209 protein-coding genes, 1 tRNA gene and 4 pseudogenes (2 of these 214 only partly in view) are annotated in these 230,686 nt (G+C 64.1%); 108 read left to right on the forward strand and 106 right to left on the reverse strand.

All coding sequences use genetic code 11. The features are described from left to right. From ACQPXH_RS00265 to brxL, 25 genes are all read left to right on the forward strand, one after another. Positions 1-391: the 3' portion of a hypothetical protein gene (locus tag ACQPXH_RS00265; RefSeq protein ID WP_433600342.1), read on the forward strand. 356 nt of this gene lie to the left of the window's left edge; the window shows 391 of its 747 coding nt (coding positions 357-747); the start codon falls outside the window, past its left edge; the stop codon is at positions 389-391. A 2-nt stretch (positions 392-393) separates the two neighbouring features. Beyond that, complete coding sequence (locus tag ACQPXH_RS00270) at positions 394-1,053, forward strand: DUF6668 family protein (RefSeq protein WP_433600343.1); 660 nt, start codon at positions 394-396, stop codon at positions 1,051-1,053. Beyond that, on the forward strand, positions 1,047-1,325 hold the full coding sequence (locus ACQPXH_RS00275) for a hypothetical protein (protein ID WP_433600344.1): 279 nt from the start codon (positions 1,047-1,049) through the stop codon (positions 1,323-1,325). Before ACQPXH_RS00270 ends, ACQPXH_RS00275 begins: the two co-directional genes overlap by 7 nt. After that, entirely contained in the window at positions 1,322-1,558 is a 237-nt protein-coding gene (locus ACQPXH_RS00280) for a hypothetical protein (RefSeq protein WP_433600345.1), read from the forward strand. Before ACQPXH_RS00275 ends, ACQPXH_RS00280 begins: the two co-directional genes overlap by 4 nt. Positions 1,559-1,610: 52 nt before the next feature. Then, positions 1,611-2,261, forward strand: a complete 651-nt coding sequence (locus ACQPXH_RS00285) for a hypothetical protein (RefSeq protein ID WP_433600346.1) — start codon at positions 1,611-1,613, stop codon at positions 2,259-2,261. Next, on the forward strand, positions 2,258-3,082 hold the full coding sequence (locus ACQPXH_RS00290) for a hypothetical protein (RefSeq protein WP_433600347.1): 825 nt from the start codon (positions 2,258-2,260) through the stop codon (positions 3,080-3,082). The genes ACQPXH_RS00285 and ACQPXH_RS00290 overlap by 4 nt, the downstream gene beginning before the upstream one ends. After that, on the forward strand, positions 3,079-4,542 hold the full coding sequence (locus ACQPXH_RS00295; RefSeq protein WP_433600348.1) for a hypothetical protein: 1,464 nt from the start codon (positions 3,079-3,081) through the stop codon (positions 4,540-4,542). Before ACQPXH_RS00290 ends, ACQPXH_RS00295 begins: the two co-directional genes overlap by 4 nt. Then, positions 4,539-6,008 (forward strand): SCO6880 family protein, encoded by a 1,470-nt coding sequence (locus ACQPXH_RS00300; protein ID WP_433600349.1) that lies wholly within the window; start codon positions 4,539-4,541, stop codon positions 6,006-6,008. Before ACQPXH_RS00295 ends, ACQPXH_RS00300 begins: the two co-directional genes overlap by 4 nt. A gap of 53 nt (positions 6,009-6,061) precedes the next feature. Then, the gene (locus ACQPXH_RS00305) at positions 6,062-7,702 is read left to right on the forward strand and encodes a hypothetical protein (protein ID WP_433600350.1); all 1,641 of its coding nucleotides are present in this window, start codon (positions 6,062-6,064) and stop codon (positions 7,700-7,702) included. Next, on the forward strand, positions 7,671-8,819 hold the full coding sequence (locus tag ACQPXH_RS00310) for a C40 family peptidase (protein ID WP_433600351.1): 1,149 nt from the start codon (positions 7,671-7,673) through the stop codon (positions 8,817-8,819). Before ACQPXH_RS00305 ends, ACQPXH_RS00310 begins: the two co-directional genes overlap by 32 nt. 18 nt (positions 8,820-8,837) lie before the next feature. Then, positions 8,838-9,332: a hypothetical protein gene (locus ACQPXH_RS00315; protein ID WP_433600352.1), complete on the forward strand. Its 495-nt coding sequence runs from the start codon at positions 8,838-8,840 to the stop codon at positions 9,330-9,332. Next, entirely contained in the window at positions 9,329-9,862 is a 534-nt protein-coding gene (locus ACQPXH_RS00320; RefSeq protein WP_433600353.1) for a hypothetical protein, read from the forward strand. Before ACQPXH_RS00315 ends, ACQPXH_RS00320 begins: the two co-directional genes overlap by 4 nt. A gap of 2 nt (positions 9,863-9,864) precedes the next feature. Continuing rightward, on the forward strand, positions 9,865-10,557 hold the full coding sequence (locus ACQPXH_RS00325; protein WP_433600354.1) for a hypothetical protein: 693 nt from the start codon (positions 9,865-9,867) through the stop codon (positions 10,555-10,557). Between the two features lie 247 nt (positions 10,558-10,804). Continuing rightward, the gene (locus ACQPXH_RS00330; RefSeq protein ID WP_433600355.1) at positions 10,805-11,809 is read left to right on the forward strand and encodes a hypothetical protein; all 1,005 of its coding nucleotides are present in this window, start codon (positions 10,805-10,807) and stop codon (positions 11,807-11,809) included. Between the two features lie 40 nt (positions 11,810-11,849). Then, complete coding sequence (locus tag ACQPXH_RS00335; RefSeq protein ID WP_433600356.1) at positions 11,850-12,776, forward strand: hypothetical protein; 927 nt, start codon at positions 11,850-11,852, stop codon at positions 12,774-12,776. A gap of 91 nt (positions 12,777-12,867) precedes the next feature. Beyond that, positions 12,868-14,703: a type IV secretory system conjugative DNA transfer family protein gene (locus ACQPXH_RS00340; RefSeq protein WP_433603678.1), complete on the forward strand. Its 1,836-nt coding sequence runs from the start codon at positions 12,868-12,870 to the stop codon at positions 14,701-14,703. Next, positions 14,700-15,491 carry a DUF4913 domain-containing protein gene (locus ACQPXH_RS00345; RefSeq protein WP_433600357.1) on the forward strand — a complete coding sequence of 264 codons (792 nt, stop codon included), beginning with the start codon at positions 14,700-14,702 and terminating at the stop codon, positions 15,489-15,491. Before ACQPXH_RS00340 ends, ACQPXH_RS00345 begins: the two co-directional genes overlap by 4 nt. Before the next feature lie 23 nt (positions 15,492-15,514). After that, a complete protein-coding gene (locus ACQPXH_RS00350) occupies positions 15,515-24,166 on the forward strand; it encodes a DEAD/DEAH box helicase family protein (protein WP_433600358.1) in 8,652 nt (2,883 codons plus the stop codon). Positions 24,167-24,782: 616 nt separating this feature from the next. Further along, positions 24,783-24,989 (forward strand): helix-turn-helix domain-containing protein, encoded by a 207-nt coding sequence (locus ACQPXH_RS00355; RefSeq protein WP_433600359.1) that lies wholly within the window; start codon positions 24,783-24,785, stop codon positions 24,987-24,989. Between the two features lie 56 nt (positions 24,990-25,045). After that, positions 25,046-25,678, forward strand: a complete 633-nt coding sequence (locus ACQPXH_RS00360) for a DUF1819 family protein (RefSeq protein WP_433600360.1) — start codon at positions 25,046-25,048, stop codon at positions 25,676-25,678. After that, entirely contained in the window at positions 25,675-26,274 is a 600-nt protein-coding gene (locus tag ACQPXH_RS00365; protein WP_433600361.1) for a DUF1788 domain-containing protein, read from the forward strand. Before ACQPXH_RS00360 ends, ACQPXH_RS00365 begins: the two co-directional genes overlap by 4 nt. Before the next feature lie 5 nt (positions 26,275-26,279). Then, positions 26,280-29,756, forward strand: a complete 3,477-nt coding sequence (gene brxC, locus ACQPXH_RS00370; protein WP_433600362.1) for a BREX system P-loop protein BrxC — start codon at positions 26,280-26,282, stop codon at positions 29,754-29,756. Further along, on the forward strand, positions 29,756-33,253 hold the full coding sequence (gene pglX / locus ACQPXH_RS00375) for a BREX-1 system adenine-specific DNA-methyltransferase PglX (RefSeq protein WP_433600363.1): 3,498 nt from the start codon (positions 29,756-29,758) through the stop codon (positions 33,251-33,253). The genes brxC and pglX overlap by 1 nt, the downstream gene beginning before the upstream one ends. Continuing rightward, entirely contained in the window at positions 33,246-35,744 is a 2,499-nt protein-coding gene (pglZ, locus tag ACQPXH_RS00380; RefSeq protein WP_433600364.1) for a BREX-1 system phosphatase PglZ type A, read from the forward strand. Before pglX ends, pglZ begins: the two co-directional genes overlap by 8 nt. A gap of 13 nt (positions 35,745-35,757) precedes the next feature. Beyond that, positions 35,758-37,890, forward strand: coding sequence for a BREX system Lon protease-like protein BrxL (gene brxL / locus ACQPXH_RS00385; protein WP_433600365.1), 2,133 nt, complete (start codon positions 35,758-35,760; stop codon positions 37,888-37,890). Between the two features lie 181 nt (positions 37,891-38,071). Here brxL and ACQPXH_RS00390 read toward each other — a convergent pair whose 3' ends face one another. From ACQPXH_RS00390 to ACQPXH_RS00450, 13 genes are all read right to left on the reverse strand, one after another. Then, positions 38,072-38,608: a YbaB/EbfC family nucleoid-associated protein gene (locus ACQPXH_RS00390; protein ID WP_433600366.1), complete on the reverse strand. Its 537-nt coding sequence runs from the start codon at positions 38,606-38,608 to the stop codon at positions 38,072-38,074. A gap of 13 nt (positions 38,609-38,621) precedes the next feature. After that, positions 38,622-39,098 carry a DUF3558 family protein gene (locus ACQPXH_RS00395; protein ID WP_433600367.1) on the reverse strand — a complete coding sequence of 159 codons (477 nt, stop codon included), beginning with the start codon at positions 39,096-39,098 and terminating at the stop codon, positions 38,622-38,624. Between the two features lie 38 nt (positions 39,099-39,136). After that, on the reverse strand, positions 39,137-41,656 hold the full coding sequence (locus ACQPXH_RS00400) for a hypothetical protein (RefSeq protein WP_433600368.1): 2,520 nt from the start codon (positions 41,654-41,656) through the stop codon (positions 39,137-39,139). Further along, positions 41,653-41,949: a hypothetical protein gene (locus tag ACQPXH_RS00405; RefSeq protein WP_433600369.1), complete on the reverse strand. Its 297-nt coding sequence runs from the start codon at positions 41,947-41,949 to the stop codon at positions 41,653-41,655. The genes ACQPXH_RS00400 and ACQPXH_RS00405 overlap by 4 nt, the downstream gene beginning before the upstream one ends. Before the next feature lie 144 nt (positions 41,950-42,093). Further along, entirely contained in the window at positions 42,094-42,810 is a 717-nt protein-coding gene (locus tag ACQPXH_RS00410; protein WP_433600370.1) for an ESX secretion-associated protein EspG, read from the reverse strand. Then, a complete protein-coding gene (locus ACQPXH_RS00415) occupies positions 42,810-44,207 on the reverse strand; it encodes a hypothetical protein (protein ID WP_433600371.1) in 1,398 nt (465 codons plus the stop codon). Before ACQPXH_RS00415 ends, ACQPXH_RS00410 begins: the two co-directional genes overlap by 1 nt. Further along, positions 44,150-44,761, reverse strand: coding sequence for a DUF3558 domain-containing protein (locus ACQPXH_RS00420; RefSeq protein WP_433600372.1), 612 nt, complete (start codon positions 44,759-44,761; stop codon positions 44,150-44,152). The genes ACQPXH_RS00415 and ACQPXH_RS00420 overlap by 58 nt, the downstream gene beginning before the upstream one ends. A 44-nt stretch (positions 44,762-44,805) precedes the next feature. Next, the gene (locus ACQPXH_RS00425) at positions 44,806-45,189 is read right to left on the reverse strand and encodes a hypothetical protein (RefSeq protein WP_433600373.1); all 384 of its coding nucleotides are present in this window, start codon (positions 45,187-45,189) and stop codon (positions 44,806-44,808) included. Between the two features lie 125 nt (positions 45,190-45,314). After that, a complete protein-coding gene (locus ACQPXH_RS00430) occupies positions 45,315-45,806 on the reverse strand; it encodes a hypothetical protein (protein WP_433600374.1) in 492 nt (163 codons plus the stop codon). 309 nt (positions 45,807-46,115) lie between these two features. Next, positions 46,116-46,313 carry a hypothetical protein gene (locus ACQPXH_RS00435; protein ID WP_433600375.1) on the reverse strand — a complete coding sequence of 66 codons (198 nt, stop codon included), beginning with the start codon at positions 46,311-46,313 and terminating at the stop codon, positions 46,116-46,118. Between the two features lie 5 nt (positions 46,314-46,318). Continuing rightward, entirely contained in the window at positions 46,319-46,972 is a 654-nt protein-coding gene (locus ACQPXH_RS00440) for a hypothetical protein (protein WP_433600376.1), read from the reverse strand. A gap of 106 nt (positions 46,973-47,078) precedes the next feature. Next, positions 47,079-47,225: a hypothetical protein gene (locus ACQPXH_RS00445; RefSeq protein WP_433600377.1), complete on the reverse strand. Its 147-nt coding sequence runs from the start codon at positions 47,223-47,225 to the stop codon at positions 47,079-47,081. A 168-nt stretch (positions 47,226-47,393) separates the two neighbouring features. After that, positions 47,394-47,612: a hypothetical protein gene (locus ACQPXH_RS00450; protein WP_433600378.1), complete on the reverse strand. Its 219-nt coding sequence runs from the start codon at positions 47,610-47,612 to the stop codon at positions 47,394-47,396. Between the two features lie 281 nt (positions 47,613-47,893). Between ACQPXH_RS00450 and ACQPXH_RS00455 the strand changes: the two genes are divergently transcribed. Both ACQPXH_RS00455 and ACQPXH_RS00460 read left to right on the forward strand, forming a co-directional pair. Next, positions 47,894-49,234, forward strand: a complete 1,341-nt coding sequence (locus ACQPXH_RS00455) for a hypothetical protein (protein WP_433600379.1) — start codon at positions 47,894-47,896, stop codon at positions 49,232-49,234. A gap of 24 nt (positions 49,235-49,258) precedes the next feature. Beyond that, positions 49,259-49,588, forward strand: a complete 330-nt coding sequence (locus ACQPXH_RS00460) for an MTH1187 family thiamine-binding protein (protein ID WP_433603679.1) — start codon at positions 49,259-49,261, stop codon at positions 49,586-49,588. 165 nt (positions 49,589-49,753) lie between these two features. On the opposite strand, the gene ACQPXH_RS00465 is transcribed toward ACQPXH_RS00460, so the two are convergent. From ACQPXH_RS00465 to mobF, 3 genes are all read right to left on the reverse strand, one after another. Beyond that, positions 49,754-50,437: a hypothetical protein gene (locus tag ACQPXH_RS00465; RefSeq protein WP_433600380.1), complete on the reverse strand. Its 684-nt coding sequence runs from the start codon at positions 50,435-50,437 to the stop codon at positions 49,754-49,756. Further along, positions 50,434-50,874 (reverse strand): hypothetical protein, encoded by a 441-nt coding sequence (locus ACQPXH_RS00470; RefSeq protein WP_433600381.1) that lies wholly within the window; start codon positions 50,872-50,874, stop codon positions 50,434-50,436. Before ACQPXH_RS00470 ends, ACQPXH_RS00465 begins: the two co-directional genes overlap by 4 nt. A gap of 230 nt (positions 50,875-51,104) precedes the next feature. Further along, positions 51,105-56,522, reverse strand: coding sequence for a MobF family relaxase (gene mobF / locus ACQPXH_RS00475; protein WP_433600382.1), 5,418 nt, complete (start codon positions 56,520-56,522; stop codon positions 51,105-51,107). 421 nt (positions 56,523-56,943) lie between these two features. Here mobF and ACQPXH_RS00480 point away from each other — a divergent pair, with 421 nt between their 5' ends. Beyond that, complete coding sequence (locus ACQPXH_RS00480; protein ID WP_433600383.1) at positions 56,944-57,414, forward strand: hypothetical protein; 471 nt, start codon at positions 56,944-56,946, stop codon at positions 57,412-57,414. A gap of 184 nt (positions 57,415-57,598) precedes the next feature. Here ACQPXH_RS00480 and ACQPXH_RS00485 read toward each other — a convergent pair whose 3' ends face one another. Continuing rightward, on the reverse strand, positions 57,599-58,111 hold the full coding sequence (locus tag ACQPXH_RS00485; RefSeq protein ID WP_433600384.1) for a hypothetical protein: 513 nt from the start codon (positions 58,109-58,111) through the stop codon (positions 57,599-57,601). A 14-nt stretch (positions 58,112-58,125) separates the two neighbouring features. After that, positions 58,126-59,682 carry a ParB/RepB/Spo0J family partition protein gene (locus ACQPXH_RS00490; protein WP_433600385.1) on the reverse strand — a complete coding sequence of 519 codons (1,557 nt, stop codon included), beginning with the start codon at positions 59,680-59,682 and terminating at the stop codon, positions 58,126-58,128. Positions 59,683-60,505: 823 nt separating this feature from the next. Here ACQPXH_RS00490 and ACQPXH_RS00495 point away from each other — a divergent pair. From ACQPXH_RS00495 to ACQPXH_RS00515, 5 genes are all read left to right on the forward strand, one after another. Next, a complete protein-coding gene (locus ACQPXH_RS00495; protein WP_433600386.1) occupies positions 60,506-61,123 on the forward strand; it encodes a hypothetical protein in 618 nt (205 codons plus the stop codon). Between the two features lie 221 nt (positions 61,124-61,344). Then, the gene (locus ACQPXH_RS00500) at positions 61,345-61,629 is read left to right on the forward strand and encodes a hypothetical protein (protein ID WP_433600387.1); all 285 of its coding nucleotides are present in this window, start codon (positions 61,345-61,347) and stop codon (positions 61,627-61,629) included. Between the two features lie 155 nt (positions 61,630-61,784). After that, positions 61,785-62,174: a hypothetical protein gene (locus ACQPXH_RS00505; RefSeq protein ID WP_433600388.1), complete on the forward strand. Its 390-nt coding sequence runs from the start codon at positions 61,785-61,787 to the stop codon at positions 62,172-62,174. A gap of 257 nt (positions 62,175-62,431) precedes the next feature. Beyond that, complete coding sequence (locus tag ACQPXH_RS00510; RefSeq protein ID WP_433600389.1) at positions 62,432-62,740, forward strand: hypothetical protein; 309 nt, start codon at positions 62,432-62,434, stop codon at positions 62,738-62,740. A 151-nt stretch (positions 62,741-62,891) separates the two neighbouring features. Further along, positions 62,892-64,205 carry a pentapeptide repeat-containing protein gene (locus ACQPXH_RS00515; protein WP_433600390.1) on the forward strand — a complete coding sequence of 438 codons (1,314 nt, stop codon included), beginning with the start codon at positions 62,892-62,894 and terminating at the stop codon, positions 64,203-64,205. A gap of 61 nt (positions 64,206-64,266) precedes the next feature. Here ACQPXH_RS00515 and ACQPXH_RS00520 read toward each other — a convergent pair whose 3' ends face one another. Further along, positions 64,267-64,509 carry a hypothetical protein gene (locus tag ACQPXH_RS00520; RefSeq protein WP_433600391.1) on the reverse strand — a complete coding sequence of 81 codons (243 nt, stop codon included), beginning with the start codon at positions 64,507-64,509 and terminating at the stop codon, positions 64,267-64,269. A gap of 4 nt (positions 64,510-64,513) precedes the next feature. Continuing rightward, complete coding sequence (locus ACQPXH_RS00525) at positions 64,514-64,723, reverse strand: hypothetical protein (protein ID WP_433600392.1); 210 nt, start codon at positions 64,721-64,723, stop codon at positions 64,514-64,516. 640 nt (positions 64,724-65,363) lie between these two features. Here ACQPXH_RS00525 and ACQPXH_RS00530 point away from each other — a divergent pair. From ACQPXH_RS00530 to ACQPXH_RS00555, 6 genes are all read left to right on the forward strand, one after another. Further along, positions 65,364-66,983 carry a type I restriction-modification system subunit M gene (locus ACQPXH_RS00530; protein WP_433600393.1) on the forward strand — a complete coding sequence of 540 codons (1,620 nt, stop codon included), beginning with the start codon at positions 65,364-65,366 and terminating at the stop codon, positions 66,981-66,983. Beyond that, positions 66,980-68,518, forward strand: coding sequence for a type I restriction-modification system subunit M (locus ACQPXH_RS00535; RefSeq protein WP_433600394.1), 1,539 nt, complete (start codon positions 66,980-66,982; stop codon positions 68,516-68,518). The genes ACQPXH_RS00530 and ACQPXH_RS00535 overlap by 4 nt, the downstream gene beginning before the upstream one ends. A 299-nt stretch (positions 68,519-68,817) precedes the next feature. Beyond that, positions 68,818-69,747 (forward strand): hypothetical protein, encoded by a 930-nt coding sequence (locus tag ACQPXH_RS00540; RefSeq protein WP_433600395.1) that lies wholly within the window; start codon positions 68,818-68,820, stop codon positions 69,745-69,747. Beyond that, on the forward strand, positions 69,728-72,700 hold the full coding sequence (locus ACQPXH_RS00545) for a type I restriction endonuclease subunit R (RefSeq protein ID WP_433600396.1): 2,973 nt from the start codon (positions 69,728-69,730) through the stop codon (positions 72,698-72,700). Before ACQPXH_RS00540 ends, ACQPXH_RS00545 begins: the two co-directional genes overlap by 20 nt. Positions 72,701-72,822: 122 nt before the next feature. After that, complete coding sequence (locus tag ACQPXH_RS00550; RefSeq protein ID WP_433600397.1) at positions 72,823-74,061, forward strand: DUF262 domain-containing protein; 1,239 nt, start codon at positions 72,823-72,825, stop codon at positions 74,059-74,061. 272 nt (positions 74,062-74,333) lie between these two features. Further along, complete coding sequence (locus ACQPXH_RS00555) at positions 74,334-75,533, forward strand: AAA family ATPase (RefSeq protein WP_433600398.1); 1,200 nt, start codon at positions 74,334-74,336, stop codon at positions 75,531-75,533. Between the two features lie 1,319 nt (positions 75,534-76,852). Here the strand turns inward: ACQPXH_RS00555 and ACQPXH_RS00560 are convergent. Continuing rightward, positions 76,853-77,173: a GNAT family N-acetyltransferase gene (locus ACQPXH_RS00560; protein ID WP_433600399.1), complete on the reverse strand. Its 321-nt coding sequence runs from the start codon at positions 77,171-77,173 to the stop codon at positions 76,853-76,855. Positions 77,174-77,539: 366 nt separating this feature from the next. Here ACQPXH_RS00560 and ACQPXH_RS00565 point away from each other — a divergent pair, with 366 nt between their 5' ends. Beyond that, a complete protein-coding gene (locus ACQPXH_RS00565) occupies positions 77,540-77,965 on the forward strand; it encodes a hypothetical protein (RefSeq protein ID WP_433600400.1) in 426 nt (141 codons plus the stop codon). Positions 77,966-78,174: 209 nt separating this feature from the next. Here ACQPXH_RS00565 and ACQPXH_RS00570 read toward each other — a convergent pair whose 3' ends face one another. Together ACQPXH_RS00570 and ACQPXH_RS00575 are read right to left on the reverse strand one after the other, a co-directional pair. Continuing rightward, positions 78,175-80,805 carry a helix-turn-helix domain-containing protein gene (locus ACQPXH_RS00570; protein ID WP_433600401.1) on the reverse strand — a complete coding sequence of 877 codons (2,631 nt, stop codon included), beginning with the start codon at positions 80,803-80,805 and terminating at the stop codon, positions 78,175-78,177. Between the two features lie 162 nt (positions 80,806-80,967). Then, on the reverse strand, positions 80,968-81,111 hold the full coding sequence (locus tag ACQPXH_RS00575) for a hypothetical protein (RefSeq protein ID WP_433600402.1): 144 nt from the start codon (positions 81,109-81,111) through the stop codon (positions 80,968-80,970). Positions 81,112-81,801: 690 nt separating this feature from the next. Between ACQPXH_RS00575 and ACQPXH_RS00580 the strand changes: the two genes are divergently transcribed. Next, a complete protein-coding gene (locus ACQPXH_RS00580; RefSeq protein WP_433600403.1) occupies positions 81,802-82,278 on the forward strand; it encodes a hypothetical protein in 477 nt (158 codons plus the stop codon). A gap of 192 nt (positions 82,279-82,470) precedes the next feature. Here the strand turns inward: ACQPXH_RS00580 and ACQPXH_RS00585 are convergent, their stop codons facing one another. Continuing rightward, positions 82,471-82,884: a hypothetical protein gene (locus ACQPXH_RS00585; RefSeq protein WP_433600404.1), complete on the reverse strand. Its 414-nt coding sequence runs from the start codon at positions 82,882-82,884 to the stop codon at positions 82,471-82,473. 11 nt (positions 82,885-82,895) lie between these two features. After that, positions 82,896-83,603 carry a DUF433 domain-containing protein gene (locus ACQPXH_RS00590; protein WP_433600405.1) on the reverse strand — a complete coding sequence of 236 codons (708 nt, stop codon included), beginning with the start codon at positions 83,601-83,603 and terminating at the stop codon, positions 82,896-82,898. Between the two features lie 626 nt (positions 83,604-84,229). Between ACQPXH_RS00590 and ACQPXH_RS00595 the strand changes: the two genes are divergently transcribed. Continuing rightward, positions 84,230-84,742 (forward strand): DUF2231 domain-containing protein, encoded by a 513-nt coding sequence (locus tag ACQPXH_RS00595; RefSeq protein ID WP_433600406.1) that lies wholly within the window; start codon positions 84,230-84,232, stop codon positions 84,740-84,742. A 7-nt stretch (positions 84,743-84,749) separates the two neighbouring features. Here ACQPXH_RS00595 and ACQPXH_RS00600 read toward each other — a convergent pair whose 3' ends face one another. The 3 genes from ACQPXH_RS00600 to ACQPXH_RS00610 are packed head-to-tail and all read right to left on the reverse strand — an operon-like array spanning position 84,750 to position 86,617. Then, positions 84,750-84,959, reverse strand: a complete 210-nt coding sequence (locus tag ACQPXH_RS00600; RefSeq protein WP_433600407.1) for a CDGSH iron-sulfur domain-containing protein — start codon at positions 84,957-84,959, stop codon at positions 84,750-84,752. Next, a complete protein-coding gene (locus ACQPXH_RS00605) occupies positions 84,937-85,590 on the reverse strand; it encodes a HemK2/MTQ2 family protein methyltransferase (RefSeq protein ID WP_433600408.1) in 654 nt (217 codons plus the stop codon). Before ACQPXH_RS00605 ends, ACQPXH_RS00600 begins: the two co-directional genes overlap by 23 nt. Before the next feature lie 28 nt (positions 85,591-85,618). Beyond that, entirely contained in the window at positions 85,619-86,617 is a 999-nt protein-coding gene (locus tag ACQPXH_RS00610; protein WP_433600409.1) for an iron-containing redox enzyme family protein, read from the reverse strand. Positions 86,618-86,780: 163 nt separating this feature from the next. On the opposite strand from ACQPXH_RS00610, the gene ACQPXH_RS00615 reads away from it, so the two are divergent. After that, positions 86,781-86,954, forward strand: a complete 174-nt coding sequence (locus tag ACQPXH_RS00615) for a hypothetical protein (protein WP_433600410.1) — start codon at positions 86,781-86,783, stop codon at positions 86,952-86,954. Here ACQPXH_RS00615 and ACQPXH_RS00620 read toward each other — a convergent pair whose 3' ends face one another. Next, positions 86,955-87,431, reverse strand: coding sequence for a hypothetical protein (locus ACQPXH_RS00620; protein WP_433600411.1), 477 nt, complete (start codon positions 87,429-87,431; stop codon positions 86,955-86,957). 188 nt (positions 87,432-87,619) lie between these two features. On the opposite strand from ACQPXH_RS00620, the gene ACQPXH_RS00625 reads away from it, so the two are divergent. Beyond that, a complete protein-coding gene (locus ACQPXH_RS00625) occupies positions 87,620-88,387 on the forward strand; it encodes an SDR family NAD(P)-dependent oxidoreductase (protein WP_433600412.1) in 768 nt (255 codons plus the stop codon). 114 nt (positions 88,388-88,501) lie between these two features. Here the strand turns inward: ACQPXH_RS00625 and ACQPXH_RS00630 are convergent. Further along, positions 88,502-89,023 (reverse strand): annotated as a pseudogene (locus ACQPXH_RS00630) (class I SAM-dependent methyltransferase); the annotation flags it as partial. A 43-nt stretch (positions 89,024-89,066) separates the two neighbouring features. Between ACQPXH_RS00630 and ACQPXH_RS00635 the strand changes: the two are divergent. Beyond that, positions 89,067-90,482: a hypothetical protein gene (locus tag ACQPXH_RS00635; RefSeq protein ID WP_433600413.1), complete on the forward strand. Its 1,416-nt coding sequence runs from the start codon at positions 89,067-89,069 to the stop codon at positions 90,480-90,482. Here the strand turns inward: ACQPXH_RS00635 and ACQPXH_RS00640 are convergent. Next, positions 90,475-91,107: a TetR/AcrR family transcriptional regulator gene (locus ACQPXH_RS00640; RefSeq protein ID WP_433600414.1), complete on the reverse strand. Its 633-nt coding sequence runs from the start codon at positions 91,105-91,107 to the stop codon at positions 90,475-90,477. The genes ACQPXH_RS00635 and ACQPXH_RS00640 overlap by 8 nt on opposite strands. A gap of 89 nt (positions 91,108-91,196) precedes the next feature. Between ACQPXH_RS00640 and ACQPXH_RS00645 the strand changes: the two genes are divergently transcribed. Continuing rightward, complete coding sequence (locus ACQPXH_RS00645) at positions 91,197-93,362, forward strand: MMPL family transporter (protein WP_433600415.1); 2,166 nt, start codon at positions 91,197-91,199, stop codon at positions 93,360-93,362. A 749-nt stretch (positions 93,363-94,111) separates the two neighbouring features. Here ACQPXH_RS00645 and ACQPXH_RS00650 read toward each other — a convergent pair. Next, on the reverse strand, positions 94,112-95,119 hold the full coding sequence (locus ACQPXH_RS00650; protein WP_433600416.1) for a stage II sporulation protein M: 1,008 nt from the start codon (positions 95,117-95,119) through the stop codon (positions 94,112-94,114). A 41-nt stretch (positions 95,120-95,160) separates the two neighbouring features. Between ACQPXH_RS00650 and ACQPXH_RS00655 the strand changes: the two genes are divergently transcribed. Then, a complete protein-coding gene (locus ACQPXH_RS00655; protein ID WP_433600417.1) occupies positions 95,161-95,967 on the forward strand; it encodes an RDD family protein in 807 nt (268 codons plus the stop codon). A gap of 294 nt (positions 95,968-96,261) precedes the next feature. On the opposite strand, the gene ACQPXH_RS00660 is transcribed toward ACQPXH_RS00655, so the two are convergent. The 7 genes from ACQPXH_RS00660 to ACQPXH_RS00690 all read right to left on the reverse strand — a co-directional run bounded on the left by ACQPXH_RS00660 (position 96,262) and on the right by ACQPXH_RS00690 (position 103,329). Next, on the reverse strand, positions 96,262-97,557 hold the full coding sequence (locus ACQPXH_RS00660) for a DUF58 domain-containing protein (protein ID WP_433600418.1): 1,296 nt from the start codon (positions 97,555-97,557) through the stop codon (positions 96,262-96,264). Between the two features lie 3 nt (positions 97,558-97,560). Next, the gene (locus ACQPXH_RS00665; protein ID WP_433600419.1) at positions 97,561-98,544 is read right to left on the reverse strand and encodes an AAA family ATPase; all 984 of its coding nucleotides are present in this window, start codon (positions 98,542-98,544) and stop codon (positions 97,561-97,563) included. Beyond that, complete coding sequence (locus ACQPXH_RS00670) at positions 98,541-99,575, reverse strand: DUF4129 domain-containing protein (RefSeq protein WP_433600420.1); 1,035 nt, start codon at positions 99,573-99,575, stop codon at positions 98,541-98,543. The genes ACQPXH_RS00665 and ACQPXH_RS00670 overlap by 4 nt, the downstream gene beginning before the upstream one ends. Further along, on the reverse strand, positions 99,572-100,393 hold the full coding sequence (locus ACQPXH_RS00675; protein WP_433600421.1) for a hypothetical protein: 822 nt from the start codon (positions 100,391-100,393) through the stop codon (positions 99,572-99,574). Before ACQPXH_RS00675 ends, ACQPXH_RS00670 begins: the two co-directional genes overlap by 4 nt. Before the next feature lie 61 nt (positions 100,394-100,454). Next, positions 100,455-100,577, reverse strand: a complete 123-nt coding sequence (locus ACQPXH_RS00680) for a hypothetical protein (RefSeq protein WP_433600422.1) — start codon at positions 100,575-100,577, stop codon at positions 100,455-100,457. 84 nt (positions 100,578-100,661) lie between these two features. Beyond that, on the reverse strand, positions 100,662-101,264 hold the full coding sequence (locus tag ACQPXH_RS00685; protein ID WP_433600423.1) for a GNAT family N-acetyltransferase: 603 nt from the start codon (positions 101,262-101,264) through the stop codon (positions 100,662-100,664). A gap of 325 nt (positions 101,265-101,589) precedes the next feature. Next, on the reverse strand, positions 101,590-103,329 hold the full coding sequence (locus ACQPXH_RS00690; RefSeq protein ID WP_433600424.1) for a DUF4407 domain-containing protein: 1,740 nt from the start codon (positions 103,327-103,329) through the stop codon (positions 101,590-101,592). Positions 103,330-103,643: 314 nt separating this feature from the next. Here ACQPXH_RS00690 and ACQPXH_RS00695 point away from each other — a divergent pair, with 314 nt between their 5' ends. The 4 genes from ACQPXH_RS00695 (at position 103,644) to ACQPXH_RS00710 (ending at position 111,996) form a co-directional block, all read left to right on the forward strand. Next, positions 103,644-103,793, forward strand: a complete 150-nt coding sequence (locus ACQPXH_RS00695) for a hypothetical protein (protein WP_433600425.1) — start codon at positions 103,644-103,646, stop codon at positions 103,791-103,793. 703 nt (positions 103,794-104,496) lie between these two features. Next, positions 104,497-109,149 (forward strand): glutamate synthase large subunit, encoded by a 4,653-nt coding sequence (gene gltB / locus ACQPXH_RS00700; RefSeq protein WP_433600426.1) that lies wholly within the window; start codon positions 104,497-104,499, stop codon positions 109,147-109,149. 113 nt (positions 109,150-109,262) lie between these two features. After that, positions 109,263-110,732, forward strand: a complete 1,470-nt coding sequence (locus ACQPXH_RS00705) for a glutamate synthase subunit beta (protein WP_433600427.1) — start codon at positions 109,263-109,265, stop codon at positions 110,730-110,732. 364 nt (positions 110,733-111,096) lie between these two features. Further along, positions 111,097-111,996 (forward strand): cutinase family protein, encoded by a 900-nt coding sequence (locus ACQPXH_RS00710; protein WP_433603680.1) that lies wholly within the window; start codon positions 111,097-111,099, stop codon positions 111,994-111,996. Between the two features lie 85 nt (positions 111,997-112,081). Here the strand turns inward: ACQPXH_RS00710 and ACQPXH_RS00715 are convergent, their stop codons facing one another. Continuing rightward, positions 112,082-112,423: a hypothetical protein gene (locus tag ACQPXH_RS00715; protein WP_433600428.1), complete on the reverse strand. Its 342-nt coding sequence runs from the start codon at positions 112,421-112,423 to the stop codon at positions 112,082-112,084. 160 nt (positions 112,424-112,583) lie between these two features. Then, positions 112,584-113,201: a histidine phosphatase family protein gene (locus tag ACQPXH_RS00720; RefSeq protein ID WP_433600429.1), complete on the reverse strand. Its 618-nt coding sequence runs from the start codon at positions 113,199-113,201 to the stop codon at positions 112,584-112,586. A gap of 56 nt (positions 113,202-113,257) precedes the next feature. On the opposite strand from ACQPXH_RS00720, the gene ACQPXH_RS00725 reads away from it, so the two are divergent. Continuing rightward, positions 113,258-113,857: a Uma2 family endonuclease gene (locus ACQPXH_RS00725; RefSeq protein ID WP_433600430.1), complete on the forward strand. Its 600-nt coding sequence runs from the start codon at positions 113,258-113,260 to the stop codon at positions 113,855-113,857. Positions 113,858-113,873: 16 nt separating this feature from the next. Here ACQPXH_RS00725 and ACQPXH_RS00730 read toward each other — a convergent pair whose 3' ends face one another. Then, on the reverse strand, positions 113,874-114,581 hold the full coding sequence (locus ACQPXH_RS00730) for a winged helix-turn-helix transcriptional regulator (protein ID WP_433600431.1): 708 nt from the start codon (positions 114,579-114,581) through the stop codon (positions 113,874-113,876). Between the two features lie 107 nt (positions 114,582-114,688). On the opposite strand from ACQPXH_RS00730, the gene ACQPXH_RS00735 reads away from it, so the two are divergent. Then, the gene (locus ACQPXH_RS00735; protein ID WP_433600432.1) at positions 114,689-116,203 is read left to right on the forward strand and encodes an MFS transporter; all 1,515 of its coding nucleotides are present in this window, start codon (positions 114,689-114,691) and stop codon (positions 116,201-116,203) included. A 54-nt stretch (positions 116,204-116,257) separates the two neighbouring features. On the opposite strand, the gene ACQPXH_RS00740 is transcribed toward ACQPXH_RS00735, so the two are convergent. Beyond that, positions 116,258-116,485, reverse strand: a complete 228-nt coding sequence (locus ACQPXH_RS00740; RefSeq protein WP_433600433.1) for a hypothetical protein — start codon at positions 116,483-116,485, stop codon at positions 116,258-116,260. 129 nt (positions 116,486-116,614) lie between these two features. Beyond that, entirely contained in the window at positions 116,615-119,992 is a 3,378-nt protein-coding gene (lysX, locus tag ACQPXH_RS00745) for a bifunctional lysylphosphatidylglycerol synthetase/lysine--tRNA ligase LysX (RefSeq protein WP_433600434.1), read from the reverse strand. Between the two features lie 143 nt (positions 119,993-120,135). Here lysX and ACQPXH_RS00750 point away from each other — a divergent pair, with 143 nt between their 5' ends. Then, on the forward strand, positions 120,136-120,357 hold the full coding sequence (locus ACQPXH_RS00750) for an RNA-binding S4 domain-containing protein (protein WP_040685709.1): 222 nt from the start codon (positions 120,136-120,138) through the stop codon (positions 120,355-120,357). Between the two features lie 4 nt (positions 120,358-120,361). On the opposite strand, the gene rraA is transcribed toward ACQPXH_RS00750, so the two are convergent. The 9 genes from rraA to ACQPXH_RS00795 all read right to left on the reverse strand — a co-directional run bounded on the left by rraA (position 120,362) and on the right by ACQPXH_RS00795 (position 125,824). Continuing rightward, positions 120,362-120,829: a ribonuclease E activity regulator RraA gene (rraA, locus tag ACQPXH_RS00755; protein WP_433603681.1), complete on the reverse strand. Its 468-nt coding sequence runs from the start codon at positions 120,827-120,829 to the stop codon at positions 120,362-120,364. Between the two features lie 221 nt (positions 120,830-121,050). After that, the gene (locus ACQPXH_RS00760) at positions 121,051-121,416 is read right to left on the reverse strand and encodes a DUF5313 family protein (protein ID WP_433600435.1); all 366 of its coding nucleotides are present in this window, start codon (positions 121,414-121,416) and stop codon (positions 121,051-121,053) included. 63 nt (positions 121,417-121,479) lie between these two features. Then, positions 121,480-121,860 carry a DUF5313 family protein gene (locus tag ACQPXH_RS00765; RefSeq protein ID WP_433600436.1) on the reverse strand — a complete coding sequence of 127 codons (381 nt, stop codon included), beginning with the start codon at positions 121,858-121,860 and terminating at the stop codon, positions 121,480-121,482. A 44-nt stretch (positions 121,861-121,904) separates the two neighbouring features. Next, complete coding sequence (locus tag ACQPXH_RS00770) at positions 121,905-122,363, reverse strand: SRPBCC family protein (RefSeq protein WP_433600437.1); 459 nt, start codon at positions 122,361-122,363, stop codon at positions 121,905-121,907. A gap of 57 nt (positions 122,364-122,420) precedes the next feature. Next, a complete protein-coding gene (locus tag ACQPXH_RS00775) occupies positions 122,421-123,350 on the reverse strand; it encodes a copper resistance D family protein (RefSeq protein WP_433603682.1) in 930 nt (309 codons plus the stop codon). Positions 123,351-123,372: 22 nt separating this feature from the next. Next, positions 123,373-123,930, reverse strand: coding sequence for a copper resistance CopC family protein (locus ACQPXH_RS00780; RefSeq protein ID WP_433600438.1), 558 nt, complete (start codon positions 123,928-123,930; stop codon positions 123,373-123,375). Continuing rightward, positions 123,927-124,583 (reverse strand): YcnI family copper-binding membrane protein, encoded by a 657-nt coding sequence (locus ACQPXH_RS00785; protein WP_433600439.1) that lies wholly within the window; start codon positions 124,581-124,583, stop codon positions 123,927-123,929. The genes ACQPXH_RS00780 and ACQPXH_RS00785 overlap by 4 nt, the downstream gene beginning before the upstream one ends. A 42-nt stretch (positions 124,584-124,625) precedes the next feature. Beyond that, on the reverse strand, positions 124,626-125,165 hold the full coding sequence (locus tag ACQPXH_RS00790; RefSeq protein ID WP_433600440.1) for a hypothetical protein: 540 nt from the start codon (positions 125,163-125,165) through the stop codon (positions 124,626-124,628). An 8-nt stretch (positions 125,166-125,173) separates the two neighbouring features. Beyond that, entirely contained in the window at positions 125,174-125,824 is a 651-nt protein-coding gene (locus ACQPXH_RS00795; protein WP_433600441.1) for a DUF6474 family protein, read from the reverse strand. 389 nt (positions 125,825-126,213) lie between these two features. On the opposite strand from ACQPXH_RS00795, the gene ACQPXH_RS00800 reads away from it, so the two are divergent. The 4 genes from ACQPXH_RS00800 (at position 126,214) to ACQPXH_RS00815 (ending at position 131,539) form a co-directional block, all read left to right on the forward strand. Continuing rightward, positions 126,214-127,887, forward strand: coding sequence for a TM0106 family RecB-like putative nuclease (locus tag ACQPXH_RS00800; protein ID WP_433603683.1), 1,674 nt, complete (start codon positions 126,214-126,216; stop codon positions 127,885-127,887). Between the two features lie 21 nt (positions 127,888-127,908). Then, complete coding sequence (gene htpG, locus ACQPXH_RS00805; protein ID WP_433600442.1) at positions 127,909-129,897, forward strand: molecular chaperone HtpG; 1,989 nt, start codon at positions 127,909-127,911, stop codon at positions 129,895-129,897. 249 nt (positions 129,898-130,146) lie between these two features. After that, positions 130,147-130,629 carry an N-acetyltransferase family protein gene (locus tag ACQPXH_RS00810; protein WP_433600443.1) on the forward strand — a complete coding sequence of 161 codons (483 nt, stop codon included), beginning with the start codon at positions 130,147-130,149 and terminating at the stop codon, positions 130,627-130,629. Positions 130,630-130,720: 91 nt separating this feature from the next. Further along, positions 130,721-131,539: a class I SAM-dependent methyltransferase gene (locus ACQPXH_RS00815; protein WP_433600444.1), complete on the forward strand. Its 819-nt coding sequence runs from the start codon at positions 130,721-130,723 to the stop codon at positions 131,537-131,539. Positions 131,540-131,617: 78 nt separating this feature from the next. Here ACQPXH_RS00815 and ACQPXH_RS00820 read toward each other — a convergent pair whose 3' ends face one another. Beyond that, on the reverse strand, positions 131,618-132,385 hold the full coding sequence (locus ACQPXH_RS00820) for an SDR family NAD(P)-dependent oxidoreductase (RefSeq protein WP_063044096.1): 768 nt from the start codon (positions 132,383-132,385) through the stop codon (positions 131,618-131,620). Positions 132,386-132,561: 176 nt separating this feature from the next. On the opposite strand from ACQPXH_RS00820, the gene ACQPXH_RS00825 reads away from it, so the two are divergent. Both ACQPXH_RS00825 and ACQPXH_RS00830 read left to right on the forward strand, forming a co-directional pair. Next, positions 132,562-133,446, forward strand: a complete 885-nt coding sequence (locus ACQPXH_RS00825) for an SDR family NAD(P)-dependent oxidoreductase (RefSeq protein ID WP_433600445.1) — start codon at positions 132,562-132,564, stop codon at positions 133,444-133,446. 36 nt (positions 133,447-133,482) lie between these two features. Further along, positions 133,483-134,157: a TetR/AcrR family transcriptional regulator gene (locus tag ACQPXH_RS00830; protein ID WP_433600446.1), complete on the forward strand. Its 675-nt coding sequence runs from the start codon at positions 133,483-133,485 to the stop codon at positions 134,155-134,157. A gap of 631 nt (positions 134,158-134,788) precedes the next feature. Here ACQPXH_RS00830 and ACQPXH_RS00835 read toward each other — a convergent pair. From ACQPXH_RS00835 to ACQPXH_RS00845, 3 genes are all read right to left on the reverse strand, one after another. Further along, positions 134,789-135,505, reverse strand: coding sequence for a TMEM165/GDT1 family protein (locus ACQPXH_RS00835; protein ID WP_433600447.1), 717 nt, complete (start codon positions 135,503-135,505; stop codon positions 134,789-134,791). 458 nt (positions 135,506-135,963) lie between these two features. Then, positions 135,964-136,491, reverse strand: a complete 528-nt coding sequence (locus ACQPXH_RS00840) for a peptidase (RefSeq protein ID WP_433600448.1) — start codon at positions 136,489-136,491, stop codon at positions 135,964-135,966. Positions 136,492-136,660: 169 nt separating this feature from the next. Then, a complete protein-coding gene (locus tag ACQPXH_RS00845) occupies positions 136,661-137,284 on the reverse strand; it encodes a superoxide dismutase (RefSeq protein WP_433603684.1) in 624 nt (207 codons plus the stop codon). A 284-nt stretch (positions 137,285-137,568) separates the two neighbouring features. Here ACQPXH_RS00845 and msrA point away from each other — a divergent pair, with 284 nt between their 5' ends. Beyond that, positions 137,569-138,276, forward strand: coding sequence for a peptide-methionine (S)-S-oxide reductase MsrA (msrA, locus tag ACQPXH_RS00850; RefSeq protein WP_433603685.1), 708 nt, complete (start codon positions 137,569-137,571; stop codon positions 138,274-138,276). Positions 138,277-138,325: 49 nt separating this feature from the next. Here the strand turns inward: msrA and ACQPXH_RS00855 are convergent, their stop codons facing one another. After that, on the reverse strand, positions 138,326-138,937 hold the full coding sequence (locus ACQPXH_RS00855; RefSeq protein ID WP_433600449.1) for a hypothetical protein: 612 nt from the start codon (positions 138,935-138,937) through the stop codon (positions 138,326-138,328). Positions 138,938-139,554: 617 nt separating this feature from the next. Between ACQPXH_RS00855 and ACQPXH_RS00860 the strand changes: the two genes are divergently transcribed. The 4 genes from ACQPXH_RS00860 (at position 139,555) to ACQPXH_RS00875 (ending at position 143,152) form a co-directional block, all read left to right on the forward strand. After that, the gene (locus ACQPXH_RS00860; protein WP_433600450.1) at positions 139,555-139,926 is read left to right on the forward strand and encodes a rhodanese-like domain-containing protein; all 372 of its coding nucleotides are present in this window, start codon (positions 139,555-139,557) and stop codon (positions 139,924-139,926) included. A 17-nt stretch (positions 139,927-139,943) separates the two neighbouring features. After that, positions 139,944-140,972, forward strand: a complete 1,029-nt coding sequence (locus ACQPXH_RS00865) for a DUF4328 domain-containing protein (RefSeq protein ID WP_433600451.1) — start codon at positions 139,944-139,946, stop codon at positions 140,970-140,972. Then, positions 140,969-141,736 carry a glycerophosphodiester phosphodiesterase gene (locus ACQPXH_RS00870; protein WP_433600452.1) on the forward strand — a complete coding sequence of 256 codons (768 nt, stop codon included), beginning with the start codon at positions 140,969-140,971 and terminating at the stop codon, positions 141,734-141,736. The genes ACQPXH_RS00865 and ACQPXH_RS00870 overlap by 4 nt, the downstream gene beginning before the upstream one ends. A 492-nt stretch (positions 141,737-142,228) precedes the next feature. Beyond that, positions 142,229-143,152 carry a DUF5926 family protein gene (locus ACQPXH_RS00875; protein ID WP_433600453.1) on the forward strand — a complete coding sequence of 308 codons (924 nt, stop codon included), beginning with the start codon at positions 142,229-142,231 and terminating at the stop codon, positions 143,150-143,152. Positions 143,153-143,400: 248 nt separating this feature from the next. Here the strand turns inward: ACQPXH_RS00875 and ACQPXH_RS00880 are convergent, their stop codons facing one another. The 5 genes from ACQPXH_RS00880 to ACQPXH_RS00900 form a co-directional block, all read right to left on the reverse strand. Beyond that, on the reverse strand, positions 143,401-143,949 hold the full coding sequence (locus ACQPXH_RS00880) for a ferritin (RefSeq protein ID WP_433603686.1): 549 nt from the start codon (positions 143,947-143,949) through the stop codon (positions 143,401-143,403). A gap of 69 nt (positions 143,950-144,018) precedes the next feature. Continuing rightward, positions 144,019-144,156: a hypothetical protein gene (locus tag ACQPXH_RS00885; protein WP_433600454.1), complete on the reverse strand. Its 138-nt coding sequence runs from the start codon at positions 144,154-144,156 to the stop codon at positions 144,019-144,021. A gap of 70 nt (positions 144,157-144,226) precedes the next feature. Then, a complete protein-coding gene (locus tag ACQPXH_RS00890; protein ID WP_433600455.1) occupies positions 144,227-145,609 on the reverse strand; it encodes an LCP family protein in 1,383 nt (460 codons plus the stop codon). Between the two features lie 109 nt (positions 145,610-145,718). Continuing rightward, on the reverse strand, positions 145,719-146,507 hold the full coding sequence (locus ACQPXH_RS00895; RefSeq protein WP_433600456.1) for a CPBP family intramembrane glutamic endopeptidase: 789 nt from the start codon (positions 146,505-146,507) through the stop codon (positions 145,719-145,721). A 47-nt stretch (positions 146,508-146,554) separates the two neighbouring features. After that, positions 146,555-147,316 (reverse strand): DUF2470 domain-containing protein, encoded by a 762-nt coding sequence (locus ACQPXH_RS00900; protein ID WP_433600457.1) that lies wholly within the window; start codon positions 147,314-147,316, stop codon positions 146,555-146,557. A 1,063-nt stretch (positions 147,317-148,379) separates the two neighbouring features. Between ACQPXH_RS00900 and ACQPXH_RS00905 the strand changes: the two genes are divergently transcribed. Genes ACQPXH_RS00905 through ACQPXH_RS00915 form a run of 3 tightly spaced genes read left to right on the forward strand, consistent with a single transcriptional unit; the run spans position 148,380 to position 150,404 of the window. After that, entirely contained in the window at positions 148,380-148,820 is a 441-nt protein-coding gene (locus tag ACQPXH_RS00905) for a hypothetical protein (RefSeq protein WP_433600458.1), read from the forward strand. A 10-nt stretch (positions 148,821-148,830) separates the two neighbouring features. Then, positions 148,831-149,745, forward strand: a complete 915-nt coding sequence (gene pheA, locus ACQPXH_RS00910; protein ID WP_433600459.1) for a prephenate dehydratase — start codon at positions 148,831-148,833, stop codon at positions 149,743-149,745. Continuing rightward, on the forward strand, positions 149,742-150,404 hold the full coding sequence (locus tag ACQPXH_RS00915) for a histidine phosphatase family protein (RefSeq protein ID WP_433600460.1): 663 nt from the start codon (positions 149,742-149,744) through the stop codon (positions 150,402-150,404). Before pheA ends, ACQPXH_RS00915 begins: the two co-directional genes overlap by 4 nt. 32 nt (positions 150,405-150,436) lie before the next feature. Here ACQPXH_RS00915 and ACQPXH_RS00920 read toward each other — a convergent pair whose 3' ends face one another. The 5 genes from ACQPXH_RS00920 to ACQPXH_RS00940 form a co-directional block, all read right to left on the reverse strand. After that, positions 150,437-151,267: an ESX secretion-associated protein EspG gene (locus tag ACQPXH_RS00920; RefSeq protein WP_433600461.1), complete on the reverse strand. Its 831-nt coding sequence runs from the start codon at positions 151,265-151,267 to the stop codon at positions 150,437-150,439. After that, positions 151,264-152,418, reverse strand: coding sequence for a PPE family protein (locus tag ACQPXH_RS00925; RefSeq protein WP_433600462.1), 1,155 nt, complete (start codon positions 152,416-152,418; stop codon positions 151,264-151,266). The genes ACQPXH_RS00920 and ACQPXH_RS00925 overlap by 4 nt, the downstream gene beginning before the upstream one ends. 54 nt (positions 152,419-152,472) lie before the next feature. Next, a complete protein-coding gene (locus ACQPXH_RS00930) occupies positions 152,473-152,784 on the reverse strand; it encodes a PE family protein (RefSeq protein ID WP_433600463.1) in 312 nt (103 codons plus the stop codon). 168 nt (positions 152,785-152,952) lie between these two features. Further along, a complete protein-coding gene (locus ACQPXH_RS00935; protein WP_433600464.1) occupies positions 152,953-153,303 on the reverse strand; it encodes a metallopeptidase family protein in 351 nt (116 codons plus the stop codon). Further along, entirely contained in the window at positions 153,303-154,442 is a 1,140-nt protein-coding gene (locus ACQPXH_RS00940; protein ID WP_433600465.1) for a septum formation family protein, read from the reverse strand. Before ACQPXH_RS00940 ends, ACQPXH_RS00935 begins: the two co-directional genes overlap by 1 nt. 266 nt (positions 154,443-154,708) lie before the next feature. Here ACQPXH_RS00940 and serS point away from each other — a divergent pair, with 266 nt between their 5' ends. The 3 genes from serS (at position 154,709) to ACQPXH_RS00955 (ending at position 159,516) form a co-directional block, all read left to right on the forward strand. Next, positions 154,709-155,971: a serine--tRNA ligase gene (serS, locus tag ACQPXH_RS00945; RefSeq protein WP_433600466.1), complete on the forward strand. Its 1,263-nt coding sequence runs from the start codon at positions 154,709-154,711 to the stop codon at positions 155,969-155,971. 114 nt (positions 155,972-156,085) lie between these two features. Next, a complete protein-coding gene (locus tag ACQPXH_RS00950) occupies positions 156,086-157,948 on the forward strand; it encodes a putative bifunctional diguanylate cyclase/phosphodiesterase (protein WP_433600467.1) in 1,863 nt (620 codons plus the stop codon). Between the two features lie 110 nt (positions 157,949-158,058). Continuing rightward, positions 158,059-159,516, forward strand: a complete 1,458-nt coding sequence (locus ACQPXH_RS00955; RefSeq protein ID WP_433600468.1) for an MFS transporter — start codon at positions 158,059-158,061, stop codon at positions 159,514-159,516. A 48-nt stretch (positions 159,517-159,564) separates the two neighbouring features. On the opposite strand, the gene ACQPXH_RS00960 is transcribed toward ACQPXH_RS00955, so the two are convergent. Beyond that, on the reverse strand, positions 159,565-160,017 hold the full coding sequence (locus ACQPXH_RS00960; RefSeq protein WP_433600469.1) for a hypothetical protein: 453 nt from the start codon (positions 160,015-160,017) through the stop codon (positions 159,565-159,567). A 149-nt stretch (positions 160,018-160,166) separates the two neighbouring features. On the opposite strand from ACQPXH_RS00960, the gene ACQPXH_RS00965 reads away from it, so the two are divergent. Beyond that, positions 160,167-161,123, forward strand: a complete 957-nt coding sequence (locus ACQPXH_RS00965) for a DMT family transporter (protein ID WP_433600470.1) — start codon at positions 160,167-160,169, stop codon at positions 161,121-161,123. Positions 161,124-161,287: 164 nt separating this feature from the next. On the opposite strand, the gene ACQPXH_RS00970 is transcribed toward ACQPXH_RS00965, so the two are convergent. From ACQPXH_RS00970 to ACQPXH_RS00980, 3 genes are all read right to left on the reverse strand, one after another. Beyond that, positions 161,288-161,641 (reverse strand): hypothetical protein, encoded by a 354-nt coding sequence (locus ACQPXH_RS00970; RefSeq protein WP_433600471.1) that lies wholly within the window; start codon positions 161,639-161,641, stop codon positions 161,288-161,290. Positions 161,642-161,775: 134 nt separating this feature from the next. Next, the gene (locus tag ACQPXH_RS00975; RefSeq protein ID WP_433600472.1) at positions 161,776-163,314 is read right to left on the reverse strand and encodes a Rieske 2Fe-2S domain-containing protein; all 1,539 of its coding nucleotides are present in this window, start codon (positions 163,312-163,314) and stop codon (positions 161,776-161,778) included. Between the two features lie 43 nt (positions 163,315-163,357). Further along, positions 163,358-164,275 carry a hypothetical protein gene (locus tag ACQPXH_RS00980; protein ID WP_433600473.1) on the reverse strand — a complete coding sequence of 306 codons (918 nt, stop codon included), beginning with the start codon at positions 164,273-164,275 and terminating at the stop codon, positions 163,358-163,360. A gap of 100 nt (positions 164,276-164,375) precedes the next feature. Between ACQPXH_RS00980 and ACQPXH_RS00985 the strand changes: the two genes are divergently transcribed. From ACQPXH_RS00985 to ACQPXH_RS01010, 6 genes are all read left to right on the forward strand, one after another. After that, positions 164,376-165,128 (forward strand): lysophospholipid acyltransferase family protein, encoded by a 753-nt coding sequence (locus tag ACQPXH_RS00985; RefSeq protein ID WP_433600474.1) that lies wholly within the window; start codon positions 164,376-164,378, stop codon positions 165,126-165,128. Between the two features lie 8 nt (positions 165,129-165,136). Then, on the forward strand, positions 165,137-165,889 hold the full coding sequence (locus ACQPXH_RS00990; protein WP_433600475.1) for a lysophospholipid acyltransferase family protein: 753 nt from the start codon (positions 165,137-165,139) through the stop codon (positions 165,887-165,889). A 244-nt stretch (positions 165,890-166,133) separates the two neighbouring features. Continuing rightward, positions 166,134-166,388, forward strand: a complete 255-nt coding sequence (locus tag ACQPXH_RS00995) for a hypothetical protein (protein WP_433600476.1) — start codon at positions 166,134-166,136, stop codon at positions 166,386-166,388. Between the two features lie 355 nt (positions 166,389-166,743). Continuing rightward, a tRNA-Gly gene (locus ACQPXH_RS01000) sits at positions 166,744-166,819 on the forward strand. Between the two features lie 233 nt (positions 166,820-167,052). Next, positions 167,053-167,367 (forward strand): hypothetical protein, encoded by a 315-nt coding sequence (locus tag ACQPXH_RS01005; RefSeq protein ID WP_433600477.1) that lies wholly within the window; start codon positions 167,053-167,055, stop codon positions 167,365-167,367. A gap of 14 nt (positions 167,368-167,381) precedes the next feature. After that, positions 167,382-167,591, forward strand: coding sequence for a hypothetical protein (locus ACQPXH_RS01010; protein ID WP_433600478.1), 210 nt, complete (start codon positions 167,382-167,384; stop codon positions 167,589-167,591). Positions 167,592-167,632: 41 nt separating this feature from the next. On the opposite strand, the gene pip is transcribed toward ACQPXH_RS01010, so the two are convergent. After that, positions 167,633-168,604 carry a prolyl aminopeptidase gene (gene pip / locus ACQPXH_RS01015; protein ID WP_433600479.1) on the reverse strand — a complete coding sequence of 324 codons (972 nt, stop codon included), beginning with the start codon at positions 168,602-168,604 and terminating at the stop codon, positions 167,633-167,635. 686 nt (positions 168,605-169,290) lie between these two features. On the opposite strand from pip, the gene ACQPXH_RS01020 reads away from it, so the two are divergent. After that, entirely contained in the window at positions 169,291-170,670 is a 1,380-nt protein-coding gene (locus ACQPXH_RS01020; RefSeq protein WP_433600480.1) for a serine hydrolase domain-containing protein, read from the forward strand. A 40-nt stretch (positions 170,671-170,710) separates the two neighbouring features. Further along, positions 170,711-171,442 (forward strand): MerR family transcriptional regulator, encoded by a 732-nt coding sequence (locus tag ACQPXH_RS01025; protein ID WP_433600481.1) that lies wholly within the window; start codon positions 170,711-170,713, stop codon positions 171,440-171,442. Here ACQPXH_RS01025 and ACQPXH_RS01030 read toward each other — a convergent pair. Then, a complete protein-coding gene (locus ACQPXH_RS01030) occupies positions 171,374-172,027 on the reverse strand; it encodes a TniQ family protein (RefSeq protein WP_433603687.1) in 654 nt (217 codons plus the stop codon). The two genes, ACQPXH_RS01025 and ACQPXH_RS01030, sit on opposite strands and share 69 nt — an antisense overlap. A 724-nt stretch (positions 172,028-172,751) precedes the next feature. Here ACQPXH_RS01030 and ACQPXH_RS01035 point away from each other — a divergent pair. Together ACQPXH_RS01035 and ACQPXH_RS01040 are read left to right on the forward strand one after the other, a co-directional pair. Next, the gene (locus ACQPXH_RS01035; RefSeq protein ID WP_433600482.1) at positions 172,752-173,363 is read left to right on the forward strand and encodes an EamA family transporter; all 612 of its coding nucleotides are present in this window, start codon (positions 172,752-172,754) and stop codon (positions 173,361-173,363) included. 100 nt (positions 173,364-173,463) lie between these two features. Continuing rightward, positions 173,464-173,908, forward strand: a pseudogene (locus ACQPXH_RS01040) (transposase family protein); the annotation flags it as partial. Positions 173,909-173,995: 87 nt separating this feature from the next. Here the strand turns inward: ACQPXH_RS01040 and ACQPXH_RS01045 are convergent. From ACQPXH_RS01045 to ACQPXH_RS01065, 5 genes are all read right to left on the reverse strand, one after another. Beyond that, a complete protein-coding gene (locus tag ACQPXH_RS01045; RefSeq protein ID WP_433600483.1) occupies positions 173,996-174,805 on the reverse strand; it encodes an NUDIX hydrolase in 810 nt (269 codons plus the stop codon). 97 nt (positions 174,806-174,902) lie between these two features. Beyond that, entirely contained in the window at positions 174,903-175,718 is an 816-nt protein-coding gene (locus ACQPXH_RS01050; RefSeq protein WP_433600484.1) for a class I SAM-dependent methyltransferase, read from the reverse strand. A gap of 426 nt (positions 175,719-176,144) precedes the next feature. Next, positions 176,145-176,972, reverse strand: coding sequence for a transposase (locus tag ACQPXH_RS01055; RefSeq protein ID WP_433600485.1), 828 nt, complete (start codon positions 176,970-176,972; stop codon positions 176,145-176,147). A gap of 163 nt (positions 176,973-177,135) precedes the next feature. Beyond that, complete coding sequence (gene ltrA, locus ACQPXH_RS01060; protein WP_433603688.1) at positions 177,136-178,830, reverse strand: group II intron reverse transcriptase/maturase; 1,695 nt, start codon at positions 178,828-178,830, stop codon at positions 177,136-177,138. Between the two features lie 291 nt (positions 178,831-179,121). After that, positions 179,122-179,889, reverse strand: coding sequence for an ISL3 family transposase (locus ACQPXH_RS01065; protein WP_433600486.1), 768 nt, complete (start codon positions 179,887-179,889; stop codon positions 179,122-179,124). Positions 179,890-180,237: 348 nt separating this feature from the next. Here ACQPXH_RS01065 and ACQPXH_RS01070 point away from each other — a divergent pair, with 348 nt between their 5' ends. The 3 genes from ACQPXH_RS01070 to ACQPXH_RS01080 all read left to right on the forward strand — a co-directional run bounded on the left by ACQPXH_RS01070 (position 180,238) and on the right by ACQPXH_RS01080 (position 182,579). After that, a complete protein-coding gene (locus ACQPXH_RS01070) occupies positions 180,238-180,822 on the forward strand; it encodes a GNAT family N-acetyltransferase (protein ID WP_433600487.1) in 585 nt (194 codons plus the stop codon). A 213-nt stretch (positions 180,823-181,035) separates the two neighbouring features. Beyond that, on the forward strand, positions 181,036-182,214 hold the full coding sequence (locus tag ACQPXH_RS01075) for a cytochrome P450 (RefSeq protein ID WP_433600488.1): 1,179 nt from the start codon (positions 181,036-181,038) through the stop codon (positions 182,212-182,214). A 167-nt stretch (positions 182,215-182,381) separates the two neighbouring features. Further along, positions 182,382-182,579, forward strand: a complete 198-nt coding sequence (locus tag ACQPXH_RS01080) for a hypothetical protein (protein ID WP_433603707.1) — start codon at positions 182,382-182,384, stop codon at positions 182,577-182,579. A gap of 356 nt (positions 182,580-182,935) precedes the next feature. Here ACQPXH_RS01080 and ACQPXH_RS01085 read toward each other — a convergent pair whose 3' ends face one another. Further along, positions 182,936-183,784, reverse strand: a complete 849-nt coding sequence (locus ACQPXH_RS01085) for an alpha/beta fold hydrolase (RefSeq protein WP_433600489.1) — start codon at positions 183,782-183,784, stop codon at positions 182,936-182,938. A gap of 101 nt (positions 183,785-183,885) precedes the next feature. On the opposite strand from ACQPXH_RS01085, the gene ACQPXH_RS01090 reads away from it, so the two are divergent. Together ACQPXH_RS01090 and ACQPXH_RS01095 are read left to right on the forward strand one after the other, a co-directional pair. Continuing rightward, a complete protein-coding gene (locus ACQPXH_RS01090) occupies positions 183,886-184,272 on the forward strand; it encodes a winged helix-turn-helix transcriptional regulator (RefSeq protein ID WP_433600490.1) in 387 nt (128 codons plus the stop codon). Positions 184,273-185,015: 743 nt separating this feature from the next. Then, complete coding sequence (locus tag ACQPXH_RS01095; RefSeq protein ID WP_433600491.1) at positions 185,016-185,444, forward strand: DoxX family protein; 429 nt, start codon at positions 185,016-185,018, stop codon at positions 185,442-185,444. A gap of 327 nt (positions 185,445-185,771) precedes the next feature. On the opposite strand, the gene ACQPXH_RS01100 is transcribed toward ACQPXH_RS01095, so the two are convergent. Together ACQPXH_RS01100 and ACQPXH_RS01105 are read right to left on the reverse strand one after the other, a co-directional pair. Beyond that, positions 185,772-186,260, reverse strand: coding sequence for a GNAT family N-acetyltransferase (locus ACQPXH_RS01100; protein WP_433600492.1), 489 nt, complete (start codon positions 186,258-186,260; stop codon positions 185,772-185,774). Between the two features lie 343 nt (positions 186,261-186,603). Beyond that, positions 186,604-187,192: pseudogene (locus tag ACQPXH_RS01105) on the reverse strand (transposase); the annotation flags it as partial. Between the two features lie 437 nt (positions 187,193-187,629). Between ACQPXH_RS01105 and ACQPXH_RS01110 the strand changes: the two are divergent. Further along, positions 187,630-188,193, forward strand: coding sequence for a dihydrofolate reductase family protein (locus ACQPXH_RS01110; protein WP_433600493.1), 564 nt, complete (start codon positions 187,630-187,632; stop codon positions 188,191-188,193). A 313-nt stretch (positions 188,194-188,506) separates the two neighbouring features. Here ACQPXH_RS01110 and ACQPXH_RS01115 read toward each other — a convergent pair whose 3' ends face one another. Further along, on the reverse strand, positions 188,507-189,406 hold the full coding sequence (locus tag ACQPXH_RS01115) for a LysR family transcriptional regulator (RefSeq protein ID WP_433600494.1): 900 nt from the start codon (positions 189,404-189,406) through the stop codon (positions 188,507-188,509). Positions 189,407-189,454: 48 nt separating this feature from the next. Here ACQPXH_RS01115 and ACQPXH_RS01120 point away from each other — a divergent pair, with 48 nt between their 5' ends. The 3 genes from ACQPXH_RS01120 (at position 189,455) to ACQPXH_RS01130 (ending at position 191,458) form a co-directional block, all read left to right on the forward strand. Next, the gene (locus ACQPXH_RS01120) at positions 189,455-190,180 is read left to right on the forward strand and encodes an SDR family NAD(P)-dependent oxidoreductase (RefSeq protein WP_433600495.1); all 726 of its coding nucleotides are present in this window, start codon (positions 189,455-189,457) and stop codon (positions 190,178-190,180) included. Between the two features lie 66 nt (positions 190,181-190,246). Then, on the forward strand, positions 190,247-191,170 hold the full coding sequence (locus tag ACQPXH_RS01125; RefSeq protein ID WP_433600496.1) for an NADP-dependent oxidoreductase: 924 nt from the start codon (positions 190,247-190,249) through the stop codon (positions 191,168-191,170). 15 nt (positions 191,171-191,185) lie between these two features. Beyond that, a complete protein-coding gene (locus tag ACQPXH_RS01130; RefSeq protein ID WP_433600497.1) occupies positions 191,186-191,458 on the forward strand; it encodes a hypothetical protein in 273 nt (90 codons plus the stop codon). A 30-nt stretch (positions 191,459-191,488) separates the two neighbouring features. Here ACQPXH_RS01130 and ACQPXH_RS01135 read toward each other — a convergent pair whose 3' ends face one another. From ACQPXH_RS01135 to ACQPXH_RS01150, 4 genes are all read right to left on the reverse strand, one after another. Continuing rightward, the gene (locus tag ACQPXH_RS01135) at positions 191,489-192,067 is read right to left on the reverse strand and encodes a GNAT family N-acetyltransferase (RefSeq protein WP_433600498.1); all 579 of its coding nucleotides are present in this window, start codon (positions 192,065-192,067) and stop codon (positions 191,489-191,491) included. 431 nt (positions 192,068-192,498) lie between these two features. Continuing rightward, complete coding sequence (locus tag ACQPXH_RS01140; RefSeq protein WP_433600499.1) at positions 192,499-192,750, reverse strand: hypothetical protein; 252 nt, start codon at positions 192,748-192,750, stop codon at positions 192,499-192,501. Between the two features lie 333 nt (positions 192,751-193,083). Further along, positions 193,084-193,641 carry a hypothetical protein gene (locus ACQPXH_RS01145; RefSeq protein ID WP_433600500.1) on the reverse strand — a complete coding sequence of 186 codons (558 nt, stop codon included), beginning with the start codon at positions 193,639-193,641 and terminating at the stop codon, positions 193,084-193,086. A 200-nt stretch (positions 193,642-193,841) separates the two neighbouring features. After that, entirely contained in the window at positions 193,842-194,102 is a 261-nt protein-coding gene (locus ACQPXH_RS01150) for a hypothetical protein (RefSeq protein WP_433600501.1), read from the reverse strand. 157 nt (positions 194,103-194,259) lie between these two features. Here ACQPXH_RS01150 and ACQPXH_RS01155 point away from each other — a divergent pair, with 157 nt between their 5' ends. Further along, positions 194,260-194,529, forward strand: a complete 270-nt coding sequence (locus tag ACQPXH_RS01155; RefSeq protein ID WP_433600502.1) for a hypothetical protein — start codon at positions 194,260-194,262, stop codon at positions 194,527-194,529. A gap of 475 nt (positions 194,530-195,004) precedes the next feature. Here the strand turns inward: ACQPXH_RS01155 and ACQPXH_RS01160 are convergent, their stop codons facing one another. From ACQPXH_RS01160 to ACQPXH_RS01175, 4 genes are all read right to left on the reverse strand, one after another. Further along, positions 195,005-195,490 (reverse strand): hypothetical protein, encoded by a 486-nt coding sequence (locus tag ACQPXH_RS01160; RefSeq protein WP_433600503.1) that lies wholly within the window; start codon positions 195,488-195,490, stop codon positions 195,005-195,007. Positions 195,491-195,498: 8 nt separating this feature from the next. Then, a complete protein-coding gene (locus ACQPXH_RS01165) occupies positions 195,499-196,224 on the reverse strand; it encodes a hypothetical protein (RefSeq protein ID WP_433600504.1) in 726 nt (241 codons plus the stop codon). Between the two features lie 37 nt (positions 196,225-196,261). Continuing rightward, positions 196,262-197,389, reverse strand: a complete 1,128-nt coding sequence (locus tag ACQPXH_RS01170) for a hypothetical protein (protein WP_433600505.1) — start codon at positions 197,387-197,389, stop codon at positions 196,262-196,264. A 705-nt stretch (positions 197,390-198,094) separates the two neighbouring features. After that, positions 198,095-198,865: a hypothetical protein gene (locus tag ACQPXH_RS01175; RefSeq protein WP_433600506.1), complete on the reverse strand. Its 771-nt coding sequence runs from the start codon at positions 198,863-198,865 to the stop codon at positions 198,095-198,097. 170 nt (positions 198,866-199,035) lie between these two features. Between ACQPXH_RS01175 and ACQPXH_RS01180 the strand changes: the two genes are divergently transcribed. Beyond that, positions 199,036-199,398 (forward strand): GFA family protein, encoded by a 363-nt coding sequence (locus tag ACQPXH_RS01180; protein ID WP_433600507.1) that lies wholly within the window; start codon positions 199,036-199,038, stop codon positions 199,396-199,398. A gap of 458 nt (positions 199,399-199,856) precedes the next feature. On the opposite strand, the gene ACQPXH_RS01185 is transcribed toward ACQPXH_RS01180, so the two are convergent. Next, entirely contained in the window at positions 199,857-200,549 is a 693-nt protein-coding gene (locus tag ACQPXH_RS01185) for a class I SAM-dependent methyltransferase (protein ID WP_433600508.1), read from the reverse strand. Between the two features lie 457 nt (positions 200,550-201,006). Between ACQPXH_RS01185 and ACQPXH_RS01190 the strand changes: the two genes are divergently transcribed. The 9 genes from ACQPXH_RS01190 to ACQPXH_RS01230 all read left to right on the forward strand — a co-directional run bounded on the left by ACQPXH_RS01190 (position 201,007) and on the right by ACQPXH_RS01230 (position 213,643). Next, positions 201,007-201,444: a hypothetical protein gene (locus ACQPXH_RS01190; RefSeq protein ID WP_433600509.1), complete on the forward strand. Its 438-nt coding sequence runs from the start codon at positions 201,007-201,009 to the stop codon at positions 201,442-201,444. Positions 201,445-201,888: 444 nt separating this feature from the next. After that, entirely contained in the window at positions 201,889-202,989 is a 1,101-nt protein-coding gene (locus ACQPXH_RS01195) for a hypothetical protein (protein ID WP_433600510.1), read from the forward strand. 1 nt (position 202,990) lies between these two features. Continuing rightward, entirely contained in the window at positions 202,991-204,133 is a 1,143-nt protein-coding gene (locus ACQPXH_RS01200; protein WP_433600511.1) for a hypothetical protein, read from the forward strand. A 295-nt stretch (positions 204,134-204,428) separates the two neighbouring features. After that, positions 204,429-204,818 (forward strand): hypothetical protein, encoded by a 390-nt coding sequence (locus ACQPXH_RS01205; protein WP_433600512.1) that lies wholly within the window; start codon positions 204,429-204,431, stop codon positions 204,816-204,818. A gap of 2 nt (positions 204,819-204,820) precedes the next feature. Beyond that, complete coding sequence (locus tag ACQPXH_RS01210) at positions 204,821-205,426, forward strand: type VII secretion target (protein ID WP_433600513.1); 606 nt, start codon at positions 204,821-204,823, stop codon at positions 205,424-205,426. Next, positions 205,427-210,070, forward strand: coding sequence for a putative T7SS-secreted protein (locus ACQPXH_RS01215; protein ID WP_433600514.1), 4,644 nt, complete (start codon positions 205,427-205,429; stop codon positions 210,068-210,070). 291 nt (positions 210,071-210,361) lie between these two features. Then, the gene (gene ltrA, locus ACQPXH_RS01220) at positions 210,362-212,056 is read left to right on the forward strand and encodes a group II intron reverse transcriptase/maturase (protein ID WP_433603688.1); all 1,695 of its coding nucleotides are present in this window, start codon (positions 210,362-210,364) and stop codon (positions 212,054-212,056) included. Between the two features lie 16 nt (positions 212,057-212,072). Then, entirely contained in the window at positions 212,073-213,116 is a 1,044-nt protein-coding gene (locus ACQPXH_RS01225) for an RHS repeat-associated core domain-containing protein (RefSeq protein WP_433600515.1), read from the forward strand. After that, a complete protein-coding gene (locus tag ACQPXH_RS01230; RefSeq protein ID WP_433600516.1) occupies positions 213,113-213,643 on the forward strand; it encodes a HEAT repeat domain-containing protein in 531 nt (176 codons plus the stop codon). Before ACQPXH_RS01225 ends, ACQPXH_RS01230 begins: the two co-directional genes overlap by 4 nt. Before the next feature lie 100 nt (positions 213,644-213,743). On the opposite strand, the gene ACQPXH_RS01235 is transcribed toward ACQPXH_RS01230, so the two are convergent. The 6 genes from ACQPXH_RS01235 to ACQPXH_RS01260 all read right to left on the reverse strand — a co-directional run bounded on the left by ACQPXH_RS01235 (position 213,744) and on the right by ACQPXH_RS01260 (position 219,060). Further along, positions 213,744-214,349, reverse strand: a complete 606-nt coding sequence (locus tag ACQPXH_RS01235) for a DUF4291 domain-containing protein (RefSeq protein WP_433600517.1) — start codon at positions 214,347-214,349, stop codon at positions 213,744-213,746. Positions 214,350-215,300: 951 nt separating this feature from the next. Next, positions 215,301-215,615 carry a hypothetical protein gene (locus ACQPXH_RS01240; protein WP_433600518.1) on the reverse strand — a complete coding sequence of 105 codons (315 nt, stop codon included), beginning with the start codon at positions 215,613-215,615 and terminating at the stop codon, positions 215,301-215,303. Between the two features lie 11 nt (positions 215,616-215,626). Beyond that, entirely contained in the window at positions 215,627-217,087 is a 1,461-nt protein-coding gene (locus ACQPXH_RS01245; RefSeq protein WP_433600519.1) for an ADP-ribosyltransferase, read from the reverse strand. Beyond that, positions 217,084-217,374: a WXG100 family type VII secretion target gene (locus tag ACQPXH_RS01250; RefSeq protein ID WP_433600520.1), complete on the reverse strand. Its 291-nt coding sequence runs from the start codon at positions 217,372-217,374 to the stop codon at positions 217,084-217,086. The genes ACQPXH_RS01245 and ACQPXH_RS01250 overlap by 4 nt, the downstream gene beginning before the upstream one ends. A 33-nt stretch (positions 217,375-217,407) precedes the next feature. After that, positions 217,408-217,698, reverse strand: a complete 291-nt coding sequence (locus tag ACQPXH_RS01255) for a WXG100 family type VII secretion target (protein ID WP_433600521.1) — start codon at positions 217,696-217,698, stop codon at positions 217,408-217,410. A 408-nt stretch (positions 217,699-218,106) separates the two neighbouring features. After that, positions 218,107-219,060 carry an ADP-ribosylglycohydrolase family protein gene (locus tag ACQPXH_RS01260; RefSeq protein WP_433600522.1) on the reverse strand — a complete coding sequence of 318 codons (954 nt, stop codon included), beginning with the start codon at positions 219,058-219,060 and terminating at the stop codon, positions 218,107-218,109. A gap of 416 nt (positions 219,061-219,476) precedes the next feature. Between ACQPXH_RS01260 and ACQPXH_RS01265 the strand changes: the two genes are divergently transcribed. Next, positions 219,477-220,007 carry a hypothetical protein gene (locus tag ACQPXH_RS01265; protein WP_433600523.1) on the forward strand — a complete coding sequence of 177 codons (531 nt, stop codon included), beginning with the start codon at positions 219,477-219,479 and terminating at the stop codon, positions 220,005-220,007. Positions 220,008-220,426: 419 nt separating this feature from the next. Beyond that, positions 220,427-220,750 (forward strand): annotated as a pseudogene (locus tag ACQPXH_RS01270) (NUDIX domain-containing protein); the annotation flags it as partial. Between the two features lie 4 nt (positions 220,751-220,754). On the opposite strand, the gene ACQPXH_RS01275 reads toward ACQPXH_RS01270, so the two are convergent. The 5 genes from ACQPXH_RS01275 to ACQPXH_RS01295 form a co-directional block, all read right to left on the reverse strand. Next, a complete protein-coding gene (locus tag ACQPXH_RS01275; RefSeq protein WP_433600524.1) occupies positions 220,755-221,504 on the reverse strand; it encodes a hypothetical protein in 750 nt (249 codons plus the stop codon). 3 nt (positions 221,505-221,507) lie between these two features. After that, on the reverse strand, positions 221,508-221,801 hold the full coding sequence (locus ACQPXH_RS01280) for a type VII secretion target (RefSeq protein ID WP_433600525.1): 294 nt from the start codon (positions 221,799-221,801) through the stop codon (positions 221,508-221,510). Further along, positions 221,798-222,055, reverse strand: a complete 258-nt coding sequence (locus tag ACQPXH_RS01285) for a YbaB/EbfC family nucleoid-associated protein (RefSeq protein ID WP_433600526.1) — start codon at positions 222,053-222,055, stop codon at positions 221,798-221,800. The genes ACQPXH_RS01280 and ACQPXH_RS01285 overlap by 4 nt, the downstream gene beginning before the upstream one ends. 510 nt (positions 222,056-222,565) lie before the next feature. Then, positions 222,566-224,011, reverse strand: coding sequence for an ATP-binding protein (locus ACQPXH_RS01290; RefSeq protein ID WP_433600527.1), 1,446 nt, complete (start codon positions 224,009-224,011; stop codon positions 222,566-222,568). 131 nt (positions 224,012-224,142) lie between these two features. Next, a complete protein-coding gene (locus ACQPXH_RS01295; RefSeq protein WP_433600528.1) occupies positions 224,143-224,616 on the reverse strand; it encodes a DEAD/DEAH box helicase in 474 nt (157 codons plus the stop codon). A 130-nt stretch (positions 224,617-224,746) separates the two neighbouring features. On the opposite strand from ACQPXH_RS01295, the gene ACQPXH_RS01300 reads away from it, so the two are divergent. Beyond that, positions 224,747-224,995 (forward strand): hypothetical protein, encoded by a 249-nt coding sequence (locus ACQPXH_RS01300; protein ID WP_433603689.1) that lies wholly within the window; start codon positions 224,747-224,749, stop codon positions 224,993-224,995. After that, entirely contained in the window at positions 224,992-225,579 is a 588-nt protein-coding gene (locus tag ACQPXH_RS01305) for a nucleotidyl transferase AbiEii/AbiGii toxin family protein (RefSeq protein WP_433600529.1), read from the forward strand. Before ACQPXH_RS01300 ends, ACQPXH_RS01305 begins: the two co-directional genes overlap by 4 nt. A 15-nt stretch (positions 225,580-225,594) precedes the next feature. On the opposite strand, the gene ACQPXH_RS01310 is transcribed toward ACQPXH_RS01305, so the two are convergent. Next, the gene (locus tag ACQPXH_RS01310; RefSeq protein ID WP_433600530.1) at positions 225,595-228,021 is read right to left on the reverse strand and encodes a TOTE conflict system archaeo-eukaryotic primase domain-containing protein; all 2,427 of its coding nucleotides are present in this window, start codon (positions 228,019-228,021) and stop codon (positions 225,595-225,597) included. 342 nt (positions 228,022-228,363) lie between these two features. On the opposite strand from ACQPXH_RS01310, the gene ACQPXH_RS01315 reads away from it, so the two are divergent. Next, positions 228,364-228,600: a FitA-like ribbon-helix-helix domain-containing protein gene (locus ACQPXH_RS01315; protein ID WP_433600531.1), complete on the forward strand. Its 237-nt coding sequence runs from the start codon at positions 228,364-228,366 to the stop codon at positions 228,598-228,600. Continuing rightward, positions 228,597-229,001 carry a type II toxin-antitoxin system VapC family toxin gene (locus ACQPXH_RS01320; protein ID WP_397036528.1) on the forward strand — a complete coding sequence of 135 codons (405 nt, stop codon included), beginning with the start codon at positions 228,597-228,599 and terminating at the stop codon, positions 228,999-229,001. The genes ACQPXH_RS01315 and ACQPXH_RS01320 overlap by 4 nt, the downstream gene beginning before the upstream one ends. Positions 229,002-229,118: 117 nt before the next feature. Here the strand turns inward: ACQPXH_RS01320 and ACQPXH_RS01325 are convergent, their stop codons facing one another. Together ACQPXH_RS01325 and ACQPXH_RS01330 are read right to left on the reverse strand one after the other, a co-directional pair. Beyond that, positions 229,119-229,613 (reverse strand): DUF6933 domain-containing protein, encoded by a 495-nt coding sequence (locus tag ACQPXH_RS01325; RefSeq protein WP_433600532.1) that lies wholly within the window; start codon positions 229,611-229,613, stop codon positions 229,119-229,121. Between the two features lie 218 nt (positions 229,614-229,831). Beyond that, positions 229,832-230,686: the 3' portion of a hypothetical protein gene (locus ACQPXH_RS01330; protein WP_433600533.1), read on the reverse strand. Its footprint extends 321 nt past the window's final position; 855 of the gene's 1,176 nt are visible here — the last part of the coding sequence; the start codon falls outside the window, past its right edge; the stop codon is at positions 229,832-229,834.

Consider the following 230,686-nt stretch of genomic DNA (forward strand, 5'->3'; position numbering starts at 1 on the left):
TACCACTGCCGGTATGCCAACGGTTTCCGACAACCCGGCGTGTGCAGGTTTGACCGGCGGCCTCGTCACCGATCGCCGTGGAGATAACACCTCGATCGGGGGGATTGTCGCCAGTTTCGAATTCGCCTATTACTCCGACCGCGACGCCGCGCGTGCATTGTCTCTTACCGGGCCCGAGGCGGGCCTCAGTCTCGACGGACTCACCACAGGAATCGCCAGCCTCCCTGTTGGCACCCGCCATTGCGTGGCGGTCACTCCGCTGAGCGAGACCGCCGCAGACGTGCACATCGTTGAATTGCGGCCCGACCGCAGTCGTTTCGACTACCTGCAAGTGATCAACGTCCGTTTCCACGACGGAGTACACATCACCAACATCCAGAAACGAGGATGACGGTGACCAACGCGCTCCCTTTGCAACCCGGCCGCGCGACCGCGCCGCCATCGCTGGCCGACATCGTTTACGCGTCCCCACTCACTCCATCCCCGATCCGTACCGAACCGCTGCCGACCACGGGTGCGTACCCGCCGCTCGTTGCCATCGTCGGTGCACACGGTGGTGCCGCCACCTCGACCCTCGCACGGTTCTGGGCACCTGCGGCCGACAGCGGACAGCGCTGGCCCGCGTCGACGGTCACCACTCAGCGTGTCGTTCTCGCTGCGCGGCTGTGCATGCCGGGCCTCGTCGCTGCTGCCGACAGATTGCGGGAATGGCGCGCCGAGCATGCGCCTGCTGGCGTCACCGTCGTGGCGCTCGTGCTGACGCCGACCCGCCCCGGCCGAGTACCGGCCGAGGTCCGCCGATACCGAGATCTTGTCGCCGACCTCATCGACGACCACGTGTTCGATATCGACTGGCACGACGAACTCATCACTTGCGAACTGGGCGACCTCGCCGAATGGACACCGGGTCAACCGGTGCCACGTCGCCGTCGTCGCCGTCGCATCACCGAATCGGTCCCCACCGACGTGATTGCCGCAGGTGCGGCGATCACCCGGCTCGTTGTGGCGTCGCGACATCTGTCCGACACCAGCACCAAGGAGTCCTCATGCTGACTGTGGCCCTCTCGGCGGTGACGCACCTCGCCGAAGTCTCCGTCACCCCCGTAGCCCCCCCAGGGTCCGAGCGTTTCCTCAGACTTGTCGGCTGGGCGAGCTGGTTCGCGATGATCGCCGGTGTCGTCGGAATCATCTATGGCGGCGGCAAATTCGCCTGGGAGCGGATGCACGGCGGTGCCATCGAGTCCCCGAAGATCATTGCCGGGGCTCTCATCGGTGGCGTCTTCGTCACCATCTCCGGGATGTTGATGAACGGCGTGAGCTCGTGATCGCCGCCAAGCAACTGCCACCCACCGTCACCGTTCCGCTGATCCAGCTGTTCGGCTGGGTTGCCTGGCTGGCAATTCTGGTCGGGATCACCCGAATCATCTGGGCTGGAGCACTTTTAGCAATTCGCGTCTACCGCGACGAAGCAATCGAAGGGCTGGTCGCCGCTTTGGTGGGCGGTGCCGTCGTCGGATCGGCAGGGCTGATCGCCCAAGCCCTCCTGCAACCCCCCTGATGCAGTTGCCGACCCCACTTGCTCACCCATGCTCGTTCACGAAAGGCACCCGATGTACCCGAGCGGCAAACCAGCCCTCGCCGCCCTCGTCCTGCTGGGCGTGACCGGTCTGCTGACTCTCTCCGGTCTGATCAGTGGATGCGGCACCGATGGCCCGACGGTGATCACCACCGGCCCATCGCCCACCCACGCTGAACTACGTGCTGCTCCGACCGGGCTGACATGGCAACGGTTCCAGGGCATTCCGATTCCCCGGACTCAGCAGGGCCCGACTATCGAAGAAGGGCCGGTTGCTGCCGGATACGAACACTCGCCCCGCGGTTCGGCTGTCGCGGCTATCCAAGCCACCGTGCGAATCTCGATTGCCGACGACATCCAGTGGTCGCGCGTCGTCGATCGGATGGTCCAACCCGGCGTCGGCCGTGATCAGTGGGCCACAGCACGAATCCAACTGTCCATCACTGAACCGGTGACATCCGATCGCGCACCGCAGATCCTCGGTTACAGCCTGCTGGCATACACCCCAGATTCCGCAGACGTCGCCATCTTCACCCGCCAGCCAGACAACTCGCTGACCCGCAACACCGCCACGGTGGCTTGGCATGACACCGACTGGCTCCTGGTGCTGCCCGAGGACCCCGACTCAACTCGGGTGACGGCAGTACCCGCGACACCCGCTGACATGGTCTGGCTACCGCTATGAGTAGCCGGAAGACCTCATTCGGATTCCGACCGGGGCTGACCTTGGCAGCCTCGCTCTTGGCGCTTGTCGTCGTCGCCGTAGTCGCCCTGCTGTACAACAACGAATCGCAGTCCGGCACGAAAACGACTGTTGTGCCGAGTGTTCCGCCGAATCCGTCGTCGTCGACGACGACGGTGACCCCGCCCGGATCGCCTTCTTTCGGGCTGCCGACGACCGACCTGTTCGGTGCCCGGCTCGAAACGCCCGCCGACCCAGCTGGTGCGGCGTTGCCCCAGGATTCCGCTGGCCCGGATGCCAGTCTCGGCGCTGCGTGGTTCGTCGCCGCACCGACGGGCATGATGTGGCAGCGCGGGTGGAACGGTGCGGCGTTGCCCGCATCTCGCAGTGATGGCCCAGCGCGTGTCGAGGGCGGCATCGCATCCGGTTTTGCACATACACCGCAGGGTGCTGGCCTGGCCGCCGCCGACGCGATGGCCCGCGCGCTGGCGGCCCCCGACGGAGTCTGGCAGCGGGTAGTGGCAGCACGGTTCGTCGGAGACCAGGCAGCATTGCTCGAGCGATACGCCAGCAGCCGCCGCGACAACCCCGACGCCGCGAAATACGTCGTCGTACCAGCAGGCATCAAGATCATCGACTACCGCGACGACTTCGCTGTCGTGCAACTGGGAGTCCGTACCCCGCAAGGCAAATCGGGATTCTCCTCCTGGCCGATGGCCTGGGTCGACGGCGACTGGCGTATCCGTGCCCCAGAGGACGTGGGAGCGCTGTGGGCAGCGTCCACATTGGTCACCTCGCTGGCCGACTTCGGGGTATGGCGATGACCGGCCGACGTATTCTGCTCATCGCTCCGCTCACAGTCATCGTGGTGGCCGGATCGATGATCCTGGGTACCGGCAACGCCTCCGCCAAGCCGATCCCGTGCTATCTCCCCGGTGCCGACCTTGCGTGCAAGGTCGGCGGCGACGCAGTGAAGGACGTGGCAGCGGGCAGTTTCGAAGCGATCGTCAACTCGATGCTCGAGGGATTCGGGCGACAACTGGAGTGGGCTTTGTCGTGGTGGGTCGCCCTGCCCTCTCCGGCGCTCGGATCGGGCTCGGGCCAAGTCTCGCCCGTCCTAGCGACGGTGCGTGAGTACACGACCGGACTTCAAGTGTTGCTGATGACCGGTGCAGTGCTTCTCACGGCCGCCAGATTGATGATGGCCAAGCGGGGCGGGCTACCTGGACAGATTGGTCTGGCGGCCGAAACTCAGGAGTCCTTCCTGACCTTCGCCCGCGCAGTCTTCGCCAGCTGGATGTTCGCCGCCGTCATTACCGCGGGAACCAGGGCAGGAGACAGCTTCTCGACCTGGGTCCTCCTCGATATCACGCACAACGACGCGGTCAACGTCCTGCACAACATGGTCAGTTTCGACTCCCTCGTCGACCGCGACGGGGGACTGGGGCTCGGGGCGATGTTCATCCTCGGCACGATCGGATTCATCGGAGCCCTGATCCAGGTCATTCTGCTCGTCATCCGACAAGCACTGCTGATCGTGGTCGTCGCGCTGCTGCCGGTTGCAGCCTCAGCGGCGGGCACCGGACCAGGCTCCGGTGCCTACAAACGCCTGCTGACGTGGTCGATCGCCTTCGTGCTGTTCAAACCCGTCGGTGCACTCGTCTACGTCGTGGCCTTCGCCGCCGCCGGCACTCCCGGCAACGACCCTCAAATGGCACTGCTCGGGCTGATCCTGCTCGCCCTGGTGGCACTGGTACTGCCCGCGATCATGCGCATGGTCGCGCCTGCGGTCGCCACGATGGGCAGCGGCAGCGGGGCCGGTGCCGCCATGGCATTGGGCGCGCTTGGCGGCCTTGCCGCCTCGGGCGCCGCGTCGGCAGCCGGATCAGCCTCCGGCGCACGTGGTGTCACCGAATCGGTTCACAGCGGCAGTTCATCGAACTCTTCGTCGAGGCAGAGCGCTTCCGGAAGCGGCCCTAACGGCGGTCGGGTGATGACAGGAGGCGAATCCTCCACGGCCGCAACGAACAGCGGCGGTGGAGGCGGTCGAAAGGGGAGCCAACAGCCGACTCCGAATCCGGCTGTCCCGACCGGCGGTTCGACTGCACCGCCGACGGGGACCTCAACGGCCAGTTCGGCAGCGGGCGGTGCTGCTGGCGGTCCATGGATGGCAGCGGCCCACGCCGGAGTTCAAGCCGGATCGAGTGCAGCCAATCAAGTACGCGATCAAGTCGCAAACGAGATAGGTCCCGACGAGCCCGGCCCGATGGAGGTCCGTCGATGACATCGCGAATGTACGGGCGCTGGGAACAGCCCCGATCCGCCGGACTGATGGGCCTGACCTGGGGCGTGTCCATGGCAGGACTCGGGTTGGTCGTCATGATCATGATCGGGTTCTTGATCACCCAATCGATCACCGTGGCAGCGGTGCTGCTGGCCGTCGCCGCCATCGTGTGGACACCATTGGTTGTGCAGCGCGCCGGACGGACCGGCTGGGAAATTGCCACGCTGCGAACGCAATACGCACTTGCGCGGCGCCGTAACGAAACCCTCTACCGCGCAGGACGGTTCAGCCGCATTCCCGGTGCCGCGCGGCTGCCGGGCCTACTGGCCGACTCGAAACTGATGGAGTTCGAAGCACCAGGCGGGCGGAGATTCGGCCTGATCCATGTGCGCCGAACCAACCACTGGACCGTAGTGTTGCGCGTCATTCCATCGGCGCAGGAACTGGTCGACCAGGACCGGATCGACGCCTGGGTCGAAGAGTACGGAGCATTCCTCGCCGCACAAGGGCGCAGCGGCGATGTCGTCGCAGTGACGTCGGTCCTCGAATCCGTCGTGGATACTCGGCTCCGGCAGCGACGTGAGGTTGCCCGGCTGATTCGGCCCGACACCCCCGACTACTCTCGCGCCGTCATGGCCGAAGCCGCCGCCGACACCGGCGGAAGCGGCGTGCGGATCGAAGCTCGCATCGCACTGACGTACCGGTCGATTGGGCGGATGCGCCGCGACCAGGCCGAACAGGCGAAAGAGATCGGCCTGCGGCTGCAAGGAGCGCTCAGTCAACTGGCCCGCGCCGGGCTGCCCGCCACCCCGATGCGCGCGTGGGAGGTATTCGGACTGGTCCGGACCCGCTACGACCTTGCCGCTCAACGCGATGTCGAAGCAGCAGGGGCGGAGGTACTGGACACCCAATCCTGGGACAGTGCCGGGCCGATCAGCCACGACGACCGGTGGGACCACTTTGTCCACGACGGTGCCCGGTCGGTGACCTGGGAGATGGACGCCGCCCCGCTGGGGGCTGTCCACGAAACCGCCCTCAAACCACTGCTCGAGCCGCGCCCGGATGTTCCTCGCAAAAGAGTCGCGGTCGTGTACCGACTGCACTCCACCGCCGAATCGACCTCGATCGTCGACTCCGACTTCAAGGACGCACTCGCCTCCGAGCAGACCCAACAAGGAATCGCCTCGGCGGCGGCCTCGCTACGAGTGGCCAACACGCAAGCCAGCCGTCAAGAACAGGCCCGCGGGGCTGGTTTGACACGTTTCGGCGTACTCGTCACCGTCACTGACCATCTCGGTGCCGATCTCCCCGGCATCGAAGCATCCGTACAGACCATGTCGGCGGCATCTCGGCTCAGCGTGCGCCGCTGCTACGCCTTCCAAGCCTCGGCATTTGCCGCCAGCCTCGGCATCGGCGTCGTCCTGCCCGAGCACGCCAGCATCTCGAAGAGGGTATCGGCGTCATGACCCGCCGAGACGCCCGCCCAGTCCGGTCCACACTGGTAGCCGGGATTCGAGTAATGACTCGGGAGGAACGTGCGCGCGTCGAGAGCGTCGCGGCCCGAGGCGGCTTCGGCGCCTGGTGGGCGCGATACCTGCTGTCCAGCGACAACCACCGCCTCGCCACCGCGACCCGCCGCGCCGAAGACAGCCACCGCGACGGCTTCGACCGCCAGCTTGCCACCCTGAGCGACCGCGGCTATCGCGGAGCCGGAGGCGGGCGGTCCTCAGTTGTTCCCGCGACACCGGAATGGCGTGGCACCACGACACAAACAGCGGGACTCTGGCCCTTCTCGGTCGGCGCGTCCGCCCCGGTGGTCGGCACCCCGCTCGGTCCACACTTCATCACCGGCAGCCCGGTGCACTTCGATCCGATGGCCTGGTTCCTCCGGGGCTTCCTCACCGCTCCCACCCTTTTTGTACTGGCCCTCAACGGTTTCGGGAAGTCCTCGCTCATCCGCAGGATCATGACCGGGGCAGTCGCCGCCGGAGAGACCGTGCTCGCGCTCGGGGACACGAAAGGTGAATACCGCGACCTGGTCGAACGTCTTGGCGGCCAGATCGTCGAACTCGGATACGGGCGAGGCAAGCTGAATCCCCTGGCCGTCGGCGCACTCGGTGTCGTGGTCGACCGCCTACCCGACTCGGATCTACGTCGGCAGGTCATTGCCCGCGTCGAAGCAGGCCAGGTCACCATCGTCGCTGCCCTGATCGAACTCGTGCGCGGCGACCGGATCGCAGATTGGGAAGAGACCCTCCTCGCGGCGGGTCTGCGACAGCTCTACAGCAGCGGGGACTACACAATGTCCCGGCCACCGCTACTGCGCGATCTGCTCGGCGTCATCTCCGACGGCGGGGAGAACATGCTCCGCTCCTCAGAGGAAGATGTCGAGCACGCCTACCGAGACTCGACCCGCACCCTGCGGCGTTCGCTGAGGGCACTGATCGAAGGCCCCTTCGGAGAAGCGCTCGACGGCCACACCACGACCGAACTCAACCTCGATGCGCCCGCGGTCTGCGTTGATGTCAGCCATATCCCCGATGGGGACAACAAGTTGCTCGCCGCCGTGCTCATGGTCTGCTGGTCCGAAGGAATCAGCGCCGTGACCGCTGTCCACACCCTCGCCGATGCCGGCCTCGCGCGCAAACGCACATTCGAGATCGTCCTCGACGAGATCTGGAGGGTCCTCGGGCTCGGCGATTTCATGGTCGACCGCGTCGACGCGCTCACCCGGCTCAATCGGCCGCTGGGCTCAGGGCTGATCATGTGCAGCCACACCATCAAGGACTTGTCGGCCTTCGACAGTCCAGCCGCTCGCATGAAGGCGCTGGGATTCATCGAACGATCCAGGGCGAAGATCCTCGGGCCGATACCACCCGATGAAGTGGAACGACTGCGCGCGGTCGTGCCACTGACCAAAACCGAGGAGCTCCTTCTCACCGGTTGGGCGGCTCCCCGTCAACCCACCGAAGAACTGCTCGACAGCCGGGGCGAACGCGAAACACCGCCCGGCACAGGATGTTTCCTACTCCGTACCGGCGAAGGCCAGCAACCCGGAATCCCATTCAGGCTCGTGTTCACAGCCACCGAGCGCGCAACTCAGGTTCACAATACGAACCGTCGGTTTGATGGCCTTCGCGACACCGAAGACGCGGGGTGACCGCCGCATGGAGACCTCACGGACCACCATAGCCTTCGCTGCCGCCCTACCTCTGCTTCTCACGGTGTCGACACTGTCGATGCTCGTCATGATCGGGTCGCAAAATCCGGCCACGTGCACCCTGGCCGCCGCTTCGGGCGGCGGGATCGAAGGCCCCACCGGCATCACTCTCGCCGGGCTCAACGAGGCGCAGCTCAAGCTTGCTCGCAACGGTGTGGTTATCGGGATACAGAGGCGCCAGGCACGCACCGTGATCATTGCCGAAATAGCGGCGCAGATAACCGAATCCGGGCTCAGAAATCTCGCCAATCCCTCCGTACCAGAGTCCCTGCGTTTCGCCAACGACGGGACCGGCAACAACCTCGACAGCCTCGGTCCACATCAGATGCGAGCCGGCGTCTGGGGAGCGGTTGGCATCGCGACATTGATGGACCCGATTTATCAGATCGGGTGGTTCTACGATCAGGCCGACAAGATCAGTGGCGCTGCTGCGATGAGTCCAGCGGAACTCGCGCAGGCCATCGAGATCTCCGGCAATCCCACTGCGTACAGCCACGACCTCCCACTGGCCGAGGACCTGTACAGCGCGTTTGCCGGTATTGATGTCGGTCAACTGCCTGCCACATCGCCCGGCCAGCTGCCAGCAGGTTGCGGAGCAGACGGCGCGGGACTCGTAATCCCAGGAAACACAGGACCATTCAGCCAGTCGGTTGTCGAGGCCGCCGCACGTTGGCTCGGCACGCCTTATGTGTGGGGCGGCGGCGACGCCAACGGCCCCACCAACGGGGGAATGGACTGCTCGGGTTTGACCCTCTACGCGATCTATCAAGCATCGCAGGGGCGCATCCGGCTCCGGCTCCGGCTCCGGCTCGCGCATTACACGCAGGCACAGCAAGACGACCCTGCGGGCCAAGCCATTCCGTTCGCCCAGCGTCAGCCCGGCGACCTGATCTTTTTCACACAACCCGGCGCTTCGGACTCCCACCACGTCGGCATTTTCTACGGCACCGACGCGCAGGGTCGTGACCTGCTGCTGCACGCCCCGACCTTCGGCCAAACCGTCACCATCGAGCCCCTCTGGCAAGGGGAGCGCATGGACGTCCGCAGATACGGATAGCACAAGGAGGAAGTACCTATGTTCATCTCCGGCGACAGAATCCCGGCACGACACGATCCAGCGCCTGCCACCGACGAACATGGCCGATCCGCAGCTTACAGCGGACCACACATCACCTTGTGGTCAGCGGGAAGCGATCGCGATACATGGGCGATCTGCGGCGACGAGGGCGAGCTGATTGCCTTTGGCCCCTTTGGTTTTGACGATCCGGATCACCCACGGGGCGAGGCACTGCGTGCCGAAAACGCGGCGGCGATCAAGGCCATTCGACTCGCCGCCCACGTTCGCGCCGTTGTCAACGTCCCCGCGGCGAACCTCCATCTATTGGTGAGCCGGACACTCGATCACGCGAGACTCACCACCATCGCGAACAGCCACCAACTGACGCTGAATCTCATCGTCACCAGTGACTGGAATCCGGCGACGGAATGGGTGAACTCGGGTGGATATCTACAACCGGCGGTCGATCCCGTCGAACTGCTCGTCGACGACTCGTACCCGTCCGCGTCATGAACACCCGACCAGTGCTAACGATCGCCGGTATCGGTGCCATCCTGCTGGCTGTCACCGGCTGCGCATCGCGCGACGATGCGGCGATTCCTGCCGCCAGGTGCACCGCGCCGCCATTCCCTCACCCGTACACCGCCGTCGACGCCTGCGCGGCCGACGAAGTGCTGACCACGGCAGTCGCGCGCATCTTCTCCCGTCCCTTCGAACAGCGCGACCCGACAACATCATTCGAGTCCGCCGCACCACTGCTGACCGACGACTACCGGGAACGGGTCGGAAACTCCGCCATCGTGCTCGGGGGCCGGATCGTCGGCGCGTTGTCGCTGCAAGAGCCGACCGCAGTACGCGTAACCGCCACAGCGCGTGTCACCGAGGACGATCATCCGCCCGATACCGACACATCTGTCAGCCGCGTCATCGCGCTCGATCAGCATCTCGGCGATGGTCCAACCCATCACAGCTCGGTCTACGCGCGGGTCGTCCGAGCCGGCCCCAAGCACCCCTGGTTGCTTGACCAGCTCGAGGTGCACTGACGATGACCGAAGAAGTCGACGAGATCACCACCTCACTCCGCGGTGTGGCCACCCAGGCGATGCGCGTCGCCCTCGACACCGTTCGCACCTACCGGGCATCCAAGCAGAACGCGGCGCGCGACGCTGCCGCACAAAACCGCGCCATTATCAGCGAAGCTCGCGCCGCCGCCCGCGAGATACAAGATCAGCAGCGCCACCAGCTCCGGACCATCGAAACGACCCGACGACTCGAAGTACTCGACCAGAACGCGGAATTCGCGAAGGAACTTGCACGCGACCAGCTGTCGCAACAGCAAGACGACGCCGCCATCGCCGAATGGGCGGCAGCGAGGGCCACAGCGGATATCGATCCTGATCGAGCCGACGCCTACGACGAGCGCCTGACCGATGCCGGGCTCGATCCCAATGAAATCCAGGCCGACGCCGAGCGACTGCTGGCCAGCGAGCCGGGCTGGATGGACTTGCCGATCGATGACTCGACGCAGCTCGCCGCCGATCTCACCCTCGGCCACCTCGACGCGGACAGTGCTCAATCCGACACGCAGAGCCATGGTGCTGACGCCACCCGAGCTGCCGCACGACTGATCTCCGAGGCCCACCCGCCCAACGGCGCCACCACCGGCCCGGCCGCCCCTGCCAGTGCTGCGCCACCCCAGCCCAACGCCCCTGCTGTCGATCAGGCGCTACAGCTATGAACTCGACCCACCATCCCATCGCCGAAACCCAGCCACGCGCACCGGAATCCAGTGTCCCCGCCAGCAGCGCCGCCTTGGTGCGGCTACAGCACGCGCTCCGCACTGGGGACACCGCCGCATTCGCTCGGTGGCTGTCCCGACTGGGCGTGCCCTGGGTGCATCTATCTGTGGTACTCGCCGCTTCGCAAATTGCCGACAAACCGAATCCACCGAGCCAAGCACCCGTGTCACGAGAGGAGAGCAGGTCGTGACTACTCCCCAGGCATCCAGCTCCGAAAGCGACGCCGTGCGGGCTGCGCTACTACAGATCATCGAGACATGGCGGGAGTCCGAACCCTCCGCGACGCGGCTGCCCCGGTCGGTGCGCAAGCAGATCAACCACACGCTGCGCGATGGAGTTCGTCGGCAGCAAGCTGAGCACCAGCAAACCCGAGAAGCCATCACCGACTGGATTCGCCAACACCGCAATACCGTCCAATCGGGTCGCGCGCCCAAGCTCGGTGAAACGGTGGACCAGTGGTTCGGTCGTCAGCAGAGCCTCGCCCAACAGGCAAACACTCTTGAAGATGTCATCCAGCGTGCCCCGCATCTATCGGAAACCGAACGCGGGCAGGCGATCGAGGCACTGCGGGTTGCCCACAACACGCCCGACGCGCCGGAGCGATCGCCCTGGCAGCAGAAGACGGGACTGGATGCGCTCCGGGCGCGCTTGACCGCATGGCGATCACGGCAGCAACTGGCGGGCCGGATCGGTTCGGTCGCAAGTCGATTCACTTCCCGCCTGACGGCCGCCACTGGCCCAGCGGCGTGGATGACTCCCCAGCAGTCCGCGGCACTGAATGAAGTCAGTAAGAAAGTTATGAACTGGGAGCACGCGTTGCGGGCCGCGATCAGGGGCGACCAGGTTCCCAATCTTGCCGATCTCGCGCACGCGAAAGAAGCGGCGATGAATGGTGCTCGGGCTCTGGGGATTTCCGAACCAGATCTCGTTGCGCATGTTCAGGGTGTCGAAAGCATGACGCGAACCAAATTCGGCGTCATCGATGCGCTGCAAGACGGCGAGAAATCTGCCGGCCCTGAACAGTCCAGTACCGGCTCGGCGGAGAGTACGAGCAATGCCAGCGCGGAGCAGCAGTCGACGCACCTGATCCAAGCGGCCAACGGCGGCGGTACCGAAGCTGCACAGGCCCAAACGACTGGTGCCCCACCGGCACCGCCAGCGTCTCAGCCCAATGTCACGGCCTCGCTGTAGCCATGCAACCAAACACTATGTGCCGCACAGGAAAACGAAAATGACCGATCATCATCAACCCGCGTCCGGCAGAGCCCGGTTCCCACGCAGTGAACTGAGATCTGACCTGCGTGCCCCTTCTATTCGCTACGCCGCCCAACTCTACGAAGGCTGCTTCGTCACCTCCGCGTTCGTCGCAGGAATCGAGAGTCGTGTCTGGCAGTACGTCGAGCAGTTGACGCCCAGCCCCATCGGACAGGTGTGGTTCGTCGACAGCCGTGCCAATCTCTGGGGTCTCCCCGACACCGCAGAGGTCACCGCAGGTCCGTTGACAGCGCACGTCAAGCAGCGGCTCACACCGCACCTGTACCCCGATGGCGTGCCTGCCGTCGCTCGTGAGTTGTCGACGCCTGTCGACCGATTTCTCATCGAACTCGTCGACCAGGGTGCCGTCCTGAAGGCTCGCTTCGTCGGCCAATCTCGACAAGGTTCGGCCAGCGTGCTCGCGGATTCGCAGATCGCCGGAGCCGAAGAGCAGTGGCTCGTCGCATTCGAGCGCAACACAACCGAACGAATCGCCATGACCGTCACCGGGCGCCCCGACGGAGAACATATTGCCGTATCACATGTCTTCGCAACGACATTGAGCCCCATCCGACACGAATTGGGACAGCACTGGCTCGACCTCGCCCCAGCGGCCGCGGGCCAACCGATCTCATTCGGCAGCCTCGTGGCGATCCTGATGGACGCACGTCTGATGGGCAAGCGTCTGATCAGCCCGGACCCACTGCTACGCGCACCAATCAACGCACGCATCACCTTTCAGCCGGACGCTCCGACATCACCCACACCGACGGACAACGCCGCCGATGCGCTGATCGACTCAGCTCACCTGTCCGGCAGCGCGCAACAAGCCACGGACCCGACAGAAACCGAAGCACTTGGCCAGCCACCGAGCCCACTATCGAATCCGGAGATGGGTCTATGAACGCGCAGGTCATCGCGGCACCGATCGGCCATCATCAACTCGCTACCCGGTTCGGCGTCCTCTGCGGCCAACCGGCCTCGGAGTGGTCACCATGGTGACGGCCTCGCGAAAGATTCGGCGCCGTAAGAAGGGCGGCCTGTCCGAGGAAAGCCTTGAGCTGTTGGTGGTATGCGGCCTGATCGGCCTGGCACTAGCGGTGTGGGCGGCATTGGCACTGGGCAGCTGGTGGGCAGGGATACCGGTGCGAGGCAATCCGGCCGAAGCGCTCGCAGCAGTAGCCAAGGGACGGCGGCCATGGCCATGGCAGTCCACCGTCGTCGCCGTCGCGCTCGCCATCCCCATCGGAGTCGGTGGTTGGTGCGCTCGGACATTCGTTCGGTCACGTCCGGAGATCGACGCAGTCGCTCGCACTATGCAGCGCTCACGGAGTCTCGTCGGTGCCCGTGGAGAGTCCGCGGCGAGATTGATGAAGGACGCGCCCGATGGTGCCCAAACCAAGGGGGCGCGTATAGGTGCGACGGTTGACGCAGGCGTGGATCTTTATGCCCCATTGGAAATGGGCGTGACGGTCGTTGCTGGAAGCCGCTCCGGCAAAACAACGGCGTGGGCGATTCCTTGGGTGCTGGAAGCTCCAGGCCCGATGGTCGCCACCACCAACAAACCGGACCTCCTGGAACACACTCGCTACGGACGCGAACAGCGGGGCCACGTCTGGCTTCTCGATCTGCAAGCCGCCGCAGGACAATATGCGCTCGGATTCTGGTGGAATCCCTTGCGGTACATCACCGAACTCGATGGCGCGCTCGAGCTTATCTCCTTCTTCGTCTCCGCTTCCCGAGACAGTGACAGCCGAGTCGACTCCTACTTCGACGGAGGAGCCCAGAAACTCGCCGCACTCTATATCTTGGCCTCCGCATGCGTCGGGGGCGACCTGCTTCATGTCCTGGAATGGCTGGGACGTGACCAAGACGACACCCCCCAGCTGATCCTGCTCAAACATGGGCACGATATTGCAGCACAACGCATTCGCGACATTCAATCCGTGACCTCACGACAGCGCGATGGGCTGTTCGACATGGCGAGGCGATTTCTCGACGTGCTCACCATACGGATTTACGCCAAGGTCGTCACACCACCGAGCCGCAAACGCATCGCTGTCAGCGGCACCATCGATCACCCCGACAAGATCGCAATCAACGTCGAGCAACGGCCCGTCACCGACGAACTGCCCGAATTCGATCCGCTCGCCTTCGTGACCAGCCGCGACAGTTTGTATGCATTGAGCATGGAAGGCCCCGCATCCTCCACTCCGCTCACGACAGCACTTGTTGGACAGATCATTCAAGCGGCACGCCGCATCGCCAGCGGCCGCCCCGACGGCCGCCTCGCGGTGCCGATGTTCGCGATCCTCGACGAAGCCGCGAATTGCGCAAAGATCGCGGAATTGCCGTCCTACTACAGCTACGCCGGCGGCCAAGGAATTCTGCTCTTTACCTTCCTTCAAGTGCTCGAACAGGGCAAGAAGCTGTGGGGTATCGACGGGCTGAAAACAATGCTCAACCAGTCCGTGCAAATCTATGGCGGCGGCGTCGGCGATATCGACTATCTGCGCGACTGGGCCGCGTTGGTCGGGCACCACGACGTTGCTGATCGGTCTCGCCGAATCGGCCAAGGAAATTCCGACACGTCCTACAGCTGGCGGAGCGAGTCGATTCTGGACGAATCCGATCTCGCCGCACTCGACGGTGAACGCGCGATCGTCCGATACCCCCGCAATAAACCGATCCTCATCGTCCAAGTGCCGTGGTGGGAAACACCGCACCGCGAACTCGTCGAACAATCACTCGCTCTGTATGCGGGAACACCCCCTCCCGACGCTCCGACGATCGCCGAGAACGATGACAGCCAGAATGGAACTCAACCGTGACCACACCTGCCCAGAACAAATATCCAACCCATTCGACATGGTTCGAAAGCTGGCTGGTCCCACAGATCGCCCGGAAGTTGTCGTCGGGCAACCGTGAGGGCACGTTTACATTCTGCGCGCAGTGGTGGTTGCACACCGAGGTTTCCTGCCGGATGGCGTTCCTTCATTCGGCTTGGGAGGCAAGCAGATTGAGCAAGGACGGGTCGGCGATGTCGGCGTGGTTCCTGCATCATCTGGACCCTCATCTGCGGGTCGTGATGGACGCTGCTTCTGGGCCGATGTGGCGGTGCACCCCAGACCGGCATGTCGCCATCCCGACACTGCCGTTCCAAACGGTACCTGACGGATCGTTTCCGCCGACCCCAACCACATCGGTCGCCGACGCACACTACCGATTCCACTACCTGTGGTTCGAAGACTGGCTGGCGCCACGCGTAGCCCGGAAGTTGTCGTCGGGCAACCGTGAGGGCACGTCTACCTTCTGCGCGCAATGGTGGCTGCACACCGAGGTCGCCTGCCGGATGGCTTTCCTTCATTCGGCTTGGGAGGCAAGCAGATTGAGCAAGGACGGGTCCGCGATGTCGGCGTGGTTCCTGCATCATCTGGACCCGCATCTGCGGGTCATGATGGACGCCGCTTCTGGGCCGATGTGGCGGTGCACCCCCGACCGGCATGTCGCCATCCCGACACTGCCCGCTCGACGAATTCCATTGGGCTGGTTCGCCACACCACATCTGCCAACCGATACGGGTTTCGGCCCCGACTTCCGAAACCGGCGTAGCGCATGAGCCGGTAGGCGCTGGAGAAGACCATGCCAGACGACGAGTACCCGCGACTCGGCGCAGCTGCGCCCGCGGACAACAACGCCAACGCCGACACGCGCTCCAAGCCGGATGCCACAACGGCTGCGGACGATGCCGTAGTCGGGCAAGCCGACGGAGACAAGAGCCTGGAGCAGATCGTTGACCGCCTCGCCGATGAGGTACAGCTGGCATTCGATCCCGAGTATCGCGCCCGAGAAGTACTGCGCAGCTTCATCGATAGCACTGCGGGCAGGATCCTTACCGCGCCAGCGATAGGCGCCAGCTACCGCTTGATTCATGTTCGATTCGAGCTGGACAGCCATGACCAGGGCGGATGGACCGCAAGCGAGGTCGGCCGCGGCACCAACAGCGAGGAAGCCGATCCGCCTGAGCCGGTCGAATCGTTGTTGATCAACCCCGAGTCCGACATCCCCTACGGTCTACTGCCTCTCGATCGGCTACTCACGATCATCGAAGGCGGAGCCACTTTCTCCCGCCGCAATGATCTCACCCGGCTGCAGGGTCCTGGACTCCACGTCGACCAATCCGACCGTGACGCCCTCGAGCAGGTCGATTCTGAGATCAGGGAACGGACCGCAGGACTCGCCGCCGCTGGTAGCCGCGATTCACTCCTGGACGCACACCGCGAGATCAGCGCGGTACTCGCCGACACGGAGTACTGGTCAGGCGAGGTGCCGGAGACCGACACTGCCCGCCAAGCGGAGATGTCCGAACTCACCCGCCTGCTGCATAGCCTGGAAGCCCGGATCGGCGACCTGCCCGGCGAACCGGATGCCGCCGAACCGCTCACCGAATTCTGGCGTCAAGTCGTCCAGCTCGAGTCATGGCAGCCAACACCAGACCACCGGAGCCTCGAGGCCACGGCTGACCGCGTCGCCGAGCACATCGATCGCCTTGTGCCCGACACAGGTGTGATCGAGGCCAGCACACTCACACCCGACGACCTCGTGATTCGATTCGCAACACCGGTCGCCGGATCCGACGACGGAATCGTGACCGCGACATACTCGACGCAGCGAAACCAATGGCTGATCGACACCGCGATCATCGACCCCACCCGTAGACCCGCTCTCCGGGAGTCAACGGTGAACGTCTACGGTCACCAACCCTCCGTGGTCGCCAGCCACATGCTCGTCCTGACCGGAACGTTCACCGACAAGGTCACGGTCGGCCAGCTCGTGGAATACCTGGAGCGCTCCCGCGATCGCTCATTTCGTGCGATCGATGCGACGTGGACCACCGAACACCCGCCGGTGTCGGTGCCCGCACAAGCAAGAATCGCGATCGAACGCATCGAGGTCGCCTTCACCGAACACCCTGCCTCGGCCCCTCGTCCGGCAGTGCTCGACACCCTGATCGCCTCCTACCAGACGATCAGCACTGACCTGCACGAGGTTCTGGGCACCGCACCATCGAATATCGAGTCGGCGCCAGAGATGACGTCGCTCGTCACCAGCGTCTACCAAGGTGCGCTAGACCGGCTGGCAGCTCGAATCCGTGACGTGCCAGGGGGAGATACACGACTCGCGCAGTTACTGATTGACCGTACTCTGGAAGCGGCGGTCGGCACGGGGGCCGAACGAGGAGACGCGACCGTCGACGCGGCTGGCAGCGCTGGTCGCGCGCCTGAAGACCCCGGCCTGCATGCACAATCGAACGACATCAAGGACGGTCATGTCACTGCAAATTCGCCAACACGTCGAGACGGTGTGGACAACGTCGATCGGCCTGCCGTCGGATCTGACAGCCGAGGAGATCAAGCTCTTCCTCGATCAGGAAGCAGCGACGATCAGCGCATTGATCGAGCAGGGGATGGGCACCGCCCAAGGCCCGATGATCGCGCAGTGGAGGGCCGAGCACAACGGCTTGGAGCCCGACTACCTGACGACGGTCGCCCTGATCAACACCGCCCGACTCCGCGTGACCGAGCAGGTCCTCCAGCAGAATCTCTACGAGAAGATTCCACCCGAGCCCGACGAACCGATCTCGGAGATCCCGGAGGAGACCGACCAGGGTCCGGACCGGTGGCGGAATCCGCTGAGCCGCAGCGAACCGGCACCGGAGCTGGAAGAGCTGACCGACCAGTGGTTTCCGGCCAAGCCAACGCTGTGGCGGGTCATGCTGGCATATCTCCTCCAAGCGATGAACGAGGATGGCCAACCGATCCCGACCGGCCCGCAAGATCCCGCGATGGTGGCAGTAGTCGCCCGACTGGAGGCCGCGATGGTGGCCGACGGGCAGCCTCTGGACGGTCCGGGAGCGCTCGAGCCCTAACTCCGGGCCAGTTGGGAATGTTCGACGACCTCTTCGGCGAGGTCGTCGTCCACCAACCCGCGACCAAGAAATCACCGACCCGTCGTCGGTCCACGGCATCGGCCCAACCACGACGAACCCGGCGTAAGGCGCTCGACCCCAACCAACAAGCGCTGTTCGATAGCCATGGCGCGAGTCCGGTCGATCCGACTGCCGCCAACCCCGGTGGATCACCGCTACCGCCCACCTCGGCAGAGCTACGCCTTCGCAGGCAACCTAACCGCCGACCTCCCGCACCGGATATCGCTGACGCACGGGCAGACGCGAATTCGCGACCAACAAGCCGTTCAGCCGAACCGAGCGATTCCGCAGAAACGACGCCATCGCCCTCGACTCCAGTCTCTGGGGAGCTCGATCGACCTCAATCCGATGCGGTCACCCCCGGCGCAGTCATCACCGACCACCGACCGGACGTCAGCTCGGCACCGAAGCTCGAAGAAGAATTCACACCGGGCCTATTCGACCCGCAACTAGTCGAAGACAGCGAGACCGCCGCACCGGCACAGCCCGACAGTCCTGCCACAGACGCCGAAATCTCCCCTCCGACCGTGCCACAGGAGTCGGCGACATCGTCCACCCCGCTGGCGCCAGATGTTCCCCAGAGCAGCACAGATCCGGCCGAAATCACGCAGGAAGAATCGCAGTCGCCCGCTGTCGCAGGTGCCGGAGCACAACTTCAGGACAGCGACGAAACCAGCGACGATGACACCGAAGACCTCGGCGACGACGAAGATGTCACCAACGATCATCCAGACGCGGTCGACTTCGTCGCTGGCACCACGATCTGGGTACCCTCCGGCCCCCGGGAGCGTGTGCGCGCCAACATCGCGGCAATCCAGTTGCTGGATCAGCTGGACGAAGAAGACCGCTACGCGACGGCCGACGAACAGAAGGTAATCGCGGGATACAGCGGCTGGGGGGCGGTCCCGCAGGTCTTCGACCGCGATCGGCCCGAATGGGATCGAGAGCGCGCCGAGCTGCGGGAAATGCTCGGTGCCGCTGGATGGGCTCGCGCTCGTGCCACCACACCCAACGCGCACTACACCCCTCCCACCATCGCCAAAGCGATGTGGAACGCGCTGATCCTTGCCGGGTTCACGGACGGACGAGTACTCGAACCAGGTTGCGGCTCAGGCAACTTCCTTGCCCACGCGCCGGCCGAGGCTGTCATGGTGGGCGTGGAACTCGACTCCACAACCGCTCGCGTGGCGGCTGCCCTCTACCCCAGTGCGCAGATCCGCAACGAGGGATTCGAGGAAACACTCGTCGAAACCGAAACCTTCGCGGCCAGCATCGGCAACGTCCCCTTCGGCAAGATCCGGCTCCACGATCCGACCCACAACAGCTCGAACCTGACAATCCACAACCACTTCATTCTCAAATCGCTCGCCTTGACCGGCGTCGGCGGCTATGTCGCGATGATCACCAGTGCCTACACTGCCGACGGCGAGGACACGCGCGCCCGTACCCTGATGAGCGACCGCGCCGACCTAATCGGTGCCCTCCGCCTTCCCAATCGTGCTCATGCGCGTGTGGCTGGAACCGATGTCGTCACTGATGTCTTGCTGTTCCGTGTCCGCGAAGAAAACCGTGCCCCCAGCGAGAACACTCGAAGGTTTCTCACCCACGGCAAGATCTATGTACCCGATCCCGAAGACCCCGGTGCCGAAGTCGCGATGCCGATCAACCGGTACTTCGCCGACCACCCCGAAAACGTACTTGGTGCTGCCATCAAGTCGACCGATGCCTACGGCAACGAAATTCTCGGAATAGACGGGCCGCTCGGCGACGAACTGAATGAGCTGGTGGCCCAACGGCTCACCGACATCGTCGACCAAGCTCGCGCCGCAGACCTCGCGTTGACCGCCACAGCGGAATCCACGGCCATCTCAGAACCGGAGATGTTCGGCGCTGGCCTCGTCCGCCCGGTGGACCAATCCGAGCGCATCGCGGTTGACACCTTGCGCTGGAACGCCGAGCGCTATCGCATCGAGGTCTACGACGGCCACGATTGGGCCGAGGCCGCCGTACGGGGAAAGCGAAAGTCTCAAGAGTGGAGAGCCTTGCTCGGACTCCGCGACGTCGCGACACAGCTGGTCCGCGCTCAACTCGACGGACTCGCTCCAGAACACCGCAAAGCTCTGCGCGTCGAACTCAACCGGCGCTACGACAACTACCTGTCTCAATACGGATTCATCAACCGCTTCAAGTGGATTCACCCTCCTGCGGTCACCGAGCAGCAACATCGAGTCCGCCTCGACAAAGCCATCGAGAAATGGCGAATCCTCGAGGGCAGCAAGACCAAGCCATACCGAGGCCCCGTTCCCGACGACGTCTACGAACAGCTATCCGCGGAGGCGTGGACGCCAACCCGCGAACCATTCAAGAAGCAATCCCACCTCGAAGGCATACTGCGGAACGACCCGACGATAAGCGTCGTCTTCGCGCTGGAGAACTTCGACGACGAGACCGGGCGAGCGACCAAAGCCGCTGTCTTCACCGCCGATGTCGTCTCGGCTGCTCCGAAGCCACCGGAGCGCGTCAACACCATCGATGATGCCGTCGCAGCGAGTCTGAACGAGTCCAACGGCATCCAGATCAGTCGAATCGCCGGACTGCTCGGTGTCACCGTCATCGAAGCCGAACAACAACTCGTCTCCTCGGCGTTGGCATTCAGATCCGTCGAGGACCCCGACGTCTGGATTGATGCTCCGATCTATCTGTCGGGCAATGTCCGCAGCAAACTCGCCGCCGCCACCCGGGCAGCAGAATCCAATCCGCAATACGCGGTCAACGTCAAAGCGCTGACCGCCGTTGTGCCGGAACGCAAGACCGACGTCGATATCCGGCTCGGCGCAGTGTGGGTCGACCCCGCTGACTACGTCCAGTTCATCCGCGACACCTTCGACCTCCACGCGGGCCAAAACGTCAACGTTTCCCGCGTCGACGGCAGCTGGATCATCGACGTTCCCAAATACGGCGGTTGGGACGCTGACGTCGAAAAATGGGGACTGCGTCCGAAGAAAACGCTCGACCAGCGCAGCCGCTACAACTTCGACGATCCCGACGCCGAACGCCGTGGCATCGAAGGCTCAGGCGTCGCCAAGGCACCTTCGCACATCGACCTGCTACGCGACCTGTGTAATTCGCGCACGATCACGGTCAACAAGTCTGGCGTTTACCTCGCGGCCACCGGCGGGGACGTAATCCACACACGGGCCACCCGGATGGCACAGAACCAGGCCAAGCGGTTGAACGAAGAATTCTGTGCCTGGGCACTCGACCGAGACGCCACGCGGCGCGAGCGGCTGCTGGACCGCTACAACGACCTGTTCAATTCGTATGTCGCCCCACAGTTCGACGGGTCGTACCTGACTCTTCCCGGACTGGGTGCCACATTCGTTCCGTACGACTACCAGCGCAGCGCGGTGCGCCGGATCTGTAGCACGCCCACAGTCCTTTTGGACCACGTCGTCGGAGCCGGAAAGACGGGCACCATGCTCATGGCGGCCATGGAGCTCAAGCGGCTCCGGCTTGCCCGCCAGCCCTGGATTGTCGTACCAAACCACATCATCGACCAGGTCACCCGCGAAGCAAACCAGTGGTATCCCGGCGCACGCGTACTCTCCGGGGCGGCAGCCACCGACTCCGATTCACGGAGGCGACTCCTGGCCCAGTCCGCGGCCCAGGACTGGGACATCGTCATCGTCCCGATGTCGGCGTTCAAGCGAATGAACGTATCCGGACAGACCTCGGCGCAGTTCATCCAAGTCCAGATCGACACGCTCGAATCCGGACGCGCACACCTGACCGACCGTGAGTCGATCAAAGAACTTGAAATAAAGCTCGCCAACGCGAAACAACGGCTGAAGCGTGCGCTCAGTGAAACCAGCCGCGACGCAGGCGGATTCGGATTCGAGGACGGTGGATGCGACTACCTTTTCGTAGATGAGGCGCACAATTTCAAGAATCTAGAACGCGAATCCAACGTCATGGAACTCGCGTGTATACCTGGTTCCCAGCAGGCGCTGGACATGCTGTTGAAACTTTCCTACTTGCGCACCAAACGCCGACGCGAAGCGGAAATCGCAGGTATTCCAGCAGACGCCTACATCGAGCGAGTTGCCACCTTTGCGACGGGCACACCGGTCGCAAACTCGTTGTCCGAGCTATTCGTGATGACGAAATACCTGCGTCCCGACCTGCTCGAGCACTCCCAAGTCGAACACCTCGACGCTTGGGGAAGCAACTTCACCGACACCGTCACCCGAGTCGAGCTGAATACCTCCGGCACCCGTTTGGTCTCTCGCACGCGAGTCGGAGAATTCATCAATACCGGTGACCTCATCGCAATGACCTCTACCTTTACCGATGTCGTCGGGCGCGATCAGATTCCTGCTAATCTGCCCGAACTGGATGGTGGCGAAAGAGAGGTTGTCGCCTACGAGCCCGAACAAGAAATCCTCGACTTTATCCAAGATCTCGGGTATCGAGCCGACAGTCTCGATCCGAAGAGACCGGACCTTGACAATCTTCTCAAGATAAGTACCGACGGTCGCAATGTGACACTCGATCCGCGAGCCGCTCATTTGGATGCACCCGCAAACGGTGGCCGTGCTCGGATCGTGGCCCAAAAGGTCCTCGAAGTCCATGCTGAAACCAAATTCAACACCTACCTCGACGCCCTCGGTGAGCCTTCACCGACACCCGGCGGACTTCAGATCGTTTTCTGCGACCGATCCACCCCGAAGAACACAGACGACTGGACGATCTACCAGGCGATCAAAGATGAGCTGATCGCTGGCGGGATGGAACCCGGCTCGATCCGATTCATCCATGACTATCCATCGGCCGCTGCAAAGCAGGTGCTCTTCGACGAATGCAAGAACGGGAAGGTTTCAGTCATCCTCGGTTCGACCGAGAAAATGGGAACAGGTACAAACATTCAAACGAGAGCGACCGCACTGCATCACGTCGATGTGCCGTGGAAGCCTGCGGATTTGCAACAAAGAGAAGGCCGCATCATCCGCCAGCACAATCAGAACGCAAAGGTCAAGGTATTCTGCTACGTGGCCGAAAGGACGTTCGATACCATCATGTGGCAGATCCTGCAACGCAAGGCGCACTTTATCGAACAGTTGAAGCGTGCCGATCGCAGCGTGCGGCGCGTCAAGGACATTGAGAACGATGATCTTGCTGAAAATGCTGCGGCAATTAAGGCGATCGCGACTGGAGATAATCGGCATGTCCGCAAAGTCGAGTTGGACTCCGCGGTTGCTGGCTTGCAAGCTGAACAAGATCAGTATTTTGCGGCGAACCGTAGTCGAGAGCGCGAGATTTCTTCGCTAGAAAGAGCTATCCCGCGTCATGGTGCAGCTATCCAGGCAATCCAAACTGCCGTCGAGCATCTCGAAAGCTTGACCGAATCCCAACGGAATTCTTCATATGTCGTCAATGGTAAGCACTTCAGCAAGCGTCCAGAGGCATCCAAAGCGTTGATGGATATTCTCCGGGCGAGCATGGCGGAGCTTCAGCGTAAGAGCTTGGATGAGGCATTGACTGTCGCGACAATAAAAGGATTCCAAATCGAGGTCCGCTACAGTACCGAGCAATCGCTGCTCTATATCAAACCCGTCGGATTGCCGACACCTCCTCGCGCGATCGAACGAGAAAAACTCTACATCGATGCTCAGAAGACCCATCAAATGACACCGGAAGAGCAAGCGGCCGACCAGGCCCGGCTTGCCTCCGGAATCATGTCGCGCGTTGAGAATATGATCACTGAATTGCCGCACGCCCTTGAGATGCGAAAGTTGGACCTCGAACTCGACAGCGCGCGACTATCCGAACTTCAGACGACCCAGCCCGACGGGTTCGATCGCAGTGACGAGCTCGCCGCACTGTACGCCGAACTCGACCAGCTCGAACGCGACCTCCGCAACGAAGCGACCAGCCCCGAAGCCTTGGCGGCTCGGATCGCGCATCAGCAACGCCTGGAGGCGAAAGGCCGGGACAGCGGTTGGAGTCTGATGCTCAATGCAACGCCCGGCTTGTGTCGGCAACTCGGCGTTGAGACTCCCGACGAGATCCGCGAACTAATGGCCCAGCGCGCTGAATCGGCCAAACTCAAGCAATTGGCTCAGCAAGCGGACGAGTCCCAACTCGTAAATTCTGAGACGGAAGGCGCTTTCGTCCTCGAGCTGGTCGAGGCGGCAATAGCTCCGGCCGGTGCGAAGGAATTAGCAGTTGAGTACAACGCCGAGTCGAGCGGCACTGTTGGAATAGTCGAATCCAGCCTCAACTCAACGGAACTCGGATACGACTAGGTCGCTGCGCGGGATCATCAACGGCATTATCGAGGACGCGAAAGTTGACCGGCTGCCCGTGCATGCCGCTGCATTGGATGGCTCTGTCTACGATATTGAACACTTCCTCAAGCAATCCGTTCGTGACGGGCGAATGTACGTCGCATGCCAAATTTGATGCCAAATTCCTTACGGTGACCAGTAATTTCGCCATCGATGGGCAACTACGCGCCCGCCCCTCAACCGACTGTCGAGTCTTCTTCGGGACCGCGACACCGGTGTCAAATGCTGTCACGACGGCAACGTTCCACTACCACCCGCATGCGCCAGTTTGCGACGCGAATACACCACAAGAAGCCGGTCGCGTCGACGCGTGGTGGCCGTGTCCGGTGGCCTCCGCTGGGTGCCAATCGACTGCGGTGAGCCAGCGTGTGTTCCTGCATGGTGTCGGGAGATAGCTCACGGCGCGCAGAGCGGCAACTGCGGTTCATTCACTTCGGTCGGCCCTTTCGGGGAATTAAGCCAGCTCATGAACCTCCTGGCCTCCTTCAGTCCTCTTCGCACTAACTGGCTCTGAGTCCGATAAAGTCGGTGTAACCCGCCCATATCGGGTTTGAACTCTTCAGGAAGGCTCGGAATGGCAGATCCGTGGCTGTCCGCCGATGACATCGCAGCCCACCTCGGCGTCACAAAGGACACCGTCTACGCCTGGATTGCAGAGAAGGGCATGCCCGCCCACAAGGTGGGGCGGCTCTGGAAGTTCCAGACGAGCGAGGTCGACGATTGGGTTCGAGCCGGCAGGGCGTCTTCGTCCGATGAGGCCGCCACGCCGAGTGAAGCCTGACTGTCGGTGGACGGCGATACGTTGAACGACTTGCCTACGAGGGGAGAGGAGAGCGGGTGAACGATGCATTAGCGCCGTCGCCACGGCGCTACGCCTTGTCGTTCACCACGGGTGCCCTCCTGGCTCGTGAGGCGGCCATGCTCGCACCGGTCTACCTTGAGGAGCGGGACTGGGAGCGGGTCCGCAACCGAGCGGTCGAGGGCAATCTGCTGCAGGCACGGACGCGCAGCACTGGTGTCCGTCTGGTGCGCGAGACGGTCGCGCGACTGTCGGCGTTGACCGGCGACGAGGTCGAACTGCTGGTTGACACCACTGCTTCGGAACGGTCATATCTCCTGTGGGTAGCCGCCTGTCGCCGCTACGAACTCATCGGGGAGTTCGCCGAAGAGGTATTGCGCGAGCGGTACCTCACTCTCGCTTTGACGCTCGGCTACGAGGACTTCGACAGCCTCGTGCGGGCCAAGGCGCTGTGGCACGAGGAGCTGGCAACCATCAAGGAGTCGACGCTGCAGAAGTTGAGGTCGAATGTATTCAAGATGCTTCAGGAGGCCGGGCTGCTGTCGGACGCGGGCTACATCATCCCTGCCGTGTTGTCGGAGCGAGTCGTGGCGACGTTGAGCGCCCGCAGACCGAACGACATGCGCTTCTTCCCGACGAAGCAGACCGAGAGGGCGGGCGCTGCACGATGATTGCCAAGACTCTGCCCGAGCAGGAGGAGCACCTGTTTTCGGTTCTCAGCGGTCGCCGCTTCCTCCAGATGGAGGGGCTGAGCAACGAGGTTCCGTTCTTCATTTATCCGTACCCGCCGGAGGATTCACTCGAAGTCGCCGCGGCTAAGAAGCGGGTCAAGAACCGGCTGGCCGGCGCTGGGGTGACGGTCTTCGAGATCAACCTCTACGACCTGTCGATCGAGCTGCTCAAGGCGCGGGGCGTCTGGGACCGGGTGCTCGCTATCGAGTCAGACCAGGACAAGACCGACTTCCGCGAGATGCTTCAGGGAATGCTCGACCCTCAGCTGCACATTGCCCCGGCGATCCGTGACCGACTCGCCCCTGAGCAGTTCGACATCTTCTTCCTCACCGGCATCGGTGAAGCTTTTCCGTACATCCGCTCGCACAACGTGCTGAACAACCTGCAGTCGGTGGTCAATGGCAAGCCGATGCTCATGTTCTTCCCGGGCCGCTACGAGCAGTCCGACACGTTGGGCTCATCGCTCGTGCTGTTCGGTCGGCTCAAGGACGACCAGTACTACCGAGCCAAGAACATCCTGGAACAGGAGGCGTGAGCTCGATGCAGCTCGACCAGATCTTCGACAAGGACATCCAGCGGCCGATCGAGGGCGTCATCAAGGCCGATGACGCCGCGCACCTGGGCACCGAGGTCGACGAGTACGTCCTGACCAACGAAGCGGCTAAGGGCCTGGAGATCCTCCTGGAGGAGTACACGTCCTATACCAACGCCAACGGCGTGTGGATCTCGGGCTTCTTTGGTTCTGGTAAGTCGCACATGCTCAAGATGCTCGCTCACCTGCTTGGTGACGTCGAAGGCCAGGACTACCCGCGCCAAAACGTCTCGGACAGCTTCCGAGCCAAGACCCCCGACGCCTTCCTGCCTGGCCTGCTCGACAAGGCCGACCGCATCCCGGCCAAGAGCCTGCTGTTCAACATCGACCAGAAGGCCACCCTGATCAGCAAGGACCAGACCGACGCCCTGCTCAGGGTGTTCGTCAAGGTCTTCGACGAGTCCCGCGGCTACTACGGTAGCCAGGGCCACGTCGCCCGCTTCGAGCGTGACCTGGACGCCCGTGGTCAGTACCAGGCCTTCCAAGAGGCGTTCGAGCGCATCGCTGGCATTCCCTGGACTCAAGGTCGCGAACAGAGCGCCCTGGAGGGGCCGAGCATCGACCGTGCCTTCGCCGAGGTCAACGGCGGGAGTGCCGACGGCATCATCCGGCAGTACAGCGCGTCGTACTCGGTCTCGATCGAGGACTTTGCCGACGAGGTCAAGGCTTGGCTGGATAAGCAGGGCGACCCGACCTTCCGTCTGAACTTCTTCGTCGACGAAGTCGGCCAGTTCATTGGCAGCGACACCAAGCTGATGCTCAACCTGCAGACCATCGCCGAGTCACTCAACACCAAGTGCTCCGGGCGGGGGTGGGTGTTCGTGACCTCGCAGGAGGACATGGAGAAGGTCATCGGTGATCGCACCCGCCAGCAGGGCAACGACTTCTCCAAGATCCAAGCCCGCTTCAAGACGCGTCTGAAGCTGACAAGCGCCGACGTCGAGGAGGTCATCCGCAAGCGTCTGCTCGAGAAGAACGACGCAGGCGTCGGCGCGCTGAGCGTCATCTACGCCGAGCAGCACGCCAACTTCAAGACGCTGTTCGACTTCGTCGACGGAGCGAAGACCTACCGCAACTACATTGATGAGGCGCACTTCGGCGGGACCTACCCATTCGTCAGCTACCAGTTCCCGCTGTTTCAGGCCGCGATCGAGGGCATCTCCGACCACAACGTCTTCGAGGGCCGGAACAGCTCGGTCGGTGAGCGCTCGATGCTCGGCGTCGTCCAGCAGGTTGCCAAGGACATCGGCAACGTCGAGGTCGGCCAGCTCGCCACCTTCGACAGCATGTTCGCCGGTATCCGCGCTTCGCTGAAGTCGGCCGCCCAGCGATCGATCGACGTCGCCGAGCGCAACCTCGACAACGAGCTGGCCGTCCGCCTGCTCAAGGCACTGTTCCTGGTCAAGTACGTCGAAAGCTTCCAGGCGACCCCGCGCAACCTCACGGTGCTGGTCTACGACCGCTTCGGTCTCGACCTTCCAGTACTCTCAGAGCAGGTCAAGGAAGCGCTCACGCTGCTGGAAACCCAGACGTACGTTCAGCGCAACGGCAACGTCTACGAGTACCTGACCAACGAAGAGCAGGTCATCGAGGAGGAGATCAAGAACGTCGACATCGACGCCTCCGAGGTAAGCAGCCGACTGTTCAGGATTCTGTCCGGCGACGTCATCAAAGCCAACAAGATCCGCTACGCCAAGAACAACCAGGACTTCCCGTTCGGCTTCAAGCTCGACGACCAGGCCCATGGCCAGCAGCGTGAGTTGGCGGTCCACTTCATCTCTCCGGAGTACCCGTACTCACCCGAAGAGATCCGCATGCATAGTGCGGGCAAGGACGAGCTGCGGGTCATCCTCCAGCCGGACGCCCGCGTGCTATCCGACCTGCGCCTGCTGATCAAGACTGAAAAGTACATCAAACGGAAGCAGGGCACCTCGATCTCGGCCATCGAGGGGCAGATCCTTCAGACCAAGGGTGCTCAGAACCTCGACCGCGAGAAGGAGCTGATCGAGCGGGTCAAGGCCTCGGTAGGCAAGTCCACCCTGGTCATAAACGCCGCCGACATCACCTCCAACTCGCAGGATGCGCTGGTTCGGGTGACCGACGGCTTCCAGGACCTCATCAGCCGGACCTACACCCAGCTCAAGCTGCTCGGTGGCACGACATACAGCGAGCAGCAGATTGCCGGCGCGGCCAACCCCGACAACGGTCTATTCGCCGCAGATGAACTCAGCAAGCTTTACGCGCCAGCCGAGGAGGTTTTGTCGTTCGTCTTGCGCATCGAGGCCCTCGGCGAGCAGGTCACGGTCAAGACCATCGTCGGCAGCTTCACGGCGAAGCCGTACGGCTGGGACCTGGCCTCGATCGAAGTACTGATCGGCTACCTGGTCGGCACTTCCAAGCTGACGCTCACTGTCGACGGTAACGTGCTCAAGCGGTCTGAGGTTGCCACGGCTCTGCGCAACACCCAGAAGCACGCCCACGCTGTGGTGTCGCCGCAGAAGACCTTCGACGAGCGCAAGGTCGCAGCCTTCCGCAAGTTCTGCACCGACTTCTTCGACGAGGGCAACACGCCGAAAGATCCGCTGGAGCTGGCTCAACACGGTGCCGAGAAGCTGAAGGGCAAGCGCGACGAGCTCAAGGCTATGGTGACCGGGTCGAAGTACCCATTCGTCAGCCAGCTCCAGGCCGCTATTGGCTTGCTCGATCAGGTGGTCAACAAGCCCGACGACTGGTACCTGACTGAGTTCAACCTTGGCGACGATCTGCTCGACTCCAAGGAGAGCACGATCGATCCGATCCAGGCGTTCCTCAGTGGCGGACAGAAGGCCATCTACGACCAGGCCGCCGATCTACTGACTGCCCACAGCAGCAACCTCGGCTACCTACCGTCCGGCAGCGACGCCACGGTGCACGCGGCACTGGATGACCCGAATGCGTTCCGCGGCAATAAGATGAACCGGCTCAAGCAGGCTACTGAGCAGTTACGTACCCAGATCGACGCGGTCGTGGCCAGCAACCGAGCAGAGGTCCTTGAGGCGATCGAGGGGCGCAAGGCCGAGATCGAAGGCAGCACCTTCTACACCAATGCGCCCCTCGACTCTCAGGAGAGCGTGCTACGCCAGGTTGACCAGACGATCTTCCGAGTCCGTACTCAGAACCAGGTCGCACTCATCCGCGAGACTGGGTCGGGCTTCGAGGAGACGGTCTACCCGCGTCTGCTCGACCAGCTGGCCGCGGCTCAGCAAGGTGGGGATGACGGCGACGGCGGAACACCGCCTCTGAAGCAGACCGTATCGGTCAAGACCATTTCGGCCATGGGTATCTCCGGGGTGTTGGAGACGGAGGAGGACGTCGACCGCTACCTCGGTGCCCTGCGGACAGCACTCGTCCAGACCCTGAACGAGGGAAAGCGAATCTCGCTCTGATGGAAACCGCACCGCTGAAGTCATTCGCCACCTGGGCGCGCAAGGAGCTCATCCGCGAGGTGACCGCCCGAATAGCCGTTGTGCTGGCCCCAGCCTCGTCCGAGCGGGTGGAGCAGCCCAATGCCGTCAAAGCCCTGGAGAAGGCCGTCAGAGCGGCTGGTGGAAACGACAAGGGTAGGGCAGCGGTCGCCGACCGAGTCGCCTACACCTGGTTCAACCGGATCATCGCCCTACGCTTCATGGACGCCAACGGCTACACCGACATCGGTGTCGTCTCGCCACAGACAGGCGTCGAAACCGGTCAGCCTGAGATCCTGGCTGAAGCCAAGCGCGGCAACGTCGACGCCGCCGTGGTCGGGCGCAAGACCCGCGAGACGGTCGCGGCCTTACTCAACGGGACCCGGCGCAGTGGCGACGCCCAGGGCGAAGCCTACGCCCTCCTACTCGCGGACTACTGCCGCTATTGGAACCGCGCCATGCCGTTCATGTTCGAGCGGCAAGGCGACTTCACCGAGCTGCTCATCCCGGCCAACCTGCTGGCAGATGACTCGCTGGCGAGCCGCGCCGTCAAGGTGCTGACCACCGATGTCTGCCAGGACGTCGAGGTCATCGGCTGGCTGTACCAGTTCTACATCTCAGAGCGCAAGGACGAGGTCTTCACCGGCTTCAAGAAGAACAAGAAGGCCGGCGCCGACGAGATCCCAGCAGCCACCCAGCTGTTTACGCCGCACTGGATCGTCCGCTACCTGGTCGAAAACTCCCTCGGCCGCCTGTGGATGCTGAACCGCCCTTCCTCACACCTCGTCGACCAGATGGACTACTATATCGCTCCGGTCGACGAGGAGACCGACTTCCTCAAGATCAACAGCCCGGGGGAACTCAAGGTCATCGACCCGGCCTGCGGCTCGGGCCACATGCTGACCTACGCCTTCGACCTCCTCTACGTAATCTACGAGGAAGAGGGCTACGCCCCGGCAGAGATCCCCAGCCTGATCCTGACCAACAACCTGTACGGCGTCGAGATCGACCCCCGAGCTGGGGCACTGGCAGCTTTCGCCCTCACGATGAAGGCTCGTTCCAAGCAGCGCACATTCTTCAACAAGCAGGTAGAGCCGAATATCTGCGTACTCGACCCGATCAGCTTCACGCCGGACGAGATCGACTTCTTGCTGACGCGTGGCGACCGTCATGCAGAGTCGGCATTCTGGAACCAGTTCGCTCATGCCGCCGCTGTGGGCTCATTGATCCAGCCTGACGGCGCATTGACTGACCGTCTTGGGCGTCACCTCGCATCTCTTGATAATGGCGGTGATCTTCTTCTCGCCGATGTCCTCTATCGAGCTTACCGAGTTGTTTCTCAATCTGAGATCCTCGGTGCTCGCTATGATGTTGTCGTGGCAAATCCGCCGTACATGGGCGGGAAAAACATGAACGGCATGCTGAATGAATGGCTGAAGCGCAAGTATCCGCTCAGTTCCTCTGATCTGTACGCGACATTCATTGAGCGGGCCATGGCACTTACGCGCAACCGGGGTTTGGTTGCCATGATTACGATGCAGTCGTGGATGTTCTTGTCCACGAGTGAGCAATTAAGGCGTCGCATTCTGTCGACCATGACTACAGTGGTGCTTGCACATCTCGGGACGAGAGTCTTCGATTCTTTAAGCGGCGAGGTCGTTTCTACCGCCGCCTTCGTACTGGCTAACAACGCGGAGCAATCGCGAATGGGGTTGTACATCCGCCTCACAAGCCTCGGAACGGCTGAGGCGAAGAGAGGCTCACTTGCTACGCTTTCCCGCGAGGGGATGGATGAATTCTGTTACGCGAGATCGGCAGCGATGTTCTCTGCGCTCCCAGGTAGCCGCCTAATTTACTGGCTGGGGGCCCACTCTAGGACTGTCTTGGCGGAGTCCCACCCTATAGAGACCGTCGCACCAGCGATCCAAGGGATGATTACAGGATCAAACACGAAGTTTCTGCGAATTTGGCATGAAGTATCATTCAACCGCGTTGAGCTCCGCGGCGATAGCGGTTGGGGAGCCGGGAAGATCTGGGCGCCCTATAATAAGGGTGGGGAGCCGCGACGCTGGTACGGCGCCCAGTTGCATATAGTGAACTGGTCGAATAAGGGAAGCGATTTCGTTCGCAATCGATCGACGAATAGCAAGCTCTACTTCCGTGAGTATTTGAGTTGGAGTTACCGTTCTTCGGACGAATTTGCGCCCCGCTTCTATCCAGGGGGATTTCTGTGGGATGTTGCAGGTTCGGGTGTATTTCCTGAGCGGCGCGCGACCCTATTAGCGTTGCTAGGCCTTCTCGGTTCGAGCACAGGATCGTATCTAATGAAGTGCCTGAATCCGACGTCAAACTTTCAGGTTGAGAACGTCTTAGAGATGCCAATGGTCACCAGCCTTGAAGAGCTCGTCTGTGCCGCTGGTCTGGACAAGAAAGTTGAACGGGCCATCGATCTCTCGCGGGCTGATTGGGATCGATACGAGACCTCGTGGAACTTCAATCTATCGCCGCTCGTTGGAAAAGTTGGTCCGCTGGCTCAACTAGTCGATGCCTTATATCGCGACTGCAAAGAACATTTTGATGAATTGGCGAGTATTGAGAATGACATAGACTCATTCTTCAAACATCTGTATCTCTCGGAGCAGCCTGACGCTGGCGAGGACGAGCGTCGACGGCCCGTGACCTTGACCGGAAACTATTTCGACGATTCAGGCGGGTCCGGCGGGGGACGGCTTGACGAATTTCGTTCGGACTCCACTAGAGACCTGATTTCTTATGCAGTCGGATGTATGTTCGGTCGCTACAGTATGGATAAGCCGGGCCTCATCCTGGCCGACCAGGGTGGGACGCTGCGGGACTACTGGAACAAGGTTCCGAGCCCGACGTTCGACCCCGACAAGGACAACGTCATCCCCATCGTGGACGACGAGTGGTTCGAGGACGACATCGTCGCGCGTTTCCATCGGTTCTTGCGCGTCGCGTTCGGCGATCAGCACTTTGAAGAGAACTTGCGCTTCGTCAAGGATGCGCTTGGAGTGAAGGACATTCGCGACTACTTTGTGAAGTCGTTCTACAAGGATCACGTCCAGCGTTACAAGAAGCGCCCGATCTACTGGCTGTTCTCCAGCCCCAAGGGGTCGTTCAACGCCCTGATCTACATGCACCGCTACATGTCGTCCACGGTGTCGACGGTGCTCAACGAGTACCTGCGTGAGTTCCAGGCCAAGCTCTCGTCGAGCCTCCAGCAGCAGGAGCGTTTGGCCGCTGGTAACGGTACGCCGCGTCTGCAGGCGGCCGTTCAGAAAGAAGCTGACCGCCTTCGCAAGGTTCTGATGGAGCTTGAGGAGTACGAACACGACGTGCTGTACCCGCTGGCCTCTCGTCGCCTGGCCATCGATCTGGACGACGGCGTGAAGGCGAACTACCCGAAGTTCGGCGCTGCCCTGAAGAAGATCCCAGGACTTGAGGCCAGCGATGAGTGATGCCACAACCGTCCGCCCGCACCTACTGCGCTGGTTTGAAAGTCGGCGGCTCGTCTTCTGGCACGACCCGGAGGGGCAGTACGCCGCTGACCTGGACGATCTCGACCTGCCGGGCATCGAGACGATCCGGGTCACCAACGATGAGTTCGCCATCAAGAACCGGGTGCTGCATGACGAGCCGAAGGGCAAGTTCGTCGTCTACCGCTCGGGTCCGGTGCCGACGGGCATCGACAACTGGCTGTTCGACCTTGAGCTGGCCTACGGGGTCTTCACGGCCGACCGCACCGCTCTCATCGCCCAGGATCTCGGTCTCAGCGCCACAGGCATCGAAGAGGTCGTCCAAGCGCACGAGAAGTTCTTCAACGCCACCAAGCGTGTACAGAGCCTCAAAACACTCCTTAACCCCGAGGACGACGCCACCGACCTGCGCGCCAAGATGACTGCAGTGCTGCTCGGCCTCAAGGACTCGCACAGCCTGCTCGAGATCACCCGTGCCCTTCTGGTCGAGAACGCCAAGGAGCAGCGCGCTAAGTATGACTCGCTCGTGGATTACGGACTGAACGACTTCTATTGGCGGGGCGTCGCTCGCATCTATGGCTATGAGGCGCTGTCACCGAGTATCGATGACCTCGTGTTGTGGATATTCCAGACGGCGATCGACGGCTTCAATTCCGACCGTCCGGGCGGGTTGCAGAACATCCAGCTTGACTTCGCCAGCCTGCGCAACGACCGCCGCAGCCAGGGTGCCCTCGCCACGCTGGCGAAGCGGGCGGCTCGTGACCTCGACTACAAGTCGCAGATCGAGGATGCGAGCTTCCGTGACCTGGTGGCGATCGACCTCTTCGAGGAGATCGACCAGAAGATCATCAGCGACCTGGCACGGGCTGTCGTCGATCAGACTGTCACTCCGCGTGAGGTCGCCGAGGTCGTCCGGGCGCGTCAGAACAGCGTGTGGGTCGACAACTACAAGCAGCTCTACACGGCCATCGCTAATGCCTCTGAGCTGTTGGACGAGATCGCCTCGCTCGACGTCGCGATGCAGTCGTTCGATGACGGGCTCGAGCGGTACCGCCGTGAGTGGTTTCGCATCGACCAGTACTATCGCCGGTTCATCTTCGCGGCCCGCACGGCTGAGTATCCCAAGCCGCTTGAGGTTCTGCGCGAGCAGGTCGAGAAGCGCTACATCAACAAGTTCGTCTACGAGCTCGGTAATGCCTGGCAGCAGCAGGTTGACCAGGCAGAGAAGTGGCGATCAATCGCATTGCGTGCGCAGACAGCCTTCTACTCCCGCTACATAGCGCCGCTGGTGCGCGACGGCGAGAAGAAGGCGGTCGTCATCATCTCCGACGCCCTGCGCTACGAGGTGGCCGACGAACTTGGCTCACGCATCCGGCAGGAGGACCGCTTCGACGCAACGCTCGACGCCGTCCTCGGGGTGCTGCCGAGCTACACCCAGCTCGGTATGGCGGCGCTGCTGCCGCACACGACGCTTGAGTACTCGGCAGACGCCAAGACTCTTCTCGCCGACGGCCAGCCGACCAACAACACCGCCTTTCGGAACAAGGTCTTGGAGGCCGTCGGTGGCTCGGCGATCCAGGCGGAGGACTTCAGGGCACTGAACGCCGAGGATCGGCGGGAACTCTACAAGGCCAACCGAGTGCTGTACGTCTACCACAACCGGATCGACGCCACGGGTGAAAAGCCCGGCACCGAGCGGCAGGTCTTCGAGGCCGTCGAAGACACGCTGCGTGACATCGTCGACCTCGTGAAGAAGCTGGCAAGCGCCAATGCGACCAACATCTTCATCACGGCCGACCACGGCTTCTTGTTCCAGGACGAGGCGCTGGCGGACAGCTTCTTCCTGTCGACTCAGCCGCAGGGCGACGACATCAAGGTGCCCAACAAGCGCTTCGTACTGGGCAAGGCCCTCAAGGTCGACAACGCCTTCGTCACCTTCGAGGCCGCCCAGCTCGGTGTCGCGGGCGACCTCGAAGTCCAGATCCCCAAGTCGATCCATCGCCTGCGACTGGCCGGCGGCGGCTCACGCTTTGTTCATGGCGGGGCAACGCTGCAGGAGATCGTCGTTCCGGTGCTGGCGGTCAACAAGAAGCGCAAGAGCGACACCCGGTTGGTCAACGTCGAGGTGTGGCCGGAGTCCGACAAGATAACGACCGGCCAGGTCGTCGTCCGCCTGTTCCAGACCGAGCCGGTCAGTGACAAGGTCCAGCCCCGCAACCTGCGGGCTGGGCTGTACGTCGGCGAAACCCTGATCTCGAACGAAGTCGGTCTGACCTTCGACCAGACCTCGACCGACAAGCGTGACCGCTACCAAAACGCTCGCATGTTGCTCAGCCAGGAGTCGAGCGACTACAACAACCGGCCGGTGGAGTTCCGTCTGGCGGAGCGCATTCCCAACACGAATCAATGGCGGGTCTTCGCCAAGGCCGTCTACACGTTGAAGCGTTCTTTCGCTTCGGACTTCGACTTCTGAGGACGGAGCTGAGATGACCGAGACCGAGAACGAGGCGCTTGACGCCGGTGAGCCCCAGCAGGACGATCTCGACTACAAGATAAACCTGCTGTTCCCCGGGGTCGTTGTCCGCAAGGACCTGGTCAAGGCGGTCAAGGGCAACGCCATCGTGCCGTCGTACGTCCTCGAGTACCTGCTCGGGCAGTATGCCGCCTCGGACGACGAAGCCACCATCCAGGCTGGCATCGACACGGTGCGGAAGATCCTGGCCGAACACTATGTTCACCGCAACGAGTCCGAATTGGTCAAGTCCACGATCAAGGAACGAGGGCGGCACCGGATCATCGACAAGGTCACGGTCACCCTCAACGAGAAAGCCGACGTCTACGAGGCCGAGTTCGCCAACCTCGGCATCAAGGGCGTCATCGTCGACTCGCCGGTCATCAAGGCCCACCCCAAGCTGCTCGTCGGCGGCGTCTGGTGCATCTGCGACATCGAATACTTCCACGCCGACGACCAGCGTGTCGTGCCGTGGATCCTCGGATCGATCAAGCCCATCCAGCTCTCGAAGTTCGACGTCGACCAATACCTCGAAGCCCGGCGTGGCTTCAACACCGAAGAGTGGATCGACCTGCTCATGCAGTCGATCGGATTCAACCCCGCCATGTTCAGCAGGCGAGGCAAGCTCTTCCAGCTCGTGCGCCTCATCCCGTTCGTCGAACGCAACTACAACCTCGTCGAGCTGGGGCCGAAGGGAACCGGCAAGTCCCACATCTTCTCGGAATTCTCGCCCCACGGGATGCTCATTTCAGGCGGCGAGGTCACCGTCCCCAAGCTTTTCGTCAACAACGCCAATGGGCGCATCGGCCTGATCGGCTACTGGGACGTGGTCGCTTTCGACGAGTTCGCTGGAAAGAAGAAGCGCACCGACAAGGCGCTCGTCGACATCATGAAGAACTACATGGCGAACAAGTCGTTCTCCCGCGGTGTGGAGACCCTGGGTGCGGAGGCGTCGATGGTGTTCGTCGGCAACACCTCGCACACCGTGCCGTACATGCTCAAGAACTCCGACCTGTTCGACGAGCTGCCCGATGCCTACCATGACCCGGCCTACCTCGACCGCCTGCACTACTACATCCCGGGCTGGGAAGTCGACATCATTCGGGGTGAGATGTTCTCCGACGGCTACGGCTTCGTTGTCGACTACATCGCCGAAGTCCTCAAATCGATGCGCTCACAGGACTACTCAGACCGCTATCAACAGCACTTCACGCTGTCGCCCGACATCTCGACTCGTGACCGTGACGGCATCCTCAAGACCTTCTCCGGCATGATGAAGATCCTCTTCCCGGACGGCCAGGCTACGAAGGAGGAGACCGAGGAGATGCTCCGGTTCGCCATCGAGGGCCGGAAACGGGTGAAGGACCAGATTCTGCGTATCGACTCGACCATGGCCGAGGTCAAGTTCGGCTACCTCGATCAGGATGGCACCTGGCACGGCATCGCCACTCTTGAGGAAGTCGAGTACCCGACCTACTACTACCGTGGGCGCACGAAGAAAGGGGAGAACGAGCCGGAGGGGCCATCATCCGAAACCGACGCGCTCGGTGATGCAACGGCACCGACTGGCGTCGGGCAGTCTGCCGAACCCGAACCGGAGTCTGACCTCTTCCAAGGGCACCGGGAGTACCAGCAAGGGCAGCGTGGCGTCTCGTTCGACTCGCTGCTTGTGCCGTATCTCCGAGGCGCCTCAACGATCACGATTATCGACCCCTACGTGCGCATGTTCCACCAGGCTAGAAATCTCATGGAGCTGGTCGAGGGCATCGCTCGTGCCAAGGACCCGGCCGACGAAGTCGCCCTGAAGCTTGTCACGGTCGAGAATCAAGATGGTCCGGACAAGGTTCAGCGACAGCTCGAATATCTTCTCCAGATCAAGAAGAGCGCGGGCATGCTCGGCATCGTCTTCGACGTCGAGCTCGTCGACCCGCCCGCGATCCACGACCGCTCGATCACAACCGATACCGGGTGGAAGATCCTGCTCGGTCGCGGCTTGGACATCTTCCAGCGCATGGCCGACAATCCCTTTGATCTCGCCACCAAGTACCAGAAGTACCGCGAGCTCAAGGGCTTCGGGATCACCTACCTCCGGCAGTTCAGCGAATGACGACTACTTCGATGCAGTCGAAGGCCGAACCCGCAGGCCAGCGAACCAGCGCGGTGCGCTCGATGCTGTCCAATCCCAGCTACACCGGGTACGCGGTATGGAATGCCAATTTGTAAATTCTGGGACGGAGGCGCCCGCGTCCTTGAGCTGGTCGAGGCGGCCGGACCCGGCGCGTAGAGCTTCAGTCCTCAAGCCATCCCTGGCGCCGCTTGCGCGCATAGTAGTCGTCTTCTTCGTCCCAGTCGTCATAGTCTGGGGTCGTCACAGGTCGCTGTCCCATTGATGTCGTACTGACTGGCGGAGACAGTGGCGCGCGATGAGGACTATCCACCGAAGGTATTGTCGCAGGCGCGGTCCAGTGCGGCTCGACCCCGCCCGGTTGCGGCGCCGACGGCTGCACAGTGGAGATTGGTGTATTTGGTTGGACGGTCATATCCACAACTCGGGCAACTTGCGGATCGTCCATCAGTTCTTGCATTGCCGCGGCGGCGCGCGGTTCGGCGTCTTGAACCGCTTGCCGGTACGCGTACAGGATGAGATCGGATAGTCCGCTCGGGCCGGCGGCGACAGCTTGGGCGTCTACCGAAATTGCCTGCAGGTGGCCTTTTGAATCGACCTCGATCGCCACCCCACCGACTCGCGCCAACCCGCGGATCTGGGCAAGCGCCTGCTGTGCTCGCAGGACTTTGACACCGACCTCGTCGTAAGGACTCGCCACGATTAGCCTTCCGTCACTTGGCGGGTGGAATATATTTTTCGAGGGCGCTCGATACGCGCGTTACATCGGAGCAAACATCGTTCTCGATATCGTCAGCCTTGCGAAGATCGAATACAACATTCCCCTCCGGAACGTCAATTTCGATGATACAAGTGAACTCAGGAAAGCGATCTCCCTGCAAATGATATATATGCGCGCGATGGGATCCGACGCCAACGGGCTTCGGGTCGGCTCCGACACGCTGCCACCCAGCAGCCTGTTCCCCCGAGGTGTATCGCACGTTCAATGTGTATTCATGACCAACCCAGCCGCAGGTCTCCCCTGGGAATTGAACTGCCGATTTTCGTTCCGGCATCAACCCGACTTCGCTCAATGCCGCATCAGGGAAAGCAGTGCACGGATCCCATTTGGGAGTTTCCCCCGGCTCGCGTCCGTTGTCTTTGCCACATCCTGTCGAGACGACGCCGATTACCAGGGCTGCCGCAAGCATGCCCGAAGCTCGAACCACTTCTCGAACCACGGCACACCTCACTTCCACTGGTTGACGTGTGCGGGCACTTTGTCGCCTCTGAGTACCGAGACGAACAGCTGCTGATTCGCAGTGGTCATATTGCCACCGAAAACAATCTGGTTAATTTCATTGTCCCCCGATCGGGCGTCGACAACATACTGAGTGGTGTCGTCCCTATCCAATCCCGCTCCCTCGAGAATCTTCGGAACCGCTGCAATATCCCCGCTTTTTAAGTCATCGAATGGCTTAAGGGCGCCATTATCGGTGAAGGTGCCGGGTAGCCCGTTGGGGTCAATACGACCTGAGTCGACGAGCGCCTGCAACATCGTATACCGACGTCCTGCGTCACTCCTTGAGTCAGTTTGCATTTCGGCTAGCTCGTCGTTGATCGCCGGGTAGGGGGTGGATGGCTTGTCGTTGATCGTGCCGACAGTGGGGTCTTTGAGAAAGGCTTCGATGGAGTTGGCCATCGGCGACCACACATATTTCTCGTACGGTAGTGCCTTGACGCCGAGGTTTATGTACTCCTTGGCGGTCATGAATCCGGCACCGAGGCGCTCTTTGCGGTGGTCGCTTGCCGATTGATCGTCGTAACCGTGGAGGCCGCTTTCGGCCGCGATGCCGCCCTCGACGAGGCCACGTAAGCGCCCCGAGTTCAGGGCCAGGTCCGGGCCGCCCTGTCCGAGGGCGAAGGCGCTGTCGAATTGGTGGGCTTGGGCGATGGCGGCGCCGTTGATGATGGCGGCAGCTTTCGGGTCGCCGTCGAGGAGGGTGAAGACACGGGTGGATTCGACCGGATTGAGGGTGCCGAATCCGTGTGTGCCGGTGAGGTTTTCCGGAGCCCCTGCCATGTTGCCGACGTACGGCGCAAGGGCGCCAGCGACATGCTGGGCGACTTGCGGGGTCATCTGCCCGCCGTGGGGCATCTTGACGTCGGCAGAGTTCTCACCGGTCGACAGGACGTTGAAGTTGTTGGTGCCGTCGGAGGAATGGGTGGTGGACAAGATCTGCGAGAGCCCCTGCGCGGACCTACCGGCAAGGTTGGCGTCGTTGAGCTGCGACTGATAGTGCGGGTCCCCGGGAGGGACGGTGACTTGCGCGTCCTGGTGGATCCAGTCGAGCATCGAGTTGATCGCTGGACCGTTGGTTCCGTCGGGCCAATGCCGTTGCAGCAGCGGCATTACATCGGTGTCAGGATGGTAGCCGCTTCCGAGTACTTCCGGTCCGCCTTGGCCGGTGAGGATGGCGGTGGTTCCTTCGTGGTTGCGGGAGGCGATCTCGACCGACTTGCTGATCGAATCATCCAGCGGGTAGCCGGAATCCGGGTTCAGCTGGTTGTTATGGGGCTGCTGCCAGGCCAGGTGCGATCCCTGGCGGTACAGTTCGGTCGACGTTTTGGTTCCCGGTTCGATGCCTTGATCGGACATGCCCAGTGCGTCCAGGAACTTGTTCTGTTTTGTGAGGAACGCGTTCATATTCGCGCTCTCGGGGCGCTGTCCCATGTCGGGGTACTGCTGGGTATTGGCATCAGGCCCCTGAGTGCCCGCGCGGGTGGAGATCAATTGCCTGACGTCGGGTGGTAACCGGTCATATCCGCCGGGCGAGGTTGGTTTGCCGTTGGCGCCCACGCCGGTACCGACCTTCTCATCCGACAGCATCAACAGTGCATTGCTCATGGCCGCCGCACTAGCCTGTCCGCCGGATCCCTGCGCCTTCAATTGCTCACTCGCGGCGATGAACCCATCCGCACCCGCGCTGTTGAAGAACTGCTGGGTGAACTCCTGCGTCGCGGCCGGGATAGTCGCACCGTTGCCTTGGAGGTACGCCGCGAGCTGCTCGGGCGGGATACCGGAGGCTTTCATGTCCTCACCGAGTTCGGTCAGCAGCTCCGGGGGGATCGGCTGCCCCGAAGCGACCGCATCATGGATCTTCTTGCCCAAGGCCGCGCCCGCTGGCCCGCTCAGAGCGGTACCGCCGCCATCCTTGCCGCCACCCGGGCCGCCATGCGCAGCAAGATCAGCTAGTCCGGCAGCGATAGTGGCTTTCGCCGCCGCGACAGCCGAGCCGGCGTTGGCCAACTGCTCCTTGAGACGGGTCTGGTAATCGGCGGCGGATCGGTTCAGGTTGCCCTGCACCATGGCGGCCACTGCGTCGGTCTTGGCGTTCGGGAACTCCGGCGCCGTCACACCGCCATCGGGCCACACCGACATCCCGGCACCGGTCGCTTCGCCATAGATCTTGACCACCGCGGCCTGATACCCAGCAATCGTCGACCCAGCAGAGGTAAACGACTGCGCGACAGCATCGGCGGCCCGGAATGCCTTCGAGGCAGCGAGGAATTCGGTAAGAGCTCGCGCCGAGGCCGCTGAGGCGGCGTTACCCTGCCAATGCAACGCCGTATTGTCCACTGCGCGTTGCGCTTCGGCCATCCGGTCGGAGAAGTTCTTCCCCGCCGCCTCCACATCGTTCCCGGCCTGAGTCAGGGTTTCGGGCTTCCAACTGAAGACCTGGGAAACGGTCGGAATCTGAATCGTCATAGCTGCGCCCGCAGCTTGCTCAGCTGATCGGTAAACGCCTGCTCAACAGCCTCATAATCGTTGGCACTGGTACCGGCCGCCTCCGACATCGCCCGCAGACTGTCGGCCTGGCGCCCGAACGTGGCACTGAACTTTTGTGCGACATCTGTAGCGATTTCGCCGAGGTCGGTGTCGGGCATCACCACCTGTGACAGCCCAGGCATCGCTATCTGCGCGATGGCATCGGCCTTGCCGGACAAGTCCTGCGCCAACTGACGTAGCGCACCGAGATCGGCTTTGAGCATTTCCCCCAACAGACGTACCTCTCGCTCACAGATGTCAGTCTCGGGCCGACGCTACCACAGCGGGAACTTGCGGAGGAGGCGAGCGTGCTTCGGAAGTGACTGCGCTATAAGGTATGTGAGCTGGGCCGATAGCTCGCAGCAAGCCCGCAACTGTCAGTTGATTCCGGCCAACCGGGTGACGTGCTGGGCGAGTTCGCTGTCACCGACCGGGGTGAGCGTCATGTCATGACCGATGGTGAGCAGATAGCGGCCGTCGCCGGTGAAGTCGAGCCACGTGCGGTGCCGCGGCGGCGGCGACATCGGATCCTCAGGCATCACGGTAATGGTGAGGTAGCCGCGGGCATCGATCGGACGGCGCAGCACTTGCCGAAACCGCTTGGCGCGGCGGCTTTCCTCGGTCTCCTGCCATTGGCCAGGATCAGGGAACAGCACCGCCCGCCGAGGCTCCTGCATCGCGTCGAGCTTGCCCACTGGCACCGACCCGATCGCTGTGATCAGGTGTTTGGCGACGTTGCGAGCATGACAGGACACCACCGTGACCGCATCGACGGTCGCGAGCACGGCCGCGCCCCAGTCGGAGAAGGCCGCTCCGAGCGCCAGGATCGGGTCGGGCTGACGCTGCCCGTCGGTGAAGCGGTCGCCGAACACGGCGATCGTTGTGACATCGGTACGGGCGAGAAACTTCAATGTCCCGGTCAGGTCCGGGTCACCGTTCGGCGGGAACCGCTCGGCAAGTTTCAGTGCGGCCCTTGCACTTTCGGTGCCTACTGTGCCGCGAGGCGCGAGATTGATCGGGTAGGGACGCCGGTCCCGCCTAGTCTCGGTCGCCCAGACATGACTGAACTCGTCCGGGGTGAACACCCACCGCACTACCCATCCCCTCGCGGTCCATTGGCAGTTCTCCTGGGCGGGGGTGGTGGCTCGTCATCGGTTGCGTCCCAACCGATCACAGCGGGCATCGTCGGATCGACCTTGCCCAGCTCTTCGTTCTTGCGCCGCAAATATTCGGGGCTGCCCTTGCTGCGGTCGGTATCTGAACCTTGCCCACGCCCCGCCCCCGGCATACCGCCCATCGGCGCAGTCGAGCTACGCGTGCCCTGTTGGGCACCGGCGGAGTTGCCAGGATTCGTTCCAGGTGACTGCGGCTGACCAGGAACCGAGGCCCCCGGCCCACCCGTACGACCGCCGGGCGACCCGGGGACGCCACTGGTGCCACGAGGAGAACCCGGCACACCAGAGCCGGATGATCCGGGAATGGAAGGCACTGTGCTCGATGATGAGACCTGCGGTTTGTCCACTGGATTGGTACCAGCGGGTGCTGTCGATGTGCTCGGGGTTGACGACTGTCTCATGGCGGCCGGATCGTCCAGTGACGCAGACTTCGTCTGCGTAGACGTCGATAGGCTGTCTGGCTGCGAATTTTCGCCGGGTGGCTGCTCACTTGGCTTCCCGTCGCCGGGTTCACCATTCTGACCGTTTTTGTTGGGCTCGCTGGGACTGGCACCACCATCGACTCGACCGAGGTCACCACCCTGCTGCTGACCTGTATCGCCAGGACCAGCCGTACCAGGGCCGGGGGGTAGTGGAACGAACCGCGGAACACTGTCACCTGATGCAGGCAAGGTCGGGTTGTACACGAAATTCATCGTGTCCTGCGCGGTCGCCTCGGCCTCGGATGCCGCGAGGTTGTACGCGGTGCGTCGGTCCGCCCCGTTTGCGGCTTCCTGCGCCGCATCGGCATCCTCTTGATAGGGCGGAGGCGGCGGCGGGATCGCCGCTTTGACCGTTTGTGCGGCACTGGCATTCAGGTCCATCAGACGCTGAACCGTCAGGGCGGTGTCATGCTGCTCGCCGCCCGCTGCAACGAATGCGTCGGTCGACTGCTGGGCGGTGGCGGCGAATGTGCCCGACCAGGAGGCGAATTCGCTCTTCACCTCCCGGGAGAACGCATCGAAGAGCTCGTGAAGCTTGTCGGCTCGCTTGCTCCACTCACTCGCGATCTGTCCCATCGCGCCCGGATCGATCTTCTCGTGGACCAGATCCCAGATCTGCTGGTGCCGATAACTGTCGAACGACTCCCGATCGGGAACATAAGCCGGATCGACTCCCGCCGACCCGAACCCACTGATGTGAGCAAGCTGGCTCTGGTGCGCGCGAATATCGTCAGCGATCTCTTTACTCGTCCGCCTACCCACGACGCCCTCCCGACTCAGCTGTCCCCGAGGCGGGGCATGATACCGCGCGCCAGATCGACCATCCCCGAACACCTTTCGGGCGTCGGCCCATCGATGTGATCCCCGAAGATGATGCGGCCGAAGTCGACGTAACCCACCTTGGTCTGCAGCAGAACATCACAACTAGTGCGAGGCACCTGCTGCCGCACAATCAATGCAGCGCGACCGTCGATCGTCGCGTCCTCGATCTGCGCGCCGTCGTCGGTGAACTTCGCACGGCCCTCCTCCAAGGTGCGGTTACCTGACAGGATCCCCAGGGTGTACGCCTTGTCTGGGGACTTGAATCCACAGCCCAGGAACGTGTACTCGGCGTGGATATCGGTCGACCGATTGCGCGAGCGCGGGTCATATCCGAGATGGCTGATCGTGTCGTCATCGATCCAAGTACAGGGGTCGAACGCGACATCCGGGCGATTCTGATTCTGCTGCTTCGGTGGCTGCAAGTTGGACGCGGTCAACGTCGGAAACGGCGGATGCCCAGCCGCGCTCGCGCCCTTTTCGGTCGGAGAGCTGGCCACTGGGGTTCCATCGTCTGACGTGGTGCAGCCAGCTGCCGCCAGCGCGCCCACGAGCAGCAGCGAGGCCACCGATAGGCGGCGAATACGTTTGGGTCGCAACGCTTTCACGACTGTCATGCGTGACCTTCGAGTTGGTCGGCCGCGACCTTGATCGCGGCGCGGTTCGCGGCGTCGGCGTCTTCGAACTGTTTTCCGGCCGCCAGATACGCCGCCTTGTACCTTAGGACCGTCTCCCGGAACGCGGTCAGCGCGTCGATGTACTCGCGCCCTTTCGCGCTGAACCCGTTGGCTAACGCATGCCCGGACGGAAGATCGGGAAAGCCTGTCACACTGGTGAGACGCGAAGCAGCAACGATCTCGTCTTGCAATCCATCCGCCAGCTTGTCGCAGGAGGCAGCGAGGCGCTTAGCGCCGTCAACCGGCACCTGAAACTGCTCAGCCTTGGCAGCATCGTACGCTGCCTGAGCGTTCGTCTGCCCCTTGTCCGGTAGTGCCATGGCCGCTCCCCCCTCTGGTCTCGATTGAGCATAATCAACCCAGCTGCGGTGGGAAAAGCGTAGCAGTGCGCGCGTACGGATATCGGGGCGCTGGCCTGACGGCTCGATTGTGCTCGCCGCTGTGCTCAGCGTGGCAACAGTGGAACCATGATGTTCGCAACTTCTATAGCGCGGTTGAGCGGGGCGATAGCGCTGCCTGGCTCCAACCGCAGCACCTCGATGCTGAACGAGCCCAGGGTCGAGGCGAAGATCAGGTTGCAGTGGTCGCCGGCCCTGTCGAACACCGGGCGATATCGCAGGCCGTGGCGGCGCGCGATGGTGACCGGCACAAACGCCGCTCCGGCTTCTTTACGCCTGAAGTCGTCGACTGTATAGATCTGGGACCACACATCAATCGAGTAGAGCCGCAGATGGTCGTGCCCGCCACATCGTTTGAACCCGTCGATCCGGTCGATACCGCCAATGTCCGAACTCAGCGTGGCCGGATCGACGCCAATCTGCCGCCAAACATCGTCGCCGATCAAGGAGGGATCCCACAGTGCGTTCGTGGCTGCCCGCCTGTCGGTAGCACTCCTGCGAGCGACGAGAGCCGCCCAGTTTTCCCCTTTTTCACGCATGTCGAGCCTCCTCCATGCCGCTGGTCGGAAAGATGAAGTTCCTGTGGCCTTTCGGCGAAGAGATGTTTGTTCTAACTGGTCGACAGACGTTGCCGTGTACCCCTTTTCGAGGAACAGGGCGGTCGCAGCGGCGACAGGCGCTCATACATCTGTTGCCGTTGCTCGGTGCGGCTGAGCCGTCGGCATGTATCTGGCACAAGGTGAAACGGCTCCAAGGTCAAGGGTGAGGGCAACGTGTGTAAGACGAAGCGGGCCCATCGCGCAGGCAAGGGCAGTGATGTAGAAGCGATCGAAAAGCCAAGTGGAAGTTCAGCTGTCGTCTGCTTCCAGCAAGAACACCGCGACAGCCAAATGCACGAGGCAGTCATCCGGCCGATGCTCACGGTGGATCTGCCGCAGCTGCTTCGCCCGCTCAACCGTCAGGTTCATTAGGTAGACCCGGCACATGCGTTCGGCCAACTGCCCATCAGCCGCAACAAAGACCCTTTGTTGCAACGGATCTGTCATCTTCATTACCCCTCGCGCGCAGCGGCGGATTGGTTCTTGCATGATGGATCGGGCAGCGGCAGTAACTGATCGGCGATGCTGGAATCGTCGCTGCCGTCCGCATCCGGGACGGGCGCGTGCCCGCCGCCCCCGCCCGCACTGCCATCCGGCCGCACCGTCCGGGGCGGCAAATCGTCCGTCGCCTTGTTCGGCAGCCGTACCGTTCCCGCACGTACGTCCTCGACCAGCTGGTCAAACGCCTTGCACTGCTTAAGCAACGTGGCAGCATCACGCTCGCCGTGGGCGGGATCGTGCTGCCGCAGGGCGTAAAGCAGATACTTCCAAGCGAGCCAATACACCATCTCGCCGTAGGACGAGGGATTCATCGGGGCGCCTGCTGCGACCTCGATCTCCTTCGTATGCCCCTTGGCTTCTTGGTTGATCAGGAAGGTCAGGATCGACAGCTGCTCGTGGATCACGTCAGGAACATTGTGGCGATGGTCGTGGATCACTCGCAGGATGCCGATGTACTGATGGGCACAGCGCAGCATGACTGTCGTCGGTTCTTCTGCACCAGCAAAGACCCGCAAGAAGGGTCCGGCATCGGGCAGTGGCTGATCTAGCTGGGCCTCGACGGACGGGAGCGAAAAGACAAGCGGCTTCTCCGGGGAATAGCCCATGACGAAGTGACTCGGCGGGCGAGGGTCTGACGGCATGGTGAAGTGCCCCTTTGAGTTTCGAGTGTGAATGGTCCGCGCGCCCGTGGCACAGGATGAGTGAGGAACGTCAGTCCCAAAGCCGCGCGCATGGCAGCGGCGGCAGATCGGCAGCCACGTCGTCATCGACCGTGACGATGAATTCCGGAAAGCCGTGGGCCAGTTCGTCGGCGACGTTGGCGGCTTGCTCAGCCGAGGCAGCAAAATCCAGCTTCAACGCGCCGGATTCGATATGTATGTGGCGGATACGGCGAGGTGGACGCGCCGCTCGTACGGGCCGAAGGGAAGTCATCACCACTCACCGCCCGTGCACCAGTTGGGCGGCCGTAGCGTTCGGCGGGCGATCTTCTGAACTGCCACGATCACGCACGTCGGTCATGGCCTATCACCGCGGCTTGCTCGTGGACAACACCATCCGGCCCGCCTCGACCAGGACGTCCTGGGCGGCGCTCTTGCGCGGGCAATTCTTCGCCCGGCAGGCCACATGGATCTGCAAAATCTCATGCGCCTGGGCGGGGGTGAATGGCAACATCGGCGCAGCGTGAGCAGCGGAATCGCACAGCGCGATGAGCTGGTACATGGCAAGAGAACTGGTGTTGACCATCAGGGATCTCCGTTTCAGCGGAACAGCAAGCGGGTCGGGCGGTACCCGGCAACGGGGGCTCTCGCCACCGGCCTGCCACATTGGCGGCCAATGCGCCGCGCAAGGGGTACGGCGTCAGCCCGGTGCCGGGTACCGCTTCTGACTTTGGCCCACAGGCACTTTCGGCCGTAACCGCACGGTGTTGGGGTAATGTGGGCGTAGCGTAGGTATTTGCCCAGGTCAGGCGTAAAACCGTAGGTAAGGCGATGGTACGAGGGCGGGAATGGACCGGGTTCGAAGCGGTGGCCTTGCAGGAGGCCATGCGAAGATCTGTCCGCGAATTCGCCGCCTTACTCGGCGTTGAAACCACCACGATCAGCAACTGGCGTACAGGTCTGAGCACGGTGAAACCGCGCTCAAACACCCAAGCGATCCTGGACACGACCTACCAGCAGCGGGCAACGCCGGACGACCGCGCTCGGTTTGAGCAGATCGTGGCCGAGGGGGAAGCGGTTTGGCGTGAGCGGCATAGCAGTGCCCGCCATCCGGTAAGGAGTACCCAGCCGCCCTATGATGGGGGGACATGGCCCCCGGAGCATCAGGTTGATGACGTGCGTCGCTCAGATTTTCTTCGCGGTCTGTTAGCTGTATCTACGACGGCGCTAACGGACGACGTGATCGCGACTGCCACCGGCCCGATTGACCGCCTTCCTGTTCGGGTGGGCATGGATCATGCCGAGCGCGTACGGGATTGGGCGTCGCTGTTTCGCGCCGCCGATGACGCGGGGTTGCATATCGGGGACGGCATGGTCGCGCAGCTGCGGGTCGCGGTGGGTTATCTGCGTACCGAAATGTCGGAACCTGTCCGTGAGGCCATGAACGCTGCGGTCGGGACCTTCTTCCGAGTCGTCGGCTGGGCTCACTACGACCGGGGGAACCATGAGGCGGCTCGGACGAACTTCCGCGCGGGTTGGCACTGCGCCGAGCAGGCCAAGGAATGGTGGCTCCGATCTGCGGTGCTGACGTGTCTGGCTCGCCAGGACATCTACCTCGGCGATCCGGACAATGCCTTGACCCTGCTCGGGCTGGCAGCCGTTCGTGCCGACCAGTTGTCGCTGTTGCGCCGCACCGATATCGCAGCCGTGCAAGCCCGCGCTTTCGGAAAGCTGGGCAATGCCGTCGAATGCATGCGGGCCGTCGATCAAGCAGAGCAGTTCTTCGCCGAATCGCGTGGGCAAGACCATCCCGATACCGCGCACGAAGGCTTCCAGACGTACTACAGCGAATCACTCCTGAGAGGTGACACGGCTCAAGGGCTGTTCGACCTCTCCTACCACCACAATGCCGAGGTGCCCAACACGATCGGCCGACTGCGGACGGCGCTGAACTTGTCCGATGAACACGCCCGGTCGCGTCAGCTGAGCCTTATTCGGTTGGCCGCGTTGCAGCTTCGCCACGGTGACAGCGACGAAGGATTGGCGCTGGGTATGCAGGCAGTCGAAAGCGCCTCCGGCACCAGTTCGATGCGCGTTCTGGATGGCTTGAAGATGGTGTATCAGGCGGCCGGTGACGATCGCGTCGCGTCCGCGGCGGGCGTACATGAATTACGGTGTGGCATTTCCGACCTCCTCCGCGCCTCGTAGTTTCGCAAGCCGATCGACAAGGAGCTGCTCGTGATCATCGCTTTTTCAGTCACGCCGATGGGTACTGGAGAGAGCGTCGGCCAAGGCGTTGCCGAGGCCGTGCGCGTTATCCGTGCCAGTGGATTGCCGAACGAGACCAACGCCCTATTCACGACAATCGAGGGCGAATGGGACGAAGTTATGGCGGTGATCAAGCAGGCGATCGATGCGGTCATGGCGGTCGCGCCCCGCTGCAGCATCGTCCTCAAAGGCGATGTCCGGCCTGGCGTCACCGACGCCATGACCGGCAAGGTGGCATCGGTCGAACGCTACCTAGCAGCGGAGGCTGCCGATTCCCGGCAGAACGGCGGGTAGGCGGCATGCGGACGAACGGCGAGGGGTTGAGGACGCGTCAAGCAGCTATGAACGCAAACTACGATCGGCAGCTTCTCCGCCAGGATGCTCTGACCCGTGCCGACACCAGGGTCGACCCTCCGCTGGAGCGCCTATGATGACCGCACGGAACCGCTACACGAACGGTTACGAAACACGCCTGGTCGCAATCCAATTCCGGATGACGGTCTCAAGGTAGGAGCGCAGTCGCTCGGCGGCCGGTGATACCGGGGTCACCTCATCGAAGCACATGCCGCTCTTCCGCTTGGCGATCAGTTTCGTGATGTTGTCTCGCCCTTTAGCCGGGAACACCAGATTGCAGTTCGCCCTCGTCAGCTCGGCGCTTAGCCCGACAAACCCTCGTCCGATACCCAATTCCGGAGAGGCACTGTAATTCTTCGCCTCGATCGCCGCGATGAGCTTGCTCTGCTTCGGATGGGCACCTGATCGCCGACTCTGGTCCGCCTCATCGCGTTCGAGGATCGCGACATCACATTCATGGGCGACACCCGAACTGCCCGCCACCTTCACTCCGAGGTGGATCTCGATCGTTTCCCGTATCTCCGGAAACAAGACTCGCACGTAGGTGAAGCCAGGCGCCCACAGATTCCCCGGTGAGCACCGGAACCGAACTTGTGTCGTGGCTGTCCTGCCGTCGTAGGTGATCATAGAGAGACCGCCCGCGGCGTGCGCGGCCTCAACGGCTATGTAGAGCAGAGCGGCCTCGTACAGGTCGGACTCCTTAGCGAATCCTCGATAGCTCGCGTCGAGAACGCCCAGTGAACGCTCGACGAACTGAACCAGCTCGACCTTGCCCACCCCCGCTTTCATCGAGATCCCAGCAACGCCAGTGCCTGCTCCAAATCCTCGAGCGCCCGCGCCATCTCACCAATCTGCGGCATCTGATCCGCCGACACCGTCAGTAGATCTTCGTCAGTATCGGGCGAGGCGAAAGTGATGCGATATCCCTGCTCGGCATGGTCCATGTCAGCTCCGAAGAACCCGGCGATTCGCTGGCGTGATTCAATCGCTGTCCTCGTGGCAGTGATCAAAGCGGTGAGCAGGATCTCCAGCTTTTCATCGTCGGAGAATCTGCGTGTCGTGATCTCGGTCTTCGTCTTGGCCTTCATGTACCCGACCGAAGGTTGGTCTAAGGCCGGGATGTCCAGCCCCGCAGCCACATCGGACCTGATCTGTGCAGCGACCTCGGGAAATAACTCAGAAACCTGCACGATCAAAGTCTCGTAAGCGTCACCGCTGCCTTCCACCACTCCCCCATGTCCCGCGAAGCCCTGGTTTTGCCGACGCGCGATCGTACCGCGTGGCCGAGACTTCGCTCAGCTGTGAGCCTTTCACCGAACCGCAGGGCCGATCGCTAACCGGCAACCGCGGTAGTCGGGGATTCTGCCTCGGGCTCACCGGCAGACGGTAGGGACGCTCCCGTTCCCGAGGGGACGCCGGGCGTTTGGATTTCCGATGCCGGATGTCATGTGGATATTCAAGGCTGAGAATCCAGATCCAATGTGGGCGAACTGGTTTCAGGTCTGTGCGTGGGTGGAGCACCAGTTGCTGGTTGGCTGACCGTGCTTTGTGCTTCGACGCCGATTGCTGCGTCGATAAGGGTAGTTGCGGAGTTGCCCTGATAAGGCTCGGTCACCTCGACGTGACCTTGCGCTGAAGGACTCGCACGAGGTTGCCGTTGGGCGTGAATGAGCTCGCGTTGCGTACGTTCGAGTTCGAGCTTTGCGGTGTCGACGGCGAACTGATCGACATCCTCGACCATAAAACGAGCTTCGATAATGTCGAGTTCTATGACCGGGCCTTCCGGCCCGGCGATGTCGGCCAGCGCCTGTCGCGCTTTGGCTGCCTTGGCGCCTGCTTCCTCGGCGAAGGCGGCCGAGTTCTCGGCGATTAGCTTGGCGTGGTGCATGGCGATTAGCGTCCCGCTGTCAGCGGCCTGTGTGCGCAGGCCACCGATGATTTCGGCAACTGCCTGTTTGAGTGGACCGTCAGTGAGACCTACTGCCAATGCTTCAAGCTCGTCTGCGTGGTCGAGATGGCTTGTGTCGCGAGCCACTTCGGTAACGAGGTCGCGATATCTGGCGTCGTCGACTTCGGCCTGGTGCTCGGCCTCGACCCACTGCTGGTTCGCATCCTCGGCGGCAATGCGGTAGGGGCGCTGAGCGTCGGAACGTGCGCGTAGTCCGAGCACATGTGACATGCCCAGCTTCATATTCGGGCTGGTGCCGTTCCTCAACGCTTCCCTTGCCTGGTCGAGGACTCTCTGTTGTTCGGCCACATCCGCAGTGAGCTGCACGACCCGCTGTTCCAGGGGCAGGTCGGCGTACCGGGAACCGGGCTTCCACTTCTCCGTTCCTGCGGCTCCGTATCGGCGCAGCTGCTCTCTCGTCCAGTTTTGCGCCATCTCGGCGGGGTCTTCGGTGAAATGCCACTCGTCATCATCGGTCGTCGCGGCTCCGGTTACCGCAGCGAGGTAGTCCTCGTCGGTGTCCGCTGGCGCGTTGGCGGGATAGCTCGGCGCGGGAAACACCGTGGGCATGTGAGGCGGGGCAAAACTGGCCTCTGGGTCAATGGCCCCGGCGGCTGCTGCGGCGCGCTCGTCGTCTTCGGGGCTGGGTGGCTCCGAGGTGACATCGACGACGCTGATCGCTGTGTCGTGCTGAATGGCTTCGATTCGGCTGGCGAGAGCATCGCACAGTGCGTTGGCGTCGAGATCGCCCAATGGGCCGAGTTGGTTGTCCTGGACGAGGGTCGTCGCGACCGACAGTAGGTCACGGGGTTGCCAGACTGTCGGGTCGGCTGATTCGACGGCACCGACGAGTCGCGGCCAGGATGGTTCGTCGATTAGTGAGGTCGCGATCGCGGTGCCCAGGACTTCGCGAAGTGCCGAAAGCCACTGTGGTCGCAGGAGATTTGGTCGCGTCGCGTGGGTTTCGGCACCGTTGAGGTGTCGATGGAGCCGCCACCAGAGTGCGGCTGCGGGTTGCTCGTCCGGCAGTGGACGCAGCTCGGCGGCGGTAATCATGTGAGCGGGTACATCGATGCCCGCACGGTGCATGTTGTCGAGATTTTCGGCGAGCACCGGCCAGTACGGATCGTCCGCGATTCGGGTGTTAATGGTGTCCGCGACCCCCGCCCACCTGGAGGCGGCGCGGTTGCTGGCACCGATCAGGGCACGGACTCGACTGGCAAGGGCGCGCTGGTAGCGGCGTTGGCGATTTGGGACAGCGTCGGGGCCAATCGGACGATGATCGGCGTCAGGGACGTGGCAGGCGGCCCGCCACACAGCTAGGTCGGCAACCAGGTCACGGTCGAGATCGATCAGCGCCGACGCCCATCGCGGCGCCGTAGTCGATGTCCAGCTGTAGGAAACCGCGCGTATTCGATCGGTGAGTTGAATGAGTCGATCTGTGAGATCGCCGAAGAACTGGTCGTTCTCGGGTGCGGCGCGAAGCTGCACCGGGATGCCCGCAAGCCATGGAAGCGGTCCGGTGTCGGTCGAATGGTTGCCCGTCGTGTCGAGACGCCAATCCAGCACGGCGGCCAGATCGACGGCATCGTCAAAGTCACGGTGCGAGATGGCGCGATCGAGGGCCGCAACGGGATCGTCGCCGGTCGCGGCGATGGTTGCGAGATGTTGACGCAGTGTCGGCCAGGCGGGAGCTTCGGTCAGTCCTGGTAGGAGCCGTACGGCCGACCGTTCGATGTGTTCGAGTGCAGCGGGGCCTAGAGCGTGCTCGGCAAGCGCGCCGAGAGCGTCGGTGTAGGTGTCGACAAGCGGGCCGAATCGGGTCAGCGGGTCCATCGCTTCGCGCTGCATCGTCGTTGCTGATTTCTGCGTGCCGTCGCGTGAAAGGATTTCGATCAGGATGTCGATCGCGGTGCGAGGCAGCGCCGCCCGCTCGGTCAAGAGCGATTGATTGGTGCCGTCGAGGGCCGTCGCGATCCAAATGTGGTTTGCCAGTGCGCCGCGAGTGGCCATCACGTAGAGCTGTTGGCGGCTTTCACCGCCAAGCAGAACTCCATGACATATCTCGCTGGTTGTCCCCTGCGCGGAGTCGATCGTGCCCGCATAGCCGAGAGACACCGCAGCACGTAGGTACTCCGGTGGCAATACGACGCGGCGTCCAGGCTTGCGGCCGTCCCGCAGGTGCACCGCCTCGACACTGCCGTCGGGGTGCACTGCCGTGACAACCCAGCGGTACCCGTTGCGTACGTAGTCGGTTCGGCTGATTCGGAGCCTGGGATTGTTCTCACCGGTACGGATGGTGTCGCCGGCCGAGGCCAGCAGTCCGTCTGACAGCTCGACTTCTCGGCCGACCGGGGTGTGGCTACGGGCAAGTCGATCGGCACGTGCTCGCAAGTTGAGTGTGGCGACGATCTCGTGGGTCGGTGCCAGCATTACGGCGTCGCGTCCCACGGCGGTATCTGCCGCCCATGCCCGGTAGGCGGAGTCAGCGACGGTGTCGGGTGCGCCGACATGGATACGTCCATGGTCGGCGTGGAATGCGAGCCCGGAGGCATCGCCATCGCGAAGCGCGAGCGTCGCTGCGGCTTCGGTCTCATCGCGGAACCTGACGAGTTCGGTGAGAGTTAACGGTTCTTGAATCGCCATGATGTCGCGCACCACCCCGCCGGCCGCGACAGCCGCCAACTGTTGGTGGTCTCCGATCCCGCGCACGGTGGCACCGCGTGACAACAACCATGACACCGCACGTGCCAAGGTGAACGTGCCCGCTTGGGCGATTTCGTCGATGATCACGAGCGTGTCTGGGCCGATTGCTCGCATCCATCCCGGTACGAGCGGGTGAGGATCGGCCGGATCATCGGGCAGCCGATGCAGCGACGGCGTGTATTGATCGAGGGTGTGAGTGATTTTGTCGATCGTTGCTACTGGGGCACCGGTCTTCTCGCCGAGAATGGCGGCAGCGGCTGCGTTGGGCGCGAGTCCGATTACGGTGCCGTTCTCTGCGGTCCACGCTCGGGCGAGTATTTGCATCGCAGTCGTCTTGCCTGAGCCTGCCGGTGCGATCCCGAGCAGGAACCGCTGTTCAGAGGTTGCCGCTCCGCGGACAAGGCCGATTTGCCCTGCCTTCAGTGGCCGGTCTGGATTATTGGCGGCGTATTCCAAAAGTGCTGTGCTGACTGTGGTCTCGGACACCGTTCGGGCACCGGTCCGCCGGGCCATATCGATGAGGCGGGCTTCGGCCGCCAGAATTCGTGCCGAGGTGTAGAGCCGAGAATCGGCCATGGTGTAGGCGCTGCTGCCATCAAGTCGGCGCAGGGGAGCAGGAGCACGGAACCGGTCGGGCTCCCTTATCGCGACCGACCGTCTCGGACCGAGAGCCGCTGCGACGATTACATCCGTGATTTCGCTCCACCGCGAAGGTGGAATCTGGCCGCGCACAATGCGTTCTGCTTCGGAGCGCACATGGGTCATCTGCCACGTCGCGCGCTCATCGGAGACGGTAGCGATAACCTGGTCCGCGGCGCGACTGATCCAGTCGGCGTCGATGATCGGCCGTGCCCGGCGGCGAGGGTGTAGTGCGGCGTAGACCATGGCGCCGATCGCTGCATCGCCGCCAAGCACGTCGACGGCGTCGGCACGCCAATCTGCCCGCTCTTCAGCCCTTGAGCGCGCCTCCGGTTTGGCCTGGCGGGTTTCGAGCGTCGCTTGCTGCGCGAGTTGGAACATCTCGGTCGCGGTTGGCTCGCGCCCATGGATTGCTTGGAAGGTCGTCGCGAGTTCGCCAAGACGGGCTGTGATTACGGCGGCACGCGCTGACCAGCGCTCCATCAATGCTGGATCGATTCCGACGACTTCCCGCACTGGGCGCTTGTCAGGGTCGGTGGAAGGACGAGCAGCGAACTCCAGGCCGAGCGCCTCTTCCAGCCGCATTTCGATTCTGGTGTTGTAGATTTCGCTGACTGTGACCAGCGCTCGGAACAGCATCCGTCCATCCAGTGTGCGCCATTGCGGTCGGCGCTGTGCGTCTCCGGCCAGCTCCTGCTCGGGCTCGGCGGTTTCGTGCACGCAGACCTTGTTGCTGATCACCAGGTGGGTGTGAAGGTCTGGGTCTCCAGCGCGGCTGCTGCGATGAGTGAACGCCGTGGATATCAGTCCTTGGACGTCGACTTGGCGAATCCCGCGTGCGCCCAGCCTGGTGTAGGCGACTCGCTCTTCGAGATATCGCAGTGCGTCAGCGACCGCGCCGTGATGAGCGGCTTCGATCATGGCGGCAACCGGTCCCGGTGCGACAGCCCAGAGCGTTGAAATGCTTTTGACCGGGGAAAATGTGATATCGAATCCGGCGATTGCGCTGGTCTTCGGACGCGAATTGCGCGCTACCCAGCCCGACAGTTCACGCTCGTCGGTAGGTGCCCGCGCGTATTCCGCGGTGAACATCTCGACCGCTACGCGGGTCCGGATGGCGGCGCGCACGTCGTCAGGTATCGGTACTGACCACTTCAGGCCGCGAGATCGGTTGTGCCGCACGAACTCTTCAGCGCACCGTTCCCGAAACGTCCCAGCAGCGGTATACACCGCGAACGGTGCACCCAGCCGGATCGCTTCCAGCGCAGCACGTTTCGCATCCTTCGGTTTCGCGCCGCGCCCTACTTCGGCGCGGAAGGTCTCCCGGCCGATTCGTTCAGCCTCGGGATGGACTCCTTCGCCGAACAAGGCACGCATCTGGTCCTCGCGCACCTCGCTGCCCGCTGTGAGCCCCAATGCCGCCAATCCCACGCCCCACCACAATCCCGGTGACTCGCCACGGGCGCTGTAGTAGTCAGCGAGAGCGAATTTGCCAGTCTGGGCTGCATCGTGGACAGCAACGTGTTTGAGGTAGTACGTGAAACCGCTTCCAGCCGTGAGCTTGTGGATCGTTGCAGCCACAGAATCCACGCTACGCGCCGTTATCAGAAAGTTACCGTCGGTGCAAGAGGTGTATGGCTGTTGGGTGGGGTGGATTCGAGAGCGAAGCGATAGCAGGAAGGTGCCGAATCATGAAGAAGGATAGTGCTTCACGACGCGATTTGCGACTGATTGACGAGATAGTTGGGCGAATTGGAGGCCGGAGCCGGACCCATCCACACTCGCGCGCCGCGCAGCGGCGCGCGAGTGTCGATGGATAGGTCGCGGGGATCACCCCGCCTACGAACGGATCTCACCGGGTGATGGGCGATCGGCTAGCCAGGGTTGGGTGCGCGATCGTGCAGGGGGCGGCATAGTGGATGTCGGTGAGTGGGGATGTAGGTAGCAGCTACACGACTCACCGGCCGGGCTCCTAGTGCCTGTTCCGGGGGAAGGACAGGCCATGATGGCCGAACGACGGAAACCGGCAGTCAAGGGGCGACAGCACATCCGGGAGCGGATGGTCAGTCGCCGCCGTGAAGAACGTGAGGCGACAGCGCGGCGCGACAAAGACAACGAGACCGACCTTCTCGCCGCCCTCGATGTCAGCCAGCAGATCGCCATACATCGCTGCTCGGTGGTGGAGGAACTCGAACACCAGCAGGGGGAGTGCCTAGACCGGGTGCGGGGGAGGGGTGTGAAACCCGCCGAGATCGCCGCACACCTCGACTGGCCGGTGGCGGAGGTCAACAGGCTCATCAAACTGGTGACGCGCGGCGATGATGCCAACGCCATCAGGACGCCAGCGCGCCCCGAGAAGATGCGCAAAGGTGTTTCCTCCGATGAATCGGATGCCCCGTTCGTGGCCTCCCTCAACGAGTCTGCGGCCACCGAGGACGCTGGTCCCCAGTTTCCAGCAGGGACGGACTCCTGATCCCGGTAAAGGACGGTGGACGACATAGTGCGGCGCGCCGGGACCATCGGAGGTCCCAGCGCGCCGCATTACTCGCAGACTCGTTGCGCCGACCCGGAGCAGCTACGCCAGTAGGGAATAACGCCTGAATCCGGACATAGCACCGCCACTGCGGTGGCGCGCCCCTATCAATCCGGACAGCTCGCTATTCGTCCTCGAGCGCCGACGACCACAGGTCGATGAAGCTGGACAGCTCATGGCGTGCGTTGTAGAGACCCAGATAGCGAAGATCGTCCTTGGATGGCAACGCCCCCAGCTTGTCGATGACAACGGCGAGCCGGGTTCGCGCCGCCGTCACAGCGCGTTCGATCACGAACCGGTCGTCGTCGGTAATTTCGGAGAACGACTCCGCGCCCATCATCCTGGTTTCGATCCGACGGAAGGCCACCAGGTAGGCGGCGGCACCGACCACCTCGGCGGCTCTTTGCATCGTCTTCGCGTTCGATGACCATTCCTCGTACGCGGTCGAGATCTCGTGGTGGCGTTGGCACAGAGTTTCGATGATCACGTTTTGATGCAGGCGCTCTGCCTCGGTCAGGTACTGGCGTTCGCCAATCTGATCCAGGGCGTACGCCAGTTGTTCGGTGCTCCGATCCCTGGCATCTGCGAGCAGATCATCACGAGACGGGTTGCGGTGCTGGCGATTTGACTTCTTCATTGCGATTCTCCCTCCTATTCGGCGCTCATGGCGGGGACTGGTGTGGTGGTGTCCTTCGGCGGAAGAAGTTCGATTTCTTCCCCGCACGCAATGCGTTCGATCCGGCTCAGCTCGTAGCCTTGCGAGGCGATAAAGCGCAGGAAATAGATGTTGCGGCGCTTGATCTCGCGCCATGCCCATTCGGTCATCGCCGCTTCGAGTCCGCAGATGGCCATCGCGAGCTGCATCATGTGTTGGCGTGCGGCTGAAGCGCTCTCGATGTGTGGATTGAGCGTGGAGCCGTCTTTGTAGAGGCGGTTAGCCTCGGTGCCGGTCAGCAACTGCCCGGTCAGCGAATGCGCTTTGCCGTGCGCGATTTCATCGGGCCAGTTGGCCATGACATACGTGACGAACTCCGGGGCACCGACCGGTTCTTCGGGCCGTTCCAGGAACCGCCGGAGCCATTCGATCCTGCGGGGTTGTTCCTCGCGCCACGCCGCGTTGTGGCTTCGGACCTTGGCGTTCTTCGCCTTCTTCTCCTCGGCCGACTCCAGCTTGCGACCACTCACGGTGAACTCGTAGGCAGCCGGGTCGGTGCAGAAGTAGACAGGTGTCCACGCCAGACGTGGTTCTACGTCAACCAGCGGGACCTTGGCGGGTTGCGGGCTATCAGCGTCGAACGAGTCCGAAATACCCTTGTCGGACCCGTCTTGCTCCTCGTCTTCGTCGTCATCGGAATCGTCGTTGCCCCAGTCGATTTCCTGGATTGCCAAGCGCTCGCCGGTCGTTCGGTGGAAGTACTGCTCGTCATCATCGAGATACACCGCCAGATGCGCGCGGTCGATCATGTCGGCGGTGACACCGGCGTCGTCTTTCGTACGTAGCCGATGCAAGGCGAACGGCGGATCTTGCCCCCATGGTTTGGCGTCGAGCACGGGATGGCCCATCCGCTCGTAGGGTTCGGACGCCTCGGCGCGAGCCAGTTCGACCGCACGCTTCCTGCGCAGTGACGCGGCTCGTTCCTCGAGCTTGCGTTCGTCTACCCATTGCAGTTCGCGTGTGGCTTCGGGATCATCCTCGAAGTCGAGCAAGGCGGCGGCACGCTGGAGTGTCCATTCGCCGCTGACGAACTTCTTGCGCTTGTCGGGGGAGCTGGCGACCTTCAGCGACTTGCTCACCATGGTCGCCGGATTGATTGTCCGTTGGGCGATCTGGTCGGCACTCAGGCCGAACATCGACAGCTGCTCGAACGTCGACAGCTCCTCCTCGCGGGTGAGTTCGATGCGGTGCTTGTTCTCCGCGTACTGCTGGAGAATCCGCATGAGGTCGTCGCCAGTGGCATCAAGGACCAACACCAGGATCTCGGTCAGGCCGACCTCGACTGCCGCCAAGGTGCGATGCTGACCGAGCCTGACCTCGAGTTCGCCGCTTTCGGTCTCGACAACGACCGGTGGCTGCAGAAGGCCGACTTCACGGATGGACCTGACTATCTTCTTGTAGCGGTCTGAGCGCCTGATTTGGCGGATGTTCTTGGTGAGCTTGAGCGTCGCTGGGTCGACCGGGCGAGTCTGAGGGATCGTGGTTTTCGTCATTAGGTGAGTGCCTTCTCGGTCGGATTCAGCGGTGGCTGGTGTCGCAGTTGGCGCATAGGCCCAGCAGTGTCGCGACATGTGCTCGCGCCCTTGTGAATTCGCGCTCAGCCTCGCTGTCTGCGCGTCCCTGAGCGGTCAGTGCTGCCTGATACATGTCCAACACGAGCTCGTTCACGAGTCGGAGTCGTTGATCGAGAACCTGATTGACGGCGGGGTCGTTCATCACGATCCGGGCGAATCCGCATGAGCATCGAGTGGCGCGGACCAGTCCGTTCTGATGCCTTCCACGCGCTCGGCGCAGTCCGTTCCGTAGCTTCGCGAAAATACTTGTCTTGCTGGACTTTCGGTGGCCAGTCATTGCGGTCCCTCCCTCGTGTGGCTGATCGAATGATGGTCAGTCTAGACACTAGACTGAAATTAGGCTAGTAGATAGACTGAAGGTACGGATGGGGATCATCCGAAAGCCACAGGCAAGGAGGAGAAATGACTGCACGATCGATTACGCGGTTGAAATTCCACGAAACGGGGGCGGCGTTCCTACGGGCATCGGGTGCGCCGGAGCGACAACTGCCGTTCATCGCGAGATGGGTGTGCGAAGCTCAGCGGGACGGATCGCCGTTGACGGTGGCCGCCGACAGGCACTGCGTGGTTGGCCGCACCTTCGGGTTGTCAGACGCCGGAATCGTCACCAAGGCGCTCGATGCCGCGATCGTACGACCCTGGGGCTCATTCCGTCTGGCCCCCAGGTCCATTCACGTCGGTGCCGCCTCGACTGGATCTCAGTCCGATGTCCACCTCACTTGGTGAACGAGGAATCAGAATCATGACCAAGAACCGCACCGCAAATCCCAATCTGATCCGCCAGATTCACCGCCCGAACGTCGATCGCATCGCGGGAATTGTCACCACCATCAACGCCATGCTCGCCGGAGACCAAGAAACCGCCATCGACATCATCGGCGCACACGGAACCGACGCACGGATTGTCCTGCGCTGGGGAAGGATCGTCATGACGTTCACCTCGGCCGAGCAGGTGCAGATGATGCTCGGGCTGTTCGGGCTGGCACGACAATGCATGATGGACGTGCTTCCCCGGATACCGCTGCCCGCCGTCGAAGAGTCTCCATTCGACGTAGCGGCCCTCGCCACGATCACCTGGACACGCACACCGCAGGGAGCGGCGACCATCGAGCGGATGTACCACCTCGCCCTCCGACGCTCGATTAGCTACGTCTCACTGACCGTCCCGCCGATCACTTTCCAGATCCTCGACCAAGCCAGCCTCAACAGCGCCATCAAGGCGCTTGTACACGCGCACCGGCTGGCAGTCACCGTGTACCCGGACGGTGAGCGATACAAGCGCAACCCGATCACCGACAGCTGGAAGCGCGCACACCATGGCTCTCTCCAGAGACGCGGCACCGGCTGGCCCGAGTACTGATTGAGCGATCCGTCGGAAGGGGGAGTCGGTGACGCGAACAGCGACGCCGGCTCCTCGACGTATCCGCAAGGCAGCCACCTCAACTCACGCGCTGGGCTGTTTCTCCACAGCCCACGGATTCATCCACAACCCGCTGCGCGGCGATTGATATCGGAAACCCAGAACCACGATGGTGACGACCGACAAACCCCGGTCCTCTGCTTGCAACCGTGAATGGATACATGATGACCACCTGGACCCTCACCGCCGTCGTGAACAGCACCGGTGCCACACGAGCCGTGGATGGCCACGCCGACGACCACCATGGCGCACTGCGCGCAGTCACAGCTGCCGCGAGAAGCGCTGTCGCCGGTGTCCACGGCACGGACGACCTGACAACCTACGTCCTGGCCATCGACCAGCAGACCATTTCAATCTTGTCCACCGGCCGCGATTCACATGGGAAGCCCGACCGGCATGCCCTTCTGGCTGCCCTCGACCAGCTCGAAGGGCGATCGACCACCTAGGCGTGACGCATACGTACCCCGAAGCGCAACGGTGCGGCTGTGAGTATGAGCCTTGGTAACTTGGCCCCGCTGGGAACCCAGAAGCACAGCGGGAGCGTGCACCAAAGTGCGGCGCCCAAAGGGCGACGACGTGCGAGACGCAGGAGATAACGGCCATGACCTTCGAAGTCCGGGTCGAGCGGCGCGAAGGCCGGTGGACACTGTACTGCGACAACGTGGGCTCCGACGCGCTCGCAACGGTCGTGCGACTCGCGGACGCCGAAAGCGTCGCACGTGACCGGCTCGCCATCGAGACCGACACGGCAGTGTCCGCAATCGAGGTTCAGATCGTTGTCCAAGACATCGGACATACGCCCAACCTCCAGCAGCGATCCGCTGCTCTGCTCGAAAAGCGTGCTCTGGAAGCGTCATTGAAGAAGCAGATCGCAGACGAGACGGACGCCCTGGTCCGCGAGCTCGACAGTGAGGGCATTCCCGCACGGGACATTGCCACGCTCACCGGGGTCAATCATCAGCGCGTCAGCCAACTGATAAACCGCAAGTAGCCCAGTGGCATACAGAGGCCCGAACCGGAAGGGGATCTCGGCTCGGGCCTCTCTCCTTCATCGTAAGCCCCGTCCATGTGCCTACGGCGCTGTAAGGCCATCCGCCGAACGAAGACTCGTGTTCAGGGCCACGAGTTGCGAACTCTCGCCCGAAGTTCGATCCGCGGTACAGTTGACCGACGTTCGACACAACGCCGACTGGGGAGGTCGCCGTGCAGCCAACTCGATTGGACCTGGAGCGCCAGAAGCTTCGCGCCATGATCGCTGTCGGCGTGGCTGAAGGCGATCTCGCCAATGCCTGGAGAACACAGCTTCTCGCGGTGCAGAAGGCTGCCGCCAACGAGGTGACAACCACCCTTGCTGGTCTCCGAGCGGCTCGGCGCGACGGGGGTGCAGATCTCATCGCTCAGTGGCGATACCGTTTCGACTCTGCGAAGGCGGAGCTGGTGCAGGTATCGGATGCGGTTCTGAAGGAGCTTCGCCAGATTCGCACCGCAGAACTCACCAGCCATATCGATCGGCTGGACCAGATGCAACGGACCTGGGCAGTACAACGACAGCACTGACCCGCTGCGTCCACGCGGATCGCCTTGCGTCAAGCAGGGCGATCCGTCGTTGTTCGCCCGGCATGGGCGCAGTCGCTTGGGGTGTGAGTCCCCTGGAGGTTGATCGACATAGCGCAACACGAACACAGAGGAATTCGGCCAGAATCAAGTGATGTTCAAGTGGATGGGTAAGCGCGGCAAGACAATTCGACGCCAAGCTGGACGGATCCGATTGTTTCCCGCAGTGTTCGCCGCGCTCGGCGGGGGATTAGCCGTGGCCTACGTTGCCTACCAGGTCCTACATCGGATCACGCCGACCAGCGATGTCAAGGCCGCGCCGATCGACATCACGCGGGTCGCGTTGACCATCGTCGCCGGTGTCGGAGGTGTTGTCGCGTTGGTGATCGCCTACCGGCGTCAGCGCGATCTTGAACAGAGCCGGTTTGTGGAACGCTTCGGTGCCGCGGCCGCCCAGCTCGCCGCCACCGATGTAGCACTGCGGATCGCCGGGGTGTACGCCATGGCCGGTGTCGCCGACGAATCCGATGGGCTACGCCGCCAGCAATGCATCGACGTGCTCTGCGGCTACCTGCGCTTGCCTTACAGTCCCGAGCTCGGTGGCAACCACCAGAGCAAGCTTGTCCTCAAACACCACCGTGCCACGGCGGACGGTACCCGCGCCGACGATCAAGAACACCACCTCGAGTACCGGCACAACGACCGCGAAGTCCGGGCGACCATCGTCCGCGTCATCGCCGACCACTTGCGACCCGAAGCCGAATACAGCTGGTCGGCAAGCGACTTCGACTTCCGCACCGCCTACCTGGAAAATGTCAACTTCAGCAGGACCACTTTCTCAGGCACCGCTCGGTTCAATGAGGCTAGCTTTAGCGGAGTCGCCAGGTTCGAGGGGGCCACCTTCAACCGCTCCGCCTGGTTCGGCAGGGCAAGGTTTAGCGGCACTGCCGGGTTCGGCGGGGCCAGATTCAGCATCGCGTGGTTCGACGGGGCCACGTTCAGCACTGACGCCGAGTTCGACGGAGCTACGTTCGGCGACCATGCCGGGTTCGTTGAGGCCACGTTCAGTGGCAACGCCGAGTTCGACGGGGCCGCGCTCGGCAACTACGCCTGGTTTGACGGGGCCGCGTTCAGTGGCAACGCCGGGTTCGACGGGACTACGTTCGGCGACCACGCCAGGTTTGACGGGGCCGCGTTCAGCGGTCACGCTAACTTCGTCGGGGCCGCGTTCAGCGGCAACGCCCAGTTCGACGGGGCCATATTCAGCGACGGCGCTGAGTTTGGCGAAGTTTCGTTCGCGGGCCAGACCAGTTTTGTGGGTGCCGCCTTCGGTTCCGCACGAATCAGTTTCACCGAGCCTCGGCGGTGGGGCCCGCCCCCGCCGTCATTCGATTGGGGCGACGACGGCATCGGCAAACCAGTGAACGTCGAGCCCCAACGCTGGCCCCCTGCTGTAGCGGCAGTGTGATAGCAGCCAAGAGTTACGTGCCAGCGGTCGTTGACATGTAGGTGTCAACGACTTCTGACTCTTACGTGTCAGCTCCGGCCGCTTCGTTACATGCTTGCGCCAGCTCGGCGCGGTCATCGGTCGCCGGAGTGGCCGTCTGCGTCGGATCGGGCGCCAGCACAGGGCCGCCCGAACCGACCAGCGCTAAGGCGTCCGCGCTCGCGGCGCGGGCCTCGTCGGTATCGCCCACGATCAGCGCCACCACCGGCACCTCGCCGTCCTTGGTCCCGATCGTCAGCGGCAGGCCCCGCGCGACTGTGGACACAGCACTAGCCTTGCCAGATCGTGATGTTGAACTCTGCGGCAACAGGCTGCACCGGAGCTGTGTCGACTGTCTTGGTGAAAGTGACTGCGGCGATGACCCCTTTGCCGACATAGCAGAATATGTCGCCGTCGGCGGGCGATAAGGCTCCAGTAATGAATCGAGTGTTCTTTTTGCATGCGTCGTAGCTGGGCGAAGAACTGTCCAGCTTAGCCAACGTCGACCTATTGTCGGGGACCAGCGTCAGTGAGCCCCACCCGATACCAAGCCCATTCTCCTTGGTTGGGGATGGACATTCGGTCTTCTTTCCAATGGGCAGGTTATAGCCATTAGCGAGCACAATTGAACAATTTGTGACCAATACCGAGCCAGGCGCCACGGCTGGCGCGTTCGTTGTCGCTGGTGTGGCTGACGCTGCTGGTGGTCCGACTGAAACGGTTGCTGAGGGCTGGATGATGGGCTGCGAGGCGTCAGGCGCTGTTGCCCTGCCTACGAATACCCCAGCGCCTGTGAGAGCCACGATCAGGCCAGAGATCGCAGTGATCCATGCAGGTCCGAAATCCCGGATTCTGGTTCGCTTCTCGGGTTCAGCTTGTGGTGTGGGCGCTCCATCTGGCCGCCGCTGTTGTTGTCGGCCAGACTGATTCGCACCGGTGCCCCCAGTGGGCGGATTCTGCTCGCTCACGCCGCAGAGTCTAAGGTGAAGTCACCACTTAGGAACACTAGGTTGTGTCTCCCAATGCCATTGAGCGATCAGCCCTGCGTGGCAGGGCTGATCGTGGATCATGGAGAGACTCACCCGTTGACCACGCCATAGGGAACCTGCGGATCCGGAACCCTCCGGGATAACCTGACAGGTGACCCCGGAGGTCGTCGACCTGCTACCTTTGAGTGCTTTCGCCGACCGACGTGCAGAATGGAGTCTTGACGTGGCCCAGCCGGAAGCGTCAGAGCAGTTGGATCTGCTGTCGGGTGCGGCCCAAGGACTTTCGCTCAATGAGCTGGAGGCGCATCTGCTGGGCGCTGCCCATCTCCTCCGAGGCCTCGTTGATCAGGCGGATTTCAAGAGCTACATCTTCCCGCTGCTCTTCTACAAGCGGCTGTGTGATGTCTACAGCGAGGAATTCGATGATGCTCTCGAACATTCTGGTGGGGACCGTGACTTTGCGGCAAAGACGGATCAGCACCGTTTCGTCATTCCGGAGGGTCATCGCTGGGATGATGTCGTAGAGACACCTGACGAGAAGCTTGGCCGTGCGCTCGTTGATGCGCTCCGCGCGATAGAGAAGGCCAATCCAGATACTCTTGACGGAATCTTCGGCGACACGCCATGGACTAACCGCGATAGGGTTCCGTCTCACGTCCTACGAGCGCTCCTCAACCATTTCTCCGCACGATTCCTCGGCGATGCCTATGCAGACGCGGATCTTCTTGGTCAAGCGTACGAGTATCTGATCAAGAAGTTTGCGGATCTGTCCAACAAGAAAGCCGGCGAGTTCTATACGCCTCGCGCCGTGGTCGAGTTACTGGTGAATATCCTTGGCCCGGAGCCGGGCGAGACGGTGTATGACCCAGCTTGTGGTACCGGCGGGATGCTGATCGAGGTCACCAACCACTTCGCTCGAAGGGGTCTGGCTACACGGTTGCTGTGGGGCAAGCTCTTCGGCCAGGAGAAGAACCTCACGACCTCAGGTATCGCTCGTATGAACCTCATCCTGCACGGCGTGGAGGATTTCCGCATAGAACGCGGAGACACCTTGCGCGCCCCTCGGTTCTTCGACCGGGATGGAGGGCTGCGGACCTTCGATTGTGTGATTGCGAACCCGCCCTTCTCGCTGGCTGCCTGGGGGGAGAAGGAGTGGGCCAAGGACCCGTATGGCCGCGGGAAGACCGGCGTTCCGCCGCGCGGCACCGCTGACTGGGCATGGATCCAGCACATGCTTGCCTCTATGCGCCCCGGAACCGGAAGAGCGGTTGTCGTCCTTCCACAGGGCATTCTCTTCCGGGACGGCGTCCAAGCAAGTATCCGCAGGAAGGTAATCGAATCGGACAGGATCGAGGCCGTCATTGGACTGGGGGAACGCCTCTTTTACGGTGCGCCGCTGGCTGCCTGTGTGCTCGTGCTGCGTGCCGAAAAGCCGAAAGGTCGGCAAAAGAAGATCCTTTTCATCGATGCTTCCGACCAGCTGCGCAAAGGGCGCAATCAGAACGAACTGGAGGCTGAGCACCTTTCCCGCATCTTCGGCTGGTATCGCGCCCGTGCTGATATCGAGAATCGTAGCCGTCTGGTGGCACGTCCGGAGATCGAGAGTAACGACGGCAACCTCAACATTGCGCTCTACGTTGGAAACAATCCGGCTGCAGAATTGCCTGCGTTGCACGAAGCCGTCGCTGCCTTGGAAAATGCACTGACCGACGCTGCGGCAGCCGACAACGAACTTCGTGACAAGTTGAAGAAATGGAGGCTCCTCGAATGAGTGACACCAGCATCGCATTGGCTGCGCTGCCAGGTATGGAGGCGATTTCGGGGCAGTTGAGTCAGCGGGAACTGGAGAACTACCTGTGGGGCGCAGCTACCTGTCTACGGGGACTGATCGACGCAGGTGATTACAAGCAGTTCATTTTTCCGCTCCTCTTTTTCAAGCGCATCTGTGACGTGCACGACGAGGAACGTGAGCAAGCCCTGACCACCTACGACGGGGACGCGGAGCTGGCGGCGAAGGAGGAGAACTATCAGTTTCAGATCCCCGACGGTCACCACTGGGCGGACGTACGCGAGGTCCGTTCGGGGCTTGGCTCAGCGCTCGCCCAGGCGATGAAAGCCATCGAGAAGGCCAACCCAGACCAGCTCTCGGGAGTCTTCGGCGATGCGCAGTGGACGAACACCGAACGGCTCTCGGACGGCACGCTCCGCGATCTGCTGGAACACTTCTCCACTCAGGTGCTCTCGCTGGCCAGAGTTCACGAGGACGAACTGGGCCAAGGGTACGAGTACCTGATCAAGAAGTTTGCGGACGACTCAGGCCACACGGCCCAGGAGTTTTATACGAACCGGACACTGGTCCGGCTCATGACACGGATGCTGGAACCACAGCCGGGGGAGACAGTCTACGACCCCACCTGCGGAACAGGCGGCATGCTAGTCACTGCGGCGGCCGAGTTGAAGCGGCAGGGTAAGGACCACCGGCGACTGACCCTCTACGGGCAGGAGTTTAACGTGATGACTTCCTCGATCGCCCGTATGAACCTCTATCTACACGGTATCGAGAACTTCCGCATCGAGCGCGGAGATACTCTCGCCGAACCTCTGTTTTTCGTAGGTGACCGGCTGCGGCGTTTCGACGTCGTGCTCGCGAACCCTCCATATTCGATCAAGCAGTGGAACCGTTCACTCTTTGCAAAGGATCCATATCAGCGCAATATGTGGGGCGTACCCCCTCAGGGAAGAGCGGACTATGCGTTCTTTCAACACATCGCTGCTTCGCTGGACCCTGAAACCGGTCGGTGTGCCATCCTTTTCCCTCATGGCGTGCTATTCCGAGAAGACGAGCGAGTTATGCGGGAGAAACTGATCGAGTCCGATCTCCTGGAGTGCGTGCTAGGACTCGGTCCGGGACTCTTCTACAACTCGCCAATGGAGGCGTGTGTAGTAGTGCTGCGCACTCGGAAGCGATCAGGGCGCAATGACAAAGTTCTTTTTATCGATGCGGCAAACTTGATCGAGCGAATGCGTGCGCAGTCCTTTCTGAGTGAAGCGCATATAACGGAAATATCTAAAGTGTACGCCGGATTCACTGAAGTGGCAGGATTCAGCACAATTCGAGACAAATCCGCGCTGCTAGAGGAGGGTGCGATGCTTGCCGCATCTTACCAAGTGGATCGCTTCTCCATTGGTGAGCAAGAAGACTTGGAGGGTCTGAAAAAAGGTCTGGCGGGATGGGACTTGCAGGTCGTAGAGCAGCGCGTCCACTTGGAGACAATGATATCGCGTCTCGGTGGTGGTGAAATATGAGCTCAAAGGATGCTTCCTGGCGGATAGTCCTGTTCGGCGACGTTGTACGGAACGTTAACGACCGAGTAAGTGCAGAATCCACGTCGACACGGAGTGTGGGACTTGAACACCTCGATCGCTCCTCGCTTGTAGTCTCGAAGTGGGATGAATCTGGGGCGGCATCCAGTTTCACTCGTTCTTTCAAGCCGGGGCAAACACTCTTCGGTAAACGTCGCACTTATCAGCGGAAGTCCGGATATGCTGAATTTCAAGGTGTATGCTCTGGGGACGTCTTGGTGTTTGAGGCTCAAGATAACTGCATGATGCCCGAGTACCTTCCGTTGGTAGTTCGAAGCGAGGAATTCCATCGGCTCGCCCTGAAAACGGCGGTAGGTTCGCTGTCTCCACGCACCAATTGGAAGGCGCTAGCGAAATACGAGTTCGCTCTTCCTTCGCTGCACGAGCAGCGGCGTATCGCTGACCTTCTATGGTCATTCGAGCGTGCCGCGCAGGCGAAGGCGAATGCGCTGGAGGCTGCGCGGCAGGCGGAACTGGCGGCGCTGGCTGAGCTGTACGACGAGCCGGAGTGGCCTGTGCGCCGAGTGATCGAAGTAGGAGATGTGCAGTTAGGTATGAAGCGTGAGCCCAACGTGCACAAGGGAGTTGATATGCGTCCCTACCTCCGCGTCGCAAATGTCGGAGACGACGAACTTTTCCTGGACGATGTCCTGGAGATGAACTTCGCTCCAGCCGCCTTCGCCAAGTATGTCTTACGGCCGGACGATGTACTGCTTAATGAAGGGCAGAGCCTTGAGTATGTGGGCCGAGCGGCAATGTACCGAGGAGAGATCGAGGGCTGCTGTTTCCAGATGACATTGCTGCGCTTCCGCGCGGGTGATGAAGTGTTGCCGGAATTCGCTCTCGGTTGGTTCCGCCGTTGTCAGCGTTTAGGTGCATTCGCCCGGGTGGCCAAGCGCACTACCTCCATGGCACACCTTCCAGCTGGACTCCTCTCGGCCCAACCGATCCCCGTTCCTCCCCTGTCCGTCCAGCAACGCGTCGTGGAGCAGCTCGAAGCCGCCCGTGAATTGCGCACTACCATCGCCGAGGATCTTGCACAGACGCGTAGTCTGATGCAACGCACCTTGAACGTGCTGCTCCAGGGGCCTCAACCTGTTGGCGAACCCGCCGACGGCTTCGAACGTCGACTGTGGCGGGGCGAAACATGGAATGAAGACGGCCGAAGGTGAGCAAGGGGCAGGGATGTTCAGGGAGCAGGATACGGTTCAGGCGTTCGTCACCGACCAGCTCACCGCCCTTCCCGAGCTCAATTGGGTCCGGCTGGGTCCTAACCCGGACCGGACCGAGCAGGACGTGCTTGTCGAGTCCGAGGTGCGTGAAGCCCTGGTCCGCCTCAACCCCACTATCTCGTCAGACCCCGAGCTCGCCGACGAGGTTCTCTACCAGCTCACCGCTCTGATACGGGCAGCGCGTGGCGAAGGAGTGGTCAAGGCCAACGAGGACTTCCGTTCTTGGCTGCTCGGCGAGAAGTCGATGCCCTTCGGACCCGATCATGAGCATGTCACCGTGCAGTTGGTCGACTTCGACGACCTCAGTCGCAACCATTACCATCTCGGCACGGAAGTGGTCTTCTGCCGTGGTGTGACCCGCCGCCGCTTCGATCACGTGCTGTGGGTAAACGGGATTCCTCTGGTCGTGGGTGAATCAAAGTCCGCCACGCGTGCAGGTACAACCTGGGCCGACGGAGTTCTCCAGATCGACGGCTACCAGGCAGAGGTACCGGAGTTCTTCGTCCCCAATGCCCTGTGTTTCGCCATCGACGGTCGCGATCTGCGCTATGGCAGTCTCCGGCTACCTCTTCACCTGTGGAGCCCATGGTGGTCCCCAGGACTGCGGGAGCAGCACCCTTCTCCTGGCCCCGAGTACCTCCGTCAGGCTGTGGACGGCCTGCTGAAGCCGTCGACCGTTATGGATATCACTCGGAACTTCACGGTCTACAGCACTGACGATCAACACCGGAAAATCAAGAACATCTGCCGCTATCAGCAATATGAGGCCGGTCGGCGGATGGCCGACCGGGCCGCCGCTGCGGCCCACGACAAGAACGCACCCCGGCAAGGACTGGTTTGGCACTTCCAAGGCTCCGGCAAGTCCCTTCTGATGGTGTTCACGGCCCAGGCGCTGCGCACAGACCCGCGCACTGGAGCTCCCACAGTGTTGATCGTGGTGGATCGACTGGACCTCGATACCCAGATCACTTCTACGTTTGAAGCTTCGGATATTCCGAACGTGGTTACAGCGGATTCCGGTGACGATCTCGGGGTAATGCTCGCAACTGGTCAGCGGAAGATCATCGTCACCACCATTCATAAGTTCAAAGATCAGGACGGAATTCTGTCGACTCGCCGGGATATTGTCTGCCTCGTCGACGAAGCCCACCGCACCCAGGACAAAGACCTGGGTCAGCGGATGCGCGACGCCCTGCCCGGTGCGGTCTTTTTCGGTCTAACCGGCACGCCTATCAACCGAACCGACGTCAACACCTTCCGGACGTTCGGCTATGAGAAGGACGACGGCCGCTATCTCTCGCGGTACACCCAGGCTGACTCACTGCGTGACGGGACGACGCTCCCCCTGCACTTCGAGCCGCGCGATGCGCGCTTTCGGATCGAAGGCGAGGTCATAGACGCCGAATTCGAGAAGTTGGCTGAGCGACTTACCCCGCGCGAGAAGGCCGCTATGGCCAACCGGGCCGCCAGAATGGGGGCGTTGATCAAGGCTCCTGAGCGAATTCGTATGGTGTGCGAAGACATCGCACGTCACTTCCAAGAGAAGGTGGCGCCTGAAGGTTTTAAGGCACAAGTTGTGGTTTTCGACCAGGAGGCGTGCGTCCTTTACAAAGAGCATCTAGACACGTTGTTGGGCCCGGAGGCCAGCGAGGTCGTGATGTCCACTCAGGGGCAGCCGGAGGAGATAAAGGAGCGCTTCGAGCGAGACACGGCTGAGGAGGCGGCGTTGCTGGACCGCTTCCGAGACCCGGACGATCCACTAAAGATCCTCATCGTTACGGCGAAACTCCTCACAGGTTTCGACGCCCCGATAGCGCAGACGATGTATCTGGACAAAGTCATGCGTGATCACACACTGCTCCAGGCAGTTTGCAGGGTTAATCGCCCGTACCGTCGTCCGGGTAGCGAGCAAGTGAAGTCTCACGGCCTGATCGTGGACTATCTCGGTGTCTTCGCCCGCCTAGGTCAGGCGATGCGTTTCGATGAGAGGGCAGTCGAACACGCAGTCACCAGCATCGAAGGACTACGTGACCAGTTCCCAGACGCTCTGCGTATGTGTCTGGATTTCTTCCCTGGGGTGGATCGTGCCGAAGACGGCTACGAGGCGCTGTTTGCAGCTCAGGACAAACTGCCCGATGACGAGACACGGCAGGCGTTCGCCGAAGCATTCGCCCGGTTGTCCCGACTGTGGGAGGCGTTGGCCCCGGACCCGAAACTGCGCGAGTACGCCGACGATTACCGCTGGCTGGCCAAGGTTCATCACTCTGTGCGCCCCAGCAATGCCACGAGCCCTCTGTTGTGGCGGGTACTCGGCCCCAAGACACGCAAGTTGGTCAACGCACATATCCATGCGGACGTGCCACCTGAACGTCTTGAAACCCTTGTCCTCGACGCCAGTATGGTCGAGTTTCTGCAGAGCGTTCCAGATCGGGGAATCCGGCAGCTTGAGCCCCGGCTTGAGGACCGGCTCGGCCGTCGCCGTGGTGAGCCGCGTTTCGACTCCTTGGCGCAGAAGCTAGAGCGGCTGCGTCTCCAGTACGAGGCGGGGCAGTTGGTGAGCCGCGAGTATCTGTATCAGCTGCTGGACCTCGCGAAACAGACCGTGCAGGCAGAGGACGAGGAGAAGAAGAAGGATCCGAGGGAACAGGGCAAGTACGCTCTCACTCGACTGTTCGAGTCCTCCCGCTCAGAGGGGATACCGGTGGCGGTCGCGAAGCTCGTCCAGGAGATCGACAGCATCGTAGACGCAGTGAGGTTCCCTGGGTGGCAGCACACTACGGGCGGTGAGCGCGAAGTGAAGAAGGCGTTGCGCCGCACGCTGGTCCGATACCAACTGCAACGGGACGAAGAGCTGTTTCAGAAGGCATACGACTACATCCGGCAGTACTACTGAGGTGGCCCTCAGACCATGATCCGCTGGATGTCGGCGCTCGGCCGTATCGTGCACTCAGGCATGGACTTCGCCCGCACCCACCAGGTCCGTACCCGGCCTAGACGCGAGAGGAGGTGACTTGCATGACCCCGGCTCACGACCTACGCGCGTCGGCGACCCAACCCACTGTCGTCAACGTGCGCGAAGTACTTGCCCAGCTCCGCGACGGGCGGCTGCGCCAGCCGTCCGAGCCGTCCAGCAGTGCGGAATGGACGGACCACCACAAGCACGTACTCCTCGATTCAGTCCTGCGCGGTTGGCCAATTGGCACGTTACTTGTCGCGCGTGAAAGGGACGGTTCACGAGTCCTACTGGACGGTCAGCGACGCCTCGCGGCGCTTGAGGAGTTTATACGCGGCGAGCTCCTGGTCGACGGCAGACTGGCCCCACCTGCACGAGTCTTACGGGAATCGGATGGAAAGACGTACCACGCTCTGCCGCAAGGGCTGCGCACAGCGATCGACGACTACCCACTTGTGCTCCTGGAGCTCGATGAACTGCCGCCCGCCGAGTTGCGACACGCCGTGCTGCGGCTCAACGCTGACGCCAGACTTACTGAAGCCGGTCGCAAGCTCGTCGAATCGGGTTCGTTCGGGGAGCAGGTTCGGGGCCTCGTGGCCACGGCGGCCGATTGGGGACTGGGGGAGGAGCGCATCGGTTTCGGGAACGTGGGCTTGGCTTACGAGGACGTGATCAGCAGAGTGTTGGTCGCCGCAGAAGCAGGCAGTGTCCTGGCCGCGGCCGTGGGCAGCGAGCAACTGAATCATCGGCTGTACTCAGGTGATCCAGTAGCCGACCAGACCAGAGATGAGGTGGCTGACGCTCTCAAGGAGTTCGTGTCCCTGCCCGCACTCGACTTGCCCGCCGTTCGGTTTACCAAGCCGACCCTGCTGACCTGGATGCTGGTGATGGTCCGGGCTCGGCGTGCGTTCGGACCCGGAGTCGAACACCACCTGGGGTATCTCCTGGAATGGCTGGAGCCGGAACGCCGAAGGCGGGCCGCTGAACTCGGGTCGGGTGTGACTGCGCCACTTCGAACCGCATTTCTTGGACTGCCATGCGATGCATTGCTGGAGCGGTTCAATGAGGTGTCCGCTGTGGGTGCCCACAGCCCAGAGTCGACGGTCTTACGGGATGCAATCGGCTGGCTGTTTCTTGTGGCGACAGGCGGTGCCCCCTCGCGTCGGGCTTCCCCAGTGCCGGATGTTTTGCGCATGTACGCGGCGCTGACCAACGCAAAAGACGAGCCGTTCACAGAAGACAGGATCGACCAAGTTCTGTGGAAGGACGGGGTACTGAAGTCCTGGGGGGAATGGAGTTGAGCCGGGACACAGCGGACGATGAGGTTCTCCGCCGAGCCCAGATCAGGGATCAGTACCGCAAGCTGGCCAAGGGCCAAGTGCGTTCACCGCTGCGTCGAGTCGAGATAGATGGTCACGCACATCTCGGCTCGCTCACCGCTGAAATGGCGCCGGGTGTCACACTTCTGTGTGGGGTGAGCGGCGCAGGCAAGACACAGTTCCTCCGAACGCTCGCACGCCATATGCGACAGCAGCCTCCGTTGGAGGGCGTGTCTCCTACCACGACGGTCAGATTGACAGGCCAGGCACGGCACCGCAAGAGCGATCGCACCGGCCCTGCCCTGGGCGAGGTGGAACTCGCTGCGGCGAAAGCACCGTGCGTCTTCATCGACACCGCACGGGAATGTTTCGATGTCCTGGCCCAGGTGAGCCGAATTCCTGCTCACGAGCTCGAAAGCGAGCGTGCCGCGGCCGAGAAGGCCCCACGTAGTCCCTGGTTCGATCATGCATTGGGCACCATAATGGGGCGCAAGTACGATCTGGCGACTCACCAGGAGCTGGACAGACGCTCGCCAGCCACCGGTGAGTCATCTACCTGGTTCTACTACGAACTCCGCCGTCACGGCGACACGTATGGGCCCGAACAGATGAGCCTGGGAGAGCTCGCTGCCTGCGTCATTCTGCGTGCCCTGCGTGGAGTGCCGCGTGGCAGTGTCGTGCTTCTCGACGAACCCGAGAACTTCCTTTCTCCCCGCGCCCGTCAACAGCTGCTGGATATCATCGTGGCCCGTGCGGTTGAGATGGAGCTTTCTGTCGTCCTCGCCTCGCACTCACCGGAGTTCGCCTACCTCCTGCCCAGCACTTCGCTGCTCACACTGGAGCGCAGCATCGGTACAACGGCTCAGGCGACTATCTCGACCGGGGCCATTCCTGCTCAGGTCGGTCGGATGCTCGGTATGGCTCCTAGGACCGAAGCTGTGTTGCTGGTCGAAGACCGCTTCGCCCGGCTGATGTTGGAGGAACTGCTTCGCTGCTACCTGTCTGAGCTGGCCCCGCACCTGTGTGTGCAGGATGTGCGAGGCGCTGACACCGTCGCAACCATCGCACGTGCGCTCGGACCAACCAGACCTGCCGTGCCATTTCTCGGCATACTGGACGGAGACACACGCTCCGAGCCGGGTCGCCAGGGAGAGTGGCTAGAGTACTTGCCGGGCGACAAGGATCCCGAAGCCATCGTCATGCAGCTCCTTCGGGAACGTACGGGTGTGGCCTTGAAGGAACTCAGCGTTATGAAGGCCACCTTGAGTCACGCCCTGGAAGAGGCAAACGTCTGCAACATCCACGACCAACCTGCCATCGTTAGCGAACATACAGGAGTTGACGAGATACACCTGATTTCCTTCGCTGTGCGCAGAATCCGCTCGGTACCGAACCTTCGCAGGGACACGGATCGTTTGATGGAACGAGTTCGCACACTCGTCGTGGGTCTTTGAGGTGAAAAACAGGCCCGCACCACGCCAACAGCTAAAATTTAGCAAACTAACACGATCGCAGCGTTAGGCAATCGCACCCTTGAGCTGAGGGTCCCGATCACCGAACCACGTGTGAGCACCCGCGTCAGCGTCACCACCTGGGAGTGCGCTATCGAATTCTTGACGTGACCAGAACATACCGCCATCGGCGATCGCGGCTGTCTCGATCGTGTTCTTGGCTTGGGAACACCGCCAGTCGGGTCGGATATTCGATACTGCGCCGAATGGTGTTGCTGGGCTTCATCGTTCACGTCCGCGCCATCAGACACGACCGACAACGGTATGGGCACCTGGATCGCACCGCCAGCGCTGCTGCGGCGCAGGTTATTGCTGCGAAGATCCCGCGGCTGAACACCCGCTCGATCTAGCGACCTAAGTCTGGTGGCCCGGTTGGTTGACCGGGTTTCGGTCGACCGGGCCGCGGCGGCGTCGTGTCGGAACTGCTTGTGGGCGTGGGTGATCCCCCGGCGGGGGGATGTTGACCGGGTCAACACGATCGCGTTACGGTAGCGATCGTAAGCGTGCCGAAATCACTTGGAACGCAGGATATTGCACCGAAATTGACGTGCGAACAAGGGAACTGGAAGTGCTGCTGCTTCAAGTCCCCCTTCGCCCACAGTTGTATTGCGATATAGCCGCAGGTCAGCACGTGTTTTCGCTGGTTTGCGGCTATATTCGTCAACAGGATTTGTTGACCAGGATCGTCGGTTGGTGTCGACAATCGTTTTCGGCCAAGGAGGGGGAGGGTTCCCCTTTCGGTTCGAACACTGTGAAGACGCCTGGTAGTCGATGGTTTTGGTGCTCGGCGCGTATGGGTGGTCGAGGTCGTGGGTTAGTGGATCGGTCTGGGGGAGAACTGGGGGGAGAAGGGGGTTCGGAAGCACTCCCTTCCCCTGCACCAAGATCGTTGCTGCTTCCCCTGGATGTAGTCAGCCGCCGGCGGCTTGCCGCGCCGGAATGTTTTCCGAGAATGGCTCGTTAGGCGGGCATGACTGCACAGGCTCGCACGCCGATCAATACGACGCGCTTCGTCGTGGTCGCGCCGGACGGCCGCCGTTCGGCGGAGTGGCGGGTGTGGACCGGCAGTAAGAAGGGTGAGTTCAAATACAGCCTGCACAGCAGCAATTACTCGCAGCTCGGATATCTACCCCCGGCGCGCGACGTCCTGCGGCCGGGCGACAGACAGGCGATCGACCGATGGGAGCTCCCGGAGGACGAAATCCTGCCGCACTGGCGCACCGCCCTGTGCATCTGGTTTCCCGAATCGGAACTTGGCGAGGTCACGACGAGTAGTGGCCGTCGTCTTCGAGGGAGTAGTCGCGTAGCACGGCGTCGCGGTGGAAGCCTGGGCGTGTCAGGAGCCGGATCGAGGGTTCGTTGGTGGCGATCGTGTAGGCCTGGACGCGGTGCAGGCGCGTCGGATCGAAGCCGAATCTCACGATGGCGGTGAGGGCCTCGGCGGCGATGGCTTGTCCCCAATGTGGTCGTGCGAGGTCGTAGCCGACCTCGGCGCGGCGGTGGAAGCGTTGCCAGGAGTTGAACCCGAACAGACCGATCATCGCGCCCGGTGAGCCGTTGTCAAGAGCGCGAGTGTCACGCAAGGAGTCAGGATCAGGGTATCGAACTCGTCGAAGGTGAGCGGCTGCGGTGACGAATATTCGAACCATCGTCCGTAATCTTCTTGGTGCGACCAGAACCTGCCGCCACCGGCGACTGTGGCTGTCTCGATTGTGTTCTCGGCTTGGGAGCACCACCAGTTGGGACCCGATATGCGAAACCGTGCCGAATGGTATTGCTGCGCTTCACCATTCACGTGTGCACCCAGCAAGAGTTGTCTGACTTGGAAGCTCACACGGAAACTCCTCGACCCACCTTGAGCGCCGAGGACGTTCAGTTCGCAACCGGCTGATGTAACAGGCGGGCTGGCATGGCGATCCCCCTTGCGATCCATTTAACAGAGGAGAGTTGTGGCAACGCCTGAGTCGAATAAGCCCGACGCTGTCAAGAAAGCCCGTGACCAGCGTGACCAGCGGCTGGGGTGTGGATTTCTCTTGGTCCTGGTCGTCGGCGGCTTTCTGATCTGGGGATGGTCGAACGACTGGTGGCCGAACACTCCAGAGCAGAACGCGCAGTTCGAGAAGATCGAGCAGGAGCGACAGGTGACCGACCGCTGTGAGGATGTCGTCCGCGATCAGCTGAAATCACCAGCGTCGGCGAAATTTTCCGATGTTCAGATCGCCGGGAACTCGAAGGAGGGCTGGGCTGCCAGCGGCTATGTTGATGCGCAGAACAGCTACGGCGCAATGTTGCGTGACGTGTGGACCTGCACAGCAGACCTCAGTGCAGACGGCAAGACGATCACGGCCAAGTTCGGAGCGCTCACGCCGCAGTGACAGGCGGCCCTGATCTGACGCGCGTCAGCAATGTAAGGGGTCGCCGAAAGTTGAATACGCGACTCAAGGAGGTTCTTGGTCTAATGGCTAACCTAAAATCGGGATTGCCGTTCGTGCGGCCTGCCACGGACGGGTTCCGCTGTTTCTCCAGCTCACGCCGCTGTGGAGAGGACTGTTCGCACGATGTCCGGTCGGGTCGGTGGGTCCGGTCAGAACAGATCGTCCCAGGTCCACTCGGGGGCGACGGCACCATCGTCAGGCTCTCTCCCGTACCGGTAGTCCTCCGGGTTCTCGACATTGTCCAGAAACAGGTCGAAGTTCCCGGCCGCGGGTAGCCGGACGGTCAATTCTCGTGCGGCGCCATTCCACCTGGCCGCCCGCAACTGCTCCAGCAGGTCCCTGGCGAAGTTCAGGCCGTCGAGCGCGACGGCGGGTACGGCCCGCTCGGCCAGGGTGTGTGCCATCTCGGTCCACCCGCCCTTCCGCAACTGCTCCAGCAGCCCGGCGACGGCGTGCGGGTTGTCGAGCGTGACGGCGGATGCGGCCCGCTCGATCAGGGTTTGTGCGTGCTTGGTCAATGCGGCCTCCCACAACCGCTCCAGCAGCCGCGCGACACCGCGCAGGTCGTCGGGGCCGACGGCGGATACGGCCCGCTCGGCCAGGGTGTGTGCCTGACCGGTCCATCCGTTCTCCCCCCGCAACCGCCACAGCAGCCGCGCGACACCGTACAGGTCGTCGAGCGTGACGGCGGATACGGCCCGCTCGATCAGGGTGTGTGCCTGCTCGGTCAATCCGGCCTCCGACAACCGCTCCAGCAGCCGCACGACACCGCGCGGGTCGTCGAGGCCGACGGCGGATACGGCCCGCTCGGCCAGGGTGTGTGCCTGCGCGGTCCACCCGCCCTTCCGCAACTGCTCCAGCAGCCCGGCGACGGCGTACGGGTCGTCGAGGCCGACGGCGGGTACGGCCCGCTCGATCAGGGTGTGTGCCTGCGCGGTCCACCCGCCCTTCCGCAACTGCTCCAGCAGCCCGGCGACGGCGTACGGGTCGTCGAGGCCGACGGCGGGTACGGCCCGCTCGGCCAGGGTGTGTGCCTGCTCGGTCCATCCGGCCTCCCGCAACTGCTCCAGCAGCCACGCGACATCACTCGGGGCGTCGAGCGTGACGGCGGATGCGGCCCGCTCGGCCAGGGTGTGTGCCTGCTCGGTCCATCCGGCCTCCCGCAACTGCTCCAGCAGCCACGCGACGGCGTACGGGTTGCTGGGATGGATGTGGTCGATGACCCAGTCCGCTGGTCGTTTGTCGTCCGGGTGCGCGAACCGAAGCAGGCCGACCAGCGCGGCAGCTGCGTCGATGTCCCCGACGCGGGTGGCCTTGACCCACAGCTGGGCGGCATCGCGGTAGAGCCCCCGATCCGACGCGGCCCGGCCGAGGACGGTGTAGTCGCCGGGGTGCGCGTGGGTGGTGAGGGCTTCCCAGAACGGGATCGGTGGGATGATCTCGGAGTATTCGGTGCGGGCGTGCTGGTCGAGGAAGTCGGCCAGGAGATACACCGGCCCGCCGCCCGCTCCACCGGGCCGACCGGCAGGATCGATGCGGGAGCGGGTGCGGGTGCTGCGGGAGCGGGCCGAGGCAGCGGCGATGCGGGGCAGTGGCCCATCGGCGCCCTTGCACGGCCGCGCGGCCTCGGCCAGGGCCTGTTCGAGCCAGTCCGGTTCCGAGGCGACGGTGTTCCATTCGCTGGGACTGACATAGGCGTCGGCGGCCTCGGCGAGCAGCCCGTGCGGGATGGCGTTGCGGTGCCCCATCCTCCGGGCGTCCATCGCGATCCGCACGATCGCCTTCGCGCCGACAGACAGTTCGTTGTCGTAGCGGTGCAAAAGTTCCGGTCCACCGGCCAAGTACTGGGTGATCCGTCCGTCCTCCGCCCGGTCTCGCGCGTACCTGAACCGTGGATCGGTGGCGGCGGCCGCGGCCAGGGCGTCCGGGTCGGCGTCGGCGAACGATGACGGGACCTCGAGCACCGTCGTGACGGTGTTGTCGAGCAGCTCGCGCACCTGGGAGGCGTGGGGGCGGCGCAGTTCGGTGTAGTAGGCGCGCCACAGCGTGCCCACGACCAGCACGGGAGCGCGGGTCGGGTCGCGGAGCAGATCACGCAACGCCACCGCGGCCTTCTCGTCCCCCGGTCGTCCGTCGCCGCCGAGGTATTCCTGGGATTCGTTGAGCCACACCACCGTGCGCGACCGCACCCGCCCGAGACCTTCGCGCAGCGCGGTGCGTCGGTCCGGGCTGGTCGGGTGCCACACCCGCCACCCGCCGTGGTCGCGCAGCGGGGCGAGGGCTTCCCACAGGGCGCGGGTCTTGCCGGTGGAGGAATCCCCCAGCAGCACCACGAACCTGCTCTGATGTTCTTCTGCCGCCGCGGTGACGATCTCGGCGAGGGCGGTGTCGTGGGGGCGCGGGACGTAGGCGGTGAGCGTCGCGTCCTGGCCGGGTGCACCAGTGGTGATGGCCTTGTGGACCCCGAGTTCGATCGGGTCCAGGTGCGCGGTCAGCGGTTGTCCGGCCGCGCCCCGGCTCGCACGCTGGTAGGCGTGTTCCCACGCCACCAGCTCGCGGCCGGTCACCTGGCAGGCGGTGAGGATCTGTTCGACGGTGTCCCACCGCGGCAGGTGGGTTTTGCCGCTGAGGATGTTGCTCAGCGTCGTCTTGCCCAGTTCCCCACCGGCATCGTTGACCAGGGTGACGACACGGTTCTGGCTCAGGTGCTCGCGCTCGAACAGGGCGCGCAGCGCCTCCCGCAGATCCTGCGGTGTCGCGACCGCGTCGACGTCGGTCACCGGTCCGTTGTCTCCGATCTCGTGTCGCTGGTGTCCTCGTGTGGTGACGGGTGATCCCAACAGTATTGCCGCGCCCACCAATTCGCGGGTCGTGTTGTGTGGCAGGCGATCACCACCGGTCGCCGTTGGGTGCCCGGCGTGAGGGCGGGGTGGTGGGTGCGGTCACCGGTTGCGGTTGCGGAGTTCACGGATCGCGTCCAGCAGTGGCCCGACGGTGCGGACCAGTTCGGTCAGGGCGGCGGGGATGCGGCCAGCGTTCTGGAGCAGGAGAACGGAGGTGGCGATCCAGGCGATGATCTCTGTCATGGTGACGACGATCGGCGTGCCGCCGGTTCGGGTGCATCACCATCGGGAAACCGAACCCCGCACCCGCCCTGAGCGGCGACAACGTGTGATCGTCGCGGCTGTAACCGAACACAACTGGAAGGAACCGACCGCAGAAGCCGTGCCCAGTGTCGGCCGGTTCGCGGGTTCGGTCGATGGTGTATCGGCGCACTCCGGCCGTGTCCGACCGAAGTCGCCAGTCGCCCTGGTGCCAGCGACTCGGCGAAAAGGACCATGTCGCACGCCCAGTGCGTGCCCGGCCCGCCGCTGAGGATTCGGCTGTTCTGCGCGGGATGTCGTGGAGTTCGCCCGCACACCGTAGTCGGCATCGCCGAGCGGTCGGTACCGCCACCACAACTGACTTCACTGAGATAGCGTCAACCGACACTCTAACGTCGTACGGCCACTGACACTTTCGTGTCGCCTCCCACGCAGCACAGCCGACCTTCTGAACTGGGCTGCCGCAGGTCAGCGTGTGTTTTCGCGGATCTGCGGCTTTTTTCGTCAACGGGTTTTGTTGACTGGGATGTTGACGGGGGTCATCGGTTGGTGTTGACAATCGTTTCGATCAAGGAGGGGAATGTTCCCCTTTCGGTTCGAGCCCTGTGAAACGCCTGGTAACCGATTGTTTTGGTATCGGCGCACATGGGTGGTCGAGATCGTGGTTTAGCGATGCCTGAGCGGTGGCATGCCCAGACGGAGTTCTGCCTGACGTCGATGGCTCGCCCGAGCGAGGTCGGTGCTCTGACCGTCGGGGATGTCAATCGGGATACCGGTGGGGTGCGGATCAATAAGGCGTTCAAGTACACCGGTACCGGTTGGCGGTTGGGGCCGCCGAAGACCAGGCGGGGTGTGCGGACGGTGAACGTGCCGTTCGAGACGATCAACCTGCTGGATCTGGACCGTCCGCACGACGCGCTGTTGTTCCACACCCGCCGCGGCACCCCGATCCGGGCGGCCTACTTCTACCAGGAAGCTTTCCTGCCCGCCCTGCGGGAGCTGGTCGAGGTCGACGATCAGGGTAATGTCGTGGTCGACCGGCTGGCGGGTAAGCGGCCGAGTCCGTACACGTTGCGGCACACCGGGTTCAGTTGGCGTCTGTTGGGTGGGGTGCCGATGTTCGTGGTGTCCCGGGATGCCGGGGCATGACTCGTATGGCACGACCGATAAGCGGTATGGGCATCTTGACCGGACCGCCAGCGCCGCGGCTGCGCAAGTCGTCGCGGCCAAGATCCCGAGGCTGAACCGACCTGCTGGATAGATCGCGTAATCTGTTGGCCCGGTTGGCCGTTAGTGCATGGTCAACCGGGTCAACTGCCGGTTGTCTGGGTAATAGGCAAGCTACACGATCAGTTCCGCGAGGTCGTTCTGGTTGATCAGGTAGAACCACGGTCCATCGGGCCGCGTGTGGACGATCTCCTCCATTTGATCCCACAGTCGGACAACGCGGGTGAGCCAATCCCAGGTCGACTGGTCCCTTTTGCCGCCGAGGCAGAATGTGCGAAGTCCGGCCTTCTTCATCTCGAGCAGCTCTCCTGGCTTTGTCCGGATTCGCTTGTCTCTACAGATGACGATCAGTCCGCGCGCGGCAACCTCGGGGATCCAATCCGGATCCAGTACGCCGAGCGGGCATTGGGGCAGGATCAGCGGGTGGCCGACGTGGATCGTGTCCTTGCGCGCGAACGCCAGCGCTTTGCCGAGACCGAGCGCGCTTTCATCGACATAGAACCGAATCTGCCCAGCAACAGCGGCCATATTTCAGACGATCAGCTCGCCTGCGGGACACGCAGCAGCTCATACCGCACAGCGGCGTTGACGAGCTCTGGTTCCAGTTCGTACATGTCGGCGATCATTTCGGGCGGGTCGCCCGCGCGTATCAGTTCACCGATGATGTCGGTGCGTACTCCTCTGACCGATGGTTCACCGAAGCTGCGTCGTGGGTCGACCAATACTTGGGGTATCTCGGGTAGAGGTCGGAGACTGATGAGCACCGCGTCTCGGCTCTGGTCACTCCAGATGGCCGAATCGGCGAATTCCTGTGCGGGGGCAGTCCACTCCAGCATGGTCTGACCGGTCCGAACGACTTCGACCAGCGCCAGCCGCTTGTCGAGTTCGGTCTGTTCCTGGGCTCGACGGACGATCTCTCTGCCGTCGACGTCGAGCCAGGTGCGGGCGGAGGCGAGGGGATATTTTGTATCGAGTTCGGCTCTCAGCAGCTCAACGACGGGGCGCATCTTGAACAAGGGAACGCCGGCCTCGCGATACTCCGACAACAGCCGTGTCTCGACGAACTCGCCCCAGGTCACGATCTCGTCGCCTGTCGGCTCTGATCGGACTACGGGTGGGTAAGACTTGGTGCCACGCCGGTACCCGTCGATCCATCGGCGGGCGGTCCCGGTCTTGAGGCCGAGAATGCGGTCGACCTGGCTCAGGCCGTACACCGGCCTGTCCTGTAGATCGACGATTGTCCCCATAGCCCAAGATACTGCCAGATAGTCCACGGCGCGCCAGCAAGATCAGACGAATAGTCATCAGCGCTGAGGACTAAAGAAGAGCAGCTCGCCGTCAAGACACCACGACATGAACCCCTGCCCGGTCCGACGGTATGTCTTGAGCCCGGTTTGGCAGTTTGGGCGTGGCGCTACGGGCACGCGGTGGGACTCCAGCCACCGAGCGCTGTAATCGTCCCACGGTCGCTGAATGGCGTCTAGGTGAGAAGACTTGGGCCGCGATCCCCCGGCGGGGGATGTTGACCGGGTCAACACCTGAGGGTTACGGTAGCGATCGTCAGCGTGCCGAAATCACTTGGAACGCAGGATATTGCACCGAAATCGACGTGCGAGCACGGGAACCGGAAGTTCAAGTCCCCCTTCGCCCACAGATATGCGAAACGCCGCAGATCAGAGATTTCTCGGTCTGCGGCTTTGGGTCGTCTGTGGGGTTTCCCATGTGCGTCAGCGGCTTCTGTGAATGGGGTCGGGTGTAGTGGGCGGGCCGTCTGATCCGTACCTCTGTGTCGGCGTGTTGGTCGAAACCGAGTGGGTATGCGATCGGTGTGGCCGAGGCGTCCCACTCGGCCGACCGGCGCTAGGAGGTTGTCGTGACCAGTGACATGCAACAGGCCAAGCGTCCGGTCAGCGCGACGCTGGCCGGTCCGTACGGACATCCGTTCCATCCGATCCTCGTGACAGTGCCGATCGGGGCATGGGTGGCGAGCGTGGTATTCGATATCGCTTCGCATATTGCGGGCGACCCGCAGTCCCTCGCTCGTGGCTCGGCCTGGCTCATCGCGGTCGGTGTGCTCGGCGCGCTGGTCGCGGCCGTGGTCGGCCTGCTGGATCTGCTCGCGATCCCGACCGGCACCTCGGCGTTTCGCACCGGCCTCGTCCACATGAGCCTGAATCTGATCGTGACGGCCGCCTTCGCCATCGACTTCTGGTGGCGGCAGTCCGGTGACGGACCGGATGGCGCGGTGCCGATGGGTCAGTTGGTGTTGTCGATCATCGCCCTTGCGGTGCTGGGCGTCTCGGGTTATCTCGGCGGTAAGCTCGCCTACCACTACGGCGTCCGGGTGGCCGACGAGACCACCCAGGCCTCCGGGTACCGACACTGAGTCCGCATCAGGCCTCGTGCCGTCGGTGCTTGCGATGACTGGTATCGCACAACGGGTAGTTCGACGAACGACGGCACAGACACAGCGCGACGACGACTCGGTCGGAGTGAATGGACTGTCCGTCCGGGGTGACGAGTTCGACCGGCCCTTCGATGAGTGCCGGGCCGTCGGTAGTGAGCTGGATCCGCCGGGGTTCACGGTCGGGGTTTGTCGGCACGGATCACCACCAGATCTTCTCGGTTCTGGCCGGGCTCGATCAGCCCGGTCGAGGTCAGCCACGGGGTCAGCTCGCGCATGATGGGACCGAACGGCACCGAGGAGCGCGCCACGATCGCGACCTCGAGTCCGCCGTCCCGGAGTTGGGCAACGGTCGCATCGGGATGGCACAGACACGAATGCACGGTCAGTGCGACGCCGCCGGGTTCGAGCAGGCCCGGCATCATCGCGCACAACCGGTCCAGGATGGCTCGTCCCTTTTCTCCCGCGTTCCAGGCCCTGGCTCTGCGATCGGCAGCGCTTCCAGGGGCGGGAACGTAGGGCGGGTTGGCGAGGACGAGATCGAAGCGATCGGTTCCGAGTATCGCCTCGAAGTCGCCGTGTAGCGCTCGGACGGTCAGGCCGCGCAGTCGGCAGTTCAACCAGGCGGTGGCGACCGCGCGGCGGGAAACGTCGACCGCGGTGATGGTGCGGGCACCATGGCGGGCAGCGGCGACGGCGAGCGCCCCGGTGCCGGTGCCGATATCGAGTACGTGACCACCGTGCGGGATACGCGCCTGCGACAGTGCGTGCATGAGCAGCCGCGTGTCGTGCTGGGCTCGATAGACGCCGGGAGCGCGGACCAACATCATATTCTCTGGATTATCCGTTCGGACCGCTCTAAACATCCGCACCGGGCAGCAAGGAACTGCGTCCGGCACGCCAGGCGTCGAAAATGTGGTCGGCGAAGCGGTCCTCCAACATATTTGTGACCTGAATGCCGAGGACCATCGACTCCGTCAGCGCAGGCTCATGCGCGATCAGATCACCGATTACATCTGTGCGCATCAATTGTTCGTGTACCGCATCGGCTTCCACGTGTTCCTGGTAGAACCGCACGCAGGCCGGGTCCGCTTCGAGTCGTCGCAGGGCGTCGACCAGGCGTGACGACGCCGGTGATGAGCTGATTTCGACAGTCGCGAAATGTCCGACCAGCGCACCGCGCAGCGACCGGTGCAAGCCGAACAGCGACATCATGTTCACCAGCGAAAGCATCGGTTCCGGGACAGCATCGAGGTAATGCAGATATTCGGCGTCGAGACCGGCGCCGGCCATCAGCTCGGCGAAAAGTCGCGCGTGGATCCGTTCACCGCGACCGCCGCCGAATTCGTCGAATTCCACCGCGACGAGAGCAGCTTTGGCTCGTCCGCGCAGGCGTGGGATCACCCAGGCGTAGGGGTCGGCCTCTTTATGGTGATAGATCGATCTGTGCACGAAATACTCGCGCATATGCCACCATTCGCCCTCGTCTCGGAGGAACCGGGACGGACCGGTGGATTCGATCGGTGTCACCAGGAGTTCGTCGAGCTCCGATTCGAGATCATCGCCTCCGGATACCTCCGCGCGCATTGCGTCCAGGAATGCGGTCTCCATGGCGGCCCGCAGGGTCAGCAATCCAGGATCCCATTCCCATTCCGGGTCCACCGCCGCGAACCCGTGATAGTGCAGCTCATAGCAGGTGTGCAGGGCAAGCTGCAGATCGTCGCTGTACGGGTCGAGCGATCGGGTCTTCGGCACCGGTTTGCCAGGTATTCCGCGCAACAGCCCTACCACCGCCTCGGACAGGGTGCCGCGTGGGTGTGGCAGGGGGCGAGGACGGATATCCGTGGTGACCGTCATACCTCCTCATACTCCCCGCGACCTGATGCGATATCCAGCGATGTCCGGGGTGACGACAGTGCTCGGCGAACCGCCGCGCCGTTACGCGCAGCAATAGTCGATCCCGCGTAGGCAAATGCCGCGGGTTTGCCGGGATTCGTTCGGCAGAAAATCGAATAACAGCTTGTTCAGCCGCGCAGACCGATTCGGGCGCAGCATCATGTGCGGCAACCGAATTCAGTACGGCGTCGACGGCTCCGACCAATGCGCCTACCTCGGCGGCATCGGCATACGCCCCGAACACGCCTCGTCATTCGCCTACCGAGCACCGAACCTCTACTCCGTAGAACAGTCGTAGTCAGTGATTGCGGGCCGGGGCTCTGAGCTCGACGGCGCTGTTGGCCAGGACGCCGGTGAGTTGGTGCCAGCGGCGGTGGCGGTGGCGGAACATCAGGTGGACGAAGATGCGGATCGGGGCGCCGCGCAGGCCGGACTCGATTTCGATTTCGTCGGTGTAGCGACAGCTGGATTCGGTGATCGGCTCGAAAGTGAGGCGGTGGTTCCAGGTGCGGACGGGCCCGCCCCATTCGTTGGTGCGGATCTCGCGGGCATCGAGCCGCACCAGACGCAGATGATGGCGCCAGGAGGGGATGATGCCGAACCACCAGAGGCGGGCGGAACCCTCGGCGGCCGGCTCGACGTGGTCCGGGATGTGGAATTGTGGCACCGAAAGGATCGGTGCCACAACGTAGGCGAACAATTCCGGCGTTCGTGCCAGTGCGCACGCCACCTCGGCGCCGATCGGCAGCTCGGTAGTTAGGGTTACCTTACTCATAGGTGAATGATGGTCCTGGACGGCGCTGCTCGCAATAGTTTTCACACAGCTGCGGCGTCGGCGATCTCGTCGCTGGTGGCGCCGGCCATCGCCGAATACCTCGAGGCGGTCCGCGAGAACGCCGCCTCCTGACCTCGGTTCCGTCAGAACCTGTTGACTCCTAATGAGAACCTGTTCTAATTTTTGGCATGCGTAGATTTGACGGCCGCCGCGTATTGGTCACCGGAGCAGGATCGGGAATCGGGCAGGGGATCGCCCTGCGGCTGCTCGATGAGGGCGCGACTTTGGTCGCCGCCGATATCGATGCGGCGGGTCTGGAGAACACCGCGGCGAAGGCGGGTGATGCGGCCGAGCGGCTGCGCACCGTCGAGGTCAATATCGCCGATATCGAGTCGGTGCGCGCCGCGACGGGCGAGGCGATCGAATTCCTCGGCGGCCTGGATGTGCTGGTGAACGCGGCGGGCATTCTGCGGCCCGCGCGCACCGACCAGATGCCGCTCGAGGTGTGGAACCAGGTGATCGGGGTCAACCTCACCGGGACCTTCCTGATGACCCAGAGTGCGTTGCCCGCACTGTTGGAGTCCGGCCAAGGCGTAGTGGTGAATCTCTCCTCGACCGCGGCCTTCAGCGCGTCGCCCTATCTGGCGTCGTACGCGGCATCGAAGGGCGGGGTGAACGCCTTCACACACGCGATCGCGCTGGAGTACGCCAAGCAGGGGTTGCGCGCGGTGAATATTGTGCCCGCGGGCATTACCAGCGGGATCACCACCAAATCCATTCTCGATCAGCCGGAGGGCTTCGATCCGAAGCTGTTCTCACGCCTCACCGGCTGGCTCAACGGCGGTGCGCTGGGCACTCCGGAGGATATCGCCGGTGCGGTCGCCATGGTCGCCTCCGATGACGGCCGCTACATGACCGGCTGCGAGATCCGCATCGACGGTGGCGCCCTGATGTAATCGGGCGGGTCGGGCGACGAGCAGGTGATACGGAATCGGCGGATCGGCCAGTTGCTTGTGGTCGACGACGCAGCCCGCGCCTTCCAGCGCGGCGATCACCTCGGCCACCGGCCGCAGCGTGAAACCGTATGCGGTGAACGGCATTTTCGCCATCGTGTCCGGATCGCCGATACCGACGACGAGGCTGCCACCGGGACGCACGACGCGCACGAGTTCGGCAACCGCGGCGGCCAGATCCGGCACGAAGTAGACGGTGTTGACGGTGATGGCGGCATCGAGTGCGTCATCGGCCAGCGGCAGATCGGTCATCGAGCCCGGCGCGAGTTGCATTCGGCCCGTACCGATTTCGTCGGCGAATTTCGACTTCGCCCTGGTCGACATGTCCGGTGAGATCTCGAAACCGTGCACCGTCCCATTCGTGCCGACCCGCTCGAGCAGCATCGAAAGCCCTGCGCCACCGCCGAATCCGATATCCGCGACCGTCGCGCCCGCCGCGATCCCGGCCGCGTCGACCGCGCCGGCGATGGCGCGCTTATTACCGCGATTGAGCATGAAGGCGAATCCCTTGCCGAGCGTTCCGTGCGGATTGCCGAGTTGACCGGCAATCGTGGACAGCACGCGGGTCCGGATACTCATGCCGTCATGCTAGCCACTGTCCGATAACCGAAAGCCGACCCCGATGCGATCACCGCTGGTCCTCCTTGCCGCCGCCGTCCTGGCGCTCGCGCCGATCGGCACTGCCGAGGCGGCGGGATCGTGGGGGCCGCTGGCGCCGCCGAATCCGTACCTCGGGCCGCTCGGCACCGCGACCATGCACGGCGATGCCGGATCGTCGGATGCGACGCCGCTGGCCGGGCCTGGCACCGGTGCGATTTCGGTGGCCGGGTATCCGCTGGCTTCGGCATGTCCGACCTTGCTGCAAGGGGCGGACAATCTGGTCGTCGCGCTGTGCACACCCGTGATCGGCCAGACTCCGACCATCCATCTGCTCGATGCGTCCTTTGTCGGTCCGGTCGGCACGCCGCTGGCTTCGCTGGAGATCGCGAAGGGAAGTCTGCTCGGCGGTGTCTATGCCTATCTCGACAACGTCGACCGCCTGGTCATAGTGGACGGTAACCGCACTTTGCTCCGCGTCGGCCACTCGCGTGACGCGGCGGGCAAATGGCGGCTGTCGATCGATTCGTCCACCGATCTCAGTTCGGTGATTCCAGTGGGCGACAACGTGACCGGGCTGGTGCCGGACTGGTCCGGCAATGTCTGGTTCGCCACCGGCAAGAGTCTCGTCGGCCTGGTGCCGCCCGCGGGTGCGGCGGCCACCGTCGCGCTGCCCGCGGGTGAGTCGGTGGCCAACAGCATTTCGTCGGCGCCGAGCGGTCGGGTCGCGGTGGCCACCACGCACGCGCTGTACGAGTTGCGCGCCGATGCCACTGGGCGACCGGAGGTGCTGTGGCGCGCGGCCTACGACCGCGGATCGGCGCGCAAGCCCGGCCAGCTGAGCTGGGGCACCGGTGCCACCCCGACCTACTTCGGGCCCACCTCCGGCGCGGAATATCTGACCATCGTCGACAATGCCGACGGGCAGGTGAACGCACTGGTTTTCCGTTCCGGCACCGGACAATTGGTGTGCTCGCAACCGGTGCTCACCCGTGGTGGTGCGGGCAGCGAGAACTCGCCGATCGGCATCGGCCGGTCGCTGTTCGTCGCCGGCACATACGGCTACCCGTACCCCACGGTCCCCGAGGGCGCGGGGCCCGCCGTTCCGGCATCCGCACCGTTCGTCGGCGGAATGACCAGGGTCGATGTCGAGGACACCGGCTGCCGTACGGTGTGGGAGAACACGGTTCGCAGTGCGGCCGTTCCGCATCTGTCCACTGCGGACGACGCTATCTACACCGTGACGCGCGTCGGACTGGACCTCACCACTCCGCTCGACGGCTACGCGTTCACCGTCGTGAATCCCGATACCGGCGCGGTGATTTCGCATCGGCCGCTGGCCGGAACCATCGTCGACGATCCGCTGCAGACCTCACCGCTGATCACGCACGACCGCAAGATTCTGCAGGGCACGATTACCGGAATTCTGCGCGTCAGCTGAAGTCGGGGGCATTCGGTCCGGTGGCCAAACCCCGTTCGACCACCGCGAGGGCCCGGTGAATCGCGCTGTCTCTGGCTGCATCGTCGAGGTCGTCGAGTACGCCGTCGATGATCAGCGAGGCCATACCGTGGACCGTTGACCAGGCGGCGTATTCGGCGTCCGGTCGGTCCGCCGGGTCGAGGAAGCCGACGTCGACGAGTTCGTCCAGGAGTCCGGCCAGCAGATCGAAGGCGGGCGAAGGCATTTGGTCGCCGCAGAACGCGGTGCGGAACAGGCCGGGTTCGCGCAGCGCGAAGGTGATGTAGCCCCGGCCCACCGCGCCCAATCGGGTGATCGCATCCGCTGGCGGCGTCAAGCTCGCCATCGTCTCGGCCATGGCGCCGAACAGGGTGTGCTGAGCCTGTTCCTGTGCCGCGTTCAGCAACTCCTCGTGATTGGTGAAGTGCCGATAGGCCGCGGTCGGCGTGACGCCGACATGCCGGGCGGCCGCGCGCACGGTCACCGCCTCCGGCCCGCCGGTTTCGGCGAGTTCGGCGGCGGCGCGCACCAGGGCGTTGCGCAGGTCGCCGTGGTGATACGGGCCGTCGCGGGTGGCGCGCTTCGGCGCTGTTTCCGAATCTGTCATCACATCGATGTTGACACCCACACACATGGCGTGGCAAGTTAACACCCATAAAGTTTACGCACGATAACATGCTCGATCGGAGATCCGATATGTTCGAAACACTCGGCAGATTCGTTGTCCACCGTGCCCGCTGGATCCTGGTCGTCGGCGTGCTCGCCCTCATCGCGGGCGGTGTGGTCGGCGCGACGGCCTTCAGCAAGATGCAGCCCGGCGGCCAGCAGGACCCCAATGCCCAATCCAGTGCCGCGCAGACCCAATTGGCCGATAAATTCGGCGCCGATACCGACTACGTCTTCATGATCGAGGCGAAACAGGGAACGGTCGACGGCACTGCCGTCGCCACCATCGGCCGCGATCTGGCTCGACGGCTCGCGGCCGACCAGCGCCTGACCAATGTCGTCTCGTATTGGGATACCGGATCACCGGCCATGCGCTCAGCAGACGGAACCGCGGCCGTCGTCCTGGCGGGCAATGTCGATAAGGAAGCCACCGATAAGGAGAAGTCCGCCGCCTCGATCGTCGAGACCTATCGCGCCGACGGTCCGGTCGCACGGATCCAGGTCGGTGGCGGCACCGCGATCTTCCACTCGATCACCGAGCAGATCGGCAAGGATCTCGGCCTCGCCGAAGCCGTTGCGGTCCCGCTGATTCTGGCGCTGCTGGTGCTGGCCTTCGGCAATGTGGTCGCCGCGCTGCTCACCCAGGTGGTCGGCGGGATCGCCATCCTCGGCACCTTCACCGAACTCTCGATCCTCGGGTCCGTCACCGATGTGTCGATCTACGCGGTGAATCTGACCACCGGACTCGGACTCGGGCTCGCGGTGGATTACGGCCTGCTGATGGTCAGTCGCTTCCGTGAACGCCGCGCGGCCGGAGCCGAACCCGACGATGCGGTGATCGCTGCCGTATCGACCGCCGGACGCACCATCGCCTTCAGTGCGGCCACCGTCGTGGCGGCGCTGTCCGCGCTGGTGATCTTCCCGCAGTACTTCCTGCGGTCCTTCGCCTACGGCGGCATCGGCGTGGTCGCCATCTCCGCCGTTGCCGCGGTGGTCGTTTTGCCCGCGCTGCTCACGGTGCTCGGCGCGCGGACCGATGCGTGGCGGGTGCCCGGTGTCCGAGGCATTCGCGGTGACGCAACGCCGTTCTGGGCCGGCGTGGCCGGATTCGCGATGCGTCGACCGCTGCTCGCGGGTGTGCCGGTGGTAGCGGTGCTGCTGCTCGCCGCCGCGCCGCTGTTGCACGTCCAGTTCGGTACCCCCGACGATCGAGTGCTGCCGACCAGTACCGAGGTGCGTCAGGTCGGTGACGCGATGCGGGATGATTTCGGCGGCGGCGATGTCAACGCGCTGTCGGTGATCACCGAAACCGGCGTTGCCGCAGCGCCGCTCGCGGATTACGCGCGCACCCTGTCCAGGGTTGAGCACGTCACCCAGGTCGATTCGAGTGCGGGCACGTTCGTCCACGGCGAGCTGACGGCGAGCACACCCGCCGATGCCAGGTTCGCCCGCCCGGACGCGCAGCGCCTGACCGTACTCACCGATCTGGACCGCAATTCCTCCGCTGCCCGCGATCTGGTCGATCGCGTGCGTGACGTGCCAGGTCCGGCCGGTGCCAATGCGCTGGTCGGCGGGCAGGTGGCCGAACTGCGCGACAGTCTCGCATCGATCGGCGCGAAGCTGCCGATCGCCATCGGGTGGATCGTCGTGACGACCTTCGTGCTGCTGTTCCTGTTCACCGGCAGCATCGTGCAGCCGTTGCGCGCACTGCTGTCGAATGTGCTGAGTCTGGCCGCCACGCTCGGGTTGATGGTGTTCGTCTTCCAGCAGGGGCACCTGTCCGGACTGATCGGGTTCACCCCTGCGCCGCTGGATGTTTCGATGTTGCTGCTGCTGTTCTGCATCACCTTCGGACTGTCGATGGACTACGAGGTCTTCGTGATCAGCCGGATCAAGGAACTGCACGATCGCGGTGCGTCCACGAAGGAAGCGGTTATCGAGGGACTGGCCCGCACCGGCCGCTTGGTGACCACCGCGGCGGCGCTGATTTCGATCAGCTTCCTTGCCTTCACCAGCAGTGACGTCCGGTTCATCCAGTTCTTCGGACTCGGCGCGGGGTTGGCGATTCTGATCGACGCGACACTGGTGCGCGGCGTGCTGGTGCCGGTCGCGATGCGACTGCTCGGCACGGCGGCTTGGTACGCGCCGAAGCCGTTGCGTTCGGCGTACGGGCGGCTCGGTTTGGCCGAAGCCTGAGACGTAGGTCACGCGGCCCCACATGCCACGGTGCGGGGCCGCGTTCGGCTGTCGCACTGTCGTTTTCGCCCGATCCGGCCGGGTCGAGCGAGGAAGGTGGCAGAGATCACAGAGCCGGTTATGGTTGCGGCCGTTGTGCTGACCGCGGTCCGATTCGGTGCTCCTGCGACCGCATTTGCGCACCTGGTTAATCATGATCTTGACCGGATGTAAGTCCACCCCGAAGGGTTACGGCTAGGTGTAGATCACGTTTATAACGAAGATAACCAACCTGAAGTTTCTTTTGCCCTATCCAACTGCCAGCAACACCAATTGTCGAGCGGTGAATGTGCAGGTCCAAGCGGCATTTGGTTACCATTGAGGACTCTATGTTCACAATGTAGCTAATCGCTCGACGAATGTTTGTCACCAACCTGTGGTTTCTGGATCGTGATCTGGGATCGCGCGCCGAAGGTCGGTTCCGAGGTCTGGTTTCGGCTGCCGAATGGCCGCCGAAAGTTTGCTGGAATACTGAAAAACGATGTGCCCACATGGGTTTGCTGGGTCGCTGCTTTATACGCCTGACCTCGGCGGGGAGGGTTGCGTCGGGATAACGATTGTGTAGAGTTGACGGTAACGCTGGCCGCAGCTGAGCTGGACTCGCTGCGGCCAGCGGAACTCAATTGGGGGACTTCGGATCTCGGTCGTTACGTAGCGTTGCTACCGATTGCCCGGACCCATTTCACTCACCGTATGCTCGGCGTTATCTGTCAGCGCCGCGCGGAATCCGCTCGAGCGCCACCGAATCCCAGTGTCGCGGCGGCTCGTGCGTCCTGCTCGAGTGCGGCCCGCCGCCCCACCACGAAGACGTAGCCGAGAAACAGTGCCTCCGCGATGAATCCGACGCCGACCTTCACTGGCACGGGCAGCGAACTCGGTGTGACGAAACCCTCCAGCAGCCCGCAGACCAGTAGCACCGCGACCAGACCGAGCGCGACCGTCGCAGTGGCCCGGCCTTGGCGGGCGACCGCCTCCAGCCGACTCGAACGTCCCGGATCGATCAGCGTCCAGCCGAGCTTCAGGCCGACCCCGCCGGCCACGAAGATCGCGGTCAGCTCGAGCGTGCCGTGCGGGAGGATGAATCCGAAGAACGAATCGAGCCGGCCGGCATCGGCCATCAACCCGCCGGTCACCGCCGTATTGAGCGCGTTCCCGAACAACAGGTACACCGCGGGCAGGATCAGCACCCCGGTGAACAGCACCATCGCCGTCACCCATGCGTTATTGGTCCACACCTGCGCGGCGAACGCGTCGTGCGGATGTTCGGAGTAGTAGGTCTCGAATTCGCCGCCGGGTGCGGTGAGCCAGTCGTTGTGATCGGAGATGCCGAACAGATCGCGCGCCGAACCGGAACCGGCGATCCAGACGGCCAGACCGGTGGAGACGATGATGAAGACCGCCGCCACCGCGACCCACCACGGCCATGCCCGATACAGCATCGCGGGGAATCGGTGGGTGAAGAACCGGCCCACCTGGCTCCACGCGTCGCCCTCGGTGCCCAGCACCCGGCCGCGCGCCTTGGTCAGGAGTGCGCTGAGTCCGGCGATGAGTTCCGGATCCGGACTGTGCGATTGCAGCCGCGCCAGCTGCTGTGAGGTGCGCCGGTACAGCGCGACCAGTTCGTCGGCCTCCGCGCCGCTGAGCTTGCGCCGACCGGCCAGATAGGCCAGCCGATCCCATGCCCGCCGCTGTGCGTAGCTGTAAGCATCTATGTCCATTGGTTGCCTCCCATACCGCCGGTCGGAAGAATGCTATCGACATGGCTGAATTCACCACCGGCGAAGCGGTCGCACTCGAGCTGCCGATCGCCCGGATCCCGACCAGGGCCACCGCGTTCCTCTTGGACGCGCTGGTGCAATTCATGCTGGGCAGCATGCTGATGCTCGGCCTGAGCGCGGCGCTACTCTACTTCGGCGCCGACTCCGCGTGGTACAGCGCGGCGGCGATCACCACGATCGTCGCGACGCTGGTCGGCTATCCGGTGGTCTGCGAAACACTCATGCGCGGACGGACTGTTGGCAAGCTCATGCTCGGCCTGCGGGTGGTGCGCGGCGACGGCGGACCGATCGATTTCCGCCACGCCCTGACCCGCGGGCTGGCGGGTGTGATCGTCGACTTCTGGATGTTGGGCGCATTCGGTGCGGTCGGGGTGATCACCTCGATGTGCTCGCCGAATGCGCGCCGGGTCGGCGATGTGCTCGCCGGCACCGTTGTCGTGCACAGCCAGCGCAGTGTGCCCTTCCCGCTTCTTGCCGTCGCACCGCCCTGGCTCGTTGCCTGGTCCGGACAGTTGGACCTGTCCGGCATCACCGAGGACCTCGCACTCGCGGTGCGCCAGTACCTGGCCCGTATCAACACCCTGAGCCCCGCCACCCAGGCGAACCTCGGTCACACCCTGCTCCTCGCCGTGTGTGACCGGCTGCAAATTCCGGTACCCGCCGGGTATCCGCCCGTACAGATCCTCGGCGCGGTGATCGCCGAACGCCAACGCCGAACGCTCGCGCCGATCATCACGCCGATGGTGATGGCAGGTCCGCGCCCGATGCCGATCGCCCGCGCGAGCTGAGTCTCCACTCGCGACACGGTCATTCGGCGGTGACCCGAGCTGGGCTGCACGGCCGCCGCGCTGGGGGGCGTTGACTGGTTGAGGAGTGTGCGTGGCTTCTATGGTCGGCGCCGCACCCTGGCTCGTAGTCGGGCTGGTTCTGATTGCCGCCTGTGGGCGGGGTTCGTGGGCGATCGTTCGCTCGCCGAGGACTGGTTCGCGCCGGAGCGGGAGCTCGCAATCCGGAAGTGCGGTGTTCCCGGATCGACATCGATGCCAAGGCGACTTCGGGTCAGCGCCCGAGCGATCGTGGAGTCACATAGTGCCGGACTGTTTCAGCTCCAGGTATTCGTCGGCAAGGGCTTCGGGGAGGCGCTCCGGGGAGGCCGCGACCACATCAATGCCCATGCGGCGCAGGGATTCCTGGACCAGGGCGCGTTCGGCGATCAGGGATTCGGCGGCGGCCGCGGGATAGAGGTCGGCGAGGGTGTCGCGTTCGGCGGCGGCCGCGGCGACGTCGGGATCGGTGACCGAGACGATCAGGACGCGGTGGCGTTGCGCGAGGGTCGGCAGGACCGGTAGCAGGTTCTCTTCGACAGCCGCCCCGTCCAGACTGGTGAACCAGACGACCAGGCTGCGGCGGCGGGCGCGTTGGATGGCGGCGCGGACCAGCCCCGCGCTGTCGGTGTCGACCAGTGCGGGGGTGACGCCCGCCATGGCGTGCATGAGCTTCAGTTGCAGGCGGCGGCCGCCCACACCGCGGACCTCGGTGCGGACCTGCCGATCGTAGGCGAGCAGATCCACCGAATCGCCTGCGGCCGCGGCCAATCCGCCGAGCAGGAGGGCGGCCTCGATGCTCGCGTCCAGCCGGGTGCCGGTGCCGACGCGGCCCGCGCTGATGCGGCCGGTATCGAGCACCATCAGCATGTGCCGGTTACGTTCCGGACGCCAAGTGCGCACCAGCACATCGGTGGCGCGAGCTGTGGCCCGCCAATCGATGGCCCGCACATCGTCACCGGCGACATACTCGCGGAAGGAATCGAATTCGGTGCCCTGGCCGCGCATATTCGCGACATTGCGGCCCTCGAGATGTTGCAGCCGTTTGACTTTCGAGCGCAGCAGCCGTTCGCTGTGGAATTCCGGCAGCGCCCGGACCCGCGCGGGCACGGTGTGGCGACTCTGCCATCCGGCCATACCGAGCAGGCCGAACAATCGCACCGTCACCGGACCGGCGACCCGATCGCCGCGGTAGGTCGGTGTCAATGCGGTTTGCACTCGCATGCGGGTGTTGGGCGGCAGATCCATTCGGTGCGTGCGGGTTTCGGCGCGAGCGCTGCCGGGCCAGTCGTCCCACAGCCGCCCGCGCACGGTCCTGGTCCCGTTGTTCACCACGCCGAGTTCCACCTCGACGCTGCGCCCGAGCCGGATCACGGTCAACGATTCCCTGGTCAGCGTGAGGTCGCGCGCTCGCGCCACTGTGCCGAGATCGAAAAGGACAAGGGCGGCAAGCACACTGGTCATCAGGACGACACCGAGCCACGACGGCATGACGAAGCAGACGAACAGTGCGAGCACCGCCGCCGTCAGGGCGAGCCGACCGGTAACGACCACGAGCTACACCGGAACCGGAACCGAAAGCAGCAGTGACGACATGACGCCCTCGGTCGTCACACCGTCCAACTCCGCCTCGGGCCGCAGATGCAGCCGATGCCGAAGTACCGCGACCGCAACCGATTTCACGTCGTCCGGGGTCACGAACCCACGCCCGTTCAGCCATGCGAACGCGCGCGAGGCCGCCATCAGCGCGGTCGCGCCGCGGGTGGACGCACCGTGCTGGACCGCCGGGGAGTTGCGGGTGGCCCGGCAGATATCCACCGTGTAGGCGAGCACCTCCGGACTGATGGTGACCCGGGTGATCGCCGCCCGCGCCGCGGCGATATGCGCCGGACCCGCGACCGGACGCAGACCGGCGGCGGTCAGATCGCGCGGATCGAAGCCGCCCGCGTGCCGCTGCAGAATGCGGAATTCGTCGTCGCGCCCGGGCAATTGGATATCGACCTTGAACAGGAAGCGGTCCAGCTGCGCCTCCGGCAGCGGATAGGTGCCCTCCTGTTCGATCGGATTCTGGGTGGCGACGACGACGAACGGGTCCGGCAGCGGCTGCGGCTTGCCGTCCACCGAGACCTGACGCTCCTCCATCGATTCCAGCAGCGCCGATTGGGTTTTCGGTGGCGTGCGGTTGATCTCGTCGGCGAGCAGCAGATTGGTGAAGACCGGGCCGTGCCGGAAGGTGAATTCGGTGGTGTGCGGATCGTAGATCTGCGAACCGGTCACATCGCCCGGCATCAGGTCCGGGGTGAACTGGACCCTGGCGTGTTCCAGATCCAGGGCCGTCGCGAGCGCACGGACCAGCAGCGTCTTCGCCACGCCGGGAACGCCTTCCAGCAGCACATGGCCGCGGCAGAGCAGGGCGAGCACCAGGTACATGATCGCGGTGTCGTTGCCGATCACCGCCTTGCCGATCTCGGCACGCAGTGCGGCGAATGCGGCGCCCGCCTCCTCGGCGGCCGGGGTGTGGTTGGTGTCCGTGCTGGTCATCCGACCTCCGCCTCTATCCATTCGAGTTGTGTGGCAACGAGTTGCAGGGTGCTCGCATCGGGCACCGGTCCGTACAGCGCGGCGCCGACGATGGCCGGATCGACCCGGGTCCGTGCGGCGACGGTCGCGACAAGCCGGTCCGGCGTGACATCGGTGCCGACGCCGAGCATCGGGCGGATGCGGCGCAGGGTGGCGGCGCGCAGCCGGTTCGCGACATGCTCGTGGTCCTTCGACCGGCGATAGAGCGCAGCCTGGCCGCCGAGCAGCTCGTTCGCGGCCACTTCCACGGGTCGCGGTTCGCCGACCAGCGCACCGCGACGACGCGCCCGCCACCACACCAGCACCGCCGCGGCGATGAGGAATTGCAGGCCACCGAAGGCGACCGGTGCGGGCAGCCTGCCGAAGATGGAATCCTGGCCCGCGCCGAAGCCGGAGTCGTCGCGGTTGTCATCCGGATGGTGCTCGGGGGGTTTGGGCGGCGGGATATCGGGCGGTGTCGGCCTATGCGGTGCGGGCGCGGCACACGAATTCAACACCGCGTACAGCAGCACGATCAGCGCGATGGCGGCGAGCAGCGCGGCCCAGAATTTCGGATTGCGCAGCAGGTCCGGTAGCGGAGGAAGTTGTCTGCGGGGCTTGGTCTTCTCGGTGATCGTCGCGTCGACCGGTTCCGGTGCGGGCGGTGGGGCGCTGCGCGAGTAGCGGTCGGCGTATTCGAGGCGGCGGTATTCGTCCTCGGTGGCGCGGCGGCCGCCGTACACGACTTCATCGAAACTGTGTGCGGCCGGGTGTAATTCGCTCGCATGCTCGAGCGGCAGCGCGGTGGTCGCGTCGTCGGCGGTTTCCCGCGCGGTCCGCGAGCGGCGGACCTCCAGCATGCCGCGCTGTTCCAGGCCGCGTAGTACCGCGCGGAACCGCTCGCGGAGCGCGGTGTCGAAATCCCGGTGCAGTGCGGCGTTTTCGGCGGCGTCGCGGTGGGCGTCCGCGGGTCCGAGTCGCGGGGGTGGCGGCGGGGCCGTGGGTTCTGTCATCGTTTGTCCGTCCCGGGGACCCGGATATCGAGCCCCTCACGGCGGCACCGGCGATCCACATACGAGACCACCCGCGTCGCCGACTCGACCACCTCCCCGAAGGCGATGATCAACAGCGCCGACGTCGACAGCAGGACGATGACCTGCCAGCGATGAGTGCCGGTGAAATCCGAGAGGTACCACGGAATGCCGAGCAGCGGCACGGCGACGAGGACGACCAGGGCGCGGCAGGCGAACCACAATCCGGTTATCGACGACTGCGCACCCTGGACGAGCAGCTTCGAGCGCGCGACCGCACAGGCATGGGTGGTTCGTTCGACGAAGATCACCGGCACCGCGACGAACCGTCCGGCCCGCAGATAGCCGAGCCAGATCAGCGCGAACGGATAGGTGATGATCAGCAGGCTGCCGATGATCAGCACGCCGATGCCGACCAGCGTGAACAGCATGTGGAAGGCCAACAGCGGACCCGCGACCGCACCCACCCGGCCCAGTGTGGTGCGCCAGCCGATCGGCGATCCGGCGACGGTCGCGAGTCCGAGTGCGACCGTCATCCCGCGCAGCAGGAACCGCAGCAACCAGGCGGCGGCCGCCGTCGACAGGATCGCGGCCCACGCGGTGCCCGCGTCGGAGCCGTCGGTCACATAGGAGATCCCGCCGGTGACCGCGACGACCAGCAGTTCGGCCAGGACGAGTCCGATCGCGGTCGTGCCCGCCAGTACGACGACATTCGCCTGGATCAGCGCGAACGGCTCGTCGAGCAGTTCGCGAAAGCTCAGTGGGCGGATCGGCACCGTCGTTCCAGGGGAGGTTGGCACCGGATCGTTCCCCGCCCCGACGGCACCGGCCGGCTCGGCGGCTGGTAACACGCGGCCGAGTCTAGCCGTCGGCGACCGGCCAGGCGGGGCGCAACGTGCCGATGGTGCATTCGAGCAGTCGGTCGGCGACTTTCTGATAGCGCGCCGGGTCGACCGGCTGTGCCGCGCTCGTGACGCGATCCACCCATGCGTCCTGGCAATCGGCTAACGCTGAGCGGCAACGGCTCGAAACCGGCGGCTCGTTCACATCTGGGACATGGCAATTGATTCACGTTGGTTCTGTGACCACGCGGTGATGTTCATACCAAATTCCAGGGACGGTCGATCCGTCCGGCAACGGCTGTGGTCGCCGGTCCTTTTCTGTTGCGCCGATCTTGTCGCAGATGCGCTGCACCGCGAGATTCGACTCGTTCGTGCCGATCTCTACGCTGGTGTACCCGGTGTCGTGGATCGCGTCGACGAGGGCGGCGACCGCTTCGCTCGCATAGCCGGCTCGCCGGTGACTTGGGCCAATCCACCAACCGATGGACGCGAACGACGTCTGGTCGGCGCTGGGGTGCACAGTCGCGCCACCGATCACGGTTGTGTCTGATCGCGACTCGATCACCAGAAGCCCGGGAGTCGGGTGGCCGCGCCTGACAGCCTTGATCAGTGCCCTGCCATTTCGTTGTGTCCAACCGTTGCTGGCGAGCATCGCATCGTCGATCGTGGCCTCGAGCGGGACTGCGTCCTTCGGCGCCGGTCGGCGCAGGGTGAGCCGCGAGGTTTCGATATCCCGCAGCACGTCATAGCGTGCAGTGCTTTCCTTGCTGGTGAGTTCGCTGACGCGCCACACCCAGAGCCAAACCGCGACGAGTACGGCGGCCACCATGAGCAGCAGCCGGACACTAACGATGAGTTCGGTTGCGGCGGAAGGAGATCCGGCCGTAGCCGCGACGCCGATGACTGCTGCGGGAAACCCGAGGAGTGCGATCCATCCCGCCAGCCCAAGGGTGGCACGCCGGGGCGAGTGCTGAAATGACGCTTTGGCAACAGCGATTCGCCAGGTGGGGAACATACGCGAACAGTATTCGATTCCGTTGTTTGGTTCTTTGGCAAGCGGGTGGGCGTTTGGAAAGGATCGGGGCCGGCGAGACGGCTTCGAACCGGGGGGCCTTTGCCGCGCCAACCAGGCACAACAAGCCCTTTCGGTCCAGTCAGTTGGCTGGCGGCAGTTCCTGTGGACTTCGGCTGCGGGGGAGTTCGTTGCGGGGACGGGTCGAGAGTTCGTCGTCGCGGCCGGCTTGGGGGAGGCCGTAGCCCTGGGGGTAGTGAGGGTTCTGGGTGTAGTCCGCGTCGACGACGGTGGCTGCGACGCGTTGGGCGTGCCAGGACTCGGGGGTGGCGGGCAATTGGTAGCCGGGGTGCGCGGGCTGCGTCATCGCCGGGGCGTGCGAATCCTGAGACTCGACGGTCACCTTGCGGGTGCGGCGCAGGGTGAAGGTGATCTCCTCGACCTCTTCGAATGCCTGGCGTGCGGTGCGCAGCGGGTGGGTGGCGGTGTCGATCGCATTGGCGACGAACGCGGGCACCAGCGGTCGGATGAAGCGGGCCGCGGTATCGGAGAACGGTACGGTGCCGATCAGCGGAAGTTCCAGGCCGCCGCTCTTGGGTGCGGACGAGGCGGTATGCGGTACCACCGCGCCCGCACCGGCGGTCGCCGCGAGCGCACCCGCACTCACGGTGGCCGGAAGATTGGGGGTCACCTCATGAGACACGGAGCTGTCCTCTCGGTCGCCAGCCGTTCCGGCTGGAAGTTCAGCTCGTCCCGGGTCCGTGATGCCGATTTCCAATCCGCCGATGGCGGCGATGATCCGGGTGCGCTGACGCTCCCGATCGATGGCGGTATCGGTCTCGACGGCCAGTCGGGCGGCGGTCAATTGTTGTTCGGTGCGCAGGTTTTCGGCCTCGACCCGCACCTCGGCGCGTTTCACCGCGATGGCGGCATCGGCGCTGCGTTCGGCGCGGTCCTGCACGGTGTGGAAGGCCAGTCGCCGATCGAGTGAGGTCTCCCCGCGCCACCACCGCATGATCAGCGGAAGCAGCGCGAGCAGGACGAAGGTGAGGATGCTCAGCACCCGCAGCAGGAACGCGCCCGCCGTACCGGTGGTGTAGTCGTTCATGGCCAGCCAGCGCGCGCCGAGGCCGCGATCGGCATCGGCGAAGGCGGCGGAACCGGCAGTGTCGAGGGCCTTCTGGTCCTCGGTGATCCGCTGGTCCAGTCCGGTGACCCGATCCTGTGCCGCCGCCAACTGCTTGCGCGCGTCGTCGAGTATCGCGTTGGCGGTCTGCGATTCGGGACCGCGACCGGGTACACCGGTGATCCGGGTCTGCGGGCATTCCGGCGTCGGGTTGTATTCGCAGCGCGCGATCACCAGCGCGTGGTCGATATCGGCCTGCGCTTTGGTAATCGACTGGTCCAGTGCGGCGCGATCGCCCTCGGCGCGGTCGAGTTCGGTCCGCGCGGTGACCACCGCAGGTGCGGAATCGACCGCACGCTGCGCCTTTTCATCGAGCAGCCGATCGATGGTGCCGCCGAACAGCACCGTCGAAGCGAGTTCTGCGACCAGTACCCCGGCCACCACCGCGACCGCGATCCGTCCGGCGAGGCCGCGGCGATCCGGTCCACCAGCGGGTCGTGCGGTCGCCAGGGCACGGGTCACCGCACCCGCCAGTAGTACGACGACGAGCGCGACGAACACGATCGCGAACAGCGGCACGGCATCGGCCGCGGCGAGTGCGCTCGTGCCGACGATCCCGGCCACCGCCGCGAACAGCAGTACCACGGCGCCGCTCACGGCATAATCCGCCCGCTCATGCGGATAGTCGATTTCGGTCCCACCCTGCTCGCGCCAGAGGCCTCCACCGAGCCAGGTGAACAAGCCGGTGACCGTCATGGGATCCCACATCCTCTACATCCCAAGTCGAAGTGGCGACCCGCTAGCGACTGCTTGCAGGTCGCTCGAAAAACCCGCCGAAGCCGTCACTGATTCGTTGTCACAGCGTGACAGGCGCGACCGCGACACACCGAGCACGCGACCCGGGATGTGGTCAGGCTCACAAAATTCGGTATGACCGCCTGACTTGTGCGCCCGCTCACCCTTGATCTGGCAGGAATGACCGCACCGGAAAGAGTCGACGGACGGGGTTGTTGCGAGTGTTTTTCCGATGCTCGGCAAGGGTTTTGGTGTGCTTGGCAGCGGCTCTGTTGATGGGCGCCCCCGATAGCCGTGCGCAAACACTCGATGACGATCCGGCCTTGGATCGCATCGTCGCTCTGGTGGCCGAACGCCTGGATACCGACGCCGTCGCCGCGGCCAAATGTCGGCACCTGGTGTCGCCCGAGGTAAACGTGTTGTAAACCACTCGAATTCGATTGCTGGAAATGTGCTAAATCCCACATGAGGCAAAAGAGTCCGGACGGTCGGATCGGGTTGTGTGCTTGTCACACCCCTATCGGAATTCTCTCATCCAGCCCGCTGGCGAGTTAGCCACCGCGGATCGGGTTTGCCCCGACCGAAGCAGGGGAAATCCACTTCGATGCAGGTGAGCGCCGGTTCTCGCGGTGTGGGGTGCGGCGTGCTGCGGGTCCTGGGCACCCGTTCTCGCTGGTTGGCACCCGGTGCCAAGGGGATCGATCGCACCGCGTTCGCTGCTTTACACTGGACGACGCGCACACGTGGAGGACCAATTGAAGAAGCCCAGCTAGACCCGGTTATTAGCACGACCTAAGTTGGTTGGGCCCAGGACCTGACTTATCGTTTGCTCTTAATGCCGAACACAACAACGTTCGGCAATAGCGCCCGCTCGGGCTCGGAAAACCGGTGCCCAAGCGTAGCGGGCGCGCACCCGTGCGGAGGTAAGGAACACGTAAGCGTTCCGTTACCGACGAGCACCCCTACGTCATCGCAGCGGGTGGACAACTGGAGACGTGACTGCACGAAGAAGACCATCAGCGCGGCTGGTTTCGCAACGTACAGGCGCAGTCTTGACGGAGGCAATCGACGAAAGGCCCCTTTCCCACAGGCCGATTCATCGAGGCCGACTTTCTTGAAGGCAGAGGCATGACGCAACTTCCTGGCCACAGGTCCCCCGGACCCATCGGGCTCTATGACCCGGCGAACGAGCACGACGCCTGCGGTGTCGCATTCGTCGTCGACATGCACGGCCGCCGCAGCCGCGACATCGTCGACAAGGCTATTACGGCTCTGTTGAACCTGGAGCACCGCGGTGCGGCAGGTGCCGAACCCAATAGTGGTGACGGCGCCGGCATCCTGATCCAGATTCCGGACCGGTTCTTCCGTGCCGTGGTCGATTTCGAGTTGCCGCCGGAGGGCTCCTACGCCACCGGTATCGCCTTCCTGCCGCAGGCCCGTCGCGAGGCGACCAAGGCCGCCTACGGCCTGGAGCGCATTGTCGAATCCGAGGGCCTCGCCGTGCTCGGCTGGCGCGAGGTGCCCACCGACGAGTCCACCCTGGGCGCGCTGGCCCGCGACGCCATGCCGACCTTCCGCCAGATCTTCATCGGCTCGCCGAAGGGTTCGGCCGAGCAGCTGTCGGGCATGGATCTGGAGCGCCGGGCCTACGTGGTGCGCAAGCGCGTCGAGCACGAACTGGGCAAGGCCGGTGCGGGCGAGGGCGCGGTCGGCAAGGAGTCGGTGTACTTCCCGAGCCTGTCCGGTCAGACCTTCGTCTACAAGGGCATGTTCACCACTCCGCAGTTGCGCGCGTTCTACCTGGACCTGCAGGACGGCCGGATGGAGTCCGCCCTCGGCATCGTGCACTCCCGGTTCTCCACCAACACCTTCCCGTCGTGGCCGCTGGCGCATCCGTTCCGCCGGGTCGCGCACAACGGTGAGATCAACACCGTCACCGGTAACGAGAACTGGATGCGCGCCCGCGAGGCGCTGCTGCGCTCGGATGTCTTCGGCATCGACGAGGCGGGCAACAACCGCCTGCAGAAGATCTTCCCCGTCTGTACCCCGGGGGCGAGCGATACCGCGCGCTTCGACGAGGTGCTGGAACTGCTGCACCTCGGCGGCCGCAGCTTGCCCCACGCGGTGCTGATGATGATTCCCGAGGCCTGGGAACGCAACGAGAACATGGACCTGCAGCGGCGGGCGTTCTACCGCTACCACTCGATGCTGATGGAGCCGTGGGACGGCCCGGCATCGGTGTGCTTCTCCGACGGCACCGTGGTCGGCGCCGTGCTCGACCGTAACGGTCTGCGCCCCAGCCGCATCTGGGTCACCGATGACGGTCTGGTCGTCATGGCCTCCGAGGTCGGTGTCCTCGATATCGATCCGGCCAAGGTGGTCCAGAAGGTGCGGCTGCAGCCGGGCCGTATGTTCCTGGTCGACACCTCGCAGGGCCGCATCGTCGGCGACGAGGAGCTCAAGAGCCAGCTCGCCGCCGAGCACCCCTACCAGGAATGGCTCGACGCCGGCGTGACCAAGCTGGCCGATCTGCCCGACCGTCCGCATGTGCACATGTCGCACGATCGCGTGCTGATCCGCCAGCAGATCTTCGGATACACCAATGAAGAGTTGAACCTGCTGATCTCGCCGATGGCCAAGACCGGCGGTGAGGCGCTCGGCTCGATGGGCACCGACACCCCGATCGCGGTGCTGTCCTCGCGCCCCCGGCTGCTCTTCGACTACTTCTCCCAGCTGTTCGCACAGGTGACCAACCCTCCGCTGGACGCGATCCGCGAAGAAGTGGTGACCAGCCTGCGCCGGGCCCTCGGCCCGGAGGCCGACCTGCTGCACCCCGGCCCGGAGTCCTGCCACCAGATCACCATCCCGCAGCCGATTCTGGACAACGACGAGCTGGCCAAGCTCATCCACATCAACGACGACGGCTCGCATCCGGAGCTGCGCTCGGTGGTCGTGCACGGTCTGTACCCGGTGAAGAAGGGTGGCAAGGGCCTACGCAAGGCGCTCGAGGCCATCAACACCCAGGTCTCGGCCGCCATCGAGGGCGGCGCGCGGATCATCGTGCTGTCCGACCGCGAGTCCAATGAGAAGCTGGCGCCGATTCCGTCGCTGCTGCTGACCTCGTCGGTGCACCACCACCTGGTGCGCGAGCGCACTCGCACCATGGTCGGCGTGGTCGTCGAGGCCGGTGACGCCCGCGAGGTGCACCACATGGCCATGCTGGTCGGCTTCGGCGCGGCCGCGATCAACCCGTACATGGCCTTCGAGACCATCGAGGATCTGCTCGAGCGCGGTGGGCTCCAGATGCCGGGCAGCACCGGCGATCCGGCCGACGATTACCGCAAGGCCGTCGCGAACTACAACAAGGCCGCGAGCAAGGGCGTGCTGAAGGTGATGTCCAAGATGGGCATCTCCACGATCGCCTCCTACACCGGCGCGCAGCTGTTCCAGGTGATCGGCCTGTCGCAGGAACTGGTGGACGAGTACTTCACCGGCCTGCGTTCGCATCTGGACGGCATCGGCCTCGACGAGATCGCCGCCGACGTGGCGGCCCGGCACACCGTGGCGTTCCTGGAGAACCGCAACGAGCGCGCGCACCGCGAGCTCGAGGTGGGCGGTGAATACCAGTGGCGGCGCGAGGGTGAATACCACCTGTTCAACCCCGACACCGTCTTCAAGCTGCAGCACGCCACCCGCAGCGGTCAGTACTCGATCTTCAAGGAGTACACCAAGCTGGTCGACGATCAGTCCGAGCGGCTGGCCTCGCTGCGCGGTCTGTTCAAGTTCCGGACCGGTGAGCGCAAGCCGATTTCGATCGACGAGGTCGAACCGGCCAGCGCCATCGTCAAGCGGTTCTCCACCGGCGCGATGAGCTACGGCTCCATCTCCTCCGAGGCGCACGAGACCCTCGCGATCGCGATGAACCGCCTCGGCGGTCGCTCGAATTCCGGTGAGGGCGGCGAACATCCGGCCCGCTTCGAGGTCGAGGAGAACGGTGACTGGCGGCGTTCGGCGATCAAGCAGGTCGCCTCGGGTCGTTTCGGTGTCACCGCGCACTACCTGACCAACTGCACCGATATCCAGATCAAGATGGCGCAGGGCGCCAAGCCCGGTGAGGGCGGTCAGCTGCCCGCGCACAAGGTGTACCCGTGGGTCGCCGAGGTGCGGCACTCGACGCCGGGCGTCGGCCTGATCTCGCCGCCGCCGCACCACGACATCTACTCGATCGAGGATCTGGCGCAGCTGATCCACGATCTGAAGAACGCGAACCCGCAAGCGCGGATTCACGTGAAACTTGTTGCGGAGCCAGGCGTCGGCACGGTCGCGGCCGGTGTGTCGAAGGCGCACGCGGACGTGGTGCTGATCTCCGGCCACGACGGTGGTACCGGCGCCTCGCCGCTGACCTCGCTCAAGCATGCGGGCGGTCCCTGGGAGCTCGGCCTGGCCGAGACCCAGCAGACGTTGCTGCTCAACGGACTTCGCGATCGCATCGTCGTGCAGGTCGACGGCCAGATGAAGACCGGCCGCGACGTGATGATCGCCGCACTGCTCGGCGCCGAGGAATTCGGTTTCGCCACCGCGCCTCTGGTGGTTTCGGGCTGCATCATGATGCGGGTCTGCCACCTCGACACCTGCCCCGTCGGTGTCGCGACGCAGAACCCGGTGCTGCGCGAACGCTTCACGGGCAAGCCGGAATTCGTCGAGAACTTCATGCTTTTCATCGCCGAAGAGGTACGGGAACTGCTGGCGGAGTTGGGCTTCCGCACCCTGGACGAGGCCATCGGCCGGGTCGACATGCTCGACACCTCCCAGGCCAAGGCGCACTGGAAGGCCAGCAAGCTGGACCTGTCGTCGATCCTCGACGATGTCGAGACGGCATTCATGCGCCAGGACCGGTACCGCACCAAGACCCAGGAGCACGGCCTGGACCGGGCGCTGGACGTGCAGCTGATCGCGCAGAGCGCCGATGCGCTCGAGCGCGGCCAAGCGGTGAAGTTCGAAACCAAGATCACGAACGTGAACCGCACCGTCGGCACCATGCTCGGCCACGAGGTGACCAAGCTCTACGGTGGCGCGGGCCTGCCCGACGACACCATCGACATCACCTTCACCGGGTCCGCGGGCAACAGCTTCGGCGCGTTCGTGCCCGCGGGCATCACGCTGCGGGTGCAGGGCGACGCGAACGACTATGTGGGCAAGGGTCTTTCCGGCGGCCACCTGATCGTGCGCCCGTCGCTGAACGCACCGGCCGACTTCGTCGCGGAGCAGAACATCATCGCGGGCAACGTGATCCTGTTCGGCGCCACCAGCGGCCAGGCCTTCATCAACGGTGTGGTCGGCGAGCGGTTCGCCGTGCGCAACTCCGGCGCCACCGCGGTGGTCGAGGGCGTCGGTGATCACGGCTGTGAGTACATGACCGGTGGTCGGGTGGTCATCCTCGGTGAGACCGGCCGAAACTTCGGCGCCGGTATGTCCGGCGGTGTCGCGTTCGTCTACGACCCGAACGGCACCTTCGAGGCAAAGCTCAACCCCGAGCAGGCCGACGCGGTCGAGCAGCTCTCCGGTGACGACTTCACCTGGCTGCGCGACATCGTCACCCAGCACCGCGATCAGACGGGCTCGGCTGTCGCCGAACGCATTCTGAGCGACTGGTCCCAGCAAGTGAACCACTTCGTGAAGGTTATGCCGCGCGAATACAAGAAGGTTTTGCTCGCGATCTCCGAGGCCGAGAAGAACGGCACGGACGTCGACGAGGCGATTATGGAGGCAGCACGTGGCTGACCAGAAGGTTCCAAAGATGTCGACGAGGCACTGTGACTATTCAAGGCAGCACGTGGCTGACCAGAAAGTTCTAAAGATGTCGACGAGGCACTGTGACTATTCGGGGGCAGCACGTGGCTGACCCGCAAGGATTTCTGAAGCACACCAAACGGGAACTGCCGACGCGTCGTCCGGTTCCGCTGCGCCTGATGGACTGGAAAGAGGTCTACGAGCAGGGTTTCTCACACCAGACCCTGCAGACCCAGGCCAGCCGGTGTATGGACTGCGGTATTCCGTTCTGTCACAACGGCTGTCCGCTGGGCAACCTCATCCCGGAGTGGAACGACCTGGTTCACAAGGGCCAGTGGCGTGAGGGCATCGACCGGCTGCACGCGACCAACAACTTCCCGGAGTTCACCGGGCGGCTGTGCCCGGCGCCGTGCGAGGCGTCCTGTGTCCTCGGCATCAACCAGGATCCGGTGACGATCAAGCAGGTCGAGGTCGAGCTCATCGAGAACGCCTTCGACGAGGGCTGGGTGACCCCGGTCTACCCGACCCGCATCACCGGCAAGCGGGTCGCGGTGGTCGGTTCCGGTCCGGCCGGTCTGGCCGCCGCACAGCAGCTGACCAGGGCCGGTCACACCGTGACCGTCTTCGAGCGCGCCGACCGCGTCGGTGGCCTGCTGCGCTACGGCATTCCAGAATTCAAGATGGAGAAGCGCTTCATCGACCGCAGGCTCGCGCAGATGGAGGCCGAGGGCACCATCTTCAAGACCGGGGTGAACGTCGGTGTCGACATCACCGCCGCGCAGCTGCGTGCGCGGTTCGACGCGATCGTGCTGGCCGGTGGCGCCACCCTGGCGCGTGACCTGCCCATCCCGGGCCGGGATCTGGACGGCATCCACCAGGCGATGGAATTCCTGCCGTGGGCCAACCGGGTGCAACTCGGCGACGATGTCACCGACGAGAACGGCCTGCCGCCGATCCACGCCAAGGACAAGAAGGTCGTCATCATCGGTGGCGGTGACACCGGCGCGGACTGCCTGGGCACCTCGCATCGTCAGGGCGCGGCCAGCATCCACCAGTTCGAGATCATGCCGCGGCCGCCGGAGGAGCGCGCCTCCTCCACCCCGTGGCCGACCTACCCGCTCATGTACCGGGTCTCCTCGGCGCACGAGGAGGGCGGCGAACGCGTGTTCTCGGTGAACACCGAGCGTTTCGTCGGCGCGGACGGCAAGGTCACCGCGCTGGAGGCGCACGAGGTCAAGATGGTCAACGGCCGCTTCGAGAAGGTCGAAGGCACCGACTTCACCCTCGAGGCCGATCTGGTGCTGCTCGCCATGGGCTTCACCGGACCCGAGAAGCCGGGCCTGCTCGAAGGTCTCGGCGTCGGCTACGACCAGCGCGGCAATGTCCAGCGCGATAAGAACTGGTCGACCAATGTCCCCGGCGTCTTCGTCGCCGGTGATATGGGCCGCGGCCAGTCGCTGATCGTCTGGGCCATCGCCGAGGGCCGCGCCGCCGCGTCTGCGGTCGACAAGTTCCTCGAGGGCGAGACCGCGCTGCCCGCGCCGATCCCGCCGACGGCAGTCGCGCAACGATAGAACCTCTCTGACCGGAGCGGAAAGGGCGCCTGTAGATCTCGAATCCACAGGCGCCCTTATCGTTTGCCATGCGTACGCATTCGATCCTGGCGCGACACGCGGAAGGTCGCTGAGGGGAGCCGTTTTCGGCGGGCGCGTTGACGGGAATCGGACACGGTAACGAGTTCGAATGGCGCAGGTCGAGGCGTTGCCTTATTGTGATCTGCGGCGTGGTGCGTGATCTTGGGATGTGGGTTGCGACGTGCGTGTCATATCGGTGGGTGACCCGATATGCACTGGACCGACATCCGCCGAGGTCAGCACGGTTGACAAAAGACTGTCGGAGCTAGCTCTCGCAAGGGGCGATGTTTTGAACTGGAGCGGTATGCGGTTGAAGAAGGTGGCCGCCGCACTCGGTGCGTGCGCGGCTGTAGCATCCGGCGTAGTCCTCGGTAGCGGTTCGGTAACGGCCGATCCGGGCTGCCCGAGCCTCTATGTGGTTGCGATTCCCGGTACTTGGGAGACCGGAAAGGACAAGACGCCACAACCCGGCATGCTGTCCGGCGTAACCAATGGGCTGGGCCGGTCGGTGGACGTCGATTACGTGACCTACGCCGCGACCGCCTTCCCGTGGGAGGGCGATGTCTACGGCGCGTCCAAGAAGGAAGCGACCGATCGCGCCCGAGGCCTGGCCACCGCGATGGCACAGAGTTGTGGCGGCACCAAGATCGCGATCGTCGGCTACAGCCAGGGTGCGGATGCGGCGGGCGACCTCGCCGCCGAAATCGGCACCGGGCTCAGCTCGATTCCGGCGGACCGGATCGCGGGTGTCGGCCTGATCTCCGATCCGCGCCGCTCGCCCACCGACATCCAGGTCGGACCGGTCGCGCCGGGCGCGGGCGCCGGCGGCGCTCGGGTCGGCGGCTTCGGCTGGCTCAGCGATCGCACCCGCACCATCTGCGCGCTCGACGATCTCTACTGCGCAACCGCCACCGACGATTTCGTGACCCGGTTCGCCGGCTTCCTCGCGCAGACCTCGGAGGCGAATCCGGCCAACCTCTGGCGCTATCAGCTCGAGGCGGGCGCCATCATGAACGACCTGATGAACCTCGGCGGCATCCCGACGCTGCAGTCGCAGCTCACCGAATCCGCCAACCAGCAGCGGGCGAAGGATCTGGAGCGGTTCTACAACTCGCACGCGCATACGCTCTACGGCAGCTACCCAGTGGGCGGCGGGCAGACCGCCATCTCCTGGATGCACAACTGGATCGCGGGCATGGCCTGATTCCGAGGCGATAGTCCCAGACAAAAGCGCAGGCCACCCGTGCACATGGAGGGGTGGCCTGCGCTTTTGCCGAACGCCCTGACTGCTAGCCGGCCGATCCGGTCGACGGCAGGGCCGGTACACCCGGCAGCAGCAGCGGCGGCTGTCCGGGGCCATTGTGCCAATCACTGCCGGGGCCATTGTGCCAATCACCGGGGCCGCGACCGTCATGGTCGCCGGGACCGTCCCAGTCACCGTGATGGTGGCGGTTGATTTCGGTGCCTTGCAAGGGAATCTGGTCCGATACTGTCTGAACCGTCGGCACGGACGAATCGGCCGTGGCCGCGGATGCGGTGACCGCGAGCGCGCTGAGCGGAATCGCGGCCAACGCGCCTGCGATCGCAATGCGAGCGAAACCACGCCTGAAGGTCGATGACTTGGTGAGCAAAACGGATTCCTTTCCTCGGACGATGAGCCGCTGGTTGGTTCGAGCGACCTTTCAGTAGTCGCTGCGGCGGCTCACCGATCCAATACAAGGCTCCGTCACTGGGATCGGGGTGCGATCATTCTGGCAGTCGACTGTGAATGACCGAGTCTTGGAACAACCATCAAGGTTGCTGTGAAATATTGCGCGGCAACAGATCCCACACGTGACCGTTCTCATTGACGGTCGCCGCGGTCCGGCGGCCGCTGCGGGAGAACAGGATCCGGGTGATCGAGCAGTAGTCGATCGGGAAGGTCAGCGGCCGGGCCAGGCCGAGCACGTCCTGCAGGAATACATTGATCACCCCGCCGTGCGCGAAGACGAGCACCGTATCGGCCGGATCGGTGTGCGCGGCGATCGAGGTGACGGCATCGCGCACCCGGTTGATGAAGGCTGTCGCGTCGATCTGTCCGGGCAGATGCCCGGACTTGATCCGGTCGTAGACGGCCGCGAATTCGACCTTGGCATCCTCGATCGGAATGTAGGAGGGCAGGTCGCGATCGTATTCGGCCAGATCATCGATCACATCCACCGCAAGCCCGAGTTTCGCCGCGGTCGGCTCGGCCGTCTCCCGCGCCCGTAGCTGCGGACTGCTCACGATCCGACTGATCCGATGCTGACTCAACGCCGCAGGCACCCGTTCGGCCTGCTCCACCCCGACCGGCGCCAACCCGGGATCGGCCGGCCCACCGGAGGCTTGCACCCGCAACGGCTGAGCATGACGAACGAATATCAACTGCACCCAGCCCACTCTGCCGTATGACCGCTGTTCATTCGCACTAGGGGATTGAGCGACGTGTGGGTGCCATACTCGAAGCCATGATCGTCGAACCTTTTCCGCAGTGGCTGCGCCCGCCGCCGGGTGGGTTCGTCGCCGAGGATCTGGATCGCCTGCCGGACCTGCCCCCGCATACCGAGTTGATCGACGGGAGCCTTGTCTTCGTGAGCCCGCAGGCGAAGTTTCACATGCTGGTTATCACCCTGCTGGATTCGGCCCTGCGCCACCTGGCGCCCGCACATGTGCGGGTGCGGCGGGAAATGACTGTCACGTTGGGACGTGATCAGCGTCCGGAGCCGGGCATCGTTGTGGTTCGTGCCGATCGCGATGGCGGCCACGAACTGACGTCATATCAGGCCGATGATGTCGTACTCGCGGTGGAGGTTGTATCCGTCGAATCGCGTACTCGCGATCGGGAACGCAAACCCCAGTTGTACGCGCAGGCTGGCATCACGCACTTCTGGCGCATCGAGAATGTCGACGGCCGTCCTGTGGTCTACGGCTACGAACTCGACCCCGCCACAAAGGCATACGCACTCACCGGCATTCATCATGAGCGACTGAAGCTGAGCGTGCCATTCGACATCGACATCGACCTCACCGACATCGATCGACTCTGACCACTCGACCTCGTGGTCAGGTCGTCGTAGTTCCCTTGCACTCCGCCGGGAGTTCGAAGAAGTCGATGAAGCGTTCGGCGGCGGGGAGGTCACCGGATATCTTGGCCTCGCCGGTGGCGATGGTGTCGGCCAAGGGGTTGCCGTCGACGACTATGGCGACGAAGGCGGGCACGGTCGCGTGGATGGTGGTGGCCGCGCGGCCGGTGGCGCCGCGGGCGATGGTGAAGGTGCCGTCAGCGACCAGCGCGTGGAATTCGTCTGTACCGGAATCGGACCCGGTGAAGTAGAGGTCGTAGTCGGCGTGCACTCCTGCGGCGGATTCGGGCTTGAAGAATGTGCGCAGGGTGACCACGAGGGAGTCGGTGGATACCTCGGAGCAGCGGTAACTGTTGGGGGAGCGCGCGCCCCAGCGGTTGAGCGCCACGATCACCGAATCGAGTTCGCGACCCCAATCGGTGAGGTCGTATACGGCGGCGCCGACCGGCGGCGGCAGCTTGCGTTTGTGCACGACGCCGATCTGGACGAGTTCCTCGAGCCGTTGCGAGAGCACATTGGGACTGATGCCGGGCAGTCCGGCGCGCAGATCGGTGAAGCGCTTCGGGCCGAGGAGTAGTTCGCGCACCACGAGCAGGGTCCAGCGCTCGCCGACGAGGTCGAGCGCGCGGGCAGCACCGCAGGCGTCGTGGTAGCTGCGCTTGGCGCGCTGCTCCGGGGCAACAGTCATGAGCTACAGCATATCAGTCGTTCTTCAACTGAATTAATTAGTTGTCTTTTAGGACCAATCATTGCTAGCGTGCCACAGTAACGATCTTCGGGTGGAAGGCGTCTGTGGTGACGGAAGCAAAAGAACGACATAGACAGGTAGGGGACGCCCCGGCCGGTTCGGACAGCAAGCGCTGGCTCGCCCTCTATGTGTTGTGCGGCGGCATGCTGATGATCGTGCTCGATGCGACGATCGTGAATGTCGCACTCGCGGATATCCAGACCGACCTGGGCTTCACCGCATCGGGTCTGGCCTGGGTGGTGAACGGATATCTGATCTCCTTCGGTGGCCTGCTCATGCTGGCCGGCCGACTCGGTGACCTGATCGGTCGCCGCACCATGTTCCTGTCCGGTCTGGTGGTCTTCACCCTGTCCTCGGCGCTGTGTGGTGCGGCCGTCAACGAGGTGACCCTCATCGCGGCCCGCTTCCTGCAGGGCATCGGTGGCGCCATGACCTCGGCGGTCATCCTCGGCATGATCTTCGCGATGTTCCCGGATCCGCGCGAGCAGGCCAAGGCGATCGGTCGCTACGCCTTCGTCGCGTCGGCCGGTGGTGCGATCGGCCTGCTGCTCGGCGGTTTCCTGACCGCCCTGGACTGGCGGCTGATCTTCCTGGTCAACCTGCCGATCGGCATTGCGGTCGGCATCGGCGTGCTGAAGATCCTGGACAAGGACAAGGGCGCCGGACTGAAGGACGGCGCGGATGTGCCCGGCGCCGTGCTGATCACGGCGGCGCTGATGCTCGGCGTCTACGCGATCGTCAAGCCCGCGGCGGAATACGGCTGGACCGATCCGGTCACGCTCGGGCTCGGCGCGGCCACGCTGGTACTGCTCGGCGGATTCATCGCGCGGGAGGCGACGGCGGCCACCCCGTTGATGCCGCTGACGATCTTCCGCTCGCGGAATCTGTCCGGCGCCAATGTGATCCAGGTGCTGACCGTGGCGGGCATGTTCGGCATGTTCTTCATGGGTTCGCTGTACCTGAAGCAGGTGCTCGGCTATTCGCCGATCCAGCTCGGCACGGCCTTCTTCCCGGTCGCGGCGATCATGGGTCTGCTGTCGGTGCGCTACTCCGAACGCCTGGTGATGCGCTTCGGCGCCCGCAAGGTGCTGATTCCCGGTCTGCTGCTGATCCTCGTCGCGCTGCTCTGGCTGACCCAGGCCCCGGTGGACGGCAGCTACTGGATCGACATCTTCGGCCCGATGGTGCTGTTCGGTACCGGTGCGGGTCTGGCGTTCCCGTCGCTGATGAATCTGGCGATGTCGGGGGTCGAGTCGCAGGAGGCCGGGCTGGCCTCGGGTCTGGCCAACACCACCATGCAGGTCGGTGGTGCGCTCGGTCTGGCGGTGCTGGCCACGCTGTCGGCGAGCAAGACCGAACATCTGCTGAAGGACGGTGTCGCGGCGAATGTGGCGCTCACCAACGGATTCCACCTGGCGTTCTGGATCGGTGCCGCACTGCTGATCGTCGCGCTGGTCGCGGCGGTGGTGGTGTTGAAGTCGGTGCGGCCGCAGCCGTACGACGAACTCGAGGACGAGCTTTTGCTCGAGGCCGAGGTGGCCTCCGAACGCACCGTCATCTAGTCCGAAATATCGAAGAGGCCCGGTTCGCGATGCGAGCCGGGCCTTTTCGTGGATTTACTGCTGCTTCTTACGCTTGGTCAGCAGGTAGATGCCGCCGACGATCAGGGCGACGACGACCAGGCAGCAGATGCCGCCGATGATCAGCCCACTGCTGCTCTTCTTCTTTTTCTTGGCCGCGAACTCCACTGCCGATGCGACGGTGTCGGAGTTGGTCCAGGTGTCCGCGCTCGCCCACACCTGCGGGTCCAGCAGGGCGGTGTTGGTCAGCAGATCAAGGTACATATGCATCCCATTGTCGAAGGTAACGGCCTCCTCCCGGGGCCGAATTGTCAACACTAGTAGGCGAATACCGCCTGGGAAGCCTTTCCGATGTTTGCAAATCCTTCAGAATGAATTCTCACCGTGGAGATTTCAGCGCGGCTTCACCAATGGGAACGGAAGTGTCTCGCGGATGCTGCGGCCGGTGATCAACATGACGATACGGTCCACGCCCATGCCCAATCCGCCGGTCGGCGGCATCGCATGCTCGAGTGCCTGCAGAAAGTCCTCGTCCAGCTCCATCGCTTCCGGATCGCCGTTGGCCGCGAGCATCGACTGTTCGGTGAGCCTGCGGCGCTGTTCGATCGGATCGGTGAGTTCGCTGTAGGCCGTACCCAATTCGACGCCCCAGGCGACCAGATCCCAGCGCTCGGTCACGCCGGGGATGCTGCGGTGCGCACGGGTCAGCGGGGAGACCGAGGTGGGGAAATCGATGTAGAAAGTCGGCTGCTCCGTATGGGATTCGACCAGATGCTCGTACATTTCCTGCACGACCTGCCCGGCATCCCAGCCGTGCTGATAGGGCACCTCCGCCTGGTCGCAGAGTTCGCGCAGCTCGTCGAGTGGGGTCTGCGGGTCGATCTTGGTGCCGAGCGCCTCAGATACCGCGCCGTGCACGGTCTTCACCGCCCACTCCCCGGAGATGTCCACCTCTTCGAAGGAGCCGTCCGGTTTGGGGCGCAGTGCAACCATCGAACCATTGGCGGCCTGTGCGGCGTTCTGGATGAGCTGGCGGGCCAGCTGCATCATCCGCTCGTAATCGGCATGTGCCTCATAGGCTTCCAGGCTGGTGAACTCCGGATTGTGGCTGAAGTCCACACCCTCGTTGCGGAAGTTGCGCCCGATTTCGAAGACCTTCTCCATACCGCCGACGCACAGCCGCTTGAGATACAGCTCGGGCGCGATCCGCAGATACAGATCCAGATCGTAGGCATTGATATGGGTGAGGAACGGTGTCGCATTGGCGCCGCCGTGCACCTTCTGCAGGATCGGGGTCTCCACCTCGAGATATCCCCAGGCGTTCAACGAATCCCGCAGCGAGCGCACCACCGCGGTCCGCTTGCTCAGCACCTCGCGGACTTCGGGATTGATCGCCATATCGACGTAGCGCTGACGCACCCTGGCCTCGGGATCGGCCAGGCCCTTCCACTTGTCCGGCAGCGGGTGCAGGCATTTGCCGATCATCCGCCAGTCCGCGGCCAGCAGTGAGAGTTCACCGCGCCGACTGTGCCCGATCTGACCGCTGACCTCGATGAGGTCGCCGAGGTCGAAGAATTCGCCGAATTCGGCGCTGCGTCCGGCGCCGACCCGATCGCGGTCGATGACCAGCTGGATATCATCGGTCCAGTCCCGGACCACCGCGAAGATCACACCGCCGTAATCGCGGATGCGCAGCAGTCGGCCGCAGACCCGCACCGTGGTGCCGCGCGGTGAACGACGCGCTGCCGCAACGGTATGCGTCGGGGGATAGGCGACCGGATAGGCGTCGACGCCCGCGGACGCGAGCCTGTCGAGTTTGTCCATGCGCACCCGCACCTGCTCCGGGCGGCGGGAAAGCTGTTCCACACCGACGTTGTCCGGCAGATCCGGCGGACTGCCGTCGGTGTGCAGTCCGATGATGCCCGCGGGTACCGCGCTGTGCAGACCGGTATGGGTGATGGTCTCGGGTTCCTTGCCGAAGCGCGGTAGGAAGCCCTCGGCGAGCGCACTGGCCATCGCCACCCGGGGTAGCTGCCTGCGCTCCTCGAACAGGAAGAACCGGGGCACCCAGTGCGGCTGATACTTCACATTCGACCGGTATAGCGCCTCCAACTGCCACCAGCGCGAAAAGAACAGCAGCACACTGCGCCACAGCCGCAGCACGGGTCCGGCGCCGATGCGTCCGCCCTCTTCGAAGACGGAGCGGAATACCGCGAAGTTCAGCGAAACCTTGGTGATGCCATGCTGTTCGGAGGTCAGCGCGAGCTGGGAGATCATCAGCTCCATGACACCGTTGGGGCCGTGTGGATCTCGACGCATCAGTTCGAGTGACGCACCGGTGCGTCCCCACGGCACCAGCGACAGCATGCCGAGCACCTGCTCCTCGGGTTCGGATGAGCCGGCCGCACGCTGTCCGTTGAGGGTGGTGGGCTGGCGGGTGGGCTTGACCGCCTCGACCAGCAGGCAGTCGCCGTCCAGCCGGTCGCCGAGGCGGCCGAGCGCCATGGAGAAGCCGCGCTCGGTTTCGGTATCGCGCCAGGCGTCGGCGTGGGCGATCACCTGCCGGAATTCCTCGGCCGGAATATCGCGATGGCGGCGAATCCGCACGGTGATCCCGTGCTTGCGCAACCGGTTCGCCGCCTGGCGGACCTGCTTCATCTCCGGGCCCGCGAGCGAGAACGTCCTGGTGTCGAGAATGGCCTCGTCACCGAGGCGCAGCGCCGAAAGTCCGGCCCGCCGGTACGCCGTCGCACCGAGTTCGCTCGCGCCCATGACCGCTGGCGCCCAACCGAATTCGTCGGCCAACTGCAGCCACGCATCGATCGCCTGCGGCCAGGCCTCGCGAATGCCGATCGGATCGCCACTGGCGAGACAGACGCCCAATTCGACACGATAGGTCAGCGCCGCCTTGCCGCTCGGCGCGAACACCACCGCCTTATCGCGCCGAGTCGCGAAGTAGCCGAGCGAATCCTCGATATCCGAGCGCTCGAGCAGACCGCGGATCGCGGATTCGTCGGTGCCGGTCATCGCATTGCCCGCACGTTGCGAACGCAGCAGGATGACCACTGCGGCCAGCAGCGCGATGGCGCCGAAGAGGCCGAGCAGGAAGTTGACGAACGGGCGCGGATGGCCGTCGAAATGTTCGTTGTCGACCAAGACGGCGGCGGTCACCCGATATACCGACCACAGCGGCCGCTGCACGCCACGGGGCAGCGAACCCGGGAACAACTCCACCAGACCCCAGCCGAGCAGACAGCCGACCGCGAGACCGCCTACCAGTACGCCCAACGCCTTCCAGCCCGCCCCAGGGCGCACCTTGGTGTAGAACTCCCGCCAGGACGCGAGCAGCACACCGATCGCGGCGAGCTGCATCACCGCGGCCACCAGCGCGTGCATGTTGCCCTCGTCGGCGAATTCGAGCACATTCGCCAGCGCGTAGAGCGAGATATAGCCGAGCAGCAACCACCAGGCGATTCGCTTGCGGCTCGCCGTCGCCCCCGCGAGCAGACCGACCACCAGCGCCCACACCAGGCTGGTATCCGGTGCGTCGAAGTAGTACAGGTCGATGTAGCGACGCGGCACATGCGTCAGATATCGCAGTCCGGGCGAGAGGCTCCACAGGAAGCAGAGCACGGCGAACACGCCAAGGAGCAGACCCGCGATATGCGGGACCTCGCGCAACCGTCCGTGTCCGCGATGCGGAACCGGTGGTGCCGATCTTTCCGAGGGTGCTTCGGTGTCGATGTGTTGCCCGGCGTGCGTGGTTGTCACAGCACCAGTGTGTACGGTGCCGCGGTAGTGGTGCTCGAAGGCCACCCGGGCATGTCGGTTATCGGTGCGTCATCCATGTCTGTCGGTCGCTTGCGTGGGGGTTGGATTTCCGCTTCGACGGCGACGGAGTAAGGATGTATCCCATGTCCGATGCAGTCGATGTGCCGATCGATGACGACGTCATTCGACTCGGTCAGTTCCTCAAGCTGGCCAATCTGATCGATTCCGGATCGGAGGCCAAGACCGTGATCGCCGCGGGTCTGGTTCGGGTGAACGAGGAGGTGGAACTGCGCCGCGGACGGCAATTGCATGTCGGCGACATTGTGGCCATCGCCGGTCACCGGGCCAGGGTGGCGGCGGTCTAGCCGCTCAGTCTTCGGCACGGACCACGATGCCGTCGTGGTCGCTGTAGAGCATATCGCCGGGCACGAAGGTGACACCGCCGAATTCGACCGGGACATCGCGCTGCCCGGTGCCGGTCTGGGTGCTCTTGCGCGGGTTGGTGCCCAGCGCCTTGATGCCGATATCGAGCGTGCGCAGGATGGCCGAGTCGCGCACCGCACCGTTGACGATGACGCCGGACCAGCCGTTGGCCACACCGCGTCCGGCGATGATGTCGCCGACCAGTGCGGTGTGCACGCTGGCATCGCCGTCGACGACGAGCACGCCGCCGTCGCCCGGCTCGCCCAGCGTCTGCTTGACCAGCAGGTTGTCCTGGAAGCAGCGGATCGTGGTGATGCGCCCGGAGAACTCCGCGCGCCCGCCGAACTGGATGAACTGTGTATCGCAGCTACGGATTTCGGGGCCGATTTCGTCGGCGAGGTCCGCTGTGGCAATGGTGTTCACTGTGACATTCTGCCGCGCCTTCGGCGCGGCGTGTTCGCGGCCCCCTGGTGTCTCGCGTCCGAGCCGTCGAGACTCGCGACTTCGTCGCATCGCTTCGACGGCTCGGACGCGAGACGGGCCGCGAACGGGTCGCTCGTAAGGCTCGCTCCGTCGTGGTCGAGTCGGTGCTCATGGCTCAGCATTCGCTGGAAAGGGCCGCGCGAACCCAGTCGCTAGCGGTGCCCGTAATGCATCTCGTATTTCATCCGCTCGGTTTCGCGCATCTTGTTGTGGTTGATCCACCCCTGATCGATGCCGTGCTGGCTCAGCCGGAACCGACGCCAGACGTAACTGAGCGACACCGTGAAAACGATCAGCGGCACGATCATCATGAGGATCATGCCGATCTTCAACCCCATCGGGCCGGGGAACAGCAACCACAGCGCGAAGAACGGGATGAACGGTACGAGGAAGCGGACGAGGTAGCGTTCCATGGCCCCGTGCCCGACGAGGTCGTGGATTACCCACTCGTGCAGCTCCTCGGGGAGCTCGCGGCCGAGATCGTAAGCGATCCGTTGGCCCAACGTGGGACGCTTCATATATTCAGGCTATGCCCGTGAGATGCGTCACGGCCAGATTCGGCGCATTTTCGGCAGCCGGATTCAAGCGCGACCGTGGCGGCGTTCATAGGCCAGCCGTTCGGTCTCCGCGCGCTTCCTGGACGTGGCGTCGGCCAGCGCCGGATCCAAGCCGTGCTTGACCAGACGCGCCCTGCGATACACGTACATCAGCGCTGCGGTGAAATAGATCAGCGGCAGATACAGCAGGGCCATCATCGCCAAACCCATCCATTTCGGTCCGGGTACCAGCAGGAACAGGCTCAGCACCGGAATCATCGGAATGAGGAAGCGCATCAGGTAGCGCCGTGCCGCACCGGGGCCGGTGAGATCCTCGAACACCCACGCCGACATCGACTCCGGCAGCGTGCGCCCGCAGATGTAGGCGATGCGCTGCGGGAATGTCGGTGTCGTGCGGTCGGCCATAGTGCACAGCATCCTCCGACCGGCCCGGCCGAGACAAGTTCTGGCTAGCCCTGCCTGCTGGTGTGGAATTCGGCGATCTGGGTGGTCAGGTTGTGCGTGGCGTGTTTGACGGCGAGCTTGACGAACGGCTCGATGGTCTTGCCGAGCACCTTGCCCGCGATTCCACCCGGCACGCGATAGTCGACGATCGCGTCGACCGTGCAGCTATCGGTGCCCTTGGCGTGGAACAGGAAGGTGGATTCGATTTCGAAGCCCTTGATCGACTTCACCGCGATCGCGTAGTTCTCTTCCCACCGCACGACCCGCAGGCGCGAATGCAGCGCGGCCGGACCGAGTTTGATGGTGCCGTCGAAGGTCGCGCCGACGCCCTCGACCTGTTCGGTGATCGGCGTGAAGTCCTGGACCTCGGTGATGAAACGCGACAGATTCCGGTAGTCGTTGACGTACGCGAAGGCTGTTTCGGCCGATGCCACACAGTCTTCGACGATCTTCACCTCGGTCATGGCACAACTGTAACGGGTTGCTAACAGCCCGGCCGCAGGTGCTTGCATTTGCAAGCGTCAGGCGGTGACCGCCAGGGTCGCGGCCAGTCCGAAGGCCACGGCCATCACTGCCACCTCGATGATCGCGCGCCGCAGTGAGGATTCGGCGGGCATCCGATGTCCCGTCGCCTGCGGTACCCAGGTCCGTCGCCACCACCAGCCGAGCGCCACCAACCCAACCAGCACAAGGGTTTTGGCGAGCAGAATGCGTCCGTAGCCGGTCGTCACGAACGGGGCGATCCCGCCGACCCGCACCAACCCGTTGACCAGGCCGGTGACCGTGACGATGCCGACCAGCGGCAGCGCCACCGCCGAATACCGGGGCAGCGTCACCGCCCACTCACCGCGGGTGCGCACCACCAGCGCCAGCGCGACCAGCAGGCCGAACCAGGACGCCGCCGCCAGTGCGTGTACGGCCGCGAGCACCGAGCCGAACGGCTGCTGCGACATATGCCCGGTGATCGGCCGCAGCGCGAGGGCCACCGCCGCGAAGACCAGCACCAGATCGGTCGACGCGGTCTCCGGCCGCCGGAACGCCATCGCCGCATAGCAGGCGACCGCACCGCTGCCGATCAGTACCGCGATGCCGACCTGACCGCCGCTGATCTCGACCAGGAAATTGCCGAACCGCCTTGCGCTGAGCTTGCCGATGGGTACGCCGACGACGGCGGCCGCCTCGAAGACGAGCACCGTGAATTCGGTGATACACCAAAGTCCGGCCAGTACCGCGAGCGTCCGCCACGGTGGCCGGAGTCGATCGTGCAGTCGGGGCAATGCGGCCAATCCGAGCACCGTGGCCCCGGTGCAGTCCGCCAGCACCCGGATGACGCTCTCGGTTTGCGCGGGAGACGGGACAGCCAGGATCAGCGCGAGTGCCACCCCGAGCAGCCCGGCCGGGACGACCAGCAGCAGCGCTTGCGCATTTCCGCCGCCGGTCGTCCGCTGCACCTTGTTCACCCGTGTGCTCTTCTCACCGCTGCGATTTGCGGCTCCTGCCACCGTACAGGGCGAATGCCAGACCACCACCGAACAGGACGACCGCGCCGATGATGAAGACCCACAGCGGAATTCCGCCGGAATCATCGGCGCTGCCACCGGAGTTGTGTCGGCTGTCGGCCTTTGGGCCGGGCGTACCGTTGCCCGCCTCGGTGAGGGTGAAGGTCCGCTCGCCCTTGACCGGATGACCATCGGCGGAGGTGACCCGGTACCCGATCTTGTAAACGCCGGTCGGGCCGAGTTCGCCGACCGCGACGCTCACCGTCGGGCCGTCCACCTTCGGATCGCCCTTGGACCACAGATTCCCGTCCGGACCCACCACGGTGAGTGCCGGAAAGCTTTCCTGCAGTGGCTCGTTGAAGGTGATGCTCACCCGCTCCGGACCGGTTTCGATGCTCGCGCCGTCGGCGGGCACGCTGCTGACCGGCGTCGAATGGGCCGATGCCGCTCCGGCCGCGAACGCGCCCACGCTCAGCAGGAGCAGGCCCGCGACCAGCCCGGCGACCGTGCGACGCATGGCGACGCCACTCATGCCCGGCGTCCGCGGATCACATTGCCCAGACCGAGCGCCACGCCGAGCAGGCCGAGCGCGAGACCGATGCCGCCGAGCCAGCGCGCGGTGTTGTCGGTGCCCTTCGACTTCTCCGCGGCGGCCGAACTGCCGACGTGGTGGTCGTCATGGCCGTCGCCGGAGGCCGCCGCGAGGGCGAGCATCGGTGCCGGATGCTCGGGTTCGGAACCGTCCGAGCCCATCGGCTGATCCCACTTGACGATCTTGCCGTCGCTGTAGGTCTGGGTGGCCGGGAAGCTGACCTCGGCCTGGGTCGGCAGCGGGCCGACCGAGAGGACGAAGCGCTGGAACTGGCCGGGACGCACACCGGGTGTGCCGGGATCGGCGGTCCAGGTGACCGAGGTGGCCTCGGCCTTGTCATTGCGGTCGACCTTGGAGCTCCAACCCGGGATGGGCTCGGTGCGGGCGCTCTCGAGGTTGGGCAGGACGACGGTGAGCGCCGTGGTGTTCGCGGTCTCCGATTCGGTCGGGACCTTGAAGGTGATCACCGAGTAATCGCCCTGTGTCGCACCGGGTGCGTCGGCGGTGACGTGTGCGGCGGCGGTGCCGCCCGCGAGGAGAACGAAACCGGCGGCGGCGACCGCCGTGCAGGCGCGCGTGATCTGCGTACGCATGGTTGAAGTGCTTTCTGTCCGAAGGGGTTTGGGTGTGGCGGGTCAGGCCGACACCGGTGGCGCGCGCGGACCGATCGCGCCGTTCGGATGAAAGCGGTAGTGCCGCAGAATCGGATCGGACCAACGGAGCGGGCGGCTGACCGCCAGCGGTGATCGGGCTGGGGAAACGGCGCGAATGACGCTGGACGCCAACGCATAGAGCCGCTCGGCCAGCAGGATCAGTGCGGCGCAGCTGAGTGTCGCGATCAAATGCGCCGACAACATCCAGCCCGTGGGCAGATATGGGTCGAGTTGCGGTACGGCAGTGTGGCTGTGGCTGTGGTCGATCAGCCCGGACAGCACCGCATGTCCGACGAACTGTCCGAGCGCGAGCGGACCGAGCACGGCCCAATGCCCGATGGTGCCCGGGTGCAGCCGTCCTGCGGCCCAACCCGTCAATGCCGAAACAAGCAGCAGCAGTGCGGATTCGGCCGAATCCGGAAATCCGCCACCGGCCGCACCGTGCGCGGCGATGGCGAGCGCGCCGACCATGCCGCCGACCAGACAGCCACGCGGGCTGCCGGAGGCCTGGTCGGGAGACATCGAATGGATCAGCTGACGCCGAGGCGCGCCAAGATGTCGGCCTCGATACCGGACAGCTCGCTCGAGATCGACGCGTGTACGGCGCGACGACGCGGTGCGGGCATCTGCTCCGCGGTCCGAATCGCGGCGGTCAGATTGCCGAGTCGATCCTGCGTGGCGGTGACGAATTTCTGGGTCTCACCCTTGCCCGCCTTGTCGCCGGACTGCGCGCCGATTTTGTCGAGGGCGGCTTCGGTGTTGGAGATCCGCGCCTGCAGCCGACCGCCGTGGCCGCTGAAATCACCGAGCTGTTCGACGCCGATGCCCAGCTGATGTGCCCGGCGGGTATCAATCCGGCCGCGGATGTAGGTCGCGGCGCGATAGGCCAGCGGTGCGAGTACGGGCACGAGCACCCGGGCGACACCGAGGTACTTGCGGACCTGGCTCGCGGTGAACGGATCCCGCTCGGCCTTGGCGGCTACCTTCAGTGCGGCCTTCTCCTCGGCCTGCAAGGTGGCGATCTGCGCCTTGGCGACCTTGGCCTGGGTGTGGGCCTCCGCGCGGCGAGCCTTGCGGTCGTTCCTGGCGCCGAGTTTCGCCTCCATGGCCGCCTTGTGCTTGAGGGCCTTCGCCTCGGCCCTGCGGCTCGGCCGCCGCTTGCGCTTCGTGAACAACCCCATCGAGGCCCTCCGTCATGCTGGTTCGCTGTGACATTCTGCCGCGCCTGCGGCGCGGCGTGTTCGCGGCCCCCAGTGTCTCGCGTCCGAGCCGTCGAGACTCGCGACTTCGTCGCATGCGCTTCGACGACTCGGACGCGAGACGGGCCGCGAACATCGCTCGTAAGACTCGCTCCGAGCGGGGTTGGCCTGGCATCGAATCACTTGTTGCTCGACTACCGATTCATACCATGAGACCGCTGCGTGTACGACGCAACTTCGTGTCATGCGGTCACAGAGTTGTCAGGGGTCTGGACCATACTGCGTATGTGGATTCGGGCAGTGGTGACCGCGACGGTCGCAATCACGAAGGCGTAGCTGATGAGCGGCAGGCCGGGGTGAGTGCTGCGTCGATGCCCGCCGAGCCGAGCGCATTCGTCGATGCCAGGGCATTGATCGGGTGTCGGCACCGATTGCATTTGAATGCCGCGCATCCGAACCTGCTGACCGGGGTGGTCGAGGATGCCGGGGTCCGTCAGCGCCGGGAGGCCGCTACCGCGCATCGCACCCGGGTGCGTGCGGCGCTGATCGCCGCGGATCCGGACAACTGGGTGGTGATCGATCCGACGCTGCGTGCGGGGGAGCGGGCCACGGCCACCATGCGCGCGTGTGCCGAAGGCGCACAACACATCTGGGGCGGACTGCTGCCGCAGGAACCGGATACCGGCCGCCGCGGCGGTTCGGAGATCCTGCTGCTCGATCGCGATCGTGGCGGCTACATCCCGGTCGTCGTGGTCAATCACAAGGTCACCGATCCGCGCCAGCCCGAACCGGCCGATTTCCACCCGACCACCTCGGATCTTTATCACTGGGATCCGCAACCTGATCCGCATCGCAAACTGCGCCAGCAGCCCCGCGATCAACAGCGGCTCGCACATCTGTACCGCATGCTGCAGCGGCATGGTCTGGCCAGTCCGGCGCTGGTCGGCGGCGTGATCGGCTACGACTTCGACCGCATCCTGGTACACGATCTCGGCCCGCTGCTCGCCGATTACGACCGGCGCTATGCCGATCGAATCGCGGTGGTGCGCGGGGAATTGCCGACGGTTCCGTCGAAGGTGCCCGAATGCCGCCAGTGCCCGTGGTGGACGCGCAAGGCGCCCACCGATGAGACGCAGGTCGCGGGTCACAGCTGCGAGGGCTGGCTGACCGAGCATCGGGACGTGAGCCTGGTCGCGCCCGGTTCCCGCGCGGAGATACTGCGCGGACACGGCGTCCAGACGATCGACGATCTGGCCGCCTGGGTGGGCGACGATCCGGAGGACTGGCAGCACGGCCCGTTCGACGAGGCCGTGGTGACCGCCCGCGCCTGGCTCGCTGGTGCGCCGCTGGTGCGCCGGGTCGGCCGGGTCTGGGTGCGCCGGGCCGATGTCGAGGTGGATGTCGATCTGGAGAGCTTCCAGGAGTACGGCGCATACCTGTGGGGCACGCTGCTCGACGGCGTGTACCGCCCGTTCGTCACCTGGGATCCGTTGCCCACCGAGGACGAGGGCCGCTCCTTCGGCGAATTCTGGACCTGGCTGATGACAGTGCGCGCCGAGGCCGTCGCGGCCGGGAAAACCTTTGCCGCCTACTGCTATTCGCGCACGGCCGAGGACAAGTGGCTCTACGAATCGGCGCGCCGTTTCGCGGGTAAGCCCGGCGTGCCGACGGTCGATCAGGTGCGCGCCTTCGTCGACGGACCGCAGTGGGTGGATATGTTCCAGGCCGTCTCCGATCAATTCATCTGCCCGAACGGCAAGGGGCTCAAGAAGATCGCGCCGGTGGCCGGGTTCTCCTGGCGCGATCCCGAGGCCGGGGGCGAGGCGTCGATGAGCTGGTATCGGCTGGCCGTCGGCTACGAGGGCGAACCCGAGCTGAGTCAACGCACCCGGCTGCTCGAGTACAACGAGGACGATGTGCGGGCAACCATGGTGTTGCGCGAATGGATGCATCCCCGGCCCACACGGGCGGATGATCCCCACCGCGCCGACATCGAGGTGCCCGGCTTGGCCGACTTCGGGCAGATGTCGGCGGATGTCGGATAGGCGCAGCGGTACCATCGCGACGTGACAGAGCACGTCGAACAACTCGAGTTCCAGGCAGAAACCCATCAGCTGCTCGAGCTGATGATCCACTCGGTCTACTCCAACAAGGACACGTTCCTGCGGGAGCTGATCTCGAACGCCTCCGACGCGCTGGACAAGCTGCGGCTGGAGTCCTTCCGCGATAAGGATCTGCACGTCGACACCGCCGATCTACATATCGAGCTGGAGGTCGACAAGGACAACCGGATCCTGACCGTCAGGGATAACGGCATCGGCATGTCCCGCGCCGAAGTGGTCGATCTGATCGGCACACTGGCCAAATCAGGCACCGCGGAGCTGCGCAAGAAACTGAACGAAACGAAATCCGAGGCCGCCGCGGAGGAGCTGATCGGCCAGTTCGGCATCGGCTTCTATTCGACCTTCATGGTCGCCGACAAGGTCACCCTCACCACCCGCAAGGCGGGCGAGACCGAGGGCACCCGCTGGGAGTCGGCCGCGGGCAGCTCGACCTACACCATCGAAACCCTCGACGAGGCCCCGCAGGGCACCGCCGTATCGCTGCATCTCGAGACCCCCGACGAGGAGGATCACCTCTTCGATTACACGCTGGAGACGAAGCTCCGCGAGATCGTCAAGAAGTACTCGGACTTCATCGCCTGGCCGATCCGCATGCAGGTCGAGCGGACCGTCACAGTGGGTGACGGCGCCGGAGCGGAGCCTGCGGAGCGACCCGAAGAGACCGAGAAGACCGAGAAGACGATTCTCGAGGAGCAGACCCTCAATTCCATGAAGGCGCTGTGGACCCGCCCGAAGAGCGAGGTCAGCGACGAGGAGTACAAGGAGTTCTACAAGCACGTCAGCCACGGCTGGGACGATCCGCTGGAGATCATCCCGATGAAGGCCGAGGGCACCTTCGAGTACCAAGCACTGCTGTTCATTCCCTCGCACGCGCCGTTCGACCTGTTCACCCGCGAGCACAAGCGCGGTGTCCAGCTCTACGTCAAGCGGGTGTTCATCATGGACAACTGCGAAGAGCTCATGCCGGAATACCTGCGCTTCGTCAAGGGTGTGGTAGACGCGCAGGACCTGTCGCTCAATGTCTCCCGCGAGATCCTGCAGCAGGACCGGCAGATCCAGATGATCCGCAAGCGCCTGGTGAAGAAGGTGCTCTCGACGGTCAAGGAACTGCAGGGTGCGGAGGATCAGGAGAAATACCAGACGTTCTGGAAGGAGTTCGGGCGCGTCCTCAAGGAGGGTCTGCTCTCGGACTTCGACAACCGCGAGACGCTGCTGCAGGTCTCCTCCTTCGGCTCGACCAACTCCGAGGAAGAGCTGACCTCCCTCGCGGCCTACGTCGAGCGGATGCAGGACGGTCAGGACGCCATCTACTACATGACCGGCGAGACCCGGCAGCAAGTCGAAAGCTCTCCGCACATGGAGGCCTTCAAGGCCAAGGGTCGCGAGGTGCTGATCCTGACCGATCCGGTCGACGAGATGTGGGTCGGTTCGGTCACCGAATTCGACGGGAAGCCGTTGCAGTCCATCGCCAAGGGCGAGGTCGATCTGGAGACCGAGGAGGAGAAGAAGGCCACCGAATCGCTGCGTGAACAGCAGGACAAGGACTTCGCCGAACTGCTCGCCTGGCTCGGCAAGAACCTGGACAACGTGAAGGAGGTGCGCCTGACCAACCGGCTCACCACCTCGCCGGCCTGCCTCGTCGGTGATGTCTTCGACTTCACCCCGATGCTGGAGCGCATGTACCGCGCCTCCGGTCAGCTGGTGCCCGAGTCCAAGCGGATCCTCGAGCTCAACCCGACCCACCCGCTGGTCACCGGTCTGCGCGACGCCTACGACACCCGCCGGGACGACGCCGACGCGGGCAAGGTTCCCGAACTCACCGAGACCGCCGAATTGCTCTACGGCACAGCGGTTCTCGCCGAGGGCGGCGAACTGAAGGATCCGGCCCGCTTCGCCCAGATCCTCACCGAGCGCCTGACCCGCACGCTCTGAAGGTCGACCCGCCAAGAATGGCGGACACATCACCAGTGAGCGGCTCACATTGGTTCCATCCAACCTGTGTGAGCCGCTCACCAGGTCTGCGACGACCCGCAAGGTTGTCGAACAAGACAACTGATTTCCGTGGCACATGGGTAACTCATCGGGGACGGCTGAGCCCCGCACCGATTCACCGCTGGGCGCCAACGCGACTATCGTGGCACTTGATCCGGCTTGAATACGCGGGGAGGCGGGCTAGCTGACATGCCGAATGCGAACGGGCCGGTCATCCGGGCCGCACGTGCCGATGACTACGACGCCATCGCCACCGTCATCGATGACTGGTGGGGACGCTCGGTGTTACCGCACCTGCCCAGGTTGTTCGTCGATCATTTCTACCGAACCAGCCTGGTCGCCGAGGTCCCCGGCGCCGGATGGCGGGAGCCGACCGAATGGCTGGCCGGATTCCTGATCGGCTTCCTCTCGCCGTCGGAATCCGATGAGGCCTACATCCACTTCGTCGGCGTCGACCCGCAGTCTCGCAAGAGCGGCCTCGCGCGCGAGCTGTACGAGCGGTTCTTCGCGATCGCCAGGGCCGATGACCGACACATCGTGAAGGCGATCACCGCGCCCGGCAATGACGCGTCGATCGGCTTCCACCGGCATCTGGGCTTCACCGTCGCCGGGCCGGTGCGTGATTACAACGGGCCGGGCCATCACCTGATCACCTTCGAACGCAAGATCTGATCCGCTTGGCGCACAACGTGATCGGCCGGAGTTGGTAGGTTCCGGGGGTGCTGCCCGGTTAGCCTTGGACGGTCGAAAGGATCGTCAGCTGATGTCTGGTAACCCGCTTGCCGCCGCCGAGCCGTGGGATCTCGTCGCGGACGGATATGCCGAATTCGGACCCGCGATCATGGCGCCCTTCTCCGTTCGCGCACTAGAACTGGCCGGTCTTTCCGCCGAATCACATGTGCTCGATGTCGCGGCCGGGCCGGGCACGCTGAGTCTGCCCGCCGCCGAACGAGTGGCACAGGTATCGGCCATCGACTTCTCCGAGCCGATGATCCAGCGACTCGCCGGGGATGCCGGCGCAGCTGGGCTGACCAATATCGAAACGCGGGTGGGGGACGGGCAGGCGCTGCCGTTCGACGACGACAGCTTCGACGCCGGTTTCTCGATGTTCGGGCTGATGTTCTTCCCGGATCGGGCAAAGGGCTTCGCGGAATTGTTCCGGGTACTGCGTCCCGGTGCCACCGCCGTGGTGTCGAGTTGGGCGCCGGTGGCCGAATCGACGCTCATGCGAATGATGTTCGGCGCCTTCGCCGCCGCCGATCCGACCATCTCCGAACCCCAGCCCAACTTCCTCAACCTGGAAAATCCCGAGGTCTTCGCGACCGAGATGCGTACCGCGGGCTTCGCCGGGGTGAGCATCCAACGCCATACCAGCACGATCGCTTTCGCCGACTCCGACGAGATGTGGGAGACCATGGTGCGCAGCAGCGCCCCACTGCTGCTGATGCGCCGCACGGTCGGGGAGCAGGTGTGGGCCGAACGCGTCGCCTTGATGCGCGCCTACCTCGCCGTCAACTACCGCCCGAACAAACCCCTGTCCACCACGGCATTCCTCGGCATCGGCCACAAACCGACCCTCTGACAGCCGAAAACGCCCCGCCATCCAGTGGATGACAGGGCGCAGTTGCCTTGCGACGCAGGCTATTAGCGACGCAGGCTATTAGCGGGGAGCCATCCGCAGGGCGCCGTCCATGCGGATGGTCTCGCCGTTGAGGTAGTCGTGCTCGACGATGTACTGCGACAGCTGCGCGTACTCGTCCGGGCGGCCCAGGCGCGACGGGAACGGCACACCGGCCTCGAGGCCCTTGCGGTACTCCTCGGTGACACCGGCGAGCATCGGGGTGTCGATGATGCCGGGGGCGATGGTGTTCACCCGGATGCCGAACTGGGCCAGGTCACGCGCGGCCGGGACGGTCATGCCGTGCACGCCGCCCTTGGAGGCCGAGTACGCGATCTGGCCGATCTGGCCTTCGAAGGCGGCGACCGAGGCGGTGTTGATGATCACGCCGCGCTGCCCGTATTCGTCGACGGTGTCGGTCTTGGCGATCGCGTCGGCGGCCAGGCGCATCACATTGAAGGTGCCGAGCAGGTTGACGGTGATGACGGTGCGGAACAGTTCCAGATCGTGCGGGCCGTTCTTGGACAGGATGCGTCCGGCCCAGCCGACACCGGCGCAGTTGACCACGATGCGCAGCGGCGCACCGGAATCGACGACCTGCGCGACGGCGGCGGCGACCTCGTCGTTGCTGGTGACGTCGGCGGGGATGAGGGTGACGCCGTCGGGCACGTTGTCCCCGGCGCGCTCGATGGATTGGGGTACGTCGAGTCCGAAGACGGTTGCGCCCAGATCGGCGAAACGCTTGGCAGTGGCGGCGCCGAGGCCGGATGCGCCTCCGGTGATGATGGCGGCGGAACCCGAAATCTCCACGATGGTCCTCTCGTTCGTGACAGCCGGTTGGCCCTTCGTCAATTGCACCCTAACCGGTGCCGTATGAGAGGCCGATCACGGCTCCCTCGCACCCGATGCCCGCCCTACATAGCACTGTCGGATAAACGGAAAATTATTTGCGAACATATATGTTCGCGGCTGGTATCGTCGCAGCTATGCAGCATCGCCTGTTTTCCGCCGTGCCCGTAGCCGGGCGCCGGATTCTGATCACCGGCGCGGCGCGCGGGATCGGCGCCGCGCTGGCGCGGCAGTTGCACGCGAAAGGGGCGAAGGTAGCGCTGCTCGGGCTGGAGGCGGATCTGCTCGCGGAGGTGGCGCACGAATGCGGGGACGCGCCGTGGCGCTATTGCGATATCGCCGATCACCGGCAGGTGGAGCGGGTGGTGAGCACGCTGGTCACCGAACTCGGCGGGCTGGATGTGGTGGTGGCCAATGCCGGGATCGCCAAACAATTGCCGCTGCTGGGCGGGGATCCGACGGTCATGGAGGAGACGCTGGCGGTCAATGTGCTCGGCGTCTACTACACGCTGCGTGCCGCTGGACCGCACATCTGTCATCCGGCCGGGTATGCGCTGGTCATCTCTTCGCTGGCGGCCGCGGTGAATCTGCCGCTGGTCGGGGCATACAGCGCGTCGAAGGCCGGGGTGGAGGCACTCGGCAATACATTGCGGCACGAGGTCAGGCACACCGGCGCGAAGGTCGGGGTCGCGTATTTCGCCGAACTCGATACCGATATGACCGCGCGCGGCTTCGGCACCGCCGCGGCGCGGGCCATTCTCGGCCGGTCGACGGTGTCGGGAGTCGCACCGCTCGGACCCGCGATCGATGTGGTCGAGCGCGCCATCGCCCGGCGCAAACGTCAGGTGGTATCGCCGTGGTGGGTGGCAGTGGCGCTGCCGTTCCGGCCGATCGCCCAGCGGGTCATCGATATCGCGTTGCGGCGCGGGGTGGCGCGGGCGTTGGAGATCGCGCGCACCGAACAGGCACCCTTCACCACAGACCAACCGGCCCGACCCCGCAAAATGGAGCGACCGGCGTAGCCGGATATCGCCCGCCCGACCCCTCGGAGCCACTGAATGACCGAATCCGCAAGCAGCGCACGCCAACTCCCACGGGGGCGTCACGGCCTGCCGCGGGAGGAGGTGATCGCCTCGCAGCGCGAGCGGATCCTGAGCGCGATGGCCGAGGCCATGGTCGAGAACGGATACGTCGGGACCTCGGTCGCGGTCATCCTGAAGCGGGCCGGGGTTTCGCGGGAGACCTTCTACGAGCAATTCCGTTCCAAGGAGGATTGTTTCGAAGCCGCCCACGAGCGGGCCGTCGAACTGCTGATCGCGAATATCGCGAATGCGATGAGCGGTGATCCGCGGGATGCCGCCGACCCGGCCGATCCCGATCGGATGGGCCGCATCCTCGAGGCCTACTTCGACGGGCTCATCGCCGAGCCCGCATACGCCCGCCTCTACCTCGTCGAGGTCTACGCGGTGGGTTCGAAGGCGGTCGCCCGCCGCGCTCAATTGCAGGAATCATTCGTCGCCATGATCGCCGACGTCCTCGACGCCCGCACCGACCAACAGCGCTTCGCCTGCCAAACCCTCGCCGCCGCCGTCAGCGCCATGGTCACCGCCCGCATAGCCGTCGACGACCTCCCCGGCCTCCGAGCACTGCGCCAACCCCTACTCGACCTGGTGCGCCGCAGCGGTGATCTGTACGGCGAGGCGATGCTGCGTCGGTCGGAAGTACGCGCCTGAGCGGCAGCAGGACGACGGTGCACGGTTGGCCCACTTGCGGCGCTCGGCGGCGTGTGGCTCGGGCCGATGATGTCCAAGGGCAAGCGAGTCGAGACCGCTAGCCCAAAGCGTGACCGAGTGCATCTGTCGGCTTCTGGTGCCGGGTCGTTCGGGACGTGTGCCGAACTGCGCGGTAGCGGTGGTCTGGACGGCGAGGCGATGCTGCGTCGGTCGGAAGTACGCGCCTGAGCGGCAGCAGGACGACGGTGCACGGTTGGCCCACTCGACGGCATGCGGTTCGGGCCGATGACGTCCATGGGCGAGCGAGTCGAGACCGCCTAGCCCAGGGCGTGACCGTTGAGTGCATCTGTCGGCTTCTGGTGCCGGGTCGTTCGGGACGTATGCCGAGCTGCGCGGTAGCGGTGGTCTGGACGGCGAGGCGATGCTGCGTCGGTCGGAAGTACGGGCCTAGCTGCAGCGGACTGACCGATACGAGCGGCGCTCGGCGGCATGCAGCCTGGGCCGATGATGTCCCAAGGCAAGCAGCGTGGACACCGCTTGCCTGGATGTCGATCCGCTTCGGCGCGGTGCCGTGCCTGACACTTCTCCTATAAGGGCTGGCTGCCTGTGGCCGAGTAGCCGCAGTGCCCGGTCAGCGCATCTCTTCGGCGGGCTCGGCCAGCGGGGTGCGTTCTGAAATTCGGTGTGCGCGCCGCGATCGAATCAGCAGGGCAACGCCTGCGGTGGCGGGGGCGAGGGTGGCGAGTGCGCCGCCGGTGAGTATGCCTAGGTCGGGGCGGGCGGCGGCGAGCAGGCTCGCGGTGCCGAAGTAGAGGAACAGCAGGCCGGAACAGATGCCGATGACATGTTCCGGGAGATGTTTGCCGACCAGGATGCCTGCGGCGATGGCGAGCGCGTCGGCGGCGACCATGCCGATGGTGGAGCCGATCCAGACGCCGATCCAGCTGTTGTCGGTGGCCAGGGCCGCGGTGGCGAACATGGTCCGGTCGCCGAGTTCGGCGAGCAGGAAGGCCGAGAGAACCACGAGGAACGGCGCGGTCGTCGAACGCGGCGGCTTGGGTTCGGCCTGGGCATCATCGCTGCCGAAATGTTCGCGCAGGGTCCACAGGCCGACGGCCAGGAAGGTGAGCGCGGCAACCAGTGCGATTGCCCGGGTGGACAGCGCGGCACCGACGAAATAGCCGACACCGACCGAGATCAGATGCACCGCCGCACTCGCGCTCGCAATGCCGCCGAGCACCACCCACCAGCGGTAGCGCAGCGCGAACGTCAATGCCATCAGCTGGGACTTGTCACCCAACTCGGCGAGAAAGACGATTCCGACGCTGAGCGATATCGTCGCGATCATGTGGTCTGCACTCCCGGGCTCCGGCCTGCCGGCCGGGAGATCGGGTTACGCCTCCGGCCGACAACGAAATGGTTGTCTCGGCCGAAGGTCTCGCCCACCGGATCTATACCGGTTCACGCGGCCGGGTCCGCGCCCTCGTGGGCGGCGGACCAGTATGTCGACAGCGCGATTGCGGGCTACTCCCCTTCGCTGTCGTCGACTGTACCCCCGCAGCCATACTCACGCCAAGCCGTTGTAATCGAAATTTCAATGCGCACAATAAGTTTGGTGATCCAACTATCGAGTTTCGGGTGTCCTGACTGATCCGGCAGCACACGCTTATCCAGAAGTGAGCTAGCCCTTGGCAATCAGCGCACACCGGTCGCGACCTGCTACCTGGGTTTGCTCAGCACCGGACAGCTCGACCCGAGGATGCCGTCCGATTGCATCGGCTCGCTCGGCGCAGCGGGCTGATGGGTTCACGCGGCCAGGAGCATGGCCAGCACCGCGGTATCCGGATCGCTGATCGGATCCAGTCCGACCCGGCTCACCAAAGAGGTGACGGTGCCGTCGGATTCGGCCTCCGCCCACGCGGCCCGATGCTCCAATCCCAGATGCGGAACGCCGGGCAGGAGCACACAGCCCGATGCCACGCCGACGCATTCCGGCAGCGACGGCCGGGTTTCCGAGGGCGGGTGCAACATCAACAGCGCCGGCGGCACATGATCGGCGAACCGGCCGGGTTCCAGTGCCTGGTCGCCGAGCACCGGTCCCTCGGCAAGGACCAGCCCGACGGTGCCCGGCGCCGGATCGTCCGGTAGCTCCTCGCGCACACCGAAGACGGTCGAGGTGGTCAGCAGGCCCGGATACGAGGCCACCCGCACGGCGAGCACGAGTACCTGCGCCCATTCGTTGGTGGTGTCGGGCCAACGTCCGGAGATGACGAATCCCCGCAGCGATCCGCGGGCCTGGAACGGCGTGATGCCGATGGGTCCGTTCGTATGCATGATGCCTCCCGTGATCGAACCGGGGGCGGCTTTGCCCGTCTTCGAACTGTGGATTCTCGAGGATGCGCCAAAACTCAGTTGGCACACAAGTACCAAAGAGTGCTAATCGGACACGACGAACGCAACGAGCCCGCGAACCGGTCGGTTCGCGGGCTCGCAGGTGGAAAGCTCAGCCGAAGATGAGGCCCTTGGCCTGGCCGACGGCGCGCGCAAAGCGCTCCTGCACGTCCTCCCAATTGACGACGTTCCAGAACGCGGTCACGTAGTCCGCCTTGACGTTCTTGTACTGCAGGTAGAAGGCGTGCTCCCACATGTCGACCTGCAGCAGCGGGATGATGCCCGGCGGCACGTTGGCCTGCTGGTCGTAGAGCTGGAAGGTCAGCAGCTTCTGGCCGAGGGTGTCATAGCCGAGCACCGCCCAGCCGGAGCCCTGCAGGCCGTTGGCCGCTGCGGTGAACTGCGCGCGGAACTTGTCGAACGAACCGAACTGGTCGTCGATCGCGGCGGCCAGCTCGCCGGTCGGCTTGTCACCACCGTTGGGGGAGAGGTTCTTCCACCAGATCGAGTGGTTGATGTGCCCGCCCAGGTGGAAGGCCAGGTTCTTCTCGTTCAGGAAGATCGCGCCATGGTCGCCCGCCTCGCGTGCGGCCTCGAGCTTCTCCAGCGCGGTGTTGACGCCGGCGACATAGGCAGCGTGGTGCTTGGAATGATGAATCTCGTTGATCTGCCCGGAGATATGGGGCTCCAGGGCGCTGTAGTCATAATCCAGATCTGGCAACGTGTACTCAGCCACGATGTCCCTTCCTAATGTCGGGCCGGGTGCGCCCGCCGTCTCGAACGCACTCAACCATCATTCGTACACCCGCTCGTTTGCAACCGCGCCCCTCGCCCCCACATTCCGCCGGGGCAACCCGCGCAGTGCGCTGGACAACTGACGGTACGACTGATTTCGTGAATACATGGGTAACTCGGCCGGGCACGTCCGAAAGTCGGCTGGGCACCCCACGCAGGACCTGAGATTCAGGCCGTGCGGCACTCGACTCGTGGGCCTGAATCGCGGAGAGGCGGATGAGCACCATGTCCTGGTACGACGAACTAGTCGGACGGGTCCGTCTTCCCGAGCCGGTGATGGTTACGCCGGAGCAAGCGCTGCCCGGTAGTCCCGACCCGATACCGGTCCGGGATATCCATTATGTGAACGGTCGGCCGATCCATCCGCCGTTCCCGGAGGGTCTGCAGGTCGCGGTGGTGGCCATGGGCTGTTTCTGGGGTGCGGAACAGGAGTTCTGGCAACTCGACGGTGTCTTCACGACCGCGGTCGGGTACGTCGGGGGCTATACCCGCAACCCGACCTACGAAGAGGTCTGCAGTGGGCGCACCGGCCATGCCGAGGCGGTGCTGATCGTCTTCGATCCGAACGTCATCGACTACGCCGGTGTGCTGCGCCAATTCTGGGAGAACCATGATCCGACGCAGGGCATGCGGCAGGGCAACGATCGCGGCACCCAGTACCGCTCGGCGCTCTTCACCGTCGACGCGGCGCAGGCGCGGCTCGCACACAGCACCGCGCAGACCTTCGGTGAGCGCCTCGCTGTAGCGGGCTACGGCGAGATCACCACGCAGATCACCGAACTGCCGGGACAGGGCGGCACGGATCCGCTGCGGGCGCTGCCCGAGTTCTTCTACGCCGAGAGCTACCACCAGCAGTATCTGGCCAAGAACCCCGGCGGCTACTGCCCCGTGCACGCCACCGGCGTCAGCTGTCCGGTCGGACTGGGTGCCTGAAAACAGAACCGCACACCCGATGACCGGGTGTGCGGTTCGAGGTGCCTGACTACAGTTGCGGCACGATTCCGGCGCGCAGGGTCCGCGGATCGCCCGCGTCATGCGCTTTCCACCAGCGCACCCCGCCCGCGATGAACTCTTTCAGCGGGATTTCGGCGCCATCGGCATCGCGAATCGTCATGTCGTCGAACCACACCCGCACATCGAGTTCGCGCGGGTCGATGCCCTCCTCCTGGGAGAACTCGATGACGTGGGTGGTGGCGTGGGAGTCGATCCGGGTGTCGAAGCTGAGCAGTTCACTCCAGTGCACCCAGCCGCTTTCGTCCACGTCGATGAATTCCCAGCCGTGCAGCCGGCCGCCGCCGAAGCTGCGGATGGCCGCGTCCAGTTTGTCCAGTTGTAGCGGCAGCACCCTGGCCGCCACGTCGTCCCACTCCTGAACGCGCAGTGAGGCCGCGACTCGACCGACACCGGTGAATGTCAACTTCACGCGATAGTCCTCGGGCGCGGGGCCCTCGGCCGGAAGCGTCAGAACTTCCAGGTCGAGGCTCAGTTGCGCGTTCGCTGTATCGACCTCCACGCCTAGGCATGTGGCCTCGGAGAGTGCTGTGTTGAGTGCCGTTGTTTCCATTCCGTCGAGTAGCCCCCTGCTCACGTTCATGCGTCCAGGCTACCGACAGCACCTGCGGGAACCCGGTATTTCAGTTATTCGCTGGTGTTCTGGTTTTTTGGGGAACCGATCCGCGACCGGCGGCGTCCAAGAAGATATCGGGACCCGCACAGCCTCAGGTCCCGAAGCGGCGGCGAATGACCGCTCCGGGATGGCAAGGAGGGGAGTCTCGGATCGGTCGTTCGTACCGCGACCTGCAATAGCAAATCTCTCGGGATCGCCCGTTTGATCCGGTTTCGGCGCATCAGTCCTTGTAGATCGACAGCTGCCGGATAGTCGATGTCCGTGATCGGTGTGCTGTCAGATAGCTGCGCCTGTGGATCAAGCTGTGGATTATGTGGATAACTTTGACCGACATATGCACAACCGAGATATGCACAACCGAGATATGCACAACCGAGATATGCACAACCGAGATATGCACAACCGAGATATGCACAACCGAGATATGCACAAGCGGCCCCGGAGCGGGGCATCGGACAGGATCCAGAAGCACAGAACATACCCGAGGTAACGTACCGATGTCGAGGCCGTGAAGTGCCTGTGGGTCAGCGGCATAGCGGGGCCGGAACTCCCCGGTGGTGGGCCACCCATGGCAGGATCGAAGCGTGACGAGCCCCGAAGTGTCGTCGGTGCCGGTGGAAGCCGTACCGGACGAATTCGACAAGACCGAGCGTGTCGCGGCGGACGCCCCGGCGGCGATTCTGCTCGACGTGCGCGAGGACGACGAATGGCAGCTCGGACATGCGCCCGGGGCGATCCACATTCCGATGGCAGACGTGCCCGCCCGCGTCGACGAGCTGGACTACGACGCCCAGCTATATGTGATCTGCCGCCAGGGCGGCCGCTCCATCGAGGTGGTCAAGTACCTGGCGCACATCGGATACGACGCGGTCGATGTCAGCGGTGGCATGGTGGCATGGCAGCGGGTGGGTCGACCATTGGTCGCGGACGGCGATCACGAGGCGAAGATCTACTGAGGAAAGAGAGGGGCGCCGTGAGTACGGTGGTACAACCTTGTGCGCGTTGCGGCGCGCGCTGGGCCGTGCAGACGACGCCGATGCACTGGTGCCCGCGCTGCCGTGGCGTGCTGTTGTCACCTGCGCCCATCGACGCCCCTGCCGAGCGGCGAAACTACCGCTGGGTGGCCCGCCGTCCCGATCAGCGCACCCGCAAGTCGAGCTCCGGTCGGCCGCGTCCGTCGGTGGAAACGCCGCGCTACCAGCAGATTCCGCGCTGGGGCCTACTGGATCCGCCGGTCGAGTCCGCACCTGCGCCACAACGGCCGCTGGACCGGCTGACCAATCGGGCCGGTGCGCTACTCATCGCGACCGCGGCGGTTTTCGCGATCTCCGCCTGCGCCGAACTCGGGCGCTATCTGATCCTGCTGCGCAACCGCACCCGGCTGATTCCGTCCTGGCTGCTGCACATCTCCGATGCCATGGTGTGGCTTTCGGCATTGGTCGGCCTCACGCTCGGGTTGATCACCGCGATCGCGATGCTCGGCTGGTTGATCGAAACGCGTCGGGCCGCCTTCGCCGCGGTCGGCCGCCGTGACCCGCGCTTGGTCCGGACGCTCGCACTCGGCTGTCTGATACCGGTGGTGAATCTCTTGTGGCCCGGTGTATTTCTCACCGAGACGGTCGCCGTGCGTCCGGATCCGCGGACGCTGCGGGCCGTGCGCATCTGGTGGGTGGGCTGGGTGCTCGGCGCGGGCTGCACAGTGGCGGCGCTGCTGTGGCGGACCGCGGATACCCTGCAGGCCAAGGCGGACGGTGTGCTGTTCACCGCGTTCACCGATCTGGTCGCGGCCGGGGTCGCGGTGCTGACCTTCTGGGTGCAGCGGTCGATGTCGGGCCGGGATCTGTTCGGCCACACCAGGATTGCGCGCCGGTGGGTGATCGCCGTCGATCCGGCGGTGCCCGTCATCGAACCGGTGCAGCCCGGTGGCGGCGCGGCGAAACAGCCCGTCGCACTCGAAACAAGTACACCGCACCGTGAGTTCGAGGAGGTCTCGGCCAAGTGAGCCAGGGCAGTCGCGCACCGTTCGTCGTCGCGCACCGGGGATCATCGGCGGCGCTCCCGGAACATACGCTCGCCGCGTATGAACTGGCGCTGCAAGAGGGCGCCGATGGCGTGGAGTGCGATGTCCGGCTGACCAGGGACGGACATCTGGTCTGTGTGCACGACCGCACCGTAGACCGGACCTCGTCGGGCACCGGGCTGGTCAGCGAAATGACCCTGGACGAACTCGAGGGACTCGACTTCGGGGCCGACGGCGCACCCGCATCGGTACTCACCCTCAGTCAATTGATCGAGCTGGTACTCGATTGGCGCAGCAGGCCGACCAAGCTGTTCATCGAGACCAAGCATCCGGTGCGCTACGGCGCGTTGGTGGAGAACAAGCTGCTCGCCGAACTCCAGCGCTTCGGCATCGCCACCCCCGCCTCCGCCGATCACTCCCGTGCGGTCGTCATGTCCTTCGCGGCCACCGCGGTCTGGCGGATCCGCCGTTCCGCACCGCTGCTGCCGACTGTCCTGCTCGGTGAATCATCGCGCTACCTGGGCGGCAGCGCCGCGACAACGGTCGGCGCGACGGCCGTGGGTCCCTCGGTGAAAACCCTGCGCGAACATCCGGAGCTCGTCGACAAGGCTGCCGCCGCGGGCCGCGCCACCTACTGCTGGACGGTGGACGATCCCGACGATGTGCGCCTGTGCGCCGACCTGGGCGTCAGCTGGGTGGCCACCAACCACCCGGCCCGCACCAAGGCACTGCTCGCGGCTGCCTGAGTCGAATCGGTTTCCACCGCTGGGCGAGCGCATAGCCGAGGCTGACGACCTGTACGGGTGACCCCGACGGAGCGAGTGACCGCTGGGCGAGCGCATAGCCGAGGCTGACGACCTGTACGGGTGACCCCGACGGAGCGAGTGACCGCTGGGCGAGCGCATAGCCGAGGCTGACGACCTGTACGGGTGACCCCGACGGAGCGAGTGACCGCTGGGCGAGCGCATAGCCGAGGCTGACGACCTGTACGGGTGACCCCGACGGAGCGAGTGACCGCTGGGCGAGCGCATAGCCGAGGCTGACGACCTGTACGGGTGACCCCGACGGAGCGAGTTTTACGAGCGACCGTTCGCGGCCCGTCTCGCGTCCGAGCCGTCGAAGCGCATGCGCCGCAGGCGCGAGTCTCGACGGCTCGGACGCGAGACACCCGGGGGCCGCGAACACGCCGCGCCGCCAGGCGCGGCAAATCAAACACAGCCACTGTAGTTTGACCTGCCGTGGGTAAAAGCAAGCGCAATAGTCCGAAACCCGGAGGGAACCGGGCCCAGCGTCTCGCCGAGCGGCGGGCGGCTTTGGAACTGCAGGCAGCGCAGTCCGGTGCGCGTCCGTTCGAAGGGCTGGCCGCGGAGTGCGATCTGGTCGCGCTGCGCGAATTCGTACCGTCGGCGACCGCGACGCTGTCGCTGTCGTCCGATATCGCCGCGGAGCGTTCCGTCGTGCTGGCCACGGTATTGCCGGGCGCGGTCGCCGGATTGGTGCGGGCGGGCGAGCCGCCGATCGGATACGTCGCCACGCAGGTGCAATTCCAGGGTTCGGATCCGGCCGCCGATATCGCGGCGGCGATCCTGTGGACACAGTCCGCCGAACCCGGTGAATCGCTGACCGTGGCCGAAAGTGCCGAGGGCGGACCGCGATTGGCCGATGTGATCGATGCGGACGCACAGCTGGAACTGACCGTGCACCAGGACTTCGACTGGTGGGTTCCCGAGGGCGCGCAGCCCGATCAGCAGGTCGCCGCGACCATCGAACAGGCCAAGCAGGCGATCATGCCGTCCGCGCGACTGGATCTCGGCCCCGATGCGATCGGCGCGGGCTGGTGGGTCGATGCCGGTGATAAGGCGCATCTGCGCTGGGTGCGCCCGGAGAACGAGGACGATCTGATGCTGGCGCTCGCGCGGCTGCATGCTTCGGGCGGACTGCATCTCGGCGATGGCTCCCGTTTCGCGGGCTCGTTCCGCACGCACGGCCTGCTGGTACCGGTATTCGATCTGGATCCGGAACCGCACGCCAGCGAGTGGACCAAACCGGCGATCGAATTCGGGGAACGCCTGGCGGCGGCGCTGGCCGACGACACCGCGCTCTCGGCGGAGGAGCGCCGTTCCCGGGATGGGCTGCGGTCGCGTCAGGTCACTCTCCGATGATTTCAAAAAAGTTACCGAGAATTTTGTGAAATACCCTCCTTTCTAATCAACCTCGGTTAGGTTCTCTGCATCACCCGAAAGCTGGTGGTGGTGAGCGAAGTCTCACCGAAAGATGAGGAAAGTAGGACCATCATGGAAGCCATTCTGGCGCTGCTCAAGACGCTGCTCAGCTCCCTGAGCGCTGCATAAAGTCGACAGGGCCGGCTCGTCGTTACGAGCTGGCCCTGATTCCGCTATGGAATCGTGAATTAGATGCTGCCGCCCGCAGTGGACGGAGCGCCGGAAGCATCGCTCGGACCACTCATTTCACGAGCGACGAAATCCTCGAGGTCGAACAGGTTCGACCCGGCACGATCGGCGATGGTGAGCAGGGTTGTCATATTCGCGGCTTCCTCCATCTGCTCCTTCATGAACCACTGCATGAACTGTTCACCCAGGTAATCGCCCTCTTCGCGGGCAGTGCTCGCCAATTGGACGATCTGCTCGGTGACGTTCTTTTCCTGCGCGAAGGCCAGCGCGGTCGGTTCACGTACATTCTCGAAATGCGATTTCGCGGCGTCGATCCCGGAAAGCTCGACGCTGATATCCCGGTCCAGGAAGTACTGCACGATCATCATCACGTGATTGCGCTCTTCGACCGCCTGCGCATAGAAATGCTTGGCCAGTTGCGGCAGATCCGCATTGTCGAACCACACCGCGATCGCGATATATTGATGCTCGGCATCGAATTCGTGCCGGATCTGATCGTGGAGCAGGCCGTGAAATTTGCTGCGTAGGAACTCCGGATGGCTGGACATAGTTGCGACCTCAGCGCTGGTCATGCCGTGTCATCCAAGTGCAGCCTTATCGAGGCCAGTGGTGCCTAATTAATTCTTGGCAGCACCGGCCATTCTCGGAGCGGAAATATCGGCGCGCGGTGTGGTGCGCAACTCGCGCGAGATGAAGTCCTCGACATCGAACAGATCGCCCGCGGCACGGTCGATGACGGTCAGCAGGGTGGTCATCCCGGCGACCTCCTCCACCTGCTCCTCGAGGAACCACTGGATGAATTGCTCGTCGGCAACGGGCCCGACACTACCTCGTAAGCAGATCGTCCGGGATCGGTTGGTCCTTCGCGAGGTCGTCGAAGAATTGACCCGCACGTTGCTTATCCCACAGCAATACATTTCCGCTATCGGTATCGGTGAAGCCGCCGATCGGGACGGTGGTCGCCACGGTATCGCCGCGCATCGCCCAGCCGAGCTGGCCGAGATTCCAGATGTGATCGCCTTTGTCGACCTTCAGCGATTTCGCGGTATCGCTGGCCAGCGGCCACAGCGTGAACGGATTGGCCAGCGTGCCCGCGCTGGTCACCTTCTTCAGCAGGGCGGCCATGAACAGGCGCTGGTTGTTCATCCGGTCGATATCCGCGAGGGCGGTCGCCCGGCTGCGGACGAAGCCCAATGCCTGCGGACCGTCCAGGGTTTGGCAGCCGGCAGCCAGGTTGATGCCCGCGAGCGGATCGTCGATGGCCTTGGGCACGCAGACATCGATGCCGCCGAGTGTATCGACGATGCCGGCGAAGCCGCCGAATCCGATCTGCGCGTAGTGATCGATGTGCACGCCGGTCGCGGTTTCGACGGTCTGCACCAACAACGGTGCACCACCGAAGGCGAAGGCGGCGTTGAGTTTGTCCTTGCCGTGGCCCGGAATGCTCACATACGAGTCGCGCGGCAGGCTGACCAGCGTGGTCGCACCCGATTTCGGAATGTGCACCAGCATGATCGTGTCGGTGCGCTCAGGTCCGACCTCACCGCCGGTGGCGAGTTCCTGTTCCTGATCGGCCGTGAGTCCGGCCCGGCCGTCGGAGCCGACGAGCAGCCAGTTCGTCCCCGGGGTATCGCCGACGCGGTCGGAGTAGTTGGCGAGCGCGTCGATCCGGCTGAGCGAACCGTCGAGTTTGATGACGGCGCCGACCACCGCGAGGACCAGCACCACCAACAGCACGAGGAACCAGCGGAACAGGTGCCGTTTGCGACGACGGCGTGGTGGACGAGGTTCGCGGTCGCGGCGCGACGGCGGCAGGGACGGCGGCGGCGAGGGTTCCTTGCGGCGCGGGTGCAGGTTCCGCGGGTCCTGGTAGGGAACCGGCTGCTGCGGCGGCGCATAGCCGGGAACACCGCGAGGCTGGGGTTCGTGATACGGCTGCTGCGTCGGTGCATGGGGTGGCCGGGAATTGCGCGGCGGCATCCGCGTTTCGGGCGGTACCTGCGAATATGCCAGTGGCGGTGCATAATTCGACCCGTCGCGGCGGATGACCTTGGTGGGGTCGATATGCCTCGGGTCCGGACCGGGTCCGCGACGACCCGGCGGATGGGGGTCGCGCCGCTGCGGCGGCATGGATGGCGCACCGGGATTTCCGAAAGGTTGCGGCTCCCGGCGCGTCCGGTCGTAGCGCTGGGGGTCGTCGCCGTTCATCACACAGACTCTACTGTTCGAGGGCCGTCGGGGGGCTTGACGAGCGGCCGGAAGTCAATGCGCTCGAGTGAGCGCTCGTCGATAAATTCGCCGCGGGGACCGGCGGGTGTTACGGCAACCAGGAAACGTGACCGCGTAGCAATGTATAGCCGATATAGGCGACCGCGTCGATCGTCGCGTGCGCCAGCACCAGCGGCCACAGCCGGTTGGTGCGCTGCCAGAATCGGCCGAAAATCACACCCATGACCAGATTGCCGAGCCCGCCGCCCAAGCCCTGATACAGGTGATAGCTCCCGCGCAGCAGCGCCGAGGCCAGCAGCGACCGGTTCTCCGCCCAGCCGAGCCTGCGCAGTCGGGTGATGAGATAGGCCACAACCAGGATTTCCTCGGCCGCCGCATTCGCACAGGCGGACACGATGAGTGCCGGCAACCGCCACCAGTGGTCACCCAGCGAACTCGGCACGATCGTCACGCTGAACCCCAGCGCATGCGCGGCCAAGTAGAGCCCGAGCCCGGGCAGCCCGATGACCGCAGCGAGGATCAGTCCTGGGAGCACATCGGAACGCCAACGGATCCTGGCCAATCCGATCATCCGCGGCCCTATTCCACTGCGCCACAACAGATACAGCCCGAGCGCACCCCACCCGGCCAGCCGCAACGCACTGAGCAGCTGGAAGAGCAGGTCGATGGTCGATTGCGCCGCCCGCGTCGGATTCAGCGCGACGGTCTGCCCGCCCACCCCGCCCGGCGACAGCGCACTCTCGAGCAACGACAGCGCCGCATTCAACCCACTCAGCCCGAATGTCACCACCAACACGACCAGGATTTCGAGCCGAATCCCCAGCCGCTCCCGATCGGTCAGCTCGGGCTCGTCCCCGGCACCGGTCTCAGCACGCATGCGTCCGAATCTATTGCCCGCGCCGATCCGGCCCCGGCCTGGGCGCGTCAGATGCGGCGCAGACCGTTCAGGAAGGGGCAGCCTGCGAGGGTGCGGACGGCGCGGCCGAGGGATGCGACGTCGTCGGCGGGGGAGTTGAAGGGGAGGCGGAAGTCGTGGTCGCCGTCGTGGCCTTCGATGCGCAGGGTCACGCCGTAGCGATCGATGGCCAGTGGGTGCACCGTGCCGGTCTGCAGGCGTGGCGGAAGGTGGAGGGCGAGTTGAGCGATGATGTCGGCGTGGTCGGCATCCATATGCCGCAGCCAGGCGGATTCCAGTGCGCAGAACGGATCCGGTTGGGCCAGTCGGAGCTCGTCGACGCAGACGGATTCGGCGCCGGCCGAGTCGGCCACCACCGCGGCGCTGATCACCACGCGCAACAGGGTCGCGCCATGGCCGACATCGAGCAGGTCGGGATGCGGATGATCCTTGGCGACCTCGGTGGCCAGCGCCCGCAGCGCCTGCGTCGGCACCGCGCGCACCCACCCGCGCAGCCACACCAGCGCCCGCACCGGCTCCCGCAGCGGCAGCGGCGCATTATCGGTCAGCTCCAGCACCGCCGGCGCACCGCTCTCACCCGAATTCCCGGCCAAGACCGCGGCCATGGACGCGGTCGGCACCGCGATCACCGCATCCCCGCATTGCCGGACGTGATGCACCGAAATCGGCGTCGGATCAATACCCGGCATCGCCAATACCGCCTGCTCCGCATGGGCGCACGCACTCCGAACCCGCTCAGCGGTCGACGGTGCAACAGTCGGCTTCAGCATGCTGGCCTCCATACTAGTCACGCGGTGCAATTAGGTTATCCTAAGCTAAGTCAAGCCTTCGCTTTCCGCAACCATTCCCCGCGCACGAATCCCGACAATTCCCCGCCCTGAGCCCCCGACTTGCGGCAGCACCGGCGACGCGCGGCCCAACCCTTGCCGCCATTCTTCGCGACCTTCGGGGCGCGCCATGCCGTCACGCTCGGGCCGCAGGCGGTCCGCGCGGGTCGAACGCGCGGTGGTGGTACTGGCCTGTGTGGGCGAGTGCGTGCCGTTGGGCGACCCGGTGCGTGCGGGTAGACCCCGTCGGGTGGCCGACCGCCGTGCTGTGCGGGAATTAGGCAGGTGCGCGGAGCGGGCGGTGGTGGTACTGGCCTGTGTAGGCGAGTGCGTGCCGTTGGGCGACCCGGTGCGTGCGGGTGGACGCTGTCGGGTGGCCGACCGCTGTGCGCGGGCGGGGATTGGGAAATGCTCGCAGGGTGCGGTGGTGGTACTGGCCTGTGTAGGCGAGTGCGTGCCGTTGGGCGACCCGGTGCGAGCGGGTAGACCCCGTCGGGTGGCCGACCGCCGTGCGTGTGCGGGGATTGGGCAGGTGCGCGGAGCGGGCGGTGGTGGTCCTGGCCTGTGTAGGTGAGTGCGTGCCGTCGGGCGACCCGGCGCAGGCGGGGATTGGGGAAATGCGCGGAGCGGGCGGTGGTCGTACTGGCTTGTGTAGGTGAGTGCGTGCCGTTGGGCGACCCGGTGCGAGCGGGTGGACGCTGTCGGGTGGCCGACCGCTGTGCGCGTGCGGGGATTGGGCAGGTGCGCGGGCGGGCGGTGGTGGTCCTGGCCTGTGTAGGTGAGTGCGTGCCGTCGGGCGACCCGGCGCAGGCGGGGATTGGGGAAATGCGCGGAGCGGGCGGTGGTGGTACCGGCTTGTGTAGGTGAGTGCGTGCCGTTGGGCGACCCGGTGCGAGCGGGTGGACGCTGTCGGGTGGCCGACCGCTGTGCGCGTGCGGGGATTGGGCAGGTGGCCCTGCGAGCCCAGGCGAGCGGGGTGGGGAGTGGGCGTGGTTACGGTGGACGTATGGCGGATGGAGTGCAGGTGGCGCACGGGGTGGCGGGGGAGCCGGTGTTGCTTTCGTTGGCGGCGCCGTCGGCGGCGCGGCGAAGTTTGGATGAGGGGCTGGTGCGGGCGGTGGGGACCGGGGCGGTCGGCGTCCGGGTTCTCGACGCGGATGTGAGCGATGCGGAGATCGCCGGATTTCTGGTCGAGGTCGCGCACTCGGATGGCGGATTCATTGCGCGCACCTCCGATGGGCAGCGAGCGCTGGGTATTGTCGCGGGAACAGTTGCGGCGTTGTGCGGTGAGGATATTCGGGCGGCGTTGGCTCGGCCCGATATCGCCTTTCTGACCTCGTTGAAGCCGCCTGCGGTCGAGGCTGCGCGCAGCGTGTTGCTGGCGATCGAATCCGATGCACCCGACGATCTAGTTGGAACTCTGAGCATCCTCCGCGCACGCAAGTAATGTCGTAACCGTGCCGCGAATCGCGTACTTCGGGCCGTCCGGAACCTTTACCGAGATGGCCCTCGCCAAGCTCGAGTCCTCGCAAGCCTTCGACGGACCGGTCGAGCGGATTGCCGCGCCCAGCCAAGGCGCGGCGCTAGATCTCATCCGGTCCGGTGATGTCGAGGGTGCGGTTGTGCCGATCGAGAGTTCGGTCGAGGGCTCCATCTCGTCGACCCTGGATTCGCTGACCATCGGTCCGCGGCTACAGATCGTCGCCGAAACCGAGCTCGAGGTGAGCTTCGCGATCCTGGCCAGGCCGGGTACGGAGCTGGCCGATGTTCGCATCCTGGCCGCCTATCCGGTCGCCGGGGCCCAGGTTCGGCTGTGGATAGCGCGCACGCTGCCGAATGTCGAGATGTACACCTCGGCCTCGAATGCGGCCGCGGCCGAGGACGTCGCGGCCGGTCGTGCCGACGCCGCGGTCTCCACCGCGCTGGCCGGAGAACGCCTCGGTCTGACGGTGCTGGTGTCGGGTGTCGCCGACCACGACCAGGCGATTACCCGCTTCGTGCTGGTGACCCGCCCTCGAGTCGCGCCGTCGGCAACCGGTGCGGACCGCACCTCGATTGTGCTCGACCTACCCAACGAACCGGGCTCGCTCATGCGCGCGTTCGCCGAATTCGCCACCCGCGGTATCGATCTCACCAGAATCGAATCCCGGCCCACCCGAACAGGTATGGGCACCTATCGCTTCTACCTCGACTGCGTCGGGCATATCGATGACACCGCGGTCGCCGAGGCACTCAAGGCATTGCACCGCACGGCGCGGATCCGTTTCCTCGGTTCCTGGCCCGCGACCTCGGCGACCGGAACCCCACCGCCCTCGGATGAACCGGCCGCCGAGTGGCTGACCCAATTGCGTAAGGGGGTGGCCGACCTATGACCGGCAGACTGATACTCGTTCGCCACGGCGAGACCGAAGGCAACGTAGCCAAGATCTTGGACACCCGTATTCCCGGCCTACCGCTCACCGAACGTGGTGCGGCCCAAGCGAAAACCTTCGGCTCCAGTCTGTTGAGACCGCCGAAGGCGCTGTTCTGCTCGGCCGCGCTGCGCGCCAGACAGACCGCCGGATACATCGAGGCGGCGACCGGCGTACCGGTCGAGGTGCTCGATGACATCCACGAAGTTCAGGTCGGCGAGATGGAGGGTCTGAACACCGAGGAAGCCCACTCGTTCTTCCAGCGGATCTACCGCGCCTGGCACGAAGGCGATCTCGCCGAACGCGTCCCCGGCGGCGAATCCGGATACGACGTCCTGGCCCGCTTCCTGCCGGTCGTCGAGGATCTGCGCACCAAATACCTGACCGATGGCAGCGATGGCGACATCCTGGTGGTCAGCCACGGCGCCGCCATGCGCTTGGTCTCCCGGAACCTCAGTGGTGTGGCACCGCCTTTCACCACCAACAACCACCTCGACAACACCGAAACCATCGAACTCGTCCCCCGCCCCGTGGGTGGCTGGGAATGCATCCGTTGGGGCCGCTTCACGCCACCCTTCGCCTACGAAGTGGCGCCAACCGCCGACGACCCTATGGGCTGAATCCCCTTGGGGCACAGTGCCTCGCTCAGCCCTCAGGCCAACGTCGGACTTTTCGGAAACTCTTCCCGCTCCGGCAAGGAATGGATCAGATCCTCCAGGGCGGCGCGCAGGCGGGCGGGCGTACCGGTGGCCAGTGACGACCACTTGGTGCCGTCGTCGGCAACGCTCGCCGTTGAGATGAATCGTCCGTTGCGCGTGTTGAATACGGCGATGTGCTTGTCGACGATGTCGCGGGTGCCGTCCCCGTACAGCACGGCGCTGATCTGTGCATGCGAATGGATTTCGACCACGGCCGACGCGAGGGTTTGCGCGTCCTGCGCGGGAGTGCCGACCTTTGCGAGTCGTCCGGCGGTTGCAGCGGCATCGCCGAGGTCCTCGAAGATCGTGGCAAGCTCCTCGGTCGGTGCGTTCATGCCGTAGAGCTCGAGCGGTGGGGCCGTGCCGAGCGCCGCTATCACGGTGCCGGCCAAGTCGATTCCCACTTCGTCGATCACATACGAGTCCTGCCCGCGAAGGGCGACGACGGAAAGGTCATCGCTCTTCGCCAGACAGAAACGACTCACGTACCCCTCGACGATCAGCCGCATGGTGACAATCCAGTGCGGGCGGTTCAGTACCCGCAGTCGGTCCTCCAAGTCGGGCTGAACCGCGTTGTCGATCAGCAGGTCTCGTTGTTCGAGCGACTCGGCCGCGCGGGCCATTGCCGCCTGAAGCGCGGGCACGCTGTCGAAGCGAGCGTGTGCGTTCAGCACAACCGGAAGGTCATCGAGATCCAGCTTCTCGCGGAGAAACTGGATCTCGTCGGGCGACAGCACTACCGCCTCGAGTGCGGAGGGCCCACCACTGGTACCGAGGACGGTCACCCAACCGTCCCGGCATTGGCGCCGATCACGCCGTCGGCGGCGAAGCGGCCGTCGGTGAAGTGATCGGACCGAAGGTCGACCTTGCTGTCGTGCTCGGACTCGTCGTCCTCGTCGCCACGAGCCTGGTTCCCCAGCAACGGGTTACCACCCGCGCCGCTGTTGCTCGACCGGGCCGGTGCGGCTTCGACAGATGCGACCGCCTCGGGTGCCGCTGTCGCTGTGTTGCCGCCGATGACGCTGCCCGTACCCCACCCTTCCGGCAGTTTGAGCTGGGTGCCGCCCGCACCACCGGCCGAGATTCCGGAGAACGAGACCGCACGGGTCGCGGCTGCACTGCCCGCCGCCGCCATGGTGCCACCCATAGCCATCGGGGCCATTGTGCTCATCGGCGTGCTTGCCGTGGCGGTGACCGCATTGGTCGCCACACTGCCGACCGTCGAAACACCGGTGCTGACAACCGAACCGACCGCCTGTGCGGCCTGCGTGGCGGCACTGGCCACACCCGGGTTGGATACGAACGCCTGCACGGCGGCGACCGCCGTCGAGATCGGGTCGGTGGGCGCTCCGAACGCGGCATCGGCATTTCCGCTCGGCTCGGCCTGACCCGCGCCCGCAGCGATCGGCGGCGGCATCATGAAGTCGGCGGGCGTAGCCAACATCGCCGAGGTCGCCGCCTCGTAGGTCTCCATCACCAGCGCCGCGCGGATGTCCATGGCGTTCCTGGCGATCTCGGCGGCCTCCATGGCGCCGGTGACGGCGCCTGCCGGGTTGGTCGAAGCGGCCAACGCGGCATTGACAGCCGCGATTTCGGGCGGGCTCGGCATCGCAAGCGCGGCAACGCCGTAGGCGATGACGTTCGCCGCGGCCTTACCGCCCATCGCCGCGGCCTGCACGCCCTGCTGCTCGGACCAGCCGAGGAATCCGGTCAGCTTGCCGAGCGCGGCGATACCGTTGACGCCCTGCATGCCGACGCCGAGCTCGGCCATGACGCGGGCAACGGTGGTCGTCGCGTCGACCCAGGCGGCGGTGAGTGCGCCCCATGCGGTAGCGGCCGCCGAAATCGGGATCGCGTGTGCGCCCGCGTGAAGGGTGGCCGAGTTGACTTCGGATGGCCGGGCGATCCATACGACCCCGGTAACTCCTGCAACCATGCTTTTAACTCCCCTGAATGTCTGAATGGTGGTCGAGGACAGCGGTGCGGGCTGCTAGACCTGAATTGCGTCGACTCCGGCGGCGCGCACGACGTCGCCGGCGATGTGCTGGGCCAGCTGCATACGCAGTGTCTGGGCAGCATGGTGCAGTTCGAGAATGCCCTGGGCGATCGAATGATCGTGGGTCACCGCGCCCTGGTTGAAGTGGCTGGCGGATACGAACGAAACCTCTTCGGCGCCGGACGGGATCACGTGTGTGGCCGGCGCGGTGATCATGGACGCTGCGGAAAGCCGCTCGGCGACCAGATCGAGTTCGGCCGCGGCGGCGAGAATGGCCTCGGGCGAGATCAGTACATGTCCAACCATGACTCGACTCCTTCTAGTGGCTGTGGGGCGGAACCACGAGAATTCCCCCTTCGAGTGATAGGACGCGACAGCAACGCGATCGGTTCCATCGAATCCCCAAGTTTCTTTCGGTCATCCGTGCTGGTTTCGCGCTCGTCGAGCCGAGCCCGAAATGCAGCTTGGATAAGACTAGCCCCATCCCAGCTCATGCAACCGGTCTTCGTCAATGCCGAAATAGTGTGCAATCTCATGGATCACAGTGATCGCGACCTCCTCGACGACCTCGTGCTCATCGCCGCAGACGTCGAGAATCGCGTCGCGATAGATGGTTACGGTGTCGGGTAGCGAGCCGCCGTAGTGACTGTCCCGTTCGGTCAACGCGATTCCGTGATACAGCCCGAGCAGATGTGGATCCTCCGGATTGCGCGGTTCGATCAGCACGACCACATTGTCGATGGCGCGAGCCAACTCCGGCGGAATGAGATCGAGCGCATCGCCGACCAGCTCCTCGAACCGGTCCGCGGACATGGTCACCGCCATCAGCGCGGTTGCGGCTGTGGTGGCAGCGGTGCGGCGCCGGGCAGCGGGGCGGGGGTGGAGCGGCCCGAATTCGGCGGCGGCACCGGAGCCTGGCCGTTGATCAGGATCTCGCCCTTCGCCGATCCGGTGATCGGTGCGAAACCCTCACGGTCGGTGCCCTTTCCGATCATGCAGTCCAATTTGCGGCTGCCCGCCAGCCAGCTGCGTGCGTCGAGGTAGTCGAAGAACAGCGTCAGCGTCTTATTGCGCACCGCGTCGGGTGAGCCGAGGTAGTCGTTGGCCGCCTTTGCGCACTCGTCCTCCATGAACTTGTCCTGGTCGTCCTTGGCGGGCGGGCCGCCGGAAAAGTGCTGGCCGAGGTCGACGGTGGACACGATCTCGACGGCATGCGCCTGCACGCAGTCCACTGGATCGGTGGGCAGATTCTGATTGATGCCCAGGCAGGTGCCGGGCTCGAAGACCTTCGACTGATCGTGCTCGGTAGCGGCGCCGGTGGTCGGCAGCGGAGTGCCGGTGCTGCCGGAGAACTGGAGTCCGCAGCGCAGTGTCCGATCACCGTGCTTCCACCCGTCCGGACTCGGATACATCAGGCCTACGACATAGCGGCCGCGCGGATCGAACTTGCCGTTCAGGTACTGGTCGACGGCCGGGGTGCAGTGCTCTTCCTTGAGTTCGGTCAGTCGCAGCGAGTCCGGAAAACGTGAGCCAGGACCGAATTCCACGCCGGGGTATTTGGCCATATCGACATCGGCCGCGACCTCGAACAGATGCTTGTTGGAGCAGGCGACCTTCACCAGATCGCCGCGGTCCTGTTTGCTCCAGCTGAGGCAATCGCCCTTGGCCGCGGTGCCGAACTCCTTGTCCAAGGCGGTCTGGCCCGGCGAACCCGGATTGTGCGCCTCCAGACCCTTGTCGTTGTCGTAGCCGGTGATGAACAGACCGACCAGCGAGATGATGACGGCACCGGTCGCTGCGGCGAGCAATACCCAACGCAGCTTCGGCGCGGACAGATGCAACTTGCCGTCGGCGACGGCGTCGCGGTCGATGATCACCGACTGCGGGAACGATTCCACGCGCGACGACTCGCCCGAGGGCGGCTCGGATTCGTGCGGATCCATGGTCACATCATCAGCAGACATTGCGACCCATCATGTCAGCGTCTGATCGCTGGTGCCACGACCTGGTCGAATCGATCCGAAGTGCCCCGGTCGTACCTATGCGCGACGTCGCCGTGGTGCACCAGGTGCCCGCCCGTCTCGGCCCCACCGGTCAATATCCGCAGTACGCCGAGCCCGATCAGCGGTGCGAAGACCATGCCAACTATGCGCGCGTATATCGCGGCACGGTCCGCGTCCTGGGATATCGGCGTGAAACAGCAATATCGCGACCATTAGGCTGGTCACCCATGATCGACCTCCGATTCCTGCGGGACAACCCCGACGCGGTCCGCGCCTCGCAGCGCGCCCGCGGCGAAGACCCCGCCCTCGTCGACGCCCTGCTCGAGGCGGACGCGGCGCGCCGTGCGGCGGTGGCCAACGCCGATAACCTGCGCGCCGAGCACAAGACGATGGGCAAGCTGATCGGCAAGGCGAAGCCGGAGGAACGCTCCGTCCTGCTCGAACAGGCGCAGGAGATGTCGGCGAAGGTCAAGGAGGCCGAGGCCGCGCAGCACGCCGCCGACGCCGATATGGACACCGCGCACCGTGCCATCTCGAACGTGGTCCAGGAAGGCGCCCCGGCGGGCGGCGAGGACGATTACATCGTGCTCGAGACCATCGGCACGCCAAGGGAATTCGACTTCGAGCCCAAGGACCATGTGGAGCTCGGCGAATCGCTCGGTCTGTTCGATATGGAACGCGGCGCGAAGGTCTCGGGCGCGCGCTTCTACTTCATGACCGGTTACGGTGCGCTGCTGCAGCTGGGTCTGTTGCAACTCGCCGCGCAGAAGGCGGTGGCCAACGGGTTCACCATGATGATTCCGCCGGTGCTGGTGCGCCCGGAGGTCATGGCCGGTACCGGATTCCTCGGCCAGCACAGCGCCGAGGTCTACCACCTCGAGGAGGACGATCTGTACCTGGTCGGCACCTCGGAGGTGCCGCTGGCGGGCTACCACGCGGACGAGATCCTGGACCTGAGCGCCGGCCCGAAGCGCTATGCGGGCTGGTCGTCGTGTTTCCGGCGCGAGGCGGGCAGCTACGGCAAGGACACCCGCGGCATCATTCGGGTGCACCAATTCGACAAGATCGAAATGTTCGTGTTCACCACGCCGGAGCAGGCCGCGGCCGAGCACAAACGTCTCCTCGCCTGGGAGCAGGACATGCTCGCGGCCGTCGAGGTGCCTTATCGAATTATCGATGTCGCCGCGGGCGATCTGGGCAGTTCGGCCGCTCGCAAATTCGACTGCGAGGCTTGGGTGCCCACCCAACAGACCTACCGCGAGCTCACCTCGACCTCGAACTGCACCACCTTCCAGGCCCGCCGCCTCGCCGTGCGCTATCGCGACGAGAACGGAAAGCCGCAGATCGCAGCCACTTTGAATGGGACGCTGGCGACCACCCGCTGGATTGTGGCGATCCTGGAGAACAATCAGCAGGCCGATGGTTCTGTCCGGGTGCCTGCCGCGCTGGTACCGTTCGTCGGTACCGAGGTGCTGACACCACCGCGATGAACATCTCGAATTAGCCCGTCCCACATTGCCTACAGGTAAATAGCTAGGGGTTCGCCATGCCGGATTCACAGGATGTGGCAACTGTCGGCAATTTCTATGTCTAGGCTATTCCCCGTGCGAGGAATCGGGTCTCGCGGCGATACCCGAACCCGGGTGCGGGCCGCGTCTGCGTTGGCGACGGCAATGGTCATGTCCCGGACCACCGGTGCCTTCTACGTCATGGGGGGCGCGCTCGGCCTGCTGATCACGGGAATCGCCCCGGGCAGCGAAGGCAATCGAGCACTGGTGGGTACCGCCGCCGCGGTGGCGCTGCTGCTCGGACTCAGCCTGCTCGGCTGGGGTCCGCGGTTGCCGCATGGGATTCACCATGGTTATGTCGCGATTGCGACGGTATTGGTGACCATCGCGGTATACGCGTTCCCGAATACCGTCGGCGCGATCAGTCTCGCCTCCTTCTATGTATTCGTGGCCTGTGATGCCGCATTGTTCTTCGCATGGCCGCAGGCATTCGCGCACATAGCGTTCGCTATGGCCATGTGCCTGTGGGTGATGCCGACGCGGCCGGTGCATCCCACATTGCCGTGGTGGTCCGGGTTGATTCCGGCCGGTGTGACGTTCGGCGTCGGCGTGGTGGTCGGCATCCTGACCCGAATGGCGTCCGAGGCCGATATCGATGTGCTCACCGGACTGCTCAACCGGCGCGGTTTCGACCGGGCGCTGAACGGGGCGATCGAAACCGCCACCCGTACCGGTCAGGGGCTGGCGCTGGTGCTGGTCGACCTCGACCGCTTCCGGAAGATCAACGACCACCTCGGCCATCGCGCGGGCGATGCGGTGCTGCAGCGGGTCGCCGATACCTGGTCGAAGTTGCTCGCGCCCGATCAGCGCCTCGCCCGCTACGGCGGTGACGCCTTCGCGCTGCTGCTGCCGAATACCACCGAGCAGGCGGCGATTCTGCTGACCGAGCAGTTGCGGGCATCGGTGACCACCGGATGTTCGGCCGGTGTCACCTCCTGGCAGCCGGGTGAGTCGGGTTCGCTGCTGGTGAGTCGGGCCGATGTCGGTCTGTACCGGGCCAAGCAGGCGGGGCGCAACCGGACGGTGCTGGAGTCGTCGCGGCAGTTGCCGCTGGCGGTCGAGTTGCGCGAGGCGATCGACCAGGGCGCACTCGATGTGCACTACCAGCCGATCGTCAGCCTGACCGAGGGTGGCGGCAAGGCGGTCGGTGTCGAGGCGCTGCTGCGCTGGTCGTCCAGTGCGCAGCCGGATGTCACCACCGAGGGACTGATCCGGGTTGCCGAGGAATACGACCTCATCTCCGATCTGGACGAGCTGGTGCTGCGTCGGGCCTGCGCCGACGCGGCGCGCTTGCAGGAGACCTTCGCACAACTGGATCTGACGCTGAACGTCAATGTCAGCGGTCTGGAACTGGCCGAGACCGGTTATGCGGACCGCGTAGCCAATATCCTGGCCAGCACCGGCTGGCCTGCCGATCAATTGGTGCTCGAGGTGACCGAGAGCGAGCTGGCGGCCGAATCTCAAACGGCCATCGGCAATCTGCACATCCTGCGCGAGCGTGGCGTCCGCATCGCGATCGACGACTTCGGCACCGGCTACTCCTCGCTGAGCCGCCTTGCGACCCTGCCCAGCGACATCCTCAAGGTCGACCAGTCCTTCGTCGCCGCGATCCGCTCGGACTCGCCCGCGCCGCCACTGCTCGGCGTGATCGCCGCACTGAGCAGTGCGCTGGACCTGCAGGTGATCGCCGAGGGCGTGGAGACCGAATACCAGGCCGCGGTGCTGACCGAACTCGGTTTCGCGCTGGCCCAGGGCTATCACTACAGCGATTCGCATCCGGTCTCGGAACTGATCACCGATCTGAACGAGCATCAGGGGCGAGTCGGCCCCGGGCTCAACGGTCGGGAATTCGGCGATGGGGACCTGCATACCGCCAACGGATGGTTGCCGCTCGGCTGAGTGCGTCCGAAAATCGCTTGACGTGCTCGGGGGCGGGTTGTCAGGCTGACGGTATGCGTTTGCTTATCTACGGCTATTGATTCGATAGGTCGCGGACCGGCGGGAGCGATGTGCGCGCGCTTACGGTGCGGGCGGTGCTCTTCAAGGGCATCGGCGATCTCATTCCGCTATACGCGCTGTATGCGGTGCTGTTCGCCGATCATGGTTTGAGCACCGGGCAGATCTCTTCGTTGCTGGCGATGTGGTCGGCGACCGCCTTCCTGCTCGAGGTGCCATCGGGTGCCTGGGCCGATACGGTGTCGCGGCGTGGGCTGCTTGTAACGAGCGGTGTGCTGCTGACCGCCGGTTTCACCTGCTGGACTGTGCTGCCGACTTACCTGGGTTTCGCGGCCGGCTTCGTACTCTGGGGTACCTCGGGCGCGCTGGTGTCGGGGACGTTCGAGGCACTGCTCTATGACGAGCTCGTCGCCCGGAACGAGCAGCGGGCGTATCCGCGCATCATCGGATATGCCAGGGCGGCCTCGGAAGCCGCGATCGTGATCGCGATCCTCGCCGCAACGCCGTTGTATATCTGGGGCGGCTATCCGTTGCTCGGCTGGTGCAGCGTGGCGTTCGCGGCGGTGCATACTCTGCTCGGGCTGTCGTTGCCGAGCGCGCCGAAGGCTGTATCGGCCGCGGCGGTCGAGGATCTGGATGATTCGGCTGGCTCGCCCGAGATTGTGGTTGCCCCAACTCGCGAGGTCGCGGTAAAGGAGTCGAGCGCGTCCCGGGTGGTCGCTGCCGCTGGGCAGTGCGATCGTGACAGTGCACAGGGACCAGCGCAGAGTGGGAGCGTGGCGGCGGACGGAACCCTTCGGCGACGACCAGCGCCGGCAGCCGATTCCGGATCGTCGAGTGTCCACATCGCTGCGTCGATCTCGACGGAATCACGGCCGTTCGCGACGTATCTGAACATGCTGCGAACCGGTGTGGGGGAGGCGATTCGGGTGCGTGCCGTGCGTAATGGCGTGGCATTGGGGGCGCTGCTGTTCGGGGTTACGGCCTTCGATGAGTACTTCGCCCTGCTCGCCCAGGAGGTCGGGGTGGAGACGGCGGTGGTGCCGATGCTGGTCGGTATCACGGTTGTCGGTTCGCTGGTGGGTTCGGTGATGGCGGGGCGCACGGAGGGCATGTCGGCGCGCGCCATGGCGATCGCGGTGGCGCTGGGTGGTGTGCTGTTCGTCGGCGGCGCGGTGATCGCCGGTCTCGCGGTCCGCTGGCCGGGTGCGGTGTATGTGCTTGCGGGCGTGGGTTTTACGGCGATCGGTGTTTCCTACGGCATCGTCTACAACGCCAGTGTCGTAGCGGGGGCTCGGTTGCAGGACGCGATCGAAGGTCCGGCACGTGCGACGGTCACTTCGGTGTCCGGACTCGTCTCGGAGGTTGTCGCGCTGGCGGTATTCGGTTTCGCCGCGGTCGCGACGCTGTGGCTGTCGATGTCGACTACGGTCGCGCTGCTGGGTGCATCCATGCTCGCGATAGCCTTGCTGATTCCGTCATCGCTACCGCGTCGGAAGTCCGATTCGTAGGTACTTCGCGTGACACCGCTGCCGATGGGCGGCACCAGCAGCCGCTCGTCAGCTGAGCATTGATTCGATGAGATGGGGCGCGGTCAGCAGGAACTGATCGGTGGAGCGGTCGATCAGCGTGTCGCGGGATATCGCGAGGGTGCCCGCCAGCCAGCTGTCGGTGGTCTCCCATAGCCCGCCGAGCAGCTGGGTGGCGGCGAATTCTGCTTGGTCACCGGCACTTTCGACGATATCGGCACCGATCTGCTCGGCGCAGACCGCCATCATGATGCCCGCGAACGAGCGCATCACCTCGGCCCGGCGCATCAGCAGCGCCGGATTCAGCTGCGCCTCGACAGTGACGATGCGGGCCTTGCGTCGATCGTCGGCGATCAGGTCGACGGCCGCGCAGGCTCGCGGGCGTGATCCGCGTCCGAGCGCTCGTATTGCCGCTTGGCTGGTTGGGCTCTGTTGGTGGTCGACTCGGCCGATGATGCACGGCCAGAAGCATCGGACGAACATCCTCGGCCGACTTGCATCGAGGGTGACCGGCCATTCCGGGGCGAATTCGGGGCTGCGATCTCCAGCGAAGGGTGTCTGATCCGGCCGGCGCGGGGTCGCGGTGTGCTGTGGCGCGGTCGGGGATGTGGGGGTGGCGGTACGGTGCGGGGATGGTGGCGCGGGCGAAGGTGGGGTTGACCTTCGGGTTCTGCATCGGGGTCGGGGTGGCGGTGCAGGGCCGGATCAATGGGGCGTTGGGGGTGCGGTTGCAGGATGGGATCGCGGCGGCCTGTATCAGCTTCGGCCTCGGTCTGGTGGTGTTGCTGATTGCGTTCGCGGTCAGTCGGCGGTTGCGGGACGGGCTGGTGCGGGTGCGGCGGGCGGTGGCCGGTGGTGAGTTGCGGCCGGTGCAGTTGTTCGGTGGGCTCTGTGGTGCGTTCTTCGTTGCGTGCCAAGGACTTACCGTTGCGGCGATCGGCGTCACGGCCTTCACCGTCGCCACGGTCGGCGGTCAACTGCTGAGTAGTCTGGTGGTGGACCGGCTCGGGGTGGCGCCGAACGGCCGCACCCCGGTCACTATTTCGCGCGTCGGCGGCGCGGCGCTGGCCCTGGTCGCAGTGGTCCTCGCCGCAGCGGGACGGTCTGGTGCGCCGGTCGGTTCCGCGGCGGTGCCCGAATGGCTGCGCACCGGGCCCACCGCCGCGCTGATCCTCTTGCCCGCGCTCGCCGGAATCGGACTGGCTTGGCAGCAGGCGGTCAACGGTCGCGTCGGCGCGGTCGGCGGCCCGTTCTCCGCCACCCTGGTGAACTTCGGCGTCGGCACGGCTGCCTTGTTCGCCATCGAGGCCTGCATCTTGTTCGGCACCGGCTGGCCGACCGAATTCCCCAGTGAGCCATGGCTCTATCCGGGCGGACTCATCGGCGTCGCCTTCATCGCCCTCGCCGCCGTTACCGTGCGCTGGATCGGTGTTCTGCTGCTCGGCCTGACCTCGGTAGCAGGCCAACTGCTGGCCTCGATAACCCTGGACCTCCTCACCCCAACCGGCGCCGGGCTGTCACCAGCAGCCGTAATCGGCTGCGCCCTGACCTTCGTCGCGGTCGTCGTCGCCACTCGTTCGCGAACCTGACCTGAGCATCCGCGCTCGAAGTTCGAGCAGGCAGTCCCCTGCCTGCAGTTCCGGTGATCGAGGTGTCGATGTCCAGTGCAGCCGAACAGGGGTCACCCAGCGACGGCAACCGCACCGGCCGACATCGCCGGGAGATCTATCTCGCGGCGTTCGGATTCGTTCGATTAGCTGCTGCCGAACCAGCCCGGGGGGAAGAACCAGCCCGGAGGGAAGAACCACTGGTTGCCCCAGCCACACCCGCCCCAGCCGTTCCATGGGTTCCCGTGGAACTTCCACGGGTTGCCGTGGCCGTGCCAGGGCTTGCCGGTGTCGAAGTCGAAGTCGAAGTCGCAATCAGTCTGTGCTACACCGGGTCCAGGTGTCGGCATTGCCATGGCGGGAGCCGCCACTGCCGTCATCGCCGCCCCAATCAGTGCGACCTTTGCGAGTAGTCGGCACGTGCCGTTGCCGCGCGCCTTCTTGGTGATCATGGTGCCTTCTTCCGGCGAGCCGTCGCGCGGACCTGGCTCACCGACCATTGAGAAGATCGTTGCTATTCCCCGACGCTCCCGATTCTAGGAGCGCACAGCAGTCGCCACCAGCACGTGAGCGGCTGGATTGCCTCGAATTTCAGAACCGACCGGCAGCCGGCGAAGGCCCATGGGGCCGGGATTCAGACCAGCTTGCGCGAGCGCAGTTCATGCCCCTTGGAGGTTTTGCACCGGCCGGATTCCAGGTCCCACTGCCACCCGTGCAAATTGCAGGTGAGGTTATTTCCTTCGACCACGCCGAATTTCGACAGATCCGCCTTCAGGTGTGGGCAGCGGCGCTGGACTTCCCAGCCGGCCAATTCCGTCGAGGCGGAATCGTCGTGCGCCTCGGCGAACCATCCGTCCGCGTAGGCGATCCGCTCATCGGTGAGGCATTTGAAGAAGGTGTACAGGAATTCGTTGTAGCCGCCGATGCGCCAGGCCTGGAATCGGGTGGACAGGAAAATAGTGTTCACCCAGTCAGGCTCCTCCTCGCGCAGCACGGTGCGCACCAGCTCCGGCGGGATCCGGAAGCCGTACCGGTACTTGCCTTCACCCTCGACCGGCCCGCGCACCACCCGCTTGGGGAAGTCCAGCACCACGGTTTCCTCACCGATGACCAGCCCGACCGGATAGCCGATCCCGTCGCAGATCAGATCGCTCTGCTTCATGATCGGCTCGAACAGCGCCTGCAGTGGTTCCAGCATCCGCTCGTCACCAGTTGCCCACGCAGTTTTTTCGGCCGCCAGCACGGGCGCGAGGCGCTGCGCCATCAACTCGATGTATTCGGCCTTGTTGTCATAGATCAGGCCCGGCTCGAACGGGTGGGTCAGCGTGAGTTCCGCACCACGCACATCGGCGACCGAGCCCGGAATCATCACGATCCCGCCCTCGTTGCCGTGGATCTTCATCTGTTCCAGGAACACCATCTGGTCCGGGAAGATATTGCCCTCGTCGCCGCGATCGTCATTGAGGTAGCGCAACTCGTCGTCGAGGAATACCGGCGGACCCGCCGATGGCACCACCCAGGTGGCGTCGACCTGCTCGATATAACTGCGCGCCCGGTCCATTCCGCGCTGACGCTTCTGCTTACCGAAATTCGACTTGGTCCGCGCGGGAATGTCGTAGACCATCGGATACCAGATCGCGCCGGAGTACTGCAGCAGGTGGATATCGATGTGCCCGAATGCGTCGTGCAGCACATCCATATCCACCGGACGGGCATCGTTCATGTTGAAACAGGTGGTCTCGCCGTCGGAGACGACCAGCCCGGAGTCGCCGATCGGTCCGTCGGCGGGTGCGCGCAGCGCGATGATCATGATGTCGATCTCGCCGCCGGGCCCGGCCACCCGGTGCTTCACCGAATCCTCGGTCTCGAAGAACTTTTGGAAGCCGAGTTTCTCCAGTTCCCGCTTCAGATCCGGCACCGGATAGTCCGGCAGCAGCACGGTCGCGTCCTTGTTGACGTGCTTCGCCAGGTGCGCCGCGTCGAAGTGGTCGCGGTGCAGATGCGAGACGTACAGGAAATCGCAATTGCCCAGCTCGTCCCAGTCCAACTGGGTGTTGTCGGGAAACGGGAACCACGAACCGAAGTACGCGGGGTTGACCCAGGGATCGCAAAGGATCGACCCGGCCGCGGTGCGGATGTGGAATCCGGCGTGTCCGACGCTGGTGATCTGCACGAGCTGTTCCTCCTGACCGGTTACCAGCCATCAAGGGTAGTGGTTAGGCAGAAACGTCGCCGATGCAGTAGCCCTCGTTGCCCGCGGTCAGGGTGAAGGTTCGGGTCTGCATCACACCCGAGGGGTTCGTGACCGGAACCTCGACGCTGATGTAGCCCGCGCGCAGCCGCTCCGAGCGGATCTCCTGATCGGTGAATTTCGTGGTGCCGGTGAACCTGCCCGGGTTATTGGCCAGCGGCGGAGCTGTCGGACTTCCGGTTCCGCTCGGGTCCCAGTTCGCCGGGCTCGCCTTGCAGACCAGTGGGTAGGTTCCCTCTTTATCGGCGGGATCGAGTGGGGTGCCGACGAAGCGGGACAGATAGCGCCGCACGGTATGCCTGGCATCGGCCTCATTGGGTCCGGCATCGGCACCGTCCTGCGCCACCCATGGGCAGGCGATCCGGGACGGATTCTTCGCGGCCGCCACGAGTTCGTCCCGATCGAAGGCGACGGTCGTGCCCGCGTTCTGCCAGGTGACGGTGTTCTGTGTGGTGGTAGCGGGTTGTGCGAGTGCTTTGAGGATCGCCGTCTGCTCGGTGGCCATATCGGCTACATTGCCCGGAGCCAGCATCCAGCACTTGGACCGCAATTCGGCGGGTGTCGAACCAGCCAAGACGGCCCCGAAGCGGGCCACGACATCCGTCGCGCCGGGCAGGCCGGGGACCGCGCCGACCGGCACCGCGAACGCCTGCGCCACGGCCATAGGAGTTGTGGTCGCGATCGCGGCGGCCTGCGTGGTGTTGGTCGGCCCCGACGTTCGCTCCGGCTCGTCGCCGGGAATGCCGGATACGGAATCACAGCCGGTCAGCAGGACGGCGCCGGTCAGCATCAGACCACCCATGATGGCCACCAGCCCTCTCCGGTCGCGTTCGCGCGGGTCCTTCCAGTCGCGTTCACGCGGTATCGGGCGGGCGCGTTCCACTTCGAGGGTCCTCTTTCATAGACGGTGAGCGACGGGTCAGACGCGCGCAGTCGCGGCGGCTCTGCCGGATGGGACAGTCAGCGACTACGCTAGCGGAATTGTGGAACCCGTCTACCGGACGATAATCGGGCTTGCCCGTACCGTCTTCTTTGTCGAAGGTTTGAAGTTCAGCGTCAAGGGCGCTGAACATATTCCGGCGCGCGGTGGTGCCGTCCTCGCGGTGAACCACACCGGCTACATGGACTTCACCTACGCGGGTCTGCCGGTGCGCACCCCCAAGCGGTACATCCGCTTCATGGCCAAGAAGGAGGTGTTCGACAACAACATCTCCGGCCCGATCATGCGGGCGCTCAAGCACATTCCGGTCGATCGGTCCGCAGGGGCCGACTCGTACCAGGCGGCACTCGAGTACCTCCGCAACGGCGAGTTGGTCGGCGTCTACCCGGAGGCGACCATCAGCCGCAGCTTCGAGATCAAGGCCTTCAAATCCGGTGCCGCGCGCATGGCGATCGAGTCGGACGTGCCGATCATTCCGATCGTCATCTGGGGCGCCCAGCGCGTGTGGACCAAGGGCTTCCCGAAGCGTCTGGGCCGCACCAACACTCCGATCTCCATTGCCGTCGGCGCACCGATCCAACCCTATGAGCCCGCCGCCGAACTCACCGCCCAACTCCGCAGCACCATGCAGGCCATGCTGCTGGATCTGCAGCAGGACTACGTGCACGAACCCGGCGCGTACTGGGTGCCGGCACGTTTGGGCGGCAGTGCGCCTACCCTCGAAGAGGCTGATGCCATGGATGCCGCCGAAGCCGACGAGAAGGCGGCGCGCCGGGCAGCCGAGGATTCGTTGTAGGGGAAACTATGTCGCGGGAACCGGTCTATGACATTCTCACCGGTTTGGTTCGCACGATGCTCGCGGTGCAGGGTCTGCGCATCGACATCACCGGCCAGGACCGGATCCCGCGCACCGGCGGCGCCGTCCTCGCCGTGAATCACACCGCCTACCTGGACTTCATGGAGGTCGGGCTGGTCGGGCGCAAATCGCGGCGCAATGTCCGCTTCATGATGAAGGCCGAACTCGAGCACGGCATCGTCGGCTTTCTCATGAAGCACTGCAAGGCAATCGGCGTCGATCGCGCGGCCGGAGCGGCGTCGTTCCGGCACGCCCTCGAGGCGTTGCGCGGAGGCGAACTGGTCGTGGTCTATCCGGAAGCGACCATCAGCCGCAGTTTCGAACTCGAGGAATTCAAATCCGGCGCGGCTCGTATGGCGATCGACGCGGACGTGCCGATCATTCCGATCGTCATCTGGGGCGCGCATCGCATCTGGACCAAGGGTTTCCCCAAAAAGCTCGGCCGCCATCGTTTTCCGATCAATATCCGCATCGGCGATCCGATCCCGCCCGGCGAATCGACCGACGACCTGACCGCCGAAATCCATACGCGGATGGGCGAATTGCTCGAACAGGCGCAAACGGGCTATCCGATGCCCGAGGGTGCGCCTTGGGTTCCGGCCCGACTCGGTGGCAGTGCGCCCACCCTCGCCGAGGCCGCGGTGCTCGAGCGGGAAGAGATGGCCCGACGTCGCGCTGCGGCTCAGCGAAAAACTCGCTGAGTTGGTCAGGCAGACCCGGCACGGGGCCGGTGCGGGTCCCTGGAAGAATTCGGCCGGTGGCACACCCATCAGTGCTTTGAAGTCCGCCGACATGTGGATCGGTCGTAGTTTAGCCGTGGACGGCTGCGACGTCGGCCGATGAAGTCTCCGTGTTGCTCGCATCGACGAGGATCCGGCGGACGCGGCCGATCCTGGCGAAATGCTTTGGGGCGATGCTGATTCCGCTGTTGAACAGGTTGCGTAGTTGGCGTTCGCTAACGGCGAGGTCGCGGACCGTTGGCGTTGCGGATATGGCGGCTACCGCGCCGCGGAGAAGTTCGCGGTGGGTGCGTTGTGGCGCGTCTTCGGAGATCCGTTGTGGAAGAACATCTTCCAGAAAAGGCAGAACCTCTTCCGCTGGCAGCATGGCGAGTTCGTTCGCCAATTCGGCGGCGACGCCGGGGACCTCGGCGAGGCGGACGACACAATCGGCGAGCTCCGCGGCGGGAACGCCGAATAGTTGGCGGGTGGCGCCGGGGCCAGGCGCAGGCGGGCGCAGCCAGCGGGTTTATCCGCCTTGGAGTACGAGTTTCGTCAGGCATGTCACCGGAATTCGCCGACGGAGCACTGGCCGGCCAGGCCTATGTCCGCGCCGGCGGCAACGCGACGCTCACCGACGACGTCCACCAAGCCCTGTGCCACGCACGCCCCAGCTACGCCGATTGGGCCACCGACAACGACACCGTCTTCACAGCTCTCGCCGACCACAGCGCCCCTGATGCGCCAACGTCGCATGTCCGATTTTCGTTTGGACGCGATGACGGACTACAGTTTTGGACGCACGTGCGGCCCTCCCGGACCCGGACGAAGCGTATGCGGATGTAGCGCAGCTGGTAGCGCATCACCTTGCCAAGGTGAGGGTCGCGGGTTCGAATCCCGTCATCCGCTCCACGAAAAACGCCAGGTCAGTAGCGTGAGCTACCCTGGTGTAGACGTGTATGTCACCACTTGCGGTCACAACCGGCTTCTCAGGGCAACTACCGGCTCTGGAGGCTTCATGCTCACACCCCGCCCGCGACCCCGTAGAAACGGCTCGATCGCCTGGCAGGTTCCCATTCCATTACTACGACGAGACCGGGCGTCGACGCTCGACGTCGGAGACTTTCGACGATTTCGAGGGCGCGGTGCGCTGGTGTGAGCTGGCCGAGGTGGTCGGTGTCGCCGAGGCGCGCCGGATCCGGGAGATCCAGCTCGGTGCCGGAGTGCGGTATACGACGCTGGTGGCGTGGTTGCGTAAGTACACCGCGCGGTTGACCGGTATCGAGGAACGCACCCGCGCTGGCTACCTCCGCTACATCGACGTCGATATCGAACCGTTCTTCGGCTCCTCGCTGCCGATCACTGCGTTCAACCAGGATCTGGATGCCGCCTGGATCGTGCATCTGGAACAGGACAAGGGCAACGGCGCGGCACGATCACCGATCACCTGGTCAAGCTGATCGGTCCGGACAGTGTGCTCGGGCGCTCGATCGTCATCCATGCCGGCACGGATGATCTGGGCAGAGGGGTCCACGCTGATTCACTGACGACCGGCAATTCCGGGGGGGGCGGCCGGCGTGCGGTGTCATTGGAATATCGAGCTTCGAAGGGTTCCGGTAGTAATCGCCGAATTTCGGGCGGATTTGAAGTCTCGCCGAGAGTCGACGGGCGGAAGCAGGTGTGAGGTTGGGGTGTACCCCAGTTAGACATTGATGCAGGAGTCGCTCAACTGGCGAATCCGGCAATGGCGTCGAGGATGGCGGTTTCCATGGCGGGGCTGCCGGTGTGCCCGGAGTCGTCGATGATCCGCAGTTCTGCATCGGGCCAGGCTCGGGCGAGTTCCCAGGCGGTGAGCAAGGGTGCGGACAGGTCGAGACGACCGTGAATGAGAGTGCCGGGGATGCCGGCGAGACGGTGCGCCTCACGCAGCAACTGGCCGTCGTCGAGCCAGGCGGCATGGGCGAAATAGTGAGTGCAGATCCGCACGAACGCCAACCGCGCCGCATCCGGTTTGGCACTGTATTGGCCTGGCGTGCCGAGGGTTTCGTGCGCGATCACCGCGTCCTCCCACGCGCACCACTCCCGCGAGGCCCTCTCGCGCACTGCCAGATCCGGGTGCTCCATCAGTCGCCGGTACGCCTCGACCAGACTTCCTTCCCGGTCCGCAGCGGGCGCCCTGTTGCGGAACCGCTCCCATTCGACCGGCAGTAGCAACCGCAAGCCGCGGTAGAGCCAGTCGATCTCCTGTGGTCGAGTCATAGTCACCCCGACCAGCACGATCCCGGTCACACGGTCCGGGTGGCGCTGAGCGTAGGCGAGGATCAGGGTCGAAGCCCACGAGCCGCCGTAGAGCAGCCATCGTTCGATACCGAGGTGCTCGCGCAGCAGTTCCATATCGGCAAGTAGATGTTCGATGGTGTTGTGCGCCATATCAACTGAGGGATCGGAGGCGTGCGGCAGGCTCTCACCGCATCCTCGCTGATCGAACAGCACAATCCGGAAAGCGTCCGGATCGAACAGTCTGCGCGCCCCTCGCCGACCTCCGCTGCCGGGACCGCCGTGCACCACCAGAGCGGGCTGGCCGTGCGGGTTCCCGCTGGTTTCCCAGTAGATCCGGTTGTGGTCACCGACATCGAGTAGCCCGGACTCGTAGGGCTCGATCCCGGGAAATGATTGCCGCGCTTCGGAAACAGACACAACCCGCAACGGTAGTCGTGGCCGATCGGCGGCCGTTGCCTGCAGGGCAGCGCAATGTTGATGACGACGCATATGGATTCACGAAGCGAGTGCACACGAGTTCGGGTGTCGGTGCACACGACTTCGAACATCGACAGTCGCTGGTCGGAACAGCCGGGAGTGTCTGAAAAACATGTCGAACCGAGGGACTGTAGACGCGTTCGTCAGGCGTGCTGTTCGACCAGGTCTTCCGGTATCTGGCCTCCCTCGCGCCCGAGCCGCGCTGCCGCGCACCGTCGCCTAGCCACGCCCCGAGCACTCCACCTGCCCACCAGGATTCATTTCATCACCCGCAGTGCCGGAATGAAATGAAATGGAATGAAACGGAATTCCATGATGCTGAAAGCCGTCAACCCACACCATCACCACTGACACCCCGGCGTGATGCCAGTTCCCCGTGGACAACGGGGGCACATGCGAGGCCGCCGTCCCGGCCAGCGGCCGACCGGGCGCACCGCGCAAATGCTGCGTCAACCCCGACCACACCGCCCAAAAGCACTGCGCCGCAAGCGCCGAGAGTGTCTCGCGAACGTTCGTGATGAGACACCCCGAGGGCCGGTGGAATCCGGATCCGATCGGTCTTGCGGTCGGCGAGTTTCAGCCGAGGGCTTGACCTTGCCCCGGGGGCAGGGTTCGAGCATGGTGGCATGAACGAGATAACGCAGCAACTGTCGGAATTCGTAGCGGCCACGGCCGAGAAGTTGGGCCTGCCGGGTGTAGCCGTCGGGGTGTTGGCCGATGGTCGAGAAGACTTCGCGTGCCATGGGGTGACGAGTATGGACAATCCGCTTGCGGTGGACCGGGACACGATGTTCGTGGTCGGGTCGGTGAGCAAGACGTTCACCGCGACCGCGTTGATGCGGCTGGTCGCTGAGGGGCGGGTGGAGTTGGACGCGCCGGTGCGGCGGTATGTCCCCGAATTCGCGCCCAGCGATGCGGTCGCGGACGAGATCACCGTGTTGCGGCTGCTCAACCATACGGCCGGGCTGGAATGGAAGCTCGGCGTCGACACCGGCGAAGGAGACGATGCGTTGGCGCGGCACGCGGCGAAACTTGCCGAGTCGCCGTTGATCGCGGAACCGGGAGCGCGGGCGTCCTATAGCCAGGCGGCGTTCAACCTGGCCGGCCGGATCATCGAGAACGTCACCGGATCGAGCTTCGAGCGGGCCGTCACGTCGCTGTTGTTCGAACCGCTCGGGCTGGCGCACAGCTGTTACGCGATCAACGACGTGATGACTCGGCGATTCGCGGTGGGCCACAACGTCGATGGGAACGGTGTGCTCGCGGTGGCCCGGCAGTGGAAGGACGACCGAGCCAACAATCCCGGCGGCGGTGTGGCGACGTCGGTAAGCGATCTTCTGCGCTGGGCGCGGTTCCATCTCGGCGACGGCCGGACCGAGGGTGGCGAGCGCATTCTGCCTACCGGACTGCTGCACCGGATGCGCGAACAAACCGTAGAACTGCGCGGCAGCACCTTGGGTGACGCATTCGGCATCTGCTGGTTTCTGCGTGCAGTCGATGGTGTCGCGACCATCGGGCACGGCGGGTCGGGCAATGGCCAGTTCGCCGACCTGCTCATCGTGCCCGAGCGGAACTTCGCGGTTGCCGTGACGTCGAACGCGGGCCCGGATGCCGGCCTCGCGTTCAACCGGACCCTGGTGAACTGGGTGCTCGAACACTACCTCGGCGTGCTCGAACCCGACCCGGAACCGCTGCCCTACGACGCGGGGCGGGCGGCGGAGATCGCCGGGTACTACGAGAACGAGATGATGCGACTCACCCTCGACTCCGACGGGGCAGTATTGACGATCGGATGTGCCATCAAACCGGAGATCCGTGCCGCCGCGGACACCGAAATGCCGCCCGACCTGCCACCGGCTGTCCTCGGCCTGTTGCCCGGCGACGCGGACGAGTACATCGTCACCGACGGCGGTCTGCAAGGACAACGCGGGTTCTTCACCCGTGACGAATCCGGCGCTCTGACCGGAATCGATCTCGCCGGCCGGTTGTTCGCCCGGGTGCGATGATGTGCCACGCGCCTTGGCGCATCAGTGAAGGGAGACGCGCATGATCACGATCGGGCAGCTCGCACGGTATGCGGGCGTGACGGTTAAGGCCGTGCGCGTCTACCACGAGCGCGGACTGCTCCCGGAGCCTGCGCGCGACTGCTCCGGCTATCGCCGCTACGGTGCCGAAGACGCCGTCGATCTGGTCAAGATCAAGACACTGGCACGGGCCGGTGTGCCCCTGGCGCGTGTCAAGGAGTTACTGGCCGCGAACTCCGACGAGTTCGCGGCGGCGATCGCCGAAATCGACTGCATGCTCGCAGAACGCGCCGAAGAGATCCGCCGGACCCGCGAGCAGATCGCCGAATTGGGTTGCGGCGACCGTCTGTTCGTGTCCACCGATGTTGCCGAGTACCTCGACCGCCTGCAACACCTCGGGATAAGCGAACGGGCGGTGCGGATGGAACGCGACATCTGGATTCTGTTGCAATCGGTCGCCCCGAAACAGGCGTCCGAGTGGATCGCCGACAAGCTCGACGCCATCGACGATCCGCAATTCCGGGCCATCTACCTCGATTACGACGCGGCCTTCGACTGGTCCCCCGACGACCCGCGCCTGGTCGATCTCGCCGACCGCACCCGGCGGTGGCTGACCGCCAGGTCCACTGGAGCAGGCCGGACAAACCCGGCGTTGGACCCGAAACTGGTTCGCCTGGTGAGCGAATCAATCGGAATCACATCGCCGGCCTGGGAACGACTGACACAGATCGCACAAAGCGCGACCGTTGAATAACCTTCCTCTACGCGAAGAGCGCATGCGCGAGCCCGACGCATCAAAGAAGCCAAGAGGCTTGTGGCCGTAGTTGGTCCACTCGAGCAGGCCGGTTGCTGTGTCGAAATTGTTCGTTTTTGAATATCTGCCTGGCCGGACCGAATTGGCAGGGCGGCCGGTTCGCAGGGGATAGCGGCATTGGGCGGGGTGCAGGGTGGACTCGGCGATGTTGGTGATCAAACGCCAGGGATCTCGTGGCTGGTGTGGTTGGGGGCAGTGGCGGAGAAAGATCTGGTGGTGGGGACAGGCGAAGCTGATCGGCAGGTGCCATACCAGTTTCCAGGGTCCGCCGTGCTGTTGCTGGATCGGGCTGCGGTCCCCGGTCAGGCATTTAGGGCAGTAGCGTTGCGTGTTGTTGAACAGCCATCTGTCGACCTGGCTCGATAGCCCGAAGAGCGTCTTCGCGATGGGTGGATACCGATCGGCAAGGGGCACCAGTGTTAGCGTTGCCGCCTCGTCCGTGCTGAGCCTGGTGGCCGCGGCGAACGCGCCGGTATCGAGATCCAGCAGCAGGTTGAGGCTGAGCGGGGGTTGTCGAATCCGAATCGGCGGGCCAAGGTGACGGGGCTGACTCGGAGCCGGTGCGCGAGGCGTAGCAGGTAACCGCCGAGGGACTCACCGGCGAGCGGATCCAGGCTTCGCGCGAGTGGTCTGATTTGGGTTCGGACGGATTTCGGCTGCGACACCACATCGACCAGGCCCGCCGCGAAGTCCAACGCCAGCAACAGTCGAGCCTCCTCCAAGCTCTCCGCGCCGTGATGGCGTCCGGTGCTGACCAGGAATTCCAGCCCGGTACGGTGCCGCTGGCCACGCCGCCAGGAAAACCCCGCGGATCGGCGCACCATCCACCAGCGGAGCCCGAGCCAAATCCCTTACCGGGCAGGAGATTTCCTCACGGCCGTTCTTCCACGTCGCTGTCCATCGGATTGGCCAGCTATTGTCGAGATCCAGCCCTGCCCGGCCCGCGCCGACAGGCTCCGCTATGACGAGTTCTTCCCAGCCGCTCCGATGCGACCACAACGGCACCACGGACATCGCCGCACCAGCACGCGCCTGCGTCCCAGTTCGATTCTCGCCCATGGCAATACATCAAAGCCCCGATCAGCCGGGTCCGCGGCCACTTCGGTGACAACATCATCACGAAATCTGCTCTGGCCAGGTTCCAGATGCGCGACATGCGGTTACGAATGTCGATAGCAGCCGGTATCCTCCCGCGCGGAAAATCTGTGGTCGCGACGGTGATCGCTTGACCAGACCGGGGGCTGTGGCGATGGTGGAAGCGGCTGGGCAGGCGTCAATTCGGGCCCGTGCGACCGGCTGGAGTGTGATCTCGTGGGTATTGTTCGCCAGCTCCGGACCCCTGGCCAAGGCGGTGATGGTGGCGGGAGGGTCGCCGACGGCGGTGACCTCGGTGCGGGTCATGGTGGCCGCGGTACTGCTGGTGCCGGTGGTCGCCGTGTTGCGGCCGCGAGCGCTGAGGTTCCACCGTAGCGATCTGTGGCTGCTGCTCGGCTACGGTGTGTTTGGCGTCGCCGGGGTGCAACTGCTGTTCTTCATTGCGGTGGAACGGATTCCGGTCGGAGTGGCGATAGTCCTGGTCAACCTCGCGCCTGCGCTGGCATCGTGGATCAGAAACGATCGATTCTTCGACACTGAAACCGCGCGTGGTCGCGCTGGCGATCACCTACCAGTGGTAACGCGACCTCGAGCAGAGCCGGTTTATGGAACGATCGCAGGAACCCAGTACCTTGCAACGGTTTCCGATTGCCGGACCTTCAAGCTGAACTCAGAAACTGAATCCGGTTCCGGTGACATGCTGCGTCCGAATTCACGCCCAGAGGAGGACCGGCGCAGCCTGACTTCCCAGACCGGAGAACAGTAGTAGCGGCGAACCGGAACTCAACAACCGGCCCCGTGACGTCCACGGCTATCGCAGCCCGGCGGAAACCTACGCTGAACACTGTGGCACTTTCCGCCGCGCGATCGACCGGGTCGGCGCCGATCGGCCGTTCTACTCGGGTAAGCACCGCCACCACAGGATGAGCGTGCGGGTCATCGCCACACCTGACGGTGATCGTGTGGGTGTCGGGTGCGTTGCCCGGCAGCGTGCACGACATGAAGGCGGCCTGGATCTGGCGAATCCTCTACGAGTTCGAACAGGGCGGATGGATCGTGTTGGCCGACAAGGGATATCACGGCGCCACCGCGGCACTCACGCCGTACAAGGGCAGGGACAAACCGGAATCGCAGAAGCAGTTCAACCGCGCTCACGCGAAGCTACGCGGCCCCGGCGAGCGCGCCAACGCCCAGCTGAAAACCTGGCGGATACCGCCGAAACTCCGCTGCTGCCCGCACCGGACCGGGCAACTCGTCCAAGCCATCCACGTCCTTCAAGCCCGCGAGGTCCGCGCTATTCAGCAAGGATGAAAAGGCTCAATGAAGCGTGTTGGACGCGGATTCGCCAGCCCGGGTGCGGCGGTTGGTTCAGATATGTGCGATATCGCCTTTCACGCGTCACGTATTTGCTACGCGACAAGGCATTCCGACTCTTCGAACGTCGGCGGGTGGAGCGATCGCTGTGACCTCCATCGCATAGCGCTGGCAAGATTTCGCCGGACCGAGGTGAGCTGAACGGCACTTTGGCGGTCTCGCGCAATTCGCATCGTTGCTTGTCCGGTTCAGCGCGGTAGGGATAGGGCTGTCACCTGCTCGACAAGCGATGTGGCTCAGGTTATTTCGCCTGAATAGGTCGTGGAGGTCGGTCCACGACGCATCTCCGGGAGTAGGCGATTCGTAGCGGGATTCGATGCGTTCCGCCGCCGCGTTGCATCCGTCGGACGTGGCGGCGTGATGCCGTGGTTCGTCCTCGTCGGTTCGGGGGGCTGCGGAACGCGGCCGCGTTATTTGATGTCGTTCCAGCTGTGCCAAGAAGGATCTGTTGCCGCCAGCGATGACGGCTTTCAGAGCGCTGGGGCGTAGGTCTGTGGTGTCGATCTGGTCTATTGGGAGCCAATCGAATTCGAGGTGGTCTTCATGGCTGGCCGGTGTGCCGTCGAGTTCAGCTTCGAAGATGAGGTTGATTTCGTGGTGTGCGTTGTCGTGATCGGTGTACCGGTGCTCGATTACCCCGGCGAAGCCGGTGATCCTGCCTGCGGTTCCGAGTTCTTCGGCGAGTTCGCGGATGAGTGCGGATTCGACGGGTTCGCCGGATTCGACATGTCCGCCGGGAAGGAAGGTCCATGTTTTGCCGCGTTCGCGTGCCACGAGTAGCCGACCGCCGTCGCGGATGATCGCGCGGGCAATGATTTCGGTGGCGGCGCTCATCGGTGGCTCTTCGTGTCGAAGGTCGTGTAGGTGTGGGTGGGGTGATTCAGAAGCAACGAGCTTCTCTGCTATCCAGCCTGTACTGACCGTCGGTGCGTTAGAACCGGAAGCGCACGATGCGGGTGGAGCGTTTCATACCTGGCAGCAGGTTCAGGAGGCGGAACATGCGGCGCGCGTTCGCGGGCGCCTTGGCCATCAGCACCGGTGAGTCGTTCATCGGTGCCTCATCGACGTATTCGAGGCGCGGGTGCCAATCGGCCAGCGCGGCCGGATCGTTGAAGCCGCAGTGGAATTGGGTGTCGTATTTGCGCAGGGTGGGGTCCCATTTCGAGGTGCGCCACGCCCAGACCGGCACCGTGTCGAACTGTATTCGGCCGGTGGGGAAGGCGTCGACGACGCTGGTCAGCAGCAGCCGGACGTCGGACTCGGTCAGATAGGGCACCAAGCCCTCGGCGATCATCAGCACGGGCCGCCCACGGGGGATACGGTCGAGCCAGGTCAGGTCGGTGACGCTGGAGCCGATCAGGGTGTAGTGCTCGCGCGGCGGCAGGAATTGTTGGCGCAGTTCGATTATGGAGGGGTAGTCCAGGTCGTACCAGTCGACGGTGGCGGGCGGGTCGATCCGGTATACGCGGGCGTCGAGGCCGCAGCCCAGGTGCAGTACGACCGCGTCGGGGTGATCGGCGAGGAAGCTTCGGGCCCAGTCGTCGTGGGCCTTGGCGCGTACCACGGCGGCGAGGCCCATCTGGCTGGTGCCGAATCTGCGGTTGTCGTAGTCGGGGTCGAGGCGGCGCATCGCCTGCTCGGCGTACTTGTCGCCGAGAATCGGGTCCGACAGCCGGTTGTCGAGTGCTTTGGCTTTCAGGACGGGACTGACGGTCTTCTGCACTCCCACCAGTCCGGTGTCTTTCATGCCAGCGACACTACTCACATTCTCGGCCCCGTCTATCGAGGCGACGCCCGGCCGCCAGCGCCCGATGCCGCATCGTTTCTACGAGCGTTCGCGCGTGTGGACGAGCCGACGACCGTATTGCTGCTGTGCTCGGTAGTACATGGGTCTGGCGCTTGGCTCCAGCGCCGAGGGCGGTGAGCTTGGTGCGTAGGGCGTCGATGTCGATGGCCGGGAACTTCGCTTCGTACTCAGGCGAGACACAAGGTGTGGGCTGTCCGGAACCCTGGTGCGCCTGGTTCGCGGCTGTTGATTCTGGAAGTCGACGAGTGCGCCTGCGCCCCCTCCGTACTCCCTTCGGGACGGGTGGTCGCCGACCTGCCCAGCTTTCCGGCTCGGCTTGTCGACCGTCAGGTAATTGGATCTGGCCCACTTTCGGTGACGCGCCGGTCAGTCAGCAAGAAGGACCCGGCGTCGCAAAAGGTCAAAGTTAGCTCGCCCGTACATCATTCGCTTGATCATCTTGATGCGGTTGACATTGCCCTCCACCGCGCCGCTGCTCCACTCCGTCGACAACGCGTGACGGACCGCGTCGAGGTCCCTCAGCAATCCCTGAGCGAAGCTGACCAGCGGCTTCTCACCGCAAGCCGTGGCGGCGGCGACCCAGGCCTCGAGATGACGGGCATCGCGGTGCTCGCGGATCATCCCCGCGAAATCCCGGACCAGCCGGTAAACCTCGCGCAGCACATCGTGGTGAGCCATCACGGCCTTCAACTGGGATTTCTCGTCCTCAGACAGGTTCTTGTGCGGCCGCATGATCCAACCGGCGACCTCGCGGGGCGTCGGCGGACCCACCAGTGGCGCGGCCGGCGGCAGCCCGGCCCGCCACCCACCGATCAGCCGCCGCACGGTTCGCGCCGACCCGGTGTAGCCGCGGGCACGTAGTTCGAGATGGAGCTGTTTGGCGCAGGTGCAGCCCTGTTGCCAGCGTTCGGTCAGCCAGTCCAGGTGAACGTCGAGTCCACTGGCCCGCATGGGAATCGCCCCCAACAGCTGGTCCGGGTCGGTGGCCCGCATGTAGCGTCGCACGGTCTTCCGGTCCAAATTCAGTCGGATACCGATCGCGCGCTGCGACATCCCCGCCTCCGACAGGGCGTGAACATCCCGGTATCGGTCGCGGGTGGTGGTCTCGCGCCGGCCCGGTGGCGGCTCGACCAGGTCGGGTGGCGGTGTGGTGGGTTCACGCGCAGGCCCGGCGGCGTCGGACTCGACCGCCACGGCCGTCCAGGCCGCGCGATGCGCGCGAACGATCTTGTCGACCGCGAAGGTCAGGTTGTTGGGTCGAACCGGGGCGCCCTGCTGGGATTGCTCCCGGTGGGTTTCCCCGGTCCGCCCGCCGAACCCGGCGTGCCCATTACTGAGCACCGGGCTCTCCACGAGATCAGGCCGCTGGGTGGTGTGTGTTCATGGGTCCGAGCCAGGGTGGGGGAATCTTGTTGCCTCGGTAGCGGTATCGGGTGACCGGGACCGCTGAGATATCGAACAACTCGACGCCGTCGAACGCGATCGGTGTCCATCCTCTTTGAGTGTGGAACCGTCGCCGGATCGCCTTCCAGTTCAAGCGGTTTCGGTGCATTATCCACCTGATCACCCGCCACCAGACGAACGTGTGGAGGTTGGAGAAGGTGTGTTTGACGACCGCATGCTTGAAGTAGTTGGACCATCCGCGCTGTATCTGGTTGATCCGGACCAGCGCCACCCTGTAATCCAGATGCGACAGCCTCCGGGTTACTGCCTTGATCTTCCGTTTGAACGCCATGACTGGCTTGTCGGCGACAAACGTGTAGATATGCCACTTGCCGGTTCCTCGTTTACGCATCCATTTGATATCGAAGCCGAGGAAGTCGAACCCTTTGGTGAGGTGGACGATCCGGGTCTTGGATTCCGACAGGCGAAGGCCCATCGGTGCCAGGACCTGGCTCACCTCGGCGCGGAGCTGCTCGGTGTGCTGTTCAGTGCCGTTGACCATGACGACGAAGTCATCCGCGTAGCGGACCAGTCGCCAGGTGCCCAGGCCCCGGTGACGCCGTTGCTCGCGCTTCCACCTGGTCGCCATCGTCTGCTCCCAACGCCCGACAGCAAAGTCGTCGAGCACCGACAGCGCGATGTTGGCCAGAAGCGGTGAAAGGATGCCACCTTGCGGTGTTCCCGAAGTGGTGTCGTTACGATCGCCGAGTTCGGTCATGATCCCGGCTTTGAGGAACGACTTCACCAACCCGAGCACCCGCTTGTCCTTGACCCGCAGCCGAACTCGATCCATCAGGGCCGAGTGGTCAATCGTGTCGAAGCACGCCTCGATATCGGCATCCAACACCCAGCGGTAACCCTGGGTGCCGAACACGTGGATCTCGGCTATCGCGTCATGCGCGCGTCGGTTCGGCCGGAATCCGTAAGAGCACGAACGGAAATCCGCCTCAAAAATCGGTTCCAGCACCAGCTTCAGCGCAGCTTGAACCACCCGGTCCGCGATGGTCGGGATTCCGAGACGGCGGAGCTTGCCACTCGCCTTCGGTATCATCCGCTCCCGCACCGGCAACGGACGAAACATTCCCGACCGCAACTCACCGCGCAGACGGTCCAAGTACGCCTCGGCCCCAAACACTTTCACATCGGCGGCGCGGACGCCGTCGATGCCGGGCGTTCGAGCTCCGGAATTACCCGCGACCCGATCCAATGCCATCACAAGCGTGGCCGGATCGCACACGAAGTTGAACACATCGTCGAACCGGAAGCCGTGATCGGCCACCGCCCAACGGTGCAGTTTGGCCTGCATCCTCCGTACCCGCAGCCACGCCGTATCCGGGTCGGGCCACGCGACAGGAACATCCATTCCTGTGTCTCCGGGCATTGCAGTGTCTCCCTTGCGATCTCGCTGCCGTCCTTCCCCATGCACGCGGCTCTCCCGCGCTCGGAGTACTACCACGGCTCCGCCCCTCCATGGCCCGATCGGCGGACGGAGCGCCCAGCCCGAACCGCCCGCGCTGGTTGTGCGGGAAGCAGGCAGAACCAGGGAGGTTCCCGTGTTCACTGACTGATCGTTCGACAACGTAGGCACCCGGCTATGCCCCCGCGGCATCGCCACGGTTACGCCGCAGCCTTTCACCGTGGCCTCCCGAACGGTCCGTCACTCACCGCGCGGGAGTTCCCCGTCCGACCATCGATCGGACGAGTGCGCGCCGCACCCAGCCCAGATCTGCCAGATTCGAGCTGGTGGCACCTTAGGAGGCTTTAGAGCACCGGTTTCTCGCGTATACCTCGTCGTCTCGCTTGCCGGACCCGCACCATCTGGCAGTGCTGACACGTCCCGGCGTTGTCGGGGCCGCTTGCCACCCTTCCCAGCACCTCCCGGGTCAGGCTGCCCCCAGCTTCACCGCCCTGCTGCGACAGGGCGGCGGCGAAGGTCTCTCACCTCCCCACGATCAGTCAGCGCCTCACGGCGCACGTGCAGCAGGTGCCAGCGGTCGGCGACCTGGATGGCGTTCGGGGCGCCACGACGTGCGCCATCAGCGTAGGGTCCGCCGCGGTCACGGCACACCACCTCGATCCCGGGATGCTCGGCGAGCCATTCGGCGACGGTGTCGGCGGTGCGGTCGGGCAGCAACTCGACCGGGTCGCCGGTTGTCATATCGATGATCACTGTCCCGTACACGTGGCCACGACGGATCGCGAAGTCGTCGATCCCGATGAACGTCAACGAGCTCGGGGACGGCAGCGGCAACGCCCGGACCAGACGCAACAACGTCGACCTCGACACTGATACGCCGACATGCCCGGACAACCGCGCTCCAGCGCGGCCGCCGACAGCCAGCCCGATCCGCGACAGCATCGCCTTCTGCCCGCCGGTGCGCCGCTGGTAGCGTTCGGCCACGTCGGTGACCTGTTCGGCGAAGATCTTGCGATCACACCCGTGGTTGACGCACCGGAACCGACGTACCGCCAGCGTGATCATCACTTCCCGGCCCGACACCGCCTGATCGGCCACCCGGCGTTCGTAGCAGCTGTGGACCCGGCTCGACGCGACTCCACACACCGGACACGCCGCTGACGGCACCACCGTCCGTGCCCGCACCCACAACATCCCAGCGGCCTCGCCGACCTCGTCGATCCGCAACTGACCCAGGTGCGGAAACACCATCTCGCACAACGCCTCTGCCGTGCCACCAACTACCACGACCAGCCGGTTTAGCGAACACGCTGCGCTGCAACCCAATCGGCGTTCTCCACGCCCGGCGCGTCACCGAAAGTGGGCCAGATCCAATTCGGTGACGGACAGGTGGAGGAATTCCGTGACAGAACTACCCCTCACCTGGAGGAATTACTTGACCGCTGACACGGCTCCGTCCTCTATCGCGCGATGAACCGGTCGATGCCTGCCGGAGGCGATCGAATTGCGGGGTCGGCGTGTGCCTGCGGTACCCGGAAATGGAAGTGGTAATGGTGACATCGGGGCCGATATCCTGTGCATATTGTGGGGAGGCTGACCATGGACGATGCCCTGCAAGTACCGCATCTGAGAGCCACCGCAGACTTGGAACTGCGCCCGTGGTCGTTGTCTGCGGCAGACCTCCAGCTTGTTGAGGAAGCCTCTGCCGACGACCTGATTCCTATAACCACGGCGTCGGCGACCTTCTCGCGCGAGGCCGCAACGCGGTTTGTCGAACGCCTGTTGCAACGAGCGACCGATCGAACCGGATACCCGATGGTGATCGTCCGGCGACGGGACAACACACCACTGGGAAGTATCGACCTGTGGTTGAAGGACATCGACGAAGGTCGCGCATCGCTCGGCTACTGGGTGGTCCGCTCTGCCCGCGGCCATGGCGTCGCCGCGCATGCTCTGGCAGCAATGGCTACCTGGGCGCTGGAAGAGCTGCATATCCCACGGCTCCAGCTCTATGTGGAACCTTGGAACCGCGCTTCGATCCGCACTGCGGAGAGAGCCGGTTTCGAATGCGAAGGGCTCCTCAGATCGTGGCAGAAGGTCGGCAATCGACGCCGCGACATGTTCATATATGCGCGCGTGGCAACGGGAACGCTCGCCGAGGCGGATCGGGTTTGCACCGGTTAGACCTCAATGACCGGTTGCCGGCGTTCGCGGGTGATCGCACAGCGTTCGATAGGCCCCGGCCGGGGTACTCGTCTCATGGTCGACCTCCACGGCCTCGCTTGTAAAATTGGTCGCGACAACGCTTGATCTGCGTTTGTACGCACAGCCGGTGGATAAATCCGCTCGAAAAACATCTGATGAATCGCTTCACCCTCTCTATGAGAGGACCGTCCGATGGGTTTTGCAGAAATGCGCCGGTTCCGGCGTGATCCGTTGGGTTTCCTCGAGAATCTGCGCCGGACCAGCCCGGTAGAGGTGTTCGGGCTGCCGTGGGGCGGATGGTGTGTCGGCGATACGGGTCTGGCGCTGACGGTGTTGAGTGACCGCGCTTTCAATGCGGGCAAGTCCGGGTTCTTCGGTTCTATGCTGCCTTCGCGGTCTGCTCAGGTCGATTTCGGCCGCGCGGTACGCGCGTTTCTGCGGACGCATACGCCCGAGTATCGCGAGTCCTTGGCGGCGGCGGTGATCGAAATGCCCTCCGTCACCCGCTGGCCCGCAACGGGAGTCGAGCTGGTGTATCGATGCACCGCGGACATGTTGCTGCACCCCGATGGTTCTCCCGAGTTGCGGCAGTTACTGGAGCGAAATGCACGCGTGGGCGCGCTTCGTCCGGCTCGAATGGCGCAGCGGGCGCGGGCGCAGCTGCTGCGCACCAAGCTGTCCACCGCGCTGAACGAGCAGATCCGGGGACGGCGCAGCGCCACCGGCCGCACCGCGGAAGCCGAACCACGGGATCTGCTCGATGCCGTAATCGGCGCCTGTCCCGACGGCGTCGCCGATGCAACGGTGGCGCAGCTGTATGTGCTGATGTTCCGGTCCATTGTGGGACCGCTGGGCTACTCGCTCGCGTGGTCGGTGCTGCTGGGCAGTCTCCACTGTCCCGGCTCACCATGGCCTTGGCCCGTCGACTGGGTGGTACGTGAGGCCCTGCGGCACCGGCCGGTCTCCTGGATGGTCAGCCGTTCCGTCCCCTATCCCGCCGAGTTCGGGGGGATCGCCTTCCAGACCGGCGACCTGCTGTCCGTCAGCCCCTATCTGCTCCATCACGACAACAAACACTGGACCAGACCAGGGGCATTCCAACCCGACCGCTGGATTCGACCGAGCGAACACGGCCCATTTGTGCCCTTCAGCTCCGGCCCCTTCACCTGCGCCGGCGCCGCGGTCGCCCACGATCTGGTCACCGATGCGGCCACCACCCTCATCGAGAACACCTCTCTGCGCGTCATCGGCGGCGGCGATACCCGCCCGATCGTGACCAATGCCGCGACCCCCAGGCCGTTCACCCTGCGGCGTACCCCACAAAGCCCTGTCCGCGCCCGACCGAGCTCCAGGAAGGAGGTGACATCATGATCAAGGCATTGCGGTTCATCTTCACCAACAAGCCGACCCGTACCTGGGACCCCGCTCAATACGGATGATTCTGCTACCGGCTGGATGGCTCGACCAGCGCCAACCAGCTCTCGGTCATCGGTGGCGCCCCCGATGACATGGCGTTTCCACCGGGTTCTTCGGAGCGGATGAAACGTCCACTGTACGACGGGGATTCGGGGACACCATCGTGGTGGGACAAGATCGTCGACTACGTCGAGGGCGGGGTGTGGCCGAGCGCCGAAACCGACACCGGGTATCGATCGGTTTTCAGCTGCTCGCAGCCGGTGAAGGCTGAGCTGGGTACCTGGTCGTCGATGGTTTGGTGTGGCCTGATCGTGTTGTAGATGACCCGGAAGCGGTGAACCTCCGTGTCCAGGCCATCGCCGTCGGCTATCACGCCATGGAACAAGTGCTCGTATTTCAAGGTGCCGAAGAACCGCTCGATCCACCTGGGGTGATGGCACCCGCGTGCGGACGTGTCGCAGCAGCGGTTCCGGTCCGGCGAATGCGGTCTCGAGCACCTCGCCGCGAAAGCACGGGACGTTGTCCGACACCGCCGTTAGCGGCAGGAGGTGACGTCGATACCCGATGCCCATGCCCCACGATGCCGACAGAACCAGGCAATTGCACCCTGGTCGCGCGTTATCGTGCGTTGCTGTAGGGACGTAATATCGGGACTTCGCTTGCGGCCAGATCAGGTTCAGGAATCGAGAAAGTCGACGAGCAGCGGCACCAGCGTCGCCGGGCGGTCGAGGGGGATGATGTGACCGCAGTCCTCGATCAGGTGCCCGGTCAGGGTGTCGGCGAGCGGACGGAGTTGGTTTTCGAGTGTGGTTCCGACCGGGTGGGATCCGATGGCCATCGTCGGCACGGTGAGCCGGGCGGTGTCGACAGCCCGCCGCATCTGCTCAGCGCTGGTGGGCATCGCCCGATAGTAGGAGAAAGCGCACCGCAGGGAATCGGTGCCGGTGTAGGCGGCGACGAAGGCATCGCGGGTTTGTGCGGGGATGCCGTGACCCTGGGTCCCGGTCGCCAGAAACCAGTCGAGGTAATCGGATTCGTTTCCGGCAAGGACCTTTTCGGCAAGCCCCGGCACCGCGTGAAACCCGAACCACCAGGGCGGCCCACCGGCCAGAAAGGTTTCGGCACCGGGCAGCGTGCCCAGCAGCGATTCCATGAGCACCAGCCGGTTGACTCGATCGGGCCGCCGCATCGCCAATAGGAAAGCTGGCGGAGCACCGGCGTCGATCGCGACGACGGACGCGCTGGTTTCGCCCAGGGCGTCGAGCAGCCCCTCGGCGTCGGTGGCAAGCGTGTCCGCGTCGTAGCCGTCCCGTGCTCGTGTGCTGGCGCCGAGGCCGCGCAGGTCCGGCGCGATCACCCGGTGTCGTCGGGCGAGTGGGCCCATCACCTCGCGCCATAGCTGCCAGGTGTGTGGAAAGCCGTGCAGCAGTAGGACTGCCGGTCCGGTGCCGGCGATCGCCACGTTCGCTTTGATCCCGTTGGTTGCCACCATCCGCACTGTGAGATCTGGCAGTTCGTGCGACATTCGATCCTCCGCTAGCCGGTTACCGCTAGTTACTAGCTGACCTTAGGTAACCTGAGGTAGCCTGCCAAGACGGCACTTTCGAGACAGGTGGTGAGCTCCAGGTGACTACCCGACCCAGCACAGGCCAGCGCGGGGATCTGTTCGCTCCGGACTGCCCGACCCGTCGGCTTCTGGATCGGCTCGGCACCAAATGGGTGTCCATGGTGGTGAAACTGCTCGCCGAGGCCGCGCCCGGCGAGGTGCGCTTCGCCGAACTACAGCGTCGGATGCCGGGCGTATCGCAGAAGATGCTGTCGGTGACTCTGCAAAGCCTGTCCCGTGACGGGCTGGTCACCCGCCGGGTCGAACCCACCGTTCCCCCGCGCGTTCACTATCGCCTTACCGATCTCGGACTCTCCCTGGAAAATCCGCTGGCCGCGCTGCGGGCGTGGGCGGAGGAGCACATGGCCGAGATCGACGCCGCCGCAAACCCTGCGGACCACGCATGACCTCATTTCGATCCAGCCACGAAGATTCCCGCGGTGCGTGGCGGCCGCATTGCGCGGCCGTCAGCGGATCTAAGACGAGAGGGCGCACCTCGCGGCCGTCGCTCGGATCGCTTCGGCGAATGATCCGCTAATCGGCAGAAGCGGATGTGCCTGCGCCACGGCCGATCTCGTCGCTGCCCCCGTGGAGTGGCCGGTTCGGTCAGCGCGCCCTGCGGTATTACAGGTAGTTCGGGGCGCCGTCGGCACGGCGATATCGTAGAACGTGGCATCGCCTTCCCGCCTCTGACGCGAAGGCCGCCGCCGAGATCGAAGACGTTCGGGCGAACGTATCTGGCTGTGCCACAGAGCTTTTCATGTACCGGCAGTCCGTGAGCTGTGGACCTCAGCCGTCGGAGGGAACCGCTGTCGAATTCGTAGCGGATTAGCGTCTGCGAAGAAGTAGGGCAGCGCTTGCATCGCTGCTGGTAGCGAGGCCCCCATCCGGTATTCGGGTGGGGGCTCGGTCGTTTCGCCGGCGCGGTGCGATGGCCGACCTCGACCGCGCGGTATGCGGCATTTCCGTGCGTCCTGATCGGGATCAGTTCGAATCCGAGGGCAGCTCTGGCCAGAAACACAGCGCACATCCGGTCCCGACGGCGCGGTGAAGATTCTTTCGCCCGCGGCGATGAGTTTTCCGGACCGCCCCCGTCCTTACCGGTGAACGCGCCACCAACCCGGCGCGACCGACCCAGAAGGAACAAGAAATGACCGCCATCACCGCCACCCAGACCACCGCCGCCGTCCACCCCGGCAAGATCCGCAACCGCGTCCTGTGGACCCTGCAGATCGTGCTCGGTCTGTTCTTCATCGTCGCCTCCGGCGGCCCGAAGCTCGTCATCCCGCAGACCCTGATGGAAAACAACGCCACCGCCTTCTCGATCCCGTTGGCGCTGCTGGTCTTCATCGGTCTCGCCGAGGTCGCGGGCGGGATCGGACTCATGGTGCCCCGCCTGACCGCGGCCGCCGCGATCGGCCTGGCGATCGTCACCTTCCTCGCCGCCGGCTTCAACGCCTTCCTGGCCGACACCCCGGAATTGGCCCCCTTCCCGCTGGCGCTCTCCGCGATCTTCGCCTGGATCGCCTACGAACGCCGGGCCTCGATCACCGCCCTGCGCGCGCTGATCAAGCGATGACACGCGCATAACGCCCGGCTACCGGCGGCACCCAGCCGCCGGTAGCCGCGTTGTGCGTTACGGGGACGGTCCGGTCGGGTTGGTCGGGCTGTCCCATCGGAGTCGCGGGGCGGACGTCACCGGGTCGGGCCGCCCGCCCGCGTCCCTCCGAATCATGTGATGACGGTTTTCTTCCCCCGGCGGACGGTTTGGTGCCCCAGCCCGACGCGTGAGCCTGTGCCGTGCGCGGGCGAGTCCTCGTATCGCTCGTCCGGCACGCTGATGTGAGCCAATACAGGATGTTCAGCGCGGCAGTCGATCTCGCGCCTGCTCGACCGATATGCGGCATTACAGAGCGTCGCGAACAAGGTAGATCACCTCGCCACGATCATCGGTCACACTGCGATCGGGACGGAATCCGATTTTCTCCAGGACCCGCAGCGACGGCTTATTCCAGGCTCTCACCGTCGACCAGATACGCCGCCGTCCGGTAGCAAACGCCGCATCGACCACCGCACGTGCCGCCTCGGTCGCATAGCCCAAACCATGTGCCCACGGCAGCAATTCGTATGCGATCTCCGGCTCCTCGAAGCTACCTCGGCCGACGATCAACCCGCAGTAGCCGATCCGATCTCCCTCGGCCCGACGCCGGACCGACAGCAGGCCGATACCGGCGGTCATCGCTTTACTGCGCTGCCGGATAAGGCTTTCCCGGACATCCGCGAGGGTCGCTGTGGTTCCCCCTTCATGCTCGCTCAGCAGCGCAAGGTTGCACAATGCATCCTCGGTTCCACGCAGCCGCAGCGACAATCGGTCGGTCTCGATCGAGAACGACATCGGCCGTAACGATTCTGGCAACTCGACCCCCTAAAATCGAACGGTGGAGCGGGGCACTGCTTCACAACCCGTGCGCCAGCGTGTCCATGACGACGGTACACACGAGTACGCGAGGTCATCCGCTCATCGGCATGAGCGCGCATCGCCAGCGAAGCCGCGCGACGCGGCAGATCTGGACGCTCGCGGATCGCGTGCCCGGCGGCATTATCGTGCGTTCGATACGGTTCGAACCGAGCTTTTAGCCGGGTTCGGTCAGCGCGGTGCACGGCATGTGCGGATGTTGTCGGCTAGATGATTGATTCCAAGGGGTGGGCCCCGTGGAGCGGGCCACCCATCTTCGGGGTCAGTGGTCATAGGCGAGTAGTGGTCGGTGGACCGGTGCGCTGGTGGTGTCGTTGTGCCAGATGGCGGCGGTGAGCGCGAGGATGCGCTGCAAGACATGGACGGTGACTCCGGCGAGCGTGCGCCCGCCGTGGTGTTCCAGATCGAGCTGGCCTTTGAAGGTCTGGTTGACTGACTCCACTACCTGGCGTAGCTGTTTGAACAGGGCGCTACCTGATCGTTCGGTCTCGCCGTTGCGGGCCGGGCGCAGCAGCCGCAGTCCGGTTGCAGCCAGTTCGGTCGAACTCGACGCCGAAGTAGTTCTTGTCACAGATCAGCGTTTGCCCCGGCCGTTGGACGGCCAAGGTGGGGTCACCGGCCAGGATGCCCATCAGCGTTTCTCGCTCATCGGCTTTCGCGCCGGTGAGCGCGAACCCGATCGGCAGTCCACCGAGAGTCGCGATCAGGTGCAGGCGCATTCCCCAGAAGTAGCGCGAATGTGACGTGCAGTAGCCGTATTCGGCCCATACGGTCAGGTCGGAGCGTTTGACGGTCTCGCGGGAGCGGCCGCATTCGACCGGGGTGGAATCAGCGACCCACACATCGTCGGTTCACACGCTGGTGTCGACGGCCAGCGCCCGGATCGCCGACTGGATCAGTCCGGCACCTTGATATCTGACGTCTTCGCCCCAACTTCACCTCGAATACCACTGCCGGGCGACGACTTACAAGCTGCACCGCATGCAGCGCTCGTCCATCGCGGTGGTGCGCGCTGACCGACCGCTTCGCTCCACCCGAGGCAACCACCCGTGTTCGAACGAGCGCTCGAAGCGTTCGGTATCGGCGCGCCGTCGGTCGGCACCGTACTCGACGCCCCACACGCCGGACCCGGGTCAGGTCGTCACCGCCACCCTTGGCCGAACGGTACCGGCCGTGGAAACGTCCGGAATAGATGTTGCGGCGGCGATGAATTCAACCGCGCGAGATCGTCTGACCGAATGAGCAGCACAGCCCAACCGGGCTGGGCCTGACAAAGAGGGAATCAATCATGTCTGTGTCAGTGCTGGATATGTCGATGTCGCTCGACGGGTATATCGCAGATCCCAATGACTTCCTCGGTGGAGACGACGGTGAGCGGTTGCACAAGTGGGCCGACGAGACCGATGCGTCCGGACCCCTTGGGCAGTTTCAGGAGGAATGGAACGCCGCAGGTGCGGTTCTGTCGGGCCGGCGGACTGCCGAACTGATGGATCACTGGGGTGGTGATCACAACGGCAAACCGATCTTTGTGCCCAGTCACCGACCGCCCGCACCGGCCGCCCGCTGGGGTTATCCGCTGGTGACCTATGTGCAAGACGGCATCGAAAGTGCGATGGCGCAGGCGAAAGCCGCAGCCGGGCAGCAGAATGTGCAGATACGCGGTGGCGCCTACACCGTGCAGGAGGCGTTGACCGCTGGGGTGCTGGACGAGGTGCAGATCCATTTGATTCCGGTGCTGCTGGGTGGTGGACGTCGCTTGTTCGATGTGTTGCCTTCGGAGATCGAGCTGGAAGTTGTCGAGGTAATCAATACGCCCGCGGCCACTCACATTCGTTATCGCGTCCGCCGCTGAGGCCAGCTCACTCAGGGGAGGCCACGCAGCCCTGCGTGGCCTCGGCAGGCGGCGACAGATTCCGACAACGACAGAATCCCGCGCCGAGTGGACGTGGTCCGCCCGCGTCTCACTGGTCGAGACCGTTCGAAAACGCCCTTCTTGTCGCACAAATGCCGCGACGGCGGACGTCGTTCGGAATCGGCAGGTAAATGTTGTACATGCTCACCAGCCCGAACCCGACAAGACCGAATGCAACGGTCTCACCACAACGGGTGGGCGTCCATCAGGGTATTGCGCGGCCGCGCCGCACACCACCACCCCTTGGAATCATCTAGAGGCGGATCGCCGTACGGACGAGGTCGGCGATGGCTTTGGATCTGCTGTGTGGTGGCCAGGCGATGACGGTCGTGACGGCTGGTGCGTCCGGCACCGGCACGATGGCGTGATCGTCGCGTAGTTGGGCTCGCAGCGACTCGGGCATGACCGCGCAGGCCCGTCCGAGCGTGATCAGCTGCGTCAACTGGGTGTGGTCGCGAACCTGCGGGCCGGGGCGGCCGTCCGGATAGCTTCCGTCCGGTCGGGGCCAGCGCGGCAGGGGCAGGTCGGTCAGGGCGTTGACCTCGGCCATCGACATGTGGGGTCGGTTGGCGAAGGGGTGTCCCGCGGGCAGGACCACGACCTGCTGTTCGGTGTGCAGGTCCTCGGTGTCGAATCCGGCCGTCGTGTCGTAGGGCCGGTGCAGCAGAGCAACGTCGGCACTGCCGTTGCGTAGCAGGCGTTCCGGTTCGACGGGCCCGCACAGCACCACCTCGACCGCGACAGCGCCGGGGGCGGCGGCGTAGGCGGCCAGCAGCTTCGACAACAGTTCGCTGGAAGCTCCTGCCTTGGCGGCCAGCACCACACCGGGCCGGTCGGGTGCGGCGCGGCGGGTGCGGCGCTCGGCGGCTTCGACCGCTTCGAGGGCGAGGCGGGCCTCCCGCAGCAGCACCGACCCGGCCTGGGTCAACGTGATCGCGCGCGAACTGCGGTGCAGCAGAACGACTCCGAGCCGTCGTTCCAGCTGCTGGATCGCCCGCGACAGCGGTGGTTGCGCCATCGAGAGCCGTTGTGCCGCCCGCCCGAAGTGCAACTCCTCGGCGACAGCGACGAAGTATCGCAACTCCCGCGTCTCCACCAGGTCATCGTATCCGGCGCTCACCACGACCAATACCCGTGCGGTATCGTCGCCCACCCGACCGGTCTTGGACGCCCCACCCGAGTCCGCAACATGATCGACGGCATGAGTGAACCGACGATCGCGCTGGTGACCGGCGCGAACAAAGGCATCGGATACGAGATCGCGGCGGGTCTGGGCGCGCTTGGCTGGCGGATCGGTGTGGGCGCGCGGGATCGACAACGCCGCGAGACCGCGGTGGAGAAGTTGCGCGCGGCCGGGACCGATGCGTTCGGCGTGCCGCTCGACGTGACCGACGACGCGAGTCTCGCCGCTGCGGCCGAGCTGATCGCCGACCACGCCGGAGGGCTCGACGTCTTGGTCAACAATGCCGCGATCACCGGCGGTACGCCACAGACACCCACCGCGGTCGATCCCGCGACCGTGCGAGCTGTGGTGGAAACCAACGTGATCGGGGTCATCCGGGTCACCAACGCGATGCTGCCCATACTGCGCGGCTCGGCCTCACCGCGAATCGTGAACATGTCCAGCAGCGTGGGCTCGCTCGCCCTGCAGACCACGCCCCGCATCGACATGGGCCCGGTTCCCACGGCGTACTTGGCGTCGAAGACCTTCCTCAACGCCGTCACCATCCAATACGTCAAGGAACTGAGCGACACCAACATCCTGATCAACTCCGGCTGCCCCGGTTTCACCGCCACCGATCTCAACGGCTTCCGGGGCGTGCGCACACCGCAACAGGGGGCGGCGATCGCGATTCACCTGGCGACCCTGCCCGACGACGGGCCGACCGGCGGATTCTTCGACGACGCCGGAACAGTGCCCTGGTGACGGGCACACCGGTGCTAACCGTTCCTGAAGTCGGGCGCGCATCGGCGCCGGAGGAGAAGCAAGACAATGACAAAGGCAGTCCGCTACGACGAATTCGGCGGAATCGACGTCCTGCGGATCGAGGAGGTCGAGCGTCCGGTGCCCGCGGCCGAGCAGGTCCTCGTGCACGTGAAAGCGGCGGGCATCAACCTTGGTGAGGCGGCCATACGCACCGGCGCGATGGCGGAGATCTTTCCCTCTGCCTTTCCGTCCGGTCAGGGCAGCGATCTTGCCGGAGTCGTCGCCGAGGTCGGCGCGGGAGCCGACCGATTCTCGGTCGGCGACGAGGTGATCGGATTCTCCGAGAAGCGGTCCGCGCAGGCCGAGCTGGTCCTGGTCGAGGTCGACAACCTCACTCCCAAACCGGAAAACGTCTCATGGGAGGTGGCCGGCGGCCTCTACGTCGCCGGCGTAACCGCCTGGGGGGCAGTGCATTCCGTACAGCTCGAGCAGGGAGAGAGCGTCGTCATCTCCGGAGCAGCCGGAGGAGTCGGCTCACTCGCCGTTCAGCTTGCGCGCCGTGCCGGAGCCACGGTCATCGGTCTGGCGAGCGAGGGCAACCACGAGTGGCTGCGAAGCCACGGCGTGATCCCCGTCGCATACGGTGCCGGCGTCAGGGACCGGCTCGAGGCCGCCGCACCGGGCGGCATCCATGCCTTCATCGACACCTACGGCGACGGGTACGTCGAGCTGGCCCTCGCTCTCGGCGTCGCAATCGCACGGATCGACACCATTGCCGATTTCGCAGCAGCCGCAAAGTATGGGGTCAAGACCGAACCCGGGACCGAGGCCAGGCCGGGCGCCGAGGTCCTCGCCGAACTGGCTGCCCTGATCGCCGACGGACACCTCGAAGTCCCGATCGCGAACGTCTACCCGTTGACGCAGGTTCGTCAGGCGTGCACCGAACTCGAACGCAGACACACCCACGGCAAAATCGTGCTGAGGCCCTAGCCGGCGCCACACAGTGTGGCGCGCTTTCACACTCCCACGCACCGCGCGTTCATCCAGGCCGTCGCTGGAGACGCCGCACTGATCGCCGGCGACCTCGAGGAAGCCGCAACGCTCGCGGCCGCCGCGGTCATCAACAGCGACCGGCTGCGATTGGCACGCTATCTGCGGTATCTGAGCGACTTCTACAACCGGATCCCCGCAGGCGCCACACGCCATCCCGCCCTGGCAGAGTTCGTCGACCTCATGCACACCGACTACCCGGCAATCGTTGCGGCCCAACAGCGTTGATCTACTGTGCAGGCCATGACGATGTCATCGTCACTCGCCGTAGGCCCGCCCTGCCCCGGGTGTGCTGGGGGTTTTCCGGAAGATCGCTGCGAATTCCTCTGCAAGTAGTCCGTAGAGTGCAAGGTCGGCGGGTGCGCCGTGTACAAGTCGAGCATTTCGTGCGACGCCCTCCCGAACCGCGCCGATGGACTCACACGCTGCCACTGCGGCGGAATTCTGGGTAAGGATCCATGAATACATTCGGCGAAGCCCCATAACGTCGAAGCCGAACCGGGCGAGTAGCTCGCCCGCCTCTGCGCCCAGGCCACGGCGACGATAGGCGGTTTCGCCGATGGCGATTCCGAATTCGGCGGACCTGTCTTCGGGACTCTGATGACTGAGCGATCCGAGTCCGATCGGGGCACCGGAGTCCATCATGCAGAAGATGAAAGTCGCATTGTTATATGACACTTGCTCATAGCTGGCGATCCACTTCGCCCACATCCTCTTAGAAGAGGGATAGCGATAACCGACAGCAAGCCGAAACGACTCCTCTTGAAACCATTTGTACAGGACCTCCACGTCACTTTCCTCGGGGGCCCTGAGCGCTACTGTCGTACCTTTTATCACCGCAGATCTCCTTGCTGGAAGAAACCAAGTTCAGTACCGGCCGGGCACAGGTTTAGCGCCTTGTCCGCGCGAGAGCGTGCTTCGCCGAGGGTGTGCCGACGACACTTCTTTTTCGGTGGCCCTCGGTTCCAACTCGGCGCGAAACAGTTGTCAGATCGGAAAAGGCGGGCAGGCCAGGCAAGGCGGGAAAGGCCCAGGCAGGGGAGGGATAGCTCGGGGGACGAAGAGCGCTCGAAGCATCTCGGGAATCTCCAATGCCGCGATGAGGTCCCCCAGCCATGTCAAATCCAGAACAAACATCTTTATCTCTTCTCTTTAGTGGTTCATGACCACATTGGCTGCTTGCCCGATCAAGAAAAGGATTGTCGTGCGCTGAGGATCGAGATCATCGCCCGTTTCCAGGGAACGGGCGACTCCGAAACAAGTCACATTCACAGCCCCATGAAGGTGATCGTGATCCCGAGGATCGGCTTGGTGGCGCTACCGCCAACGACGATACCGGTGAAATTTTCTGTGCCGCCGCCGACGCCTAAGTAGCCGCCGCTACTAGGAAAACCGGCGTTGCCGAAAACGCTGCCGTGGCTGAAGATGCCGAAAGATGCGTCACCTATGCTGCCGTAGCTGGTGCTATTCGATCCGAGAGCGCCAGGGCTGACGCCGTCAGGGGTGATACTAAGGCTCATGATTTCCTTTCAATATTGCGCTGGCTGAATAGTTCTCAAGCCCGCGCGGTAACGCTCGTCAGAGCGGATAGGCGGATAGGTTAGAAAGGCGGAAAAGGCTCAGGCCAGTGAGGGATGACCCAGGGAACGAATAGCCCCCGAAGCGTGTCGGAAATCTCCGCGACGACACTCCACAACCACGTTAAATCCAGAATCAACATTTCTATCTCTTTCCTTGCGGGATGGTTTATGACGACACCGGCTCCGCCGAGCGGTCTCACCGCTCGGCAGAAACGGATGCCGTATGCCGAGGTCCAGGTTTCTCGACCGTTTCCGGGGCGTGTTCCGGGTGGTTCACGCCACCTTGAATGTGAACCGGTACAGGCCGCCCTCTCCCGTGAAGTGCTCTACGGCTGCGGGGTTACTCGCCGCCTGTAGTTGCAGGCGGCGCGGCGGGCCGAGCTCGTCGTCGTTGCCCAGGGGGAACTCCATCGCGCGGTTGTTGAGAACTCGTAGCGTCTCGCGGACCGTGGCAGTGAGCACAGCGGTCCGGAGGGTAGCCGGTTGTCCAAGGGTGCGAGACAGTGCCAACGCCCATTGCCCTTCGAGGATCTGCTTATACGCCCGTCGGGGATCACCCGCGACGTCGCGTCCGAAGTCCATCTCGATCAACTGGACGATGTACAAGGACCGGGGGTCGTAGTCAGCAATCGTGACGTCGCCCCGACGGGTTTCGCCGGTGTCCAGGTTGTCCCAGAAGTCGATCCCGCCGTGGACCGTGAATTCGGTCTGGGTGACGACACTGTCGCCGAGTGGGATCTGGCCGCGCCAGGTCAGCAGATAGACATCGTCCGAACCCTCCTCGTCGGTGTCCACGATGCACTTCATCTCATCGACGATCACCTTCGCCATCACTCGCCTCCATTCCGATGTCCCGACCCGCGCCACTCTCTGTGGGATGAACACGAGGCTACGAAAAGAACCGACGGTTCGCAAGAACCGTTGATGTAACGGTTCTACAATGACGAGAACCTCTGATGTCACGGTTTAAACATGAAAAAAGAGGGGACGGTTCTATCGTCCCCTCTTGTGACCCGACGTTGCCGGGCGATTCAGGCGTTGTGCAGCTCTGCTGTGTGCATTGCTTTAGCCGCTTCTAGGAGTTTCTGCTTCCGCTCGTCCATCACCTGTTCTATCTGGACGGGATCCAAGGCTTTGCGGATGCCGTCGAGGAGGAATTCGCGCGCAAGCTCGGCGACCGGGACACCGCGAAGGATCGCGATCTGCTCCAGTAGCTGGTAGTGATGCTCGCGCATGCGCACGCTGAATGTGCTGGTGTTGCCGCCCTGTGGCGATGAAGATCTGCCGGCCATCGGCCCTCCTGTTGATGCGCGGTGTAACGGTGATCCGGTTCATACCTATAGGTCTTCAACCAAGGTGCGATAAAACGAGAGCACCGTTGTTTTTGCTAACGAGTATATAACTCTCGTGTGACAAGCACCAGAGAACCTTAGAATCTTCGGTGCTAGTTTGTACGCAGGGCTCGGCCGGGTCGAGGCCATCCAGCAATCCGAGCGGGAGCACACCAGATTGACCGATACGACACCATCACCGTCCGACATGGAGTTCGAGATCGAAGCCGACCTCGCAGAGACCGAGATCGAATTCGAGATCGAGATCAACCTGGAGGAGGAGTTGGATGATGTCGACCCCGAACGCCTCCAGCGACTGCTGGATGAGCATGCGCGTGAGTTCATCGAGGACGGCATCCAGAGGGCCAAGGATTCCGGCGAGATCTGACCTCTCGCAGTCGGCAATCAAGGCGACACCAAGGCAAGCGCCGCAGGCGGTTCCCCGCGCGAGCCTGGGCAGGGCAAGAGCTCAGAACCCCCGCCAGGGCTCGGTCAGCACCCCGGTGCGGATCGTGGTGATCCGTTTGGCGTACTCGGCCGCGATGCGAGGAGAGTGGTCGACGTTCTGCGCCGGCCAAGTGATCATCTTCACCTGCATCACCGCCCGCAGGGCAGTGAACCCGCTCCAGCTGGTGATGTCGTAGCCGTGGGCCTCGGCGAAGGCCGCGTAATCGCCTCGGCGAGCATACCCATGGTCGTCTCAGCCGCCGTCTTGGCTAGATCCGCGTGGTCGAATCCCCAAACCCACTGTGGCACAGCGGCCCTCGCTGAACGCTGGCGGAAACGCCCTTGCGACCGTGCTCTTGCTGCTCCTGTTCGTCGCGGCGCTGGTGGGGTTACTGATCCTCGCCTGAGGACGCGGATCATGTGTCGAACAGCTGGATGTGGACGAAGCGGCTCGACGGGTCGCGCTCGTCCACGATGACGATCCGGTTGACCGACTTTCCGTCGGGGCGATGGTAGACGTCCTCGGCCTGCATGATCGACGGCGAAGTCTCCAGAGGCGGACCCGCAATGGTGGTTTCGGCCACGCGGAAGACTTTGGTCAGTGGCGCGGCGAATTTCGAGGTGGCCAGCAGCAGGGTGAGGCCCTGCGGATCGGTGGATATGGCTAGCCGGTAGAGCGTGTCGCGGCCGTGCTCCGATCGGGCGCCGAGCACGGAGGCATTGTCGGGAATGATGATTCCGCCGAATTCGGAAGCCTCCCTGGTGATGTCGGTGTCCTTCGCGGCGTGGGTCGGCTCCGATCGGTGGTCGCCGTCATGTGTTTCGCAACCGGTCATGCCGACCGTCACGGCCATGAGGCCGGCGACGACACAGGCCAGCTTCATCTGCCGGATTCCAGGCATTGGGTACCTCATCGGGTGGGATCACTCCTATCGCCGTCGCGGCCGCCGGGCGTACCTGGCAGGTTCACCGGTCCGTTCGACGGTACTGTCCCGTCGAATCGCCGGACCTCGCTGGATCCTGCGATGTCGTACTCCCGCGCCAAGCCCGCGGTGTGCAGCGCTCCCATGCGCTTGTCCGAGACTGTGATACCGGCGATCTCGGTGCTCTTGTCACCGTCCCAGTTGTAGCGGTCGTGCACGTGCAGTTTGTACTCGGCGATGATGCTCGGCTCGGCACCGCCGGCCGGTTTGCGCACTGTCACTACACCGGTGGCTGACAGATGGATGCCGCCCATCGCGAAGAACCAGTCGTCACTCAGCGCCCGGGTTATGTAGAACCCGCTCCATTGCGACTGGAATTGCACTGGGTTGTCATAGTTCTGGGCAGCCGACGCTTCGGTGGTGATCCGCCGGATCTCGGTCTCGGCTATCGAGGTTGCTTTGGTGTCAGCCGCAGACACATCCCGCAATACGGCGTCGGCGTTGATAGTCAGCAGCTTGCCGGTGTTGTCGAGGTAGTGGTTCAGGTGAGCTGAGGCATGTGTCCAGCCCGCGGCGTCTGCGGCCACGGATGCCGCGGCGGCTACCTTGGCGAAAGCGACGTCGTCGGCGCGGCTGTAGATGGGTTGCGAACCCCACGCGCCCTGCCCGGGATCAGCCGGCGGTGCGGGGAGTGGTCCAGGAATCGGTGCCATGGTTTCTATTCGTTCGTCGTTGTCGAAAGCGGTCGGGTCAGCCAGCGGATCCGACGGTGTGTTCCCACCAGACGTTGTCGCCGTATCCGTACCGGCTGGCGCCCAGGTCCACGGTCACTTTGTCGGGCAGCTCGAATTCGCTCGGGTTGTAGGAAGGGGCGGTTCGGCCCGGTTCGTAGTCCAAGGCGTCGGAGATCGACTTGATGGTGGTCGAGATCGTGTCCTGCCGGGTCGCGACCGATTTCTTCAGCGTGTCGACGGCTGAGGAGATCTGGGACTTCATGGAATCCTGCATGGGACTGTGGATCAGCTGTGCCCATACGCCCAGGGGGAGGGTGAAATTCTGGAAGTTCATGGACTTGGTGATGGTGTCGGCCAGATCCATCGCCTGGTTGTAAACGAGGCGTTCGAGGAGCAGCCCGCCATTTTCGACGATCTTGGCGACCGCGTCGAGGTCGCTGCTGCGTCCGGCGATCGATTGCCCGAGACTGGTCGCGGCGGTTCCGAACGCGGTCGAAGCTTCCCCGGACCAGCTGGTCTGCAACCACCTGGTACCGCTGGAGAGGTTTTCGGAGGTGACGTAATCGTTGATCCCGAGCAGGCCGATCCGTTTACCTACCGATTGCAGTGCCTCCCAGTCCGCCACGAGTGGGGAAAGGTAGTCGGCGACGGGTTTGATGCCGATCGCCTGGCTCAGCGGCTCGTCGTAGGGGGTCAAGATCTCGATACTCGCGGTGACCACCTGGCGGACGGTGTACTGGGCCTCGTGCACGTCCTGCAGGGTTGGAAGCTGCAATCCGCTGAATCGCGAGACGCCGTGTGCCGAACTCGTCGCGGGCACGTCCTGCCCGTCGAGGGTGGCGGTCGCTGTCTGGGAGATGGCGTCGGCGTGCTGCTGGTCGGAAGTCTGGTACCGGTTGTCCGCGGTGCCCAGGTTCGTGCCGAGTGCGCCGAGGACGCTCAGGTCGTTCTGGTGTGCGCTGGACAGTGTGCTTTGCAATCTTTGAATCGCTGGCGTCAGCGTGGCCAGCTGCCCGGTCGTCCCGGTGGGTAGTGACATCATCGGCAGCAGCCGGTTGGCGTTCGAGGAGAAGTTGGTGCCGAGGTCTTGTAGATCCAGTCGGAATCCGGCGAGTTTGGATACGTCGACAGCGAAATCAGCCATGCTATCCCCCCAAACAACTTACGCTGGCGCAATCCGCGGAGCTGTCCCGGTGCGCTATCGGAATTTAGCATAGCCTCGGGTCATGCACCGCCACAGAGCATCTCGTGTCTCCTGCGTCGCAGTCATGGATGCCACCATAGGTGGTGGCGTCCAAATCGAAGTCATCGTCGCTCCCGACGGCTCAGTCGTGACCGGCTACCCCATCGGCGGTGATGGGGTGGTCAGGAACAACGCGAATGGTAACCCGATCAAATAAGCTGGGAGAGCGATGAATTCGGACAGGGCGGCACGAGAAGCGCGAAAACGTGAGCGAGGCCCACAAGCCATCGAAGCCCGTATCCGTCGGCTCAACAAGATGAGAAAGGCCTCGCGAGACCTGTCGTAGGGGCCGGAGTTGAGCGACGCGCCATGGACTGCTCGACCGTTTCGCGGGTGCGGCTAAGGGCCCAGAAGGCGTCGGTCGAAAGCTGGCGGTGCACCAGGTCGACGTCGAGACGGTCCGGGTCGATGGTGATCTCGTATTCTTCTGCCCTGCAATTGATCATGATGTTGGATCGTTCCAGTTGTTGTCACGCCGCCAACAGATTTGGGCGGCCTGCCGCTGGAGCGCGACGGGCTGCGGAGATGAACCGGAGTTTGTTCCCAAAGGCATCGGCTGCCGCGCGGATCCGTCCGATCGCCGCCGGCCGGGCTGGTCCGCCCGCGCTATTCGCAGACCTGGTGGGAGAACCCGAATTCAACGGTGACGGCTGCCTGTGCCGGGGCGAATCGGCTGTGCGGTATGCCAGGGGTGAAGGCGAAGACCGAGACGTGCTCGTTCTGGCGATCCAGCCACCAGCCCGCGGTGCGGCAGGCGCGCCACCGGGTACCGCTCCAGTCGGCGAGCCTTTCCTCGCCCGCGGAACCGAATGTCCAGCCGCCGGAATCACCCAGATGAGCGAGCAAGCGGCCGGCCACTTGATCATCGGGCGTGCCGTCGGCGGCGGCGATGGCGAAGGTGCGCTTGCAGTAGAGACCTGTGTTGGAGTCCTCGCAGCTGGTCGTGTAGTCGGCGACCGTCAGGCCGGCGGGCAGGGGTAGCAGTAGTTCGGCGTCGGGGGTCGCGACGGCCTTGCCTCCGTAGGCTGGGGCGGTCGCGAAGACGCCGAGGTCGCTCAGCACGAAGAACAGCAGCACGAACAGGGCCAGTACGCCGTACAGCCCGCCGAGCACCCGGGCGATCCACTGCCGCACCCCACCACCGTCGGTATCGGCCCAGTCCCAGATCAGTCCCGCCAGCAGCACCACGACACCGGCGGCGATCATCAGCACCTCGAGACTGTGCTGATAGTGGCGCACTCGCGGGCCCGCGAACGCCACACCCAGCTCGGCCACGGTCAGCACCGCCAACACCGCACCCACGCGCCACCGGGTGCGGGGCGCTCGCGCCGCCAGCAGCCAGCAGGCCAGCGGCACCAACAAGATCAGCCGGAACACGTCGCCAGTCTAAAGTGGCTGCGCCGGTGACCACCGGTTTCGATGATGCGAAGAGTGACCATGTCTGCTCGGTGCCGCGCCGGAGAAGGCCTTGCCGAGCGTCGGTTGTCGTTGGTCAACGACGCGCGGCATTGGATTAAACGGCGTGGTGTCCAGCAAGAAGGAGCGATGTGAACGGCGGCTGTCTCTGCGGCAATATCCGGTTCTCCGCGACCGGTGCCCCGGACTTCCCTCACCTGTGCTCGTGCGAGCACTGCCAGAGGCTGTCAGGCGCCCCGGTGATGTCGTGGGTGTCCTTCCCGGAGAAAGGATTCGCGTGGACCGGTCCGGGCGGGGAACCGACCTGGTTCGAGACCTTCCCACAGGTCTGCCGCGGGTTCTGTCCGAAGTGCGGTTCCTCGGTCGCGTCCAAGGGTGATGAAGCTGGCTTGGTGGGGGTCACGATCACGGCGTTGGATGATCATGCCGACCTGGTGCCGGTCAAGCAGAGCTTTGCTCACAACGCAGTCCCGTGGATGGCCCCGCTGGGGTGAGGCGCTGCCCTTGCGGGACAACCCATCCGGGCTGTCCCACAAGGGCGTTGGGTTTGTTCTCCTAGCCCCTGCTGGACGGTGGCGCCAGGGTGATCATGACAGGCCGGGCGGGCCAATCGCTCTGTCTCCGAGCGCTTTTGCCGTAAGAAGCACAACGTCAGATCGATCCTTCGATCTCGCCGAGCCAGGCACCCGTGTTCGTGGATCGGGTTTCCCGCATCCCTAATGGTGACGTCGGGTACCGGAACTGTCCGAATGGGTGCCGTCACGGCCCCTGTCAGGGTAATCAAGAGGCTGATCCAGCGCATAGTCGGTCACGCCGACAGACGTGCGTCGCCCGTAATACGTGGCGCAGGGCGCGGTGATCAGGTGACGGCTCGACTTGGCTTGTCAGATCGGCTGGCTGGCGCAACCGTTCGGGCAAGCATCAGTAGGGACAGTCTCGGAGAGTTACGTCGTTACGGGCGACGGAGTTTGACGCTCAGGAAGAGCGGCTGTTGGTGCGTCTTGTCGTATCGACGTGGATCAACCAGCCGAGCTTCCTCGGCGGCCCGCGGCTCCACCAGCGCTTGGAGCACGAACCCGGCGCCGAGAAGCTCGGCGAGGAACGTTTCCAGCGTCATCCGCCGGTAGCTGATGGAACCATTTCCGAGAGGAAGCTCAACGCGGTCATCGGCGAAGTAAGAGCCGCCGAAGTAGGTCCAGTCGCTGGTGGGGTGGGTTGTGGAGACGAGCAGGCTGCCGCCTGGCCGTAGAACGCGTCGAATCTCGGCGAGCAGCTGCTCGCGCCGGTCTATGTGGTGGTAGACGAGGGCCATCACGGCCAGGTCGAACGACTGATCTTCCAAGAAGGTCAGCGGCTTCTCCAAGTCGTGGTGGTGCAGGATGGCACTGTCTCCGAGTCGCTCCTGCGCGGCGTGCAGCAGGGTCTCGCTTCCCTCGACGCCGATGACCTGCGCGGCCCCCAGCTTCAGCAGTTCGGCGCCGTAGTGGCCTGCCCCGCATCCAAGATCCAAAACCCGTAGTCCGCTGACGTCACCGGCAAGCCTGAGCATGGCCGGCCGGTCGATATGGGCGTTATAAGCGTTGTCCGTCGCCAGGGTGGCGAACTGCTTGCCCATCTCACCGTGGTCGGCGGTCTCAGCACTCATTCGATCATCCTCGCAGCAGCCGCCACCACATAGCTTCTGTTCCAACGAGATTCGCCAGTGCACTCGTGCCCGGAAGGCACCGTCTTCAGGCCGGGGAGCTGTCGTGCGCGACCGATTCGGGAACAGGGCCGAGCACGGAGGCATTGTCCGGAATGACGGTCCCAACGAATTCGGAAGCCTCCCTGGCGATGTCGGTGTCCTTCGCGGCCTGGGTGGTCGGCTCGGGCCGTCGTGTTTGAATTCGGTTATGGATCTTGTTCGAGGCGACCGGTTTCGGTCGGCGCCCATGGTCCTGGTAGCACTGTCGGTGGTTGCCGCGTGCAGTGCACCCGAATCCGATACACCGTCGACATCGACCGCGGCGATGCCTACATCAGCAGTGACCTACTCGTGTGACGCCAACGCTGTTACGGGCCGGGTCTTCACAACTGACCGTGGGCCCGAGCAGCCGTTCACCGTGATGGTTCCCGAGCTTCCGGGATGGGAGCGCACCGAGGTTCCGGGAGTCGACACCCGCGGGCTGACCATTCAGCGCAGAGATCAGCTTCCGCAGGTGTTCCATAGTCCGACCGCCACGATTACCGTCAACCCCCTCGGCCCCGCATCGAAGGTGGAGGAGGCCGTGGTAGCGACGCGCCAGATAGCGCAGACGACACCGGGTTGGCGGACACGCGACGATCAAAAGATCACAGTGTGTGGCCAGAATGGTGGAAAAGTCACCGGTGCCTTCTCGCTCGCCCAGGTCGAATGGTGGCAGGACTACCGCCTCGTCGTCTGCGCATGCAACGGCGCAATCCACCCGGTCTTATTGGTCGGGCGGACAACGGTGGCGGACTTGGACAGACTCGGTGCCGACCTCACCACCATCCTCAACAGCGTCCAGATCGTGGCGTGACATACAGGGGCCTGCGTGAACTCGCAGGAACGGGCTCTGTCAGGTCCACAATCTGGCGGTGCCGACCGCGCCATCGGCGGCGTTGAAGTCGATCTCTAGGTTGGTCGGCTGTTGCCGTGTAGGGCACCAGCACGTCTACGGCGGGTCCGTCCCGATGTTCGAGGACAGCCTTGATGGCGAGGCCGGTGAACGGTACGGACACAGTGACATCGAACACAGTCGCGCGGGCGCGCAGGGTGGTTCGGTCGGCCCCGATTTCCATTGCGCTGGTGGCAGTTTGCTCGCCACCGTGGCCGCCCAGCGGATCCAGTACGACTCAATGAGTACGTCGGTACCACGTGGGCAGGTAGCGCAGCCGCGACGGTCCGTTCGTCGAAACCGCCCGATCGCCAGGAGTCCTCAGTGGTTTCTGTGATACTGGCCAGACCGAAAATGCTTGGGGGTGTGGTGAAGACGGACGACGAGCCCGACAACAGCCAGTTCGTATTGGGGTGGGCGGAATCTGTTGCGCTCGCGACGATGCAGATCGCGATGATGCAGGTCGATCTGGCGGCAACCCGGGACGAGGACGAGATCGCGGCGAAGCGGGTGGTTCGTGACGAGGCGGTAGCACGGCTGTGTACGGAGTTAGCCTCTGCTGAAAGTCCCACCTCCGACACACAATTCGTGTCGGAACTTTTCACCGAGATCGAGTCGAATGGCATCGCTCCTGTTGCGCAGCGAGTTGCCGATTTCGGTCGGCGGGCACCGCGGAGTATCGGTTCCCGCAGCCGTTCTCTGCTGGTGTTGGTCGATCTCGTGCTCTTCGACCCCTGGCCCGCCAAGCGCAGGTGGAATGCATCGGCCCGTCAGGAAATACTGCGGACATTGACCGCGGGGTTTCCTGAAGCGAGGGCCTCAGACCTCGACGCGATGTTCACCGAGCAGAAGGCGCTCATCCGTCGGCTCCGCCGCAAGAACGTCCGTTGGGGCAGAGTAGCGGTGGCCGGTGTGCTCGGCCTTGGTGTCGGAGTCGCGACCGCTGGCTGGGCCGCGCCATTGATCGGCACCGCGATCGGCACGGCGGCAGGACTTTCCGGCGCGGCGGCCACCTCGGCAGGACTGGCCACTCTCGGTGGCGGAGCGATCGCGGCGGGCGGCTTCGGTGTTGCCGGTGGTACGGCGTTGGTCACCGGTGTCGGTGGTGTGGTGGTCGCGGGTGCGGCCGCGAGCGGTGCGCGCTGGACTCCGTTGGCCGCCGGACAGGTCGTGGTCGGGGCGATGCGTCTGGATCTGATCAATCGGGTTGTGCTCGCGGAGGAGACCGATCGGGACGAACAGCGCCGACGCGTGGTGCTGGCGCTGCATCAACGTTTGGAGAGCCTTATCGCGGATCGTGAGTTGCTGATCGCGCGGATCGGGCGTCTCAGCGCCGATAACAAGCGACTCACGGTGGAGAACCGGCGGCTGCGCGATGAGCTGCGGCTCGAGCGTGATCAGGTCGAAATGGCGGAGAGCGCAATCGAAGTCGTGCTCAGCCGTATTCCCGAGTCGGCTGTGAGTTGAGATGGACGAGTCCATCGATCGGAATCTCGACACCATCAGTCGACGGATGGCTGAGCTCGAGGCGGCCACGGTATCGGCGCTCTCCGATGGGGATGCGGTGATTGTTCGCGGCGAGCCGATACCTGCGTCGTACGCCGAGATGACGGCGATCAACGATCGGGTGCGCGCCGAGTCCGGTTGGCTCGATATAGATTTCGACGCCGCTCTGACACCGGTGCAACGTGCACAGTTGGAGAGTTGGCGGGCGCGCCAGCGCAGTGCCTGGGATCACGACGACCTGCTGGCGGTCGGTGTCACCGGCATCGTCGGAGCGCTTGCGGCGTGGTTCGATTCGGCGCTGGACCGCGCGGTCGTGAAATCGATGGAGCCGATTCGACGCACCAAGCGGATGCGGGCTTGGGAGCGTGCCGGGAAGCGGCTGCCGATCGACTACACCGGGCCGGGGTTCGGTGGGCGAGCCCATCGTGTCCGCTCTGCCGGACATGATCTCGCTCGGCCGTTGGAGGCGCTGCGGCAGATACGTACTGGCGAATTCCGTGGGGTGCGTTGGGATCACGGAGAGAAAGAGACGGTCTCAGTATCGGGTAGATTCCGTGAGGTCGAATCCACTTCGGAGGCGTTGGTGCTGTGGGTCAAGCACCTCGCGGCGGATCTGGTTACACCGATGAGTCTGCCGCTGCCCGGGTCATCGTTGTTGTATGAGCTCGACAATCGAGATCTCCGCAAGTTCGCACATGCTGTCTACCTCGGCCCTTCCGCGGGAAATGGGCTGAATGTGCGATCGGGGATTCTTACGCCGTCGCTGAGTGTTCTGGCCACCGAAGTCGTTCTGCGAACCCACGTCCATGCGAAGGCGTACGTCGCAACTGGCAGTGCTGATCTCGATGAACGACGACAAAGGCTGCGTGGTGAGCTTCTCCTCGCGGCGCACGCCTTGGCGGGTGCGGCCGCGGCGGGCAAGACGCTGTCCCGGTTCGTCATGCTGGACGACAAGCAACGTTGGACAGCGTTGCGCCACATGAATATTCCACTGGCGCTGCGGATCGGTTGCCTGGCTGTCGAGAACGCGCGCGCGATGCAAGCCCGTCACCAGTCCAGCGCCGAAGGATGGGATGAACTAGAGCGACTGCTAGCTGCGGACTAACAGGAGACGCCCTGAACCCCTTGGCGCTGACTCTCCAGCTGAATGCCGGGCATCGCCACCGACTGGGCAGCGCGATGGTTATCCCAGACGCCGGTCGACGGTGTGATGGACAGCATGGCATCCGCTGAACTGGTCGCGTATTCCCTGCGGGATGTGGGTGCGGTCGGTTGGTTCGGTATCCCAAGGGAACTGGCGAGCATTCCTGGATCGGGCGGTGGCCGGCGAGCCGTAGGTATGCTGCGAGAGCCTTGGTTTGGTGGGTAGCCGATAGATCGTGAGCGGGGTGGCTAGGCGATTGGCTGAATTCGACAGTGGCGCCGCGTTGCGGGCGGAGATCGCTGCTTTCTATGCCGGTTTCGGGCAGCCGGAGGTGCTGGCGGCGGCGTTCCGGCAGGCCGGTTTGTTGGTGCCGTTGGTCGATGATGATCGCCTGTGCACGTCCCGGCTCGGGGGTGTGGATTGGATTTGTGCGTTCACCAGTGTCGAGGAGTACGCCCGCTATATGGCTGCGCGGGGTGTCGCTGGTGATCAGGAGTATCGGTATCAGTTGCTGTTGGGGTGGCGGCTGGTCGAGTACGCGGCGGGGCGGTCGGAGCCCACCGGTGTGGCTGTCGATATCACCGGTTCGGCGCCAATAGCGTTTCCGCCGCAGGTGTCCGAGGATTCGATCGGGGACGGGAGGTAGCGGTGGGGGAGCAGTTGAATGTGGATCCCGCGGTGCTGCAGCAGGCGGCGGACGGGATCACCGGGGTCATCAGTGAGCTGTCGGATCTGGGTGTCGGGGAGACCGGGGCGATGGGGCGGGGGTTTTCGTTGTTGACCCTTTCGCCGATGGAGGCAGGTAAGGCGTCGGTACAAAGCGCATTCGAGACCTTCACCGAGCGCTGGTCATGGGGTGTGCGGGCGCTGGTGCAGGCAGGCAACGAGATCGCCAAGACGTTGGGGTTGGCGGCAGGGCGCTATCACATCATGGATGAGAAGTTCTCGGACACGTTCAAGGAGATGTTCACGCAGCTGACGGGCAACCCGCATCTGTCGAAGGAAGAGATCGATGCGCGGTCGTGGGGAGACACGTTGGCCGACAACCAGTTCAATCAGATCCGCCACACCGACTACAGCGCCGAATCGTTCCAGAATGCGTTCACTCATATCGGTACGAACGTCAAGGTGATCGAGGCGGTGGGCCCGGACGCGTTGGGCAACAACGGTCCGATACCGGGGATCCCGCGGCATTGGAATACCGGTGCTGCCGAGCGGGCGGCGGAGATCATGAACGACCAGGGGGCGAAATAGGTGAGTGGTCTCGGTGATTTCGTCAACAAGGTCGGTGACGCGGTCGAGCACGGCGTCGAATCGGCCACGCAGAAGGCCGGTGAGCTCGCCGACGCGGGTTTGGACGCGGCGGCGGGGCTGGCGCGCAAGGTCGGTGCCGATGGAGTCGCGGAGAACCTCGACGACCTCGGAGACAGGATCGCCGATCTCGCCGGCGGTGAAATCAAGGAACGCGAACTCGGACAAACCACCGACCCGAAAGAACTGATCCGGGGCGAACCCTCAGCGATCCACAACGCCGTTGATGCACTGCAGAAGATGGGCGACTCGATCGGCAAGACCGGTGACGCGCTGCGCACGGTCAACACCGCAGACTGGACCGGGTCGGCGGCCGAGGAGTTTCACACCGAGTTCGCGAAACAGCCGAAGCTGTGGTGGGAGGGCGCTGATGCGATGGGCAAGGCATCGGGTGTGCTCGATGGCTGGTATCACGAGGTCACCGCCGCGCAAACCAAAGCCGCTGATGCGATTGCGAAGTGGGAAGCGGCCGATACCGAGGAAACCACGAGGAAGAACCAGTGGAACGCGCTGTCGGATGAGCAGAAACGCAAGACGCCTCTGACCGACACGTGGACCTCGATCCGCAACGAGGCCCGCGAGATCCTGCGCGGCGCACGCACCCAGCGGGACAACGCAGCAGCCTCCGTCACGGCGGCGTTGGCGACAGCGACCGAGGCCGCCCCGACCGAACCGCCGTTCACCGAACGCTGGACCGACAATGTCTCGGATCTGTCGGGGGCGTTGGATCAGGCGAAACTGAACTTCACCTCCGGGCTGTTGACCAGTTTCACCGGGATCGTGCAGTTCGTGCGTCAGGTCAGCCCGATGGACGCCTACAACCTGACCCATCCGGCCGAATACTTCTCGGGGATGTCGGATCTGGGCACCGGGCTGGTGGTCGCGGCGGCTGACCCCGGGGCGACCGTGTCTTCGATTCTGTCTGGTGCGCGCAAGAATCCGTCGGAGTTCCTCGGCTCTTTGACCGGGGATCTGATCACCACCGTGGGCACCGGTGGTGCGGGCGCGGCCAAACCTGCCCTGTCCGCGTTGGACAAGATCGGTGACGTCTCGAAGGTCAGCAAAGCGACCCACACCGTGGCCAGCGCGGCAGAACACGCCCCGCACACCACCCCACACGCTCCCGGCAGCGCCACATCCGGGGCGCATACGCCGTCATCGACCCCGCATGAAACCGGTACACCGGCCGGCACACATCCGACAGCAGAGACACCGTCGAGCAGCCCGACTGGGCACGAGCCGGGCACACCGTCCGGAACCCAGCCGAGCGCCACCGAGTCCGGCACACACCCGAACGCGACAACCGAATCTCCGACACAACCGGGAACGACCACCCCGCAACCTGAAACACCGACGCACACAACGGACTCCGGCACATCAGGGCCCGACAACACCACACCGGGGCATTCTCAGGCGGATGCGCCGCAGCAGGCGCACCCCGATCCGGCGGCACCTGACTCCCACCCCAGCGGTGAGCATCCCGGTGATGCGCCCCAAACTCCCCACCAGCCCTCCGACACTCCAGCGGTTCGACCGGATGCGGAGGTGTCCGCAGGACCGAACCCGAGCCACGAGACACCCGGCCAGCACCCTGATCCCGACTCGAGCCCACCTGCTCACACCGATTCGCCTGACACCCCGACCGATCACGGTGACGGCAGTCCGCGTCAAACCCACGACGGGACAGAACCCAACCACCCGGACGGGGACGGCACGAACCCCAATGGCCACGACAATGCATCCCCAGAAAACCAACCGTCCCATCATGATTCGCCGCAGGAGCACCCGACCCCGCAGGAGCGAGCCGAGGCCGATCAAGGTGCTGGCGATACCGCGCGAGAGAACGGTGCGGACCACGACCGCGTTGAGGGCGATAAAACGTGTTCCGAGGATCCGGTCGATATTGCGACCGGTGAATTTCTGCTCCCCGAAACCGATGTCGACCTTCCCGGTGTCCTCGCACTGACTCTGCGGCGCACGCATCGCTCGAACTACCGGTACGGCCGCTGGTTCGGCCCATCGTGGTCGACCACCCTGGATATGCGTCTGGTCGTCGAGCACGAAGGCGTCACTTTCCTCGGCGAGGACGGCATCATGCTGGCCTACCCGCATGCAGAGGTGGGTGTCGCCGCCGAACCGATGACCGGTGGACAGGGGTGGACGCTGACCCGAACGGAGGTCGGCGGTTACCGCATCTGGGATCAACAGCGGGAAATACTCTGGCATTTCGCGCCCGAACCGACCCTCGATGGCATCGAGTCCCGCCTGGGCAACTACGCCATCTCCGCGATCACCGACCGCCACCGCAACCGGATCCGCTTCCGCTACGGCACCGACGGCGCACCGGTCGAGGTGTCACATTCGGGCGGCTACCGAGTACGCATCGACACCGCCGCGGGACGCGTCACCGGGCTATCTGTACTCGGCGCCGACCCTGATGGCGCCGAAACACGAACCCGATTAAGGGAATTCGGGTACGACGCTGGCGAGCTGTCGACGGTGGTGAACGCTGTCGGCGCTACCACGAGCTACACCCACGATGACGAACATCGGCTGACGTCTTGGACCGATTCCAACGGCAACCAGATGGTCAACATCTACGACGAATCCGGCCGTGTCATCTTCCAGCGCGGCACCGCCGGAATCTTGGATACCGATTTCGACTACCTCGAATTCCCTGATGGCACTGGCCGTCTCACCACCGTCACCGACTCCCTCGGCGCCACCACATCCCACGGCTTCGATCGCGACTTCCGCCTTCGTGACCTGGTCGATCCCGCCGGTGGTCGTACGCATTTCGACTACAACGCCGACCGCAAACCACTGAGGGTCGTCGCACCCGATGGCGCGGTGACCCGGTACCGGTACACCGGCGAAGGCGACATCGCCGAAATCATCCGCCCTGACGGCCACACCGTGCAGATCGACTACATGTGGCGCAACCGGCCTACCCGAGTCACCGACGCCGACGGCACTGTGCAAGAACAGGAATGGAACAAGAACGGAGACCTTGCCGCCTCTGTTGACCCGGCGGGAGCCCGAACCGCGTACGCCTACCACTCCAACGGTGCCATCGCCGAGCTCACCAATGCCGACAACACCTCGACACGTATCGAAGTCGATGCAGCCGGATTGCCGGTCCAGGTGGTCGACCAGACCGGTGCAACCACGCGCATCGAACGCGACTCCTGTGGCCGTCCCGTCCGAGTTACAGATCCCATGGACGCCCAGACCCACTACGAGTGGGCACCGGACGGAAAACTGCTGCGCCGCATCGACCCCGACAGCTACGCCGAGTCGTGGACCTACGACGGCGAAGGCAACCCTCTCACGCATACCGACCGCGCAGGCAATCTCACCCGCTTCGTTTATGGCGCCTTCGATCTGCTGCATTCCCGCACCGATCCCGACGGCTCGACAACCGACTACACCTGGGACAGCCAACGTCGTCTCACCAAAGTCACCAACCCCCTCGGTCAATCCTGGACCTACGAATACGACCCAGCCGGGCGCCTGACCGCACAAACCGACTACACCGGCGCCACCACCCGCTACACCCACGACGCCGCCGGACGAGCCACCACGATCACACCGGCCACCGGCATCACCCGCCACCACACCCACGACATCCTCGGCCGCCTCACCGCGGTCACCACCGACACCGGCGACTGGATCAGATACACCCACGACCTCGCCGGACGAGTCCTGACCGCGATCGCGGGAACAAACGACGACCCCACTCACACCCTCGAATTCACCTACACCGCCACCGGCCAACTCGCCTCACAACAACTCGACGACCAACCGGCGATGCGCCACGACCACGACCAGTACAGTCGCCGTATCCGCCGCACCACCCCCACCGGCGCAACCACCGGCTGGGACTACGACGGCACCGGAAAAGTCCGCGGCCTTAGCGCCGACGGACACAAACTCGCCTTCCACTACGACTCGATCGGGCGTCTCAAAAGTTGGCGCGTCGGCGAAATCGCTATCGATCGGACGCTGTCCGATATCGGTCGCGTCACCCGCCAGCACGTGATCGCCAACCCTGCTACATCACTGAATCTCGACATCGGACCACGGTCCAGCCCGCGGACACTCCGTCACGACGAATACGCCTACCGCCTCGACGGCTACCTCATCAACCACATCCTCACCCGCCCCGACACCAATTCTGTGGTGAGCGATTACGTCCTCGACCCCGTTGGGCGCGCCACATCGATCACCCGCAACAGCACAATCGCCGAGCAGTACACCTATGACGCACTCAGTAACATCACCAGTGCGCTGCAATCAGAACCGCATACCAGCACGACGGCGACAGTCGCCGACTCGGACGATTCCTATACGCCTCTGCCCGAATCCGAGGGCGACAGCCGCCGCGAATACCGCAACAACTTGCTCATCCGCGACGGCCGTACCCGCTACCACTACGACGAGGCCGGCCGCCTCATCCGCAAGACCACCACCCGGCTGTCCCGCAAAGCCGATATATGGCACTACCGGTACGTGCGCCGTGAGGCGCTGACTGATCGTGGGGAGGTGAGAGACCTTCGCCGCCGCCCTGTCGCAGCAGGGCGGTGAAGCTGGGGGCAGCCTGACCCGGGAGGTGCTGGGAAGGGTGGCAAGCGGCCCCGACAACGCCGGGACGTGTCAGCACTGCCAGATGGTGCGGGTCCGGCAAGCGAGACGACGAGGTATACGCGAGAAACCGGTGCTCTAAAGCCTCCTAAGGTGCCACCAGCTCGAATCTGGCAGATCTGGGCTGGGTGCGGCGCGCACTCGTCCGATCGATGGTCGGACGGGGAACTCCCGCGCGGTGAGTGACGGACCGTTCGGGAGGCCACGGTGAAAGGCTGCGGCGTAACCGTGGCGATGCCGCGGGGGCATAGCCGGGTGCCTACGTTGTCGAACGATCAGTCAGTGAACACGGGAACCTCCCTGGTTCTGCCTGCTTCCCGCACAACCAGCGCGGGCGGTTCGGGCTGGGCGCTCCGTCCGCCGATCGGGCCATGGAGGGGCGGAGCCGTGGTAGTACTCCGAGCGCGGGAGAGCCGCGTGCATGGGGAAGGACGGCAGCGAGATCGCAAGGGAGACACTGCAATGCCCGGAGACACAGGAATGGATGTTCCTGTCGCGTGGCCCGACCCGGATACGGCGTGGCTGCGGGTACGGAGGATGCAGGCCAAACTGCACCGTTGGGCGGTGGCCGATCACGGCTTCCGGTTCGACGATGTGTTCAACTTCGTGTGCGATCCGGCCACGCTTGTGATGGCATTGGATCGGGTCGCGGGTAATTCCGGAGCTCGAACGCCCGGCATCGACGGCGTCCGCGCCGCCGATGTGAAAGTGTTTGGGGCCGAGGCGTACTTGGACCGTCTGCGCGGTGAGTTGCGGTCGGGAATGTTTCGTCCGTTGCCGGTGCGGGAGCGGATGATACCGAAGGCGAGTGGCAAGCTCCGCCGTCTCGGAATCCCGACCATCGCGGACCGGGTGGTTCAAGCTGCGCTGAAGCTGGTGCTGGAACCGATTTTTGAGGCGGATTTCCGTTCGTGCTCTTACGGATTCCGGCCGAACCGACGCGCGCATGACGCGATAGCCGAGATCCACGTGTTCGGCACCCAGGGTTACCGCTGGGTGTTGGATGCCGATATCGAGGCGTGCTTCGACACGATTGACCACTCGGCCCTGATGGATCGAGTTCGGCTGCGGGTCAAGGACAAGCGGGTGCTCGGGTTGGTGAAGTCGTTCCTCAAAGCCGGGATCATGACCGAACTCGGCGATCGTAACGACACCACTTCGGGAACACCGCAAGGTGGCATCCTTTCACCGCTTCTGGCCAACATCGCGCTGTCGGTGCTCGACGACTTTGCTGTCGGGCGTTGGGAGCAGACGATGGCGACCAGGTGGAAGCGCGAGCAACGGCGTCACCGGGGCCTGGGCACCTGGCGACTGGTCCGCTACGCGGATGACTTCGTCGTCATGGTCAACGGCACTGAACAGCACACCGAGCAGCTCCGCGCCGAGGTGAGCCAGGTCCTGGCACCGATGGGCCTTCGCCTGTCGGAATCCAAGACCCGGATCGTCCACCTCACCAAAGGGTTCGACTTCCTCGGCTTCGATATCAAATGGATGCGTAAACGAGGAACCGGCAAGTGGCATATCTACACGTTTGTCGCCGACAAGCCAGTCATGGCGTTCAAACGGAAGATCAAGGCAGTAACCCGGAGGCTGTCGCATCTGGATTACAGGGTGGCGCTGGTCCGGATCAACCAGATACAGCGCGGATGGTCCAACTACTTCAAGCATGCGGTCGTCAAACACACCTTCTCCAACCTCCACACGTTCGTCTGGTGGCGGGTGATCAGGTGGATAATGCACCGAAACCGCTTGAACTGGAAGGCGATCCGGCGACGGTTCCACACTCAAAGAGGATGGACACCGATCGCGTTCGACGGCGTCGAGTTGTTCGATATCTCAGCGGTCCCGGTCACCCGATACCGCTACCGAGGCAACAAGATTCCCCCACCCTGGCTCGGACCCATGAACACACACCACCCAGCGGCCTGATCTCGTGGAGAGCCCGGTGCTCAGTAATGGGCACGCCGGGTTCGGCGGGCGGACCGGGGAAACCCACCGGGAGCAATCCCAGCAGGGCGCCCCGGTTCGACCCAACAACTCTTTCGACCAACTCACCGATGTCTGGACCCCAGACCGCCAATGGTGGCACTACACCTACGACGCACTCGGTCGCCGAACCACCAAACAACACCTCACCAACGACGGGACCGTCCTCGAACGCACCGACTACACCTGGGACGGCACGCATGTCATCGAACAGCGCGCCGACGGGGTCTCGACACGATGGCAATACCAACCGAATTCCCATACCCCAGTCACCCAAGCCACCGAGCAAGACGCCTTTGACCGCGAGTTCTATGCCATAGTCACCGACCTTGTCGGTACGCCCACAGAAATCATCAATCCCGATAGCGCCGCAACGGTAGCTACCGCGACTGTCGATCTCTGGGGGCGCACGGCATGGTCCGGCCAGGTCGCCACGCCGCTGCGGTTCCCTGGCCAACTCTACGATCCCGAAACTGGCCTCAACTACAATCTCCACCGCACATATGACCCCGGAACGGGAAGATTCCTTACCCACGACCCACTTGGTCTCTCACCGGCGCCGAATCCCAACACATATCCCCACAACCCGACGGTGTGGGCCGACCCTCTGGGCCTGGTACCCGACGGATGCAACCACAAATACTATCGATCTATGAGCGAGTCCGACTTTGAAACATTACAAAATACCGGACGGCTGCCCCCGACGAGTGAAACATTCATCTCGCCGACTCAAGGCTTTTCTGATTCCTATGCCGGACGCCTTGTAGAATTCGAGCTTCGCCCGGGAACAATCGATGAACTAGCGGAAATCGGTGTCAGAAACAGCGCGAAGGCCGTCCTGGATGTGTATCCGGATATGCCGGTAGTATCAAAGGGATGGGCGGACTTCGCGGCGCACTTCAAGGGTGAAGGTCCGGGCCACGTCAATATCGGGTTGGGTCGGGGTCCCGCATTGCAGATATTCAACGACTCGATAGTCAAATGGAGGGAGATAGTACGATGACTCCAGAGGATGAGAAGGTCATACTAGGGTTGGTATACAGCCCGGCAAATCCGACTCGGGTCGGCTCGCCCGAAGAAGTGCTGCGGCACTTCGGGGAAAGCAATGGTCGGCAACTCGGATTGAAACTGCTGAAAGAAGCGATCGAAAGTCGTTATGCCGACGGCATCGAACTCGCCCTTATTGTGAGCAACGAGTTCGGGATCACGATGGACTACCTCGACATGCTTCTACAGTTGAGTGCCGCAGACTGGCATCACATGCACGAAGACGTCGTATCGCTGCTCGGGCAGCTGCGGACATCAACCGCGGTCGACGCGTTGTATCGAGCTGCAGTCTGGATTCCAGATTATCTCGATTACGACGACAACAGGGCCCTCGCAAGAAAAGCGATCTGGGCGCTTGGCGGCACACCTGGGCCGGAAGCCGAAGCTGCCTTGGTTCGCCTGCGTGATTCGGATAGCGAGATTGTGCGGAAGGGAGCCGAAGCGCAGCTCGAGCGCAGGCAAAAATCTCATACGGCAACGTAGGAAAGGTTTCGCATGTCCGCCGTCCAACATGAGTGAGCCGCACGTTACGAATGGCTACAAACCGCCATCGCCCAAGGATGATTTGGACCTCGGCCACTGATCAGAGTGTGACTACTCCGGTGCCCATTCCTAGTTGAACGCGCAGTTCAGGTGGGGTCGGGTACGGCTTTTCCGCGGGCAGGCGATCGAGAACGTGCCTCCCGGCGGCTACCTCACGTGCGATCTCATGGGCGAGTCCAGTGACGTCATCGATCCCGACGATCCACTCGTCGCAGTAGCGATTCACCGCTTCACCGGAAAGCCCCACCTGCAGTGATCGGAACGGTAAGGGACGAAATGCGGTGTCACGCTCGGGATCCCATTGAATCCGAACCGGGGCGGCCAAACTGGTTTTCCATTGCGCATGGTCCTGATGCACAGCGCTGTCGAAGTGCGCGAACGCCGAATGGCGGAGTGCCCACTCGAAACCTGAACGCGAGATCCGGACGGCCAGCACATGCTCCTGCCCAGGCTTCCTGGCCCAGCCGGATCGGTACATCATCCACAGAAATGATGGCTTGATCCAGGTCATGCGCTCCCGCTTGAACGCGCCCGGGAACCGTCCAGAGGCCGCGGCGGGAAGGGCAATCTGCGGGCCGTATGCCTGGTACACGGTAATCGTATCGGCATCGTATACACCACGGATCTCACGAAAGGGCCTGTCCACGGAAACCATGGTTGCATGTCAATCGCCCCAAAGGTCTCCGGCGGCCAGCGCACCCTCACTGGAGCGCTGCGCTAGAGGCGGATCCGTTCGGCGAGCTTGTCGGCGTCGATGACGGTCCGGTCGGCTCGGGCGGAATCGACGAGTCGGCCGATGTCGGCCAAGGCGTCGGCGGGCTGGGTGGCCCAGCACCACCGGCCTTAGACGGCGGTGTCGGCGACACCGGCCAACTCGCGGTCGAACACCTGGCGGCGCTCCACCCCGATCTCGGTTCCGCAGATCAGACCCGCGCCGCAGCCGCGGCACGCTTCGGGGTCCCGTCAGTCGTGGTGCACATAGCGATTCGCCTTGTCGGCCATCGCCAGCGTCGATCCCGGATGCTCTTGCTGCCCACCGGGTTTGCGGCCGGACTTTCGGCACAGCGACTTCGGGGTCGGCTTGTCGAAGGGGGACTATCGCTGGACGGGGATTCAACCAGTTCGTCGACTTCATCCCAGCCGGAGCTTCAACTCGGCGCCCTCCGCCCGCAACTCGGCGTTCCGAGCTTCGAGCCGCTCTATCACCTCGGCTTGCCTCGCCACCAGAGCGACGGGCTTTTCATACGAGGGCATTGAACGCGAATCGGCAGGCACCCATATCATTCACGGTGCGATGCCGATGACGGAAATCAGGACGACATCAGACCAGTGCGTGTCGCCGTCATCGCTACGGTGATGGCCAGCCGTGATGTGACGGCCTGTGGCACAGCCATCCTCAGCCGGTTACATCTGGCCGTTACGAACCGGGCCCGCTGGTTCGTATCCCGATCGGGCCGGCGGTGACGCTGTGCACGCCAGCCGTGGCTGGGGTTCGTGCCGGAAGAGGTGACTGGGGCGCCGCCACGGTCGCCCTGGTCAGGATGCGAAAACGGCGGGCCGAACGGCCCGCCGTGCTGTGTTCGGCGCTGACTGCGGCTCAGTTGTCGGGGTTGGCGTCGCGGTCGTGGCTGGTGGGGTGGCCGTCCTTGTCGTACCACTGGCCGTTCGCGTCGCGGGTCCAGCCTTCGAATTCGGTGCCGATCAGGCTGTCGACCCCCCAGCGTTCTCCCAGGCCGAGTGAGGGGGAGCGTGCGGGTTCGGGCGGGGCATTGCGGCGTTTTTCGTTGAATACAGCGAGTATCTCGCGATTGCGCGCCCGTTCTTCATCAGAAGGGATCAAGCCTCGTGCTTCCGATTCCTCGCGACTGTAGAAGGTGAATCGGCCGACTTTTTCCGAGTCCGGTTCCGGCATGGGTGTGTCTCCTATCGTTCGGTCAGCGTGATGATGGTGCGACCCGTTTGCGGATCGGTCACTTTGCTCTCGCAGAAGAATTCGGTCCCCGTTTTGAACATAACTTCGTCAGGAGTCCCGCCGTAGTCGTGGACTTGTCGCCCACTCTTGCTCAATATCTGGAATTCGGTGTTCGTGGTGTTGGTCATGAGTTCGTTACCGCCGCGGCTGGAACTGTTCATGAACCCGTTCACCGGTCCCGCTTCTCCGGGCTGGAATCGGGCGAGTTCCTCGGGCGTCATCTGAATATTCCGGGTCACCGGACCTTGGTACGGGGGTAACTTGTCCAACGCGGCATTGATCCGGAGAGCTTCCGCCTGCTGATCGGCGGTGAGGTTCCCTTCACGCAGCCCGCGAATCAGGTCCCGGCTGGGGCCGCGGGTCAGCATCCATCGTTCCTCGTTAGATATCTCACCGGTGAGCTGTGTCGGTGCCGTTTTCGGCTCCACCTTCGGCGTCGCTTTGGCCTTTAAATCCTTGATGCGTTTCAGTTCTTTGGCATGGTTGGCAAGGGTTTGTTCGGCCTTTACGCCCTTTCCGAGTCTGGCGGCTTTGAACGCATCGATGAGGGCGCGAATGGGGCGCGCGAATCGGGCGGCAATGGCCACGACACGCGCGCTGGCCACCGCGGCACCGATACCGAAGGTCACCACGCTTGCTGCGATGGCGATTGCGACGGTGATGAGCAGTTCTTTGAGTAGCTCTTCGCCCAGATCCTCGAGGACCTTTTTCATGTTTTCGCGCAGCTCGACCAGGCCGTCGTGGTGGTCTTTCGCGCTGGCGGACAGTTCATAGAAGGCGGCGGTGGTGGTTAGGGCGGCGTCACGCAGGGCGCGCAGATCTTCATCGATGTGTTCGTATTCGGGGCTGACAATCGCCTCGAACGACCAGGCGACCCGTTCCAACTCCCCCGCCATCTTTGCCACCGGTCCAGCGTCGGCAATCTTGGTCCAGGTGTCGGCGGCGCGTGCGAGTAGATCGACATTGCCGTCCGGGATGGTAATCCCGATGGCTTCGGCCAGTTGCACACCGCCATCGATCAGGCCCTGGCCGGGTCCTCCGGCGCTCGGCAGCGGCACCCGGCACAGGTATGCCACGGGGCCGGGGGTGGCCGGTTTATCCGGTGCCGGGGTGTCGGTGCCGACCGTCGCGTTGTATTCGGCAACGGCGTGGTTGTAGCCGATTTCCAGCAACACGCACCCGTATGCGTGCACCGCTTCGGCGAGGTCATTGGACATGTCCAATAGCTCTTCGGCGCGCATGTCGTAGGTCTTGGCCCATTTCTTGGCCTCGTCGTAGGACCCGGTCATGGCGTGGCATTGGTTGAGGGTCGGCCAGAACGAATCGACGGAGGCGAACCAGTCGGCGGCCAGCGAGACGAGCTTGTTCCCGGCGTCGTAGTAGACGCTGGTGTCGACATCGAGAACGGTCACGCGCGGCCCAGGGTGCGCAGGTTCTCGGTGACAGCGTCGTTGTAGGCGGTGTGTGCGGTTCGGGCTGCGGCCTGCATGGCCTCGATTCCCTCCCGAACTTCCTGCGCCGCGGTAGCCCATTCCCGGTGCGCTTCGGCTTGCTTGTCGGCGGCGTGGCCGTTCCAGCTCTGTTGCATTACGGCCATGCGTTCATCGATCTCGCGTATGGATTCTTGTAGGAAATCGTTCAGTCCGCCGATGCGGGCGGTTACGTCGTCCAGGTGGTCGAGATCGACCTGATACCTCATGTGCCACAGTCCTGTTCGGTTACGCGGAATCAGCTACGGGAGATCCAGTGAGGATTGCCGCAGTCCGGTGGCGTTGGTGGTGTCGGTGCCGGTGTATTCGACACCTACCACACCGAGCAGATCAGCCATGGTGTTCAGGGCTTCGAGTACCTGCAAGGCGCCGTCGCGGGTTTCCTCCCACCCCGTCGAATAGGCGGTGGCCGCGGTGCCTTTCCAGCTCGTCATCAGCCCTTGCACGTCTGCGTCGGCTGAGCGCACACCGTTGACGAGAGTTTGCGCGGTCCACTGCACATACTGTCCGGCATCCGAAACATGGTCGGGCACAATCGCAAATGGTGAGCCGGTGGTTGATGAACCTTCAGCCATGCACGTTCTTTCAGTCGTCGGTCGGTCTTGGTCTCAGTAGGTTAGACGCGGCCCATGCATGTTCGGTTCCATCAGAGACCTCTCGATCCGAACCATGCATCGGTGGCCACTCGTGAACAAGCTAGTCGCCGGATAGGACGACAATTCCGGTGGTCTGAAACTTCAACGGCGGCTGTGGATGTCGGTTTGTCGCCGCAACTGCCTCGAGGACCTCGAGGCAGTTGCGAAAGACTGCCGAGGACGATGCAGACCAGCCACAGTAGAGCGTTGGCTGAAGGGTTTCCGGGCCGCCATGGCGAGGCGGATCTGGGGCCGCGGGGGCACGAATGCGATGACAGGCGGTGGATGCCTGCCGGTCAATCGTGTTCATCTCGACGATGCGCCGGACAGCCATCGTCGAGCGCGGCCGAATACAGAGTTCTTGCGCCCGCGTGTTCGTTCGATGGAGTAGTTGCACCAGTGGGGCAGTGCCTCTCGTGCGGCAAGCCATGTCTGGGGTATCCCAACGATCGGACCCGTGCGGTTGCCGGTGTAGGCGGCGACGATCCCGCCGACGATGGCGCTGGTGGTGTCGATATCTCCGTCTGCGGCAATGCATGTGGTGACTGCGGCCGGGTAGTCGTCCAGATATGTGGCCGCGACCCACATCGTGAACGGCACCGTGTTCTGCGCGGTGACCAGAGATCCGTTGCCGAGTTCGTTGGCGGCCTCGGCGGCGGGGGCTCCGAGCAGGGTGCGGGCGCGGCGGATCAGCCGGGTCGTGTCACTGTGGTCGAGGCGGTCCAGGACGCTGGTGATGAATTCGGTTGGTGTGGGCCGTGTCCCGTTCAGGCGCGCATGCGCGGCTTGGGATGCGGCGAGTGCAACCGCGACGGCACCGGTGACCCCTTCGGGATGCAGATGCGTCACCTGCGCCGACTGGACTGCTTCGGCGACAACCTTTTCCGGATCGCCGGCATAATAGGCACCCAACGGGGCAACCCGCATGGCTGCACCGTTGCCGCAGGAGCCTTCGTCACCGAAAGCGGCTGCGGCCGCAGTGCGCCAATGCATGCCATCGCGGACTCGGCGCATGGTGGCGACCGTGTTGAAGCCGTAGTCACGGCTCGGGTCGAAGCGTCGTGCGAAAGCGGTGGCGAGCCGATCCTGGTCGATCTCGCCACGAGTGCACAGCTCGGTAACCACGGAGCAGGCCATCTCGGTGTCGTCGGTCCACCCCCACGGTCCGGCAGGGAGATTACCGGCCCGAAGATCGGCGATGGATCGGCGCATGATCGGGAACTGCTGCCCCAAAGCGTCACCGACGGACAGTCCATCCAAAGAATCAAGCATCAACTCGACATGCATTGCATCTGATGATAGCCAAGGGGAAGACAATCGACGCGGATGGCGAATGCGTCTGAATCTTCAATGGCGGCCATGGATGTCGGTTCGTCGCCGCAAGTGCGCGGATGAGTTCGGTGACGTGTTTGCGTTGCTTGCGCCCAAGAGAGCTGGTTCCGGTTGGCGGGTGTATGCCTCATCGAGTTCGAGCGCGATTCCGGATCCGTGCGCGACATCGCGCACGTCGAGTTCCAGGTCTCGAGCCGTGGCGCGGACGGTGTCGCTCGAGTCCGGAGGCCCGGTGTGGTGGGACCCGTTGACAACCCATACTTGGGACCGCCCACCCGCGCACTTTGCTGACCGCGCCGCCGACCTGCACGCGATTCCACTCCGATCCTATGGGAGTCCGCTTCATGCAAGAACCGATCACGACCGAACAGCAAGCCCGCACATATCTGGCGACGGCATTGGATGGAGATCACCAGTACCGGATGTTCCCGTTCGAGCTGGGATGGGTGATCTATCACCAGGCGGGGGATAAGCCGATCAAGCAGGGGCGGTATCTCGGTCTGACGAAGCTGGTGCTCAACGCCCAGACCGGGGTGATCGTGGAGTTTCCCAATCTGCCGGTGGACATCGTGGTGGAGACCTACCTGTCGGCGATCAGGGAAGGCACCTGGATGCCCGCGAATCAGATCTACCCGTACCGGATCAGACTGCATCTGCAGTTGACGAACGAGGAACCGGACATGGTGGAGTACCGGATCCAACCCGAGTGGCTGGAGAATCCCGGAGAGCCGACCCCGCCGTATCAGCTCTTGATCGACAAGCACACCCTCTCGTCCCAGCCGAGCGATCCCCTATCGGGGCTGGCACTGTCGTGGGCCGAGATCCGCAACCACACGGACGGGACCTGGCCCACTCACGGAATGCTCGAGTACTAGAACCGGGTTCTACGGTCTCGGTCGATCCCCATTTACAGAAGTCGACGTTGGGATGCCTCAGGAGGCATATCTGGAGTTGCGGAGCTCCCTGCTGGAAGCGTTGCGGCGCAACAATATCGACCCAGACCTGGTCGAAATCAGTGGGCTTCCGAGTATTCCTAGTGGGCCACAACGATATGACGCACCTTGGGTCGCATTCCAATTGGCTCCCTTGCGGTTTGGCTGTTTCCCGTGCGGGCGGGTGTGCTTCCACGTTCGCTTTTCCCCGGTCAGGGGCTATACCCCGTTGGTTCGCCGCGTTATGCGTCCGGCGTATAGCCACCCCTGAGTGGCCGGAATAGGATCGGTTCGGTTCACACGCACGTTTCAGTAAAAAGCCAGGTCAACGGAATATTCTGAGGTGAAGGGAACACGTCTGCATGAGCGTCACGACTGAATCCAGTCACAAGACCAAGCCTCAGCGTTACAAGGTCATCGGCGATGTCCATCTGTTGCTGCGTCGCGGCGACGAAGTGCTGTTCGGTCGACGTCATAACACCGGCTTTGGGGATGGTGCATGGCATCTGCCATCTGGTCACGTCGAGGCCGGCGAATCCGTCATCGACGCAGTGATCCGTGAAGCGAAAGAAGAGATCGGCGTGGCGATCGCTCCCGCTGATGTGCAGTTCAGCCACATCATGCATAACGCGTCGTCGGATGGCCGGATGGCGTTCTTCTTCACCGTCCGGTCGTGGCAGGGTGAACCCATCAACCAGGAGCCAAACAAGTGCGGCGATCTGCGGTGGTTCGCGGCAGATGGCTTGCCGGACAATATGATCGACTACTGTCGGGTGGCCACCCGACCGGCCAGAGTCTCGGCAGCCCGGTGGAGACATCGGTTTGATAGTCCTCGAGGATCTTCGCGAGCTCCGGATCGTCCGGCATGACAACCAATCCCTGCTTCACCCGGTCGGACAGCTTCTCGATTTCCTTGATGTAGATCTCCGTGCCTTCCTGATCCGCTCGTTGTACGAGCGTGAAGGCAGCCGAGATGAAGTTGTCCAGACGCCGGGTGACGATTTCCTTCGCAACTACTGCGACATCACCGAACGGGAAGTAGTCGCTGTAGGTTTCGGCGTTCGATGTGCGGGACTTGACGTGGCCGTCCTCGGTGACGAACAGATCCCATCTCGAATCCTCGGCTTCGGCTTTGCGGGTACGGATCGCCGAAATATTGGTTTCCAGGGTCGAGACCAGGGAGCTGAGCTTCGACGCCATCTGTTCGATGACGTCGGAGGTCTGAATCGTGTCGGTGCGATCCTCCTGGCCGCGCCGTCGTGCCGCCTCACCTGCCGAACTGTCGAAGTAGTCGCCGGACTGCTCGATCGGGTTTCCCGCGGCGGTGGCCTCGGTCTCGATGAACTTGTAGGTCTCGTTCATCATGTCGACAACCTGACCGAGATAGCGGAGGTCCCACCCGAGCACCTTGGATATGGTCAGCGACTGTCCATCTGCCATCGCCTAGCCCCCCAGCTGCTTGAGTTGGGTAGCCCAGTCGGCATCTGTCTGCTCATAGACACCCGCGGCGGTCTCCACGCTGTCGCAAAAGCTGCTCAGGCGGCGATTGTGGTATGCCAGCACGGTGTCCAGCGCCTTGAGTGATTCTTCGACTTTGACGGCGAGGTTCGAGTCCGCCATCCGCTCGCGGGCCAGATCACGGCTCACCTTCGCGATCGGCGTCTTCGTCGTGATCCTGCCCGCGTTCGTGCGTACGGAGGCCGCGAGTGCGCGCATCTTCACGGGGTCGACGTTCACTTGGACTCCTCGAACAGTTGCACGGCTGCGGCTTCGGCGTTGCCGAGTGCGGCACGGTGACGATCGATAATGAGGTGGGCCAGGTGCTGGGGGCCGTTGTCCATCGCATAGTCGGCGATATACAGGTCGGTGATCCGACCACCGGCATCTGTCTCGATGCTTACGCTGCCGTCCCTGGAACGAGCGGAGCCGCGCACCGCCGCGAGCCGCTCGTTGATCCGCTGGATCTCGAGCATTCGCTCGTCGTTATTCATCGCTGTTCCCCCCGTCGAGTGGCGCTCTCGAGAGCGTACCTAGATCGGGCCTCGGCTACTGCCAGAGGGCTTCGCGGTGCCTCACACGGTCGCGGCGAGGACCCATACAGCACTCCGTATTTCAGCCGAATCCAGGCCGAAACCACTGCGGTGCAGCACGATTCAATAGAAGATAGCCATGAGCTATCCGCGCTGGTAGAAGTATGTTAGCGAAGAAGATCGCAGAGAGTCGAATCCTGTTGTGCCAGAAGCAGAAGTTCTGACATGGAGGGCCCGCTGGAGATACGCCTCAGCAGGCGAGGCGCAATCTGAAAGAAGATCGACCAGCCTCCGGCAGCACGAGCACCGGCTCAAGCGGTAAGCGGACATCGAACAATACTGAGAGGCAGAGCGTGCAAAGGCCTACCCGCCGACATGATGCCCCGCTGACCAAGCCCGCAACGGCGTGATGAGATCGCCGACAACCCCCGATCCACAGGTGTTGACAATATCTCCGTTGTGGCGGCTTTCTCATCCCCATGCGGAGAGCACGTCGGTGGCGTTCCATACCAGGTCGACGGTGTCGGTGAGGGTGGGCTCGATATCGGCTAAGGACACTGCGACCAATGCTGTTTCGTGCGGGACGAAGCCTGGAACACTGGCGACTGCGCGAGTGAGTTCGGCTAGATCGTGGTGGTCGAAGGGGGTGGCGAGCCATTTGATCGATCCGGCGAAGATCACCCGGTTGGCGACGGGGGAGCGGTCGGTGCCGATGAGGTCGATTTCTGGGTTGAAGGTGCGGTTCCACCAGCCGCCGACGGCGGTGATGTCTTTCCAGGGCAGTGCTCCTGCGAGCGCGCTCAGTTCGAGTGCGTCTCGTACGAGGGGTTCGACGGCTTTGCCGCGCCAGGAGGTCCAGCGTCGAGTGAACAGCTCGTAGGCTGCGGCGACTCGTCCTCGCCGGACCAGGTCCTGAACCGAGCGCAGGGTAGCGAGGTAGAGCCGTAGGTTGCTGTCTGCGACTCGGTAGAGTGCCGGTTTTCCCGGTTTGATCGATAGTGGCTGATCCACCGAGAGCACTTGCTTTTCTACTGAGAGTCGATGCAGTAGAGGCGATAACGTCCCGGAAGGCAGCGCGCCACTGCGGCTGCCCGCCGAAGCCGCGATGGTGGCGTGGGTGCGTTCCCCGCTTCCGATCGCTTCGAGTACGCGTCGTGCTTGGTCGGGGGCGGGGAACTCGGCGAGGAGAGTGGCCTCAGGTACTCCGAACAGCGGCGCGGCAGGATCGTCGCATTCGCGTCGCACGAAGTCGAGCGGTGACAGCCCGTGCGGCCAGCTACGCAAGATGCCTGGCAGCCCGCCGGTGATCAAGTGCGCGTCGATGCTCTGTGCGGCGTCGAGGCCGAGAGCGTGACCGACTTCGGCGGGGTTGAGCGGGTCGAGGACGAGGTTGTCTGCTCGTCTGTAGAACGGGCGGTCGTGGGCGGTGAGGCGTTCCATCATGTGGATGTCACTGCCCAGGAGTAGCAGCAAAACCGGGCGTTGCTGCAGCAACCGGTCCCACGCCGTTTGCAGTGCGCCGTCGAAGACCGTGTCTTGTTCTGCCAGCCAAGGTAATTCGTCGATTACGACAGTTGTCGGGGTATCAGCGAGGGTGGTGGCCAGTAGCCGGAAGGCGTCGGGCCAGCCGCCGATTGTCTCGGGGAGTGTTTCGGGATTGGCTGCGATCCCCGATCTTTTCAGTTCGGCGAGAAACGTGGCCAGTGATTCGGATACCGGCATACCCTTCGTGGCGGTGAAGTACAGATACGGTACTTGCGCCGTGTCGCAGAACTCCTGGACCAGTCGTGATTTTCCGACCTGCCGGCGGCCTCTGATCGCAACGGCCACGCCTCGGCGGGATTCCGCGACACGCTGCAAGCGAGTCCTCAGAAGTCTTAGCTCGGTTTTTCGGCCGACGAAGCCTGATGCTGCCACCCGGAGCCCCTTATGTAACCCAAATCTATGTAGACGCGATCTATGTAGATGCAATCTACATTATCAGCCCGTGTTCGGCGGCTGTCCTTGCCGATGTCGGTTGCGGCGTTTGCGTCGCGGGTCGGGGAACCCTAGGGAGGTGTATCCGGGTGCGCGTTTCGGTAGCAAGGATGCGATGACCGGGTCAGTACGTCGTGGTAGTCAGTCGTGCGCGGTGGCGGCGGTCTTGCCGGGGTGGGTCGGGTGATGCGTCCGAGGTATTGGACGAGGCGGCCTTTGAAAGACACTGGAGCTGCGAGGAACAGGGTGTCGAGCGCGGGGCAGTCGAAGCCTTCGCCGATGAACGAGCCCGTGCCCACCAGCAATAGAGGTGGCTGGTCGGCTGTGCGAGCCGCAACTTTTTCCGCGAGTGCTTGGCGGTCGCGGGCTTTCATGCCACCGCGGAGCACGATGACGTCGTCGCAGCCAGCGGCGGTGAGGCGGTCGGTGAGCGTTTCGACGTGATTCACCCAGGTGGTGAGGACCAGGATGTTGGCGCCAGCGCGGTGTGCGGCCAGTACGTCGGTGACGATCTGGTGCAGACGGTCTTCGTCTGCAATGAGCATTCGGTAGATCTCGGCGATTTGGGTGGGTCGGCGTCGCCGTCGTAGGCGAACTCGGTTGGGTGCACGTGCAGAACGGGTGCGGGCCGGCGCATCACCGATGATCGGCAAGCTGCCCGGTTCTGGCGCGTCGATGGTGAGGGCTCGAGCTGTTTCGGACGGTAGGCTGGGTCTCGTGGCAGAGGAATCGCCGGGCCAGAGGCTGCGTTTGGCGTTGGAGATGTATGAGTTCGGTGTGCGTATGCAGCGTGCCCGCATACGTCGGATGCGACCGGAGGCCGCCGAGGCGGAGGTGGACGAGGCAGTTCAGGACTGGCTGCTTTCTCGTCCTGGGGCGCCACTCGGTGATGCGGCTGGTCATGCGTCGTCTCGTTTCGCGTGAACCAACTCGAGGCTGCGCTGCGTCGTGCGGCGTCGGATCTTCGTCGGCATGGTTATGCCTGGGCGCTCGTGGGTGGATTTGCGGTGTCGGCGCGGTCGGCGCCGCGGTTTACTCATGATATTGACGTAGCGGTGGCGGTTGCAGATGACCGCGGCGCTGAGGAATTGGTTCGTCTACTCATCGCCGAGGGCTACGGGTTCTATGCCTCGGTGGAGCACGATAACGGCAGGCTGGCTACCGTCCGGCTGAAGCGCGCCATCGATGGTGTGTCGGTGCTGGTCGACATCTTGTTCGCTAGTTCGGGAATTGAGTCCGAGATCGTGCAGGCCGCGGAGAACCTCGATATCGTGCCCGGGTTGACGCTGCCGGTCGCGACCACCGGCCATCTCATCGCGCTCAAACTGTTGGCCCGAGACGATGTTTCCCGCCCACAGGATCTCGCGGATCTGCATGGCCTCCTGGTGGCGGCTTCCCAGGAGGACATTGCGCAGGCTGAGAGCGCCGTCCGTTTGATCACCGAACGCGGCTTCAATCGTGACCGTGACTTGCTCGTGTCGCTGCATGAACTGACCTCGGCCCGCTGAGAGATCTCACCGCAGCTATTCAGCGAGTTCTGTTGCCCGGCTTGGGTGCACATGACTCATGTAATTGTTGTTCGGCGGCGTTGTGACCGTATTCCAGTTGTGGGGTTTGCGCGGGTCGGGGAATCCGAGAGTGACGTAGCCGGGTGCGCGTTTGTGTAGTGATGATGCGAGCACGGGGGTACGGACGTCGTGGTAGTCGTGGACGGTGGCGGTGGTCTTGTTGGGATGTGGTCGGGTGATGCGCCCGACATATTGGACGAGGCGTCCTTTGAATGAGATGGGGGATGCGAGGAAGAGGGTGCCGAGGGCGGGGCAGTCGAAGCCTTCGCCGATGAATGAGCCGGTGCCGACGAGTAGCAGCGGTGATCCATCGGCTTGGCGGGTGCGGATCGTTTCGGTAATTGCTTGGCGGTCGCGGGCTTTCATGCCGCCGCGAAGCACGATGATGTCGTGGCAGCCTGCGTCGGTGAGGCGGTCGGTGATCGCTTCGAGGTGGTTGACCCAGGTGGTGAGTACCAGTATTTGTGCGCCGGCGTGGTGCGCGGTCTGGATGTCGGTGGTGATCTGCTGTAGGCGGTCTTCGTCGGCGACCAGCGCCCGATAGATCTCGGCCATTCCGCCTGGTTGGGACGGATCGGCGTCGCCGGTGTACGCGAATTGCGTCGGATGAATCTCGAGCACTGGGTGGGGTGCAGGCGTTTCACCGTTGGTCGGCAGTTGTCCTGCTGTGGGACTGTCGACCGTGTGGGTGCGTGAGCCGAGCTGGTGGTAGATCAGGTCGTTGAGCTGATCGCGACGGTAGGGGGTGGCCGTGAGTCCGAGCCAGTATCGGGTGGGTATTTGGTTGAGGACTTCGGTGAAGGCGGAGGCGGCGATGTGGTGGCATTCGTCGACGATGACGAATCCGTAGCCGTTGGTGAGTTCGGCTACGTTGGTGCGGCGTGCCAGGGTGGGGAGCAAGGCGATGTCGATGACGCCGGTGGTCTTGGATCGGCCGCCGCCGATTTGTCCACACTTGAATCCGAGATGGTCAGCGATCCGGGTCCGCCATTGGTCGGCCAGGGCTTTGCGGTCGACGAGGATCAATGTGGACGTGGCCCGGGAAGCGATTGCGCCGCAGGCGATGATGGTTTTGCCGGTACCGGGTGGTGCGACAATTACACACATGTCGTCGACCTCGATGTCGGCTACCGCGGCTCGCTGTTCGGGGCGCAATTCCGCCGAGCATTGGAACGACTGTTGGTTGCCTTCGATTCGGTTGTCTTCGATGCGCAGTGTGCTGTCGGCGGATTCGACCAGTGTGGTGAGTAAGGGCAATAGTCCGCGGGGGAGGACGAGGTCGCCGTCGAGGGTTTCGTCGTAGCTGCGCAGGAATCGTGGTGTGTCCCAGGTACTTCGGCGGGCGCGCTGGCAGGTGTAGAACTCGGGGTTCGGGATGGACGCGGCATGCTTGACCGCCGAAATCATGGCGGGGCCCAGATCAGCAGCGGTCAGTTGGAGCCTGGCTGCGAACGTTGCGCGCACTACGGCTGCCGGGCGTGGCATGATCCGCGAAGAGGTCGGCAGCTGCAGGCGCCGAACATCGTGTCCGACTTTTGGTTCGGGCAGCGTGTAGGCAAGTGCGGCAACTTGTTTCGGTGACAGTCGCGGGATGCTCGACAGGTAGGCCCACTGGTCCTCGAAAGGTTCGAGAGTGGCCGGATCCAGGAACAAGGTGGTGCCGTGCTGGCGTCGGGTTCCATTCAATGGTGCGGCGATGAGATTGCCCATGCCGCGGCCGGTGTGCGTGTCCTGCGACGGGAACAGTCGGTCATAGCTGGACAGATTCATGCTGCCGCGCAGCTGGATCGCCTCGGCGAGCAGGCCGGTGGCGATCCGTCGAGCCAGGGCAGCGGCGGTGGCCTGTGCGAAAAAGATCCACACATGCGCACCGCGGCCGGATTGCGACACCTCGAGTGCTGCGGGGATGTCCTTGGTGCGGGCTGCTTTGAGGTATGCCAAGGCGTCGAGCATCGCGGTGTCTTTGTCCAAGTCCGCGGCCACCCACCAGCAGGTGTCGTCGTCGCCCAGCGGATACAAGCCGATATGGTGCGTCCCGCGCAGATGGGCGGCGACGACCTCGTCGGTGAGCGGCAGGTATGACGCCTCCGATCGTGACATGCCGGTGCGCCACCGCCCCCGGATCGCGGGCATCCAGCCGAAGCGGCCGTCCTGGCGGTTCTCCCAGCGAATCGCGTAAATGTCGGGGCGGCAACGGAATAAGTTGAGGTAGAACCGGACCTTGGCTTCCGGAGCCGAACGCATGTCGACCGGGGTCGACAGTGCGGTCTGGTCCGGATCGGCTGGTCGTGCTTGGTTTTCGGTGAGGTCGAGCAACCGCCGCAGGCGGGCGTTGTCGGCACGGAGGGAATCGAGCTCGCCGGGGAAGCGTTCCACGGCCATCCAGTGTGCCGTGCCATCGTTTCTACCGCCGAGGGTGGTATCGGATTGGGGTTGCTCATTCCGCCCGCCGCGTGAGGTTGCGGACAAGCCTCATCGACCGACGTGATTCTCCCGCAACTCCACCCGCCTTCGACCACGACGGCAAATTTCGGCCTATACGAATCGTGACTCCGCATCTGGTTCCGAGTACCGAGTCCTTGGTGAGATTGTTCGCCCCAGCGATGCCTCGACTGAATCCGGCGTCGATCCACCGACGTAGATGGACGGCGGTACATGATCCGGTGTCGGCAAAGGTGCGACCTAACGGAACATGCGCATGGCATTCGCATGTAGGCTGTAGTTATGGTTGTTGCGATTCAAATCAAGGACGTGCCCGAGGAAGTGCGGGACGCTATCGCCGCACGTGCCGCGGCCCGCGGTCAGTCCACTCAGGTGTACCTACGTGCCTTACTGGAACGAGAGTTGCGTGCTGAGCGGAACAAGCATCTGCTCGAGAGTTTGATAGGGCACCGCAGCCTCGGTATGGGCGCTGAGGATGTCGTGGAGGAGATTCGTGGCGGCCGCGAGGACGACGAGTGATCGTTGTCGACGCGAATGTCATGGTTATGGCCTTGTCGAGCCCTGCGACTCAGGGCAATACCGCGCGAGCAGCGATGCTCGCCGACGACGACTGGATCGCTCCCGCGCACATGCCATTGGAGGTGCTGCGCACTCTCCGCAAAGCCGTGCTCGGCAATCGCTTGACCGCCAACGACGCCGACGCCGCGTTCCGAGCGCTCGCCGCTATGCAGATCGTCTACGTAGGAACCGATGTCTCTCTGTTACATACGGTCTGGGCAATGCGCCACAACGTCTCGGTATACGACGCGGCCTACCTGGCGGTCGCTGTCCTACACGACGCTCCGCTCATAACCTTCGATGCCCGGCTCGCCAAGGCCGCCGAACAGACCAAACCAGACATCCGCGTCACGTTGCTCTGATTCGGGCTGGGTACCAATGGCACGAAGCCCTCGCGTCCGGTGTCTCGACCTGCGCGAGCGCACTTGCGACGAGCACATATCTCGACCGGCTTCGATTTCGATGTTGAGTAACAAGATTCAGCTCGCTGTCCATCCCTTGGCAACGAGTTCGATCGGCGGCCGGTAGTCGCGGGCACTCGAGATGACGCGGCGCAGGCTCCGGTTGAGGTACATGCGGTCGGTATCGCCGAGACCGCCAGAGCTGTCGATTATGTGTTGGCAAGTAAAGGCCAAGTCGTTCATGCACCCGAGCACCTGACGATCCGCCGTCGTGGTCAGGACGAGTTCGCGTGCCCCGGTGTCGGCGAACGTGTCCAGGGGTAGTTGCTCGTCCCGGAGTTCCCGCTGGATCAGGCGAGTCGTGAGGGTGCCGGTGGCGCGTAGGTCGGCTGCGGTGACGTCCGCCTCGAAAACGGTGAACAAGGTCGCGGAGTGGGTCAGCAGGAGACATTTGCGGCGGTTGAACCACAGCAGGTTGGCGTACCAGTCATCGGGATCGGCCTCGGGCGTCGGCTTGGTGAGCCGCTGGGGGCCGATGACAGCCAAGAGTTTCTTCGTACACCGTAGGATCATTTCGCGGTGGTCGGGTTTCTCGGTCGTAGCGTCTCGCGGTGGCTGGAAGCGTTCATCGCACAAATTCTCCCATCGCACCGCATCGCCGACACCCGATCGAGCCAACCCTCCGAACTGCGGTTGCGACCGCACCCCGGCGAGGTCGCGCTTTGCCCATGGCGAGTCGCCTCGATGCCGTTTACCCGTCCGCGGCACCGAAGTCGATCGCGCACCGCCTATCAGCCCCGACTCGCCTCGATATCGACGGTGACCAGACGTCTGATGAAGGCCGGCTTGCTGGAGTGCCGTTCACGCAACGCTTTCGCCTGCCGCGCGAAGACATCGGTGCGACCGTCCCGTTCGGCGAGCTCGCGCAGGTCGGTGAGCAGCTCGATCGCCGCGTCGTACTGGCCGGACTTCTTGGTCGCGACCATTACTTCAATTCGTTGCCAGGCACCGTCCTGGTCGCGGGCGAGTTCGTTCAACCGCCGTTCGCGTTGACGTGCCCGCCGGGCCTCGAGCCGAGCGTGCTGTTCGGCCCGGACAGCTGCCTCACGGCGTTCCCGCTCGCTCCGGTGTCGGGCCGTACCATCCAGCAGGTCAGCGACGGTACGCCGTGGCGCCTGGGCGGGTGCGGCCGTCGTGGACTCGCGGAATCGGCGCAGAAGTTCCATGTGAACACTCGCCGCGTCGTCACCGGCGACACGAAGCAACAGCCGATCTTTCTCTGCCGCATCGAGATCGGCGATCCATGCGGCGAGCGCACGCGGATCATCGGCCACCGCGTCGAGATCGGGGCTCGCCGACGCCGCGACGTGCAGCAGATCGCTGTCCAGCCGCAGGAAGTCGGCCATCGCCCGCTGAGCGGCGGTGAGCATACGGAGTCCCGGCGGCACCGGCGGCTCGAGTTGGTCGTCATCATCGCGGTCGAAGGCCCACTCATCGCGTTCCCACGTACCGTACCCGGCCAACCAGGCCAAATACAGTGGTCGCAGATCTCCGGCGGCAAGATCGGCGCGTACTCCGACGATGGCCGACAACGAAGTCTCCGCGTCCTCCACCCAGTCACCGGACTCGTCCTCACTCGAGAAGCC

Source organism: Nocardia sp. CA-135953 (genome assembly GCF_050955735.1).
GTDB lineage: Bacteria > Actinomycetota > Actinomycetes > Mycobacteriales > Mycobacteriaceae > Nocardia.

Excerpts from the sequence above, each read along its gene's own strand:
- ACQPXH_RS01070 (WP_433600487.1), top strand. The coding sequence starts at position 180,238 with ATGGACGATGCCCTGCAAGTACCGCATCTGAGAGCCACCGCAGACTTG.
- ACQPXH_RS00395 (WP_433600367.1), bottom strand. The coding sequence starts at position 39,098 with ATGCTTGCGGCAGCCCTGGTAATCGGCGTCGTCTCGACAGGATGTGGC.
- ACQPXH_RS00925 (WP_433600462.1), bottom strand. The coding sequence starts at position 152,418 with ATGGTTGCAGGAGTTACCGGGGTCGTATGGATCGCCCGGCCATCCGAA.
- ACQPXH_RS01300 (WP_433603689.1), top strand. The coding sequence starts at position 224,747 with ATGGTGAGGGCTCGAGCTGTTTCGGACGGTAGGCTGGGTCTCGTGGCA.
- ACQPXH_RS00315 (WP_433600352.1), top strand. The coding sequence starts at position 8,838 with ATGTTCATCTCCGGCGACAGAATCCCGGCACGACACGATCCAGCGCCT.
- serS (WP_433600466.1), top strand. The coding sequence starts at position 154,709 with ATGATCGACCTCCGATTCCTGCGGGACAACCCCGACGCGGTCCGCGCC.
- ACQPXH_RS00490 (WP_433600385.1), bottom strand. The coding sequence starts at position 59,682 with ATGACGAAAACCACGATCCCTCAGACTCGCCCGGTCGACCCAGCGACG.
- ACQPXH_RS00310 (WP_433600351.1), top strand. The coding sequence starts at position 7,671 with ATGGCCTTCGCGACACCGAAGACGCGGGGTGACCGCCGCATGGAGACC.
- ACQPXH_RS01325 (WP_433600532.1), bottom strand. The coding sequence starts at position 229,613 with ATGATCCTACGGTGTACGAAGAAACTCTTGGCTGTCATCGGCCCCCAG.
- ACQPXH_RS00480 (WP_433600383.1), top strand. The coding sequence starts at position 56,944 with ATGATGGCCGAACGACGGAAACCGGCAGTCAAGGGGCGACAGCACATC.
- ACQPXH_RS00500 (WP_433600387.1), top strand. The coding sequence starts at position 61,345 with ATGATGACCACCTGGACCCTCACCGCCGTCGTGAACAGCACCGGTGCC.
- ACQPXH_RS00810 (WP_433600443.1), top strand. The coding sequence starts at position 130,147 with ATGCCGAATGCGAACGGGCCGGTCATCCGGGCCGCACGTGCCGATGAC.
- ACQPXH_RS00645 (WP_433600415.1), top strand. The coding sequence starts at position 91,197 with ATGTTCGAAACACTCGGCAGATTCGTTGTCCACCGTGCCCGCTGGATC.
- ACQPXH_RS00610 (WP_433600409.1), bottom strand. The coding sequence starts at position 86,617 with ATGACGGTCACCACGGATATCCGTCCTCGCCCCCTGCCACACCCACGC.
- ACQPXH_RS00540 (WP_433600395.1), top strand. The coding sequence starts at position 68,818 with ATGATGCCCGAGTACCTTCCGTTGGTAGTTCGAAGCGAGGAATTCCAT.
- ACQPXH_RS00915 (WP_433600460.1), top strand. The coding sequence starts at position 149,742 with ATGACCGGCAGACTGATACTCGTTCGCCACGGCGAGACCGAAGGCAAC.
- ACQPXH_RS01025 (WP_433600481.1), top strand. The coding sequence starts at position 170,711 with ATGATCACGATCGGGCAGCTCGCACGGTATGCGGGCGTGACGGTTAAG.
- ACQPXH_RS01035 (WP_433600482.1), top strand. The coding sequence starts at position 172,752 with ATGGTGGAAGCGGCTGGGCAGGCGTCAATTCGGGCCCGTGCGACCGGC.
- ACQPXH_RS01045 (WP_433600483.1), bottom strand. The coding sequence starts at position 174,805 with ATGAGCGCCGCCACCGAAATCATTGCCCGCGCGATCATCCGCGACGGC.
- ACQPXH_RS00575 (WP_433600402.1), bottom strand. The coding sequence starts at position 81,111 with ATGACAGAGATCATCGCCTGGATCGCCACCTCCGTTCTCCTGCTCCAG.
- ACQPXH_RS00690 (WP_433600424.1), bottom strand. The coding sequence starts at position 103,329 with ATGACGGTCACCGGCTTGTTCACCTGGCTCGGTGGAGGCCTCTGGCGC.
- ACQPXH_RS01075 (WP_433600488.1), top strand. The coding sequence starts at position 181,036 with ATGGGTTTTGCAGAAATGCGCCGGTTCCGGCGTGATCCGTTGGGTTTC.
- ACQPXH_RS00710 (WP_433603680.1), top strand. The coding sequence starts at position 111,097 with ATGCGGTTGAAGAAGGTGGCCGCCGCACTCGGTGCGTGCGCGGCTGTA.
- ACQPXH_RS00960 (WP_433600469.1), bottom strand. The coding sequence starts at position 160,017 with ATGTTCGTCCGATGCTTCTGGCCGTGCATCATCGGCCGAGTCGACCAC.
- ACQPXH_RS00515 (WP_433600390.1), top strand. The coding sequence starts at position 62,892 with ATGTTCAAGTGGATGGGTAAGCGCGGCAAGACAATTCGACGCCAAGCT.
- ACQPXH_RS01145 (WP_433600500.1), bottom strand. The coding sequence starts at position 193,641 with ATGGCGAAGGTGATCGTCGATGAGATGAAGTGCATCGTGGACACCGAC.
- ACQPXH_RS00305 (WP_433600350.1), top strand. The coding sequence starts at position 6,062 with ATGACTCGGGAGGAACGTGCGCGCGTCGAGAGCGTCGCGGCCCGAGGC.
- ACQPXH_RS01230 (WP_433600516.1), top strand. The coding sequence starts at position 213,113 with ATGACTCCAGAGGATGAGAAGGTCATACTAGGGTTGGTATACAGCCCG.
- ACQPXH_RS00940 (WP_433600465.1), bottom strand. The coding sequence starts at position 154,442 with ATGTCTGCTGATGATGTGACCATGGATCCGCACGAATCCGAGCCGCCC.
- ACQPXH_RS00505 (WP_433600388.1), top strand. The coding sequence starts at position 61,785 with ATGACCTTCGAAGTCCGGGTCGAGCGGCGCGAAGGCCGGTGGACACTG.
- pglX (WP_433600363.1), top strand. The coding sequence starts at position 29,756 with ATGGAAACCGCACCGCTGAAGTCATTCGCCACCTGGGCGCGCAAGGAG.
- ACQPXH_RS01125 (WP_433600496.1), top strand. The coding sequence starts at position 190,247 with ATGACAAAGGCAGTCCGCTACGACGAATTCGGCGGAATCGACGTCCTG.
- ACQPXH_RS00655 (WP_433600417.1), top strand. The coding sequence starts at position 95,161 with ATGGCTGAATTCACCACCGGCGAAGCGGTCGCACTCGAGCTGCCGATC.
- ACQPXH_RS01250 (WP_433600520.1), bottom strand. The coding sequence starts at position 217,374 with ATGAGGTATCAGGTCGATCTCGACCACCTGGACGACGTAACCGCCCGC.
- ACQPXH_RS00650 (WP_433600416.1), bottom strand. The coding sequence starts at position 95,119 with ATGGACATAGATGCTTACAGCTACGCACAGCGGCGGGCATGGGATCGG.
- ACQPXH_RS01110 (WP_433600493.1), top strand. The coding sequence starts at position 187,630 with ATGTCTGTGTCAGTGCTGGATATGTCGATGTCGCTCGACGGGTATATC.
- ltrA (WP_433603688.1), bottom strand. The coding sequence starts at position 178,830 with ATGCCGCGGGGGCATAGCCGGGTGCCTACGTTGTCGAACGATCAGTCA.
- ACQPXH_RS00295 (WP_433600348.1), top strand. The coding sequence starts at position 3,079 with ATGACCGGCCGACGTATTCTGCTCATCGCTCCGCTCACAGTCATCGTG.
- ACQPXH_RS01080 (WP_433603707.1), top strand. The coding sequence starts at position 182,382 with ATGAAACGTCCACTGTACGACGGGGATTCGGGGACACCATCGTGGTGG.
- ACQPXH_RS01085 (WP_433600489.1), bottom strand. The coding sequence starts at position 183,784 with ATGTCGCACGAACTGCCAGATCTCACAGTGCGGATGGTGGCAACCAAC.
- ACQPXH_RS00430 (WP_433600374.1), bottom strand. The coding sequence starts at position 45,806 with ATGCGTGAAAAAGGGGAAAACTGGGCGGCTCTCGTCGCTCGCAGGAGT.
- ACQPXH_RS00355 (WP_433600359.1), top strand. The coding sequence starts at position 24,783 with ATGGCAGATCCGTGGCTGTCCGCCGATGACATCGCAGCCCACCTCGGC.
- ACQPXH_RS01095 (WP_433600491.1), top strand. The coding sequence starts at position 185,016 with ATGACCGCCATCACCGCCACCCAGACCACCGCCGCCGTCCACCCCGGC.
- ACQPXH_RS00935 (WP_433600464.1), bottom strand. The coding sequence starts at position 153,303 with ATGGCGGTGACCATGTCCGCGGACCGGTTCGAGGAGCTGGTCGGCGAT.
- ACQPXH_RS00695 (WP_433600425.1), top strand. The coding sequence starts at position 103,644 with ATGGGCGCCCCCGATAGCCGTGCGCAAACACTCGATGACGATCCGGCC.
- ACQPXH_RS00335 (WP_433600356.1), top strand. The coding sequence starts at position 11,850 with ATGACCGATCATCATCAACCCGCGTCCGGCAGAGCCCGGTTCCCACGC.
- ACQPXH_RS00340 (WP_433603678.1), top strand. The coding sequence starts at position 12,868 with ATGGTGACGGCCTCGCGAAAGATTCGGCGCCGTAAGAAGGGCGGCCTG.
- ACQPXH_RS00750 (WP_040685709.1), top strand. The coding sequence starts at position 120,136 with ATGTCCGATGCAGTCGATGTGCCGATCGATGACGACGTCATTCGACTC.
- ACQPXH_RS01265 (WP_433600523.1), top strand. The coding sequence starts at position 219,477 with ATGCAAGAACCGATCACGACCGAACAGCAAGCCCGCACATATCTGGCG.
- ACQPXH_RS00400 (WP_433600368.1), bottom strand. The coding sequence starts at position 41,656 with ATGACGATTCAGATTCCGACCGTTTCCCAGGTCTTCAGTTGGAAGCCC.
- ACQPXH_RS00740 (WP_433600433.1), bottom strand. The coding sequence starts at position 116,485 with ATGTACCTTGATCTGCTGACCAACACCGCCCTGCTGGACCCGCAGGTG.
- ACQPXH_RS00965 (WP_433600470.1), top strand. The coding sequence starts at position 160,167 with ATGGTGGCGCGGGCGAAGGTGGGGTTGACCTTCGGGTTCTGCATCGGG.
- ACQPXH_RS01100 (WP_433600492.1), bottom strand. The coding sequence starts at position 186,260 with ATGTCGTTCTCGATCGAGACCGACCGATTGTCGCTGCGGCTGCGTGGA.
- ACQPXH_RS01050 (WP_433600484.1), bottom strand. The coding sequence starts at position 175,718 with ATGAAAGACACCGGACTGGTGGGAGTGCAGAAGACCGTCAGTCCCGTC.
- ACQPXH_RS01170 (WP_433600505.1), bottom strand. The coding sequence starts at position 197,389 with ATGGCTGATTTCGCTGTCGACGTATCCAAACTCGCCGGATTCCGACTG.
- ACQPXH_RS00545 (WP_433600396.1), top strand. The coding sequence starts at position 69,728 with ATGAAGACGGCCGAAGGTGAGCAAGGGGCAGGGATGTTCAGGGAGCAG.
- ACQPXH_RS01150 (WP_433600501.1), bottom strand. The coding sequence starts at position 194,102 with ATGGCCGGCAGATCTTCATCGCCACAGGGCGGCAACACCAGCACATTC.
- ACQPXH_RS00785 (WP_433600439.1), bottom strand. The coding sequence starts at position 124,583 with ATGCGTACGCAGATCACGCGCGCCTGCACGGCGGTCGCCGCCGCCGGT.
- ACQPXH_RS00365 (WP_433600361.1), top strand. The coding sequence starts at position 25,675 with ATGATTGCCAAGACTCTGCCCGAGCAGGAGGAGCACCTGTTTTCGGTT.
- ACQPXH_RS00930 (WP_433600463.1), bottom strand. The coding sequence starts at position 152,784 with ATGGTTGGACATGTACTGATCTCGCCCGAGGCCATTCTCGCCGCCGCG.
- ACQPXH_RS00780 (WP_433600438.1), bottom strand. The coding sequence starts at position 123,930 with ATGAGTGGCGTCGCCATGCGTCGCACGGTCGCCGGGCTGGTCGCGGGC.
- ACQPXH_RS00590 (WP_433600405.1), bottom strand. The coding sequence starts at position 83,603 with ATGGGGACAATCGTCGATCTACAGGACAGGCCGGTGTACGGCCTGAGC.
- ACQPXH_RS01140 (WP_433600499.1), bottom strand. The coding sequence starts at position 192,750 with ATGAGCCTTAGTATCACCCCTGACGGCGTCAGCCCTGGCGCTCTCGGA.
- ACQPXH_RS00890 (WP_433600455.1), bottom strand. The coding sequence starts at position 145,609 with ATGAACGGCGACGACCCCCAGCGCTACGACCGGACGCGCCGGGAGCCG.
- ACQPXH_RS00350 (WP_433600358.1), top strand. The coding sequence starts at position 15,515 with ATGCCAGACGACGAGTACCCGCGACTCGGCGCAGCTGCGCCCGCGGAC.
- ACQPXH_RS00485 (WP_433600384.1), bottom strand. The coding sequence starts at position 58,111 with ATGAAGAAGTCAAATCGCCAGCACCGCAACCCGTCTCGTGATGATCTG.
- ACQPXH_RS00685 (WP_433600423.1), bottom strand. The coding sequence starts at position 101,264 with ATGGTGGCCGCCGTACTCGTCGCGGTTTGGCTCTGGGTGTGGCGCGTC.
- ACQPXH_RS00465 (WP_433600380.1), bottom strand. The coding sequence starts at position 50,437 with ATGAAAGCGGGGGTGGGCAAGGTCGAGCTGGTTCAGTTCGTCGAGCGT.
- ACQPXH_RS00275 (WP_433600344.1), top strand. The coding sequence starts at position 1,047 with ATGCTGACTGTGGCCCTCTCGGCGGTGACGCACCTCGCCGAAGTCTCC.
- ACQPXH_RS01165 (WP_433600504.1), bottom strand. The coding sequence starts at position 196,224 with ATGGCACCGATTCCTGGACCACTCCCCGCACCGCCGGCTGATCCCGGG.
- ACQPXH_RS00790 (WP_433600440.1), bottom strand. The coding sequence starts at position 125,165 with ATGTCTCCCGACCAGGCCTCCGGCAGCCCGCGTGGCTGTCTGGTCGGC.
- ACQPXH_RS00550 (WP_433600397.1), top strand. The coding sequence starts at position 72,823 with ATGACCCCGGCTCACGACCTACGCGCGTCGGCGACCCAACCCACTGTC.
- ACQPXH_RS00835 (WP_433600447.1), bottom strand. The coding sequence starts at position 135,505 with ATGATCGCGACGATATCGCTCAGCGTCGGAATCGTCTTTCTCGCCGAG.
- ACQPXH_RS01275 (WP_433600524.1), bottom strand. The coding sequence starts at position 221,504 with ATGGCAGATGGACAGTCGCTGACCATATCCAAGGTGCTCGGGTGGGAC.
- ACQPXH_RS00285 (WP_433600346.1), top strand. The coding sequence starts at position 1,611 with ATGTACCCGAGCGGCAAACCAGCCCTCGCCGCCCTCGTCCTGCTGGGC.
- pglZ (WP_433600364.1), top strand. The coding sequence starts at position 33,246 with ATGAGTGATGCCACAACCGTCCGCCCGCACCTACTGCGCTGGTTTGAA.
- ACQPXH_RS00665 (WP_433600419.1), bottom strand. The coding sequence starts at position 98,544 with ATGACCAGCACGGACACCAACCACACCCCGGCCGCCGAGGAGGCGGGC.
- ACQPXH_RS00990 (WP_433600475.1), top strand. The coding sequence starts at position 165,137 with ATGTCGCGGGAACCGGTCTATGACATTCTCACCGGTTTGGTTCGCACG.
- ACQPXH_RS00290 (WP_433600347.1), top strand. The coding sequence starts at position 2,258 with ATGAGTAGCCGGAAGACCTCATTCGGATTCCGACCGGGGCTGACCTTG.
- brxC (WP_433600362.1), top strand. The coding sequence starts at position 26,280 with ATGCAGCTCGACCAGATCTTCGACAAGGACATCCAGCGGCCGATCGAG.
- ACQPXH_RS00770 (WP_433600437.1), bottom strand. The coding sequence starts at position 122,363 with ATGACCGAGGTGAAGATCGTCGAAGACTGTGTGGCATCGGCCGAAACA.
- ACQPXH_RS00840 (WP_433600448.1), bottom strand. The coding sequence starts at position 136,491 with ATGCATACGAACGGACCCATCGGCATCACGCCGTTCCAGGCCCGCGGA.
- ACQPXH_RS00885 (WP_433600454.1), bottom strand. The coding sequence starts at position 144,156 with ATGACCACCCTGCTGACCGTCATCGACCGTGCCGCGGGCGATCTGTTC.
- ACQPXH_RS00440 (WP_433600376.1), bottom strand. The coding sequence starts at position 46,972 with ATGGGCTATTCCCCGGAGAAGCCGCTTGTCTTTTCGCTCCCGTCCGTC.
- ACQPXH_RS01200 (WP_433600511.1), top strand. The coding sequence starts at position 202,991 with ATGGACGAGTCCATCGATCGGAATCTCGACACCATCAGTCGACGGATG.
- ACQPXH_RS00880 (WP_433603686.1), bottom strand. The coding sequence starts at position 143,949 with ATGTCCAGCCATCCGGAGTTCCTACGCAGCAAATTTCACGGCCTGCTC.
- ACQPXH_RS00815 (WP_433600444.1), top strand. The coding sequence starts at position 130,721 with ATGTCTGGTAACCCGCTTGCCGCCGCCGAGCCGTGGGATCTCGTCGCG.
- ACQPXH_RS00495 (WP_433600386.1), top strand. The coding sequence starts at position 60,506 with ATGACCAAGAACCGCACCGCAAATCCCAATCTGATCCGCCAGATTCAC.
- ACQPXH_RS00585 (WP_433600404.1), bottom strand. The coding sequence starts at position 82,884 with ATGGCCGCTGTTGCTGGGCAGATTCGGTTCTATGTCGATGAAAGCGCG.
- ACQPXH_RS00760 (WP_433600435.1), bottom strand. The coding sequence starts at position 121,416 with ATGAAGCGTCCCACGTTGGGCCAACGGATCGCTTACGATCTCGGCCGC.
- ACQPXH_RS00970 (WP_433600471.1), bottom strand. The coding sequence starts at position 161,641 with ATGGTCGGTGAGCCAGGTCCGCGCGACGGCTCGCCGGAAGAAGGCACC.
- ACQPXH_RS00800 (WP_433603683.1), top strand. The coding sequence starts at position 126,214 with ATGCCCGCCGAGCCGAGCGCATTCGTCGATGCCAGGGCATTGATCGGG.
- ACQPXH_RS00830 (WP_433600446.1), top strand. The coding sequence starts at position 133,483 with ATGACCGAATCCGCAAGCAGCGCACGCCAACTCCCACGGGGGCGTCAC.
- ACQPXH_RS00635 (WP_433600413.1), top strand. The coding sequence starts at position 89,067 with ATGCGATCACCGCTGGTCCTCCTTGCCGCCGCCGTCCTGGCGCTCGCG.
- ACQPXH_RS00730 (WP_433600431.1), bottom strand. The coding sequence starts at position 114,581 with ATGACTGTTGCCCCGGAGCAGCGCGCCAAGCGCAGCTACCACGACGCC.
- ACQPXH_RS00640 (WP_433600414.1), bottom strand. The coding sequence starts at position 91,107 with ATGACAGATTCGGAAACAGCGCCGAAGCGCGCCACCCGCGACGGCCCG.
- brxL (WP_433600365.1), top strand. The coding sequence starts at position 35,758 with ATGACCGAGACCGAGAACGAGGCGCTTGACGCCGGTGAGCCCCAGCAG.
- ACQPXH_RS00450 (WP_433600378.1), bottom strand. The coding sequence starts at position 47,612 with ATGGTCAACACCAGTTCTCTTGCCATGTACCAGCTCATCGCGCTGTGC.
- ACQPXH_RS00435 (WP_433600375.1), bottom strand. The coding sequence starts at position 46,313 with ATGACAGATCCGTTGCAACAAAGGGTCTTTGTTGCGGCTGATGGGCAG.
- ACQPXH_RS01020 (WP_433600480.1), top strand. The coding sequence starts at position 169,291 with ATGAACGAGATAACGCAGCAACTGTCGGAATTCGTAGCGGCCACGGCC.
- ACQPXH_RS00325 (WP_433600354.1), top strand. The coding sequence starts at position 9,865 with ATGACCGAAGAAGTCGACGAGATCACCACCTCACTCCGCGGTGTGGCC.
- ACQPXH_RS01285 (WP_433600526.1), bottom strand. The coding sequence starts at position 222,055 with ATGAATAACGACGAGCGAATGCTCGAGATCCAGCGGATCAACGAGCGG.
- ACQPXH_RS01160 (WP_433600503.1), bottom strand. The coding sequence starts at position 195,490 with ATGCCTGGAATCCGGCAGATGAAGCTGGCCTGTGTCGTCGCCGGCCTC.
- ACQPXH_RS00425 (WP_433600373.1), bottom strand. The coding sequence starts at position 45,189 with ATGGCACTACCGGACAAGGGGCAGACGAACGCTCAGGCAGCGTACGAT.
- ACQPXH_RS00895 (WP_433600456.1), bottom strand. The coding sequence starts at position 146,507 with ATGCGTGCTGAGACCGGTGCCGGGGACGAGCCCGAGCTGACCGATCGG.
- ACQPXH_RS00825 (WP_433600445.1), top strand. The coding sequence starts at position 132,562 with ATGCAGCATCGCCTGTTTTCCGCCGTGCCCGTAGCCGGGCGCCGGATT.
- ACQPXH_RS01120 (WP_433600495.1), top strand. The coding sequence starts at position 189,455 with ATGAGTGAACCGACGATCGCGCTGGTGACCGGCGCGAACAAAGGCATC.
- gltB (WP_433600426.1), top strand. The coding sequence starts at position 104,497 with ATGACGCAACTTCCTGGCCACAGGTCCCCCGGACCCATCGGGCTCTAT.
- ACQPXH_RS01240 (WP_433600518.1), bottom strand. The coding sequence starts at position 215,615 with ATGCCGGAACCGGACTCGGAAAAAGTCGGCCGATTCACCTTCTACAGT.
- ACQPXH_RS00620 (WP_433600411.1), bottom strand. The coding sequence starts at position 87,431 with ATGAGTAAGGTAACCCTAACTACCGAGCTGCCGATCGGCGCCGAGGTG.
- ACQPXH_RS00900 (WP_433600457.1), bottom strand. The coding sequence starts at position 147,316 with ATGCTGAAGCCGACTGTTGCACCGTCGACCGCTGAGCGGGTTCGGAGT.
- msrA (WP_433603685.1), top strand. The coding sequence starts at position 137,569 with ATGTCCTGGTACGACGAACTAGTCGGACGGGTCCGTCTTCCCGAGCCG.
- ACQPXH_RS01295 (WP_433600528.1), bottom strand. The coding sequence starts at position 224,616 with ATGCTCATTGCAGACGAAGACCGTCTGCACCAGATCGTCACCGACGTA.
- ACQPXH_RS01315 (WP_433600531.1), top strand. The coding sequence starts at position 228,364 with ATGGTTGTTGCGATTCAAATCAAGGACGTGCCCGAGGAAGTGCGGGAC.
- ACQPXH_RS01185 (WP_433600508.1), bottom strand. The coding sequence starts at position 200,549 with ATGAGTGCTGAGACCGCCGACCACGGTGAGATGGGCAAGCAGTTCGCC.
- ACQPXH_RS00905 (WP_433600458.1), top strand. The coding sequence starts at position 148,380 with ATGGCGGATGGAGTGCAGGTGGCGCACGGGGTGGCGGGGGAGCCGGTG.
- ltrA (WP_433603688.1), top strand. The coding sequence starts at position 210,362 with ATGCCGCGGGGGCATAGCCGGGTGCCTACGTTGTCGAACGATCAGTCA.
- ACQPXH_RS01310 (WP_433600530.1), bottom strand. The coding sequence starts at position 228,021 with ATGGCCGTGGAACGCTTCCCCGGCGAGCTCGATTCCCTCCGTGCCGAC.
- ACQPXH_RS00765 (WP_433600436.1), bottom strand. The coding sequence starts at position 121,860 with ATGGCCGACCGCACGACACCGACATTCCCGCAGCGCATCGCCTACATC.
- ACQPXH_RS00300 (WP_433600349.1), top strand. The coding sequence starts at position 4,539 with ATGACATCGCGAATGTACGGGCGCTGGGAACAGCCCCGATCCGCCGGA.
- ACQPXH_RS00510 (WP_433600389.1), top strand. The coding sequence starts at position 62,432 with ATGATCGCTGTCGGCGTGGCTGAAGGCGATCTCGCCAATGCCTGGAGA.
- ACQPXH_RS00625 (WP_433600412.1), top strand. The coding sequence starts at position 87,620 with ATGCGTAGATTTGACGGCCGCCGCGTATTGGTCACCGGAGCAGGATCG.
- ACQPXH_RS01065 (WP_433600486.1), bottom strand. The coding sequence starts at position 179,889 with ATGGTGTTTCCGCACCTGGGTCAGTTGCGGATCGACGAGGTCGGCGAG.
- ACQPXH_RS00580 (WP_433600403.1), top strand. The coding sequence starts at position 81,802 with ATGCCTGAGCGGTGGCATGCCCAGACGGAGTTCTGCCTGACGTCGATG.
- ACQPXH_RS00605 (WP_433600408.1), bottom strand. The coding sequence starts at position 85,590 with ATGATGTTGGTCCGCGCTCCCGGCGTCTATCGAGCCCAGCACGACACG.
- ACQPXH_RS00535 (WP_433600394.1), top strand. The coding sequence starts at position 66,980 with ATGAGTGACACCAGCATCGCATTGGCTGCGCTGCCAGGTATGGAGGCG.
- ACQPXH_RS00855 (WP_433600449.1), bottom strand. The coding sequence starts at position 138,937 with ATGAACGTGAGCAGGGGGCTACTCGACGGAATGGAAACAACGGCACTC.
- ACQPXH_RS00670 (WP_433600420.1), bottom strand. The coding sequence starts at position 99,575 with ATGACAGAACCCACGGCCCCGCCGCCACCCCCGCGACTCGGACCCGCG.
- ACQPXH_RS00320 (WP_433600353.1), top strand. The coding sequence starts at position 9,329 with ATGAACACCCGACCAGTGCTAACGATCGCCGGTATCGGTGCCATCCTG.
- ACQPXH_RS00795 (WP_433600441.1), bottom strand. The coding sequence starts at position 125,824 with ATGGGGTTGTTCACGAAGCGCAAGCGGCGGCCGAGCCGCAGGGCCGAG.